The following is a 230686-nucleotide window of genomic DNA, read 5'->3' as shown; positions in this document are numbered from 1 at the left end:
GAAAACGGGTTCTTCGTGGAGCCGACGGTGTTCGCCGATGTTCGGTCGGACATGCGCATCTTCCAGGAAGAGGTGTTCGGCCCGTTCACCTCTGTCACGCCGTTCAAGGACGAGGCCGATGCGTTGCGTCTGGCCAATGATTCCCCGTTCGGACTTGCAGCGGCGATCCGCACCCGTGACGTCGCGCGCGCACATCGCGTGGCCGGCCGCGTCAAGGCGGGTATCGTCTGGATCAACGATCATCATCGCCTCGATCCTGCATCGCCCTGGGGCGGCGTGGACGACAGTGGCATCGGCCGTGAATGCGGCACCGAAAGCTTCGATGATCACTTCAACACCAAGAGCGTGATGGTGGCGACGGGCGATGGCCCGTTCGACTGGTATCGCGACACGGCGGGGCAGAAGCGACTGAACTAGAGCAAAGCGATCGCCAACAGATCCCCCACAGAGGGACGGCGCTAATCGATATGGAAACAAACAGGGAGAGACGACGATGCCGACATCAGTAAATGCGGGCGGCCGGTTGGACCGGCTGCCGATCGGACCGTTCCACTACCGCATCATGACGTTGATCGGGATTGGAATGTTCTTCGATGGCTTTGACATCTATATCGCAGGAACAGTGCTCGGCGTAACGCTCAAGAGCGGCTTCTCGACGCTCGCGGAGAATGCGCTGTTCATTTCGGCGACGTTCTTCGGAATGATGCTCGGCTCGTTCGGCACCGGCTTTCTCGGCGATCGCTACGGCCGTCGCTTCTCCTATCAGTTCAATCTGTTGCTGTTCGGCGTGGCATCGCTTGCGGCGGCATTCGCACCAAACATGACCATCCTGATCCTGTGCCGCTTCGTGATGGGTCTCGGCCTCGGTGCCGAAAACGTGGTCGGCTACTCGACGATGACCGAGTTCGTTCCCGCGCGTTCGCGCGGCAAGTATCTGGGGCTGATGGCCGTCTGCGTCGTCAGTGGCTTGCCAGTGGCACTACTGGTGGCCTCGTTCGTGGTGCCGATGTTCGGATGGCGCGCCATGTTCGTGCTCGGCGGCATCGGTGCGCTGGTGGTCTGGTACATGCGCAAGAACCTGCCGGAGTCGCCGCGCTGGCTCGAGGCCGTCGGCCGCCGCGAGGAGGCAGAGGCGCTCATGCAGAAGATCGAGAGTGAGGCCGCCCAAGGCAAGCCGCTGCCGCCGGTGACCACGGTCCCGACCGTGCAGGCGTCCGGCCAGCTGTCGTCGCTATTCGCGCCCCCACTGCTGTCGCGTATGATCGTCGGTTCGATCTGCCTGATCACCATCAACACATTGCTGTATGGCTTCGTGACCTGGCTGCCGGTGTTCTTCATCAAACAGGGATTGAGTGTCGCCACGTCGTTCAGTTACTCGCTGCTGATGGCGCTGGGTGCTCCGGTCGGCTCGGCCATCGGCGCGCTGACGGCCGACCGTTGGGGCCGCAAGCCGACCATTATCGGTTCGTCGCTGATCGCGGTGGTGTTGGGCATCATCTATCCGATGATTTCCGATCCGCTTCTGCTGCCAGCGGTCGGTTTCGCGCTCACGATCCCGATCTATGTGCTGGTTGCGTTGCTGTTCGGCATCTATATCCCCGAACTGTTCCCCACCGAAGTGCGCTTGCGGGCGTCGGGGATCGTCAACACGCTGGGGCGCGGCGCAACCATCGTGACGCCGTTCTTGGTGGTGACCCTGTTCGAGGCGCGCGGCGTTGCGGGCGTAATGGCGCTGATGATCGGATTGCTGGTGCTGCAGATCATCACGGTGTGGGCGTTCGGCATTGAGCCACGGAACCGCAGCCTTGAAGAAATGAAGACCGACGAATCCTCAGCGCCCGTGCTGAAGGAAGCGTCTTAGTCGTTCGTTCAGTCCAATGGGCCGCAGGAAACTGCGGCCCATTGCTGCTAATTCGCTCCCACCTGTCCGGCTTCCCAGCCGATCATGGCCTGTTTACGGGTGATGCCCCAATGATAACCCGTCAGCGCGCCGGATTTACCGAGCGCGCGATGGCACGGCACCACGAAGGAAATCGGGTTCTTGCCCACGGCCGCGCCGACGGCGCGTGAGGCCTTCGGGTTGTCGATCTTGCAGGCGATATCCGAATAGCTGACCGCACGACCCATCGGGATCTTCAGCAGCGTTTCCCAGACGCGGACTTCGAAATCCGTCCCGATCAACACCACCCGCAGCGGCTGGTCCGGGCGCCACAGCTTGCTGTCGAAGATGCGCTGCGCCAGTCCGGCCGTGCCGGGAGTGTCCTCAATCAATGTGGCCGCCGGCCAGCGCCGGCTCATGTCGGCGAAAGCGCGCTGTTCGTCGCCCGGATCGGAGAAAGCGAGACCCGCAAGGCCGCGGTCGCTGGCGATCACGATCGCGGTGCCGAACGGTGAGGGATGGAAGCCGTAGCGCAACTCCATGCCGGCGCCGCCGGTTTTCCATTCTCCGGGTGACATCGCTTCATGGGTTACGAAGAGATCGTGCAGCCGGCCCGGGCCGGAAAGGCCTGAGTCGAGCGCGGCGTCGAGGACGCTGGCGGAATCGCGCAGCAGGTGCTTGGCGTGGTCGAGCGTCAGCGCCTGCATGAACGCTTTCGGTGTCAGTCCCGCCCAGCGGCGGAACAGGTGATGCAACTCGTCCGGCGTCACGCTCGCGGCATCCGCCACGGCCTCGATGTTCGGCTGGTCCCGCCACTGCGAGTGCATGAAGCCGATGGCACGGCGTACGGAATCGTAATCGCGCAGGGCCGCGTCGCGCTGGCCCGGCTTGATCGGGCGATGCTCAGTCATCGCTAGGTCTCTGGCAAGATTCATCATGATATCGATGTAGGCCTGCCCCGACGCGCAAACCACCCGTTTCCCGATGGATCATCAGTTCACCGGATTATAGGTCGGGCCGCGTTTGGCGGCCTGGAGCGCTTCCATCAAGGCTTTGATGAAGCTCGCCTTTTCCTCCGCGCCGAGGAACCGTGCGATCGACACCCGACGGCCGCGCGACACCAGAAAAAGCTGCTCGATGCCGAATTCGGCGTGGCACACCTGATCGATCTGCACCCAGAGTGGATTGAATGCCCATTCCACGACGTCGCCTGATGGGCTGACCCGGCGCACACGGATTTCCGACGGCGTGACCGTGATCTCTTCGGTGGCCCTGGCGCGTCTGTCGTAGACCTTGAAGGCGATATAAATCGCCAGCAGGTCGAGGCCGAAAAAGCCGAGCACCGGCCAGGCGCCCATCAGCAGGAAGGCCATCCCCGCGCCGAACGAGACCATGCTGATGAAACCCATGAGCACGAGGAAGCCCTTGCGACCCAGCGCGTGATGCGGACGCAGCAGCGCGCTGAACAGCATCGGTTCCTGCGAGACGTCAAAGTCGTTGCCTGATGTCATGGTCCCTCAGTATATCCCTTTGATGCCGAAAATCACCCGCAAGCTCGCCGCCAGCGCAAAGTCCAGTCCTGCAAAGAAGGTTGTAGCGAAAGCGGTAAAGGCGCCTGCGAAGAAGGTCGCCAAGCCGAAGCCCATCAAGCTGAAACCCATCAAGTTGAAGCCTTGGACCAAAGCCCAGGTCCATGAAGCCTTCTCGCGCTTCCGCAAGGCCAATCCCGAGCCCAAGGGCGAGCTCGAACATCTCAATCCCTACACATTGCTGGTTGCAGTGGTGTTGTCCGCGCAGGCGACTGACGCCGGCGTCAACAAGGCAACGCGCGCGCTGTTTCCCATCGCCGATACGCCGCAAAAGATGATCGATCTCGGCGAAGAGGCGGTGCGGGACTATATCAAGACCATCGGCCTCTATCGCACCAAGGCGAAGAACGTTATCGCGCTCTCGGAAAAGCTGATCCGCGAATTCGGCGGCGTCGTGCCGCGCACCCGCACCGAAATCGAGTCGTTACCGGGGGCGGGGCGCAAGACCGCCAATGTCGTGCTCAACATGGCGTTTGGCGAGCACACGATGGCTGTGGACACCCATGTCTTCCGCGTCGGCAATCGCACCAACATGGCGCCGGGCAAGAACGTGCTTGACGTGGAGCTGGAGCTGGAGCGCGTGATCCCCGACGAGTTCATGCTGCATGCTCATCATTGGCTGATCCTGCACGGCCGCTATACGTGTCTCGCGCGCAAGCCGCGCTGCGAGGTGTGTCTGATCAACGATCTATGCCAGTGGCCGGAGAAGACCGTGGTCTAGGCGACGGGCATCTTCGTCACGCGACCTGGCCCGATCAGCTCCGGTCGTGGTCCGCTCAACCGCTTGTGCATATGGACCATGAAGGTCATGCCGAACAGCGGCGTGGCCAGGTTGACGATCGGGATCGAGACGAAGGCTGCGATGAATAGCCCGGCGGTGAACACCGTCGCCGCATGCTGCTTGCGCATCGCCTTGGCGTCCGCTGGCGAGCGGAACCGCATGGCAGCCAGCTCGAAATATTCGCGGCCGAGCAGCCAGGCTGTGGCGATGAAGAAGACAACGAAACCAATACCGGCGAAGAATACGAAGGGCAGCGCGATCAGATAGACCGCGATGGTCAGCAGCGCGGTCTTGCCGCCTTCGGTGATAGCGAGCCCGAACGGCAATGCGACGCCGACCCGCTCCGCGGGATAGTGCTCGCGCTCGACGATATCGGCAACATCATCGACGAACACGCTGGCGACCAGTGACGTGATCGCCGGCATCAGAAAGATTGCGCCGACGACGACGCCGAGACCGGCGGCAATCGACAAGATCCAGGACAGCACATTGATCATCATGTGGTAGTCCGACCCGATCGTGCTTTCGGCCCAGACGCCGCCCGAAGTGGCAGCCCAGTTCAACAACCGCTGCATGCCGATTGCCAGGACAGTGATTAAAACCAGGGCAAGTCCGATCGACTTCCACAGGATGCTGCGCATCGGTGGTGAAAGAATTTGCGATAGCGCCTTGGCGGCAGCGACAAGCATCCGATTTTCTCCTTGCAATCACGAAGACGTAACCCTTGCGAAGTTGTCAGACAAGTGCAGCGCAGCATCGACTTCTTCACTGGACGGATAAATAGAAAGAGGTAGTCTCAAGAAAAACAATCATCAGGGAGGACGACGTCTTGATCACCAAGGGTACCCGTGCGCTTGTTTTCGCCACTGCCGCTTCCGGCTTGTTTCTGACCGCAGCGCCCGCCTTCGCGCAGCAAAGCATCACCGTCTGGTTCAGCAAGGGGTTTTATAAGTCTGAAGATGAATCGCTGCTGGCGGCGATCAAGAAGTTCGAAGACAAAACCAAGATCAAGGTCGAACTCTCGCAATATGCCATTCAGGACATGATCCCGAAGACCGTGGCCGCATTGGATTCCGGCACGCCGCCAGATGTCGCTTATGCCGACACCTACGATGTGCAGGCATCCGGCAAATGGGCCTTCGAAGGCAAGCTGGAAGATATCACCGACATCCTAAAGCCGATGATGGATAAATTTGCGCCGAACACGGTCGAGACGGCCTATCTGATGAACGGTCAGACCAAGAAGAAGGCGTATTACGGCTTTCCGCTGAAGCAGCAGTCGATGCATGTGGAGATCTGGAGCGATCTGCTCGAGCAGGCCGGCTACAAGATCAGTGATATTCCCAAGGACTGGAAGGGTTATTGGTCGTTCTGGTGCGACAAGGTCCAGCCGGCCTATCGCAAGGCGTCAGGCAGCCGTGCCTATGGTGTCGGCCAGCCGATGGGCGTGGAGTCCACGGACTCGCTGCAGTCATTCTACACCTTCATGGATGCCTATAACGTCAAGCTGGTGGACGACGATGGCAAGCTTCTGGTGGACGACCCCAAGGTCAAGGAAGGCCTGATCGGCGCACTCAGGGACTATACCGACACCTATATCAAGGGCTGTACGCCGCCATCCTCGACAACGTGGAAGGACCCCGACAACAATGTCGCCTTCCACAACAAGAGCATCATCATGACCCACAACTTCACGATTTCGATCGCGGCGAAGTGGTTTGAGGATTCGCAGAACCAGACGCTGACGCCGGAGCAACGCGCGGCCGGCAAGAAGGCCTATGAGGAAACCATCGTCACTGCATCGTTCCCGCTGAAGCCGGACGGCACGCCGATCAAGTATCGCTCCGACGTGAAGACGGGGATGATCTTCTCGCAGTCGAAGAACAAGGCGGGCGCCAAGGAGTTCGTCAAGTTCCTGATGGAAGAAGAAAACCTGGGCCCCTATGTCGAGGGCGCGCTCGGTCGCTGGTTCCCGGTGACCAAGGCTGGACAGGCAAGCCCGTTCTGGCAGGCCGACAAGCATCGCAAGGCGGTCTACACCCAGTTCACGGGAGGCACCTCGTCGTTCGATTTCGTAAAGAACTACAAGTTCACGATCCTCAATAACGAGAACGTCTGGGCCAAGGCGATGAACCGCGTGGTCAGCGAGAAGGTACCGGTCGAGAAGGCCGTCGATGAGTTGATCGCCCGCATCAAGGAAATCGCGGGTTAGTCCGAGACAAAGCCGGCCGCCCTCGCGGCCGGCTTTTGCAATGGTGTACAGCATGGCCACGATCACCTATCCCGCTCCCGCCGATACGCTGCCACGCCGGCCATGGTCGGCCCGCCTGACGACGCCGCAGGTCTGGGGCGTCGTGATGATCGCGCCCTATCTGCTCGTGTTCGCCGCCTTCGTGGTCTATCCGATCGGTTATGGCTTGTGGCTGGCGCGGCACCCGGCGAGTTACGTCGCGCTCTATAACGATCCGGTATTCGCGCGCGCCGTCGTCAACACGCTGATCTTCCTGATTATCGGCATCAATGTGAAGATGCTGATCGCTCTGTTTCTGTCCGGCTTCTTCGTGCAGTCACGGACATGGATACGCTGGCTGTCGGTACTGTTCATCCTGCCTTGGGCGGTGCCGTCGATCCCGACCATCCTGTCGGTGCGCTTCATGTTCAATCCCGAATGGGGCGTGATCAATAATCTGATCTTCAAGTTTACTGGCGAGGATGGGCCCAACTGGCTGAACGATCCCGCTATCGGCCTGACGCTGGCGATCATGGTCCACATCTGGAAGTCGCTGCCGTTCTGGACGCTGATCCTGATGACAGGACGTCTGGCAATCTCGACGGACATGTTCGAGGCCGCCGATGTGGACGGCGCCAGCTGGTGGCAGAAATTCCGCTTCATCACCTGGCCATCGATGCAGACGCTGTATCTCACCTGCACGCTGCTTTCGATGATCTGGACGCTCGGCGACTTCAACAGCGTCTATCTGTTGACGGGAGGCGGGCCAGCGGATCTCACTCATGTTCTGTCTACATTGGGGATTCGCTATCTCCGCCTCGATCAGCTCGACATGTCGATGGCATCCATCGTTTGCGCGATGCCGCTTGTGCTGCCGCTGGTCTATTTCATGATGAAACGGCTCTCTCGATGAAGAGGTTCACCCGATGAGAGTGCCAACGCTACGAGAGGTCGGCACCGAAGCGCGACTGTTGTTGATTGGCATTCCCGTGCTGATCTGGACGCTGATTCCCATCTATCACATGTTCCTGTTCGCGATCTCGCCGAAGCAGGATGCATTCGCGGGCAAGTTGTGGCCCGACCATCCGACGCTGAACAATTTCAGAATCGTGTTCAATCAGCAGCACTATTTCCTGCGCGATTTCTGGGCGCAGTTCCTGAACTCGGTCGTCATCGCGGTGGCGGTCGGTGCGCTGACGCTGGTGATTGCGACATCGGCGGCCTTTGCGATCAGTCGCCTGCGCGTCCGCGGCGGCCGAACGGTGATGAACATGGCGCTGTTCACCTATTTCATTCCCGCCGCATTCCTCGCTGTGCCAATGTATCGCACCATGGGCAATTACGGCCTGCTCAACAATCACTGGTCGTTGATCCTGGCGATGGTGACCATTGCTTCGCCCTATGCGATCTGGGTGCTCAAGCAGGCGTCCGACAAGCTGCCGTTCGAGCTCGACGAAGCCGCCATCATGGATGGCGCGACGCCGCTGCAACTGTTTCGGATGGTCTATGTGCCGCTGATGTTGCCATCGCTGGTCGCGATCGGGACCTATGCGCTGCTGCTCGCCTGGAACGAATATCTCTACGCCTTTCTGCTGCTGTCCAAGGATACCGAGATCACGCTACCCGTCGCGCTCGGCAACTTCCTGGCCGCTGATGACTCACCCTGGGAATTGCTGATGACCACGGGCTTTATTTACGCGCTACCACCAGCCGCAGTGTATTACGCCTTCCGGCGCTACATGGTCGGCGGACTCACAGCGGGCGCGGTCAAGTCGTGAAGTGGCGGATCAGGCGATTAGCCTGATCCGAGGCCTGCTCACGTCTTCGTCAGCCACTTCCGCTTCCGTGTCAGTCGTCTCAGGAATGAGCGGCGGCGTGCCGAAGACGTCCGGAAATGGATCGAAAGTGCCCGCCACCTCCCGGAGCGGCTTTTGTTTGTCGGCCCAATGCAACGCCGTGTAGTCGAATCCGAGTTCAATGGTCGGCTTCACCACTTCGAAATAGGGCGAGATATCGAAATCCCTGGGCATATACAGCGATGAATCGCGGATGTGCAGAATCTCGCGACGGGCCTGGCGGCTACCGGCGCGGGTGATTTTCGGCAGAATCGGATAGCGCACGGCATCGAAAGCCTGCGCGATCAATGCCGAGCAGATGATCTTGGTGGGATCGCCGGAGCCGAAAGCGATCATGCGCCGCCGCCAGCGCTGCGGTATTGGCAGCGGGATCAGGAAGCGCATCAGGTCGAGAATGTTCTTGGTGTCGTAACCAAAGCCAATCCGGTTGATGGCGTAGCGACACACAGTGGTGCGGTCCTCGTAAGACAGACCGACCGGGCGGCACAGGCGGGTGTGGAACGGATAATATTTCGACAGCGGTGCCGAGGTGACACCTTCGCCGATATTGGCCTCGATCAGCACATGCGGCTCGCCGTTCGGCTCTGCAGCACCATCGATTGGGCCGACATAGAGCGCGGCATGCGACCAGGTCGATTGCGTGAGATATTTGATGATGCCGGAGACGCGGTTGTTGCCTTCGACCAGCAGCACGTCACCTTCCTCGATGATACCGCGCAGGCGTTCGGGGTCGCTCGGCGTGAAAGGCTCGTAGCCGGGCAGCTCCTTCTGCAGATATTTCGCGATCAGTTTCCCGACCGTATCGAGCATGAGGCCCATGATCGTGACTCCCCCAGCGCGGTTCATGTCGACCGCTTTCCCTGGCTCCATCATGGTCGAGAGCCATTGCAATTTGGTTCATGCCCGCGCGGCGCTGGTGACAATTCATTCACCACGACGGTTGCCGCACACCCTCGAATACGGCAAGGTTCGCGAGACGTTCTCATGCATCATAAAATTTCGGAAACCATGTCATGACGATTTCACGCCGAGATTTCCTGTCGGCGTCCGCAGCATTGACACTTGTGCCGCTGTTCGGCGCAAGGACATTGGCCGCGTCGCTGCCGCGGGATGCTGACATTGTCGTGATTGGCGCGGGCGCTGCGGGCATCGCTGCGGCGCGTCGTATCCAGGCGGCCAATCGCAAGGTGATCGTGGTCGAGGCCTCCAGCCGGATTGGCGGACGGTGCATGACAGACGCGACAAGTTTCGACGCCCCGTTCGATCGCGGCGCGCGCTGGCTGCACACGCCGGAAACCAACGCAGTGGTGAAGCTTGCCCGGCCGGTGGGAATTGATGTCGCGCCATCGCCGCCGAGCCAGAAGCTGCGTATCGGCCGTCGCAATGCCCGCGCCGGCGAGACCGAGGAATTGCTCGCTGCGGTCGTGCGGGCCAATCGCGCCATCGACGAAGCAGCGCGCCGTGCCGACATCTCCTGCGCCGCGGCGCTGCCGAAGGACCTCGGGGACTGGGCGGGCACGATCGATTTTGTGCTCGGGGCCTATGCGACCGGCAAGGACCTCAAGGATCTCTCGACGCTGGATCTTTCGCGCGCGCAGGATCGCGCCATCGATGTCGCTACGCGCCAGGGACTCGGCGCGTTGATGGGCAAACTCGGCGAGGCCGTCCCGGTGGCGCTGTCGACCCCTGCGACGCGCGTGACCTGGAGCGGACGCGACATCGGCGTTGAGACGGCGTCAGGGCGCATTGCGGCGCGGGCGGTGATCATCACCGCATCAAGCAATGTGTTGTCGTCGGGGACAATCAAGTTCACGCCGGAACTGCCAAAGCGGCAGCTCGACGCGGCGGCAAAACTCAGCCTCGGCAGCTATGACCGTATCGCGCTACAGTTTACTGGCAATCCGCTCGGGCTGGGTCGCGATGAGCTGATGGTCGAGCAAAGCACGAGCACACGTACCGGTGCACTGTTTGCGAACATTGGCGGGTCATCGCTGTGTACCGTCGATGTCGCGGGCGCATTCGGCCGCGACCTTGCAACTCAGGGCGAGGCCGTGATGGTGGCTTTCGCCGTTGAATGGCTGACGAAGCTGTTCGGCTCCGATATCAAACCGGCGATCAAGCGTTCTGCAACGACGCGCTGGGATACGATGCCATTCGTGCTCGGAGCCATGTCGGGGGCCGCACCGGGTGGCCAGGCCTCGCGCCGCGTATTGGCTGAGCCTATGGGCAATCTGTTCCTTGCCGGCGAAGCCACGCACGAAACATTGTGGGGCACGGTCGATGGCGCATGGGAAAGCGGCGAGCGCGCAGCAGAGGCGGCGCTCAAGAAGATCGGCGCAATGAAAGAGCCGGAACCAGACAAGCCGGTGCGGACGAAGCAGCGGCGGCAGCGATCGAGCGGAGCGGGGTTGGAGTAGCCGCGACGTGAGGCTGCTATTGGCGCTACACCGGTAGCGCCAGCTGCATCAGATCTTTGGCCACGATGATCTTGCCGAAAAAATTCTTTCGCACGCCCGAGATCCAGTCCTCGTCGGTGATTTCGGGATCGTCGCCCGGCACGAAGTGGCTGAGCACCAGCACCTTCACGCCAGCCGCGGCGGCGATGCGGCCGACATCCTCGGTAGTGGTGTGGCTTTCCATCAAATGTTTTTTCAGCGTCGCGCCGTTCTTCGTCTTGATCACCAGCCGGTCAACAGCGGGCACGTAAAGTGCCTCATGCACCAGCACGTCCGCTCCCTTGGCGAACTCTGCGAGCCTCGGGTTGTAAGCGGTGTCGCTGGAGAACACGATGACGCCGTCGGGCGTCTCGAATTTGTAGGCGAAGCTGTCGACGATCGGCGGATGCGGAGTGCGAAACGCTGTCACCTTGACGTCGGCGGTCTGCAGCACCACGCCATCCTCGGTGATATCTTTGGCAACGAGCAACGGCCGCGGATCGGGGCGACCTTCATCTTCGATACGGGTATCAACGTCGAATTTGTTCAACTCCCAGTAAGTCCGGGTCATTGCCTCGATGCCCTTGGGACCAAACGAGTGGATCGGCGTCGAGAGGCCTGCGGCCCAAGCATTGTAGAACAAGTTGCCGTATTCCAGATTGTGATCGGAATGGTGGTGGCTGATGAAGATATACTTCACCGAGGGAAGCGGCACGCCGGCATTGACCAGTTGCCGGCTGACGCCCATGCCGCAATCGATCACGAGTGGCGTGTCGTTGACCACAACGAGATTGGCGGGATTGGATGCACCGACGCCGACGCGTGGGCCGCCCTTGGTGCCGAGAAATATGATCCTGGTGCGCGGTTTTGCCGGCGTCTGCGCCAGCGCGGGGCGTGCCGCGAAGACCATGGCGCCGGCAGCGGCAAACTTCAGCATGTCGCGGCGATCGATCATGGTCTTCTCCCGTTGTTCTTGAATTGGAGAGACCCTAGCGCCGCGCCGGCTGGCGCCGCAAGTCACGCAAGCGTCAGTGAAATATCCCGTCGAACAGCGGCAGGCTGATCAGCGCCGAGACGGCTATTAGGGCGTAGCAGATCTTGCGGAACAGCTCGTCGCTGGCCTTGCCGAACAGTTTCGAGCCAATCCACAGGCCGAGGCCGAACAGGGGGCCGGTGACTACCGCGAGCCCAAGGATGGCCGTGCTCCACAATCCGCCGATCGTATAGCTGATGATGATCAAGACGTCTGCGACCGCGAAATACAGGATGATATTTGCGCGGGTGACGGCAGCGACTGCGGCGTCTCGCAGCCAATACATCACTATCGGCGGGCCGCCGAGTTGCGCCAAGCCACCGAAAAAGCCGGCGACGCCGCCGACACTGACCGTCACCGGAACGGTTGGCTTACCGGGATAGCGCCAGCCGGAGATCAGTAGCGTCAGCATCGTGACGATCAGTGCGACGATGCCCCAACGAACAGTCAGCGGATCGGCCCAGGCCAAGGCCATCGTGCCGAGCGGCACGCCAATAAGTGCGCCCAGCGAAATGATGCTGACGTCGCGCCTGTCGGCTCGTCTTGCGGCGTTCGGGATCAGCGTCAGCGTGGTCGAGAAGTCGATCAGCAGCAGCAAGGGCGACGCGACCTGCGCGCCCGCCACGCTTGAGGCGAGCGGCATGAAGATCAGCGCCGAACCGAAGCCCGAAAACCCGCGGGCCAGTCCGGCGATGAAGGCGGTGACGGTGATAAAAACGAGCGACGTGGTCGAATACTGGACCAGGCCGAGTGATTCCATCATGCGCGTAACGTGCCGCCCGTCTTCTTCGTTACTTCCGCCACGATCTTCGCTGCCACCGCATCGATTTCCTGATCAGTCAGCGTCTTCTCGCGCGGCTGGATCGTGACCGCAATTGCCACCGACTTCTTGTCGTCGTCGATGCCCTTGCCTTCGTAGACGTCGAACACGGTCACATCGGTGACCAGCTTCTTGTCTACGCCGGCTGCCGCACGGACGATGTCGCCGGACCTGACCTTGCGATCGACGATGAAGGCGAAGTCGCGTGATACAGGCTGGAACGCCGAGAGCTCCAAAGTCGGTTTGGCGCGGGTCGCCTTCTGCTTGGCGTCGGGAATGCGATCGAGGATCACTTCGAACGCCATCAACGGGCCGTCGGCACCGAGTGCTTCGAGCGTGCGCGGGTGCAGCTCGCCGAAATAACCGAGGACGTTCTGCGGTCCGATCTGGATCGTACCCGAACGGCCGGGATGCAGCCAGTTCGCGCCACCGGCGACGATCTGCAGCGCCTGCATCGGTGCACCTGCGGCTGCGAGAACTGCAAAGGCATCGGCCTTGGCGTCGAGTGCGTTCGCAGCGCTGGCGCCTGACCAATGACGGCCGTTGCCAGCCGACGAGGCGAGGCCACGCCGCACGCCGGATGCAGCCATGAACTGATCCTGCGGGCGATCGCCGCGGAAGATCTGGCCGACTTCGAACAGCGCTAGGTCGGACGAACCGCGATGCGCATTGGCCTGAGCGGCTGCGATCAGTCCGGGCAAGAGGCTCGGCCGCATGTCGGAGAGGTCGGAGGCGATCGGGTTGGCCAGCGCCAGTTCCGGCGCGCCGCCGCCGAACACCTCGGCATGCGGCTTCGAGATGAACGACCATGTCACGGCCTCGACGAGGCCGCGCGCGGCCAGTCCACGCTTGGCGCGGCGGGTGCGCTGCTGGATCTGCGTCAGTACCGGCTTGCGCGGGGCATCGCCGCGCGGGAACGGCGTCATCGGCACCTTGTCGACGCCGAAGATGCGCATGACCTCTTCGACGATGTCAGCCTTGCCGGTCACGTCGCTACGCCATGACGGCACTGCAACCTTCACCACGGGGCCGCTGCCGGCCACCATGAAGCCGAGATGCGTCAGGATGCGTCGCATCTCCGGGAATGGCACGTCGATGGCGGCGAGGCGCTTCACCTCGGCAATCGGGAAGTCGATGATACGGTCGTCGCCGTAGGGCTTGCCAACGACGATGCTCTCCGACGGAGTGCCGCCGCACAGTTCCATCACCAGCTTGGTTGCCAGTTCGAGACCGGGCACCATGAAGACCGGATCGACGCCGCGCTCGAACCGATAACGCGCGTCGGAATTGATCCCGAGCCTGCGGCCGGTCTGGGCGATATTGATCTCGTTCCACAGCGCGGATTCGATCAGTACATCGGTGGTGTCTTCCGAACAGCCGGAGGCTTCGCCGCCCATGATGCCGGCGAGCGATTCCACGCCGTTGTCATCGGCGATAACGCAGGCCTTGCTGTCTAGTGTGTAGGTCTTGCCGTCGAGCGCGAGCAGCGTCTCGCCGTCACGTGCGCGGCGGACAACGATGTCACCCTTTACCTTCGACGCATCGAACACATGCAGCGGACGGGCGCGGTCGAAGGTCAGGAAGTTGGTGATGTCGACCAGTGCATTGATCGGGCGCAGGCCGATGGAGGTCAGCTTCTTCTGCAGCCACTCCGGCGATGGGCCGTTCTTGACGCCGCGCACGAGACGCAGTGCGAAGCCGGGGCACAGCTTGGCGTCTTCGACGGTGACTTTCACCGGGCAGGGGAATTCGCCCTTGATCGGCTTGATGCCGGGATTCTTGAACACGCCCATGTCGGCCGCGGCGAGATCGCGCGCAATGCCCGACACGCCGGTGCAGTCCTGACGATTGGGCGTCAGGTTGATTTCTATGACGGGATCGCCGAGTTTGGCCCAGTCGGGATAGATTGCGCCGACGGGCGCATCGGCGGGCAGTTCGATGATGCCGTCGATCGCGTCGGGGAGTCCGAGTTCGCCGGCCGAGCACAACATGCCCTGGCTTTCGACGCCGCGGATATTGCCGAGGCCGATGGTGAAATCCTTACCCGGGATAAAAGTACCAGGCCTGGCGAGGACGGTCTTCAGTCCCGCGCGCGCATTCGGCGCCCCGCAGACGATCTGCAGCAGCTTGTCATCGCCGGCATTCACGGTGCAGACGCGCAACCGATCTGCATTGGGATGTTGCACGGCTGTGACGATCTCGGCGATCGTGAACGGCTTCAGCAGCTTCGCCTTATCGTCGATATGTTCGACCTCGAGCCCGATCATGGTGAGCTTGTCGGTCAGCGTCTCGAGCGACTCGTCGGTCTCGAGATGATCCTTCAGCCAGGAGAGGGAGAATTTCACGTGCTCAGTCCTCCGGCCAGCGTCGGTACTTCAAGCGGCTTGAAGCCGTAGTGATTGAGCCAACGCACGTCGCCTTCGAACAGCTGACGCAGGTCGGCCATGCCGTATTTCAGCATCGCGATACGATCGATGCCCATGCCCCAGGCGAAGCCCTGATACACATCGGGATCGATGCCGCAGGCGCGTAGCACATTCGGATGCACCATGCCGCAGCCGAGAATCTCGAGCCAGTCTTCGCCTTCGCCGAAGCGGATCTCGTTCTTGTCGCGGCGGCACTGGATATCGACTTCCAGCGACGGCTCCGTGAACGGGAAGAACGACGGACGGAAGCGCATATTGACGTTATCGACTTCGAAGAAAGCCTTGCAGAATTCGTGCAGGATCCATTTGAGGTGCCCGAGATGCGAACCCTTGTCGATGACGAGACCTTCGACCTGATGGAACATCGGCGTGTGAGTCTGGTCAGAGTCGCTGCGATAGGTGCGGCCCGGACAGATCACGCGGATCGGCGGCTGCTGGCTCAGCATGGTGCGCACCTGAACCGGTGATGTATGCGTGCGCAGCAGCAGGCGCGAGCCGTCTTCCTTCGGATTGAAGTAGAAGGTGTCGTGCATCTCGCGGGCGGGATGGCCCTCGGGGAAATTCAGCTTGGTGAAATTGTAGTCGTCCGTCTCGATATCCGGACCTTCGGCGACGGCGAAGCCCATATCGGCGAAGATCGTCGTCAATTCGTCCCAGGTCTGGCTGAGCGGATGAATGCGGCCGAGTTCAGCGGGGCCATCGCGCAGCGGCAGCGTCACGTCGATGGTCTCGGAAGCGAGACGTGCATCGAGGGCTGCGGATTTCAACACATCGCGGCGCGCGGTCAGCGCTTGCGTGACGGTGTCCTTGGCCAGGTTGATGGCCGCGCCCTCGGTCTTGCGTTCTTCTGGCGTCATCTTGCCGAGAGTCGACAACAGCGCGGAGATCGAACCCTTCTTGCCGAGCGCGCCGACGCGCACGGCTTCCAGGGCGGCTTCGTCGGAGGCATTGGCAATATCGGCCAGAATAGTCTGTTGGAGCGTCGTCAGATCGGACATCAGCAACCTCGATGAGAGAGGCGGGCGCCTCTTGCTGTCTGCGCGTCCGACGGAAGGCCGGGCACCAGCTTCTACAGCACGGGTATCACAGGGATTAAGACGTCAATGGCCGGGACAGGAGCGCGTGAACGCTTCTGCCCGGCCATGACAATGTCGATGAATACGCGGAGTGGAGAGCTCAGGCCGCCAGTGCGGCCTTTGCTGGCTTAGGCTGCGAGTGCAGCTTTGGCCTTCTCAGCAATCGCGTTGAACGCCGCCGGCTCGTTGATCGCGAGATCCGAGAGCACCTTGCGGTCGACCGTCACGCCGGACTTGGCGAGACCGTTGATAAACACGCTGTAGGTCATGCCGAGCGGACGGACGGCAGCGTTGAGACGCTGGATCCAGAGCGCGCGGAACGTACGCTTCTTGCGCTTGCGATCGCGGAACGCATATTGGCCGGCCTTGTCGACGGCGGCCTTTGCGGCGCGAATGGTGTTCTTGCGGCGGCCGCGGAAACCCTTGGCGGCCTTGTAGACTTTCTTATGCTTGGCGTGAGCCGTCACACCGCGTTTTACGCGAGCCATGACTGATCTCCTTCATCTGAAATAACAAAAGGGGTGATATCCGCCGCAATGAAGCGGCGTAAGGGCGATCAGGCGTTTGGCAGAAAGTACTGCTTGATGTTGTCGCCGTCGGTCTTGAACAGCACGCGGGTGCCGCGGAGCTGACGAATCTGCTTCTTCGTCCGCTTGATCATACCGTGGCGCTTACCGGCATGGGCGGCCATGACCTTACCCGTTCCGGTGACTTTAAAGCGCTTTTTAGCGCCCGACTTGGTCTTCAGCTTGGGCATTTGGCTCTCCTATGGCCACGCAGAAAGCGCCCCGAAAGGCGTTGCGTCGGCTAAAATGCTCGTTAGAGCGTTGAAAATGCTCAACTAACCGCCGTTTGCGGGAAGTCAGCACAGTCGTCGACACGGCAGCCCTTAATCAGCCGGGCGACGAAGGTTGCGCTTATGGCAGAGGAATGCTCCGATGGCAACGATTAACGCGGCTCAACACTCTGTTTAGCGCATGGCTTCAGACTGGTCCGACGCGCCCCGGATGCCTATGTGATCCGGACCAGAGAAACAGAGGGACGACGACAATGGCCCGGAATGCACGTGCCGCCGCAAGGGCGGTTGCCATCCAGCAAGATGCTGCTGCTCAGACCGCCACCCGCTGGATGTTCGCAGCCGCTGGCCTCGCCGCGGCTCTCGCGCTGGCCGGTGCACTCGCCCTCATTTCGGGCTGAGCCGTCCAGCTCCAAACGATCTCCGAATACGCCCAAAGAAAAAAGGCCCGCCAGAAATCTGACGGGCCGAAATTTCTGATTACCAACCTCGTTAAGGTCAGTCGGCGCTGTGATCAGCGCGGTGCAAGCACCATCACCACTTGACGACCTTCGAAGCGCGCGTCCTGCTCCACCTTGGCGTATTCGGCGACGTCTGCTTTGACCTTGTCGAGCAGCTTGGTACCGATTTCCTGGTGCGCCATTTCGCGGCCACGATAGCGCAAGGTGATTTTCACCTTGTCGCCTTCTTCGAAGAAGCGCTGCATTGCGCGCATTTTCACGTCGTAGTCATGATCATCGATCATCGGGCGGAGCTTGATCTCCTTGATTTCGACGATCTTCTGCTTCTTGCGGGCCTCGGCGGCCTTCTTCTGCGCCGAATACTTGAACTTCCCGTAGTCCATGATCTTGCAGACGGGGGGGCTCACATTCGGCGAAATCTCGACCAGATCCATACCGGCTTCCATCGCCATCTTGATCGCAGCAATGGTTTCCACGGTGCCGTGGTTGAGGCCGGTCTGATCAATCAGCTGGATCTGCAGATTGCGAATTTCATCGTTGGTGCGCGGCCCGTCTTTGGTTGCGGCGGGCGGGGCTCTGTTGGGACGGCGAATGGGTAACTCTCCAATGTTGTTTAGGAAGGCCGCAGTGTGAAGGAATAAGGCGTTTGGAGCAAGCAAACTCACGCAACGCAGCGCCAATCACTCAAATACGAGGCAATTTCGTCACGCGAAAGGCCATAGGCGTCGTACACCGCTGACCTTGCTCAAATAGAGTTCCCCGGCCCGTTCTGCAAGCCGTGGTTGACAGGAGCGCAACGCGGCATCGAGGTGGACGTTCCCTGGGATGATATGGACGTTGAGGGATCGACGTTGACGATCCCGACCTGCTCAATCAAACAGCAATCGGCATTTCAGGGTCGAACAAGGATGGTTTGATGAGCACAACGGTATCGACCGACCCCGCTTTCATCACGGCAGGTACAGGCAGCAGCCGCCGCCAGATCGCGATGCGGGTCCGCGACGGCGCTGCTCCGGGCCTGTTCTGGATGAGTGGCTTCAAATCCGACATGCAGGGCGGCAAGGCGGTGGCGCTCGATGCCTGGGCCGCCGACCATGGCCGGGCCTGTGTACGTTTCGATTATTCCGGCCATGGCGAATCCGGCGGCGATTTCGTCGATGGCACCATCGGCCAATGGCTGGAGGATAGCCTCGCGGCGTTCGATGCAGCCTGCCAGGGTCCGCAGGTGGTGATCGGCTCATCGATGGGCGGCTGGATGGCACTGCTGCTGGCGCGCGCGCTGGCCCGACGCGGCAAAGTAGGGCGCGCGACGCTGAAGGGCCTGGTGCTGATCGCGCCGGCGCCGGATTTCACCGAAGAGCTGATGTGGAAAGGCTTCTCGCCGGAAATCCGCGCGGAGATCGAGACCACCGGTCAATGGCTGCGCCCGTCGGAATATGGCGAGCCCTATCCGATCACGCGGCGGTTGATCGAAGAGGGGCGCAATCACCTGCTGCTCGGCGGTACGATCGATGTCGGTTGCCCCGTGCGGATTTTGCAAGGCAGGCAGGACCCCGACGTGCCCTGGCAGCACGCTTTCCGGCTGACCGAACGGCTGCCGAGCGAAGATGTCGTGTTGACCATGATCCAGGACGGCGACCATCGGCTGTCACGCCCGCAGGACATTGCGCGACTATTGTCGGCTGTAGCGGAGTTTTGATTGCATCACCCGTGCCGTTGAATAGGCTCGCCTGAAAAGAGCGACAATCAGCGGGAGGAATTCGGATGGACGCTACGGCACTCTTGCGCGCATTTTGCGATGCCGTTGAACAGCGTGACGGCCAGAGCTTCGCCGCGCTGTTCACTGAAGACGGCGTCTATCACGACGTCTTCTACGGCGCATTCGAAGGCCGTGCCAAAATCGCCGACATGGTCGACGACTGGTTCTATCGGACCGCGGAAGATTTTCGTTGGGACATGCACACGCCCGTCAGCGACGGCACCACGCTCTATGCGCGCTACACGTTCAGTTATCGCTCGAAACTCCCGGAAGCCAATGGCGGCCGCGCGATGTTCGAGGGCGTTGCGATCATGACGCTGCGTGACGGCAAGATCGTGAGCTATCATGAAGTGGCCAATACGGCGCCGGCCTTCGTCGATTTGCATTTCGCGCCGGAGCGCATCGCCAAGATCGTCGCCAAGCAGGGTGAAGCGCTCAAAGCGCGACCGGAGATGGCGCGACATCTGACGAACTGAGGGCCAGTCGCCACTCGCTGCCGACGCTATCGTCCTGTTCGGCTTCGGTGAACTGCACAGCCAATGCAGCAAACGCATCCGCAGGCATCAGTCGCGACAGCGCCCATATCGCTGCCCCGCGCACCACAGGACTTTCATCGCCCAGCAGCTGCTGCGCATCGCTTACCAGCGATAGGTCGTTCGAATTGCCGATGGCGATCAACACATTGCGGATGAAGCGGTTGCGGCCAATGCGCTTCACGGGTGACTTCGTAAAGAACGCGCGGAAAGCCGCATCATCGAGCCTTGCAAGTTCGGCCAGCGACGGCGCGCGCAACTCGTCGCGTGCGGCGAGTTTGATCTCGCGGCCTTCCTGCGCGAATTTGTTCCACGGGCAGGCGGCGAGGCAATCGTCGCAGCCATAGATGCGGTTGCCCATTGGCTTGCGGAACTCGTGCGGGATCGGGCCTTTGCTCTCGATGGTGAGATAGGAAATGCAGCGCCGCGCATCGAGTTTGTAAGGCGCCGGAAAGGCCGATGTCGGGCAACTGTCGAGGCAGGCCTGGCACGAGCCGCAGTGATCGACCGTGCGCGCATCGCGCGGCAGTTCGAGCGTGGTGAAGATCGCGCCGAGAAACAGCCACGAGCCGAATTCGCGCGACACGAGATTGGTATGCTTGCCCTGCCAGCCCAATCCTGCGGCGCCGGCGAGCGGCTTTTCCATCACGGCAGCCGTATCGACAAACACTTTCACATCGCCGCCGGCTTGCGCGATCAGCCAGCGCGCCAGCAGCTTCAGGCGCTTCTTGATGAGGTCATGATAGTCGTCGCCGCGGGCATAGACCGAGATCGCAGCATGCGAGCGCTGCTTTAGAATCTCAAGCGGGTTCTCGTCAGGTCCGTAATTGACGCCGAGCATGATGACGGAGCGAACGTCCTGCCACATCACCTTGGGGTCGGCGCGGCGGTCGGGATTGTCGGCAAGCCACTCCATATCACCATGGGCGCCGGCGTTGAGAAATTCCTGCAGCCGCTCGCGAACGCCGGCGATGGCATCTGGATCGGTGATCCCGATTGAATCGAAGCCAAGCGCCTTCGCCTCGCGCGTCAGCGTATCCTTGAGATCGGCGGGAAGAGTGGCGATTGCATCGTCAGCAGATGGGCTCAGAAATCGAGATCCACATAGGTCCGCGATGCCGGCACGCCCGCCAGCCATTCGCTCAGCAGCGGTCGGAACGACGGACGGGATTTCACCCGCGCGTACCACGCCTTCGCTGCGTCGTCCTCGCTCCATGGCACATCGCCCAGATAGTCAATCGCCGACAGATGAGCTGCCGCGACCAGATCCGCATAAGTCAGTCGGTCACCGGCCAGAAAATTGCGTGTCCGCGCCAGCCAGCCGATATAGGCCAGATGATAGCGCACATTTGCGGTGGCTGCGCGAATCACATCCATCGCCGGGGCGCCGCCGCCGACCTCTTCGCTCATGAAGCGCTTGTAGATGCGTTCGGTGACCAGCGGACCCGACGCCTCCTCGAAGAATTTCTCGTTGAACCAGGCCATCAGCCGGCGCACCTCGATGCGTTCCGCCATCGCGACAGGCAGCAGGCGACGATCGCCCGTCTCCGGTCCATGGGTCTCGTCGATATATTCGGCGATGATCCCGGCGCCAGGAATGGGCGGGAAACCGTCGGTGAGCAGCACAGGCGTAGTTCCCGCAGGATTGAGCGCCAGAAATGCCTCGCGCCGATCCCACGGCCGCTCGTCCACCAGTGTGAGATCGAGTCCGTATTCGCCGAGTACGAGACGAATGAAGCGGGAATGCGGACAGAACGAGTGATGGTAAAGCGTGTACATGCCGGCCTTGATAGTTATGCGGTCGTTAAGAAAGCGTCTCGGTTGCGTCGGTGGTAAAAGTGTCACGCGGCGCGCGCCAAACTAGCGAAGCTTGGCTCTGAGGCAACCCGCGAATGTGATGGTATTTGCGATTGCAGCAATGAAGGGAATAGGCGAGAAGAACCCGGCTTTTTCAGGCCCACACTGACGAAGGACAGATAAGCAGATGATGTCTGATGCGATAAGGGCGGTGATTCTCGGCATTGTCGAGGGTGTCACCGAGTTCCTGCCGGTTTCCTCAACGGGGCATCTGCTGCTCGCGGAACGCTTCTTCGATCTGGGCGAGGACAATTTCTGGAAAAGCTTCGCCGTGCTGATCCAGCTCGGCGCCATTCTGGCGATCCTTGCACTTTACTTCGGCAAGTTGTGGCATATCGCGCTGAACCTGTTCAAAGGCGACGCTGCTGCGCGCCGTTTCGTGATCGGCGTGCTGATCGCGTTCCTGCCTGCCGCGATCATCGGCGCGGCTGCGGGCGGCTATGTCAAAAGCTATCTGTTCAATCCGTGGGTCGTGTGTTTCTCGCTGATCGTTGGCGGGGCGATCCTGCTCTGGGTCGATCAGCTCGATCTTGAGCCCGTGCATCACGATGCCACGACGTTCCCATTGCCGATGTATCTCAAGATCGGTCTGGCGCAGTGCGTGGCGATGATTCCAGGCGTGTCGCGCTCCGGCGCGACCATCGTCGGTGCCATGCTGCTCGGCGCCGAGAAGCGCGCAGCGGCGGAGTTCTCGTTCTTCCTGGCGATCCCGACCATGGTCGGCGCCTTCGTCTACGATCTCTACAAGAGCCGGGCCGATCTCTCGGTAGATCACGGCGTGATCATCGCCATCGGTTTCGTGGTGTCGTTCATCACCGCGATCATCGTGGTGAAAAGCTTTCTCGGCTACGTGACCCGCCACGGCTTCGCGTTGTTCGCATGGTGGCGCGTGATCGTCGGTACGCTCGGCCTGATCGCGCTGGCGCTGGGCTACTGAATTTTGCCAAACATCCTGCTGTCATCCCCGCCGCGCACGCCTTCGGCGTGCCAGGCGGGGACGATATCGTCAGTTTATGCCGTTATGTGCGAACTGACCGGTGGCGCGGAAGCGCCAGAGATATTGTGGCGCAATCGCTTCCAGCGAATCAGCGGCAATACCCAAGCCATCCAGCGTTAGACCGGCCGCCTTGGCGGCTTCCGACACCACATTGTCGATACCAAGCATGGTGACCTGATCCGGCGTCAGCTTGAAGTCGCCAGGGGCGAATTGCAGGAAATAGGACTGCAGCTTGGCGATGGCCGTCGGCACCGGCAGCGTCATGCGCTTGCGCTCGATGGTCGCGAGGATGATGTCGATGATTTCGCTCATCGTCAGCACTTCCGGACCGCCTAGTTCGTAAGTGGCGCCCGGCTTGGTCTTGCCGTCGACGGCATCGGCCGCAGCCTGGGCGACATCGCCCACATAGACCGGCTGCATTTTGGTCGTGGCGCCGAACACCGGCATCACCGGGGCCATCCGGGCGAGATTGGCAAATCGATTGGTGAACTGATCCTCGGGGCCGAACACGATCGACGGGCGCAGGATGGTCGCGGAAGGCACAGCCGCCAGCACGGCCTGCTCGCCGGCCGCCTTGGCACGGGCATAGGCCGATTCGGAATCGGCATCGGCGCCGATGGCTGAAAACTGCACCATCCGCGCGCCGATCTCGGCGGCAGCCTGCGCGACCGCGCCGGCGCCTCGCGCCTGCACGGCATCAAAGGTCTGCGCGCCGCTTTCGGTCAGGATACCCACCAGATTGACGACGATGCTGGCGTCGCGCATCGCGGCCTTGATCGAGGCGGGGTGGCGCAAATTGGCCTGAACGATATTGATCTGTCCGACACGGCCAAGCGGTTGCAGATGGCCGGCCAGTTCCGGCCGACGCACGGCGATCCTGATCCGGTATTCACGCTTCGCCAGCGCGCGGACCACATGGCGTCCCACGAAGCCGGATCCGCCGAAAACCGTAACGAGGGTGTCGATGGGGGCAGCCATGGATCAGTTCCTTGAGTCAGTCATGCAAGGGCAAAACGGGGGAATTTAGACCAATTCGCGATACGCCAACGCGCGGGGCCTGTACAGCGGATTTGGAATTGAACGAAGCAATTTGACAAGCGCGTAACGGCCCCCTACTAACCGCGCCACGTGCCTCGCACGTGCCCAGGTGGCGGAATTGGTAGACGCGCTGGCTTCAGGTGCCAGTGGCTTAACGGCCGTGAAGGTTCGAGTCCTTTCCTGGGCACCACGGTGCTCTTAAGTCTCTGATATTCAGAGCAATTCATTGAATTTGACAGTTTGGGGCTGCGCGGTCGATGCGTGCGGGCGCGGAGGTGTTTCTGCGTTGCCACCGCCGCGAAGCGCGCGCCAACCGCGAACAGACATTGCACCCTGTTTCTAACGGGCCATCGCCTGATCATAGGCCGCGACAGAAGCCTGTGCGGTCGCCTTCACTTCGATAGCGCTCATTCCGGGCCGATACAGGCTGCTGCCAAGACCGAAGGCCTGTACGCCGGCGGCGACATAGTCCGTGAAATTCCGGTCGGAAACACCACCAACAGCCCCGATCACGGCATCCTTGGGCAAAACCGCGCGAATGGCGGCGATGCCGGACGGGCCGAGGATCGATGCCGGAAAGAATTTCAGGGCGGAAGCTCCTGCACGTAGGGCGAGGAAAGCTTCGGTCGGCGAGAACACGCCGGGCATCGTGACCATGCCGCGGCTCGCTGCAATTGCCAACACATCGACGTCGACATTCGGGCTCACCATCAGACGCCCGCCGACATCGGCGACGTGGGCGCAGTCATTCGCGGTGAGGACAGTGCCGGCGCCGATCAGGGTGTCGCTGCCAAATCGTTTGCAGATCCGTGCGATGGATTCGAACGGATCGGGCGAGTTCAGCGGCACTTCGATCATCTCGAAGCCGGTGTCGATCAACGTCTCGACGATGCTCTCCACCTCGTCGGGCTGCACGCCGCGCAGGATGGCGACGAGCGGACGCTTCACGGAGGGCCAACGGATTGGCTGGTTCATGTGAACTGAGCTCCCCACAGATGAATTGCGGCCTTGGTCAGGCCGTGTTGCGACGCGCGTTCGGCATCAACGATGGCGACCTCGAAGCCGGCAGCTGCAAGCGCCGACGCATAGAGATCCTTGAGCGCGCCGGCGCCGATCAGGCGCACCGGATGCCGCGTGCCATAGCGCGATCCGGCATCGGTGATTTCCGTGCCGATCAGGAGGCCCGACAGGCGCGTCGCGCCGTCGGCCTGTTGCTGGAAGCCGAGCAGTTGCGCCGCGCGCAGGCTGAAGAGCGAGGCGGTGAGGCCCGTCGGCGCATCGAGCGCGCGTTGCAGGCCATCGCGGAACGCATCATTCGCGGCGGGCGACGGCGCGTCGTGATCCACCGCGTGTTTCAGGATGCTGTGTTGAGTGATGACCGAAAAGAGCTCGCCGGTCATATAGGTCGTGAATGACACCACGCTGCCGGCGTCGATCCAGACCCATTTGCTATGGGTGCCGGGAATGCAGACCAGACCGGTGAAGTCGGGTTCGGTCACGCCGAGCAGTTGCGTCTCTTCGCCGCGCATGACGTCGGGTGCCGCGGCGTCGGCTTGCGCGATGCCGGGTAGGATACGCACGTCGCCTTGCGTGTCGACACGCTGCGCACCGTCGTGCAAGGCGTCGAGGCGTGTCGGTGTGTGCAGATAGGGCGCCTCGATCCAGCCCTGTCGTGCGCCGGCCATACCACAGATCAACACAGGCACGTTCTGCATTCCGCCAAGTCTGGCAAGATGATCAGCGAGCACCGGAGCGAAGCCTGCAGCCGCGCAATGCAGCATGCCTTCAGGCCCGCGCGTCTCCGCAAGCACGCTGCCATCGGCGGCCATCAACCAGCCTCGAAAGCTGCTGGTGCCCCAATCGACCGCGACGAAAGCCGGTTTGTCTGATGTCACGTTTTGCTCTGGCTAGTCATGGCACGAATTCGTGCCGAGCATAGCCGAAAGCCTCACTCTTGGAAGGCTGTTCGCGGCAGTCTAGCTACAGCATTTCGCACCGCCCCTCTTCGCTCAACAGTAATTCTCACACAGCATCGGCTCGGAATCGGTGGGTTGGATCGCGCGCACGGGCGCCTGCGTCAGATGCGGCGTGCCTCCGCGACTAACAACAGCGCGAAATGCATCCAGGATCGCCGTCGCCAAGTCTGGGTGATGCGTCTCGACGACGCTGTCCAGCCAATCTGGAAGGTCACGCTGGTTCGAGAGAGCGCAATGCCATTCACCTTCGTCATAAGCGAGCCGACGCAGTTGCCACCGCGGCAGTTCGATCGCGATCAAGGCAAGCGCGGCATCGGTCCAGGCGCCGGCAGTGACCAGGCGATCGAGGCGCTGGGCCTCCGCTGTGCGGCGCATTGCCGGCAGGCGCTTGCAGGTGGTGAGGCAGATCGCGGTGAAACTCGTAGCGTCAAGCGGAGCCGTTTCGGATGGCGCTTCGGAAAGGGGCGTTCGCTGAATCGAGATGAACGACATGACGGGTCTCCATGAACAGCGCGATCTTCGGAAGACCGCATCATGCAATATCCGTAGTCCGTCATTTGAATACGAGGCAGCTTCGGGCACGAAGATATAAAGGCTGCATAAGCACCCGAGGACTAACGGCGCACGCGCATGCGCTCCCCTGCGTCTTTATGAGATTCCTATAAGTTCGCTGCTGGCCTCATCTCGAAAACCTACGTCCTGAATGGCACCTGATCGTGCATCGGGCGCGCGAGCCGTTTGCTCCGTGTCGCCGCAGTCATTGCATCAGGAGCATTCCATGCTGGACATCGTCATGCTGGCCCTCGGGCTCGGCTTTTTCATTCTCACCCTGGGCTACGCCTATGCCTGCGAGCGGCTGTGAGGAGCGCATCATGATTTTCGATTACACGCTCGCCGGCTTCGTGTCCGCGGCATTGCTGATCTATCTCACTTACGCGCTGCTGCGGCCCGAGCGGTTCTGAGCGCGCGCACCTCAAAAGGTCAACTGACATGACAATGATTGGCTGGATTCAAATTGCTCTGTACTGCGCTGTGGTTCTCGCGCTGGTGAAGCCGCTCGGCGGCTACATGACATCCGTTTTCAACGGCGAGCGTACTTTCCTCTCTCCGATTCTGCGACCGGTCGAAGCCGGGCTGTACTGGATCGGTGGCGTCGACGAGAAACGAGAGCAGCACTGGCTGACCTATACGGTTGCCATGCTGCTGTTCCACGTGGTCGGCTTCCTCGGCCTCTACGCGATCATGCGGCTGCAGGCTGTGCTGCCGTTCAATCCTGCCGGGCAGTCTGCGGTCGCCGAAGATCTCTCCTTCAACACCGCGATCTCCTTCATCACCAACACCAACTGGCAGAACTACGGCGGCGAAAGCACCATGTCGTATCTGACCCAGATGCTGGGTCTGACGGTACATAACTTTCTGTCGGCGGCGGCCGGCATCGCATTGGCTGTGGCACTGATCCGCGGCTTTGCACGGTCGTCGATGCGCACCATCGGTAATTTCTGGGTCGATATCACCCGTTGCACGCTCTATGTGCTGCTGCCGATCTGCATCATCTACACGCTGTTCCTGGTTTGGCAGGGCATTCCGCAGACGCTCGGCGCCTATGTCGATGCGACGACGCTTGAAGGTGCGAAGCAGACCATCGCGGTTGGCCCCGTTGCGTCGCAGGTTGCCATCAAGATGCTCGGCACCAATGGCGGCGGCTTCTTCAACGCCAATGCGGCGCATCCGTTCGAGAACCCGACGGCGCTGTCGAACTTCATCCAGATGATCTCGATCTTCGCGCTGGGTGCGGCGATGACCAATGTGTTCGGCCGCATGGTCGGCAACCCCAGGCAAGGCTGGGCGATTCTGGCAGTGATGGGTGTGCTGTTTATTGTCGGCGTTGCCATCACCTATGGCGCCGAAGCTTCGGGCACCACAGGCCTGAATGCACTCGGCCTCACCGGCGGCAATATGGAAGGCAAGGAGTTGCGCTTCGGCATCGTCGCCTCCAGCCTGTTCGCGGTCATCACCACGGCAGCGTCCTGCGGTGCGGTCAATGCGATGCATGACTCGTTTACAGCGATTGGCGGCATGATTCCGCTGATCAATATGCAGCTCGGCGAGATCATCGTTGGCGGCGTCGGTGCCGGTCTCTATGGCATGCTGCTGTTCGTCGTACTGGCGATCTTCGTCGCTGGTCTGATGGTGGGCCGCACGCCTGAATATGTCGGCAAGAAGATCGAGGCGCGCGAAGTAAAGATGGCGATGCTTGCCATTCTCGTCCTGCCGCTGATGTATCTCGGTTGGACCGCGGTGGCGGTGGTGCTGCCGTCGGCCGTGGCCTCCATGGCCAATGCCGGGCCGCATGGCTTCACCGAGGTGCTCTACGCTTTCACCTCGGCCACCGGCAATAACGGCTCGGCCTTCGGCGGGCTCACCGGCAACACCTTCTTTTACAACCTCACACTGGCGAGTTCGATGTTCGTCGGCCGCTTCTTCATGATCGTGCCAGCCATGGCGCTGGCCGGATCATTGGCCGCGAAGAAGTCGATCCCGGCTTCGGCCGGCACCTTGCCGACCACCGGCGGACTGTTTGTCGGTCTCGTCATCGGCGTGATCCTGATCATCGGCGGTCTCACTTTCTTCCCGGCGCTCGCGCTCGGGCCGATCGTCGAGCACCTCGCGATGACCGCCAGCACCCTGTTCTGATCGGATTTGGAGTTATGTCCATGGAAACGTTGAAACTGCAGAAGCGAGTGCCGGTCTCGGCCATGCTCGATTCGAAAATTGTCATCCCAGCCATCGGCTCGGCTTTCAAAAAGCTTGATCCGCGGCTGATGATCAAGAATCCCGTGATGTTCGTGGTCGAGGTCGTCGCCGCACTCACCACGGTGATCTTCATCAAGAACGTCATCACCAGCGGAAGCGATCTGGGATTTGCGTTCCAGATCATCCTCTGGCTCTGGTTCACGGTGCTGTTTGCCAACTTTGCCGAAGCCATCGCCGAAGGGCGCGGCAAGGCGCAGGCGGAATCGCTGAAGAAGACCCGCACCGAAAGCCAGGCCAAGCTGCTCACCGGCAGCGACAGCGGCGACAAGAGCTACCGCATGGTCTCGGGCACCAGCCTGAAGGTCGGCGATGTCGTGCTGGTGGAAGCCGGCGACAACATCCCGTCCGACGGTGAAGTGATCGAAGGCGTGGCTTCAGTTAATGAGGCGGCGATCACCGGCGAGTCCGCACCTGTCATTCGTGAATCCGGCGGCGATCGCTCGGCGGTCACCGGCGGCACGCAGGTATTGTCCGACTGGATCCGCGTCCGTATCACCGCGGCGCAAGGCTCGACCTTTATCGACCGCATGATCAAGCTGGTCGAAGGCGCCGAGCGGCAGAAGACGCCGAACGAGATCGCGCTGAACATTCTCCTGGTCGGCCTCACCATCATCTTCGTGTTCGCCACGGTGACGATCCCGAGCTATGCGGCCTATGCTGGTGGTTCGATCTCGGTGGTGGTGCTGGTGGCTTTGTTCGTGACCCTGATCCCGACCACCATCGGCGCGCTGTTGTCGGCGATCGGCATTGCCGGCATGGATCGTCTGGTGCGCTTCAATGTGCTGGCGATGTCCGGTCGTGCGGTGGAAGCTGCCGGCGACGTCGATACGCTGCTGCTCGACAAGACCGGCACCATCACGCTCGGCAATCGTCAGGCGACAGCCTTCCGTCCAGTGCGCGGCGTCACCGAACAGGAACTGGCCGATGCGGCGCAGCTTGCATCGCTCGCGGACGAAACCCCGGAAGGCCGCTCAATCGTCGTGCTGGCCAAGGAGAAATACGGCATCCGCGGCCGCGACATGGCCGAACTGTCAGCGACTTTCGTGCCGTTCACCGCACAGACCCGGATGAGCGGTGTCGATGCCGGTGGCTCGTCGGTCCGCAAGGGAGCGGTGGATTCGATACTCGCTTACGTCAACGGTGGCGCGTCGTTCGCCGTGGCGTCCGGCAACACCGTGCGTGCGATGCAGCCGGCCGCGATGTCGGACACGGCACGTGAAATCCAGGCGATCTCCGACGAGATTGCAAAGGGCGGCGGCACCCCGTTGGCGGTTGCGCGCGATGGCAAGCTGCTCGGCGTCATCCATCTGAAGGATATCGTCAAGGGCGGCATCCGTGAGCGTTTCGCCGAACTGCGCCGCATGGGCATCCGCACCATCATGATCACCGGCGACAATCCGATGACCGCTGCAGCCATCGCAGCCGAAGCCGGCGTCGATGATTTCCTGGCGCAGGCGACACCCGAGGACAAGCTGCAGCTTATCCGCGACGAGCAGGCCAAGGGCAAGTTGGTGGCGATGTGCGGCGACGGCACCAACGACGCGCCGGCACTGGCGCAGGCCGATGTGGGCGTCGCGATGAACACCGGCACGCAGGCGGCGCGCGAGGCGGGCAACATGGTCGATCTGGACTCCAATCCGACCAAGCTCATCGAGGTCGTCGAAATCGGCAAGCAGCTCCTGATGACGCGAGGTGCGCTGACCACGTTCTCGATCGCCAATGACGTGGCGAAATACTTCGCCATTATCCCGGCGATCTTCCTCGCCTTCTATCCGCAGCTTGAAGCGCTTAACATCATGAAGCTGGCGAGCCCGCAGAGCGCCATCCTGTCGGCCATCATCTTCAACGCGATCATCATCATTGCGCTGATCCCGCTCGCCCTGAAAGGCGTCGCCTATCGCCCGATCGGCGCCGGCGCACTGCTCGGCCGCAACCTACTGATCTACGGCCTCGGCGGCATCATCGTTCCGTTCATCGGCATCAAGGCGATTGACCTCGTCGTCACCGCCCTGCACCTGGTTTGAGGAGCTACATTATGTTGAGAGAAATTCGCCCAGCCATCGTTCTGCTGCTCGGCCTCACGGCCATCACCGGTCTCGGCTACCCGCTCGCGATGACGGGCGTCGCTGAAGCGATCATGCCGAACCAGGCGCAAGGCAGCCTCATCGAACGGGACGGCAAGGTTGTCGGCTCGTCCCTGATCGGTCAGGAATTCAAGGGTGAGGAATACTTCCACGGCCGCCCGTCGGCGACCCTGGGTCCCGACCCGCAGGATTCCACAAAGACGGTGCCGCAGCCTTACAATGCCATCAACTCGATGGGCTCCAATCTCGGCCCGACCAGCAAGGCGCTGATCGACCGCGTGAAGGAGGACGTCGAGAAACTGAAGGCAGAGAACCCGTCGATGCCGGTGCCGATCGATCTCGTGACCACCTCGGGCAGCGGTCTCGACCCGAACATTTCGCCGGAGGGTGCGCTGTTTCAGGTGCCTCGCGTCGCCAAGGCGCGCAAGCTGCCGGAGGACCGCGTCCGCCAGCTGGTGACAGATAAGGTCGAAGGCCGCCTCGGCGGTCTGCTAGGCGAACCGCGCGTTAACGTTCTTGCCTTGAATCTCGCGCTGGACGCCGCCGCACTGAAGTAGGCCGTCTAGGCCGCAGCCGTAGCGGAGACTATATTGCCTTATGGCAAATCAGCGCCGCGATCCCGACCAACGACCTTCGCCTGAGGCCTTGCTGGAGACAGCAAGGCGCGAGGAAGATGCCGCCGGGCGGCTGAAGATCTTCGTCGGCGCCGCCCCCGGCGTCGGCAAGACTTATGAGATGCTGCAGAGCGCCCATGCCAGGCGCAAGGCGGGCGTCGATGTGGTGGTCGGTGTCGTCGAGACCCATGGCCGCGCCGAGACCGAGGCGTTGCTCACGGGTCTTGAAGTCATTCCCCGGCGCCGGATCGATCACAAGGGTCAGGTCCTCGAGGAGATGGACCTCGATGCGCTGATCGCGCGGCGCCCGCAGATCGCATTGGTCGATGAACTCGCCCATACCAATGCGCCCGGCAGCCGGCATCCAAAACGTTATCTCGACGTCGCGGAATTATTGGCCGCAGGGATCGACGTCTACACGGCAGTCAATATCCAGCACATCGAAAGCCTGAATGATGTGGTCGCCCAGATCACCCATGTGCGGGTGCGCGAGACCGTGCCGGATTCGGTGTTCGATCGTGCCGACGCCATCGAGCTGATCGACCTCACCCCGGACGATCTGATCCAGCGCCTGAAGGAAGGCAAGGTCTACGTTCCCAAGCAGGCCGAGCGTGCGCTGGAACATTATTTCTCGCCCGGCAATCTCACGGCGTTGCGCGAGCTGGCGTTGCGCCGCACGGCCGACCGGGTCGATGAGCAATTGCTCACGCATATGCAGGCCAATGCCATTGCCGGCCCGTGGGCTGCCGGCGAACGCATTCTGGCCTGTATCAGTGAGGACCCGCGCTCAGCCGGGTTGGTGCGCTACACCAAGCGTCTCGCGGATCGGCTTCACGCGCCGTGGACGGCGGTCAGCATCGAGACGCGGCGCAGCCTTCAACTCACCGAAGAACAGCGCGACCGGCTTGCTGATACGTTGCGACTCGCCGAGGCGCTTGGCGCCGAAGCCCTAACGATTCCGGGCGCAGGCCGGCGCATCGCCGACGATCTGCTCGGCTATGCCCATGCCAACAACGTCACCCAGATCGTGATTGGCAAGGCATCGCGGTCATGGTGGTTCGAACTGGTGCGCGGTTCGGTGGTCCATGATCTCGTCAGGCGCTCGGGCAATATCAGCGTGCATGTCATCGCCGGCGATGCGTTGCCGACGGAGCCGGCTGCGAAACGTGCGCAGATGACCGATCGCGTCGAGCCGTTCGACGCAAAGCCCTATATTGCGGCGCTGGCGGTCGTGGCGGTGGCTCTTGGGGCCGCAACGCTGCTGCGTCCGATCTTCGGGATCGAGAATGTCGATCTGATGTTTCTCACCGCCGTGGTCGGCGTCGCCGTGCGCTTTGGTCTCTGGCCATCGCTGCTGGCAAGCGTCGTGGCATCGCTGAGCTATAACTTCTTCTTCCTGCCGCCGGTCTATACGCTCACCATCACCGATCCGACCAATGTGGCGGCCTTCTTCTTCTTCATGCTGATCGCCATTCTGGTGTCCAATGTTGCGGCGCGGGTGCGCACCCAAGCCGTCTCGGCCTTTGGCCGCGTGCGCACAACCGAGTCGCTCTATGCGTTCAGCCGCAAACTAGCGGGTACGGCGGCGCTTGACGACGTGCTGTGGGCGAGCGCGTATCAGATCGCATTGATGCTGAAGGTGCGGGTTGTACTGCTGCTGCCGGAGCAGGGCGTGATCACCGTCAAGGCCGGATATCCGCCTGAGGACGAATTGGACAAGGCGGATCTGGCCGCAGCCAACTGGGCGTGGAGCAATGATCGCCCGGCGGGTCGTGGGTCCGATACGTTACCCGGCGCGAAGCGGCTGTTTCTTCCCATGCGCACCGGCCGTGGGCCGATCGGCGTGATCGGCATCGACGATGACCGTACGGGTCCGCTGCTGACGCCGGACCAGCGCCGGTTGCTGGATGCACTTGTGGACCAGAGCGCACTCGCCATCGAGCGCGTGCAGCTCGTCGAAGACATGGACCGTGCGCAGCGCAACGTCGAATCCGATAGGTTGCGTCAGGCGCTGCTGACCTCGATCTCGCATGATCTGAAGACGCCACTGGCCTCCGTGCTCGGTGCGGCTTCCACGCTGCGCGATCTATCGCCGAAGCTTACCGAGGCTGAAAAAGCCGATCTGCTCGGTACGGTGATCGACGAATCCGAACGGCTGAACCGCTTCATCGCCAATCTGCTGGATATGACCAAGCTGGAGTCCGGTGCCGTGGTGCCGAATGCAACGCTGCAGGATCTCGCGGAGATCGTCGGCAGCGCGCTGCGCCGGGCCGACAAGATTCTCGTCAGACATCGTGTTGCGCTCGATCTGGCGCCGAACCTGCCCATGCTGGAGCTTGATGCGGTATTGTTTGAGCAGGTGCTGTTCAATCTGCTCGACAATGCCGCGAAATATGCCCCGGATGACACCACCATCGCGATTAGGGCCATACGCGATAAGGAGTCGGTCTCGCTGCAGGTGACGGACGAGGGGACGGGCATTCCACCCGCTGATCTCGAGCAGGTGTTCGATAAATTCTATCGCGCCAACAAGGGCGATCACGTTCGGGCAGGTACCGGCCTCGGCCTTGCGATCTCTCGGGGCTTTGTTGAGGCAATGCATGGCACCATTTCGGCCACTAATCGCGCCGACCGATCAGGCGCCGTGCTGACCATCCGCCTCCCCATCCCGCCGGCCTCCGAAGCTCTGGACACCGCCGCATGAACACCGCTGCCATCAAGGTCCTGATCATCGATGATGAGCCGCCGATCCGCAAATTGCTGCGCATGGGCCTCAGCACCCAGGGCTATGACATCCTTGAGGCCAGCAACGGCAAGATCGCGCTGGAGAAACTGGCGGAGAAACCAGCCGTGATCATCCTTGATCTCGGCCTGCCCGACATCCAGGGCCACGATCTGCTGCAGATGATTCGCGCGCGCGATGACAGCGTGCCGATCGTGGTGCTGTCGAGCCGCGGGGACGAGGCCGGCAAGGTGCAGGCGCTCGATCTCGGTGCCGACGACTATCTCACCAAGCCGTTTGGCATGGATGAGCTGCTGGCGCGCATGCGGGCCGCGCTCAGGCATCAGCTGCAGGTTCATGGCGAGCGGCCGGTATTCCGCTCCGGCGAATTGTCGGTCGATCTGGTGCGCCGCATCGTCAAGGTGGGTGACCGTGAGGTGAAACTGTCACCAAAGGAATATGAGTTGCTGCGGGTCCTGGTGCAGCATGCCGGCAAGGTGCTGACTCACCGGTTTCTGCTGAAGGAATTGTGGGACGAACTCACCGACGCACAATATCTGCGCGTTTATGTCCGCCAGCTGCGTCAAAAGATCGAGCTCGATCCGGAGCGCCCGCAATTCGTCCTGACCGAAACGGGTATCGGCTACCGGCTGCGCGCCGGAGAATAGCTAACGACAAACCCGTCAAACAGCAGGTTATTTGGTCTGCCGGGCGACCGATGCCGGTGCGTTGTAGTCCAGCAGCCGGATCGCCTCGTCGGCGGCGTCCACCATCTCCGACATCAGCTTGCGCGTTCGCTCGAAATCCGCAGCCGACATGCTGCGAAACAGCATATCGTTCACCGGACGCTGAACGGGTGCCAATTCATTGAGCAGCGCGCGCGCTTTCGGCGTGATGGTCAGAATGACGCGGCGGCGATCTTCCTCATCGGTCTCTTTTTCAACAAGGCCGTTTGATACCAGCTTGTTGATCTCGATCGTAATGAACGCGCCGCTGAAGTGCAGGTGCTCGGCGACCTGATTGACGCCGATCTTCTCATCCGTGCCGCTCAAATGAGCAATGGCGATCAGCACTGTGTATTGCGTGCCGGACAGGCCGATCACTGCGCCGAGTTGCCCGCGCACAGCCTGAAGCCGCGCCGAAAACGCCAATGTGTCATGGACAAATTGGCGGAAAGCCCGATCCGATCCGTCGACCATCAATTGTGGCCGCGAAATCGTCGGTTCTACCTTCATTTTACGTGATTTGCTCTTAATCGCCATCAGGTCCCCGCACACCTATGAGTCGTATAGCGGCGGCGTTACGCACAAACAAGTTGGAACCAGTGCGTTTTGATAGCAGGCCAGCCATGCTTGACAGCGCGCGCTTTCGTTCGATAATATAGCTTTGTTATAAAGCTAATGCGCGTCGTTCAGGTTTCGCGATCAGGAGATGACCATGGGCGCCACTGCCGACTTGGATCCCCGCGCCTTCCGACAGGCGCTCGGACAGTTTGCCACCGGTGTCGCCGTGATCACGGCCGAAGCGGCTGATGGCCAGGCGATCGGCTTGACCATGAGTTCGTTCAACTCGGTTTCGGTGGATCCGCCGTTGATCCTGTTCTCGATCGACCGCAAGGCCTTCAGCCTCAAGGCGATGACCGAGGCCAAGGGCTATGCCGTGAACATCCTCGGCCGTGATCAGGAGCATCTGTCGAACAAGTTCGCCAAGGCGCTCGGCGACAAGTGGGCGGCGGTCGAGCATACGCTGGGCCATGAGGCGGCGCCCCTTATCGCCGGCGCGCTCGCGCACTTCGAATGCGCGCCATACGCGCAATATGACGGCGGGGACCATGTGATCTTCGTCGGTCGGGTGGTGAAGTTCACCGCCTATCCGGCCAACGAGCCGCTGGTCTTCTTTCGCGGGGCCTATCGCAGCCTTGCAAGTACCGAGCGCAGCCCGGAATGGCCGCTGCCGATGCACTACTGAAATAACGCACCTGAAATGCTACCCATGACCGAAAGTGACCGAGGCAACCCATGATCAAGACCGGCGAACAGCACATCGCGAGCCTACGCGACGGCCGTGAAATCTATCTCGATGGCGAGCTGGTGGATGACGTGACCACCCATCCGGCGTTCCGGGGCGCGGTGGCTTCTATCGGACGGATGTTCGATTTCCAGAGCGCGCCGGAAAATCGCGAGCTGATGACTTTCGAGACCGAAACCGGCACCCGCGCCAACCGGATCTGGGAACTGCCCGGCAGCTATGATGCGTTGGTCAATCGTCGTCGTGGGCTGGAAGCCTGGACCGAGCTGCATGCTGGCTTCATGGGCCGCGCGCCCGATCACGTCGCTTCCTGCGTCGCAGGTATGTATATGGGCGTCGAGGTCTTCGAGGCCTACAACAAGGATCGCGCGAAGGCGCTAGCGGATTACTATCGCTACGCCCGCGACAACGACCTCTACCTCACTTACGTGATCATCAACCCCCAGGCCGACCGTTCCAAGAGCGCGGCCGAGCAGGCCGATCCATTCCTGTCGGCGGGCGTGGTGTCGCGCGATGCCGAGGGCCTGACGATCCGCGGTGCCAAGATGCTGGCGACTGGCGGCATCATGGCCAATGAGGTGTTCGTCACCTGTATCCAGCCGCTGCAGCCCGGCGACGAGAAATACGCGGTGTCTTTCGCGATCCCGATGAACACCAAGGGTCTGAAGGTCCTGTCGCGCAAGTCCTATGAAGCCGCGTCGCCATCGGTGTTCGACAATCCGCTGTCCAGCCGCTTCGATGAAAACGATGCTGTGCTCTATTTCGACGACGTGAAGGTGCCTTGGGATCGCGTATTCATCGTCGATGACATCGCGATGTGCCAGAAGCAGTTCCACGCCACCCCGGCCCATGTGTATCAGAATTATCAGGCGATGATCCGGCTCTCGGTGAAGCTGCGTTTCCTGATCGGGATCGCGCACCGGACCGCTGAAACCAATGGCATCGCCGGCTTCCCGCAGGTCAGGGAAATGCTAGGCCAGCTCGCAGCCGAAGTGTCGATGGTCGAAGCCTTCGTGGTCGCGATGGAGACCAAGGGCACCCAGCGCGGCGCTTATTATGTGCCAGACCGGGCGATGCTGTATTCGGCACAGGTCCTTACCCAGCAACTCTATTCCAAGGTCATCAACACGCTGCGCGAGCTCGCCGGCGGCGGCATGATCATGCTGCCGTCCTCGGTGAAGGACTTCGCCAATCCGGAATTGGCGCGTCTGATCGGCAAGACCCAGCAGTCCCCCGCGGCCAGCGCGATAGAAAAGGTCAAATTCTACAAGCTGGCCTGGGACGCAGTCGGCTCCGAATTCGCCTCGCGTCACTCGCAATACGAGATGTTTTTCGCCGGCGCGACCTTCGTCACCAAGGGCCATGCCTTCCGCACCTATGACTGGATGAAATCGGCAGCGTTGCTCGACAAGATGCTGTCAAGCTATGACCTTGCCGACGAAGTCTCCACCTTAACGACGCCGGCTGCCTCGCCGCGCGCTGTCGCTTGATCTGTCCCTTCAGGAAAACCGACCATGGCCATCAATAAACTTCACGATGAATTTCGTACCGTCGATATGTCTTCGGGATGGGAGACGCCCGCGGGCTATCCGGCAGGCATCCAGCAGAAAATCCTGTCGGGGGCGCTCGACGAAGTGAATAAGCGTGGCAGCCGCACCCGCTTGCTGCGCTTCGAGCCGGGTGTTTACACTACCGAGCCGTTCGTGCACGAATATTGGGAAGAAGTGTTCCTGTTCACTGGCGACCTGATCGTCGGCAACGACAAGCAGGGCAACGGTGGAGAATCCTTCTAGCCGAACACCTATGCTTGCCGCCCGCCCGGCGCCTATCACGGCCCGTTCAAGTCGATCGGCGGCTGTGTACTGATGGAGATCCACTATTTCGACCCAGCCTGAGATCGCGCCGCGACGTCTGATCGTCGGCATTACCGGAGCGTCGGGCGCCATTTATGGCACCCGACTGCTGCAGTTGTTGCAGGCGACGGATATCGAGACGCATCTCGTGCTGAGCCGGTCGGCCAAGATCACGTTGGTCCAGGAACTCGACGTCAGCGTCTCCGACGTCACTGCTTTGGCCGACGTCGTGCATCAGGCCGACAATATCGGTGCGACGATCTCATCCGGATCGTTCAAGACCATGGGCATGGTGATTGCGCCATGTTCCATGCGCAGCTTGGCGGAGATCGCGAGCGGAGTCACCTCCTCGCTGGTGACACGTGCGGCCGACGTGGTGCTCAAGGAGCGCCGTCGGCTGGTGTTGATGGCGCGCGAGGCGCCGCTGCATCTCGGTCACCTCAGGTCGATGGCAGCCGTCACCGAGATCGGCGCCATCATCTATCCCCCCGTTCCCGCTTTTTATGCCAGACCGACCAGTCTCGAGCAGATGGTCGACCAGACCCTCGGTCGCGTGCTCGATCTGTTCGATATTTCCACCGATGTGGTAAGTCGTTGGGAAGGGCTCAATCCCGCCAAATCCCGGGATCTCTGATGGTCGCGCTGCGATGACGGAAGGCTCGACCACCGCGGATGACAGCTGGGCCTTTGCGCTCCGGCTCTATGCGAAGCCCGGCGTCGCGGAGGCCTGCCTGACTTTGCAGGCCGAAGCCGGGGTCGATGTCATGATGATGCTGGTTGCGACATTCGCGGCATCGCAGCGCAATATTCTGCTCACGCCAGCCGATATCGAAGCCATGAACGACATCTGCCGGCCGTGGCGCGAACAGGTCGTGCATCCGCTCCGCGCGCTGCGCATCACGCTGAAATCAGGCCCCGCGCCCGCACCGTCAAATGCGACCCATCGTCTGCGCGAGCAGATCAAGGCCAGCGAATTGACTGCGGAGCGTCTCGAAAACGATTTGCTCGCCAGCTGGCTGGAGCAGAAAATGCCGGCACAGCAGCAGCTTGCGCGGGTCGACCTCGTGGACATCGTCAAGCATATCGTACGACAGGCCTCAGGCGCGCAGCACAATACCGTGGCGCTGGCAATCGACACGATCGTCATCGCTGCCATTGGCGAATGATGCCACGATGCAATGCACGCTGATAAAATAGTCAGCGTTTGCCTAGCGAGCGCGCTTGACTACCTTTGTTGATTAGCTATCGTTATTTGCAAATAAAACGCCGCAGGAAACCGTTCGACATGTCGCAGCCCCAGATTCTGGACACCCGTTTCCGCTCCGCTCTGGCGCGCTTGGCAGCCCGTGACCGTATTCTTACTTTCGACCAGCCGGCCGATCCGCATCTGCAGATCGCGGCGATCCTGAAGAAGCATGACGGCAAGCAGACCATGCTGTTTCCGTCGGTCAAAGGCTATGACGTTCCGCTGGTCGGAAATCTCCTGAGTTCCAGAGAGAATTGCGAGGCGGCCTTCGGTCTCGATTTCAACGGTATTCGCGGTCTTGTGCAGCGTGCCATGGGTGGTCCGCTGCCGCCCGAACTGGTCAAGAACGCACCGTCTCAGGAAGTCGTGCTCAAGACAAGATTCGACATCACAAAATTGCTGCCGGCACTCTTTCATGCACCCAACGATGCGGGGCGCTACATCACCGCGGGCATCGTGGTCGTGAAAGACCCGGAAACTGGCATTTATAATGCATCCTATCATCGCCTGCAGCTGTTGGGACCGGATCGCGTTGCCATCAAGTTGGACTTCGGCCGACATCTCCGGCTCGCTTTCGAGCGCGCCAAGGCGCGCGGTACATCACTGCCGGTCGCGGTTTGCATTGGCACCGATCTCGCGCTGCACTTCACTGCCGCGACGATGGGCTCGCAGATGCCGGAAAGCGCTGACGAACTGGCGGTCGCGGGCGGTCTCGCCGGTAAGCCGCTGACCGTCGCCAAAGCGGTGTCACAGGACATGATCGTCCCGGCTGAATGCGAATTCGTGCTGGAAGGTGAAATCTCCATTGACGACGTGGCGCCGGAAGGTCCGTTCGGTGAATTCGTCGGCTTCGCTGCGCCCGCCGCCGATGCGCCGGTATTGAAGATCACGGCAGTCACGCATCGGTTGCGGCCGATCTATCACGTCATCAACGGCTTCGGCCGCGAGACCATCATCCTGCGCAAATACGTGCTCGAAGCCAGCCTGCTCAAGGTACTGCAATCGGCGATCCCGATCGTGACCGACGTCGAGATGACGTCGGGTGGCCTGCATCGTTTCCACGCGGTTATCCAGGTCAAGAAGCAGAGCCGCCAGCACAACGGGCTGCAGCGCAATGCGATGATGGCCGCATTCGGCGCGTTGAAGGATCTCGACCTGATCACCATGGTCGACCACGACATCGACATCCGCGACCCCATCGACGTCGAATATGCGGTGGCGACCCGCATGGAAGCCTCCGCCGATCTCATTTTGATTCCCGGCGCGCGCGGCCATGAATATGTCCGCGTCAGCAAGGAAGGTATCCGCACCAAGCTCGGTATCGATGCCACGGTGCCGTTCGAGGATCAGGCCACGTTCCGCCGCGTCGAATTCGCAAAGACCGATATCGAACTCAACGATTTCGGCTCCGGTGAAGACAAGGCGGTGAAGGCGCTCGGCCTCGTCGGAACGAACGTTGCATGATCATCTGAAGTATCCCGCCATACATTCAATCGTCAGGAAACACCGATGAAGCGACTTATCCTAGCGGCCCTACTGATGGGCACCGGACTGAGTGCCACTGTTGCTTCGGCGCAGGAATGGCCGAGCAAGCCGATCAAGCTCGTGGTGCCCTATGCGCCGGGTGGCTACACCGACGCTGTCGGCCGCATCACCGCGCGCTTCCTTGAGAAGGAGCTCAGCCAGACCGTGATCGTCGATAACCGTCCGGGCGGCGGCGGCATCGTCGGCTCGGATCTCGTGTCGAAGTCGCCGGGCGATGGCTACACCCTGTGCGTCTGCAGCGTCGGCGCCATCTCGATCGCGCCGGTGGCGCAGACCACGTCCTATGATCCGGTCAAGAGCTTCAAGCCGATCAGCGTCGTCAGCACCATTCCGCAGACCGTGATCGTCAATCCGTCGCTGCCGATCAATTCGATGGAAGACCTCGTCAAATATGCCAAGGCCAATCCGGGCAAACTGACCTATGGCTCCAGCGGCGCCGGTGGCCTGATGTATTTCTCCGTGGCCCTGTTCGACGCGCGGCTCGGCACCAAGATGACCCATGTGCCGTTCAAGGGCGGCTCGCCGGCCACGGCTGCCGTGGTGTCGGGCGAGGTCAACCTGTCCTTCACTAACATGACCGATGCGCTGCCGCAGATCGAAGCCAATACGGTGCGCGCATTGGCGGTGACATCGGCGACACGCAGCGAATTCACGCCGAAGCTGCCGACCGTCGCCGAGACGGTGTCGCCGGGCTATGCGGTGGAGTCGTGGAACGGCATTATGGCGCCGGCCTCCACCCCGGATGCGGTCGTTGCAAAGGTCTCCGACGCGCTGAAAAAGATGGCCGCCGACCCCGAAGTGAAGAAGAACATGGCGGTCGCCGGTGCCTCGACGGTGTTCACCACCCCGGCGGAATACACCGCGCAGATCACCAAGGAAGTCGAGCAGTGGCGCGCGTTGCTGAAGGAAATCGCAGAGAAGAAGACCTGAGTTTTAATGATTGCGAACGGCGTGAGTATTGCGTCGCCGTCCGCTACTTGCCCTCGACGGCATAGGAGCACGCCATGAAATCACTCGCGCAGCGTGGAAACTCAGACTTTTATTCGGGCCTGCTTCTGGTCGTCGTCGCCGTTACTGCCTTGCTTTATATCCGCACGCTGACGGTTGGCACCGTGCTTGAGATGGGGCCGGGCTATTTTCCGCTCGGCCTTGCACTGGTTCTGCTCGGCATGGGCCTTGTCATGATCGTCAAGGGATTGACGACCGAAGGAGTGCCGGTCGGCCGGATCTATTTGCGGCCGCTTTTTTTTATCCTGCTGTCATTCGCAGCGTTCGGTCTTTTGGTCGAGCGCGCCGGCCTGATGATTGCGATCCTGGTGCAGGTCGCGCTGGCGCATTTCGCGTCGCGTGAGACCACCTGGCTCAGCAGCGCCATCACGGCCGTTGCGCTCGCGATTGCTTCCTCGGTCGTCTTCGTCTGGCTTCTCAAAATCCCGGTAAGCGTGCTGCCATGATCGACCTGTTTGCCGCCCTCGGCCATGGCTTCTCGGTCGCCGCCACGCCTATCAACCTGCTGTTTTGTCTGATCGGCGCCGTCTGCGGCACGTTGATCGGCGTGCTGCCCGGCCTGGGTCCGGTGGCAACCATCTCGCTTTTGTTGCCTGCCACCTACGCGCTCGACCCCGTTGGCGCCATCATCATGCTGGCGGGCATTTATTACGGCGCCCAATATGGCGGTTCGACCACGGCTATTCTGGTCAACATTCCCGGTGAGTCGACGTCCGTGGTCACCGCCATCGACGGCTATAAGATGGCGCAGCAGGGCCGTGCCGGTGAAGCGTTGGCGATTGCCGCAATCGGCTCGTTCATCGCGGGATGCTTCGGGACAGTCGTGATCGCGCTGCTCGGTCCGCCGCTGGCGCTGATGACGCAGAAATTCGCGTCGCCGGACTACTTCTCGCTGATGGTGCTCGGTCTCGTCTCCGCAGTGGTATTGGCCAACGGATCGGCATTTCGCGCAGTGGCGATGATCTTTCTCGGCCTGCTGCTCGGCATGGTCGGCATGGACATCAACACCGGCGAAGCGCGGATGACATTCGGACTGATCGAATTGTCTGATGGCATCAATTTCGTCGCGCTGGTGATGGGTTTGTTTGGCGTCGCCGAAGTGATTTCAAATCTCGAAGGGGTATCGACCCGCATCGTCAACCATTCGAAGATCAATAGCATCTGGCCGTCATTCAAGGTGCTACGCGGCGCTTGGGGCGCCGTGATGCGCGGCACTCTGCTCGGCACCATCTTCGGCATCCTGCCCGGCGGCGGCGCGACCATCGCGTCGTTCTCGTCCTACGCACTGGAAAAGCGCGTCTCCAAGACGCCCGAGCGGTTCGGCAACGGCGCCATCGAAGGCGTCGCCGGTCCGGAATCTGCAAACAATGCCGCGGCGCAGACGTCCTTCGTACCGCTATTGACCATGGGCATTCCAACCAGCGCCACCATGGCGCTGCTCGTCGGCGCGCTGACGCTACACGGCATCGCGCCGGGGCCGACCATCATCACGCGCCAGCCCGATTTGTTCTGGGGCCTGATCGCCAGCATGTTCATCGGCAATGCGATGCTCGTCGTGATCAATCTGCCGATGATCGGGCTGTGGGTCCGGTTGCTGAACGTGCCCTATCGCATCCTCTATCTCGTCATCGCGGTGGTCTGCGCGATCGGCGTTTACTCGGTGAATAATTCGAGCTTCGACATCTACATGACCGTCGGTTTCACCGCGTTGGGTTACATCCTGCGAAAGCTGGATGCAGAGCCTGCACCGTTGCTGATGGGCTTCGTGCTTGGCCCGATGGTCGAAGAGAATTTCCGGCGCAGCCTGATCACGTCGCATGGCGATCCGATGGTGTTCCTGCAGCGGCCCATCAGCCTTGTGCTGCTTCTGCTGTCAGCGGGCCTTCTGATCTCCATCGTGCTGCCTTCGATCAGTAAACGCCGCACCGAAGTGTTCCAGGAATGACCGACGCGCCCTCGCGTAGCGCTGAAGGATAAAGACGTCATGAACAAGCACGATCCCGTTTCCTCCGTGGCCACCGCACCGGAGCGCAGCGGCGGTGAAATCTTAGTGGCGGCGCTGCGCCGGAACGGCGCGGACCGAATGTTCGGCGTTCCTGGCGAAAGCGCGCTGCCGATCTTCGACGCTGTCTATGAGCCTGAGACAGGCCTTCGCTTCATCGTCTGCCGGCATGAGACCACGGCGTCCCATATGGCCGAGGCCGACGGCAAGCTCACGGGGAGGCCGGGCATCTGCGTCGTCAGCCGCGGTCCTGGCGCCATGCAGGCCGCGCTCGGCTTGCACACCGCGTGGCAGGATTCCACGCCCATGATCCTGATCGTCGGACAGGTCCCGAGCAGCCATCTCGGCCGCGAAGCCTTTCAGGAAATGAACTACGTTCGCACTTTCGACGACATGACGAAATTGGTCGTCGAGGTCGATGCTGTCGATCGCATCCCAGAAATAGTCAGCCGCGCGTTCCACGTAGCCATGCAGGGACGGCCTGGCCCAGTCGTGCTATCGATTCCGGAAGACGTACTCAGCGCGATCAGCAACGTCGCCGATGCGGCACCCGCGACGACTATCGTGTCTGCGCCGTCAGACCTGCAGATGACCCAGGTGCGGGCGTTGTTGGAGAATGCGCAGCGTCCGTTGGTTATCGTCGGCAATCTCGGCTGGACGCCGGCCGCCGCAGAACAATTCAGGTCTTTCGTCGAGCGGAACGATCTGCCGGTAGTCGCAGGCTTCCGCTCACAGGACGTGCTCGACAATCGTAGCGACCTGTATATCGGCGACATCAGCCTCGGCTCCAGTCGCCCGTTGATGGCGCGGGTCAAGACGGCGGATCTGCTTTTGGTGATAGGTGACCGGCTCGGTGATGTTACCACCAATCATTATTCGCTATTCGATGTTCCGACGCCAACGCAGGTGCTGATCCACGTTTTCCCAGGGCTTGAAGAGCTTGGCCGGGTCTATGTCCCGACGCTCGGCATTCCGGCCAATTCGGCGCGCTTCGCCGAGGAGCTGGCCAAGCTGGGAACGCTGGACAGCAAGCCACGGGCCAGATGGAGCGCAGAAGCGCGCCAAGCTTACATCGAATATCAGTTGCCGCGGGTTGATGCACCGCCCTTCGATCTCGCAAGAGTGATCGATCATCTGAACGCCGAATTACCGGATGACGCGATCATCACCAATGGCGCCGGCAATTACACGATCTGGCTGCATCGCTATTATCGCTACCGCAAGCTCGGTACCCAAATCGCGCCGAAGTCAGGTTCGATGGGCTATGGGCTGCCGGCGGCGATTGCCGCGCAACTGCGTCATCCGGAACGCAGGGTCGTCTGCCTTGCGGGCGATGGCTGCTTCATGATGGCCTCGCAGGAATTCGCAACGATGGTTCAGCAGTCGCTTCCGATTATCGTCATTATCGTCAATAACGCGATGTACGGATCGATCCGAATGCATCAAGAGCTAAACTTTCCTGGCCGACCAAGCGGGACGGATTTGCTAAACCCTGATTTTTCGAATTTGGCCAGGTCTTACGGAGCTCATGCCGAAACGATCGACCGCCATGAGGACTTTGCAGATGCATTCGCTCGAGCACAACGGGCGAGCAAACCGGCAGTAATTGAACTTCGAGCCAACCGGCAGCAGATTACACCAGACCGCGTTCTCGCAATATAGGTTTGTCAGTGGCCCTGCCGAACTTAGCTCCACTACTGCATAAGTTGCTTGTTAGCAGAATAGCCATTGAGGACACGATAGTTTTCGCGACTTCCGCGCTGAATGCACTCCGGCCGTATCTCAAATGGCGACGATCAGCGAATGTCGGAATCGGTGGTTGCGGGTCCCCCGCAACCAAACCCTACGCTGCCATTGTTGGCCCGGACGATCCTGCGAACCATCAGGCAGCGACGGTTTTTCTGACGCTCCGTGCTACGCCGCAGTCCCCGTGTTAGATTCGTCACCCTATCGAGGCGTCTTTCACCGTTGCGGTGTCCTCAAGGCGCTGCTTCGCCCAGCCGCTTTAGACTGCCGTTGAGGACCAGGCGCACCGCGAGCCGCGCGCGCTGCGGGTCTTTCGCGGCGATCGCATCGTAGATGGCGATATGCTCATTGTGGGCATCGGACTCGGTGCTGACCTGTTTGGCCGACGTATTCCGTGCCAAGGCGATGGCTTCATGGAGATGTGGCTGCAAGAACTTCATGAAGTCCACGATCAACGGGTTTTTAGTCGCCTCTGCGATGGTGCGGTGAAATGCGAGGTCGGCGGCCAACGCCTCGCCGAAGGGCTTGCGGCCAGGCTCCATCAGTTTGAGATGCCGCGCCATGAAATTGAGGTCCTGTGTTGTCCGCCGTTCGGCGGCGAGGCTCGCGGCCTGAACCTCTACGCCCATGCGCAGTTCGAATATGTGCGCGATCGGCATCCTCGCGCCCTCAGCAGGTTCCAACCGGAAAGGCCGCGACTTGGTGTCGTTCGGCACGAACACCCCCTTGCCCTGACGTGAGGCCACCAAGCCGTCCGCCTTGAGCCGCGACAATGCTTCGCGCACCACGGTGATGCTGACCCCGAACTGGGTGCCCAGATCCTTGCCCGCGGGAAGCTGTGTGCCAGGCCCGTACTTCCCGCTCTCTATGTCTTCCCGGAGGGATTGCGTGATGCGGTCCGTCAGATTGTTGGGTGCGACGCGTCGATCTGCTCGCTGGGGCATCATCTCGATTTCACTTCCTTATGATTCGCCGAGTTTGCCACAGCCGTCCCGATTCCGTCGCCCGGTCGGCGGCGGTCTTCACCGACAGATGAGGCGCACGGTGTTGCCCTCGTCTTGAGCAAGGCGCTCGCCAATTTCTGGGCAGTATGCCGCTAATCCCGCCTTGTCGACCCCAGCTTATATTATAAGCTGGTAACCGTAAAGCTTTGGGGCGGCGCGGAGACTTTCATGACTTTCGATAATCAGAGCCTGCGGGGGTTCCTCGCGACGACGGAGAAGACCCAGCCCGATCAAATCCTGCGGATTCGGGAGCAAGTAAGCCGAGAATTGGAAATGACGTCCGTCATCTTCGAGCTCGACCGCATCGGTAAGAGCCCTGTCGTCGTGTTCGAGAAGGTCGCCGGCTCCGAAATGCCGGTTGTGACGAACATCGCCGGAAGCCGGAAACTGCTGGCGGACTGCCTCGGCGTCGACGCCAAGGATCTTCCGACCGCGTTTCGCGAGCGCTGTCAGACATACATTCCCTGCGAAGTCGTCGAGAAAGGCGCTTGGGACGACGTCGTGATCGAAGGCGACGACATAGACCTGACTAAGCTGCCGATTCCGTTTCAGTTCAGCGTGGACGCCGCGCCTTACATTACAGCCGGTCAGATCTGCGCGCGCGATCCGGAGACCGGCGTCGACACCACGGGTTTCCACCGGCTGATGCTGCGCGACAAGAACCGGCTGGGCATCTCGCTGCATTCGCGCCGCCGCATGTATGAATTCCATCGCCGCGCCGAAGCGCGCGGTGAATCGCTGCCGGCCGCCATCGTGATCGGCACGCATCCGCTCCATTACATGGGCTCGATGGTCTACGCCTACCCGCCACATGTGCGGAAGTACGAGATCATTGGCGGCCTGTTCGGCGAACCCTATCGCCTCGCCCGCTGCGGCGTCGGCGGCATCGAAGTGCCTGCCGGCGCGGAGATCGTGATCGAGGGCGAAATTCTCGCCAACGTCCACGAACCTGAAGGTCCGTTCGGCGAATTCACCGGCTACGCTTCCTATCGCAGCACGCAGAACGTGTTCGTCGCCAAGCGCGTGCGGATGCGACGCGATGCATTCTTCCACAGCGTAGTATCGGGCATGTCCCGCGACCACATCCTGATGTCCTGCATCACGCGCGAAGGCGAAATTCTCAATGCACTGCGTCGCAACTTGCCCAATGTCAAAGCCGTGCATGTGCCGCACAAGACCTGCGGCGCGTTTCTGGCGATCGTCTCGATGAAGAAGATTGCCGAGGGCGAGCCAAAGATGGCGATGCTGACGGCACTGGGCACCGAGCTCTACACCAAACACGTCATCGTCGTGGACGACGACGTCGACATCTTCGACATGGAGGACGTGATGTGGGCGGTCGCCACCCGCGTCCGCGCAGAGAAGGACATCTTCCTCGTCCCCGGCGTGAAGTCGGCCATCATCGATCCGACGTCCGATCCGAAGAACTTCACTGTCACCAAGATGGGCATCGATGCGACCGCGCCGCTCGATGAAAGCTTCGCTGAACGCCTGACGATTTCGGACGAGCAGCGCGCTCGCGCACGCGCGATCCTGCTTCGAGCCGGCGTGGAGGCATAGCCGGTCTCCGCAAGCCAAGCCCCATCGTTCCAAGAGCCATTTCAGGAGAGATTAATGACACGACGAACACGCGGTTTCGCCTTAGCTTTCTCGATTGCACTGGCCACGATTGCCATATCGCAGTCCGCCAATGCCCAGACAAAGCTCCGCTTCACGCTGGACTGGGCCCCAGGCGCGACCCACAGCCCATTTTTCGTCGCCTTGCAGAAGGGCTACTACAAGGCCGAGGGGCTCGACGTCAGCATCGACCGCGGCAAGGGCTCCGCGGAAGTCGTGCGTCAGCTCGCCGCCGGTACCTACGATATGGGCTTTCCCGACATCAACGTCGTGATGGACTTCAACTCCAAGAACCCGGAGCAGGCATTCCCCGTGCTGTTGAGCGGCTATGAAGAAGCACCGGCGGCACTGATCTTTCTGAAGTCCAGCGGTATGACCGAACCGAAGCAGCTGAACGGCAAAAAGCTCGGATCGGCGGCGAACGACTCGACCTTCAAGCTGCTTCCGCTATTTGCCAAGCAGACCGGCATCGATATGGCGACCCTGCAGATACAGAACATCGAGCCGAGTCTGCGGGAAGTGCTGCTGGCCCAAGGCAAGGTCGATGCGATTCCCGGCCAGGTGTTCAACTCGCTGCTCGAGCTGCAGGCCAAAGGCATCAAGGAATCCGAGATCGGCTACTTCATGTACAAGGACTACGGCCTCGAGCTCTACGGCAATTCGGTCGCCGCCTCGCCGGCATTCCTGAAAGCCAATCCGGAGGCCGTCAAAGGCTTCCTGCGCGCCACGATCAAGGGCCTCAAGGAAGTTGCGGCGGATCCGGAGCTCGGCGTCAAGGCAGCAATGGCCTTCGAACCCCTGCTCAATGCCGATATCGAACGCGAGCGGCTTCGCGTCGCCATGAAGTGCTGCATCGTCACCGACACGGTCCGCAAGAAGGGCTTCGGAGAGGTCGACAAGGACCGCCTGCAGAAGGTGATCGAGATCATCACGAAAGCCTACAACTTGCCGCGCCAGCCAGCTTTGGCCGAAGTCTATGACGCATCATATCTGCCTCCCGCGCAGGACCGCATGCTCAAGTAAGGGGCGCTTTGAGCGGACACGCAAGCAGGATCTGGATGATGTTTATTGAACTGACGGATGTCGATCTGATCTACGGGTCGGGGAAAGGCAAGAGGAAGCTGGGCGACGACACGTTGGCGGTTCGTTCCGCGAGCCTCAGCATTGCCGATGGCGAGTTCGTCGCCATCGTCGGTCCGAGCGGTTGCGGCAAGTCGACTCTGCTCAAGCTCATTGCTGGTCTGGCCAAGCCCAGCCGGGGCGTGGTGCGGGTCGGCGGCGAGGATGTCGTGCATCCGCTGAAGACCGTCGGTATGGCGTTCCAGAATGCGACCTTGCTGCCATGGCGTAACATTCGCGACAACGTCATGCTGCCGTTGGAGATCGTCGAGCCGCACCGCAGCCGACAGAAGCTGGACCGCGACAAGAATCTCGAACGTGCTAACGGCCTGTTGGCCAAGGTCGGGCTGTCGGGCTTCGCCGACAAGATGCCCTGGCAGTTGTCCGGCGGCATGCAGCAGCGCGCGCAACTCTGTCGTGCCTTGATCCATGAACCATCGATCCTGATGCTCGACGAACCCTTCGCTGCGCTCGATGCGTTCACGCGCGAAGAATTATGGGGTGTGCTGCAGGAACTATGGTCGTTCCGGAAATGTACCATCATCCTGGTGACCCATGAACTACGTGAGGCGGCGTTCCTCGCCGACACCGTGCACGTCATGAGCGCGCGGCCTGGTCGGGTGGTTCGCAGCCGGAGCGTAGATTTCCCGCGCCCACGAACCCTCGCTGCGACCTTCGAACCTCGATTCGTAGAGCTGGTGCACGATCTTCGTCATCACATACACCTGGAGACGGCAGCGTGAGCAGCGAGACACTCGAACGTATCGCGCCCTGGTGCGCCGCGGCCGTCTTCATCGCCCTCTGGTGGGCGATCGTCGCCGCCTTCGGCATCAAGAGCTTCGTGCTGCCGACCCCGATCGAAACTATCAGCGCATTGTTCAACTACCGCTACGCCCTCCTGATCAACGGTCTGGCGACGCTCGGGACGACGTTACTCGGCTTTGCACTCGCCGTCGTGTTCGGTCTTGCGCTGGGAATCATGGTGGGCTCGTCGCGGCTAATCTACAGCGCGCTATATCCGCTGCTGGTCGGTTTCAACAGCGTTCCCAAGGCTGCGCTCGTGCCCGTGTTCGTCATCTGGTTCGGGGCGGGAACCGTCCCGGCCGTGGTTACCGCCTTCATGCTGTCCTTCTTCCCAATCGTCGCCAATATCGCGACAGCCTTCGCGACCATCGAACCAGAACTATTGGAAGTGATGAGGTCGCTCGGCGCCTCGCAGAGGGACATGACGGTGAAAATCGGAATCCCGCGGTCGCTACCGTTCTTCTTCGCATCGCTGAAGATAGCAGTCACTCTCGCCTTCGTCGGCTCGGTTATAGCGGAGATCGTCGCCGGCAACGCCGGCATAGGCAACGTCATGCTGATTGCAAGTTCGAGCTTTAACGTTCCCCTGGTGTTCGCGGCTCTCGTCGTCGTCGGAGTCATGGGCATCGGCATGTACGCAATCTTCGACTTCGCGGAGCGCCGCATGACCGGTTGGTCGATGCGGGGCATGGGTATGATGCAGCAGACGGGCGGCGGCTGATGCGCCGTCGCCTCTTGGCATCGGCGCGATCCGGCTGGCGTTTTCGTGTCGCAAGCCTCCTGGGTAAATCTTGATGGAAACGCGCACAACGGACAGGGACGCAAGCCAAGGTCCTTTCCACTTACACTGTTCTGGAGCCCCTGACCTTGAACCGGCCTGATACCACGCCACGTCGTCTGATCATCGGAATCACGGGAGCCTCCGGCACGATCTACGGCATTCAGCTGCTGCGACTTCTACGTCCGACTGACGTCGAGACGCATCTAGTGCTCAGCAAGTCCGCCAAGATCACGATGGCCCAGGAACTGGATATCAGCGTATCCGAGGTCACCGCCTTGGCCGACGTCGTGCACAACGCAGACAACATAGGCGCGACGATCTCGTCGGGATCCTTCAGGACCATAGGCATGGTGATCGCGCCGTGCTCGATGCGCAGCCTGGCGGAGATCGCCACCGGCGTCACGTCCTCGCTGGTCACCCGCGCTGCCGACGTTGTGCTGAAGGAGCGCCGCCGACTGGTGTTGATGGCGCGGGAAGCACCGCTGCATCTCGGACATCTGAAGGCGATGGCGACGGCCACGGAGATCGGCGCCATCATCTATCCACCCGTCCCCGCGCTTTATGCCAAGCCAATCAGCATCGAGCAGATGGTCGATCATACGTTGGGCCGGATGCTCGATCTGTTCGATATTCAGACGGACGTCGTGAGCCGCTGGCAGGGTCTCGCACCCGCCAAGGCACCCGATGCTTCGTAACCGCCCCGCACCGGAATGGGGCGGCCGGTCGAAGCGGCGTCGATAGCAGACGGATTTTGCAGCATGGACAGTTGGACCTTCGCCCTAAAGCTCTACGCAGAACCCGGTGTGTCCGAGGCCTGCCTGAAGCTGCAGGACGAAGCGAACGTCGACGTGATGCTTATGCTCGTCGCTGCCTTCGCAGCTTCACAGCGAAACGTCCATCTCGACGCGACCGACATAGGATCGATGGACCACGCGGTTCGACCATGGCGAGAACAGGTCGTGTCTCCGCTTCGATCGCTTCGCAGGCGATTGAAGGTCGGTCCGTCACCCGCGCCCTCGGAAGCCTCGGAGAGACTGCGGGCCCTCATTAAGGCCAGCGAGCTCGACGCCGAGCACATCGAAAACGACATTCTGTCAGCTTGGCTTGGGTCCAAATCTTCCGGACAGACTGCACTCACAACCGCCGAGGTCGAGGGCGTACCAATGACTCACGGAACGCGCTGCGGACATGGGCTGCGATACCGACCCGGCGGCGCCCACTGCGCTCACGGTTTTCGATCGACCACCCTGCTCAACGAGGATGGCGCGTTCGACGGCGATGTAGTGGAAGCCTAACTCGCCCACGACTCGGAAGCAAAGCGCCGGCGGCGCGACGAGGTAGCACGGCGCTAGCTTGGCAATGCCGGCAAGAACAAGATCCGCGGCATCTACACCTTGTGGCCTATTGGGCCGAACGCATGCGCTTGATACAGCATTGGTTTCGTAGCCTCGACTGCCTGTGCGACGGTGCGGCCCGCCGTATGTGTTGAGTGACTTTATTGCAGCGGCGGTGGCGCCGGTGCTCACAGCAACTTGCTGATACTCAGTGCCGTTACGCTTACGGGTGCGTTGGATGTTTGGTCTTCAACGGTCAATTGATCGTCTAAGTCATTCCCGGTACATTGGGCGAGATCGTCAAGTTGTATTGCCAAGCATGTTTTCCTTTCTTGGTAGGTCTGTTGCTAGGGAGTACCGAGAGACACTAAACAACGCCTAGCTCGGTGGCTTGAGCGTTTGAAGGAGCGGCCGGCAGTAACCAGGATTTGTCCGCAGCCCGATTGAGTAATTGACACGCGACGGGAGAATGAAATGACGGGAGAAGATCATCGTTCTGGTCTATTCTACGTATGGATGCCTATTTTCTTGCTGCTGTCCGCTGGATGCAGCTTTGCGCAAGATGTCGAATCCCCGGTCTGCCGGGGCACAGAACTAAATTGGCAGATAACTATTGGAAATGGAGCAGCCGTTCTTCAGACCGACAATGCAAATACGGCCGAGAACCGCTACGCGGGCGCCTTTCAGCGTGTTCCGACACGTAGTCGGCAATCGGCGCTTGCGAAGCTTCTGTGGCGAGGGACGAACATCAGTAACGGAAACGGGGTTTTCATTGCTCTGGCGGCTACTAAAAGTGACTATGATCTAGCAGCTTGCGACTTCAGGGGCGACGGACTATCGGCAGAATCGGCAATAGGATATACTGCTATACTGTCCCATGAAGCCGCGGACGCTAAACTCGGATGCTGCAGGGTCCACATTAACCCCGCCGAGCTACTCAAAAGCAGGGTTTGGAAGACTCAGATCGATAGCCCTGATATTCTGACGGCGAGCTTGTACTTCGAGAGCGACCATCGGTTACGCGGTTCCACAAATTGCGGTGGCTATGTTGCGGATGTAAGCTCGTCGCCATCAGACTTACAGGTAAAGAATCTTGCACATCAGCTAACGGAATGCTTGACGTGGGGAACTGCTTGGTCAGGCAGGAAACCGACTAGCGAAGAAACGAAAGAGATAATGTCGTATTTCGAGAGTTTCTTTCAGGTCCTGCAATTAGCCACGGCATGGCGTATAGAGGTTAAGGACAAGCCAAACTCATCGGAAGGTCAAGTGCTTACGCTAGTGCTTGTAGGACGAAGCGACGCTGCGAACATTTATTTCACTGCTCAAATCCCCTAGCGCCACACGTGTAGTTCATGGATACGCGCTTTTGCATTTTCCCTCGGTTCGCTTTTATTTCTGGAGCAGGAAGGGCCGATTAGCCTATATCCTGCTGTCAATGAACTCCTCGATGACTTTATCGAGCACCGTCAGGGGTAGTGGGCCGCTTGAGAGAACTGCATCGTGAAAGGAACGGAGGTCGAAGTCCGGACCAAGCGCTTTTTGGGCTCGGGCGCGTAGTGAAAGGATGACGGCCTTTCCCGTCATGTAGCTGGATCCGAGACCTGGCGTCGCGCAGCAGCGGCCGCATTCCAGCTCGGCGATCCGATCCGGCATTCCGAGGTGCGTCCGGAAGTATTGCGAAACTTGATCGCGAGACCACCGCCTATTATGGAGGCCAGTGTCAGCCGCCAGGCGGCAGGCCCGTAGCAGCGAAGCAAACAAGTAGCCAATTCTGCTCATCGGAGAGCCTCTGTAGAAGCCACTCTCCTCGACCAACTGCTCGGCATAGAGCGCCCATCCCTCGCTGTAGCCGGCAAACCAAAGAGTTCTCGTCAGCAATGGAATATCGGTATTCTGCAGTGCGAGTGTACTCTGCAGGTGATGTCCTGGCGTCGATTCGTGAAACAGAGCGGAGGCAACGCGCCATTTTGGCCAGATCGCGGGATCGAGCGCGAAATAACAGATGCCGGCGCGCTGGCCATCGAGACTGGCGTCTTCGTAGTAAGCATCAGGCCCGGCCCACGGAGCGGCGCGGATCAACGCTTCCGCCCTCGGCTTCGTTCTGAATCTGCTCGGAACCCATTCTTGAATCTTGCTGTGCAACGCTTCCAAATCCGCCATCAGGGCCTCTCTGCCTTCGGGAGAGTCCGGATAGCGGAAAGATGGGTTACCGAAGATGTGATTGAGGCGTTCTCCGATCGTTCCGTGTGTCAAGTCTTGTTCACGGAGAGCCTGCTCTAGACGATCCCTTGTTTCTCGCACCGTATCGATGGCGAAGGCGTGGAGTTCATCGCTCGATCTCTCGGTTGATGTTGCCAACCGCAGCAGCGCCGCATAGAGTTGGCTCCCGCCTTTAACGCTCCACAACCCAGCATCGTGTCTTGCATGCGACCTTAAGCTCGACAGGAGTGCAATCTGGCGGTTTAGCGCAGGAACAATTGCATTGTCCCATATCATTGTCATTTTGCGCAGATGCACGTCTGCGGTGGTTCGACCTGAGAACGGTGCCACGGCAAACGACATCGAGATCGGTGTACGTGCAAGCAAATCCAATTGCCCAATGGTGGCCTCGATGACAAAGTCGAGAGGCAGCAGCCCGTGCTCACAATCGTGACGGAGGCGCGCGGAATCTTGATCAAGTGCTATCGCGAAGATTTCCAGACGATTCAAATAAGCCTCGACGTCATCCTGATCTACCAGTTGATGCTTACTTGAGAGGAGTTCGGGAACCGACAGATAAGCACCTTCCATGTGCGTGATGGCATAAGGCCGACCCGTTACGGCGCCAAATTCCCGATTGACCTCGTCTTCCGTCACAAGCCAAGTCATGATGACATCGTGATTGATGGCATCCTGGCCGGTCAGTGCATTACGATCGATCTTGCCGAGCTGTGCGCGCCAATTCTGAATGCAGCGTCGATCCTGTTCGCTCGCAGCGACCGATCGTTCGTTTAGTTTGGACTTGATGCCCGTCCAACGTGCCGTTCTGTCGAGCCCGAGCGCAGTTACGAGCTCGGGCAGCCTTTGCAATCTCTCCTCTGCAATGACGTTTAGAAGATGTCGGAGCCTCTGATCTTCCGTGGAGTGCATCTTCGCCGCGCACGCGACAGGATCAGGGAACGTCGCAGCCAGTAGAGCGATGCCTCCGAGGGCATCCCGACGCGTGATCCGTCCGTCCTTGAACATTCCCATCCCGGCATCGCGTTGGGGCATTCGATATCCTTGCCTGCGAAGTACTGCTCTGGCTTTCGATCTCATCTTAATAGCCCGCCGCACTTAGCTCAATCTGAGGCAGAAAACGCCCCATCGGACCGTCGTGAGTATGTCGTGAGCCACGCCAGATTGCGAAGCTAGACTTCACAGATGCAGGTTAGATCACTGTCGATGATAACGTTAGTCAAAGATCGATTCGCTCCTGGTAGTGGGGAGTCTTTGATCTTGCTTATTGATAGCGCCGTCCGCGTTCTCCCTTAGAAATTCCAACAGCTGGAGATCCAGACACATGATCATCACCAAAATTACCGCAATCGTCTTATGCGGACTCGCGTTCGGCTCGCTTGCATATGCAGCAGACGAATTTGTGAATCCGCCAGCCTCGAGCCAACTTTCGAAGCTGTCACCGATACCACGGCTGGAGAGGCTCGGCCCGCAACTTCCCTCGGTAGTACAGCGCAATAAGTTTTCGGAATTTGCTACAGCGCTTACGGCACCCAACGCAGCGCAGAACGCAGAGTATGTCGCGGTTAGAAACGTAGTGGACAGCGTAATCGACGCTTTGAGCAAGCGCGACGTCGCAAAGATGAGCGAATACTATTCCAACGATCCACAATCGACTTTCTTCGGCCCTCTCCTCTACGATGAAGCGGGGCGGATGGTCGGAGCGCAGTCACGCAGTGAATACTTTAAGGGGCTCGCGACGGGCCTCTCGTTCTTCAAAAGTGTTGCTGTCAAGCGTCATGAGGATGAAATATTCCGAATTGGAGATGCTATCTCGCTATGGACCGCCACCGGCCACAATTTGGTCGTCTGGAAGGACGGCCGACAGGTCACACGACCTTGGCGCTGGACCATGGTGTTTGAGAAGACCACGGATAACAAATGGATGGTCATCCACGAACATACATCATTTGGCGACCCCAACGTCACACCAAGCCAATAAGCGGAGGAAAGACATGCGCATAACGTCAAGCAAGACGAATCGTGCCTCACTTCTCGGCCTCTCCATCCTCGTTGCGTCGTGTCTTCCGCTCCATTCCGCGCAAGTCGGAAAGGAGACTGAAAAGGCCATGACCTCGATTCTGATCGACCGGTATCTGTCAATGTCCGAGAAGGATCTCGCCGGTCTCGCGTCTCTACCGGTCAAGCGCTTCACGTTGCCGACCGCCGGCGTGGATATCATGCGGGCTGTCGTTGAAGAGACCTATACGATCGATGGCGTCGGCAAAGACACAGTCTTGCTGACGGGATGGATTGCAGTGAAGCACGACTCGCCTCGGTTAATCAGAGGGGCGACGAAAGTGCAGTGGGGGTCGGCTCAACTCGACACAGAGTTCGTGGGACTGTCACTAAGAGGACATAGTCTTCTCTTCGGTGAAGTTTTCGTCACATTGAACTCGAGTGAACCGTCACTTGGTGTAGTCGGTGCTTGGCATTCGGACGACGTCCCGAAGCAGGCGCAGCGGCTCGAGCAGATGATCCAACTTGCGCAGCAGCGCGTCGCACCAGGCTTTGGTGGAGTCGACCTACTGATCGAACCGAGGGACGGCGCCATTCAATTGGCGCCGCGACTGCCTGACGGCCGTGACCCGTCCTTGCTCGTTCCGCTGAGGCCGGGCCAACAATTGCCTGCTGCCCCGTTCGGTCCGATTAATCCAACGGCCTCCTGCTCGCTTTCCTTCGCGGCGCGTGCCTGCAACTGCGCGGCCAACCTGTACATCATGGTAAGCCTTCCCAATCTCGGCCTGGCTCTCACGACGGACGGACCAGTCTACATGTACTCCAGCGTCGAAACGATACCGCCGGTCGGTTATACCGCAACCGTGACGCTAACGCCGACCGACCTTATCGCGGACGGTCGAAGGGTCGGTACCCTTGAGCATGCGGCTGTTAAGTTCCGAGAATTGGTGGAGCACATGTCCCTTGACCCCGCGGCACATCCTGAGAAGCGGATCAGCGAGGACGTCGCAAAACAGTAACCTTGCGTTTCACGAAGGCCACCCCTTCCGGGGGTGGCCGAAGTTGGGGGCAAGACTGATAAATCGTCCTTCCAGTTTGAGAAGCAAGGCGCGGCAATGCCCACGAGAGACGGCTGCTCCAAAAATCTGGAAGGCTCCTATTTTCTCGCAGCTCTCGCTCGGCATTCGAGCGTCCGGCCGTGGACGCTGATGATTGGGCTTTTCATTGCGATCGCCGGCAGCTGCTTCCTGGCACGCGGCATCCGAATTGATACTTCATCACGAGTATTGAATGTAGGAGTACAGCACTCTCCGCATACGGCGGATCGCTCCGAAAAACTAGCGTTGCTCCTGAGATCGAAGGGCGACGCGAAAATAAAGTACGAAACTGTTGAACGCGTTATAGAGACAGTGGAGTTCGTACTTGGCCTTCCATCAAATGCGGTTGCATCCGTCCTCTCCTTGCCCGAGCTTGCGGTTCAAGACGACGCGATCATTGCCGAAAACCTGCTTCAGCTCAGCCACAACGATTCGGACAAGCGTGGTAAGGACATACGCCGCGCGCTGTTGAATGATGCCCGGACTGAGACCCTCATTGTCGCTACACTCGATGAGGAACCGAGACGAGAGTTGCTCGAGAAGCTCCGGAGATCCGTGAAACAGGTCACCGGCGCCGAGTACGACATTCTGGTGGGAGGCGATGCCGCTGCGAAGGCCGAGCTAAGCTCCGCAGTCATTTCTGACCTGCTGGTACTTGGACCGTTGACGGCACTTCTGCTCTGGCTCGTGCTCTTTCGATACTATGATAGCGCACTATTAGCAGGAGCTATTCTCGGAGAGTCGGTGGTCAGTGGGGTCATCACCGTCGGGGTGATGGCGCTGCTGGGTGAGCCGATCACGATCATGTCGGTGATGCTGCCCGTCATTCTGCTCACGTCCGGCGTTGTCGACGACGTCTACTTTGTTGACAGAGTTTTGTGTCTCGAGCCGACCGGCACGGCCGATTTCAAAACTTCCATATTTCTTGGGGCTGGATACACCGCCAGGCCGATCTTTCTTGGCTCGGCGACTTCCGTCGCGGCCCTGCTTTCACTCTCATGGTGCGGCATGCCTGCGCTTGAATCACTCGCGCGCGTCGGATCGATCGCCATCTTCGTTAGTTTCGCAGCCACATTTACCCTGATGCCAGCCATTTTGATGCTGCTTCCAAACAATACTATCCGTAAGACCGCGAAGCGGATGCTCGACAGGACTGGCAGCCGAATCATCCATCGGCCGGGAGAACTAAGAGCGCTTTGTATCGTTGGCGCTACAGTGGCTCTCGTTTTCTCCGGATGGCTTGCGGTCCGCGCGATACCGATCAACGACAGTTGGATCCAAAATCTGCCGTCCGGCGAAACCCGTGACTTGTCGAAGATAGCCGATCAACAATTGGCAGGAAGCTCAATAGCCGAAATCAGTTTTTCGTTCGAAGATACCTCGATCTGGTCCCCGCAAGCTATACTGGACATGCTGCGGCTTGCGGACCGTGTAAGGGGTCTGCCCAAAGTGCAAGCCGTGTGGTCTCCGGCCGAGGCGCTGGTCAATCTGCTCGCGGCGTTCGAGGGTCGCGACGCAGCCTCGCAACGCAGCGCGTTTGTCCAGGGGAACGAGGCGCTTGGGGATTCGCAGGCTGACCAATTTGCATCGCTTCTTGCATCGACGAGGCTACCGTTCATCACTCCGCTTCAAATCCGTAAGGCGGACGTGACGCCTTTCGTCGTGGCAATCAGGGATGCGGATGCTGCTACATTACGGGAAATTGTCGATACTCTCCAGCCTCGACGGGAAGATCGCAGCCATAGGAAGCTTGCCCTAAGCGATCCGATCTGGCGCAGTTTGGAAATTGTCGACTCGCTCGCGAGAGTGAGTGCCAGCGCCGTGATGGACGCCATCTTGCTCGTCTCAGTCGTAGTCTTCGTCGTCATGCGCTCTTGGCGGCTCGCTCTCGTTGCGAGCCTCACCGTTGCAGTCGGGATGGCTATTATCTACATCTTGCTCTGGATCTGCGGCGCCTCGTTAGGCATCGCAACCGCCCTTTTCGCTCCGCTCGCTGTAGGCTTCGGAGCAAACTCCGTGAGCCACTTGATTGCGGAGTTTGATGCATGCCCGCCGCAGTTCGGCGATAGGACGGCCTATAGCCAGTCCTGTGCAATGCCGGCATCTATGGTGGGAGGTCTGGCGGCGATCCTTGGCTTCTCTGTCTTGTTTTTGTCCCGCATTCCAGCGAACCAAGCGATGGCGGCATTGATCATCGGCGGGCTGCTGACATCGGCTGCCGCGGCGGTGGTCACAGCACCAGCTTGCCTTCATATGTTGTACGGACGATTGCGATGGGCCTGATGCGGATTTGCGTTGGTCTGGCGGTTGTGGCCTGCAGCAGTTTGTTTGCATCCACGGCTTTAGCCGAGTCGGATAATATGGCCGCCTCCGAACTTTTATACCGGTTCAACCATCGCAACCTCGGAGAAGGCGGGATCCAGCGAGTGACAATGCTTCTCAAAAGAGGAGATGTGGTAACCCGCCGGTTTGAGATCGCGCGCATCTTCTCCCGAAACGCCGATTCCATCAGGACGGTCGTGGCCATGCTCGAACCGGCTTCTCTGGCGGGGCTTGCATACAGAATTTCGGAACACACCGACGATATCGGCCGGAGTGAGGTCCATCTCTACCTGCCCGCCGGCGCACATACAGTAAAGCAACTGAAGCCATCTCGCTACTTCGAGGGACTTCTCGGTGCGGATTTCTCTTACGACGATCTCCGCTGGCTCTTGCCCCTGGACGGATGGACCTATTGGTCCCTGGGGCGACAAGCTTCAGGTAATCGCACACTGCACAAGGTGCTCGGGTCACTATCGGGAGGCAGCAAGAGCACCGCCTTCCCAGCTATGGTACTATGGCTTGACGAGAGAACCGGCTTTCTGTTGCGCCGAGCTTACTTTCGAGATCTTGCGCGCTATCGCGACAGTAGCGATCCGGACAAGATTCTAGAAGTGGCCGCAAGCCGATGCATAGACGGCGTTAATACGCCTGTCACGATGATCATGACGTCCGCGAATGGCGATGTGTCTGAACTCCATCTCCGCACCGCCGCCTACCACCAGACATCAGTTGATTGGGAAAAATTGTCGACGACCGAGCTTCCTGGCGCCGCCCAATGGGTCGCGTCATTGCCAAGCGCACAAACTGTGACGACGGACTCGTTGAGTTGGCGGAGTGTGGAACTATGCGAGGATCCCTGATCGCATTGGGCTTGCTGCTCGTAGCCACCAATCAGATGAACCCCACCCAGGCGCAGGTCAGCGCCGAGCAAAACGACGTTTATGGCTATGGAATTCCTTACCCTTTCGTCCACCTCCGGCAGGGTTCAGCTACGATGCCAGGAACTTCCGCATTTCTGGCGGAAAACAATCCTTTTGCGCTCTATTGGCGAGGCCGCGATCTGGTACAAAGGGTTTATACAGAAGCGGATGGCGCCATGACCAGGGCAGGGGAAGTTGGTGGGCCGCTTTATGTTACTGGGTCCGCAGCGGAACAAACCGACGCGCCTCCTCGAATGCGCCGCGACCATGCGGCATCCTGCGGGATGTGTCATGCCGTCCCCTTTGCGGAGCCAGGCAGCGGCCCCGTGATCGCTTCCACCGGGCCAAAAGGGCGCGACACGCCACACTTTTTTGGCGCTGGCCTCGTCGAGATGATCGGCGCACAAATCCGAGACACTATCCTCGCTACCTGCGACCGGTCGAAAAAAGGCTGGATCTCCAAGGACGATGCCAGAGCCGGCTGCCAAGCATTGGTTAAGCCTGCTGACTCTTCTCCACCGATTGATTTTGGTAACATCCGACCAGATGCGCGCGGAATCCCAACACTCAATTCCAGCATTCGAGTTTGGTTCGTTGATACTGCCGGCCTCCCGATCAACGCAGCCAGCCTAGACGACGACAGGGTCGCGGGTTTCGATTTTGCCGTTGGTGTCTTCGGTTGGGGACGCGGCACTAGATCATGGCCTGACGGTCGAGTGACGAGCGAGGGTGGCGAGGCAGCGACCGTACGCGAGTTTGCCTCCTTGGCCGCAGACGCGCATATCGGAATCGGCACGGACGATCCTACCCAAGTTGGAAATCGCTTTTCCGTCGATTCGATTGGCGGAAAGGCGATGATCTCGCAGTCCGGCGCGCTTCAGTTCGATCTCGGCGCTGCCCAAGCGAGGGACTCTGCATCCCAAAATTCCGATCCCTCGGCTTCTTCTTCAAAGAAGCGGCTGACATTCACTACCGGCGATCTTGATGCCATCGAATTCTACATGCTGCATCTGCCACCTCCAGCCATCCTTGCGTCATCCGAAAGCGCACGTGGACAAGAAGTATTCAAATCAATTGGCTGCGCCCTATGTCATGTTGATCGATGGAGTATCAAGAACGATCGTCGGCGCTTTGTGGTCGAGCCACTGACCGCCCGCAACGGAACAGAGCGCCGCATCGAGCTATCGTTGAACAGAAGCAACGGTCGAAGGCAAGCGGACGTTCGGGTCTTCTCCGATTTTCGTCACTGGGATATCGGCCCCGCGTTCCATGAACTCCGTTTCGACAACACAGTGCAAACAGCGCACCGCACGGCACCGTTGTGGGGTGTTGCGACTACGGCGCCCTATGGTCACGATGGTCGTTATGAAACCCTCGAACAAGTCGTTCTAGCTCATGGTGGAGCGGCGGACAAAGCTGCCCGCACATTCGAAGGTTTGCCGGGAACGCAGCGCAACGCCGTCATCGCGTTCTTGCGATCGCTTCAGTTGTATCCGACCCTCCAGACCCCCGCGGACATTGACGGCGACGGCGTCGCCACAGAGGATTTCAAAGTCGGCAACGTTCGTGTTGGGCGAGAGGTGTTCCAACCGCGCTTTTTGTTCTCCGGCGGGCTCGATGTCGACGTCTTCTGCTGCGTGCCGCTGGCTGACGGGGGCATGCGACCGTTGTTCAGGCCCCGATTGTCAAGATCCCCCTGGGGGGCCCCGGACGTCGCTTCCGGAGAACACAAATGAAGATACTCGCACTTAGTATGTGGCTGCTGCTGATAGCCGTCACGGCGGCAAGTTCGTCCGACGAGGTCGTCGCCGCAGACCCCATCTGTCGCGCTGACTCTCCCGAGTGGATGAAATTCGAGCGTGGCCGCCAATTGTTCCTCAAGGAATGGTCACGCAAGGAGGGCTTCGGTGCCGTTCGCTACGACCCGCACCTGGATCACACGACAAATTCCTGCTCGACATGCCACAATTATCCAAGAGGAACGGCTGGTTCGGGCGGAAATTCGGCGGGCTATGGTGGCTTGGGGCGAAACACACCCCACTTGTTCGGTGTCGGAAACCTTGAGGCGATCTCTGAACACATTCGGGCATCGGTGATGGCGAAGTATAGCTCGAACGGCAAATTCATCGATAAATCCGCCTTGACCGGCGAACGAATTGTGATTGAGGCGATGCCAGGTGTCCTGGTCGATTTTGGTAGCCTTTCGCAACGGCCTGATGGCCTTCTCGACATCGATCCTTCCTTTGTGGTCTGGTTTGTCGACAAGGAGGGACGTCCATTGCCATCGATGGATGAGGCCGGCGCACATCGCAATATTGGCAGCGCAGATGTCGCTGGTTTCAACCTGTTTCACGGGTTTCCCGGCTGGGCCGTATCCGATCATCAATATCCAAGCATCCGCATGTTCGTGCTTGGCGCATGGAAAACGATCTTCGGACTTCCATTCGCTGATGCCTTGACCAAACCTGTCAGTTCCGGAGAGGTATGGGCAGGACGCTCTGTCGGCGGGCGCCGCCAACTCACGATCGAATCGATTGAGCAGGTGGGTAACATCATCGGACCAAATTCCTCTGATGCAGACGCGATCGAGCATTTTCTGCAAAATCATCCGAGCCCGGCACGACGGGCAGTCACGCCGGAGATTCTGCGGGGGGAGGCGTCCATGTACGAAATGGGGTGTACCTCATGTCATACGCCCTCCTGGCGCGTTCCCGCAGCGGCTGATGTTCGCTTCGCCGAATGGTCAGTCGAACTGGACCAGTTCAATAATTTGTCTAAAGTCAGAATTGGGAAACCGGCGGGTGAAAGTCGCGTGATAGAGGGAATTTTTAGCGATCTACGCTACCACGATCTTGGAGATCGCTTCCGAGAATATACTTGGATTGACGGCCATCTCGCGGTCCGAACCAAATTCAAGACGCCACCACTGTGGGGCGTATCGAGTACAGCGCCTTATGGGCATGATGGCCTTAGTCAGACACTGGATGCTGTGATCCGGCGACATGGGGGCGAGGCCGATGCATCAGCCCGTTCCTACGCAGCGGCAAACGAGGCCGATCGCGATGCTCTTCTGCGATTCCTGGAGAGTCTGTCGCTGTTCTCAATCAACCAGGCGATTGAATTTAAGTGTAGCAGCAAGGTCTCTAAGGCAAGGATCCAGCCATGAGTAACCCGACCGTCCGACTGCTCGGCTTTCCTCCCAGCACGTTCTATCAGACAGCGGCCCTTGCCCTCGCTGAGAAGGGCGTCCTCTTCGAAACGGACATGCCGGCTTTGGCAGAGCCGGACTATGCCAAAATCCATCCCTGGCGGCGCGTCCCCGTCCTCGTTCATGGTGAGGTCTCGATTTTCGAGACGCTTGCCATCGCGATTTACGCGGACGCCAAATTCGAGGGGCCTGCCCTGCAACCGTTGGACATAATGGCGCGCGCCAAAATGTTCCAATGGATCTCGGCGTTCCTCGACTATGGCGTCAACAGTATCCTGCAGTTCTCCGTCCGTGAACGCTTCCAAAAGGCCTTGCGAAATCAAACACCGGATGAAGCCATCGTCGAACAGCACCGCCCGGCGATGAACTATTTCTGTGCTCAAATGAATAGCCAGCTTTCGTCGGCATTCATTTCTGGTTCTTCGATGTCAATCGCGGACCTGTTTCTTATCCCTGTCATGATCTATTTCGCCAATACGCCGGAAGGGCGGGAGATACTGGCGAATAATTCTAACGTAGCGCGTTGGCTGGACTCCGTAAGAGGGCGCCCCTCCGTCATGACGATCTGCCAGCAGGTTGACTGGACAATGTGATTGCTTGAGAGAGAATAAAGAAATCCTGACCGTGAAACCCGTCTCGGGGTACGCATTCTGCTCGGGCTACTCGTTTTCTCGTTTAATCGGTCCATTCTGGTGCCCGCAGGCTGTTGTATCCGCTACTCGCCAAGGAATCGATACAAACGGGCAGTTGGCAAATGAAGGAATCGGCGGTTCTCCGAGAGACCTGACGCGCCGGAGATCAACTATGCTGGCAACTTGCAACACATCCACGGCAGCCTGTAAAGATTGCCTGGAGCGGGCGTCATTGCCTCGGTCAGCCTTGAAATGAGTTTAGCGCCCTGGTCAGAACCGCCGGCGGTTGAACCGGTACGAGGCCACTGGCCGTCGCCCGCATGCATGCGATCTCCTGACTCCCCCGGGCGGCGCAGCTATCGCCGGCAGGCGACAGTTTGACGATGTTGAAGTCCAGACCAATTCGATGTTGCCGCAGATAGGCGAGCCTCAACTGCACATCGATCTCATCGAACGCACTCAGTTCCTCGAAATATTCGCAGGACACGCGCAGCGTGACCAGCCGCAGGTCGCGAGCCAGTTCGGCAAGAATTTCTGGGGCATTTTGCTTGAGGAACATTTCGCGGCAACGTCCTTGCCACGAGATATGTCGTGTGAAATAGACGTTGCCGACAACATTGGTTTCTTCAAACGAGACGACGTGGCGGTAGATGAACGCCGGCTGCGATTGCAATCGATTCGCTGTGGTCGCTTGAGTTACGTTTACGTTCACAACGCTGGCTCCCCTGCCATGAGTTGACGACTGGTGAGGGCCGTGGAGCAGAACGGGTTCTCGAGGCAAGAGAACGCCACGGCGAAAGTCCCTGAAGGTAGCGGTAGCTCGGCAACGAATATTGTCACATCCCCGATCGTCGTCGGAGTATTGGGAATAATCGCGGGAATCGATGCCATCGGCAGCTTTCGTCCGATTTTTCGACAGGCTTCGTGAACGGTGTGCCGGTGAATAAGGTCGGTGTCGTCTTCGACGCTCAATAATTGCATGTCGCAGCCGATTGGAGTGCTTGCGGCAACAGCAAGCGTCAGGTCTCCGCAGTGAGAAATAGATACCGAACCCTTACTGTCGTTACGGATTGGTTTTCCGTCCGCTCTTCGATCGATCGCGCCGCTCAGTCCCAGCGATGCGATCGCCGCGCCACGGCGAGACTCCCGGAAATTGTTGTGATCGCAGATAAACGAAACCTCGATGCTGCGATCGCCAAAGGTTTCCCGCGCCAATCGTTCCAGATACGGGCCGACAAGGGCGGGGCTAACCGAAAGCACGTCTTTAATGTTCGTCGGACCGATTGCGCGGAAGGTCGCGTTGATCCAACGCTGTGCCACACGGCCACTCGCGTCGCTAATGACCAGATCGAACGTGTATGACGTTCCGGAGGTCCTTCGCTCGATCGCGCTGACGTGTCTGAGGCCGTCGGCCTTCGGGTCGATTTCGATCCGCTCGACACTGACGGGAATAACCTGTCGATGCGGCACGGCGACTTGCAGCGCATGCAGGACCGCATCAGTCGCGCCAGGATCCCACAGCGTGAACGAGCGAGGCTCGAACGAGCCGAACCATCTTGTTCCCGGGTCGGGCCGCAGACAGGCGGCCATCTGTCGCGATGTTGCGGTCTCGAACCGCTCCAGGCGCTGGAAAGATTTTCCATTGAAGAACAATGGGCCGTAAAGCGGGGCCGCAGCAAAGCCCTGCGTTTGTTGATCGGGAAGCCTCCAGTTAGGTGCCCCTACGCCTCCTGCGCTGAATGAGGCCTGCATACACGGAGCCCGGAATCCATCATCCTCGGAAAAGAGTTGAACATCGGTCGTGCCGTGCCGGGTTCGGAGGGCGGCAATCCGGATTCGGATGGCGCCGCCCGCCGGCACATTGAGCGCACGAAGAAGCCCGATGTCGCTGACAGTGGTGTGCAGTTCGGACGGTGTTAGAGCACAGGAGGCCTGGGCCATCGCTTCCAGCCCCATCACGGCTGGAAGGACGGAGGCGCCGCCCACGATGTGATCGTCCAGATAACGGTCGCGTCCCAGGCTCAGCGTTGTTTCGACCACGAGTTCGACACCCGGGAAGTGAATCTTCGGCTCGTCCAGGAACCGGAGCATGGGGAGATCACGGACGCCGAGTGAGAGATCAGGTGGCGGACCAAAGCGGCTCGTCACTGCAATTGTGCCAACGGTGCCTTGAGTGATCATTTCGCCGAAGGCCTTGAGGGCGTCATCCACCGAAATGGCATCCACCCCGAGCGCGCCGAGACGTTCGATGGTGCCCAGCCGTTCGCCCATTCCCGTTCCACCCCACACGCTCCATTCGATGGCCAGCGAAGTACGATCGCTCGAGGCCGAGGCCCATGCTTCCGTTGCCGCGGTCTGCATGGCGTTCGCCAGCGCGTAATGGGCTTCCCCTTCAAGTCCTATGCGGCCAATGATGGAGCCAAAGGTGATCAGTCGGCGGACCTGTGGCCCGAGTACCTCGAGTGTAGATTTCAGGCCGACGGTCTTTGGAGCGATGGTGCGCCTCACCATGTCGGTATCCAGCTCGATCAGTCGTTTTGGCTGATTGAGCGCGGGCGCGTAAAGGAGGGTCGTCACCGGCCCATAATCGTCAAGCACCGGAGCGAGGCCGGAGCGGAGACTCTCCTTCTCCAGCACGTCGGCGCAGACATAACGGCAGCGTAATCCGCTCGCGGCGGCACGGGCAAGGGTTGTCGCAACGGTGGTATCACTGGCGGCGCTCCGGCCGATCAAGACGATTGCCGCTCCGCAGCGTGCGATCTCGAATGCGCATTCGGCCGCAATGCCTTTGCCGCCTCCGACGATCACAACGACATCGCTCGCGGTGATGGCAGCCAATGACGATGAGCGGGGGATGATCGGCGCGAAGATCGGCTCCCGTATCGCTCCATCCTGGGTGAGCCGCACCTCGTGGTAACCGTTCACGTCGGTCGCAAGTATGCGAGCAAGCCGTGGGTCGGCCGTGTCGCAATTCGGACAATCAATGACGCGGACCGATCGGAAGTAGGCCTCTCGTGCGACCGAGCGGGCAAAAGCCGAGATCGGCGCGCCGTCATGACAGATCGCCAAATGTTGCACGTTGGCTTTGATCGCGGCCGAAACTTGAGTCACGAGTTGCTCGGCCAACCTGGCTTCAAATTCGCCGTCAACCCAAATTACGCGGCCAAGGTCGCCGGCTTTTTCAGGCTCCTCGGGTATTGGGGAAGAAGTTCTCACCTGAGACCACCAGGCCGGAGAAGCGCTTTGCGCCCGTAACTCGGCTTCGCTCCAGCCCATTCCATAGGTTCGGACCCATGGGCGCACACCGGCGATACGTGCGTTATCGGCGTCACCTCCGAATGCTTGAAGCTCCGCCAGGGCGTCCGCGAGTTGCTGCGCTGTCGCATTCGAAAACTCTATCGGCGCCGAGGGAAGGCGCATACGCAACGCCTTGGCCGCGCCGATTACAATTCGCGTGACGGCAAGAGAGTTGAGATGAAGTGCATCAAGGAAACGGTCGTCGGGACCGATAAGGGAAGCCCGTAATCCGGTCTCTTTAACGATCGCAGCGAGCACTGCCGCGAGCGGAGCCGTCTCTTGCGCCAACTCCTCAAGTGCGGGTTGCTGGATCGGCCGTGGGGGTGCCGGGAGGCTGGCAAGGCTTGCGGGCTCGTGCGAGCCGCAGGGACTCTCAATGAATTTCGGCGTGACCAAAGGCTCGAATGCACGAAGATGTCTATCTGCAAACAGAGAATCGGCGCGGATGTCGACGCCTGCCGCGAAAACAGCGCCGGCCGTGCAAAGGAGCGGTTTTATGGAGCTTCCGAAAGCGTCCACCGAGGATGCGGCAATTCCTGCACCCCGGGCCAATCGCGTCAAGCCTTCTCCGGGGCCAACCTCGACCAGAAAATCAGATTGCGCGCAAAGCATTTCGAGCGCTGCGTCGAACAAGACGGGCTCCACGAGTTGATCGACCAGCAGTTGGCGGAGGTTTGAGCGGGCGGTGAGTGGCGCGCCGGTGATTGTGGAGATAACCGTTCCCTCTGAGATCGATCCGAATGACGTGGCGACTAGGGCGAGTGCCAATTCGTCACCCGCCGCCTTCATATGCGGACTATGGAACGCGTGGGATACGGCAAGTATTGATGCTTCAATCCCGCGGTCTTTGCAGCGCGCGGCGGCGTGCGTTACCGCGTCGACACCTCCGGAGAGAACCGATTCGTGCCGGCCGTTTCGACATGCCACGACGGTACCGGTTTTACCGGCGAAATGTTCGGCATCGTGGGGTGGAAGTACAACCCGAAGCATAGCGCCCCCAGGCGAGCCCGCGCGAGCCATGATCGATCCCCGCGTCCGCGCGAGTTGAAGGGCCATCTGCGGAGCCAATGCCCCAGCCCAGGCGAGCGCGCTTATCTCACCAAGGCTGTGCCCAGTTGCTGCGCAAGCCGATATGCCAAGGCGCTTCAGAACGTCCAGCGCGGCAAGGGACGCAGCCACGATGGCAGGCTGAGCGACACTGGTGTCGGAGGAGTTTTGACCGCTGGCCGTCGGCAGCGCCTCGGTCAGCTCGGCGACGCCCGCGAAGCGGCGACGCCAGAATCCGCCGTCGGGTCTGCACGGTGCGCCTTGGCCCGGGAACAGGAAGCCGATGCGGGGAGCACGAGACGGGCGGCCAACAAACACGCCCTCGTTCGAGTCCGCAAAAGTCTCACCGGCGATCACCGCGGCCTTGGCACGGGCCAGCCGCGCAGCGAGTTCTGTGTCAGTAGAAGCAACGATGGCTACCCTTATGGGGGCCGGTCCTGCTTTGGAAGCCGCATGCGCTGCTGCGTCGGAAAATTCGGCGAGCGAAAGCGTCGCGGCACGGCCTTCGAATGCCGCAATCGAATCGACAATATCGCTCGTGCCGTCTCCTGAGAATAGAAACAGCTCAGCGTCCTGCGATCTGGGCGAGCAGGGGAGGCCGATCGAAGATGTGGCCGCGCCTATGCGCTCGATCACGACATGCGTATTGATGCCTCCAAAGCCGAAGCTGGATACACCGCCGAAGCCGCGCCTCGGGTCATCGATCCGTTCGGCCGCGACGTTTGCGCGAACCCGATGGCCCGTTTCCGCGAATACGGGATGTGGATTCTCGCAGCTCACGTGAGGCGGTATGACGCCACATCGCAGGGCTTCGACGGCTTTGATCAGGCCGGCAAGACCTGCTGCGGCCTTCGTGTGCCCGATATTGGCCTTGATCGATCCGATTGGAAGTGTCGAACGAGATCCTTCGCGTAATGCGGCAAGGGCGCGCACTTCAATCGGATCGCCAACGGCAGTGCCGGTACCGTGCGCTTCGACAAAGTCCACATCCGCCGGATCGACTTGAGCCATTTTGTAGGCACGCCGATACGCCAGCAGTTGCCCCTCAAGTGATGGACGGGTAAGGCCGCCGGCGCCGTCGCTGGAAAGTCCCCAACCCCGGATGCGGGCAAGGACAGGCAGTCCGGTTCGTAGAGCGTCTTTCTCGCGCATCAGCACCGAGCATGCACCACCTTCCCCCGGCCAAAAGCCGCTGCTCCTCGCGTCAAAAACCCGCATTTCGTCGGTAGCCAGGGCGCCGTTTCGCGAGAACCCGACCAGCTCGAAGGGATCGAGGCTCAGGTCGACGGCAGCCAGCACGACAGCATCGACTTGCTCGCTTGCCAGCAGATTGGCCGCGTCGCTGAGGGCAACGAGCGACGAGGCGCAGGCGGCATCCACCGAATAGGCGCCGCCATGCAGGTCGAAGTAGTTGGCGATCCGGCCGGCGATGGTGTTGGCAAGACCGCCGGCGAGGCTCTCCTCGTTCGGATCGGGAAAGTGCCGACGCAGTTGGTCTTGGAAAGCGGCGCCCAGGCGCGCCGTCACATCGGTGGTCAGGCCTTCGAGCGCCGCAGCATCCGTCATTAGCTCGTTAAGGAACGGGGCTCGAAGACGGAGAAGCGAGGTGCGGCTGAATTCTCCGGCCAGCGTATTTGCGACGACAACTGCCGTCCTGGTTCGATCTATTCGGTCAATCCCTCCAATCGCAAGGATTGCCTCCGCGGCAAGCTCAAGCGCCAGCCAGTGAGTGTGGTCTGTCGCCTCATAAGTCCTCTTAGGTATACGAAAGGCGCTGGAATCGAAATTCCAGTTTGTGAGAAGCCCCGCGCGAATTTGGGTAATAGAATCGGCTTCGCCGATTGCGTCTATGGTATAGCGGCTGATATCGAGACGCTCTCGCGGTATGCGCCGAAACGAGCGCCGTCCATCGACTATATTGGCCCATAATTCCGCTGGCGAGTTGGCGTCGGGAAGCCGGCATGCCGTCGAGAGGATTGCGATGCTCGGGGGGCGGGACATATCTCGCCTACTCTGCCGGCGTCATATCAGGGCTCAGTTTGCCGCGAGTCGAGATCACCAAAGATCTCTGGCGAGCACCGATTAGCGAAATTAATGCTCCTCGTGCGGCGGTCACGATCGTCAGCGCGTAGAACAGCCCGAAGACGACATGCATCTCCATGAAGAGCGCGTAGAATGACGCGACGGCGACGGCGAAGCCGATCTGACTTTTCGTTCGTGACGGCGATGTAGCAGGGTCGGTTATCATGTAGAAGGTGAACAAGATAAACGCGAAGCCGGTCATCGGCAGCAGACCGGCCATAGTCGGTGTGCCGTGAAGTATCGATCGCAGTATCGCCTGGGCTGCGAACGCAGATACCCAAGCGACGATCAAGGGAATGCGGCCGGTAGCTTTGATATTGAGATAGCTCCCGGTGCAAATGACGATCAACGGCAGGATCCAGTCAAAGATTCCCGAGGTGTTTTCGGTGAATTGATAAGGGGGCGCGATCCCAACGGTCGGAAATAGCAAAAGGGTGACGGTGATTCCAAAGTTGGATGGATTGAGGAAGTGGCGTAGCGCAGGTTGTCCCGGCCGGCCGTTGTTGATCGCAATTCGAAAAACGTATTTTGACGCCATTGCAGCCGCCGCAGCGAAGGCTATGGCGGAAACGTTCTCGGCCGCATAGAGCAGCATTGCTATCGCCAGTCCACTGATATGGGCGGGAAGCAGGAATTTCACGAGATCGACGGGCGATCCGGCATAACGAGGTGACCGGCGGTTGACCCGCGCCTCGATCGTCTCGCCGATGAATTCCACTCCGTAAGCTGTCAGAACCGATACGAATGGAGTTATCCAGGATTGCTCAAAGCCTAGAAAGGCATGTCCCAGAACATTGAGGACGGTGATCGCAAATGCAAATCGCGACAAGCCGCCCAGACGCTTCTCCGAATACCAGCGGTCTGCAATCGGTGCTGAGGTCCGAGATTTAAGCGTTCCAGTACCGAGGTCATTGCCCAATGTGAACGACACGACACAATCCCTTCATTTCCTTATCCAATGCGTGACGCGGTGTTCGGCATTCCGTTTCACCAAGAACGACTTGATGGCGCCCCGGAGTTACTTCGAAGATCTGCTCCTGCTCTCCGTCCTTCGTGCGCCAGGTAATTTGAACTTTGAACAGTTCGTTTTCCAAGGCCTGACCGACGCCAAAATGAATCTCCGCGGCTCGCTTGCCGCCGTGTCCAGAACCTCCGTCGACCACCGATGTCGCGATCCTTCCGTCGGGCAATTTGAGACGCGCTTCCGCGCCTATTGCGGCTCTTATCGTTCCCGGCACGACGCCTTGTACCTGGGCATCGATAACAATGGCCCGGCCGACGCCAGTCGACGTGTTGCGCAGGAATACGGAAGGGCTCCATTGGCGTGCAATGACGACCGCAAGACGCCCGTCGCCGAATACATCACCGGTCGCTATTCCCCGCGAGGCCGTGTCGCGGTCTAGATCGAGCAGTGGCCACACATCCTTGAAGACGCCGCTGGCGTCGGGCACAAAAATACGATCATGGTCACGTCCGGAAAGTTCATCGCCGGCGGAGAAGCGAGGCCATGCGGCGGGATGCGACAGAAGTTCGTCGTTGCCCATGGCCAGTTCCTGCAACTCGGGCCAGCGATTCCGTTCGCCGCGAATGAAGCCGATTGCCTGGAGCAGGGAGGGATGGCCAGAGTTGAGAATGTCGGCAAATTTGATGTCCCATGCCCAGTTGCTGGTCCACGTGCCGCGAGCAAAGCTCTCGTCCCGATACGGTGCGATCCCGCGATTCCAGCTCCACGGATCGCCGGTATGAACAAACAGGAAATGACTTTCCAGCAAGGCGTAGGGCGAAGAGATATTGCTGACTGCAATCGCAGCATGCCCGTCGCCCTTCACGTCGCCGAAGTCAACGCCCATGCCTTTGAATGAATCGCGCCCCAGCACCTTCGACCGCGGGTCTGTGGGGCCGCGCTGGCCTTCAACGATCTCAAACCGTGGTTCTCCCGGCTTGGAGCGATTGAGGAGCAGGCGATCAGGACCGAAATCGTTGGCGACATAGATTTCCGGCAGGTGGCGATGCGGCGCCAGAGAACTACCCCCGATCTTGATGAGGTCGCCGTCGAGATCGCGCGCAGCCAACGCTAGCGTCCAGCCGTTTCCCATCTCAGGGGTAAAGGCGTAGCTGGCGTCTTCATAATTCACCGTGCGGGCGTCTGAGGCCTTCCACCGCAGGAGTCGAGTGCGACCAGCGTTATCGGCGCGCGACATCGAATGCTGCATTTCGAAATGCGTGGTCGCTCGCGGATCGAGCACGCGCTCGCCGTCACGAAAATAGTTTCCGAAGATCAAATCCGGATGACCGTCGCCGTCAACGTCAGCAAGGATTGCCGCGTTCGTGTTCCAAATCTCGCGATCCGGCACGATCTCTATCGGTGTAAACGCGGCCGACGTCAGTGCCTGCTCGTCGTTGCGAAGGAAAACGATCGGAGTCCTTCCCCAATAGTAGACGATGAGATCCATTCGGCCGTCTTCATTGACGTCGGCTGCTAGGCACCCCATTGGAGCCAAGGTGGCAGGGTCGTACCCTTCGGACGGGGTCGGCAGGAAGAACGGGAGATAGCGCGGCTTGCCCGTTTCGGGCAAAAGCTCCGTGCCTGGCGCAGGCAATATCGAAATGCTGTCGTTGCGTGGATCGACGAGGCAAATGTCCGCGGGACGCCCGAGATCTGCGATATCTGCGAGGGCCACACCGGCTCCAACCGACGATATCCAGGCGTCGATATGCCGAACGGAAGGGTGTACCTCGCGGATTTGACGCATGCGCTTGCCATTGTCGGGCGTCACCAGGTAGTCCCGCTTGAAGCTCAGTCCGGCCTTTCGATCCTGCGCGGAGATGTCACGTGGTTGAGCCAGAACATAGAGCGCGACCACGATGGACGTGGTTGCAATCTTGGCCGCATGGAGGCGGAAGACTCCCATCATGATCGGTCTCTCCCGACGGACAGGAAAGCCTGGGCTACACTGTCTCGCCAATTTTGATACTGTGGTGGATCGGATGGCGCCTTCGACAAGCCGGCTCGCGCTTGCCTTACGAGCCCGGCAACTTCGCAGGCACTAAGGTTCCAGATCGATCGCGCGACCACGTCGGTATGTGTAGGAGCGTGAAGCGCCAGCGCATGCGCCTCGCAAGCAAACGCCACGCCCTGTGCGTAGCTGGCCGCGTTTCGATCGGCTGTCGCGAGTGCAGCGGCGGCCTCGGTCTGGCCAGCCGGTCCGGCATAGGCCATGGCGAGGCCAAGACCCGACCATAAATCGCCCTGCCTTTCGTTCGGGAGGCCCAAGACCAAGCGAATTGCACTTGCGGCCGATCCACCCGCGACAAACCACAAGGCGCGGCCTACCCCTTGATCATAGGCGCGTGCAGCGTAACCCGACTGCTCACGCCGCCATCCCGCTAGGACGCGCTTGTGGTAGAAATAGGTGTCGTGAAACCCCAATCCGTCCATGGCCAGCCATCGATGGACGCTGTCCAGCGATGCCAGGATCTGCTTGCGTCGCCACGGAACGCGCGCGATTGCCCAGCCGCAGCCAACGTGGACGAGATATGTATACTTGGAATCCAGAGCGGTGACGAATGCCGGAAGCATTGGTTTGCGAAATGGAACGGCATCGACAACCGCAACGCCCATTGCCGCTCCTTCCGCGGCAAAGCCGCGTTCGTCCAGTGGCTGGCTGCGGATATATTGTATGATGTTATCCAGATGTGGGGCGGCAAGTGCCGTGTTGTAGCCGACGATAAATGTTCGCCCGACTGTTTCCAGCGAACGTTGAGCCGGAGAATGAGGAAATCCACGGGCCTGAAAAGAGGCTTGATCTGCAGACAGCCGGAGCAGACGAGGTACCAGGGACCTCAGGAAGGTTGTCGTGCTCGTACCCGTATCGACAACTGTCGTCACAGCTTCTTCACTCGTCTTTTTCGCCAAGCAGTAAGCAGTCTTCCGAAGAGCTTAGGACGAGGTTTTTCAATGACGCCAGTGCTGTCCTGTTCTTCCTCTTGCGAGGCATTCGATTTTTCAATATCGACCCCGGCGTTCTTCGGCGCCCATTGGAGCGTTTGCCTGATGAGTTCGAAGGCTTGTTCGGGGTTGGAGACAGAAACTTCGAGTTGTTCGTGCCAAAATCTGCCGCGCCAATGGTCCGGCGCTTCGCGCCAGAAACGCAGTCTGAAAGCCTGGATGAGATCTTTAGGGCTCTGGGTCATCGGCTTGCCCACAATTATTCGAGGCAGCCTAGGCCACATTGGCCAGCCAGCTATTGCTCTCTGATCTTGATTGCATGTCAGCACTTTGCCGTGCGGATCACGACAAAGTCACGGTCACTAACCCGGATTGTTATTAAGACAACCGGGATGATTGAGGTGGGGTGTAGCCGAATGCGGCTTGCAGGTGCCGCTCAACATGATCAAAGAAATCGTCAGAAAGAATGTCGTTGTGAAGTCGCCTCGTTTCCGGCATCGGGCCGATGTTGAGCTCCAGCTTCAGGAGGGTCACGAGCCGTTGATAAGCGCGAATTGCTTCTACACGTTGCCCATTCAGGACGAGCAGCAGCATAACGCTGCGTTGAACACTTTCGCGTAACGGATCGGTCGCGAGTATTCGTCGACCGAAATCCAATGCTTGCTCATAACGGCCCTGATTGGCAGCGACGCGCATGAGTTCAAAAGTGCTTCGAACGAAGAGGCAATGAAGTCGCTCGCGCTCCTGAAGCACCCATTCGCCGTCGTAACCATCCAGAAATGGTCCTCCGTATCCCTCGACAGCTGCGCTGATATCCTTCATGTCGGAATCGACAAGCGGGCCGGTCTGGGAATGGCTTAAGACACGACGGGAGGCGCACTCCAATCTATGGGTGTCGATCGCCATGGAATGCGATTGCTGCAGGATAACATCCTCGCCCAGCGTGATAAGATGTTGACCAGCCCCCTTCGATCCGAGTTCAAGTATCTTTCGGATGCGCCAGATCGCTGTGTTGAGGGCGGAGCGGGCCTTGTCCGGGTCAAGCTCCCCCCAGAACAAATCTGCAAGACGCTCTCGGCGGTGTACACGCCCGGCAAATTCGAAAAGATAGCAGGCCAAAAGCCGCCCGGCCGGGCCCATATCAGGTTTTACGATAGCGCCATTGGCCGAAATGGAAACTCCACCAAGCAATGAAATGTTGAGCACGGCAGCCCCCGCACAAAAAGCTTACCCACAAAACAACTCGTAATAGACAATAATTGTGATTGCACCCTATCTCCAGTGAAAGGTCAATCCATCACGATAGGATCACGGGAAGATTTAGGGCCGGCAGGAGATGCAGGGGGGCCGCAGATCGCGTCGCGCGAACGGCAAATGCGCTCATTGGAAGGGATCAGCGAAGGTCCGGTAACAAGAGGCAATTCTCGAGCACCGGCCTACGTCGGGACGGCCGTCTTTCGCTCTCGCAGATACTCCATCAGACCAACCATCGCGAAGGGCATCGGCAACAGGTTCATGACGAAATGCCATGTCACTCGACAGCCAACCGCAAATTCACGTTCGCCGATTACATTCACGGCGCCGAACAGCGTGCTCATGCCTATCGGCTTGCCGAGGAAATAAGCTGTCGCTGTCAGGGAGATATGCTCATAGAGGTGAAAGGTTTCTATATAGAGGGCCCAGCGAACCCATTTCGAGGGAATGCAGTAATAGAGAGATGCGAGGCCCGCGAGGAAAATGCTGTTGCCGATCAGGTGCAGAACTTCCATTCCGAGCATCATTCGTCTTTGGGCATCGGCGCTCGTAAATACGGCGCCAATTTGTTGCACGAGATCAGTTGCCCACGGAGACATCCAGGGCGTACTGCGACCGCAGATGTTGGACAAGTCTCCCAGTACCCACACGGCAAACTGGAACGCGTGTTCCGCAAAGTGTCCAATCTGAAATATCAGGCCGAGTCCTGCGGCTGTCGCCACTATCATTCCCAGGATCGTTAGTTGATCGCTACGCGAAGCTGCGGTGGCCGTCGCAATGGGGCTCAGACCAGCGACATTTTCGATGCCCGTAGCATTCCGAGGAAAATTGGTCAGGTGCGGCAGCATCTGCAATCCGTTTGCTTAGGAGTCTCGTTTGAAGAATTGTAATGCATCGGCCTTGTCTCGCCGGTCACGACAAAATCTCGGCACATTATCGTACCCGGTGACACGGAGGAAAACATGAGAAATAGCCAAGAAGCTCGTGATCGTCTTGTGATCCGAAGAATCAATTCTCATTTTAGCACGGGTCAGTGGTCAAGCAGTCGATTTCTGATCAAGACAGCTAGCTCAAAGGAACAAGGCAATGCCTAGTCGGTACCGGCCGTTCTCTCCAGATCCGTCACAGGGCGCGTTGAAGCCCGCTATCTCTGGCAACACCATCAATGGCCTTGGAGAGACGTCGGCGCGCCGACCCAGCATAGTTTATTGGGCGTCAGATCCCGACACGATTGCGCATGGCGGGATGCAGCGCTGGTTCTACCAAGTTGATCCGGGCAATCCACATTTGGCGCGGGCGCGGGAGGAGCGGGCGAAGCAACTCGCGTCCGACGGTGACGCGATAGGAGCGAACGATGGGCTGCCCGCAGTGTGACGCAATCGACCCTATGAAGTCCCCGGCTGCGAAATGGGTGGCAAGCGGTCTTACACCTCCGAAATAGTTAGATCGTTGGCATTCGTGGCATCGAGAATACGCGGGCCGAGCCGATGTTTGCGTGCATCCAAACATGTGTGCAGGCGTCGATCCTCTGCACAAAATCTCGTCTTGAGGCCTCGTTCAGAATGGGGTGTTGTTTATTCGCCGTCCTCGAAGAATTACCGGAGCAATCCGCTGTTCGACGTCCACGTGCACAACCGCAGTCGGCTTAAACGGCTGCGGTTTGCGTTTGAGAGCACCGGCTGATGTGGGGCTGGATAGGGCGTTAATCGGTTTCCGCTGATCGCAACTCGCCCTCGAAATCCCGGCCGCCATATGCAACCGTGATGACCTCGACGCGCGTTTTGAGCATACGAAAGGCGATGGTGGCCCGGCGTTCAAATCGGACGGTGTGCTGGCCGGGTAGAATGTCATTGCAGAGTGTGCCGCGCTTCGGAAACGTTGCCAGCGCCATGCACGCCGCTTCGATCCGATCGATGTACCCGCCTGCAATCTTGGTGCCCGCCGCTTCGACGATAATCATAGAGGCCAATAAGGTCGGCTTCGGCTTGCGGCCTGGGAAGACCCTGAGCGCCACGCTTGGAGGCGTTCACCTTCTTGGTGTGACGGGGGCGCAGGCGTTTGAACACGTCCTCTGCGGGTGGCATCCACCCTCTTTTTCCCTAACCGGATCGGGGAGCGTCGGTTCCATGTGGAGGCCGTTCTCGGCGAAGACGGTCTGCCTATGCAAGCTTGGTTCGGCCTCGAAAATCATTCCGCCGGGCTCCGGCCTGTTTCTTGAACGCCTGGCCGCCTTCAGTCAGGCGCTGAGCCGCCCCGAAGGAGGTGACGATGCTCGTTCGTCGTCATCCATTGTGCGCGGATCAGATGAGTTTCCCATGCCCTTCGTGACCGGCCGGGTTCAGCATCCGGATCAATGTGTAGCACAATCTTGGCAACCTCTTTCCAATCCGCTCCATCAGCGTGGGCGTCAAGCAGACGAAGGTAGGTGATTAGGTGCTGCTCATCATAGCCAGCGAACTCGGCGGATACCGGTGCCGTGTCGGCGACGTCCGGATCGCGCGCGGGATTTCGCATGAAGTTTCCTCGTAGCTCGGCTCACCTTGACGGCCGCCGAATATAACTGCCGCCCGTCATGGGGCGAGAAGTTATTGGAATCGCGTCACGTGATGCGCTGCTGGCATCACTGGTAAGCCATCATACCTTCCGCATAGTCATGGCAGGTTCGAGTCCGTGCTAGGTCACTTGGGCTTTTTCTTTGGCTTATGCTCTGCCACGATGGTCTTCACCAAGTCCACGATACTCTGGCGGAGCTTCCTGTCCTCGACTTGCGAAAACGCTGTAATGAGAGCCAGCCCGTCCTTGGTGGACAGGAACTGCTCGATAACGTTGATCCCAACTTCGGAAACAGCGCCGCCCCTATTTTGAAGTCCATCATACAGAAAGGTAACCGGTACTTTCAGGATAGCGGCGATCTGCTGCATGCGGCCGGCACTGATCCGGTTCGCGCCTTTTTCGTATTTTTGCACCTGCTGAAACGTCAGCCCGATTTCATTTGCGAGCGCTTCCTGGCTCATGTTCATCATCAGGCGGCGCATCCTGAGGCGCTTCCCAATATGGACATCGACTTCATTGGCATGCCTTGGTTGCATTGTGGCCCCGCCAGATGGACTTAAAAGAAGTGGATATGAGCATGGCTGCGACACAATGTTCAAGTCGATCCGCTACAATGAGCCAATCAGTTACTTGTATTCCGTTTGGTTAGGCACAGGCTCACGTGGGACGTTTCGACGCTATATTCTCTGCGTTCGAACTTCTGGACAAAGCCAAAACTGAGGTGTCTCTGCGCGATACCTTTGCGGCGGCCGTCCGGCAATTCGGCTACGACTCCTTTATGGTTGTTTCTTCCCGTATCCAGCCGACCGCCTTCGACAAGATGTTTATCCTGGATCATTGGCCGCGCGCTTGGCGGTTACAGTATCACCGCGAGAACTTGATCCTAGTTGATCCTGTCGCGAACTATGCCCGGAAGAGCTTCAATGCTTTTGGATGGCATGAAGCTCCGGTCATCGATCAAAGAGGCGGTCGGGTTCTTGAGATTTCCGCGGTCGAGCACGGCCTGCGGAGCGGCTTGTGCGTCCCTATCCAAGGCACCAGCGGTTATCAGGCGACCGTATCTCTTGCCGGTCACGCCGTCGATGAGAGCAAGGAAGGTCGCCGGGCCGTCGAAATGATGGCCCTCTATCTCTACAAGACGAACCTCAAACTCAAGTCTGAATCTCGGACATTCACGTTGACGCCCCGGGAACGCGAAGTGATGAGATGGGCGGCCGCCGGAAAATCGGCTTGGGACACGGGCGAGATCCTTCATATCTCTGAGCAAACCGTTAAGTCACACATTTCCTCGGTGCTTTCAAAGCTGGGTGTCTGTTCCAAGACCCAGGCCGTCGTCGAATCGATCCGGCGCGGCGAGATCCATCCTTAGTCAATCCCTCTCCTGAGCGATTCTGTGACCGCCTCCTGTCGTGACACTCCGCCGTGGGTTCACGGCAGGAGACAGCATGATCAGGGTCATCGACCAATCGAACAGCGCAATGTTCGCTCCTACGCTCGATCAAGTCTTCAAGCTAAGACACGCCTGTTTCGTGAAGGAACGGGGATGGCAAGAATTTGATAAAGACGGCATCTACGAGCAGGACCAGTACGACGATCACCATGCCATCTATCTCGTCTCGCTCGATGATCAGCATGACGTTATTGGTTGCCTCAGGCTATATCCGACAACGCTGCCACACATGCTCAGCGAACAGTTCGCCTATCTGGTCGATGGACCCGTGCCAAGCTCGGCCCAGGTCATCGAGATGACCCGGTTAGCCATCAAGCCCGGACGGCGCGGTGGCGAAACCTATCACGAGCTTCTCATCGGAGTTCAGGAGTTCTGCCTTGCCCGCCATATCCTCAATGTGACCGCGGTTGTCCGGGCGCTCCGCATACCGCTCGTCCAGAAGATGGGGTATCAGTTGAACCCCTTGGGTTCTATTTATCAGATCGACGGCGATGCGACGATCGCGGTCATGTTCGACACGAGTGATTCAGCCCTCAACAACATACGTGCCCGCACGGGCGTGACTCATTCGGTCATGGAGGACATTCGCGTTCCGATGATACGGAAGAGCGCTTAGGTGGCAGGAGAATCAAATCCGGAGCCCCCAAAGGATCACGACGAACTCGTCGATGGACTGATGGCCCTCATACCGATCGCCCGATTGGTCGGCAATCCGATGACCGTGAAGCTGCTCGAAATGGCACTCCTCAACGAAATCGGCGGGGCGTCAGATCCAAAATAACATTATGTAAGCCCATGCCGCGCTCTGTCTGGCGTTACCTTAGCCGCAAATGAATTTAGATGTGCCTTGAAAACTTCACCTTTCCGTTGGGCTGTAAACCGCGCTTTGTATACGAGTCTTTCTGGACCGATCTCGCCCGATAGCAGAATCGGTTCAAACACACTGAACACGAGCAGTTCACTTCAATGAGTACAGCTTTCGCAAGTCATGGACGATCCGGTCAACTTCGATTTGGGGATGCGCTGCTGCTCTTGGAGCAATGATAGGTTCAGCTGTCCATCCAAGATCTGGATCTCTGCTCACCGATACAAGAATGCCCGTGCTGGACAGCCGAGAATTTATCACTTTCTCCAGTTGGGTGGCCGAGACCACTTTTCTCGTCATCGGGGCTACCATGTACAAATTATAATGTTGGGTGGTGATGTTGATGAAAGACGAAAATATAGGCAGGCCTAAAGACAGCGTAACTGGGCCTCAATCGTTTTCATGCCCTCTTATCTAAAATTGGGTCAGCAAAGGCTAGATCGCGCGCACTAAGGAGACGCCCGGCCACAGCGCACAAATTCCAAGCGGCTCTGGACGGCAACAGGAATGCCGTTGCCTAGGCATCGCCGTCGCGAGCCCTTCCATCCTTGCCTTCGCCGCGCCGGAGCGCTGGGAGGGCGAACAATCGCGACATCCTCGTGAGGAGGGCACCGGAGGACGGTCATCGCCGACTGGCGGGCTCGCATTTCGGCTTGACGCGGGAATGCTTCATCGACGATCTCGCTCAGGCTGCCAGATCATCCCCGGCACGCAGTTGTGGCTCTGGATGCGGTCGTCGCCATGTCGAATTTCGGCCAGCCGCCCGCGGCCGCGCGCCCGGCCTGTCCTTCGCCGGATACAAGAGAACTGTGGGCTGGGCCGCGGGACTATCGCTCGATGAGCAATCAGGGCAGATCCGAGTTCACCGTTCCGGGCGGCGGTTGATCCAGGCGTTGTGATCATCCGAGGAATTTGGAGAACAAGGTGCGCTGGCAGGTTCGCGAGCTTGAAGCGGCTCGCGAACTAGAGCGGAAACGGTGCTGGAGGCATCGAGGTCAGTGAGCTGGACATCAGCCTGCCAAACGACGTGAAAGCTGCCGGAATGACCCGCGAGGCCAAAGAATGGAAAGAGCGAAAGGAAAAGCTCGGCAGCACTCAAAAGCAAGATCGGCCTTGGGGCCGCAGGATCAGCCCTAAAATCCGTGCAGCCGAAGTGATCATTTTTCATAATTTTTAACTTGCGTGAAGATTTTTCATGAATTACGTTGGCTTTTGAACAAATCGGCTTCGGAGTGAGGGTTTTTCAGGGGGGCGTGAGAGTTTTTCAGGGATTTTAACGTGAGCAAGGGTTTTTCAGGGCCAGTGAGTGTTTTTCACGACAGAAGGTTGCCGGAGACGGCGACCCCTGCGGGATATGCCGCCCTGATCAATGCTTACGCCCTTGAGGCACCAGTCCCGCGCACACTTAGCGCGATTGGCACAAAACACCGTATTATCAACGATTCAGGTTGGCGCATTTACACGCCGCGCCACGCGCCGGAAGCCAGTCTCGAAGGTCACCTGACCTTTGCCCTTAAGAATGAAGGTCTCGACCTCGCCGTCCTGAAGCGGCTCTTCCTCGCCGTAAAGCCGGGCGACATCGCAGAACTGGTCCGGCAAAAGCCGACCGGAGTCTACACGAGGCGCGTCTGGTTCTTGTATGAATGGCTGCTCGGCAACGAACTCAAAGTTTCCATCGAAGACAAGGTCACATACGTCGATGCAGTCGATACCGACATGCAATTTGCAGGGCCGGGTCAGAATTCTGCAAGGCACCGCGTGCGCAATAACATGCCGGGAACTCGCGATTTTTGCCCGATGGTCTTTAAGACGGCAGCGCTTGAGGAATTTATAGCGCTCGACCTGGAGGAGCGCGCCCGCGTTGTCGTCAGTGAGGTGCCAAAAGACTTGCTTGCGCGCACTGCCGCCTTCCTTCTCCTGAAGGACTCAAAATCGAGCTACGTCATTGAAGGCGAAATGCCGCCGCAGGATCGCATTCAGCGTTGGGGGCGGGCTATCGGCGAAGCCGGGCGAACCCAGCTCGACGATCAGGAACTGCTGCGCCTGCAGCGCATCGTCATCGGCGACGAGCGTTTTGTGAAACTGGGTTACCGCGGCCAGGGGGGCTTCGTAGGAGAACATGACCGCGATACACAGCGGCCTATTCCGGATCACATAAGCGCACGGCATGAGGACCTGGATTTTCTCATCAAGGGACTGATCGAATTCGACCATGCAGCTGCAAATGACATCGATCCCGTCATTGCAGCTTCCATCCTTGCGTTCGGCTTTGTGTATATTCATCCTTTCGAAGATGGAAATGGACGTATTCACCGCTATCTGATGCACCACGTGCTGGCACGGCGCGGGTTCAATCCTGCTGGCGTGCATTTCCCGGTCTCGGCAGCAATCCTCGATAAGATCGATGAATATCAGAACGTGCTTGAGAGCTACTCCAGCCGATTGCTTCCTCTCGTCAAGTGGGAGGCCACCCAAAATGGCAACGTCAAGGTTCTCAACGACACTGGAGATTTCTACCGCTTCTTCGACGCAACGCCGCATGCAGAATTCTTGTACTCTTGCGTCCGGCAGACCATTGAGCACGATCTGCCCAACGAGACGCAGTATTTGCAGAATTTTGACAAGTTCAGGACGGGCGTTGAAGGCCTGGTCGATATGCCCGAACGCACGCTCAATAACTTACTCGGTTTTCTGCGTCAAAACGGTGGGCGGCTATCTAAGCGTGCGATTGAAAATGAGTTTGCTGCGCTGACGGCGGAAGAGATATCTTCAATCGAGGCATTGTACAGCACCGCCTTTGGCCAAGACGGCGACACTCCTGAGTGATCATCCCCCTCCCGATGCGAGCACGTTCACCGCCTCCAGGGGAGGAGCGTCGCTCGAAGGCTACCAGTATCAGCTCGATGTCTTCATTCTCATGGCGCTCGATCTTGTCTTGGCCCGAGAAAGTCGCGCCGGAGATTATTCTTGAGCCGACAACGGAGGAATATCTGGAGGCAGACCTTGAAGACGAGCTGGGAGCGTTGTCTGAAACAATGGCTTTCGATAATTATCGCTTGGTCGTCCAGTGCAAACTTCGAAGCACCGGCCGTGGAAACATGTGGCACTTAGCTCTCTTCTTGCTCATGGGAGGAAACGCAAGCCTGCGCGCGAACGGCTGACAGACTCTAATGTTCGCTATCTTTTGGACCAGCGCCGACTTAGACGGCGTGGCGCGAGGATTGTGAATGGAGAATACAGGCCAGACGCCTGCAGCAGAAGATTTGCCCCTGAGATGGGTAAACACCTGCCAGCAGATGCGGGCTGGCGAATTGCAGTACTGAGCGCGATGAATCAAGAGAAGGTCAATTCGCGAACCGAGCGACTCCTTTTACAGTGCTTTGATAGAGGCGCGTTTGAAGGCCAGGACAGTAAGCGGGGATTGGTCTCAGCGCCGTCGCTGGCTCATTGCCACTCCCGCTACGACGCGATAATCATCTCGACGTACAACCAGCTGCAAGATCGGCGGTACCGCGTCAGATGAATCCGTCTTTTACCTCCCGGCCGCTCAGCGGAGCGCGCAAGCCCGTCCGCAAGCACGCGCAGGAGCGGTTCGACACGCTGCTGGATGCGACCGAAAGCTTGCTGGCCGATACCGCCAACGAAGATGTCAGTCTGGCGCAGATCGCTGATATCGCCGGCGTTCCGCTGGCGTCGGTCTATCATTTCTTTCCCAATCGCAACGCCGCCTTTGTCGCGCTCGCCCAGCGCTTTCATGCCGAGTTGCGCGCGCGGGCACAGCAGCGACAGGATCCCGCACCGACAAGCTGGCAGGAACACCTGGCGCACACGCAGCGGCGTGCGACATCGTATCTCAACGGCCGGCCGGCCGCGCTCCGTCTGTTCATGGGGGCGGGGGTGAGCGTTCAGGTCCGCAACATCGATATGGAAGGCAACGCCCGTATCAGTCGCAGGCGAGCTGAAGAATTCAGCATCTATTTCGACATGCCGCGCATTCCGGAGCTTGAGAACCGGATGGCCACCGTGCTGGCCATGTCGGATGGCATCTGGGCGCTGTCCTACAGCATCCATGGGCGCATCACGGATGCGTTCGTCGACGAGTCGATCCGCGCGTCGGTCTGTTATCTGCGCTGCTTCCTGCCGGAAATAATCCCGCCCGCGCCTGCGCCGGTCTGATCTCCTAATCGAATTAATTATCGGATTTGATGGGCTATGGCACCGCGCTTGCATGGTGTCGGATGCACATATGCGCTGCATCTTGCTTGTGCAGTGCGGTGTGTGAAATCAAAGCACGTCGGCTATTTCTTCACTCTTGCCGTAAGTCGAATTTTCTATCAGTTTATATCGAGTACGCTATGTGCGCCAACGCGCCGGCCGGTCTGGGGAAACATCGCGATGTGGACGAACGCCAAGAACGCAGCGCTCCGCGAACGGGCCGCGCAGGTCATCCCCGGCGGCATGTATGGCCACATGTCGACCGCGCTGTTGCCGAGCGAATTCCCGCAATTCTTCGCCCGCGGCAAAGGCTGCCGGATCTGGGATGCCGACAATAACGAGTATGTCGACTTCATGAGCGCATTCGGCCCCAGCCTGCTGGGCTATTGCGATTCCGACATCGATGCGGCTGCGCAAAGGCAGCAGGCGCTCGGTGATGCGCTCAACGGGCCGGGCGAGGTGATGGTTGAGCTTGCCGAGCAGTTCGTCGCCACCGTGTCGCATGCGAGCTGGGCGATGTTCTGCAAGAACGGCACCGACGCCACCACGATGGCGATGGTGGTGGCGCGGGCGCATACCGGCCGGCGCATCATTCTGGCCGCCGAGGGAGCCTATCACGGCGCGGCGCCATGGTGCGTGCCGGCCACGCGCAGCACCGGTACGCTGCCGGAGGAGCGCGCCCATGTGGTCTATTACAAGTACAACGATGCGCAGAGCCTGACCGACGCATTCCGCAAGCACGATGGCCAGATCGCGGCGGTGTTCGCCACGCCGTTCCGGCACGAGGTGTTCGCCGATCAGCACGATCCCGATCTCGAATACGCGCAGACCGCGCGCCAACTGTGCGACGAGAGCGGCGCCTTGCTGGTGGTCGACGACGTCCGCGCGGGCTTCCGGCTGGCGCGCGACTGCAGCTGGTCGCGACTGGGTATCGCGCCCGATCTGAGCTGCTGGGGCAAGTGTTTCGCCAATGGCTATCCGATTTCGGCATTGCTGGGCTCTGAACATGTGCGGGCCGCCGCGGGCAAGATTTTCGTTACCGGCTCGTTCTGGTTCTCCGCCGTACCGATGGCTGCGGGCATCGCGACATTGCGGCGGATCAGCCAGACGGACTATCTCGAGCGGATGATTGCCACCGGCCAGCAGCTGCGCGACGGGCTGGCGGCGCGCGCGCGTGCGCACCAGTTCTCGCTGCGGCAGACCGGCCCTGTACAGATGCCGCAAATCCTGTTCGAGGACGATCCGGATTTCCGCATTGGTTATGCGTGGGTCGTCGAATGCCTCAAGCGCGGTGCCTACTTCCACCCCTATCACAACATGTTCGTATCGGCCGCTCATACTGCGGCGGATATCGACGTGGCGCTGGACGCCGCTGACCTCGCATTCGAAGCGGTTCGCAAGCGGCGTGGAGATATCCCGCCGGTGGCCCAACTCGCTTCACTGTTCAAAGCACGCGCCGACGCCTGACCTTACGCACTGCCGAGGAGTTCGTCATGATGATTGCTTCCCGTTTCCTGGCCATTCTCGGCTGCATCGCTCTCGCCGCAGTCCCTGCAGTTCCGGCGCATGCGTCCAAGGCGGACGATACGATCCGCATGCCGGCGGACCAGGTGCTTCCCGATATCGACCCGTATTTCAACAACGAGCTGCTGGGCACCGTGCTTGGCATCAATGTCTGGGACAGCCTGATTTTCCGCGATCCCGCCACCGGCGAATTCAGGGGGCAGCTCGCTACCGCGTGGCGGGTGATCGATGACACCACGGTTGAATTCGACCTGCGCAAGGACGTCAAGTTCCACAACGGCCAGCCGTTCACGGCGGACGACGTGGTCTACACCATCAACTTCATCGCCGACCCGGCCTCCGGCGTCACCAACCAGCGCAACGTCTCCTGGCTGAAGAATGCCGAGAAGCTCGATCCCTACAAGGTGCGGATCCATTTCAAGGCGCCGTTCCCGCCGTTCATGGATTACTTCGCGCTGCCGATCATCATCCATCCGCACGAATACTACGCCAAGGAAGGACGCAAGGGGCAGAACGTCAAGCCGGTCGGCTCGGGGCCGTACCGCATCACACGCTACGAGCCCGGCAAGATCATCGTGCTGGAGCGCAACCGCGACTACTATCCCGGCACGGTGAAATCCAATGCCAAGGTCGGCAAGGTTGAGATCACCTTCGTGCCTGATATCCAGACCCAGGTCGCCAACCTGATGACCGGCGGTGCGGATCTTCTGACCACGCCGATCCCGCGCGACATGACTGACAACGTCGCGCTGAACCCGATGCTGCAGGTTGCCGGCGTGCCGACGATGCGGCTGAACTTCCTGCAGTTCAACGTGCTCGACACCACCGCCAGCCCGGCGCTGAAGGACGTCCGCGTGCGCAAGGCGATCATGCATGCCATCGACCGCGAAGCGCTGGCCAAGACCACCATGGGGCAGGGCTACACGCTGCCCAAGGTGCTGTGCTATCGCGACCAGTTCGGCTGCATCGACAAGGATGTCGCCGGCTATGAGTATAGCCCACAGAAGGCCAAGGACCTGCTCAAGGAAGCCGGCTTCGCCAATGGCGTCGATGTCGTGATGAACGCCTTCACCTCGCGCGAGTCCGCCGAGATCATGCAGGGCTATCTCGGCAAGGTCGGCATCCGCGCCAACATCGTCTACGAACAGTATCCGGCGGTGCGCGAGAAGCAGCGCAAGGGTACGTCGGGCATGACACTGGCGAGCTGGGGCTCCTATTCGGTCAACGATGTGTCGGCGATCCTGCCGGTGTATTTCGGCAACGAGGGCGACGATACTGCCCGCGACAAGGAGGTCGCCGATCTCATCAACCGCGCCGGCGCGGTGATGGACCAGAGCGCCCGTGCAGTCGATTACGCCAAGGCGCTGCAACTGATCTCGGAACGCGCCCTTGCAATGCCGCTCTATTCCGTTGGCCGCAATTATCCCGCCAACAAGGAGCTGAACATGGGGCGCCAGACTAGCGACCGCATGATGTTCTGGGAAATGAGCTGGCGTTGACCGCGGAAACCCGCATGATGGTTTGCGCATGACAAGATATCTGCTCGGACGTATCGCGCTGGCGATCGCAGTGGCCCTCGCGGTCTCCGCTCTCGCGTTTCTTGTCCTGCGCCTGTCAGGTGACGTCGCTATCGCCATCGGCGGTGACGGGGCGTCCGACGCCGACCTCAACATCATCCGCGAAACCTATGGCCTCAACCGGCCGCTGCTGGTGCAGTATGCCGCGTGGCTTGGGCAGACGCTGAGCGGTGATTTCGGCAGCTCGTTGTATTTCAAGGTGCCGGTCTCCGAACTGGTGCTGCAGAAGCTGCCGACCACGGTCATCCTCGGTGTTGCCGGACTTGTCCTTGGCCTGGTGCTGGCGCTGCCGCTTGGTATCGCCGCCGCGATCTGGCGCAACAGCTGGGTCGACCGGCTGGCCATGGGTATCGCAGTGATCGCGCAGGCGGTGCCGACCTTCTTCGTGGCGCTCGTGCTCATCATGTTGCTCGCCGTGTGGCAGCGCTGGCTGCCGGTGTCGGGCAGCGGCACCTGGCAGCATTTCGTGATGCCGACGATCACGCTTGGCCTTTATGTGATGCCGCCTTTCATGCGGCTGATCCGCTCCAACATGATCGAGGTGCTGTCGGCCGACTATGTCCGCACTGCCCGCGCCAAGGGACTGCCGGCGCGCACCATCGTCATGCGACACGCCTTCCGCAACGCCGTGGTGCCGCTGATCGGGCTCATCGCGGTACAGCTCGGTTTCCTGCTCGGCGGGTCGGTTGTCGTGGAGTCCGTATTCGCACTGGACGGGCTCGGCTATCTCGCCTTCCGCAGCATCTCGTACAAGGATTTCCCAGTACTGCAGACGATCGTTCTGTTGCTGTCGCTGATCTATGTCGTGCTCACCACTTTGGCTGACATCGCCAATGTCTGGCTCGATCCTCGGCTGAAGGTCGCGTCGTGAGCATCATTACAGCAGTGCCCGACGAACCCGTTGCGGCGGCGGTCGCCGTCGATGCAGCGCCGTCGCGACGACGTGCACTGCTGCGGCGCGCTAGGGCCAATCGTCCGTTCATGCTCGGGCTGTCGCTGCTAACGCTGATCGTGCTGCTCGCTGTCGTCGGCCCACTGTTCTACAGTCTCGATCCCTATGCGCAGGATCTGACCACCCGTGCCGTCCCGCCGGTGTGGTACGCCCGCGGCTCGTGGGCGCATGTATTCGGCACCGACGCGCTCGGTCGCGATTATCTGGCGCGGCTGCTGCATGGCGGCCGCGTCTCGCTGCTGATCAGCCTGTCGGTGGTGATCATTTCCGGCTCGATCGGCACCGCGGTGGGCGTGGTCGGCGGGTATTTCGCCGGCAAGGTCGATCTCGGTATCACCTTTCTGATCACGTCGTTTCTGGCGATGCCGAGCATTCTGGTCGCGCTGGTGATCGTCTCGATGGTCGGTAGCTCGCTGACGGTGGTCATCCTGGTGCTCGGCCTGCTGATGTGGGTCCGTTTTGCGGTGGTGACGCGCACGGCGACGCAGCAGATTCGAGGGCTTGATTACGTTGCCGCAGCACAAGCTATCGGCGCATCGCGCTGGCGGATCGTGTTCGGCGAGGTACTGCCGAACGTCATGCCGCAGGTCATCGTGGTGGCAACTCTGGAGGCCGCCAGCGCTGTGATCGTCGAGGCCTCGCTGTCATTTCTCGGGCTCGGCGTGCAGGCGCCGACGCCGTCCTGGGGGCTGATGATCGCCGAGGCGCGCACCTACATGTTCTTCGCCTTCTGGATGATCGCCATTCCCGGCCTGTCGCTCGCTGCGCTGGCGCTGGCCATCAATCTGGTCGGCGACGGGTTGCGCGATCTGTTTGCCGCGGGGAGCCGCAATTGAGCACGCCATCCCCCGTCCTCGACGTGCGCAATCTGAGCGTTGATATCGCCGCCAGCGGCGGCGTGGTCCACGCGGTGCGCAACGTGTCGTTCAGCGTCGCGCGCGGGGAGACATTGTGCATCGTCGGCGAATCCGGCTGCGGCAAGTCGATCACCTCGCTGGCGCTGATGGACCTGCTGCCGGCTGCCGCCAAACGTCGCGCCGACAGTATCAGCATCGCCGGCCGCGATCTCACGCGTGCCAGCAAGCGCGAATTCAACGCGCTGCGCGGACAGCGCATGGCGATGATCTTCCAGGAGCCGATGACCGCGCTCAATCCGTCGCTGACCGTCGGCGTGCAGATGTGCGAGTCCTACCAGCATCACCGGAAGGCCTCGATGGCGCAGGCGCGTGAACGCGCCGTGCATCTGCTCGGACGCGTCGGCATCGCCTCGGCCGAACAGCGGCTGGGGCAATATCCGCATCAGCTCTCGGGCGGGCTGCGGCAACGCGTCATGATCGCCATGGCCTTGATGTGCGAGCCGGAGGTGCTGATCGCCGACGAGCCGACCACGGCGCTCGACGTGACCATCCAGGCGCAGATCCTGCGGCTGCTGATCGAATTGCAGCGCGATCTCGGCATCGCCATCGTGCTGGTCACCCATGATCTCGGCATCGTCGCCCAGATCGCGCATCATGTGGCGGTGATGTATGCCGGGCAGGTGGTCGAAACCGGCAATTGCGAGCAGATCTTCAACCAGCCGCGGCATCCCTACACCCGCGGCCTGCTGCGTTGCATCCCGGTGCCCGGTCGCACCGCGCCGGGCGGTCATCTCGGCATCATCCCGGGCACGGTGCCGGCGCTCACCGGCGCACTGCAGGGCTGCATGTTTCGCGACCGCTGCGATCACGCGCTGCCGATCTGTTCCGCGGCGCCGCCCGTTCGCAGCGACACCGACGGCCACGACTGGCGCTGCATTCTCGACAAGACGGGGCGCGCGGCATGACGACTGAAACCCTGATGTCCGTGCAGGACCTGCATCGCTCCTTCAGCGTCAGTGCGGGCATGTTCCGGCCCAAGCGCAAGCTGCAGGCGGTCAACGGCGTCTCGCTCGATATCCGCCGTGGCGAAGTGCTCGGCATTGTCGGCGAGTCCGGCTGCGGCAAGTCCACGCTGGCGCGCATGCTGCTCGGACTCATTCCGGCAAGCAGCGGCCAGGTCAGCTTCGATGGCGAGGATATCGCCACTATCGACCGCAAGCGGCTGGCGCGCCGTGTGCAGCCGGTGTTCCAGGATCCGTATTCCTCGCTCAATCCACGGCAGACGCTGCTCGATCTCGTCAGCTTGCCGCTCCGCGTCCATGGCATCGGCAACGCCGCCGAGCAGCGCAAACGTTCGCTGGAAATGCTCGATCGCGTCGGCCTGCCGGCGCGGTTTGCCGATCGGCTGCCTGGCGAACTGTCAGGGGGCCAGCGCCAGCGCGTCGCGATTGCGCGCGCACTGGTGATGAAACCAGACGTTCTGGTCTGCGACGAGCCGACCTCGGCGCTCGACGTCTCCGTGCAGTCGCATATCCTCAACCTGTTGGTCGACCTGCGCGCCGAACTCGGCCTGACCTACATCTTCATCAGCCACAATCTCGCCGTCGTCGAGCACATCGCCTCACGCGTGGCGGTGATGTATCTCGGCCAGGTGGTCGAACTCGCCGACGCCGCGACGCTGTTTCGCGCGCCGGTGCATCCCTATACGCGCGCCTTGCTGATGTCGGTGCTGACGCCAGAGCCGGGTCGCGGTATCCCCGATCCCGGCCTCGGCACGGCCTATCCTGATCCGCTGCATCCGCCCGCCGGCTGCACGTTCCATCCGCGCTGCGCGGTGCGCCTGCCGGAATGCAGTGCCGTCGTTCCGCCTGCCATCACCACTTCATCAGGATCCATCGCCCGCTGTGTGCTGGCGCAACGAGAGACCGTTTCATGAGTCCCGCTTCCGATACCGACCTCAGCTCCTTGCCGGCGCGAAAGCTCGCCGCGATGATCCGCAGCCGTGAGACATCCTCGCGCGACGTGGTCGAGGCGTTTCTTGCCCGCATCGACGGGCTCAATCCGCAGTTCAACGCCATCGTCTCGCTGGTCGATCGCGGGGAGGTGCTCGCGCAGGCCGACGCGGCGGATGCGGCGGTCGCGCGCGGGGATGCAGTTGGCCCGTTGCACGGGCTGCCGCAGGCCATCAAGGACACCATCCCGGCGCGGGGCATGCGCTCGACATTCGGCTCGCCGCTGTTCGCAGACAACGTGCCCGAGGTGGAGGCCATCTTCGTCACACGCATGCGTAAGGCCGGCGCGATTTTCATCGGCAAGACCAATGTGCCGGAATTCGGCCTAGGTTCGCACACCTACAATCCGGTGTTCGGACCGACCCGCAATGCCTGGAACCCCGAGCGCAGCGCCGGCGGCTCCAGTGGCGGCGCGGCCGTTGCGATTGCGCTGCGGCTGTTGCCCTTCGCCGATGGCGGCGACATGGGCGGCTCGCTGCGCAATCCTGCAGCGTTCAACAACGTGCTGGGCTTCCGCCCGTCGCAGGGCCGCATTCCGCAATGGCCGCGCGAGGAAGCGTTCCTCAAGCAGCTGGTAACCGACGGGCCGATGGCGCGCAGTGCCGACGACCTTGCGCTGCTGCTGTCGGTACAGTCCGGCTACGACGTCCGTGCGCCACTGTCGCTGGACGGCACCGTGCCCGACTGGCACGGCCAGCTGCAGCGCGATTTCCGCGGCGCGCGGATCGGCTGGCTCGGCGATCTCGGTGGCAGGCTGCCCTTCGAGGCCGGCGTGCTCGACCTCTGTCACGGCGCATTGTCGCGTCTCGGCGATGCCGGCGTGGCGCTGGAGCCGGTCGCGTCACAATTCGACTGGGAGCGGATCTGGCGCGCCTTCGTGGTGCTGCGGCAGTTCAGCATCGGCGGCGATCGCCTCGGCGTCGCCTATGACAGACCGGAATTTCGCAAGCTGATGAAGCCCGAGCTGCAATGGGAAATCGAGCAGTGCCGCGCACTGACGGTGGCCGACGTGCAGCGTGCGCTGCACGATCGTACGGCCTGGTACGATCATCTGCTCGAATTGTTCGGCGACTATGAGTTCCTCGCGCTGCCATCGGCCCAGCTTTTCCCGTTCCCTGTCGAATGGACATGGCCGAAGGAAATCGCCGGTCGCGCCATGGACAGCTACCACCGCTGGATGGAAGTGGTGACGCCCGGGACGCTGTCGGGCTGCCCCGTCATCAGCCTTCCGGTCGGCTTCGGCGCGGCAGGCCTGCCCATGGGCGCGCAGATCATCGGCCGTCCGCGCGACGACCTGTCAGTGCTGCAGCTCACGCATCTTTACGAGCAGGTTGCACCTTGGATGACAAAGATGCCTCCGGCAGCCCAGATCAGCACAGGGAAGTGACGTCCATGTCTCCGAGTTCGATATCTCTGCCCGGTCTTGAAGTGCCGGTCGATCTCTGGCGCGATCAATGGGGCATTCCGCACCTGCGCGCAAAGGGCGCCGGTGATGCATTCTTCGCGCTGGGCTACGTGCATGCTACCGATCGCCTGTGGCAGATGGATGCGCTGCGCCGTCGCGCGACCGGTCGTTATGCCGAATGGCTGGGCCCGGCCGCGCTGCCGGCGGATATGCTGGCGCGGCGGATGGGCATGGCCGAATGCAGCCAGCGCGATGCCAGCGCCGCCAATGCCGAGACTCGCGCCATGCTGGAATCCTACGCGGCCGGCGTCAATGCACGGGCGACGACGGCTGAGCTCCCGCCAGAATACGCACTGCTCGACGCGACTTTCGAGCCCTGGGAGCCGTGGCACAGTATAGCCGCCTTCCGGCAGGGCAGCCTGCTACTCAATCCCGCTTATCCCAAACTCTGGCGCGCCATCGCATTGCCGGTGGTGGGTGAAACCGCCATGGCGCAGTTGCGGATGGACGACGGCGGCGACGAACTGGTGTGCCTGCCGTCCGGCGTCAGTGCGCGGCGAACCGAGTTGAACCTTGAGACTTTGCAGACCGCGATGTCCGAACTGCTGGCGCAGGCCAGTCTCGATGCGACGGGGGGCGGCAGCAACAACTGGGCGGTCCATGGCTCGCGCACCGCCAGCGGGCGACCGCTGGTGGCCGGCGATCCGCATCGCCTGCTGGATATGCCTAACCTCTATCTGCAGTGCCATGTCGCCTGCGACGAGTTTGACGTGATCGGCCTGACGACGCCCGGCGTGCCCGGCTTTCCGCATTTCGCGCACAATGCTGACGTGGCTTGGTGCGTGACCGTGGCTTTCGTTGATACCACCGACATCTATCTCGAGCGCTTCAAGGACGATGGCCATAACTATCTGCTGCGGACCGAGACCGACGGCAGCGCGCCACACTGGATCGGCACCCAGCGTCGGGTCGAAACCATTCGCGTTCGCGGGCGGGCAGCGGTGGAATGCGAAGTGCTGCGCACGGCACGCGGACCCGTCGTCGCCGGCGACGCGCGCAGCGGATCGGCGTTGGTGCTGCGTCATACGCCCGACGCGGAAACGGACCGGTCGTTCGACTGCATGCGGCCGATGCTGCGCGCCAACAGCGTGGACGCGCTGTACGAAGCCTGCCGTGGCTGGGGCGTCATCGATCACAACCTCGTCGCCGGCGATACCACAGGGCATATCGGTCATCTCGTGCGCGCGAAAATTCCGCGACGGTCGGCTGCCAATGGCTGGCTGCCGATGCCCGGCTGGCTCGATGCGCATGCCTGGAAAGGCTTTGTGCCCTGGGAGCGCATGCCGCGCCAGATAGATCCCGACGCCGGCATGATCGTCACCGCGAACAATCGCATCGTCGCACAGCAGGACGACTACCTGACCACGGATGCCCACCCGCCGCATCGCGCCCGGCGGATCTGGGAACGGCTGCAGGCGATGGACGCTGCAACGGTCGATGACATGGCGGATGTGCATCGCGATCTGCTGAGCATTCCGGCGGTGGAGATCTGCGCGCGGCTGGCCAAGGTGCCGCTGACCGACAATGGCGCTGCGGCACTGCGCGATCGCCTGGTGGCCTGGGATCATCACATGCGCGCCGACTCGGTCGACGCCAATGCGTATGTCTCGCTGCGGCTCACGCTGGCAGGCATTGTCAAGCGCGTCAGCGGGCTCGGCGTGCTTGATCCGGCGGAACAGCGAACGATTCCGCCCGGCCTGTCGATCGACTACGAACTGAACTGGGCGATGCCGCGGCTGCTGCGCAGCGGCGACACCTCGCTGATCGGCGACGCAACATGGGACGACCTTCTCGCCGAGGCGCTGACGGTTGTCGCGCGCGAGCCGCTGATGCCGTGGGGCGATCGCCATCACCTGCTGCTCAGGCATCCGCTGTCGACGGTGTTTCCCGACGAGGCATGGCTGGCAACGCGCGATCATGGTCCGGTCGGCGGTGACAACGAAACGGTGTTTACTACCGGACATGTGCCACGCGTCGGCACCCATCCGGCCTATGCATCGATCGCGCGCTATGTGTTCGACATCGGCAACTGGGAGGCCTGTCGCTGGATCGTGTTCCACGGCAGCGCCGGCAACCCGCAGGATGCGCATTACGATGACCAGAGCGCCATGTGGTGCCGCGGCGAGCTGATCCCGATGCATTACGACTGGGCCGTGGTGGCGCAACATGCAACATCGAAGGCAACGCTGACGCCGCGATCCTGACTGCGCAAACGACCAAGAAGAAACGTATTCCAAGGAGGCTTTGATGTCGCTCTCACCCACCGCCGAGACCGCGCCCGATGGCGTGCGCATGCAGGCGCAGGCCTGGCTCGACTCATTTGCCGGGGCGCTGTCGAAAGCCGATCCGGCCGCCGTGGTCGCGCTGTTCGATCCCGAGGAATGTTTCTGGCGCGACCTGATTGCCTTCACCTGGAACGTCACGACGCTGGAGGGTGGCCCGGCCATCCGTGCCATGCTCGATGCAGCGCTGGCAGATGTACAGCCGGGCGGATGGGTTATCGATGAGCAGGCCGCGGCCCCCGACGAGCGCAACGGCGTTCTCACGATCTGGCTGCGATTTGAAACGGCAGTCGGCCGCGGCCGCGCCATCGCCCGGCTGCGCAACGGCCGCTGCTGGACCCTGCTGACGACCATGTATGAGCTCAAGGGCTTCGAGGAAAAATCCCGCCATCACCGCATCCGCGGCGCCGAGCATGGGGTCAAGCGCGGGCGCACCACCTGGCTCGAACAGCGTGATCGCCGACAAGCATCATGGGGCGAGACCGAGCAGCCTTATTGCCTGATTGTCGGTGGCGGGCAGGGCGGCATCGCGCTGGCGGCGCGGCTCAAGCGGCTCGATGTGCCGACGCTGGTGATCGACCGGCAGGCACGGCCCGGCGACACCTGGCGCAACCGCTACAAGTCGCTCTGCCTGCACGATCCCGTCTGGTACGACCATCTGCCCTATCTGCCATTTCCCGACGACTGGCCGGTCTTTATGCCGAAAGACAAGCTGGCCGACTGGCTTGAAGCCTATGTGAAGATGATGGATCTCGATTACTGGGGCTCGTCGCCCTGCCGCAAGGCGCGCTATGACGCGGCGAAAGGCGAGTGGGAGGTCGAGGTCGAACGCGACGGCCGGATCGTCCTCCTGCGGCCGAAGCAGCTTGTCTTCGCGCTCGGCGCATCCGGCTATCCGATCGTTCCCGACATCGCCGGTGCGGAGACATTCGCCGGCGAACAAATGCATTCCAGCAAATTCACCAGCGGCGAGCATTATCGCGGCAAACGTGTGGTGGTGATCGGTTCCAACAATTCGGCGCATGATATCTGCGCCGATTTGTGGGAGCACGAGGTGGATGTCACCATGGTGCAGCGGTCGTCCACGCTGGTGGCGCGCACCGAGACATTGCTGGATGTAGTGTATGGCCCGGTCTATTCCGAGCGCGCGGTGGACAACGGAATCAGCACGGAGAAGGCCGACCTGCTGGCCGCGTCGATGCCGTATCGCCTGATGCCGAGGGTGGCTGTGGCGCAGTGGAAGACCATCGCCGAGCGCGACAAGGACTATTATGCGCGGCTCACGGCAGCGGGCTTCATGCTCGATTTCGGCCAGGACGGCTCCGGCCTCGGCACCAAATATATCCGGCGTGGTTCGGGCTATTACATCGATGTGGGCGCCTGCGAACTGATTGCCAATGGCGAGATCAAGCTCAAGAGCAATGTCGGTATCGAGCGCATCGATCCGAACGCAGTCGTGCTGAGCAACGGCGAGGCGCTGCCGGCCGACGTCATCGTCTATGCCACCGGCTTCGGATCGATGAATGCCTGGCTGGCCGACCTGATCTCCCCCGAGGTCGCTGACAACGTCGGCAAGTGCTGGGGCGTCGGCTCGGATACGGCGCGCGATCCAGGGCCCTGGGAAGGTGAATTGCGCAATATGTGGAAGCCGACCCGGCAGCGCGGCCTGTGGATCCATGGCGGCAATCTCAGCCAGTCGCGGTCTTATTCGCAATATCTCGCGCTGCAGCTCAAGGCGCGCAAGGAAGGCCTGCCGACACCGGTGTGGAACCTGCAGCAAGTGCATCACCTGCGCTAGTGGCGCACATATTCGCGACATCCAATGACACAAGGGATCACATGACTACCAGCCTTCACGGATTGAGCTCCATCGTCACCGGCGGAGGTCAGGGCATCGGGCGTGCCGTTGCCCAGGTCTTTGCTGCTGCCGGTTCGCGCGTACTGGTCGCCACCCGTACCGAAGCCAGTGGCGCGAAGACGGTTGACCTCATCCGGGCCGCCGGCGGCACGGCGGAATTGCTGGTCGTCGATTTCGACAGCCGGTCCGCGTCGCGGCTCGCCATCGATTCGGCGTTGAAACATTTCGGTCAGCTCGACATTGTCGTCCATAACGCTGCGGCATTTCCGCTTCAACGCATCGAGAACCTCACCGACGACGCGCTCGAGACGACGCTGACGGTGAATCTGAAGACGGCATTCTGGCTTGCACAACTGTCGCTCCCGCATCTCAAGGCAAGCAAACAGGGGCGGCTGCTGTTCACCTCCTCGGTCACCGGACCGCGCACGGCCATTCCAGGTCTGGCGCATTACGGTGCGTCAAAGGCCGGCCTCAACGGCTTCATCCGGTCTGCCGCCCTGGAATTTGCAAGCGCGGGGATCACGGTCAACGGTGTCGAACCCGGCCTGATCCGAACACCTGCCATCGAGTCGCATACGGATGAAGAGCGGTTCGCGCAGATGGCGGCGATGATCCCGGTCGGGAAGCTCGGTGATCCGGAAGACATCGCCGAAGCATTGCTGTTTCTGGCATCGGCGCAGGCGAAATTCATAACCGGCCAGACAATCATCGCTGATGGCGGTGCGCTACTCGTGGAAAATCCGGGAATATGAGGTGTGCGCCGACGACGTGCGGTCTTAATGAAGTGATTCATGCAAATCCGACGTGAGCGTTGCAACGGCAGCCGGTGGCGCGAAGCGGTCGTTGAGATGTGGATGGTAGATCTAACTGGCTCGCTGGCTGGACTTAGCCCTAACATTCTCTTGATGGGCTGGTCTGACCAGGACTGTCGACCGCTGATCGCTCCGATTTGTGCAAAGGCACCAGATCATGCTCGATCATTTCGGCTCCGGGATCAGTTGTGACCAAATGTGCAAGTGGGGTATCGAGTGGGATAGTTGTGCACCATGACGATAGCCGTCGCGGACAGTTCGAGCGCGCGCTTCACGACCTCACGCGGATAGACCGGTGTGTGATCGACGGTGCCGACCTGCTGCACCTCGTCCGAGATCAACTGGTTGCGCTTGTCCAGGAACAGGATGCGGAACTGCTCCTTGTCGGCAAAGGCCATGGCCGTGCGGCAATAGTCGATCACCGTGGCCCATGACGACAATACGGTGCGCTGTTTCAACTGCCCCTTGGCGACGCGGCTGGTGGCGGCGGCGATCAGTTTGATCTCGGTGATGGCCGCTTCGCCGAGTCCGCCGACTTCGCGCAGCCGCGTGTCCGGGGCATGCACGGTTTCGGCAAAGGAGCCGAATTTCGTGATCAGCAATTTCGCTAGCGGTTTCACATCCCGGCGCGGCAGCGCACGGAACAGCACCATTTCCAGCAATTCGTAGTCGCTCAGCGCATCGGCGCCGACGCTGCGAAAGCGCTCCCGCAGTCGCTCCCGGTGGCCATGATAATGCGGCGCTTCGGCAAGACCCGGCGGCGCAGTCGGATCGATGGGGCTGACGGGCATGTGGCGCAAACGCTCGCATGGACATTATCCGCGAGCATGCCGTGCGCGGCTGCATTTGCAACCAGAAAGTGTTCGATGTCGTGTGGCGATTTGAAGGTTAGGCGGCGGGCGTCGGCGGCTGTTCGTTATGCCGCTTGGACAGCGTGAAAATCTCGACGCCGGTCGCCGTCACGCCGACGGTGTGCTCGAACTGCGCCGACAGCGACCGGTCGCGGGTCACGGCGGTCCAGCCGTCGGACAGAACCTTCACATGTGGCTTGCCGAGATTGATCATCGGCTCGATGGTGAAGAACATGCCGGGGCGCAAGGTCACGCCTTCGCCAGGGCGGCCGACATGGATGATATTCGGCTCGTCATGGAACATGCGGCCGAGGCCGTGGCCGCAGAAGTCGCGCACCACGCTCATCTGCTGCGGTTCGACGAAGCTCTGGATCGCATGGCCGATGTCGCCGGTGGTATTGCCCGGCTTGACCACGGCGATGCCGCGCATCAGCGATTCATAGGTGACTTCGACCAGTCGCTCCGCCTTGCGGGCGAGTTCGCCGACGCCATACATGCGGCTGGAATCGCCATACCAGCCCTCGACGATGAAGGTGACGTCGACATTGACGATGTCGCCTTCCTTCAGCGCGCGGTCGCCGGGCATACCGTGGCAGACCACGTGATTGATCGACGTGCAGGTCGAATAGCGATAGCCGCGATACATCAGCGTGGCCGGAAAGGCGCCATGGCTGAAGGCGAATTCCCGCACGAAATCGTCGATCGCCGAAGTCAGCACACCCGGCTTCACCAGATCGGTCAGCTCGTCCAGGCACAGCGACACCAGCGCGCCGGCCTTGCGCATGCCAGCAAAAGCGGCGGGACCGTGCAGCTTGATCTGGCCGGTTTTGCGCTGGGAGGTTTCGGAGGCTTCGACGTAGCTCATCAGGTGATCTTGCCAGGCAGGATGCGACGGGAATGTGCGATTTGAGGCCCCAATTTAATGGCTGGGGCGGTCAGCGCAAGCCAAAGCAGCCCCTCCAGGACCTCATCGCTCGGTCCCAACCCCAGCCATATTCATGCCTGAATCGGCACTCGGCCGGCCAGAACGATGCCGTCATGGTCGATCCGGCAGGTATAGGCGATGGCTTCGACGCCTGCGGCGCGGGCCTTGTCGAAGGCGCGGCCATAGGTCGGGTCGATATCCCGCGCCAGCGCAAAAGCCGTGGACGAGCCGATCTGGACCACGAACAGCATCACGGCCCGGGCGCCTGTGGCAACCATGGCGGCCAGTTCGTCGAGGTGACGGGCGCCGCGTGCGGTGACTGAATCCGGGAATTCCGCCAATCCCGGCTGGCGCATCATGTGGACGTTTTTGACCTCGACATAGCAGGGCGGCCGTGACGGGTGTTCCAGCAGGAAATCCACCCGCGATGCTGCACCATATTTCACCTCACGGCGGATGATGTCGTAGCCGGCGAGTTCGGGAATTGCGGTGTCGGCCAGAGCCTCGGCGACGATGGCATTGGGGTGCATTGTATTGACGCCGACCAGCTCCGGGCCATTGCCGAAGTCGGCTTCGATCAGCTCCCACGAGTAAGGCAGCTTGCGGGTCTTGCTCGGCGACTTCGACAGCCAGACTCGCGCGCCCGGCGCCTGCAGGCCGATCATCGCGCCCGGGTTGGCGACATGCGCGGTGATCACGCTGCCATCGGCCAGTTCGACATCGGCAAGGAAGCGCTTGTAGCGCCGCAGCAGCGTCGCCGGAACCAGATCGGCCTGTAGCTTCATCGGAACTATTCCAGACCGGATGCGACTTCGACAATGGTTTCGACCGGTAGTGCACCGCCACGGATCTTCAGCTCGCGGACCGGATAGGGCACGCGGATGCCCTCGCGCTTGAAGGCATCCCACAGTCCCAGCATCACCTCGCTCTTCACAGCATCCATGCCGTCGGGCGAGTCGATCCAGAAGGTCAGCGAGAATTTCATGCCGGCTTCGGCGAATTCAGTGAGGATGCAGTTCGGCGTCTTGGCCGTATTGGCCCGTGGCGATGCCGTTGCGACGTCGATAGCCAGCTTGCAGACGACGCGCGGATCCGCATCGTAATTGGCGCTGAAATTGACCTTCACCAGCGTGTCCTTGTCCGTATAGGTCCAGTTCACCACCTTCTGGGTAATGAGGTCCTCGTTGGGGATCAGGAACTCGCGGCCGTCGCCCGCGGCGACCGAGATGTAACGCGTATTCATCGCACTGATGCGGCCGGAGCTGTCGCCGATGGTGACGAGGTCGCCGGGCTTCACCGATTTGTCCGCCAGCAGGATCACGCCGCTGATGAAATTGGCGACAATCTTCTGCAGGCCGAAACCGATACCGACACCGACCGCGCCGGAGAACACGGCGAGCGCCGAGAGGTTAATGCCGACCGCACCCATGACGAGAGCGACGGCGAACACCATCAAGAGCAGGCGCACCAGCTTGATCAGCAGGACCTGGATCGAGGGCGTGAGGTCATGGGACTGCCTGATCCGGCCTTCCAGAAAATTGCTGGCAATATTCGACAGCCATAGCGCTACCGCGAGCAAGACGCCGAGCTTGATCAAGAGTAGCGGGGTCAGCCGGAGGCCGCCGAGGTCGATCCCGTTCGCATCCAGCATGGTGATGGTCGGCTGCAACTGGCCGACAATGCTGAGGGCCGCCACGAACCAGGCCGAGATCGACACCAGCCGGACCAGGAATTCGTTACGGATCACGCTGGTGACAAGCCGGATCACCAGCCAGGCGAGTGCAAGCTTCGCGGCCACTGACAGCAAATAGCTGCGGCTCGGCCATGTCACGCTCAGCATGATCACGCGGTCGAGGGTCATCAGGATCGCAAAGGCGGCGGTGGCCGCGCTGCCGACGAGAATGCGCATGAACATGCGCAGCGGCGCCGGCCAGCCCATCGCCAGCGAGGTCATATCGACCCGCGAGCGGATTGCGGCCCCGATGGCGAAGGCAATGCCACCACCGGCCATCATCAGTCCGAGCTGCAGATAGAACCACGGCGAGGTTACCTCGGCGCCGAACGATCGTGCGGTGGCCAGCACGAATTCGTGGGTGTCGGTCAGGTCAAGCATCGCGCGGCTCTCGTTGTCGTGAATGTATCGTGTGGTGTGGAATCATCGCTGGACGGCGCATTTGATTCGGGTGGGCAGAGATTCACACAAGCACCACGTCGACGCCATCGAGCGGAGCTTTTGCCTTGAGCAATTCCCGAGAAATATACCTGCAAATAGGTATCACGCAGAAAACGTTTGGCGTCTCGGGGTGACGACGATAAGCATGGATTTACAAGTATTTCCGGCCTCGGAGCCTCATGGCGTCACTTGATTCCGTCAGCATTGCCATCCTTCTCGGCGCAGTTCTGGTCATGGCCGGCATCCTGTCCAGCCTGCTTGCGCTTCGCTTCGGCGCGCCCTTGCTGCTGTTCTTCCTGTTTATCGGCATGGTGGCAGGCGAAGCGGGCCCCGGCGGACTGCGGTTTGACGACGTCCATACAACCTATGTGGTCGGCTCGGTTGCACTCGCGCTGATCCTCTTTGACGGTGGGTTGAAGACACGATTTCAGGCCATTCGCGCGGTGCTGGCCCCGTCGATGGTGCTGGCCACGATTGGCGTGTTGTTGACGGCGTTGATCACGGCACCGGTCGCCAAATATGCCCTCGACCTAAATTGGACCCAGGCGCTGCTGACCGGCGCGGTGGTGGCTTCCACCGACGCGGCTGCTGTCTTTCTGCTGGTCCACGCGCAAGGCCTGCGCCTCAGACCGAGGGTTGGAGCGACACTCGAAGTTGAGTCCGGAACGAACGATCCGTTCGCCGTCTTTCTGACTCTGACGCTGGTCAAGCTTCTGTCGCTGGGGGACGCCTCCGCCGGTCATGTGGCAATGGAGTTTGTTCAGGAAGCCGTGCTGGGCACCCTGATCGGCGTCGTCGGTGGCCGGTTGGTTGTCCTGGCCATGAATCGCGTGGCGCTGCCGCAGGGGTTGCATGCGCCCTTCGTCTGCACCGCGGCTCTGGTGATCTTCGGGCTGGCTCAGATCGCTCACGCCTCAGGCTTTCTGGCGGTCTATCTTGCCGGCATCATCATTGGCAATCGTCCGACGCGGGCGCATAATTCCGTGGTGACGTTCCTCGACGCTGCGACGTGGCTGGCGCAGATCGTGATGTTCGTCATGCTCGGTCTTCTGGTGTCGCCGGAGCGGCTGGTGGGCAGCATCATTCCGGCGGTCGGCGTTGCCCTGGTTCTGATGTTCGTGGCGCGCCCGGTCGCGGTCTTCCTGTGTTTGCAGCCTTTCCGCTTCAACTGGCGTGAAAAGATGTTCGTTTCGTGGGTCGGCCTGCGCGGTGCCGTCGCAATCTTCCTTGCCTCGATCCCGATGCTGGTTGGTCTGCCCAAGGCGTCGCTGTATTTCGACGTCGCTTTCGTGGTCGTGATCATCTCGCTGTTGTTTCAGGGATGGACCCTGGCTTTTGCCGCCCGGAAGCTGCATGTCGCTCTGCCGCGCACCGACAGGGGGCCGCGCCGTATCGAACTCGATTTGCCAGGTCAGCTCGAACAGCAACTGGTCGGCTATGCCGTGCGCCCGAAGAGCCTCTACCTGAAACGCAACCTCATTCCGTCGTGGTCGAAGCCGACGCTGGTCATTCGCGATGAGCGCATCCTGACGCCGGCGGAGGCCGAGCCTGTTACGGCCGGCGATTACATCTATTTGCTGGCGCCGCCGGAAAAGGCCGAGGCGCTGGATCGCTTCTTTGTCGATATGCCGCCGAGCACGGCGCCGGACCCGCATCTGCTTGGTGACTTCATGGTGTCTGGTGAAATCACTCTCGGCGACCTTGCGGCGATTTACGGCATCGCCGTCGATCCAGCCCAGTCGTCGCTGACGCTGGCGGATTATTTTGACATCCACCTCGACCATGCGCCGACCGTTGGGGCTGCCTTGCCGATCGACAGTATCGATCTCGTCGCGCGCAGCCTTGGCGGCGGGCGTGTCAACGTGGTCGGTCTGCGTCTGCCCGAAGATGAAGATCCCGCGCCGCCGAAGTTGACACGCAGGCAAGCCTTCAAGGCGAAACTGAAGCGAGGCTGGATCACGCTGTCCGGCGCCTGATTGGCTCAGGCTGCCGGGATGATACGCGGCAGGATCTCGGTGCCACCGAAGGCCGCGACACGGCCGCGCTTCAGCATCACGACCTGCGTCGCCAGTTGCCGCATCTCGTCGGCATCGTGACTGACGAAGACCATCGGCACATCGCCTGCATCGCGCAGCCGCTTGAGGTAGGGAAGGATCTCCGCCTTCCGCTCCTCGTCGAGCGCCCCCATCGGTTCGTCGAGCAGCAGCAGCCTCGGTTGAGATAGCAGCGCACGTCCCAGCGCCACGCGCTGGCGTTCACCGCCCGAGAGGCCACCGGGACGACGATCGAGCAGATGTCCGATATCAAGCATCTCTGTAATGCGCGTTTCCTCAGCAGAATCGCGTGTCAGGCGGTTCATCCGGCGTCCGTAGTCGAGGTTCTGCGCGACGCTCAGATGCGGGAACAGTCGCGCATCCTGAAACACATAGCCGATGCGGCGCCGATGCGGCGGGACGTGGACGCGCGCGCTGCCGTCATAGAGCACGTCGCCATCCACGGCGATGATGCCGCGATCCGGCTGCACGAGGCCGGCGATCATGCTGACCAGCGAAGTCTTGCCCGCACCTGAGGAGCCGAACAGGCCCGTCACGCGGCCTTCGCTGGTGAAGGCGACGTCGACTGAAAATTCGCCAAGTTGTTTGAACACATCAACGCGCAGCACGATCAGTTTCCGTGCAGCCGTTGCGTCGCGCGGCGCGCGAACCATTCCGAAGCGATAAGCGCCAGCACAGCGATGCCGATGGAGATCATCACCAGACGTGAGGCTGCCGCGTCACCGTCGGGCGTCTGGATCAACGAGTAGATCGCGGAGGAAATCGTCTGGGTCTCGCCGGGAATGTTTGAGACGAAAGTAATGGTGGCACCGAATTCGCCGATGGCCTTGGCAAAGCCGAGGACCATGCCGGCCAGGACGCCGGGCAGCGCCAGCGGCAAGGTCACGGTCGCAAACACCTTCCAGGGCGATGCGCCGAGCGTGCTCGACGCCTGTTCGAGCCGCCGGTCAACCGCTTCAATCGAGAGCCGGATCGGCCGCACAAGCAGAGGGAACGACATCACGCCGCATGCAAGCGCGGCACCCGTCCAGCGAAAGGCGAAGACGATGCCGAGATGTTCGGCGAGCCAGGCGCCGAGAATGCCGCGTTTGCCGAACAGCAGCAGCAGCAGATAGCCGGTGACAACGGGCGGTAGCACCAGCGGCAGATAGATTATGGCGTCGATGATCGGCTTGCCCCAGAAGTCACGCCGCGCGAGCAGCCAGGCGACGCCGATTCCAATCGGCGTCGAGATCAATGTCGCGATCACGGCGACCCTGACTGAAAGCAGGATCGCCGTCCATTCTTCAGGGGAGATGTCGGACACGTGTCAGGACGTCGGCTTGACCAGGAAAGTGAAGCCGTACTTCTCGAGAACAGTCTTTGCGGCCGATGACCTCAGGAAGGTCAGGTAGTCGGCGGCTTCGCTCTTGGCGGTGGTGGTCGCAGCTATCGGATAGATGATCGCAGGATGCGAGTCCGACGGGAAGGTGCCAATGATCTTCACGCCCGGATCGATCTTGGCATCGGTCGCATAGACGATGCCAAGCGGAGCTTCACCGCGTGAGACCAGCGTCAGCGCAGCGCGCACGCTCTCGGCCATGGCGAATTTCGACTCGGCGGCGGTCCAGCTGCCGAGCTTCTCAAGCGCGGCCTTTGCGTATTTGCCGACGGGGACCGACTTCACATCGCCGGTGGCGATCTTGCCGTCGCCGGCGAGCTTGGCGAGATCGAAGCCTTGACCGATGGTGACGTTGTCGAGCTTGGCGTCCTTTGCGGCGATCAGCACGATGCTGTTGCCGAGGAGGTCGGTGCGCGTGGCGACGTTGATGTTCTTTTTGCCGATGGCGTAGTCCATCCAGTCGGTGTCGGCGGACACGAAGACGTCGGCCGGCGCGCCCTGTTCGATCTGCTTGGCGAGCGCCGAGCTTGCAGCATAGCTGGCGGTGATCTTCACGCCGGTCTTGGCAGTGTAGGCGGCATCGAGCTCGTCGAGCGCGTTCTTCATCGACGCTGCGGCGAACACGGTGAGGGTTTTGTCCTGCGCATGGGCAGGCGTGAAGGTCGATCCGAGCAGGATCGAGAACGCAGCGAAAAGTCCGGCAAAACGGTTCATGTGGCGCTCCATGCGTGAGCGCAGCGCAAAGTGCGCGCAACTCAGGCGTTGGTTGGGTGGGACCTGCGACAGGCGGAAGCGCCGTTCCGGCAATCCCGAGGACTTACGGTCCGCAGGGATATCGCTAGGGAATAATATCAGGCTGGCCAAGGGGGTAAAGGCCCTTGGGCGCGGAGGCCTCTAAGGCTGCCGTCACTCGGACGGCAGCACGGCCAGGCTGATGGTGTTTTCAGTCACGCCGCTGACCTGGATCACGAACGGACCTGCAGCAAGATCGTACTTTATGGTCTTGCGGATGCCGGTGCAGTCGGTCGCGCCGCTGAACTCCATCGGCTTCAGGATCTCACCATCCTGCACCACGTCGACCCACGCCGCCGACGACAGGCTGATGGTGTATGTGCCAGCCTTTGGCGCCTTCTGGAAGCGCGCAAAGCCTGCAAATGTGCCGTCTTTCGGCCTTCGCTCTGGGGACGTCGGCAGCTTCGCCTCAGCGGGTGTCTTCAAATCAAGGATCGCTGCGGCGGGAATTGCGAGGTCGGCGCCAGAGGCAATCTTGAGGCGATCCTGCGCCGTCAGTGCAGCGCGCTCCTTGTCGATCGGCCACTTGAATTTGTCACAGCCGCTTGGCTCGGCAGCCCATGCAGGCGCCGAACCGAGCAGTGTGAGCGCGACAATCAGACGCGCATACATAATCAATCCACCGCGATCATGACGTCGGAGGCTTTCACCACGACGATGCATTTGCCGCCGGCCTTGAGCGCCAGATCGTCAACGGCTTCGTTGGTGATTGACGAGGTCACGACCTGGCCGCCGCCGATGTCGACGCGGACATGCGACGTGGTCGCGCCCTTGGTGACTTCGAGGACAGTACCCTTGATCTGGTTGCGTGCACTGATGCGCATGTTGGATCTCGCCGATTGGGCCGGGCAGCTGACAGCCGCGGCTGATCTGGAAGGAGTTCGGGAGGGGCGCCCGTTGTTGATCGTCGGCTTACGGCACAACGATGGCATGTTCTAACCCGGTTTCACGACAATGCGATAGCCAATCGGCCGATCACGGTGCCGTCAGAACCTGTCGGCACGCAGCCGGCATTTCTGCGAGCGTCATCGGTGGCTTCGGCTTGGGCGGAACCGGCGGCGGTTTTGGATGCAGCACGGCATCGCTGAACCAGTAAGCCAGATCGCCGGCGCTGCAGCCCTCGGAATCAGTCGGCGGTGGCTGGGATTCGCATTCGGCACTGCCGACCGGGCATTTGATGCGGACATGGAAGTGATAATCATGGCCGTACATCGGCCGCACCTTCGACAGCCAGCTGCGGTCGCCCTTGGCTTCGCGGCACAGCGCCTTCTTGATGGCGGCGTTGACGAAGATGCGTTCCACGCTGGGCTCCACCGCCGCGGCGCGGATCACCGGCAGATGGGACGGCGTCCAGGTGGTCGGATCGATGTCGAGCCGGTCGTGCCGCACCATCATCACCGCCGACATCTCCTCACGCTCGTTGCGCGAGAGCTGGCGGTTCGGCATCGGCGTCAGCCAGATATCGGCATCAAGCCCGACCTGATGGCTGGCATGGCCTGTGATCATCGGGCCGCCGCGCGGCTGCGACATGTCGCCGACCAGGATGCCTGGCCAGCCGGCGTTCTTGTTAGCCTTGACCGATAGCCGCTCCAGCAGCTCGACCAGTTGCGGATGCGCCCAGTTGCGATTGCGCGACAGCCGCATCACCTGCCAGGTCGGCCCATTGATCGGCAGCGCTTCGGCGCCTGCGATGCAGCCCTTGGCGTAGAAGCCGACCACGCGCACCGGCGATTTCGTCGGCAGCACCTTGCGGCCGAATAGTTCTTTGGCACCGATGGCCGGGTCGTTCGGATTGGCCAGCGGCGGCAGCGGTTTCAGATCGACGCTGCCTTTGGTTTGCGCCAACGCCGGCGGCGTTGAAGCAATGACGGCGGGCAGGAATATGAGGCTGAGAATCAGGCGAAGGCTCATGCTGCGACTATAGCTGAAGCTGTCGATGAGGTGAGTGACCTGCGGCACGCATGATTTTAACGCGCGGGTAACCATGTCTGACGCTGGCGCTTTTTTTTGCGTTTGGGTTTGCTGGTCCTCCCGTTGTAACCGGCTCAGTCGTTTTATCAGCGTTTCGAGCCGCTTGCGTCTCTCACTTGGCGGGGATGATCGCGCGTGACCCGGTAACGTCCAGACATGGGTAACCATACGCCCACGGTTTTTGCCTGTTGTGAAGGCATGGGATGTGTACAGGCGCGCAGTTCAGACGGTAATCGGTTGCTGTGAACGGGCATTGATACCGTTTTTTCAGACACTTCTTGCACAGATTGTCACACGCGCGTTGCGAGTGGATCATTGATGCCGAAGTTCCGGCCTGAAGCGAAAAAGAAAGCGAAAGCCGGACTGGCGTTTCGGATCACCCGGCCGAGCCGGGCGATCGCGGCTGCGCCGAAACTGGCGCCGAAAAAGGGTCTTGTCAGCGGTCCCATCCGCGAGATCGTGCGACAGCGTGCCCAGGCCGAGGCGGCGATCGCGGAAGCCCGCAAATCCCATGAGCGTCTGCGCGAGGCGATCGACATCCTGCCGCAAGGCATCGTGTTTCTCGATTCCGACGGGCGCTACATCCTCTGGAACAAAAAGTACGCGGAAATCTACAACCGCAGCTCGGATCAGTTCGTGCCGGGTGCGCGTCTGCAGGACACGATCCGCGTCGGTGTCGAGCGCGGCGACTATCCTGAAGCCATCGGTCGCGAGGACGAATGGATCGCAGAACGCGTCGCCAAGCTGTTCCATCCAGGCGAACGTCACGAGCAGGTTCTGGCCGACGGCCGCGTCGTCCTGATCGAAGAGCGGCTCACCGAAGACGGCGGTGTCATCGGTCTGCGCGTCGACATTACCGAGCTGAAACAGCGCGAGGCGTCGTTCCGCCTGCTGTTCGAGAGCAATCCGGTGCCGATGATCGTCTGTGCGCTCGATGACGAACGCATCCTCAGCGTCAACGACGCTGCGATCGAACATTACGGTTACACGCGTCCGGAATTCGAGAAGCTCACCATCCGCCAGTTGCAGGCTTTCGAGGCCGCCCCGCCCTGGGTCGGCGATCACGCCAATGACGAGCAGGCCGCGCGAACCTGGAAACACGTCAAGGCCGACGGCTCGCTGATCGATCTGGCGATCTATTCGCGGCACCTCGTCTACAACGAGGAGCCAGCCGTGATGCTGGCGCTGATGGATATCACGGAGCGCAAGCGTGCCGAGATGCGGCTGGCTTTCATGTCGCATCATGATGGCCTCACCGGCCTGCCAAATCGCAACCTGCTGCGCCAGCGTCTCGACGAGGTCCTCGCACATACCCGGCGCACCGGCGAGAAGGTCGCGGTGCTGTTTCTCGGCCTCGACAACTTCAAGGGTGTCAACGACACGCTCGGCCATGGTATCGGCGACAAGCTGCTGCGCGGCGTGGCGCGGCGGTTGCGGTCGTCGTTGCGCGAGGAAGACGCGCTGGCGCGGCTGAACTCCGACGAATTCGCCATCATCCAGACCGGCATCAACCGTCCCGAGGATGTCGTGCTGCTGGCGCGCCGGCTGCTCGATGCCGTCGGTGAGACCTATCTGCTCGACGGTCATTCGGTGGTCATCGGTGCCAGCATCGGCATCGCGATGGCGCCGAGCGACGGCGACGAATCCGAGCGGTTGCTCAAGAACGCCGACATGGCGCTGTCGCGCGCCAAGAACGACTCGCGCGGCACCTTCAGCTTCTTCGAGTCCGGCATGGACGCTCGCGCGCAGGCGCGCCGCAAGATCGAGATCGATCTGCGCTCCGCCATTCAGGACGATCAGCTCCGACCCTTCTACCAGCCGCTGATCGATCTCAAGACCGGTCGCATCACCGGCTGCGAGGCGCTGGTGCGCTGGCCGCATGCGGAGCGCGGCATGATCTCGCCGGCGGATTTCATCCCGGTGGCAGAAGACACCGGCCTGATCAATGCGCTCGGCACGCAGATCCTGCGCCGCGCCTGCAACGAGGCCGCGCGCTGGCCCGATGAAGTGCGCGTCGCAGTCAACCTGTCGCCGCTGCAGTTCCGCGTCGGCAATCTGCTCTCGGTGGTGATGGATGCGCTGAAGCATTCCGGATTGCCGCCGCGGCGGCTTGAGCTTGAAATCACCGAGACGCTGCTGCTGGAAAAGAGCAATCAGGTGCTAGCGACCCTGCACGCGCTGCGCGCGCTCGGCGTTCGCATATCCATGGATGATTTCGGCACCGGCTATTCGTCGTTGAGCTATCTCAGAAGCTTTCCGTTCGACAAGATCAAGATCGACCAGTCCTTCGTGCGTGATCTCGGCTCCAATCGCGATGCGCAGGCCATCGTGCGCTCGATCATCAGCCTTGGCATGGGCCTCGGTGTCACCATCACGGCGGAAGGCGTCGAGACAGAATCCGAACTCGCCTGCCTGCGCAGCGAAGGCTGCCATGAAGGGCAGGGCTTCCTGTTCAGCCGGGCGCGGCCGAATGAGGAGATTGTCGAGCTGCTGCGCGCTCAGGCCATTGCTGCGCCGGATGCGGAACTGTCCGTCCGCGCGCAGGTCGCATAATGCACGCGCCGATCTCCGCTTCGACGAGGGCGCGGACGACCCTTCATCCCGTTTCCCATTGCGAGAATGGAGCGCCGGGAGGCGCCAGGGGTTTGCGAGACCCCTTGAGGCTGGCCTTGCGAGGGCCGGCCCGCACGTCAGCACCGGCGGGATTGCGAGTCCCGCAGGGAAGACGCGCGCGTTACGACATCGGTGGGGGTGCGAAGCCCGCCGAGCGAACGCTGCGCCTCCCGGCGCTCCACCAGCAGCTGCCCGGATGACCGGGTCGCCGCTGCAGTCTGATCGATGCTGTGTGTCATGAGCACGCAGCAATCGAGCAGGCTGGAAGCGAGGTAACTCAATCTAGGACTAAAGTCAAGATCAGTTTAAGCTCGGAGGGATGCCGAAAAATCCCTAGTTGGAAATCTTCGCTTTCGAGCGCTTCACGATATTTTCCATCCGCGCAGAATCCTTGGCGATAACAGCTCCGAACTGATCGGGCTTGTCCGCGATCACGGTCAAACCAAGGCCTTCCAGGCGAGCCGAAACAGTTGAATCTCGCAACGCCTCCACGATCGATGTGTTGAGCTTCTCAATCACGTCCTTGGGGGTCGCCGATGGAGCGACAAAGCCGTACCAGTTGCCCGCGAGGAGATCGGGATAGCCTGCCTGCGGTGACGTCGGCACATTGGGCAGCTGTTTGCTTGGTTCAGGCGCGGTCACGACGATGGGCCTCAGCGCTCCGCTTTGTACTTGCTGGACCGTGTTCGACAGATTATCGCACATCATGGACACCTGACCGCCGATGACATCCTGAAGTGCCGGAGCTGCGCCCTGATACGGGATGTGGACGGCATCGATGCCTTCGAGCACCTTCAGCGTCTCGCCGCACAGATGGCTCGTGCTGCCGATACCGGCTGACGCAAATGTCAGCTTGCCCGGCTCGGCCTTGGCCAGCGCCACCAGTTCCTTCAGCGAGTTCGCCTTGACCGACGGATTGACGACCAGGATGTTCGGCGTCGAGGCGCCATTGGTGATGGGCGCGAAATCCTTTTCGGAATTATAGGCGGGCTTTTCATAGATCCACGGATTGATCGCCATCATGCCGGTTGTCGCGAGCAGAATCGTATAGCCATCCGCCGGCGACGCGGCGACGCGAGCCGCCCCGATCGAGCCGTTGGCGCCGCCGCGGTTCTCGATGATCACGGTGACGCCGAGCGACTTCGACATCAGCGGAGCCACTAGTCGTGGAATCGCGTCCGCCGTGCTTCCAGCCGGATAAGGGACCACGATTGTGATCATTTTTTCCGGAAAGCCGGCCGCTGCCGCGCCGGGCACGCCCAAGGCGACAGGCGCTACCAGCGCCGCCAAAAGAAACGTCGTCCACTTCATCCGTAAATCCTTGCTTGGCATTCTGAAACTCCTGCATGACATCTTGGGAACCATGGTGTTGGCTCCTCCAGGCTTACTGGCGCTTCCACTGCCGCGGTTCTTATCCAGCCGAGTGACCGGTTGCCGTCGACATCGTCTCAGAGAGAGTTGCTGATCACCCCGGGCGGTGCTCAGCCACATGCAACGCACCGGCCCGCTCAAGCGAGTCGAGCATCGCGATCCGGCGCAATAGCGCTCGTGCCTTTTCCGGATCGGCGGCTGCTGCGCGAATGTCGTCGCGGAAACGCGCGCGATCGGCTTCGTCTTTCGCTTCGAGGTTCTTCTTGTTGCGGATGGTGTCGCCCTGAATGGCCTGCATCGTGACCGTCCGGCGCTGCAGATCGTAATCGGCAAGAATGCTCTCATCAGCCGTGCCGTTGATGACCGGACCCAGCTTCGCGGTCAGGTTCAATGCATCATGAATGCCGCCATTCATGCCCATGCCGCCGAGCGGGTTGTTGATATGGGCGGCGTCACCGGCCAGGAATGTGCGGCCTTTCTGGAAGTTCGCGGCGACGCGCTGGTGCACACGATAGAGCGTCGTGTGGAGGATGGGGGCGTCCAGCTCTGCGGGAACGATCCGCCGGATCGACGCCGTCACATAGGCTTCGGACAGTGCTTCCTCATCGGATGTTTCCGCGGCCACCGGCATCATCACGCGCCATGCGCCGAGGATACGCAGAAGGAAATACCAGCGTTCGGGATCGGCGACATAGCTGACCGACGAGACGCCCGGCCGAAGCGCGGTGAAATCGACCGGTGTCGTCATCACCAGGAAACGCTCGGGCCAGGTGAAGCCCTCGAATTCCATATCCTGGCTGCGGCGGACGATGCTGTTCGCACCATCGGCGCCGATCAGCCAGGCGCATTCATGCGTGGTGTCGTGGCCGTTGGCCGTGACCACCACCGTGACGGCATCGCTGGTCTGCTCGACCGATTTAACCTCGCTGCCGAACGCGATCGAGAACAGCGGATTGCCGGACAGGGCGTCCAGAATGATGCGTGTGAGCTTGAACTGTTCGGCTTGCAGGCGGAACGGATGCCGCACCAGATCGGAGATCGCCGCGAAATCGAATGTGCCGAGCACACCGTCCTCGGACGAACCGTACTGGACCGTCGGTGCCTTCAGCCCCTGTGCAATCAACGTGCTGGCGAAACCGAGATCGTCGAGCATGTCCAGCGTGGGCGGATGGAACGTCGATGCGCGCGACTCGCTGCTCAGCGCGTCGTTTTTCTCGAGCACCAGAACCGGAATGTTCTGTCGCACCAGATCTGCGGCAGCCACCATGCCGACCGGCCCTGCACCGGCGATGATGACGGGAAGCTTCGCATTACTCATATCAAGACCTCTTGCGGGGATTTCAGGGAGCATCGGCTCTGATCGGCGGCCCCTCCAAGAGGCTGCCGTCATCGTCTCTGTGGCTCTCAGGCGGGATCGTAGTAGTGCATTTCGAGAAGCAGGCAGCCGCCCTCGGATTTGAACGGACCGTGCCAGGCACCTGGCGGTCTGACGGCGTAGGTGTAGCCGGCGAACGGCGTGCCGCCTTGCCCGTTCTCGTCATTGCCAACGATCAGGTCGCCGGAGACGAGAAAGACTTCTTCCCAGTGGTCGTGAACGATCTGCTGTGTGGTGAAGAGACCCGGAGGGAACTTCAGCAATCGCGTCCGGCTGCCGCGTTTGTTCGCGGTATCGAGCGATCCGGACAGGATCTTCTCCAGCGCGCCCGACGCGGGATCGTAGCCCTCGGGCAATTGCCAGCCGCTCTCCATGTCGAGCGTGTGGAATTCGTCATGCAATTTGTTGACTGCCACTGATGTGCTCCTTGAAGTTGATGACCGAAGCACCTGTGCGGGGCACCGCGCTGCAGTCTGCATGTCTTGAGACCGTTGCCGGGGCGTGACCTCGCCAGAGGTCGCCGCCCGCCATGACTTTTGTCATCCGCAGGGAGATTGTTGCCTTGTGCTTAGGCGTGCAAACAATTTAATCTGCGGACATCTTGCGTTTTTGGAATGAACTATGCGCCGCAGAATACCGAGCCTCGGCGCGCTGATGGCGTTCAGCGCGGCTGCCAAACACCTCAGCGTCACCCGTGCCGCCAGCGAACTCGCGCTGACCGAAAGTGCGGTGTCGCGCCAGATTGCGCAGCTGGAGACGCAGCTCGGCGTGAAACTGTTTCATCGGATCAAGAAACGCATCACGTTGACGCGGGCAGGGGCGGCCTACAGCACCCGCGTGGCGCAGACGATCGAGCGGATCGAGCGCGATGCGCTCGAGATCATGGGCTATGAGGCCGACGGCATGGTTCTGGACGTCGCGGCGCTGCCCACTGTCGGCGCCCAGTGGCTCATTCCGCGCCTGCCGGACTTCTATGCGCGCCATCCCGGCGTCGCCGTCAATGTGAGCGCGCGCAACACGCGCTTCTTCTTCAGCGAGACCGCGCTCGATGGTGCCCTCTACTTCGGCCAGCCGGACTGGCCCGGCACGCAGGCAGACCATCTGTTCGACGAAATTCTTCTGCCGGTCGGATCGCCGACGCTGATCGGCAGGCGCGGCGAATTACCGCCGAGCGAGGTCGCCGAGCTGCGGCTTCTGCATCTCGTCACACGCGCCGATGCATGGCGTCGCTGGTTCGACGCTGCGGAGCTCGGCGGCACGAATGTGATCCGCGGGCCGCGTTTCGATATCCAGTCCACTTTGATCAGCGCGGCGAGCTCCGGTCTTGGCGTCGCCCTGCTTCCGGAATTCCTGATCTCCGATCAACTCAGGTCGGGCAAATTGAAGGTGTTGTCGAGCCTGACGCTAAAAAGCGTCGGCTCGTACTATTTCGCCTCTCCGGAGGAGAAAGCCGAAAATCCTTTGCTGCAGGCATTCCGCGCATGGTTGCTGTCGCAAGCCCAGGCGTCTGCGCATCCCGGCTCCTCGCCAGGAGCTTTGCCAAAAGAGACTGGTCGCCTCGCGGATCGACGCAGCGCAACGACTGCAGGTGGCAAAGGATAATGATTGTGGGCTCTACCGCGCGCTCTCGTTGAGAGTCCAGTAACAGGTCTCCGGTCTGAACCGCGGCGTCTACCGGCAGCACGTGCTTTTGGACGATACCGGCGCGCAGCATGCACTGGCTTCCTTCTGCGCCTCCAGCCAGCGGTCGCGTGGCTTGCAACTCGCCGGACGCGGGGCAAGCGTCACCGTGAGAACGTCGCCCTGTATGCGCGGGGTATCTGCGCAGTGTAGTTGCATCGGCGCGACGCCATCGCTCACTTCGAAGGTCAGCCGCGCATTGGCATCGAGAGCGACATGGTCGGAGACTTTCCGGATGATGGCGGCGAATTTAGCCGCCGTCATATGGGTCCGGTCATCTTCGACGATGTCCCACAACTGTACGAAGATCTCCGACCACGCTTCGGGATTGCCGCCGCAATCAAGTGCGGAAAAGGCGCCCGCCTTGACTTCGGTGATGTGGTAGCCCGCCTGAATGCTGTGACCGCTATAGGTGAACACCAAGGGCAATGCCGGTGCCGCATCGCATGCGGCGAGGAGCGCCCCGATGCTGATGTCGTCGTCGGCGATCTGCGGTGAAGGCGGAATTTCCGGCTTGGCAAGGTCCAGCATCGATGTTACTCCATGATTCGATATTTTTAGGATTATTGAAATATGGAAGAACGTCAAGCCCTGTCGGCTTTTGCAGCCCTGTCCCAGGAGACGCGGCTTCGCATCGTGCGCCTGCTCGTGCAGGCCGGTCCCGCCGGGATGCCGGCCGGCGCCGTCGCGGAGGCTGCAGGCGTGTCGGCCTCGAATGTGTCCTTCCATCTGAAGGAGCTGACCCAGGCTGGCCTTGCCAGCGCGAAGCGGGAGGCCCGCTCGATTGTCTACACGGCCGATTACGACGCGCTGTCGGGCCTCATCCAGTTCCTGATGCGGGATTGCTGCGCGGGTCATCCAGACATCTGTATGCCGGCCACGGCGTCCGCATGCACCTCGGACAGCAAGGAGCTGTCACGTGCCTGATAGCGTCGACGTCATCATCTATCACAACCCGGATTGCGGTACCTCGCGCAACACGCTGGCCATGATCCGCAACGCCGGCATTGAGCCACACATCATCGAGTATCTGAAGACACCGCCGTCGCGGGTCCTGCTCGTTCAATTGCTCGCGCGCGCCGGCATGTCGGTGCGCGACGTCCTGCGTGAGAAGGGAACGCCCTATGCCGAGCTGGGCCTCTCCGACGCCAGTCTGACCGACGCGCAGTTGCTCGACGCCATCGAAGCCCATCCGGTTCTGATGAACCGCCCGATCGTGGTCTCGGTGCTCGGCGTGAGGCTCTGCCGGCCATCTGAAGCTGTTCTGGACATCATGCCCACTCCGCAGCTTGGAGCGTTCTCGAAAGAGGATGGCGACCGGGTCGTGGATGCGAGCGGCCAGCGGATCGCAGGACTACGTCATGACCAGTGAGGCCATCGGCAGGTCGGTTTCCGCTCCAGCTATGGGTTTGTTCGAACGCTATCTCACGATCTGGGTGGGCCTGTGCATCGTCGTCGGCATTCTGCTGGGGCGATGGATGCCGGCCGCTTTCCATGCGCTGGGCTCGGCGGAGATTGCGCAGGTCAATCTGCCGGTGGCTGTTCTCGTCTGGCTGATGATCATTCCCATGCTGCTCAAGGTGGATCTCGGAGCGCTCGGTCACGTTGGCACACACTGGCGCGGCATTGCCGCGACCGTCGGAATCAACTGGCTGGTGAAGCCGTTCTCGATGGCGCTTCTCGCCTGGCTGTTTATCGGCCATCTGTTCAGGCCGTATCTGCCCGCGGACCAGATCGATAGCTATACGGCTGGTCTGATTCTGCTTGCCGCTGCGCCTTGTACGGCGATGGTGTTTGTCTGGTCGAATCTGGTCGATGGCGAGCCGAACTTCACGTTGGGACAGGTCGCGCTCAACGACACCATCATGGTGGTCGCCTTCGCGCCGATCGTTGGCCTTCTGCTCGGACTGTCATCCATCACCGTGCCTTGGGGCACGTTGCTGTTGTCCGTCCTGCTCTACATCATCGTGCCTGTGGCGATCGCGCAGTTCTGGCGGCGCGCATTGCTGGCGAGGGGAGGCGAGGCGGCGCTATCGCAAGCGCTGTCGCTGCTTGGCCCGGTATCGCTGATCGCGCTCCTATTGACCCTGGTGCTGTTGTTCGGCCTGCAGGGCGAGCAGATCACCCGGCAACCGATGGTCATTGCGCTGCTCGCCGTCCCTATCCTGATCCAGGTCTATTTCAATGCCGGTCTCGCCTACTGGCTCAACCGCCGCCTCGGCGTCGCCTGGTGCGTGGCCGGCCCCTCCGCCCTGATCGGCGCATCGAACTTCTTCGAGCTCGCCGTGGCGGCGGCGATCGCACTGTTCGGCTTTCAATCAGGCGCAGCACTGGCAACGGTCGTCGGCGTTCTGATCGAGGTGCCGGTGATGCTCTCCGTGGTTCACATCGTGAAGGCGACACGGGACTGGTACGAGCGGGGAGCTGTGACCTGAGGTGGCAGTCGTTCGTTGGCAAGTCGTATCCGCGCTCGGTACGACGCAGACACTGGCATGGGCTTCCAGCTACTATGTTCCGGCCGTATTCGCGGATCCCATTTGCGACGACCTGCATCTGTCCAGGACTTGGTTCTTCGCCATGTTCTCCGTGGCGCTGCTGGTGTCAGGTTTGCTCGGTCCGCTCGCCGGCCGCATGATCGACCGCAGCGGTGGCCGGGACGTGCTTGTCGCCACCAATCTGATGTTTGCGGCGGGGCTGGCCTTGCTTGCGGTTGCAACGGGACCGATCACGCTGGCCCTGGCTTGGCTGGTCATCGGCGCCGGCATGGGTTTCGGCCTGTATGAGGCTGCGTTTGCGACGGTTGCGGGATTGTGGGGACGACAGGCCCGCAGTGCGATCACCGGCATCACCCTGTTCGCCGGCTTTGCGAGTACCATCGGCTGGCCCCTCAGTGCCGCGATGATCGATGCCTTCGGCTGGCGCGGCGCCTGCTTCGCATGGGCTGCGTTGCACATCGTCATCGGTCTGCCGCTCAACCGCTTTCTCGTTCCGAAGGCGCCGCCGCATGCGCATCTGAATGAGCCTGCCGTCCCGACATCAGGCATTCCATGGGCGATGATCGTTCTGGCGGGCGTCTTTGGTGCGACCTGGTTTGTCACCACCGCCTTTGCCGCGCACATGCCGCGCCTGCTGGAAGCGCTCGGGGCCACCCCGGCGCAGGCCGTGCTCGCCGGGGCTTTGATGGGGCCTGCGCAAGTCGCAGCCCGGATCGGGGAATTCGGTCTGCTACGACATGCGTCGGCGATGATATCCGCACGCCTGGCCGCGGGCCTGCATCCGGTTGGCGCCGGATTGCTGATCCTGTTCGGCGCGCCCGTCGCGCTTCCATTCGCTCTTCTGCACGGTGCCGGCAATGGCCTGTTCACGATCGCGCGCGGAACGCTTCCGCTGGCCATGTTTGGCGCCGTCGGATACGGCATGCGAACCGGCTGGCTGGCCGCGCCGGCGCGCATCCTGCAGGGTGCAGCGCCGCTGCTGTTCGGCCTTGTGCTGGATCACGGTGGCCCGCGCGTCGCGCTGGCGCTCACAGGCGGGCTGACGTCGCTCGCGTTCCTGGCGCTGTTCTGGTTGAGGGCTCCGGTGGCGAAGCCGGAAACTGGCGTCCTCGTTCAAAATCCGATGAAGAATTGACGTGCTCCATCGACCGGTTGGCCTGTGGTGGGTCGACCGCCCGGCGGGCCGGGCGATCGAACTCGTCAGCGGTTACTGCTTCACATACTGGCAGCCGCCGTCCTTCATCGGACGGAACACCTGATCGCCGGGGACCTCCGCGAGCACCTTGTAGTAATCCCACGGCGCCTTGGATTCTTCCGGCTTCTTCACTTCGAGCAGGAACATGCTGTGCACCATGCGGCCGTCCTCGCGCAGGACGCCGTTATCGGTGAAGGCGTCGCGCACCGGCATCTCGCGCATCTTCGCCAGCACCGGCTTGGTGGCGCGGGTACCTGCGGCCTGCACCGATTTGAGATAGTGCAGCGTCGCGCTGTAGGTCGCCGCCTGGTTCATGGTCGGCATCCGCTTCATCTTGTCGAAGAACTTCTTGCCGAAGGCGCGGGTGCGATCGTTGAGATCCCAGTAATAGGCCTCGGTGATGATCAGCCCCTGCGCCATCTTCAGGCCGAGCGAGTGGATGTCGGAGATGAACATCACGATGCCTGCGAGCTTCTGGCCGCCGGCGACGATGCCGAATTCCGACGCCTGCTTGATGGTGTTGATGGTGTCGCCACCGCCATTGGCCATGCCGATGATCTTGGCCTTGGACGATTGTGCCTGCAGCAGGAAGGACGAGAAGTCCGCCGTGTTCAGCGGATGCTTGGCGCTGCCGACCACCTTGCCGCCCGCGGCGCGCACCACGTCGCCGGTGTCACGTTCGATGGAATGACCGAACAGATAGTCCGCTGTGATGAAGTACCAGGAGTCGCCGCCCTGCTTGACGATGGCGCTGCCGACGGTGTGAGCGTTGCCGTAGGTGTCGTAGGTCCAGTGCGCGGTATATGGCGAGCACGACTTGCCGGTGATGTCCGACGACGCGGCGTCGGTGACGATCATGATCTTCTCGAACTGCTTCGACATCTCCATGCCGGCCAGCGCAGTGGCCGATGTCGGCATGTCGATGATCATGTCGACATTCTCGGCCTCATACCATTTGCGCGAGATGGTGGCGGCGACGTCGGCTTTGTTCAGCGCATCGGCGGTGACCAGTTCGATCGGCTTGTCGAACATCTTGCCGCCGAATTCCTCGATGGCGATCTTCGCTGCCTCGACATTGCCCTGGCCGCCGATGTCGGCATAGACCGAGGCGAAGTCGGCGAGCACGCCGATCTTGAGCGGAAGCGTGTTGGCCTGCTGGGCCAGCGCGGAAGCGCCAAAAAGCAGCGAAACAGCAAACGTCGTAGCCGCAACCGTGCGGTGCGCGATCATTCAATCCTCCCCAAATTTTCATACGCGCCGTTTTCGGCGTCGTGGGACGCAGCATGAGGGGCGAAGGGCGGGGAGGCAAGGGCGGCGTGGGGGATGTTTGGTCGCAGAAATCTGCCGCATTGCGGTGGGCGGAAAATTAGACCGGCGGCTAGCTCCGGCCGCGTCTTGCTTTGACGAAGGAGCTCAGCCGGCTGAACGTCGTTGGTTCAAAAATGCAGATCGCCAGCAGGATGAGCCAGGCCACACAGAACAGGGGTAGCGGATGGCTTGTCGCGGGCCACAAATCCCAAATCACATAGGCTTGCGCAATTCCCGGAAGGAACATGGTCAGGAGCAAAGCGGTGAGCAGCGGGAGGTGGCTGAAAGTATAGAAGAAGGTGCAGGCATAGATCAGCATAGTGAGCCACAAGAGCCAGGTAAGGCTGGTTAGCCAGATCACGTCCCCGAGATAATGCGCGACGGCGTAGGCCCCAATGAAGACGACGATCGTGGCAATCACACCGTCTGGATTGTAGTGGAATACGGCCAGTGCGGCTGCGGCAATAGACAGTGCATCGACGAACCATCCGCGCGCCGTGTCATAGCGGCGTGCGAGATTGTCGGGACAGATCTCTGGAATGCAATTTCCACTCATCGGGAATGGGTCGTCGCAATTGGCGGATCCGTTCATTTTCAGCCGCAAGCGGAAGCGCCGAAAAGCCGCGAAACGGCAAGCGTCGTGGCAGAATCCGCTCAATCTCGCGGTGCCTATGAGCACGGCTTGCGTTTGCTTCGGTGATAGGTGAGCGCCAGTCCGACGCAATGGCGCAGAGCGATTTCGGGAGGGTCGTCGTCGAGGCTGAGGATGATGCTTCGGTTACCGCCGTAGTTCAGGCCTTCGGGATACAGCGAGCGAAACGTTTCAACCAGATTGGTATTGCAGTTGAAGTAGATCGCGTACCGGTTGGTGTCCTTGATCCGGTCGATCCGGATGGTGCTGCCGCTTCCGGTTGCCGCCGTGAGATAACTCGGCTGATTCCACTTCAGCGTCTCTTCGAGCGGGCCTACGCCTTCGATCCCCGCGGCGGTCTCGAAGATCAGTTGCCGGAGCGCCAAGAGCCTGGCCTTGATCGCCGGCGGATGCTGGTCGAATGCTGCTTTGACAGCTGGATCTGAAAAGCCTTGGGGAGGTCGCTTCGCCGTTCTGTTCGCATCCCGTATCGCAGTCATATGCGGTACCTCTGGTCAGAACGGCGGGCGGTTGATCCTCAGCTATCCACCTTCAGCGCCGCAATAAACGCTTCCTGCGGGATGTCGACCTTGCCGAACTGCCGCATCTTCTTCTTGCCTTCCTTCTGCTTCTCCAGAAGTTTGCGCTTGCGGCTGATATCACCGCCATAGCACTTCGCGGTCACGTCCTTGCGCAGCGCGCGGACGGTTTCGCGGGCAATCACCTTGCCGCCGATCGCCGCCTGGATCGGGATGACGAACATGTGCGGTGGGATCAGTTCCTTCATCTTCTCGACCATGGCGCGGCCACGGCCTTCGGCGCGGGTGCGATGCACGAGCATCGACAGCGCGTCGACCGGCTCGGCATTGACCAGGATCTGCATCTTGACGAGATCGGCGGCCTTGTAGTCGGTCAGATGATAGTCGAACGAGGCGTAGCCCTTCGAGATCGATTTCAGGCGATCGTAGAAATCGAACACCACTTCGTTGAGCGGCAGCTCGTATTTCACCATCGCGCGGGCGCCCACGTAAGTGAGTTCTTTCTGATTGCCGCGGCGTTCCTGACAGAGCTTCAGCACGCTGCCGAGATATTCATCGGGCGTCAGGATCGTGGCTTCGATCCACGGCTCCTGGATCTCGGCGATCTTCACCACGTCCGGCATGTCGATCGGATTGTGGATCTCGATCTCCTCGCCATCGGTGAGGTGCATCTTGTAGATCACGCTTGGCGCGGTCGCGATCAGGTTGAGATCGAATTCGCGGCTCAGGCGCTCCTGGATGATTTCCAGATGCAGCAGGCCGAGGAAGCCGCAGCGGAAGCCGAAGCCCAGCGCAGCCGAGGTTTCCATTTCGAACGAGAAGCTCGCGTCGTTCAGCCGCAGCTTGCCCATGGCGGCGCGCAGCGTCTCGAAGTCGTCGGCATCGACCGGGAACAGGCCGCAGAACACCACGGGGATGGCGGGCTTGAAGCCCGGCAGCATCTCGGTGACCGGCTTGCGATCGTCGGTGATGGTGTCGCCGACGCGGGTGTCCGCGACTTCCTTGATGGCGGCCGTAATGAAGCCGATCTCGCCGGGACCAAGTTCGTCCACATTGACCATCTTCGGCGTGAAGTAGCCGACGCGCTCGACATCATAGGCGGCGTTGGTGCCCATCATGCGGACGCGCTGGCCCTTCTTCATGACGCCGTCGACGACGCGGATGAGGACGACGACGCCGAGATAGACGTCGTACCAGCTATCGACCAACAGCGCCTTCAGCGTGGCGTCGCGGTCACCCTTCGGTGGCGGCAGCCGGTGCACGATGGCTTCCAGAACGTCAGGCACGCCCAGACCCGTTTTTGCCGAGATCATCAACGCGTCTGAGGCGTCGATGCCGATGACGTCCTCGATCTGCTTCTTCACCTGCTCGGGTTCTGCCGCGGGCAGATCGACCTTGTTGAGGATCGGCACAATTTCGAGATTGGCGTCGAGTGCGTGATAGACGTTGGCGAGCGTCTGCGCTTCCACGCCCTGTGAGGCGTCGACCACCAGCAGCGCGCCTTCGCAGGCCGCCAGCGAACGCGAGACCTCGTAGGCGAAGTCGACGTGGCCGGGCGTGTCCATCAGATTGAAGATGTAATCCTTGCCGTCTTTGGCCTTGTAATGCAGGCGGACAGTCTGCGCCTTGATGGTGATGCCGCGCTCGCGCTCGATATCCATCGAATCGAGCACCTGCTCCTTCATCTCGCGCGCCTGCAAGCCGCCGGTGATCTGGATCAGGCGGTCGGCCAGCGTCGATTTGCCATGGTCGATATGGGCGACGATGGAGAAGTTGCGGACGTTCGAAATCGGGGAGGTTGTCATGCGCGCGGGATAGCATTCAGGCCCCGATGCGGCAACCTTAATGCGGGTTTCGGCCTGATTCCCGGCCCTGTTTCCGTCACGGCATCCTGATTTTACTCCGGCCCGAAACACGCTAGGCAGGGGCCCATGAGTACAATCGCTTCCTCTACCCCCGCCAAACGCCGGGGCTTGCTGTCCATCGGCCGCCGCGGCGCTGCGCGGCTCGTTGCCTGGGCGTGTGATCCGCAATTGAGCGTCCTGCTGGTGCTCGGCTTCACGATCGCCCATGTGGTGCTATGGACCGCGATCCTGACCCAGGTAAAGGCGGCGCAGGACATCCATTTCGACGTTTCCGAGGGCTATGCCTGGGGGCAGAAGTTCCTGATGGGCTACGGCAAGCATCCGCCGCTGTCGGGCTGGATCTCGGGCGTCTGGTTCAAATTTTTCCCGCCGGTGGACTGGGCGACCTATCTGCTCGCCATGGTCACGGTCGGCATCGGCATGATCCTTTGCTGGGCGATCGCGCTGCGCGTGGTCGATCGCCGCCGTGCCTTTTTCGTGCTGCTGATGGTCGCGATCTATCCGATCTTCAATTTCAAGGGCTTCAAATACAATCCGGACCTGCTGCAGCTGGTAACTTTGCCGCTGGTGGTGCTGGCCTATTTGCACGCTTTCGAGAAGCGCTCGATTCGCTCGGGCTTCCTGCTTGGCGTCGCCGCTGCGCTGGCGCTGATGACCAAATACTGGGTGGTGACGATGATCGGGGCCATCGGTCTGGCCGCGCTGATCCATCCGCAGCGGATGCTGTTCCTGCGCTCGCCGGCACCATGGATCGCCATCGCGACGATGGCGGCGGCGATGATTCCGCATCTCGACTGGGTGCGGCAGGTGGAATACGCGCCGTTTCGTTACGCCGGCAATACCTATGCGATCTCGTCACGCTGGGAGAGTTTGCAGCTGGCATGGGGCTATGTTGGCCACAATATCGCGCTGCTGCTGTTGCCGCTGGGTCTGGCCGCTGCGGTGCTGGCCTGGAGCCCGCGCTGGTGGGTGTCGGTGGCGCGCGATCCCCGCGCATTCGTCAAGCGGCCGTGGTCACTGACGACCAATCCCGGTGTCCGCAGGGACCAGGCCCTGAATATCTGGCTGATCCAGGCCATTGTCGCCGTCGGGCCGCCGATCGGTGCGTTGTTGTTCGACGTTTATATCAAGACCGATTGGGGTATCTCGCTGTTCTTCCTGGTGCCGCTGGCGGTCATTGCGATCCCGGCGCTGAAGATGCCGCGGGTCGCGCTGGTACGGCTCGCCGCGATCTGGCTGGTGCTGTCGCTGGTCACGCTCGCCGCCGCACCGCAGATCGCCATCGCGTCACTGCCGCGCGATGCCAACGGCAATTTCGCTCACATCTCCTACTCGCAACTCGCGCGCGAACTCACCGAAGTCTGGCACAAGCGCTTCCACACGCGCTGGAGCGAGGTCGTGGGCTTCGTCGATGTCGCCGAGCAGATGACGTTCTACAGTCCCGATCATCCGCTGCCGCTGACGCCTTACGAGCCATGGCCGTCAGGCGTGACGTCGATGGCCGAAGCGAAGCGTAACGGCTTCATCGGAATCTGCATGGTCGGTGACTGGAAATTCGATCGCTGCGAAGCGTGGATGAAGGACAATCTCCCGAATGCCGAACGCATCGTGATGTCGACGCGACGCTTCTTCAAGGGCAATGTCGGCACGACCACGCGGTGGAATGTCTATGTGGTGGCGCCTGGCGCGATGAAATAGCCGTTCGCTGACGAAGCAGCTTTCGGCGAACCGCTACTCTTCGCCGAACTTGTTGGTCACAAGCTCGGTGATCGCATCCAGCGCCGCTTGAGCTTCGGCGCCCTTGGCAGTGACCATGATGCTGGTCCCGGGTCCGGCGGACAGCATCATCAGGCCCATGATGGATGTACCGCCAACGGTCTCGCCGTTGCGTGTCACCGTGACGTCGGCATTGAAGCGTTCGACCATCTGCACGAATTTGGCAGAGGCGCGCGCATGAAGGCCACGCTTGTTGGTAATCGGAATCTCGCGGGAGACGCTGCCGGACACCGTCGTATCGTCTGGGCTGTCGCTCATTTGCCGGCGAGAACGCGGCTGGCGATGGTGACGTATTTGCGGCCGGCTTCCTGTGCCATGGCGATCGCATCGGGCAGCGTGCGCTCTTCGCGCACCTTTGCGAGCTTCACCAGCATGGGCAGGTTGATACCGGCGAGAACCTCGACCTTCGGCCGGCTCATGCAGGAGATCGCCAGATTCGATGGCGTGCCGCCGAACATATCAGTGAGGATGGCAACACCATCGCCACTGTCGACGCGATTGACCGCTTCGATAATGTCGCTGCGACACAAATCGGAATCGTCTTCGGCGCCGATCGTCACGGCTTCAATTTGTTTTTGCGGACCCATTACGTGCTCAAGCGCCGCCTTAAACTCGTCGGCAAGGCGCCCATGGGTCACAAGTACTAGACCAATCATCGGAAACTCCTCGTGGGTGCTTTTGGTGCACCGCACGAAAGGGCCACTTTGACCATCCAGAGCCCCTATGCAAGAGGGCTCTTCGCGAATCTCCCTTAAATTGCACGGATGCGGCGGGAAGTAGCGCGGGTCTATTCGGTGGCGATAGTGGGACTAATATGGTTACCAATTCCCTTCGAGCAATCGTCCAAAGGTCGCACTGCGGCTAAACCATCGTTTGTAATAAGCGCGGCTACGACCAATGGTAGTGGTGAAAAGCCTGTCCCGACCGGGATTCGGGGCAATTCAACGCCCTCCAGTGTGGTTTTGAGCGCTTCCGGCTCTGGCAGGCGTGCAGCGTCGGTGGCGGCGAGATCGACCACCAGCCCGACGATGGCGCCGGTAGCGCAGTCCAGACGCCGGATTCCGAGCCCCCTGACCTCAAGCAGCCCGACCAGTTCGGGCGCCGGCCGTACCCACAGTTTTCCATCCCTGACATCCAGATGCACCCGGTCGTCGCCGACCAGCATCGCCTCGGGAAGCTGTCCGCTCTGAGCTGCGAGGATCAGGTCGAAGACCAGCCGCGATTTCCCGGAGCCGGACGGCCCCCGGATCAGGACCGCGCGCTCATCGACCAGTACGGCGGAGGCATGGATGCTTTTGCCATCCGCGCTCATGTGGCCGGCAACCGTACCACGAAGCGTGCACCCAGCACCGGGATCTCGCCGTCGGCGTTGGCCGGGCCGATGCGGTTCTCCGCCCAGATCGTACCGCTATGGGCCTCGACGATCTGCTTGGAGATCGACAGGCCGAGGCCAGAATTCTGACCAAAGCCCTGATGCGGGCGGTCGGTGTAAAAGCGTTCGAAGATCCGTTCGAGTGCATCCAGTCCGATGCCGGGGCCGTCGTCATCGACCACGATCTCGATCTTGCCTTTCAAGCGACGGCAGACGATCCGCACCTTGCCGCCCGGTGTCGAGAATGACTGCGCATTGGTGACGAGATTGGTGATGACCTGACCGAGGCGGGAGTCGTGGCCGGGCACCGAAAACGCATCACTGGCAGCGCCTTCGAAGCGGACTTCAACGCCGACGTCATGACCGAGCTTGGTTTCGTTGGCGACCGAGGTCAGTGTGGTCAGCAACCGTCGGACATCGACGGGCGCAGTGTCGTTGCGCTGGAGTTCGGCATCGAGACGGCTGGCGTCGGAAATATCCGAGATCAACCGGTCAAGCCGACGCACGTCGTGTTCGATCACCGCGAGCAGGCGGCCGCGGCTGTTGTCGTTCTTCGCCAGCGGGAGTGTTTCCACGGCGGAGCGCAGCGAGGTCAAAGGATTCTTGAGTTCGTGCGAGACGTCGGCCGCGAACATCTCGATCGCCTCGATGCGATTATAAAGCGCATCGGTCATGTCGCGCAGCGCGCCGGAGAGATGCCCGATCTCGTCGCGGCGGCGGGTGAAGTCAGGAATCTCGACACGCGTGCGGATGCGGCGGCGGACGCGCTCGGCGCTGTCGGCCAGCCGTCGCACCGGACCGGCGATGGTCGATGCCAGCAGCAGCGACAGCACGATCATCACCACGGCGGCGACCGCAAAGACTTTTAGAATCGCCAGACGTTCGGCGGTCACCATCTGGTCGATGTCGTCGCCCTGGGTCGACAGCATCAGCGAACCATGCACGGCGCGGAAGCGCTGCACTGGGACGGCGACCGAGACGATCACTTCGCCCCGTTCGTTGATGCGCACCATGCTGCTCTTTAGACCGTCGAGCGACTGCTGCACTTCCTGATAGCCATTGCCATTTTCCGGGCCGAGTTCGCGATATAGCGGAAGGTCGCCGCGATTGAGCCAGGTTCGGACCGCGATCATCGTGCGTTCGGCAAAGCCGGGCTTCTCGGTGGTCGGCGGCGGCAGTTCGAAACGCAGCACATCGCCGCGGCCATAAAGGCTGCGGCTGTCGAGGATCAGCACGCCATCGCGGTCGTAAATGCGCGCACGCGTCTTGGTCGGCGAAATCAGCCGCCGCAGCACCGGCGCAACGCGTTCGGGATTGATCGGGAAATCGAGGCCGGAGAGTTCGTCCGGCACGCCATAGGTTTCGCCGGGCTTGAGATCGAGCAAGCGGTCGGGGTCGATCGTGATCGTATTGGTTTCGACGGTTGCCGAAGCGGCAATGGCGCTGGCGATGATTTCGGCCTGCACCAGCAAGCTCTGCGCACGCGCGTCGATCAGGCCGGCGCGAAACTGCGAGAGATAGAGAATGCTGGCGACCAGCGCGCAGAGGCCGGCGAGGTTGAGCGAGACGATGCGGCGCGTCAGACTTGAAAAGGTCAGCGCAACGAAGAACTGCCGGGCACGGCGCAGCCAGTCGAGCGGGCGCTGCCAGCCGCGACGGGTGCGATCGGCATCGCCGCCTGCCGCATTCGGCGACGTGCCGTCAGCGTCCAGGCTTTCATCAGGCTGCGTACGATCCAGCAATGCCAAAACTGCCCGGTTGTTGTCGATATCTGCGATACATCACGCGGCGCTCATTGTTGCGTATGTGTATGCGCATTCTAGCGCAGCACGGCTGAGCCGTCAGGCCCCCAGCCGTGCCGCGGGAACCCTTACAGATCAGGTTTCCTTGAAGCGATAACCGACGCCATACAGCGTCTCGATCATCTCGAAGTCGTCGTCGACGACCTTGAACTTCTTGCGCAGCCGCTTGATGTGGCTGTCGATGGTGCGATCGTCCACATAGACCTGATCGTCATAGGCGGCATCCATCAGCGCGTTGCGGCTCTTCACCACGCCGGGGCGCGTCGCCAGCGCCTGCAGGATTAGGAACTCAGTGACGGTCAATGTGACCGGCTCGTTCTTCCAAGTGCAGGTGTGACGTTCCGGATCCATCCGCAGCAAACCGCGATCGAGCGCCTTGGCATCAGTCTCCTTCGGAGCGGCAGTCGGGTCCTTCGGCGCGGCGCGGCGCAGCACCGCCTTGACGCGCTCGACCAGCAGACGCTGCGAAAACGGTTTTCGGATGAAATCGTCGGCGCCCATTTTCAGGCCGAACAGCTCGTCGATCTCCTCGTCCTTCGACGTCAGGAAGATCACCGGCAGATCGGACTTCTGGCGCAGACGGCGCAGTGTCTCCATGCCGTCCATGCGGGGCATCTTGATATCGAGGATTGCGAGGTCCGGCTGGCTCGTGCGGAAGCCATCGAGTGCGGAAGCACCATCCGTATAGGTCATGATGCGGTAGCCCTCGGCTTCCAGCGCGATCGATACGGATGTGAGAATGTTACGGTCGTCGTCGACCAGTGCGATAGTTGGCATGAGCCTGCTTTCCGAAGCGGGATGGGCTATCCGGCAGAATTCAACAATCCGCCGTATGAGGTGGCCTTAAGAACACAGTCAACGAGCAATGCAAGCTGGGCTGAAGTGTGGCCAAGTTCCCTGAACGCTTGAATGACGCGTGGGTTCCGTAGATGTATAGACCTCCCGGGGGAGAAGAAATAGCCACTTTTTGCAATGAAATACGGGATTTAACCATGCAGCCGACCCCTGATTTCGACCCCTCGCGCGTCACCCGGTCGCTGTTGCGGCGCAGTCGGCAGGGGGCGCTGGCTACCCTGGCCGTCGGTTCCGGCGATCCTTATTGTGCGCTGGCCAATGTCGCCAGCCACCCGGACGGGTCGCCGATTCTCCTGATTTCCCGGCTGGCGCTGCATACCCGCAATATTCTGGCGGATGCCCGCGTCTCGCTGATGCTGGATGAGCGGGCGCCGGGGGACCCCCTGGAGGGCTCACGCATCATGCTCGGAGGTATCGCGCAGGAGGCCAGCGACAGCGAAAAATCGCTGCTGCGCCGGCGCTATCTCAGCGTCCATCCATCCGCGCAAGTCTTTGTGGATTTTAAGGATTTTTCGTTCTTCCGGATCAAGCCGAAGAGTGCCCATCTGGTGGCCGGCTTTGGCCGCATTAACGACCTGAAGCCGGAGCAATTCCTGACCGATCTCACCGATGCCGAAGGCATGCTCGAGGCCGAGGAGGGCGCTGTTGCTCATATGAACGCCGATCATCTCGACGCGCTCAATCTCTATGCAACCAAGCTTCTCCACGCGGACGCAGGCGACTGGCGGTGCACCGGCTGCGATCCGGATGGCATGGACCTGCAGAACGGCGCGACGGTGATCCGGCTGGACTTTCCGCGGCGGATTGTCACTCCGGGTGCATTGCGGCAAGTCCTGAAGGAACTCGCAGAGCAGGCCCGCGCTTTGAATAATTGAGCGGTATCAAGTGCCGTGCTGGAATAAACCAAATATGCGGACAGCAGCTTGGCATTTCACATCTTCGTCACTATTAGATCGCCGGGTTACGGCCTCGGTGGTTATAATGACGGCTACCGCTGCTGACGTGCGATTGAAGACAGTTGCACAGGTCGGATATGCGGACTCAAGGAGGAATATTCCGTGCAAGAGACGGGCGTACGCAACGGTGCCTATGGCGCCGACAAATTCGGACTGAAAAATCTCAAAGCGGTGAACTGGAATCTCGGCGCGCCGCAGCTTTACGAATATTCGCTGCGTAACGGCGAAGCCGAATTGTCGTCCGATGGCGCGCTCTGTGCTGACACGGGTGAATTCACCGGCCGCAGCCCGAAGGACAAGTTCACCGTCAAGGACGCTTCCACCGAACAGATGTGGTGGGCTGGCAATCAGGCGATCACTCCGGAGCAGTTCGAAGCGCTCTATATCGATTTCAAGAAGCACGCCGAAGGCATGACCCTGTTCGCGCAGGACCTTTATGGCGGCGCCGATCCGAGTTTCCAGATCAAGACCCGCGTGTTCACCGAACTCGCATGGCACTCGCTGTTCATCCGCACGCTGCTGATCCGTCCGGAAGCCGCTGCGTTGAAGGACTTCGTGCCTGAACTCACCATCATCGACCTGCCGAGCTTCAAGGCCGATCCCAAACGTCACGGCTGCCGCTCGGAAAACGTCGTGGCCATCGATTTCGCCCGCAAGATCGTCCTGATCGGCGGGTCTTATTATGCCGGCGAAATGAAGAAGTCGGTCTTCACTACGCTGAACTACTATCTGCCTGCCAAGGGCGTGTTGCCGATGCATTGCTCGGCCAATGTCGGCCCCGATGGTGATAGCGCGATCTTCTTCGGCCTGTCTGGCACCGGCAAGACCACGCTCTCGGCCGATCCGAAGCGCACGCTGATCGGCGACGACGAGCATGGCTGGGGCAAGGACGGCATCTTCAATTTCGAAGGCGGCTGCTACGCCAAGACCATCAAGCTTTCCGAAGAAGCCGAGCCCGCGATCTATGCGGCGAGCAAGCGCTTCGGCGCGGTGCTGGAAAACGTCGTGCTCGACGCCAATACCCGCCTGCCGGATTTCGACGATGGTTCGAAGACTGAGAACACCCGCTCGGCCTATCCGCTCGACTTCATTCCTAACGCCTCGCGCACCGGCCGCGCGCCGCAGCCGAAGAACGTGGTGATGCTCGCCGCCGACGCGTTCGGCGTGCTGCCGCCGATCGCCAAGCTGACTCCGGCGCAGGCGATGTATCACTTCCTGTCCGGCTACACCGCCAAGGTCGCCGGCACCGAGCGCGGCCTCGGCAACGATCCGGAGCCGGAATTCTCGACCTGCTTCGGCTCGCCCTTCCTGCCGCTCGATCCCTCGGTCTATGGCAACATGCTGCGTGACCTGATCGCCAAGCACAATGTCGACTGCTGGCTGGTCAATACCGGCTGGACCGGTGGCAAGTATGGCGTCGGTTCGCGCATGCCGATCAAGGTGACCCGCGCGCTGCTGACTGCGGCGCTGAACGGCTCGCTGCGCAACGTGGAATTCCGCACCGACAAGTATTTCGGCTTCGCAGTCCCGACTGCGCTGGATGGCGTGCCGTCGGAGATCCTCGATCCCGTCAACACCTGGAAGGACAAGGCCGAATTCGACGCGACTGCGCGAAAACTGGTCGGCATGTTCCAGAAGAACTTCGCCAAGTTCGAAGCCCAGGTTGACGCGGATGTCCGCGCCGCTGCGCCGGATGTGAAGCTGGCCGCGGAGTAAGTTGCTGCTTCAAGATTGAATGCGAAAGGGCGGCCATAAGGCCGCCCTTTTTGCTTGATGGACAAAATTTAAGCCGTCATTGCAAACGAAGCGAAGTAATCCAGAGTACAAGCGAAGGCAGAGTTGCTTCGTCGCTGCACTCTTCGCGATAACGACCAGGGGTAGAGAATTGCTCCCATGAAAAACGTCATGCTCTCCTGGCCGTTCTGGGCGCTGCTATCCGCGGCCTTCGCTGCGCTGACGGCGATCTTCGCCAAGATCGGCATCGAGAACGTCAATTCGGACTTCGCGACCTTCATCCGCACCATCGTCATTCTCTTTGCCGCCGGTATGATGGTTTATGTCACGGGAAACTGGCAATCGCCGTCAGCGGTCTCAGCAAAGACGTGGTTGTTCCTCGTGCTGTCTGGTTTAGCGACCGGAGCATCGTGGATCTGCTACTTCCGCGCGCTGAAACTTGGCAATGCCGCGCAGGTGGCGCCGATCGACAAGCTCAGTGTGGTGTTCGTGGCGGTGTTTGCCGTGTTGTTTCTCGGCGAGAAATTGTCGCTGCCGAACTGGCTCGGCGTCATCCTGATCGCCTGCGGCGCGGTGCTCGTTGCGTATCGCGCGTGAGCACCATCGCGCTTACGTTGCCTTTCGTGCCTGCAGACTCGGTGTGCCCGGTAGATCGCCAGCAACCGGCACGCCCCAGATATCATCGGCATATTCGCGGATGGTGCGGTCTGACGAGAACCAGCCCATCCGGGCAGTGTTGAGAATCGCGGCGCGGCTCCAGGCGGAGCCGGCCCTCCATCGCGTGTCGATGCCGCGCTGGGCTTCGTAATAGGAGTCGAAGTCAGCACTCACGACGTAATGGTCGAGATGGCGCAGTGCGTGGCCCACTGACGCGTAGCGGCCAGGATCGTCCGGCGAGAATGCACCGGTCTCGATGGCCTGGATCGCGCGGCCGAGATTGGGCGATTTGTTGATGACGTCAGAAGCGTCGAGGCCCTTGGCGCGGCGCTCGACAACTTCAGCAGCGGTCATGCCGAAGATCGCGATATTCTCCGGGCCGACATTGTCGCGGATTTCGATATTGGCGCCGTCCAGCGTGCCGATGGTCAGCGCGCCGTTCAGCGAGAGCTTCATATTGCCGGTGCCGGAGGCTTCCATACCGGCGGTGGAGATCTGCTCGGAGAGATCGGCCGCAGGAATGATGACTTCCGCCAGGCTGACATTGTAGTCAGGCAGGAACGCGACCTTCAGCTTGCCGCCGATCGTCGTATCGTTGTTGACGGTCTCGGCAACGTCGTTGATGAGGCGAATGATCAGCTTGGCGTAGCGATAGCTCGCCGCCGCCTTGCCGGCGAAAATCTTGACGCGCGGCACCCAGTCCTTGCCCGGCTCGTCCTTGATCGCCTGATACAGCGCGACTGTTTCAATGAGGTTGAGCAATTGTCGCTTGTATTCGTGGATGCGCTTGATCTGCACGTCGAACAGCGCCGAGGGATCAGCCTGTACGCCGAGTTTCTCGCCAATCACACGTGCGAGCGCGAGTTTGTTGTGATGCTTGACCTTGCGGAATTCCTGCTGGAACGCGGCGTCGCCGGCAAAAGCCTCGAGCTTGATGAGCCGGGTGGGATCGTCGAGCACGGCTTCGCCGCAGGTGGCGCGCAACAGGTCGGTGAGCTTCGGATTGGCCAGCATCAGCCAGCGGCGGAAAGTAATGCCGTTGGTCTTGTTGGTGATGCGGCCGGGATAGAGCTGGTTGAGGTCGTGGAACACGGTCTCCTTCATCAGCTCCGAATGCATCGCCGACACGCCATTGATGCGGTGCGAGCCGATGAAAGCGAGATTGCCCATGCGCACGCGGCGGCCGGAGGTCTCGTCGATGATCGAGACCGAAGCGCGATAGGCGGTGTCGCCCGGACGCGTGGCATCGGCGCGGTCGAGATGCGCTTCATTGATACGATAGATGATTTCGAGATGCCGTGGCAGCAGACGCTGGAACAGTTCGACCGGCCAGGTCTCCAGCGCTTCGGGCAGCAGCGTGTGGTTGGTGTAGGACAAGGTCGCGTTGGTGATCTGCCAGGCGGCATCCCAGCGCATATTGTGCTGATCGACCAGGATGCGCATCAGCTCGGCGATGGCCAGGCTCGGATGCGTGTCGTTCATCTGCACCGCCGCCTTGTTGGCGAGGCCACGCAGATTGCCATCGGAATGGAGGTGACGCTTGACCAGATCCTGCAGCGAGGCGGAGACGAAGAAATATTCCTGGCGCAGACGCAATTCGCGGCCGGCGGCGCTCTCGTCGTTCGGATAGAGGAACTTGCAGATCGCTTCGGCGCGCGCCTGTTCGGCGCTGGCGCTGACATAGTCGCCGGTGTTGAAGACGTCGAGGCGCAGCGGATCCGGCGCGCGCGCCGACCACAGCCGCAGCGCGTTCACATGCTGGCCGCGCCAGCCGACGATGGGCGTGTCATAGGCAACAGCCTCGACGGTCTCGCCGGGATGCCAGATGACCTGCTTGCGGCCCTTGCCGTCCTCGACGGTTTCGATGCTGCCACCGAAATAGACGTTATACGTGACTTCCCGCCGCGGTAGTTCCCACGGATTGCCAAAGCCGAGCCACTCGTCGGGATATTCCTGCTGCACGCCGTGCGAGATGACCTGACGGAACAGGCCGAAGTTGTAGCGGATACCGTAGCCAAAAGCTGGAATGCCGAGCGTTGCCATGCTCTCCATGAAGCAAGCGGCGAGGCGGCCGAGGCCGCCATTGCCGAGCGCTGCATCCGGCTCGCATTTGCGGAGTTCGTCGAGGCCGACGCCAAGATCGCCGAGCGCGGCTTCGAACAGCGGCAGCAGGCCCATATTGTTCAGCGCATCGGTGAACAGGCGGCCGATCAGGAATTCCAGCGAGAGGTAATAGACCCGCTTGCGGCCGGCGTCGTAGCTCTCTTTGTCCGAGCTCAGCCAGCGATGCACCATGCGGTCGCGCAGCGTCAGGGCGGCAGCCTTGTACCAGTCGTGCTTGGTGGCGAATGCGGCTTCCTTGCCGATTGCCAGCCTCAACTTGACGAGGATAGCGCTCTTGATGTCGGCAAGCGCCAGTTCATCGACAGCCGTATTCTCGGGTTGGAATTTTGCTGGGACTGATAGATCTGACAAACCGGCCATCCTGAGCTGTGTCACTGACCAAAATCATACGCGCATTTGGCTGCTCCCGGAACCCGTGGGGGTGGCGAGCTTTTGCCATGGAGCTGCCCGGGATTTGGGCAGGCATGCGAGAACCAAATTTATAAAAATTGGAACAAATTAAGAACAAATTAGTAAGCTATTGATATTCCGAGGTGATTCGTTGCCTTCGCCTACAATATCTATGGTCTGTTCAAGCTCGCGAGGACTAGATGTCCACCATTGCCTTCGATCAGTTTGCTCTCACCCGCATAGCCGACTTCGCGCGGTCGCTGTCGCGGCTGCATTTGATGGCGCGCCGGCATCCGATCGATGACGATCAGATCGATCGCGAGTTCAACACTGTTTGCCTCTCGGTCTGGGGCTATACGACGGACGACATCAGCGATGACCTGTTCTCGCTGGAAGATCACGCTTGGCTCGATCAGCTCGACGAGGCGCATGCGCGGATTTTCGCCGCGGAACAGGGGTACGACCTTGTCGACGACCACGGCATGCTCACCGACTGGTGGGGCTATTGCTGGATGATCCTCGCCGAGAAGCGCGGATTGCTGACGCCGGAGAATCGCGCTGCGGCGCGTGCCGAGATCGAAGAGAAGTATCTCTCGGCGCCGAACGTGATCGGCGTCATCGTCGGTCGATGATCTACTGAAGCTCGGCGCGCTTGGCACGGGCCGTTGGCGCGCTCTTCGGCACGACGGTCGTGGCAGCAGCCGGCGCTGCATCACGCGCGGCTTCGGACATGGGCGCTTCGTCGGTGATCATTTCTGCAGAGACCGGTGCCACCTTCATCTCGCCGAGCCGGGCACGGACATCCGAGGTCAGGCCGGGATAATTCGCCACCGGCGTGAATTCCGCAGTCTGGGTGTTGCCGGTGCGGACGCCCGAGAAAGCGACGAGGCCGTTGGTGGTGGCGATGACATCGCCGGGACGCAGCGACGTATCGAGCGTCAGATCGACCGGCGCGAGGCCGGAGGGATCGCGGCCGTTGCAGGTGCAGTCGGCCTTCAGCGCCTTGCGATAGGCGAAGGCGTTTTCCAGATCGTTGTAACGCTCACCGGTGCTCGATGATGCGTTCTCGATGCTGCTGCCGAACAGGACCTTGGTGGTCGCCGCCGGGCAGAATGCCTGGCACATCTGCGCCGGGCTCATGCCGCGACCTAGCGGAAAATACTTGCCGTCGCAGGTGCGCACGCAGAAGGCGGGACCGGAGCCGCCGATAGATGCGCTGCGCTGGGGCGGCGGCGCTTCGGCAGGCGTGTTGAGGCCGAACGGATCGGAGAAGAAATTGCTCTCCGGCGCGGGCGCGCCACGACGCTGTTGCTGTTTCTGCGGCTGGCCGCCGCCGAACAGGAAATCGAAGAAATTCTGCGCAGATGCCGTCTGCGGGGTCAGTGCGACGAGACTCATCGCCGTCAGCAGCACCAGGGGACGCACGACATGCGAGGATGTTCGATTGTGACGCAACGCCAGCTCCGCGACCGCATGTCAGTGCCCGAGCGAAAACGCTCCGGTGCGGTGTCATGTTAGGGCGTCATGGTAAATGAATGGTAACCAGCGCAGCGGGCTAGATGAAAAACACCCATGTCATCACCAGGAAGACCGGGATCAGCACCGCACCCGACCACAGGATGTAACCGAAGAAGCTTGGCATTTTTATGCCCGCGTCGCGGGCAATGGCATAGACCATGAAGTTCGGGGCGTTGCCGATATAGGTGTTGGCGCCCATGAACACTGCACCTGCCGAAATCGCCGCCAGCGTCGCCGCGCCCGATGCCATCAATGTCTTGGCGTCACCGCCGGTGAGTTCGAAGAACACCAGATAGGTTGGCGCATTGTCGAGGAACGACGACAGGATGCCGGTCAGCCAGAAATAAGCGGCATTGTTCGGCGTACCGTCGGCATGGCTGACCAACGCTACCAGCGACGCAAACGGGCCATTGGCGCCAGCCTGCAGCATGGCCATGACCGGCACGATGCAAATGAAAATGCCGGCGAACAGCAGTGCGACTTCCTCGATCGGCCCCCATTTGAAATCGTTCGCCTTGCGGTGCTCGGTCTTTGTCAGCCACAGCGACGCAAATGTCACCAGCACGAAGATCACGTCGCGCAGCAAATCCTGCAATGCGAGCGGCGTGCCGAGCACGGTGAAAGTGATGCCGGGCTTCCAGCCTGCGCTCATCAGGATTGCGCCGATGATCACGACCAGCAGCAGCAGGTTGATCTTACCATGCAGATGCAGTGGCGAATCCGGCGTCGGATCTTTCTTCGCAGGCAGATTACCTTCGCGGTGATGCAGCCAGACATCAAGCACCATGAAGATCGCCAGCACGATCCCGGCCGCGAACAGCATTTCCGGAAAAATGTGCACCGTGGTCCAGAAGAAATCGACGCCGCGGAGGAAGCCGAGGAAGAGTGGAGGGTCGCCGAGTGGTGAGAGCGAGCCGCCTATATTCGAGACGAGGAAGATGAAGAACACCACCACGTGGACGTTAGTGCGACGATCGTCATTGGCGCGGATCAGCGGCCGGATCAGGATCATCGACGCGCCGGTGGTGCCGACGACGCTGGCGATCAGCGTGCCGAAGCCCAGCAGCACCGTATTGGTGAAAACGCTGTCATGCAGGTTGCCCTCGACATAGATGCCGCCGGCCACGGTGAACAGCGCCAGCAGCAGCAGGATGAAGGGCATGTATTCGAGCAGCACGGTGTGGGAGAGCGTGTGCACCACGGTCGTTGCATCAGTCACGAAGAACAGCGGCACGATCACCAACGCGGCCCAGAAAGCGGCGAACTTGCCGTAATGGTGCTCCCACACGTGATGATAGAGCACCGGCCCCGTGGCGATGCACAGCAGGATGCCGGCGAACGGTAATGCCCACAGCAGCGACAGCCTGGTGCCATCGAGGCCGCCCTCGGCTGCATGTGCCATCTCGGGCGCAAGCGTGACAATGAGGGGCAAAGCGGCGAGGGCGATGAAGCGAAGCAAAAGGTGACCTTTCACTGCGTCCTTGCGCGCATTGTGCGCGAACGGAGCCGATGAAGGATCAACCCTTCAGAAATTCGCCGGCCTTGTAAAGCGAGCGAAACGCCACGCCGGCCTTGGCGAAGGTTTCAGCTGCGCCTTCGTCGCGATCAACCATGGTGAAGACCAGCACGACTTCGCCGCCGGCCTCGCGTACGGCGTCGAGCGCCTTCACGGCAGAGCCACCAGTGGTGGTGACGTCCTCGACGATGACAATGCGTTTGCCCTCCAGCGTCTCGCCCTTGGCGAGACCTTCGACAGCGAGACGTGCACCGTGCTCCTTCGGCTTCTTGCGGACGAAGAAGGCCGCGATCGGATGGTTTTTCAGCCAGGAGAGCTGTGCGAGCGCGCCGGCCAGCGGCACGGCGCCCATCTCAAGCCCGCCGACATAATCGAGATTGTCGTCGCGCAGCGCGTCATAGGTCAGCTCGGCCAGCAGGGCCGCGCCTTCCGGGTGGCACATCGTGGGTTTCAGGTTGAAATAGAAATTGCTCTTGCGGCCCGAAGCCAGCGTGATCTCGCCATAACCGAACGAACGGTCGCGGATGATCTCGAACAGGCGGGCGCGGGCGGCTGATTTGGTCAATGGCATGTCTCTGTTGAAACGGTCTCTGTGCTGAACCGGGCGCAATCTATCGGCGCTTTCCGGCACATTCCAGACTGGCGCGGGCCTCGTCAACACTCTCGGGCCGTTTTACCGCCCATCGAGACGATGCTACAGACCGGGCAACAAGATCAGGCAAGACCGGAAGAGGAATCGCATGACTATCGAGCTGCACACCTGGAATACGCCGAACGGCCGCAAGGTCTCCGTCGCGCTGGAGGAAATGGGCCTGCCTTACAAGGCCTTCCCGGTGCATATCGGCAAGGGCGAGCAGATGAAGCCCGAATTCCTGAAAATCAGCCCGAACAACAAGATCCCGGCGATCATCGATCCCGATGGGCCGGATGGCAAGCCGGTCAGTGTGTTCGAATCCGGCGCCATCCTGCTCTATCTCGGCGAGAAGACCGGCAAATTCCTGCCGAAGTCCCTTGGCGAGCGGATTCCGGTGCTGGAATGGCTGATGTGGCAGATGGGGGGCTTCGGCCCGATGCCCGGCCAGGTGCATCATTTCATCGCGCTGGAGGACGAAAGCCAGCGCGCGTATGGGTTGAAGCGTTATTCGGACGAAACGCGCCGGCTCTATGGCGTGCTGGATCGTCGCCTGGCTGACCATGAATACGTTGCCGGCGCGCTGTCGGTGGCCGATTTCGCCATCCTCGGCTGGGCCTGGCGCCATGAGCGCCACAAGGTCTCGTTCGCCGATTTCCCGAATGTCGGCCGTTGGTACGACACGCTGATGGCGCGGCCCGGCGTGAAGCGCGGCATGGAGGCGAAGCTGGATTAAGGTCGGCTCCCTCTCTCCGCCCTTTGCGGGGAGAGGGCTGGGGTGAGGGGCATGGCGCTGACGTCACAACGTCCGTGCTACTCGCGTATTACTCAACGCGTGGTTCGACTTTCCGATCCGATAGACTGTTAGTGAGGCAGGCCCGGCCCTGCCCCTCACCCGCGCGCAAAGCTGCGCGCGATCTCCCCCCGCAAAGAGCGGGGCGAGGTTAGGAAGATCACGCCTTCCGCGTCTCCAACGCCATCCGCACGGCGAGACCGGCCAGCACCGTGCCCATCAGCCAGCGCTGCAGCTTGAGCCAAGTCGGTCGCTCGCCGAGAAACAGGGCGATCGATCCGGCGCCGAGCGCGATCAGCCCGTTGACGCCGACGCTGATGATCGTCTGCGTCGATCCGAGCACCAGCGACTGCGTCAGCACGCTGCCGGCCGTGGGATCGATGAACTGTGGCAGCAGCGCCAGATACAGCATCGCGATCTTTGGATTGAGCAGATTGGTGACGAAGCCCATGACGAACAGCTTGCGCGGGCTGTCGATGGCGAGCTTCTTGACCTGGAACGGCGAGCGGCCGTTCGGCTTCAGCGCCTGCCAGGCCAGCCACAGCAGATAGGCCGCGCCGGCGAGCCTCAGCGCGTCATAGGCATAGGGCACCGCGAACAGTAGCGCGGTGATGCCGAAGGCCGCGCACAGCATGTAGAAGATGAAGCCCAGCGCTACACCGCCGAGCGACACCATGCCGGCCGCAGGACCCTGCGTGATCGAGCGCGAGATCAGATAGATCATGTTCGGCCCCGGCGTCAGCACCATGCCGAGCGAGACGAGGGCGAAGCCGAGCAGGGACGTGAGATGGGGCATGGGACCATTCGCTGGCTGGGAATGGTCGTTGTTTAGCCCATGGGATGGCGTCGAACCATTTCAGATTCGGCATCGCAGATAGTCGAAATCCATCTGCGGCGCCGATTTGGGCGGTAAAACTAGTGCGCCTCTTCCCAGTTATCCGCCGCGCGCGCATCCACTTGCAGCGGCACCGACAGCAGCACCGCCGGGAACGGTGCGTCCTGCATGGTGTGCTGCACGATCGGCAGCGTCGCCGCGACTTCGTCGTCGGGCACCTCGAAGATCAGTTCGTCATGCACCTGCAGCAGCATCTTGGCTGAGAGCTTCTTCTCCGCCAGCGCGTCCTCCATCCGCGTCATGGCGCGGCGGATGATATCGGCAGCGGTGCCCTGCAGGCGGGCATTGATCGCGGCGCGTTCGTTGAAGGCGCGGATCGAGGCGTTCGAGGCCTTGATGTCCGGGTAATGACATTTACGCCCGAACAGGGTCTGCACATAGCCGTGCTCCCGGCAGAAATCACGCGTCTGGTCCATATAGGCGCGGATGCCCGGGAAGCGCTCGAAGTATTTCTTGATATAGGCTCCGGCTTCCTCGCGGGGGATGCTGAGCTGGTTGGCGAGGCCGAAGGCCGAAATGCCGTAGATGATGCCGAAATTGATCGCCTTGGCGCGGCGGCGGATTTCCGCCGGCATGTCCTTCACCGGCACGCCGAACATTTCCGAAGCCGTCATGGCGTGAATGTCGAGCCCGTCCTGGAAGGCCTGTTTCAGCACCGGGATATCGGCGATCTCCGCGAGCAGTCGCAATTCGATCTGCGAGTAGTCGGCCGACACCAGCTTGTGGCCGGGTGCGGCGATGAAGGCACGGCGAATCTTGCGGCCATCCTCGGTACGAACAGGGATGTTCTGCAGGTTCGGTTCGTTGGACGATAGGCGGCCCGTGGTGGTTGCCGCCAGTGCGTAGGTGGTGTGAACGCGATGGGTCTGCGGATGCACGTAATTCGGCAGCGCGTCGGTATAGGTCGAACGTAGTTTCGATACCTGACGCCAGTCGAGTATCTTGCGCGGGAATTCGTGGCCTTGTTCGGCGAGGTCATCGAGCACCTGCGCCGAGGTCGACCACGCGCCGGTCTTGGTCTTGCTGCCGCCCGGCAGACCCATCTTGCCGAACAGGATATCGCCCAATTGCTTGGGACTGCCGATATTGACCTCTTCGCCGGCAATCTCGCGGATTTCGGCTTCGATACGCGCAGCGGTCTGCGCGAAGTCGGCCGAGAGCTTCGATAGCACCTGACGGTCGATGGAAATGCCGCGGCGCTCCATGCGGGCGAGCACGGAAATCAGCGGTCGCTCCAGCGTCTCATAGACGGTGGTCATGCGCTCGGCCGCAAGGCGCGGCTTCAGCACATTCCACAGCCGCAGCAGCACGTCGGCGTCTTCGGCGGCATAGGCCGTGGCGCGGTCGATCTTGACCTGTTCGAAAGTCAGCTTGCCCTTACCGGAGCCGATCAGTTCGCCAAAGGTCAACATGGCATGGCCGAGCCAGATCTCGGCGAGCGCATCGAGGCCATGGGCGTTGCGCCCGGCGTCGAGCGCATAGGACATCAGTTGCACGTCGTCATGATTGCGCAGCGTGATGCCGTGTTGTGCGAGCAGCACCGCGGTAAACTTGATGTTGAAGCCGATCTTCAGCAGGCCCGCGGATTCCAGTACCGGTTTCAGCGCAGCAAGCGCATCGGCGGCCTTGATCTGGTCGGGCTCGAGATCGGCGGCGAACAGGCCTGCGCCGTCGCCGGACTGGCGATGGGCCAGCGGCACATAGCAGGCATCATTCGGACCGAGCGACAGCGCGATGCCGACCATGTCGGCCTGCATCGGATCGATCGACGACGCCTTGCATTCGAATGCGACGTGACCGGTATCGAGGATGCGGGTGATCCATAGCTCGAGCTCTTTCAGGGAGCGTACAGGCTGATAGGCCTCGCGCTTCACTGGCATCTTGCGCGCGGCTTCGGCGCGGGCCTTGGCCAGCGAGATCGGGGTGAGGGCAGGGCGGTCGCTGTGAACAGCCGCTTCGATATGAGCGCTGCTGCTTGACGGACGCGAGGAACTCCCTCCCCCCCGCGCGGAGCGAAGCTCCGCTAGGCGGGGGAGGGTTGGGGAGGGGGGTGAGCCAAACAGATCGCCCCCGCTTGTGGACCCCCCACCCCGGCCCTCCCCCGCAAGGGGGGAGGGGGCAGAGGCCGCGCTGCTCTTCGTTGCGCTGTCGGCATCCACATCCGCCGGATCGATCTCGGCATATTCAGCGACACGGCGCGTCAGCGTCGAGAATTCCATCGCCTTCAGGAACGCGATCAGCTTGCGCGCGTCGGGCTCGTGCACCGCGAGGTCATCGAGCGGCACGTCGAGGGCGACCTTGTCGTCGAGCAGCACGAGCTGCCGCGAGATGCGCGCCTTCTCGGCGTGCTCGATCAGTGACTCACGGCGCTTCGGCTGCTTGATCTCGCCGGCGCGGTTCAGCAGCGTTTCAAGATCGCCATATTCGATGATGAGTTGCGCAGCGGTCTTGATGCCGATGCCGGGGACGCCGGGCACGTTGTCGACGCTGTCGCCGGCTAGCGCTTGTACTTCGACGACCTTGTTCGGCGGCACGCCGAATTTCTCGATCACCTCCGCAATGCCGAGGCGACGATCCTTCATGGTGTCGTACATGGTGACCTGTTCGGTCACGAGCTGCATCAGATCCTTGTCCGACGATACGATGGTAGCGGTCGCGCCGCGTTCACCGGCTTCGCGGACATAGGTCGCGATCAGGTCGTCGGCCTCGAAACCACCTTGTTCGATGCTCGGCAGGTCGAAGGCGCGCACGGCGTCGCGGATCAGCGCGAATTGCGGGATCAGGTCGTCCGGCGCCGGTGGCCGGTGCGCCTTGTATTCGGGATACAGCTTGTTGCGGAAGGTCACTTCCGACTTGTCGAAGATGATCGCCAGATGCGTCGGCCGGTTGTCCGGCGGCATGTCGCGGATCAGCTTCCACAGCATGTTGCAGAAGCCCAGCACCGCATTGACCTGCAGCCCGTCGGATTTGCGGTTCAGCGGCGGCAGCGCGTGATAGGCGCGGAAAATATAGGACGAGCCGTCGACCAGAAAGACATGGTCACCCTTCGCGAGGGCCTTGACGGTGGCGGGCTTGGCGGCGGCTGTTTCTGAGGTTTTCGGCATGGCCGCAACTTAAGGATTTTCGCCGGAAATGACAGTCTGTCGGCCGGTCATCCCGCCGGTTTTTGTCATGTGGTCCGGCTTGCGTCGCGCCCTGTTCCATGTGCCCTTGCGCCGGTCATTGCCAATCGAAGGACCCTTCATGCCTGAGCTCGCCGAACTGATGGACAAGATGAAGGGCGTGGAGGCCGAGATCGAGGCCGAGCTGACCCGCCGGCGGGAAGAGCTGCGCTTCCGTTTCGAGCGGCGCAAGATTGTCTTCGAGCAGGATATCGAGAAGCTGCAGCGCGCCATCAAGGTGGGCGCGTCGAAATACCTCTTCAGCGCCAATCCGCTGATCGTATTGTCCGCTCCGGCGATCTATTCACTGATCATCCCCTTCGTACTGATCGATCTCTGGGTGATGGCCTATCAGGCGGTCTGCTTTCCGATTTATGGCATCCCCAAGGTGCGGCGGCGCGACTATCTGGTGTTCGACCGGCATCACCTCGCTTACCTCAACATCATCGAAAAGGTGAACTGCGCCTATTGCTCATACTGTAACGGCGTGGCCGCCTTCGTGCGCGAGGTTGCCGCGCGCACCGAGGTTTATTGGTGTCCGATCAAGCATGCGCGCCGCGTGCTCGGCCCGCATCCGCATTATGTCGGATTTGCGGATTTCGGCGATGCGGAAGGTTTCCGCGCCAAAATTGAGGGCATGAAGGACGGCGTGAAGCTCGATGACGGAAGGTCGCTGACGGCGGTGTAAGTTCTACTCCGCCGCCTGCAGCGTCGCGCTTTTCTTCTTCGGCGCAATCCAGAACGCTGCCGGGCGTTCGAACAGGAAGTTCGCACGGACCATCAGCGCGAGCCGCCAGATCACCAGCGCGCCGATGACGCCGCAGAGTGTCACCAGCAGCGAGATCGTGCCGATGTCGAACGGGCTGAATTTCAGCAACAGCGCGCGGGATGTCGCCATCGGCAGGAAGAAGGCGAGATAGATCACGATGGAATGCTCGCCGAAGAAGCGGATGAAGCCGAGCCACTGCATCTTCGCCAGCAGCGTGCCCATCACGATGATCGCGACCGCGCCGGCAAAGCCGAGCATCAGCGAGATCACTGGCCATTCGCTGCAGCCGTCATAGACGAGAGCGGCATTGACCAGCGCCCAGGCCGCAAGGCCGATCAATGCCATCGCCGGCTTGGCCCGTGCGCGATCGGACAGCGCGAAGACCTGCGTCGCGAACAGGTAGCCCGAATAGAAATAGACGAAGCGCGAGCAGAACTCGTCGATCATCGTCCAGCCGGTGCTGATATGCGCCATCTCCAGCGCGGCGGCGATGCCCCAGATCAGCAGCGGCGGCACGCGCCGCGCCAGCTTGGTGACGATGAAGAACACCGGCAGCATATAGATAAACCACAGCGTACCGAACGGCTCGATATAGGAGATCAGATAGAGATTGGCGACATAGGCCCAGCCGTGTTCGGCAGCAAAGCCGGGCGCCTTGAAGCCGAACTGGATGGTCACCCAGAGCACGTAGAAATACAGGAAGTGGACGACCTTGCGGTCGAGATAGGTCCGCCAGTCGCGGTCGATGACGCGGGCCAGAAAGAGCCCGGAGATCAGGAAGAAATCCGGCATCCGGAACGGTTTGGCGAAGGCCACCAGCAGATGCATGTAGCCGGTCTGGCCGGCGGCCAGTTCGACACCCAGCACCGAATGCATCATCACCACCATGATGATGCAGATACCCTTGGCGTAATCGACCCAGTCGATTCGCTCTGTGCCTGACAGCGCCGCGCGATCGGCGACGGCGAAGGTGCCACTGGTGGTCATCGGTATCCCCTGTTCGGCGCTTCTTTTGGCGGGATCATGAGACGAGATCGGTTTCAATTGCCTTTCTCTGAACCCCAAATATGCCCCGCAAATGGTCGCGGCAGGGCGAGTTTGGCGGGGTGGTTAACGGGCGTTAAGGAGTGGGGGAATGGGACGCAACGTCCTCTCCACTGTCATCGCCGGGCCTGACCCGGCGATCCATCTTCTCGCGAAGCAAGATGGATACGCGGGTCAAGCCCGCGTATGACACCTGAGATTGGTATGTCCCCCGAGAACATCGCGAAGATGACGATTTGACCCGAACCTTCGATACATCCCTGCCCATCGATGCTGTGCTCGATGAGCTGTCAGGCGCGCTGGACGCCGGCAACGCCGCGGTGCTGGTGGCGCCGCCGGGCGCCGGCAAGACCACGCGCGTGCCGCTGGCTTTGCTCGATGCGCCGTGGCTGAAGGGCAGGAAGATCATCATGCTGGAGCCGCGGCGCATCGCAGCCCGCGCCAGCGCCGAGCGGATGGCGAAGACGCTGGGCGAACGCGTCGGCGAGACCGTCGGCTATCGCGTCCGCTTTGGCTCGAAGATCTCGCGCAACACCCGGATCGAAGTGGTCACCGAAGGTATCTTTTCGCGGCAGATCCTCGACGATCCCGAGCTGAAGAATATCGGCGCCGTGCTGTTCGACGAATTTCACGAGCGCTCGCTCGATGCCGATATGGGCCTCGCTCTGGCGCGCGATGCGCAGACCGGATTGCGCGAGGATCTGCGTATCCTGGTGATGTCGGCGACCATCGACGGCGCGCGCATCGCGAAGCTGCTTGGCGATGCACCGGTCATCGCCAGCGAGGGGCGCGCTTATCCGGTGGAGACACGCTATCTCGGCCGCAAGCCCGATATCCAGCTCGAGCGGCAGATGGCCGACGCCATCGCGACCGCCTTGCGTGCCGATCCCGGCTCGGTGCTGGCGTTCCTGCCGGGCGCTGCAGAGATCCGCCGCACGCAGAATTTTCTCGCCGAGCGCGTACAGGATGCATCCATCGAGATCGTCCCTTTATTCGGTGCACTCGATGCCGGCGTGCAGGACCGTGCCATCCAGCCCGCGCCCAAGGGACAGCGCAAGGTGGTGCTGGCGACCTCGATTGCCGAGACCTCACTGACCATCGAAGGCGTGCGCATCGTGGTGGATTCCGGCGTCGCGCGCGTGCCGCGCTATGAGCCGGACATCGGACTGACGCGGCTGGAGACCGTGCGGGCCTCGCGCGCTGCGGTCGATCAGCGCCGCGGCCGCGCCGGCCGGACCGAGCTCGGCATCTGCTACCGGCTATGGGACGAGCCGCAGACCGCCTCATTGCCGGCCTACACACAGCCCGAAATTCTCAGCGCGGATCTGTCGACGCTGGTGCTCGATCTCGCGCAATGGGGCGTCAGCGATCCCGCACAACTGACCTTCCTTGATCCGCCGCCCGCGCCAGCGCTGAAGGAAGCGCGCGGCCTGCTCGGCGAACTCGGCGCGCTGGATGGTGACGGCCGCATCACCGAGGAAGGCCATGCGCTGCGCGCGCTGGCCCTCCCGCCGCGGCTGGCGCGCATGATCGTGGATTCGGCGCGCTTCGGCTATGGCGAGGAGGCTGCCGAGATCGCTGCGGTCCTTACTGAACGTGGCCTTGGTGGCGACAGCGTCGATCTCGATGTCAGACTCGATCAGTTCCGCCGCGATCGCTCGCAGCGCGCCGGCAGCGCCCGGCAGCTCGCGGAGCGCTGGGCGGGGCAGGTCGAAGGCAACGAGCGCGGCGCTTCTGCTCCCTCCCCCTTTGCGGGGGAGGGTCGGGGAGGGGGGCCCACAAGTGAGGTCGGAGCGTGGGGCACCCCCATCCCCGACCCTTCCCCGCAAGGGGGAAGGGGGCTCGACCGCCGCAGCCCAACCTCGGATACGCTGACCACCGGCACCATGCTCGCTTTCGCTTTCCCGGACCGTGTCGCGAAGAACCGCGGCAATGGCAGTTTCGTGCTGGCTAATGGCCGCGGCGCGTCGATCGAACAAAGTGCCGCCCTGGCGCGCGCGCCATATATCGCCGTGGCGGAGCTCACCGGCACGGCGGCCAATGGCCGTATCCTGCTGGCAGCGCCGATCGGGCAGGCCGATATCGAGGCGCGTTTCGCCGATCAGATCGAGAATACCGACGATGTCAGTTTCGATCGGGCGTCGATGTCGCTGCGCGGGCGCCGCAAGCGTGTGCTGCATGCGATTACGTTGTCGGAAGCGCCGTTCACGCTGAAACCGTCTGAAGACACCGCGCGCGTTTTCGCCGACGGTTTGGTTGCCGCGGGCATCGACCGCTTGCCATGGTCGAAGGCGCTGCAGCAGTGGCGGGGGCGCGTGATGTTCCTGCGTGCGTCGGAAGGCGACGCATGGCCCGATCTGTCCGACACTGCGCTCGCTACGACGCGCGAGAGCTGGCTGATGCCGGCGCTGTTCGACAAGATCTCGCTGAAGGACTTTTCGGCGGGCGATCTGTCCGACGCCGTGATGGGCCTGCTGCCCTGGGATCTGCGCGCGCGGCTCGACAAGGAAGCGCCAACGCATTTCGAGGCGCCGACGGGGACGGTACTGGCGATCGATTACGAAGCCGAGCAGGGGCCGACCATTGCGGTCCGTCTGCAGGAATTGTTCGGGCTCAACACCCATCCGTCGGTCGCCAAGGGCAAGGTGCCGCTGGTGCTGGAATTGCTGTCGCCGGCGCAGCGGCCGGTGCAGGTGACGCGCGATCTGCCAGGCTTCTGGCGGGGCAGTTACCTCGATGTGCGCTCGGACCTGCGCGGCCGCTATCCGCGCCATCCCTGGCCGGAAGATCCCGCCAATGCGCTGCCGACGCGCCGCGTGAAGCCGCGCGGGACGTGATCATCAGGCAAAGTGCCGCTCATTAACGCTTCGCTCATCCTTTTCGCGAAAATAGCAGTCTGTAAGACCGTCCTGAACGGACGGTGGTGAGCCCGTGTGATGAACTCGCGGTTCCCCTGATTGCGTTCAGTGAGGTTGCGTATGCGTAGTATCATGTTCTTCGCGGCGATCCTGATCGGTCTGGGCACCGTGATGGCGCAGATGGCCGACAAGATGACGGCGACGACACCGGCCATGGCGAAGGCGTCATCCCCTGCACCCACGACACAGGGCAATGCAAAGGCCGGTGTCCGTAGCCTGTCGATTGCGCGCGATGCGCGCGGTCACTTCCAGACTGAGGGGAGCATCGAGGGCCAGCGCATCGGCTTCATGGTCGATACTGGCGCGTCCGTCATCGCATTGAATGAAAAGTCGGCGGCGCGATTTGGTCTGCGTCCGTCGCGTGCCGATTATAACGCCACGGTGACAACGGCGAACGGAACGCTGAAGGCTGCGCGCACGCGAATCGCTGTCGTGCAGGTCGGTGAACTCACCGTGCGTGATGTCGATGCGATGGTGCTGCCCGATGAGGCACTGTCCGAGAATCTACTCGGCCTGTCGTTTCTCTCGAAGTTGAAACGCTTCGAATATGCAAATGGCCGGATGGTACTCGAACAGTAGCACCTCATATTCCCACGGCATTTACGCCGCAGCCCAATTCTAAACAAACTCGCATCCTTGAATGCCCATGCGTCTTCCCACGGGCGTGCGCAAAGGCTAAGCCTGCGCATTCAAGACTGATCCCAATTGATGCGAGGTCCTGCGATGTTTCCGAAGCCGAAGCCCTTGCTCGTGCCGAATACCTACGCTTACGAATCCGAGCCGATGGTAAAGGCCACGGGTTTTCGCGAATATGACGCGCGCTGGCTGTTCGGCAAGGAAATCAACCTGATGGGCATTCAGGCGCTGGGCATGGGGCTCGGCGCGCTGATTGCAGAACTCGGCCAGAAGCAGGAAATCGTCACCGGACACGATTTCCGTGGCTACTCCGCCTCGATCAAATATGCGCTGATGACGGGCCTGATGGCCGCCGGCTGCAAGGTCCATGATATCGGCCTCGCGGTAACGCCGATGGCCTATTTCGCGCAGTTCGATCTCGATGTGCCCTGTGTCGCCATGGTGACGGCCTCGCATAACGACAATGGCTGGACCGGTGTGAAGATGGGTGCCAGCAAGCCGCTGACCTTCGGTCCGGACGAGATGACCCGGCTCAAGGAAATCGTGCTCAATGCCGAGTTCAAGAACAAGGCTGGCGGCTCCTATCAATTCCACGAAAACTATCCGGCGCGCTATATCGCCGATCTCACCAATCGTCCGAAGCTGAAGCGCAAGCTGAAGGTCGTCGTGGCCTGCGGGAACGGCACTGCCGGCGCTTTCGCGCCGCAGGTGATGGAAGCGATCGGCTGCGAGGTGATCCCGCTGGATACCGAGCTCGATCACACCTTCCCGAAATACAATCCGAATCCGGAAGACATGGAGATGCTGCACGCGATCCGCGATGCGGTGCTCGAACACAAGGCCGATGTCGGTCTTGGTTTCGACGGTGACGGCGATCGCTGCGGCGTCGTCGACAACACCGGCGAGGAAATTTTCGCCGACAAGGTTGGTGTGATGCTCGCGCGCGATATGTCGGCGGTTCACAAGGATGCGACTTTCGTGGTCGACGTGAAATCGACGGGCCTGTTCGTGACGGACCCGGTGCTGCAGAAGCAGAATGCCAAGACGACCTATTGGAAGACCGGCCACTCCTACATGAAGCGCCGCACCAATGAGCTGAAGGCGCTCGCTGGCTTCGAGAAGTCCGGTCACTTCTTCTTCAATGCGCCGGTGGGGCGCGGCTATGACGACGGCCTCGTCTCGGCGATTGCGATCTGCGAAATGATGGACCGCGCGCCGGGCAAGACCATGGCCGATCTCAAGGACGCGCTGCCGAAGACCTGGTCGTCGCCGACCATGTCGCCGCATTGTGCCGACGAGACCAAATACGGCGTCGTCGCTGCGGTGGTGAAGCATTTCGAGGATGCGCAGAAGAAGGGCGACAAGGTCGCCGGACAATCGATCCGCGATCTCGTCACGGTCAACGGCGTGCGCGTCACCTGCGAGGACGGCAGCTGGGGTCTGGTGCGCGCATCATCGAACAAGCCGGAACTAGTGGTCGTGGTCGAAAGCCCGGTCTCCGAAGCGCGGATGCACGACATGTTCGAAGCCATGAATGTGGTGCTGCGGACGCATCCGGAAGTCGGCGCGTATAACCAGACGATATAGAGCGTATTCGAACGACGCGGATGCCGGTTCTCGCGAGGAACGCATCACGACAAAAAGATGGTGTCTCGGCTTCGATGAGAGAACGAGGCTTCGCGACAGGATCGTGTTTAGGGCAGCTCCAGATCGATGATGGCTGCCCGAATCTGTGCGGCCAGATCCAGAAGGGGCTGGTGTAGCCGCTCTTCCCAGATGGCAGCGGATTCGTCCGAGGTGACGCTGACATTGAGCACATAGACCGGTCGTCCTTCTATGACGATGGGCGTTGCGAGCGCTGTGACTTCGGGCTGCCATGTAGCGATGCAGTAGTTCTTTTGTTTGATGCTGGCTGCGGCTTCGGCAATTCCCCGCTCGATGAGTGGCCAGCGTTTGCGTCCTTTCGATTTCAGCCGGGCGATGAGCGCGGCTCGCTCGGGGTCCTTTGCAGCGGCCAGAAATGCGCGGCCCAGCGCCGTGAGCTCGATGGGCACCCGATGTCCGGACACGATGACGCGTTGAGAAGCACGGACATTAGAGCGAAGCGATTCGAGATACACCATCTCGTCTGAATCCTGCACCGCCAGCCCGACATTGATACGCAGGCGTCGTGCCAGCCCCGACATCAGAGGTGTAGCAACCCGCAGAACGGACGATCCTGTCCGCATGGCATGTCCGAGGCTGAGGACGCCTGCACCCAGCCGGTACGCGCGCTGCATGGAATCGTATTCCAGATATCCCGCATGCGTGAGCGTTTGCGTGAGTCTGCTGACCGTTGCAGGTGACAGACCCGTTCGCTCCGATAGCTCACCGTTGCCGAGGAGCTCCGCGCCGGGCCGAAACGCTCTGAGGATCGCGATGCCCCTGTCCAATGAGCGATTTATAGGAGCTTTTTGCGGAACAAATCTCTTAGCCATGACGCCTCCAATCGCGATCCCGACATCAAATAGGGTATGTTCGCCAATTCCACCAGATGGAAATGCGGCGATGACCGCGTTCGTGCAAGTGCTAAACAGCGCACCGTCGAGGTGGCATCGCGCTGCATTTGATGACGACGGCACGTTCAGATGCCTCGCGCAAAAAATCGAAGGGAGATTGGCATGACTGCCAGCATGGAAGCCTCAAGCGCCCTGATCGGTCGCACATCAAAAATACCTGCGGCCGCATTTCGCGTCGCGCTTGGCTCCGCAGGCGTGGTCGCCTGCCTGATCGGATACGTCGCATTGGTTGCCGTGTCTGCCAGACCGGCCCATGCCGAATACCCCGAAAAACTCGTCAAGATCGTTGTTCCGTTTGCGGCCGGCGGGGGAACGGATATCGTGTCACGGACGCTGGCGCAGGCTATCTCTCCGGATCTGAAGAAGTCGGTGATCATCGAGAACAGGCCCGGAGCGGGTACGATCCTTGGCACCCAGGCTGTGGCGACGAGCGATCCTGACGGCTACACGCTGCTGATGGCGACGTTCGCGCACGCGGTTAATCCGAGCCTCAATGCGAAGCTGCCGTTCGATTCGCACAAAGACTTTGCCGCGGTCTCGCTGATCGCGCGATCGTTCAACGTCGTCGTCGTCAATCCATCGTCGAGCATCAAGTCGATTGCCGACCTGATCGCCGAGGCGAAAAAGAACCCCGACAAGATGAGCTATGGGACATTCGGTGTCGGAACGTCCGCCCATCTCGCCGGCGAGCTCTTCAATACGATGGCGAACGTGAAGTTGACCACCGTCTCCTACAAGGGAGCTGCGCCCGCGATCAGTGATCTTCTCGGCGGCCAGATCCAGGTCATCTTTACGACCGTGGCGAGTGCGGCTTCGCTGGTCGAGTCTGGCCAGCTTCGCGCATTGGCCGTGACGTCGTCGGAGCGTTCGGCCGCCTATCCAGATTTGCCGACCGTGGCAGAGGCAGGCGTCCCCGGATACGCGGCTGAATCCTGGTATGGCCTCTATGCACCAGCGAAGACTCCCGTTCCGATCATCGATCGTTTGAACAAGGCCGTTAAACAAGCGGTGAGCTCGGGAGCGTTCAAGCGCCTCGAGACTAACGAAGGTCTCATCATGGAGGCGAGTTCTCCGGCCGAACTCGATCGCTATGTCCAGCGCGAAGAAGAACGTTGGAGCAAGCTGATCAAGGACGCCAACATCAAGGCGGAATAGGTCGGCTCTCCACGAGCATCCGCCCATCTCAAACTTCAAGCACAGGCCTTTCCATGTCCTTTCAGTTGATCGAATTTTCCGTTGACGCCGGCGTTGCAACGATCGCCCTCAACCGCCCGGATCGGCGCAATGCAATGAGCGACGATATGCGCAGCGAGTTCGTCAGCGCGCTCGAAACGGTCACCCGTGACAATGCGATCAAGGCCCTCGTCCTGACTGGCCGCGGAAAGTCATTCTGTGCCGGCGGCGACATCAGCGGTATGAAGCGCCGGCTTGAAGCGCCACAGGGAGAGGTTGCGTTCAACGGCTGGAGCCGGCAGCAGGGCGTGCATCGCGCGCAATCGTTGCTGCTCAACCTGCCGAAGCCGACCATTGCCGCCGTCAACGGCGCCGCTGCCGGCCTTGGCGCGGATGTTGCGCTGGCCTGCGATTTCGTGATGGGAACCGAGCACACCAAATTCACCTGGTCCTATATCAAACGCGGCCTGATCCCGGACGGCGGCGGGATGTATTTTCTGCCCCGACGCGTCGGGCTGTCGAAAGCGAAAGAGCTGATTTTTACCGGCCGCGTCGTCGAGGCCGATGAGTCGCTTGCGCTCGGGATCATGGATCGCAAGGTGGGGTCCGCCGAGCTGCTGACGGCCGCGCAGAATTGGGCGGCCGACCTCGCGCAGTATTCTCCGACCGCACTCGCGCTGGGCAAGAAGATCCTCAACGAAACGTTCGAACATTCTGCGCACGAGATTTTCGCGCTCGGCAGTCAGGCGCAGGGCATCTGCTACACCAGCACCGAGCATCGGGAAGCCGTGCTGGCGTTTCTCGCCCAGTCGTCGTCGAAGGAGTAGACCGATGAATGCCATCCAGCGGCTGATCCAACCGCGCAGCGTCGCCATCATTGGTGCCTCGGCGGACCCCAGCAAGACGTCCGGGCGACCGGCCTCGTTTCTCCTCAAGCACGGCTTTGTCGGCGAGATCTATCCGGTCAATCCGAAGGTGGACAAGATCGGCGACCTTACCTGCTACCCGGACATCGCGTCGCTGCCGGCCGTGCCGGACGTCGCCATTGTCCTGCTCGGCGCGGAGCGCGCCCACGGCGCGGTGCGCGAGTTGTCCAAGCGTGGAACGGCTGCGGCGATCGTTCTGGCCAGCGGTTTTACGGAAACCGGCGCAGACGGCGCCGAACGGCAGCAGCAGCTTCTGGAAGCTGCCGGATCGATGCGCATTCTCGGGCCGAATACGATCGGCCTGGTAAACCTCACCGACAATATCGTGCTGTCCGCGTCGGGCGCGCTGGCGATGGACCACTTCACCGCGGGATCGATCGGCCTGGTTTCACAGAGCGGCGGCATTCTCGGATCCCTGCTGTCGCGCGCGGCGGCGCGCGGCATCGGACTGTCGAAGCTGGTCTCAACCAGCAACGAGGCGGATCTCGAGCTCGCCGACTTCATCGACTATCTCGCGGATGACGATGCCACCAAAGTCATTGCGCTTTACATCGAGGCGATCCGCAATCCCGCACGCTTTCGCGAGGCGGCGCTGAAAGCACGACGCGCCGGGAAACCGGTTGTCGTCTTCAAGATCGGTCGATCGGAGGCGGGCGCAAAGGCCGCCATATCGCATACGGGAGCGCTGGCGGGCTCGGATCGCATGTATGATGCCTTCTTCAGGCAGCTTGGCATTGTTCGTGCGAAAACCTTCGAGGATCTGCTCGATATTCCTGCGGCTCTTTCGGCTGGACGGTCGCTTCGCGGCAAGCGCGTGGCAATTCTGACGTCAACCGGCGGTGCCGGCACAATCGTCTCCGACTGTCTGGGGATGGCAGGCTTCGAAACGCCCGTGCCCGACGAAAAGACCGCCGAGCAGTTGCGCGCATTGCAGTCAGGGTCTCATGCCGTGTTGGACCGCAATCCGATCGACGTGACATTGGCTGGTCTGCAGCCGGACTTGCTCCGGGGCGCCATTCGCATCCTGCTGGCCAGCACCACCTACGATGCCCTGGTCATCATCGCCGGATCGTCCGCAGTGGGCACGCCAGCCTTGATGGCCGACGCAATCCGGGACTGCCTGCCGATGAGCGACAAGCCGGTCATCGCCTATGTGAGCCCCTACGCGCCGAATGTCGTGTCGGTCCTGACTCAGCATGGTGTTCCCGCCTATACATCCGCAGAGAGCTGCGCCGGTGCGCTGGATGGGCTGCTGCAGGCTGCACACGCCGTGCAGCTGCAGCCATCCGGGAGCATCGGGCGCACGATCGACATCAGCGACTTTCCTGCGGGCGCGCTCGACGAAGCACAGGCGAAGACGCTGTTCGCGCGTTTCGGTATGCCGACCGCGGCGGAGAAGATCGTCACCACGCCTTCGGAAGCGGAAGTCGCGGCGCGAGAACTCGGCAGCCGCGTCGTCCTCAAGATCCTCTCCAGCACCGTCACGCATAAGAGCGACGTCGGTGGCGTTGCGGTGAATTTGACGTTTGAAACGATCGGCGCTCGCCTGTTGGCCATGGCCGACGAGGTCGAGCGCAACACGTCCGAGCGTCCGCGAAGCTTTCTCGTCCAGGAAATGGTTACCGGCGGAGTCGAGTTCATCCTCGGCATGCATAGGGATTCCCTGGGGGCGGCGGTCCTGCTCGGCATGGGCGGCGTCACCGCCGAACTCTTCAAGGACACCTCGATGCGCCTGCTCCCGCCGGAGGGCGGCCTTACCCGCAGCGAGGCGCTGGCCATGGCCCGCGACCTCGTCACATGGCCGCTGCTGGACGGCTTCCGTGGTCGGCCGAAATGCGATGTCGATGCCCTCGCATCCGCGATCGTCGCGTTTTCGGAGATGGTCGCGCAGCTCGGCGAGCGTCTTATCGAAGCCGAGATCAACCCGGTCTTCGTGCTTCCCGCGGGCCAGGGCGTGCGCGCGGCGGACGGGGTGATTGTTCTCGGCCCCGCTGACACTTGATTGCCGGCAGCATTCCGCAGAGCGGCGACGCAAGTCCAAGACCTCACCGCAAGATCCGGCACATGCCGGCCTTGCGGTCAGCCGTGATCGCCAAAACAAGAAAGGGAGGATTCAGTATGAACTTCACGCGAACAGCGAAGACTTTGGTTGCCGTCGGCGCCCTGCTCGCATGTGCAGGCAATGCACAGGCAGACAACATCAAAGTCTTGACCACGGGAATCCTGAAAGGATCGTTTTCCGAAATCGCGGCTCTGTTCGAACGCGATACCGGTCACAAAGTGACGATGTCGTGGGGGCCGTCGTCCGGCAACTCGCCGGAAGCGAGCCAGGTGCGTATCAAAAACGGTGAGCACGTCGATGTGCTGATCATGGTGAATACGGGGATGGACGAGCTGGTGAAGGGCGGCTTCTTTGTGCCTCTCGAGCGCAAGGATATCGCGGTCTCCAAGATCGGCGTGGCGGTCAAGATGGGGCATCCGCTGCCTGACATATCCTCCGCGGCGGCTCTGCGCCAAGCGCTCCTGAACGCGTCATCGATCGGCTATTCGGAGGGCGCCAGCGGCAGTTACGTCGCCAACGTTCTCGTGAAGAAGCTCGGTATCGCCGACGAAGTCGCTGCCAAGAGCAAGGTCATTCTCGGCCGGAAATTCGTCGGCGAGTCGGTTGCGAGCGGAGAGGTCGAACTTGGCCTGCAGCAAATTAGCGAGCTGCGCCTGGAGCCGGGTTTGGCGATTGTGGGGCCGTTGCCGGAGGATCTGCAGAAGAGCAGTGTTGTCACTGCGGCGGTTTCGTCGAAGGCCGAGCACGTGGAAGCTGCGAAGCAGTTCTTCACCTACATCTCGTCGCCCGCCGCCGTCGCTCTGATGAAGAAGAGCGGCCTCGATTGATCAGGTCGAAGCGGAGATGGGTTCTGCGACGAGGCAGGACTCATCCGATGCTTGCCTTGTTGGAATTTATGACACTGTAGAATTGGTCATTGTCGTCTTGCCTGCCATGATCATTTGCGACATTTCGCGTGCGGCCCGTGTCGCGTAGCGCTCTTTATGCCGAAGCATGACGAAGCGGCGGGTCGGCAATTGGGCGTCGAGCGCAATCAGGTCACCGTTGCCGATCAGGGCGGTGGCGACCAGCCGGGAGATAATGCTCGCACCAGCGCCGGCCACGACGGCCGCGCAGACGGCTTCGTTCGACGGCAGCTCCATGGCGATACAGATGTCATTGGGCGCGATTCCTGATTGGTCCAGTACTGATTGCGCAATGGCGCGCGTGCCGGAACCGGCTTCACGCAGCACCCAGTTCGTCTCGGCGAACTGACCCGGCACGAGAGTGTGTTGCTTCGCCCATGGATGCGATCGGCCGACCACCAGCACAAGTTCGTCGTCGCCCACGGGCTGGGTCGCGAGTGCCGGATGGTCAACCGCGCCTTCGACGATGCCGAGATCGACTTCGCCGTCGCGCACCCAATCGGCCACCTGTTCGGTATTTCCGATGCGGAGGCTGAGGTCGATGCCGGGGAAGCGCTGGCGATAGTGCGCCATGATGGGTGGTAGAAAATAGTTGCCGACGGTCTGGCTCGCGGCCAGCGCAAGGGAGCCGCGCGTCATGCCGGCCATATCGGTGAGGACGGTCGTCGCGGCGGCAGCGCGTGCCAGCACGGCCCGGGCTTCGATCAGAAAGGCGCGGCCAATCTCGGTCAATTCGATGCGGCGGCCGACGCGGTGAAACAGCTGCGTCACATAGCGCGCTTCCAGCGCCGCAATGGCGGCGCTGGTGGCAGATTGGGTAAGATGCAGACTCTCGGCAGCCCGCGTCATGTGCTCGTGTTCGGCGACGGCGACGAATATCCGGAGCTGTTCGAGCGTCATGGCATCTCCGTCAGGTAGTCAGTTTCACCAGCATGAGGCTGAAGCCGGCAATGAACAGGAAGGCTGCGGCGCCGAGCAGCAGCGGGCGCAGGCCCTTGGCGCGCAGCTTCTGGATATTGGTTTCCAGCCCCATTGCGGCGAGCGCCATGGTCAGCAGGAAGGTCGTGATCGGAATGATCAGGCTCATAGCTGCATGCGGCACGTCAACGAGGCTATTCAGGATCACCGTCGCCACGAAGCCGAAGGCGAACCACGGCATCGGCACCTTGGCGCTGCCGGATTCCGCGCCGATGGCGCGTGCGCGCCGTGTCGCCAGCAGGCCAAGTGTGATCACCACCGGTGCCAGCATCATCACGCGCGCGAGTTTCGCGACGGTACCGAATTCGCCGGCGTCGCGGCTCTGCTGGAAGGTGGCCGCGACCACCTGCGCGATCTCGTGGATCGATGCGCCAGCCCAAAGCCCGAAATGATGTGGGTCGAGCTGCAGCACGCTACCGAGTAGCGGATAGACGAACATGGCGATCGAGCCAAAGATGGTGACGCAGGCGACCGCGTAGGCGACATCCTCATCGGGCGCGCGGGTCACGGTGTTGGTTGCGATCACGGCGGACGCGCCGCAAATCGATGTGCCGGCGGCGATCAGTTCGACCAGTCTGCGGTCGATACCCATCGCGCGGCCAAGCCATGTGGTGAAGATGAAGGTTGCAAGGAGCGTCGCCGCGATCACCGCAAAGCCGATGCCGCCAACCTCCAGCAATTCCGCCGCGGTGAGTTGCAGGCCGAGCAGGATGATGGCGAAGCGCAGGATGCTGCGCATAGAGAAGGTGATGCCGGCTTTGGCCGCAGCCGGCGTGCCGGATGTGTTCTGGATCGCGATACCGATGCCGATAGCCAAGATCATCGGACTGGCGAGGCCGACATAGGGGATTTCACGCAAGGCGAGTGCAGTGCCGGCGATGGCGCCGGTGAGCGCCAATCCGGGAAGAAGCGGGAGGTTGCGAGCAGCAAGCGGGCTGGTGCGGTTCGCATCTTGGGCAAGAACGGTCATGGGCCAAACTCCGGTTTGGCCACATCCTCATGCCGTTTGATCAATAAATCTAATTGATCATTATTGTTGATTCAATCGAAGTATATGATTGATCTGTTTCGGCGCCGTCGCCCGGTCCGACAGGGCGACGACAGCGCGGTATTTCTCAAGCAGCCGGCATCGGTGGCACCGGCAGTGCCGTGACCGACTTGATCTTCTCCATGGCGAAGCGGGAGGTGACGTTCTTCAAGGCCACGGCACTGATCAGCTTCTTGTAGAAGATGTCGTAGCTCTGCATGTCGGCCACGACCACGCGCAGCATGTAGTCGACGTCGCCGGCCATCCGGTAGAATTCCATGACTTCGGGCATGGCGCTGACGGCATCGGCGAATTTCTTCAGCCAGGCGTCGGAATGGTCGCCGCTCTCCACCGAGACAAACACCGAGATACCCAGGCCGATCTTGTTCTGATCGACCAGCGCCACCCGGCGGAGGATTACGCCATCGGCCTCGAGGCGCTGGATGCGCTTCCAGCACGGTGTCGACGAAAGCCCCACGCGGTCGCCGATCTCGGCCACCGACAGAGAGGCGTCTTCCTGCAGGACGGTCAGGATCTTGCGATCGATCGCATCGAGGCGGCGGGTGGATTCAAGGGGCTGGTCGGCGACATCGGTCATGGGAAGAACTTTGTTCTAATTATGGGGTCGAGTAACCTCATATATAGAACATTCTTCCAAAGCAAGCCCTGTACCGCCTCAGTTAAGGGCGCCGACCCTGGATTCCCTCAAAAGCTGTTCGACTTCAGCACGTTGCGGGCAGGCGAAAGCACCGCCATAGCGGGTGCATTTCAGGGCCGCGGCGGCGGAGGCGAAGCGCAGCGCCTCCGGTACCGACTTGCCGCCCGCGAATTCCAACGCGAAGGCGCCATGGAAAATGTCGCCGGCGCCGAGGGTGTCCACGGTGTGAACGGGGAAGGCCGGGGTTTCCTTGGGATGTCCGTGCTCGTCGAGCCACAGGGTACCGCGGGGGCCGCGGGTGACGGCGAGGAAGGACGAGGTCAGCGTCGCCATCTTCTGCAGCGCCTTGAGATTGTCGGTGATGCCGGCGGTCGATTGCAGCGCATCGTCCGAAAAGATCAGGTGCGAGGAGGCGGTCAGCAGGCCCTCGCGCTGCGACAGCGTGCTGTCGATGTCGACGACGACGGGAATGCCGCGATGGCGCGCCTCGATGCAAAGCTCGGTGGCAAAGCCTGCGCAGCGGCTCTCGACCAGAATGGCACCGCAGTCCTGCAGCAGCAGGTCGTGGTCGGGCAGCTTTACCTTCCAGAGTTCGGGATCGCGGAAGGTGACGATGGTGCGCTCGCCCGAAGGGTCGATCATGACGGCCGAGATCGGTGTCACCAGACCCGGCATATGCACCAGATGCGCGGAGTCGATGCCTTCCTTGGCAAGATCGTCGAACAAAAACTGGTCGGCGGTCTCGTTTTTGTCGCCCATCGGCCCGGTCATCGACGCCCGGCCACCCAGCCGGCTGACGCCGATGGCGGCGTTGAGCGCATTGCCGCCGATGATCTGGGCGAAACGTTGGGAGGGGAATTTCTGGCCACGCCCCGGGACGGCTTCGACGGCAAAGGTCAGGTCGCGAACCGGCAGGCCGATACACAATACGTGGACAGGCTTGGCACTCATGAAGGATTCCCCGTGTGGTCAGGCTTGGTCGGGATGCAGCCAGCGACCGAGCAGATGATGCGCGATGGCGAATGGGTGCGGCCCCGCGAGCCCGTCCGGGTGTTCGCGTTTCCACATCAGCATCGCCTCGTCACGGTCAAACCACCGGGCGTCCTCAAGTTCCATCTTGTCGACGGTAATCTCGTCGCTGATGGCGCGCGCCGAACAGCCGATCATCAGGGATGACGGGTAGGGCCAGGGCTGCGTCATGTAATAGGTGACGTCGGTACAGCGGATGCCGGATTCCTCGAAGATCTCGCGCTTCACCGCGTCCTCGATGGTCTCGGCCGCTTCGACGAAACCGGCAAGGCACGAATACATGCCCGGAGCGAACTGCTTCTGGCGGCCGAGCAGGCACTTGTCGCCCTTCTCCACCAGCATGATGACGACAGGATCGGTACGCGGGAAATGCTCGGTCTTGCAGCTCGGGCAAACGCGCTTCCAGCCGCCTTCGGCCATCGACGACTTGGTGCCGCAATTGGCGCAAAACCCATGGCGCTGATGCCAGGAGACGAGCGACTTGGCCTGTGCAACCGCCGAAAGCTGCTCCGGCGGCACCATACCCTGCATGGCCATGCCGCGGAGTTCGCTGACGACGACATCGTCGCGGGTCAGCAGCTTTTCCACTGCGGGTGCGCCGATGCCCATGCCGAATACGGCATCGCCATCACGCAAGCCGAGAAAGACGGTGCCGGGATTGGCGCCGAATTTCAGCGCCTCGTCGATGGTCAGCAGCGCGCGCTGGGCATCGCCATCCTTCTTCATGACCAGCGAGTCGCGGTAGATCACATAAGCGCGCGAGGAGCTTTTGCCCTCCAGCGCGAACAGTTTCTCGTCGCTGAAGCGCAGGTGGGCGGCGCGATCGAGCGTGTTGGAGACGAAGGCCGGATGGCCGAGCGGAAACATGGTGCTTGTCATGATGGTCAACCGAGCCAGATCTTGCGGCGGAGTTCTGAGATGAAGCGCTGCACTTCTGCCGCGTCATGGGCGAGTGGTGGCATCACGCCCCAGATCGGCCGCGGCCAGGCGGCATCGGTCTTGCGGCGCGCGATGATGTGGACGTGCAACTGCGGCACCATGTTGCCGAGCGCCGCGACATTGAGCTTGTCGCATTTGGTGATTTCTTTGAGTGCGCGGCCGACGCGGTTGATCTCGGTCATCAACTGGCCCTGGGCGACCTCGTCGAGATCGATGATCTCGGTCGTGTCGGCGCGGCGCGGCACCAGCATCAGCCAGGGGTAGTGCGCGTCCTTCACCACCAGCACGCGGCTGAGGGGGAGGTCGCCGATGTCGATGGTGTCTTGTTGCAGCTGCTCGTGCAGCGACCAGGAGGAGGGAGCGGCCATTCTGACTCTCGATTAAGGCGTACAGCGTCGCAGGAAGCGGCTGCGCAGACAACTCCCGTCATGGCCGGTTTTGCGCGTCTGGACCACGTTTTCTTGCGACTTTCCTGCGCAAAACTTGCGGCGGACTTGCGACACGCGCCGCGCTTGCTTTCCGACCATTTTGGCCCCAAATAAGCACCGGGAGATTGGCGGTGGACGAGCCACTCGCCAATCGGGTCAGGTCCGGAAGGAAGCAGCCCTAACGAGATCCGGATCGGGTCGCTCGTCAGTCTCCTACTTGTTTTATCGAGCAAATTCAGCGTCCTGCACATGGGTCGTTAGCTCGGTGGGCGCCTTGTTCGATGAGTGAGGCAGCATCGAAGGCCGGAACCTGTGTCCCGTTCCGCCTATGATGCGCCAGATGTTCCGCAAGCCGGCTTTACGAGACAACACATTGCGGATTCCTCGATGACCGACGCTGGCACGTCCCCTCCTGATGATCACCAGAGCGGTTTCGATATGGGCGCTGCCCCGGCGCCTGCTGCCGCCACGCCCTATCGCGTGCTCGCGCGTAAATACCGCCCCGGCAGTTTCGACGATCTGATCGGCCAGGAAGCGCTGGTCCGCACCGTCTCCAATGCGTTCGAGACCGGCCGCATTCCGCAGGCCTGGATCCTTACCGGTGTCCGCGGTGTCGGCAAGACGACGACGGCGCGTATTCTGGCGCGCGCGCTGAATTATGAAATGGCCGATGGCTCGGTCAAAGGCCCGACCATCCATATGCCGACGCCGGGCATCCATTGCCAGGCGATCATGGAAAGCCGGCATATCGACATTCTCGAAATGGACGCCGCGAGCCACACCGGCGTCGACGATGTTCGCCAGATCAATGACAGCGTGCGCTATGCGCCCTCCAGCGCGCGCTACAAGGTCTACATCATCGACGAAGTCCACATGCTGTCGACCGCCGCCTTCAACGCGTTCCTGAAGACGCTGGAAGAGCCGCCAGAACACGCCAAGTTCGTGTTCGCCACGACCGAAATCCGCAAGGTGCCGGTGACGGTGCTGTCGCGCTGTCAGCGCTTCGACCTGCGCCGCGTCGATGCCGACGTGCTGATGTCGCATCTGTCGAACATCGCGGGCAAAGAGAATGTCGAGGTCGAGCCGGAAGCGCTGGGCATCATCGCCCGCGCCGCCGAAGGCTCGGTGCGCGATTCACTGTCGCTGTTCGATCAGGCGATTGCGCATGCCGCGGGCACGGTCCGCGCCGATGCCGTCCGACAGATGCTCGGCCTCGCCGATCGCACCCGCGTGATCGACTTGTTCGATTCGCTGGCGCGCGGTGACATCGCCAGTGCATTTAAGGAATTTCGCGAACAATACGACGTCGGCGCTGATCCGATTGTGGTGCTGAGCGATCTTGCCGAATTCGTCAATTTCGTCACCCGCGTGAAGATCGTGCCGGCAACCGCCGACAATGTCGCGTTTGGAGAGACCGAACGTCTGCGCGCACGCGATTTTGCCTCGAAGCTGTCGATGCGGGTGCTGTCGCGTATGTGGCAGATGCTGCTCAAGGGCATCACCGAGGTGCAGGGCGCGACGCGTCCCGCCGCCGCCGCAGAGATGGTGCTGGTGCGCATCGCTTACGTTGCCGATCTGCCGACGCCGGATGAAGCGATCCGGATGCTCGACCAGAATGGCGGGACGTCGCCGATGATCCCAACGAATGGTGGAGGCCGTGCCGCGCCATCGTCCGCTCCGTCGGCATCTTTGCCGTCAGCGCAGATGCCGTCCGCCATGCCGACGATGTCAGCGAGTGCGTCGCGTGGTCCGACCATGCAGCGCGGCGGCGCGGAACCATCGCCGCGGCCGCAAGTCGGCATGGCAGATGCACCGCCCGCAGCGGTGCTGAAGATTTCGACCTTCCCTGAACTCGTCGCACTGGCCGGCGAGAAACGCGACCTGATGGTGCGCGGGGCGCTCGAAGCCGATGTGCGCCTGATCAAGATCGAAGACGGGCGGCTTGAGCTGGCGATGGAGCGCACGGCGTCGCGCACGCTGATCAACGATCTGTCGCGGAAGCTCGAACAGTGGACCGGCCGGCGTTGGGCCGTGATCGTGTCCAACGAGCAGGGACAGCCGACGCTGCGCGATCAGCAGCTCGAGCAGAAGAATGAGCGCCAGCGTGCGGCGGAAGCCGATCCGCGGGTCAAGGAAGTGCTGGCACGGTTTCCGCGTGCGAAGGTCGAGGTTCGTGTCATCGCCCCTGAGCCGCCGGACTTCAACGGCAGCGATAGCGACCTGATCAGCGATGACGCGACCGACGGTCTCAACGACGACGATTAATCGAACTGCGAAGGAAAACTCATGGCTGATTTTCTCGGCATGATGAAACAGGCAGCGCAGCTGCAATCAAAGATGAAGGCGATGCAGGACGAGCTCGACCATGTCGAGGTCGAAGGTATCTCCGGCGGTGGCCTCGTGTCTGTGCGGATGACCGCGAAGACCGAAGTGAAGGCCGTGAAGATCGACCCGTCGCTGGTCAAAGCCGATGAAGTCGAGATTCTAGAAGATCTGCTGGTGACTGCATTGGGCGATGCGCGCCGCAAGGCGGAAGCTGCGATGCAAGAGAAGATGCAGGCGCTGACCGGCGGTCTCGGTCTGCCGCCGGGGATGGGCCTTACCTGAGATGGCATCCACGGCCGGTCCGGAAATCGAGCGCCTGATTCAACTGCTGGCGCGGCTGCCCGGTCTTGGCCCGCGCTCGGCCCGGCGTGCCGCGCTGCATCTGATCAAGAAGCGCGAGGCGCTGATGACGCCGCTGGCCGGTGCCTTGCAGGTGGCGATCGACCGGATTCAGGTCTGCAAGGTCTGCAGCAATATCGATACGCAGAATCCCTGCACGATCTGCACGGACCCGCGCCGCGATCCCTCGACCATCGTGGTGGTCGCCGATGTCGCGGACTTGTGGGCGCTCGAACGCGCCCATGCGACGACGGGCAAGTATCATGTATTGGGTGCAACGCTGTCGCCGCTCGACGGCGTCGGCCCGCAGGATCTGACCATCGACGCGCTGGTGTCACGTGCGCATGATTCAGAGGTGAGCGAAATCATCCTGGCGCTGAATGCGACGGTGGATGGGCAAACCACGGCGCATTACATCACTGACCTCTTGCAAGAGGCGAATGTGAAAGTCACGCGGCTGGCACATGGCGTGCCGGTTGGTGGTGAACTCGATTATCTCGACGAAGGCACGTTGTCGGCCGCGATGCGACAGCGGACGCTGTTTTAAGACTGGAAGAGCATTGATGACACGATATGACTTGAAGGCTTTGCCGACCTGGGCCGCTGCGATTTGTGCGGCCGGCCTGTTTGCTACGGCTGCCAGAGGCGCGACCGAAACGCCGGCTCCGCCAGCCGCACTGGTGGCACCGAAGACCATGAAGATCGGCGATGTGCTGACCGGGCAGCTCAACGCCATGCGCAGCCGCGATGCCAAGGGCAAGCGCACCAATGTGTATCAAGTTGTCAGCGAGCCGCGTCGGCTGCCGGCGCCTGCAGGGCTGTGCAATCTTGAGACCGGACCCGAGACGTTCGAGATCGTCGTGGCCAATGACGCGCAGGCCACGCAGCTGAAGAAACTTGTCGGCAAGGAAGTGGCGCTCAAGGTTGCTGAAGTCACCTGCGCCGAGCAGGCCGGGCAGATGAGTGAAGCGCTCGTGACGAAATGGAGCGTGGTGACGAAGCCGAACTGAGTTCGCTTCGGTTAAACCCGCACCGGCCCCAGCATCTCGAAATGCGCGCGGCGCTGCAGCCAGATCAGCAGGATCAGGCTCGGTACCGCGACCACCACGCTGATGACGAAGAACATCGGCCATCCCGTCGCTTGCGCAACGTAACCTGCGCCTGCCGACAGATAGGTCCGCCCAACCGCAGCGAGCGCTGTGAGTAGCGCATATTGCGTGGCCGTGTGCAGCGGATTCTTGCAGAGCGCGGAGAGATAGGCGACGAAGATCACCGTGCCGATGGCGCTGGTGAAATTCTCGACCGAGATGGCCAGTGCCAGCGCCCATTGATTGACGCCGACGATGGCGAGCCACGAGAATGCCAGGTTGGACAGCGCCTGCAACACAGCGCCGATCCACAGGCTCGCCGCCAGCGAATAGCGTCGCGCCACGAAGCCTCCAGCGAAGCCGCCGATCAGCGTGGCGGCAAGGCCGACGCCTTTGACGATGGCGGCGTAGTCGTTGCGGGTGAAGCCGAGATCAATCACGAACGGCGCTGTCATGGTGCCGGAAAAGGCGTCGGTGAATTTGAACAGCACGACAAAGGCCAGCGCGGCCCAGGCGTCCTTGCGGGCCAGAAACTCGGAGAACGCGCCGATTGCAGCCTGCAGCACGCGATTGAAGGCGCTCTCGCCGCGTGTGGCCGCTTCGGCCTGCGCGGATTGCTCGGGCTCGGTGGCCGCAAGCGCTGTGACCGTGCCGACCAGCACCATCGCCGCCATTGCCACATAGCCCCACATCCAGGCGGTGGAGCGCGCGATGCCCGTGCTCTCGAAGGCGCTGACCAGAAACAGCACGCCGGCGGTCGAGATCAGCATGCCGATGCGATAGGCCGCGACATAGGACGCCATGCCGGCCGCCTGTTCGCTCTCCGGCAGGCTCTCCACACGAAACGCATCGACGACAATGTCCTGCGTCGATGACATCGCAGCGACCAGCAGCGCACCAAGGGCGACGAACAGTGGCGAGCGGGCGGGGTCGGTCAGTGCAAGGAGCAGGATCGCGCCGATAAGCAACAGTTGCGAGAACACCAGCCAGCCACGGCGGCGGCCGAATTGCCGCGTGAAGAACGGCACATGCAGCGCGTCGACCAGCGGCGCCCAAAGGAACTTCAGCGTGTAGGGCGTGCCGACGAGGGCGAACAACCCGATGGTACCGAGATCGACGCCGGATTCGCGCATCCACACCAGCAGCGTGGAACCGGACAATGCAAGCGGCAGACCCGACGACAGGCCAAGCAATAGCACGATCAGCACCCGCGGCTGCAGATACACCGCCATGCTCTCGCGCCAGGTGGCACGGGGCTTCAAGGCGAGGGCGGCTTCGGACGAGTCAGGCGCGCTGGTCATGGGGAAGGGTTAGCAGATTCGGGGGAAAGCGGCCTGTGGCCTATTCCCCTGCCTGAATCTTGCGCGGCAGCGGCGCGAACATGTCGGGGGCGGCGGTCTTCGCGATGGCCGGGGCTACCTCGGCCGCCGGCTCGCTCTTGCTGAAATCCAGTTCCTCGATGCGGCCGGCGCGCTTCTCAATCTTGTCGGCGGAGATCAGGATCTGGCGGACGTCCTCATTGGCTTGCCCGAAATGCGTCTGCAGCTTCATCACGCGATCGCGCAACCGGGTGAGGTCGTCGCCCAGATTCAGTACCTCGGTGCGGATCTGGTCGGCGGCGTCGCGCATCCGCGCGTCCTTCAGGATTTGCTGCATCACCTGGATCGCCAGCATCAGCAGCGACGGCGATACCAAGACGACGCGGGCGCGATAGGCTTTCTGGATGATGTCATCGAAACCGTCGTGGATTTCCGCATAGACGGATTCCGACGGCACGAACATCAGCGCGGTGTCCTGCGTCTCGCCGGCAACCAGATACTTCTCGGCGATGTCGGTGACATGTTTCATCACGTCCGCGCGCAAGCGCTGCGCTGCGTATTTCTTCTCGTCATCGCTGCGTGCGTCATGCAGCGCCGTGACGGCTTCCAGCGGGAATTTCGCGTCGATGCACAGTGGACGCTGATCCGGCAGGAAGATCACGCAGTCCGGCCGTTTGCCCGACGATAGCGTGTGCTGGAACGCATAGGCGCCGCTCGGCATGCCGTCCTTGACGATGCTTTCCATCCGCGCCTGACCGAAGGCGCCGCGCGACTGCTTGTTGGCGAGCACGTCGCGGAGCGTCGTTACCTGCGAGGTGAGGTCAGTGAGGTTCTTGTGGGCGTTGTCGATGATGCCCAGCCGCTCATGCAGCGCGCTCAGGCTTTCCATCGTGTTGCGGGTGGTCTGTTCCATGGATTGGCCGACGCGATGGGTCACGGAGTCCAGTCGCTCGGACACCGCGCGTGCCATGTCGGCCTGACGGCCTGCCAAGGCCTGGCCCATGGCGTCGACGCGGCCGGTGGCTTCGTTCTGCGCCTTCAGCACTTCGCTGAGGCGTTCTTCCAGTTCGTCGGCGCGGATCGCCTGGGCCATGGCCATGGCGGCGCCGCGGCTACCGGAGCGAGCGATGATGATGGCGATGGTGAGCAGCAAACCCAGCGCCAGAGCACTGAAGCCCATCAATGCTACGCCGGCGGTGACCGGCATGTCGCCGATCATGAAAAGAATCTCGTTCATTCCATCCTTGTAGCCGATTCGGTCGGCTGCGCGAACGAAGAGGGAACATTTATGGTTAATGCAAAATGAATTTTCCTGGTTAACCCAAGCCTAAGAAATGTGGTTAAGCAGACCTTAACCGGCATGGTTAACCGCGCCTCAATTTTCATGGTTAGCGGGGAGTTAACGTCCTTCAAAGTCCAGCTTTTCCAGCGGATTGACCCGGACCGGCGCGCAGATTAAATCGCCGCCATGGCCATTCGTGAAATCATTATCCTGCCCGACAAACAGTTGCGGCTGATCTCCAAACCAGTCGAGAAGGTGACGTCAGAGGTGCGCAAGCTCGCCGACGACATGTTCGAGACGATGTATGACGCACCCGGGATCGGGCTGGCGGCGATCCAGATCGCGGTTCCGCTGCGGCTGATCACCATGGACATCGCCAAGAAGGACGACGAGGAGGACGGCAAGAAGCCGCGCGTCTTCATCAATCCGGAGATCATCTCGGCCTCGGAAGAACTCTCGGTCTATGAAGAGGGCTGCCTGTCGATTCCCGAATATTACGAGGAAGTGGAACGTCCGGCGACGGTGCGGATTCGCTATATGGACCTCGACGGCAAGACCATCGAGGAAGAGGCCTCTGGCCTGTTCGCGACCTGCATTCAGCACGAGATCGACCATCTCAATGGCGTGCTGTTCGTCGATTACCTTTCCAAGCTGAAGCGCGACCGCGTGCTGAAGAAGTTCACCAAGCTCGCCAAGCGCGCGGAGTAGGTTTCTCCGCGCAACGCTGCAACAGATCGGCTCCGACCTATGTCGCTTCGTTTGATCTTCATGGGCACGCCGGATTTCGCGGTGCCGACGCTGCTCGAACTCGTGGCCCATGGCCATGAGATCGTGGCGGTCTATACCCGCGAAGCAAAGCCCGCGGGCCGTGGCATGAAGCTGCAGCCGACGCCGGTGGCGCGCGAGGCTGAACGGCTGGGCATTCCCGTGTTCACGCCGAAAACGCTGCGGACGCCGGAAGCCGAAGCCGAGTTCCGGTCGCATGAGGCCGAGGCTGCGGTCGTCGTCGCCTACGGCATGATCCTGCCGCAGAACATTCTCGATGTGCCGCCCCTAGGTTGCTTCAACCTGCATGGCTCGCTACTGCCGCGCTGGCGCGGCGCGGCGCCGATCAATCGTGCCATCATGGAGGGCGACGCCGAGAGCGGCGTCATGGTGATGAAGATGGATATCGGCCTCGACACCGGCGATGTCGCCATGGCCGAGCGTCTGGCGATCACCGATGCGATGACGGCGCTGGACCTGCACGATGCGCTGGCGCCGCTTGGTGCCGACTTGATGGTGCGCGCCATGGGTGCGCTGGAAAGGGGACGGCTGAGCCTGACCCCGCAGAGCGCAGACGGCGTCACTTACGCCGCCAAGATCGACAAGGCGGAGGCCAAGATCGACTGGTCGAAGCCGGCGCGCGACGTGCTTCGGCATTGTCATGGCCTGTCGCCGTTTCCGGGCGCCTGGTGCGAAGTGCCGATCGAGGGCGAGGCGGTGCGCGTGAAGGTTCTGCGCTGCGAGCTTACAAAGGGCGCGGGCGCGCCCGGCGAGATCATCGACGATCAGCTCACCGTCGCCTGCGGCGAGGGCGCGATCCGGATCATCGACCTGCAGCGCGCCGGCAAGCAGCCGATGAAGGCCAGTGAATTTCTGCGTGGCACGCCGTTGAAGCCGCCTCTGCGGGTGGGCTGATGCCGCGCTACAAGATGATCATCGAATATGACGGCACGCCATTTTCCGGATGGCAGGTGCAGGCCAACGCGACGCTGACCGTACAGGGCGCGTTGGAGCGTGCCGCCGAGGCCATTTGCGGCGAGCCGATCCGCGTCCATGGCGCCGGTCGCACCGATGCCGGCGTCCATGCGCTCGGCCAGGTCGCCCATTGCGACGTGCCGAAAGTGCTGGTGCCGGGTCGCTTTCGCGATGGCATGAATGCCCATCTGCGGCCACACCCGGTCGGCGTGCTGTCGGCTGATATCGTGCCGGATGATTTCGAGGCGCGGTTCTCGGCCATCAAACGCCACTATGTCTATCGCATCACCAATCGCCGCGCGAACCTCGCCGTCGATGCCGGCCGGGTCTGGCGCGTGCCGCGCCCGCTCGATGTCGCTGCCATGAGCGAGGCTGCGAAGCGTTTGCTCGGTCGACACGACTTCACGACCTTTCGCGATACCGAATGCCAGGCCAAGTCGCCGATCCGCACGCTCGATCAGCTCGATGTGGTGCAGAACGGTGAGGCGATCACCATCACGACCTCCGCACGCTCGTTCCTGCACAGCCAGGTGCGCTCGATGGTCGGCTCACTGGTCTGGGTCGGCAACGGCCGCTGGACGCCGGACGATCTGGCTGCGGCGCTTGCCGCGAAGGACCGCAGCGCCTGCGGCATCGTGGCGCCGCCGGATGGGCTGTATCTGGTAAAGGTCGACTACTAGACCTTCACGCCCTTCATCGCGTCCCAGAACAGATCCTGTCCATTCGCGACATTCGCCGTCCAATGCTCATGCGCAAAATCATTGGCGTCGTCGGTGATGAACTTGAAGGCGCGCCAGGGAATGCCGTGGCGCAGGCAGACCTGCGCGATGGCAAACAGTTCCATATCGACGATATCGACATTGTTCGACACCAGCCAAGGATCGGTGGAGGTGACGAAACTGTCACCACTGCCGCAGATCACGCCGCGCTGGCCCGAGACCAGGCGGTCGAGATCGGGCGCAAAGGGCGTGCGGCCGCGCGGCGCCAACGGCTCGGCATTCATGTCGCGCTGGATCACGTCGCTGACCTCGACGAGGCCGTTGAGTTTGGTGTTTAGCTTGCCGGCGGTGCCGTAGTTCACGACGAGCTTGGGCTGCATGGCCTGCACCGCCTGAAGCGTTGCGATCGTGGTGTTGATCTTGCCGACGCCGGTGAAAATCACCTCGATCTCGGCAGGCGCGCGTGATTTGTCGAGCTCGCTTTCGAGCGCGGTGAGGACGAGAATCTTGCCGTTCATGCGAAATACCGATCCAGCACGCCGCGATAGATTTGGGTGAGCTTCTCCAGATCGGCAACCTTCGTGTGTTCGTCGATCTGATGCATGGTCTGCCCGACCAGGCCGAATTCAATCACCGGGCAGTAGTTCTTGATGAAACGCGCATCGGAAGTGCCGCCGCCCGTGTTGAGATCCGGTATGCGGCCGGTGACATCCTTGATCGCGGCGACGACTGTATCGGTAAACGCGCCCGGCTTTGTGACGAAGCTATCCGAATTGCTCGGCTCCCAAATCACATGAGCGCGAATGCGATTGCCCGCGGCAGTTGCGACGCGTGCATCGATCAGGTCGCGCAATGACGCCTGCGTGTGGTGGTTGTTGAAGCGGATATTGAACTTCGCCCGCGCTTGCGCGGGGATGACGTTGGTCGCCTTGTTGCCGACATCCACCGAGGTGAATTCGAGATTGGACGGCTGAAACTGCGCATTGCCCTGATCGAGCGGATCGCTGCTCAGTGCTGTGATCAGCGCGGCGATGTCCGGCACCGGATTCGACGCCCGATGCGGATAGGCGACATGGCCCTGCACCCCATCGACCACCAGCGTGCCGGATTGTGAGCCGCGGCGGCCGATCTTGATGGTGTCGCCCATCTCCTCGACATTCGAGGGCTCGCCGACGATGCAATGATCGAACTTTTCGCCACGCTCGGCCGCCCATTGGAGCAGCTTCACGGTGCCATTGACGGCAATGCCTTCTTCGTCGCCGGTGATCAGGAAGGAGATCGAACCGCCGCCGTCCTTTTGCGGCTTGCCGTCATTCGCCGCCAGATAGTCCAGCACGGCGGCGACTGACGCGGCGATGCCACCCTTCATGTCCACCGCGCCGCGGCCGTAGAGCAGGCCGTTCGTCACATCGCCGGAGAAAGCGCCATGGGTCCACGCCGCTTCATCACCGGGCGGCACCACGTCGGTATGGCCAGCAAAACAGATATGCGGCGCGGAAGTCCCGATACGGGCATAGAGGTTTTCGATGTCGGCGCTGCCCTCTTCGCTGAAGGTGACGCGATGGACTTCGAAGCCGGCCGGCGTCAGCAGGCTCTCGAGCACGCCGAGGGCGCCGGCGTCAGCAGGAGTGACTGAGGGGCAGCGGAGAAGATCTTGAGCGATGGAGAGAGCGTCGGTGGACATCAGACCCTTGGTGAAGTGGCAAGCGCGGCAAGCGGATCGGGACCGTATTCGTTCGGCCCGGCGGTGCCGCGCAGGAAGCCCAGTTCGACGATGGCCCAGATGGTCACGGCGAAGCTGGCGATATGAAAGACGAAGCTGGTGCTCGCGCTGCTGGTGCTGCCGATGCCGCTGAGGACGCTCGGCCCAAGCCAGAACACCAGGATCCACCAGCCGCTCTTCTCGCGGTCGTGCAGCCGCTTGATGCCGGTGGCGATGCCGGACCATGTACCGGCGGTGATGAGGACAATGGCGGCCAGCCACAGCAGCAGTGCGCCGCCGACCATGCTGAACAGGCGATCGGTGTCAAAGCCGCCGAGCCACATCACGGCAGCAGCCACGAAGGCGATCCAGGCCACTATGTAGATCAGGATCGCGAGCCAGTATTTGCCGCGGTTGATCCGTCCCTTGAAGCTGAAAAGCAGCGTGGTCCAGTCCATGGCAGCCCTCAATTCAACGGATCGGTCCGGTTTGCACGATGCTACGCGCAAACCGGACGAAACGACAAATCAGTCGCGCAGCAGTTCGTTGATGCTGGTCTTGGAGCGGGTGCGCTCGTCGACGCGCTTCACGATCACGGCGCAGGCGGTGGAGGGGCCGATCTGGCCGTTCTTCATCGGTTTGCCGGGCAGGTTGCCGGGGACCAGCACCGCATATTCCGGCACTTCGCCGACGAATACTTCGCCCGTCTCGCGATCGACGATCTTGGTCGATGCGCCCAGGAACACGCCCATGGCCAGCACCGCACCCTTGCGCACGATCACGCCTTCAGCGACTTCCGAGCGGGCGCCGATGAAGCAGTCGTCCTCGATGATCACCGGGCCGGCCTGCAGCGGCTCCAGCACGCCGCCGATGCCGACGCCGCCGGAAATGTGCACGCGCTTGCCGATCTGGGCGCAGGAGCCCACCGTCGACCAGGTGTCGACCATGGAGCTCTCATCGACATAGGCGCCGAGATTGACGAAGGACGGCATCAGCACGACGTTCTTGGCGATGAAGGCCGACTTGCGCACGATGGCGCCCGGCACGGCGCGGAACGCCGCGCTGCGGAACTGGTCGTCGCTCCAGCCGTCAAACTTCGAGGGCACCTTGTCCCACCACGGCGCGCCGCCGGGGCCGCCCGAGATCGAGGTCATGTCGTTGAGGCGGAACGACAGCAGCACAGCCTTCTTCAGCCACTGATTGACGGTCCACTTGCCATCGTCGGCGCGGATGGCGACGCGGGCCTCGCCCTTGTCGAGCAGGTTCAGAGCCTGATCGACGGCATCTCGCACCTCGCCCTTGGTCGAGGCGTTGACGTTGTCGCGCGCGTCGAAGGCGGCATTGATGGTGGATTCGAGGGCGGTCAGCGACATCGCGATTTCCTTGGGCAGATCGTGGGTAAAAGGTGATTTCTTGAAGCTTTTGTCGGGATTTGGCCGGGGAGAGTCAAGACGCGCGGGCGTCCATCCCGTCCTACCGCGCCACGTTCAGGGCCGCCAGAAACCCCGTCAGATCGTCGGTGACGTGGTCGACATGGTCGTCGTCACGGCCTTCCAGTTCCCAGTCCTCGCGCACGACCTCCTTGGCGCCGTCGGGCACGATCAGCACGGTCGTCATGCCCAGTTTGTGCGGCACGACGAGGTTACGCGACAGGTCCTCGAACATGGCGGCTTTGGACGGATCGACGCCGTGTAGGCGCAAGAACTTATCATAGGTTTGCTGAGCCGGCTTGGGCTCCAGATCGGCGGCGATGATGTCGAAGATCGCTTCGAACTGGTCGGCGAAACCGAGGCGCTCCAGCACGGCGCCGGCATGGGCGACCGAGCCGTTGGTCAGGATCAGTTTGCGGCCGGGCAATTGTGCGATCGCGGCGCCCATCACCGGATTGGGCTCCAGCGGCGAATGATCGATCTCGTGGACGAAAGCCAGAAAGTCGTCGGCGCGGACCCCGTGTTCGGTCATCATGCCGCGCATGGTGGTGCCGTAACGCTTGTAATAATCCTTCTGAACCTTGAAGGCCGCGTCGGGCGAAATCCTGAGGAAGTTCGCGACGAAGTCGCGGATCTTGCCATCGACCTGCTGCCACAGGTTCACGTGGTGCGGATACAGCGTGTTGTCGAGATCGAACACCCATGTCTCGACATGGTTGAAGGCACGCGGCGATTTAGTCAGCAGGGTCATTGATTGTCTCTGTTGTCCGGTCGTCACGGCGTCGCAAAGCGCAGCGTCCTGCCGCCGCCCGACATATCGACGATGGCGAAGCCGGCGCTGGTGAGGCCGCGGGTATTGCAGTCATTGTGTTCGCGAATCTCGAATTTGCTCTCGCGCGTGCACAGCATGCGAACGCCGCCCCAGTTCAGGGGCTTGTCGTTGAGCTTGATGCCGCGGCCGTTGTCGTCGACGGCCTCGGCGAAACTGAGGATCTGTCGGGGTTGGCCGACAACATCCGGCCGCAGGCACTTGCCGGGCTCGATGCGATACCAGCCACGGCTGACAACGCCCTTGCCGTCGTCGGTCGCGACTGACGCCATCACCTTGTAGGACGTGTCGTTGCACCAGGTGAGGCCTGTTGCGGAGGGCGCCTGCACGGCTGCGATCATTGTCTCGAAGAAATTCGGCGTTGAAACCACATCGGCAGCAAGACTACGGCTCTTGAGGAAGGACGAGAGCGCGCTCTGGGTCTTCGGCCCGTCCACGCCATCGATCGGTGCGGCGTCATAGCCCGCGATCACCAGCAGGCGCTGGATGGCGGCAAGCTTGGCCTGTTCGTCGTCATATTCGCTGTCTTCCGCGAGATAGGCGACCATGTTGCCGTCGTCGGTCTGCGTCGGCTTGATCATCGTGAACGGCACTTGTGACTGTCCGGCACGGCATTGCCGGGCAGCAGCGATGACGAAGTTATCCGGCGCGATGCACAGGTTGTCGGTGCCGTTCTGCGCCACGGGTGAGGCGCCGTAGATGCTGAGCGCGCGGGCATGCAGCAGGATACGGTCGGCCGTCAGCGTTCCCTGTACGACGACGCGGCACTGCGCGGGATCGATGCGAAACCAGCCGCGCGTCGCGGTGGCGCTCTTGTCGTCGATGCCGATGGCGGCTTCGACGACATAGCTCATGCGGTTGCAGAGTTTGAGATCGGCGCGGGCGGCCGTGCTGGCAAATAGCCAGATGATGCTGGCGAGAAGCGTCAACGATGTTTTTCGCGCCCACCAGCCAGACGCGAATGGCCGGGACAAGCCCGGCCATGACGACGTGTGGTGTGGTGTGTCCATCACTTGTGGATCAGTGTGCCCGTGCCCTGATTGGTGAAGAGTTCGAGCAGCACGGCATGGGGAGTCTTGCCATCGATGATGACGACGCCTTCGACGCCCTGTTCGAGCGAATAGATGCAGGTCTCGACCTTCGGGATCATGCCGCCGGAAATCGTGCCGTCAGCGATCAGCTTGCGGGCATCCTTGATCGACAGTTCCGGGATCAGCTTCTTCGACTTGTCGAGCACGCCCGGCACGTCGGTGAGCAGAAGCAGGCGCTTGGCCTTCAGCGCGCCTGCCACGGCGCCGGCAAAGGTATCGGCATTGACGTTGAAGGTCTTGCCGTCCTTGCTTGCTGCAAGCGGCGCCAGCACCGGGATCAGCTCATAGCCGATCAGCTGGTTCAGCAACGTCAGGTCGACTTTTTCGGGCTCGCCGACAAAGCCGAGATCGACCACCTTCTCGATGTTCGAATCGGGATCGACCATGGTGCGCGTCGCCTTCGACGCGGTGACCATGTTGCCGTCCTTGCCGCATAGGCCGACGGCCTTGCCGCCGGCTTCGTTGATGTAGCTGACGATCTGCTTGTTGATCGAGCCGGCCAGCACCATCTCAACGATCTCGATGGTCGCCGCATCGGTGATGCGCAATCCGGCGGCGAATTCCGATTTGATGCCGAGACGCTGCAGCATCTGCGCGATCTGCGGGCCGCCGCCATGCACAACGACCGGATTGATGGCGGTCTGTTCCAAGAGGACGATATCGCGGGCAAATGCGCGGGCCGTATCCTCGGCGCCCATGGCGTGCCCGCCATATTTGATGACGATCGTCTCTTCGTCATATTGCTGCATGTGGGGCAGCGCCTCCGACAGGATGCGGGCCTGGTCGAGAGCACTGATGATGGGCGCGTCGGTCATGAAGCGGATCTCACGGTGAGCAATCTGCGGCGCGTTCTAGCCGATTGATTGCCGCCGCGCAAAGCATCGCTGCTCTGTCCAGTGGCCCGGCGTCAGGCGGAGCGCGGCCAGGCTGCGGATACCGCCAGCGCCAGCCAGCTCAGGATCAGCAGGGTGCCGCCGGTCGGCGCGGCCATTGTGAACAAGCCGTGACCGACATATTGGCGCAGGGTCAGGTCGCCGGCGAAGATCGCGGCAGCAATGACGAAGCCGAACGCAGCTGTCAGGCCGATCTGCAGATGGGCGACGCCGCGCTCGATCAGAGCGACGGCGCCGAGAATGGCGGCGGCATGAAACAGCAGCATCGAGGAGGCCGAGGCCAGTCGCATCGCGTCCGGCTGGTGCGCCGAGGCGGCAGCCAGAATGACGCCGTCCGCGCCCATCACGCCGGCCAGGATGACAAGAATGCGAAACAGGCTAAAGCGGGACATCAGTTGCGCTCGTTCAACAGGCGGACCATTGCAGCCCGCAATTCGGCCATGCCGTCACCGGTGCGCGACGATGTAACCAGCACGTCCGGAAAGGCTGCCGGATGAGTCCTCAACTCGGTGCGGACCTCTTCAAGGGTCTTTTCGAGTTCGCTCTTCTTCACCTGATCAGCCTTGGTCAGCACGATCTGGTAGCTGACCGCCGAGCGATCGAGGGATTTGAGCACGTCGAGGTCGACATCCTTCAGGCCATGCCGGGAATCGATGAGAACGTAGACGCGCGCGAGGCTCGCCCGGCCCTGGAGGAAATTGTAGATCAGCTTGGTCCAGGACGCGATCTTGACCTTCGGCGCCGAGGCATAGCCGTAGCCGGGCATATCGACGAGCCGAAAGTCGGAGCCATCAGGACCTTCGAAGAAGATCAGCTCCTGTGTGCGGCCCGGCGTATGCGAGGTCCGCGCCAGCGCGTTGCGGCCGGTCAGCGAATTGATCAGGCTGGATTTGCCGACATTGGAGCGGCCGGCAAAGGCAACTTCCATCCCTGCCATTGGCGGCAGCGTCTCGATCGAGGGCGAGGCCCAGATGAACGTCCATTCGCCTGCAAAAAGCAGGCGGCCCTGTTCGATCAGCTTCGCATCGGTGTCAGTGGTCATGCGAAGTGGCTTTCTGTGCTGCTCCGGCCCTCATGGTGAGGAGGCGCGCAAGCGCCGTCTCGAACCATGAGCGCCCCGCCCTCGTCCTTCGAGACGCGGCCAAGTGGCCGCTCCTCAGGATGAGGGCTCCAAGGATTACGTCTTCTTTTCAGCCGGCTTCTTCGCGAAGGTCGACTTCACGTTGTCGAACAGTTCGACCTTCACGCCGTTGCGATTCATGATGTAGGCCTGCTGCAGCACCGAGAGGGTGTTGTTCCATGCCCAGTAGATCACGAGGCCTGCTGGGAAGCCGGCGAGCATGAAGGTGAAGATCAGCGGCATCCAGTCGAAGATCATCTTCTGCGTCGGATCCGGCGGTGTCGGATTCAGCTTCATCTGGAACCACATCGTGATGCCCATGATGATCGGCCAGATGCCGAGCGCGAGGTAGTGACCGAACACCGGAATCGTCGTCGGATCGAAGGGGATCAGGCCGAACAGGTTGAAGAGATTGGTCGGATCATGCGCCGACAGATCCTTGATCCAGCCAAAGAACGGCGCGTGGCGCATTTCGATGGTGACGAACAGAACCTTGTAAAGCGAGAAGAACACCGGGATCTGCAACATGACGGGAAGACAACCGGCGATCGGGTTGATCTTCTCCTTCTTGTAGATCTCCATCATCTCTTGCTGCTGCTTCATCTTGTCGTCAGGGAAGCGCTCCTTGAGCGCCGCCAGCTGCGGCTGCACGGCCTTCATCTTCGCCATTGAGGCGTAGGACTTCGAGGCCAGCGGGAAGAAGATGATCTTCACCAGAACGGTGACGAGCAGAATGGCGATGCCGAAGTTGCCGAACAGGTGGAAGAACCAGTCGAGCGCCAGGAACATCGGCTTGGTGATGAAGTAGAACCAGCCCCAGTCGATCAGAAGGTCGAAGTGGTTGAGGCCGAGCGCCTGATTGTAGCCGCCGAGGCCGACCGCCAGCGGGAAGTTGATGCCGACAGTGGCCGCTTCCTTGGCGCCGGCGAACAGGCGGGCATTGGCCGTGCCGGTGCCGCCGATGGCGATGGTCTGCGCGTCCTGCAGATAGTCGGTCTGGTAGGTCCGCTGGGTGCCGGTCAGGTTCGATGAGAAACGGGCCTGCAGCTGCGCATTGGTGTCGGGCAGAAGTGCCGAAGCCCAATATTTGTCGGTGATGCCGAGCCAGGCATTGGTGACCTTGAAATTCACCGCCTTGGCTTCGTCGATCTTCTTGTAACCGTATTCCTGCAGGCCCTGGTCGCCGAGATAGCCGACGAGGCCTTCATGCAGGATGTAATAGCCTTCGACATGCGGCGTGCCGTGGCGCGAGATCAGCGCGAACGGATACAGCGTCACCGGCGCGTTGCCGATATTGCTGACGTCATCCTTGACCGAGAACAGGTAGCGGTCGTCGATCGAAATGGTGCGAGTGAACGTCAGGCCGTCGCCGTTGTTGTACTTGAGCACGACAGGCGTGGTCGGCGTCAGGGCGTTGGAGCCTTCCTGCTGCCACTGGGTGTTCTGGTCGGGAATCTTGGTGTTCGCACCGGCGGCGGCGACCCAGCCGAACTCGGCATAATAAGGCGCGGCAGTGCCGGAGGGGGAGAACAGCACGATCGCCGGCGACTTCGGATCCACGGTGTCGCGGAACTTGGTCAGCGAGATATCGTCGAGGCGCGCGCCCTTCAGCGCGATGCTGCCGGAGATACGCGGCGTGTCGATCTTGACGCGCTGCGACGCTGCAATGGCGCTGTCGCGGCTGACGATCGGAGCGTTGGCCGGCGCCACATTCGTGGGTGCGCCGCCTGCGGCGGTGGAATTCGCGGTCGGCGTCGTGCTGCCGGGCGTGGTGTTGGGCTGTGCGGTCGGGTTGGCAAGCTGGGTCTGCGTCGCGGTCTGTGCGCGCTGCTTCTCCATCTGCGGGATGTTGTAGAAATATTGCCAGCCGATCAGCACCAGGCCGGACAGAATGACGGCAATGATGGTGTTGCGATTGTCGGTCATCGTTCAGGTCTCGTCATTCAAATGCGGGTGCGGCTCTCGCTTCCGGCTGCGCGCTTGTCGCAGGCTGAAAGCGTCAGGTCACGCTGGTTTTAGAAGATTGCGTCTTAGAAGATTGCCGATCGAGGCGGTGCAGCGCCGAGCGGAGGTCGTCGAGCATCATCGTGAAATCGCGTTGGAGCGCGACACGACGGCCGACTAGCACATAATCGCTGTGGGGTCGCATGGATAAGACATCGACGCGCTTCACCAGTTCGCGAAGCCTGCGCCGGATACGGTTCCGCTCGGTGGCGGTTCCGTTTTTTTTGGTCACGGTAAAGCCGACCCTGATCGGGCCGTCGTCGTCACGTCGCCGGGTTTGCATCACAAAGGCAGGGCTGTTCACCCGCGGCCCATTGGCAGCGGCGAGAAAGTCCGCCCGCTGCCGTAACCGGTCCATGATGAACTCTCGGAAGAGATCCGATCAGGCGCTGAGGCGCTTGCGGCCACGTGCGCGGCGCGCAGCCAGAACCTTGCGGCCGCCAACGGTCGCCAAGCGAGCGCGGAAGCCGTGACGGCGCTTGCGCACCAATTTGCTGGGTTGATAAGTCCGCTTCACGGGTCGTTCTCCGCTGACCGGGCAATTCGCCGAGTAATTTGAGGTAAGTCCTAAGATGTTGGCTCAACGAGCCATTTCCGGCCCAAAGACGAGCCGCACCCGATCCAAAACCGGGTCATCGCGGACAGTTGGCGGGCTTATACGGGAGCGTCCTGTTTTCGTCAATGTTGCCCTGTAGCGGTGTTCTGATCCGCCAAATTCTTGGAACCATGGGATTAATCCCAATTTCCCGGTGTTTTCAGGTTGTTGGCGGTTGTGAAATTGCTCTATGGCTTAAGCGTGTTCGCTGAGCGGACAAATTTAAGAACTGGTCGCAAACATCATCGTAACAAATCGTCGTTGGACCCGTATCTCTCGATAGTTCAGCGTCAGACCGTGAGATCAGAGGCCAATATTGTGTCTTCGGCCGGCGAAAAGCCCATCGAGCCCGCGTTCAGGCTCGGCCCCATGCGACGGCTGGGGCTGTCGGGCAAGCTGTTGCTGCTCACCATTCCGCTGGTGCTGATTGCCGAAATTCTCATTTATGTGCCCTCGATCGCCAATTTCCGGATCAACAGGCTGAACGACAGGCTGGCCGCGGCCAATACGGCAGCACTGGTGCTGGATGCCGCGCCGCTCGGCATGGTCCCGGAATCGCTGTCGCGACAAATCCTGAGCAGCATCGGCGCCCGTGCGGTGGCCATCAAGATGGGCCAGCAGCGCCGTCTGCTCGCCAGCGCGGATCTTCCGTCGCAGATCGACCATGACATCGATATGCGGTCGATGACGGTGTGGTCCGCGATTGTCGATGCGTTCGAGGTCATGCTGGAAACTGGCGATCAGACGATGCGCATCATCGGGCCGGCGCCCGGCGGCGCGCAATTCATTGAAGTGGTGGTCGATGAATTGCCGCTGCGGCAGGCGATGTATCGTTTCTCTAGCAATCTGTTGTGGGTGTCGCTGGGATTGGCGATTCTCTCTGCGGGGCTGGTCTATCTGGCGCTGCATTATCTGTTCGTGCGGCCGATGCGGAATTTGACGGCCAATCTCGTCGCTTTCCATGAAAACCCCGAGAGCTCGGCGCGGATCATCGTGCCGAGCCAGCGCGCCGACGAAATCGGCGTGGCGGAGCGCGAATTGTCCGACATGCAGCGCGATCTCGTTTCGATGCTGCATCAGAAGAGTCGTCTCGCTGCGCTCGGCCTCGCGGTCTCGAAGATCAATCATGACCTGCGCAATCTGCTTGCGTCGTCACAATTGCTGTCGGATCAGCTCGCCAGCGTGCCCGATCCCCGCGTGCAGCGCTTCGCGCCGAAGCTGATGCGCTCGCTGGAGCGCGCCATCGCCTTCTGCCAGTCGACACTCTCTTATGGTCGCGCGCAGGAAGCTGCCCCCGATCGCAAGATGATTCTCGTTGAGCCGGTGGTCAACGAAGTCCGCGAATCGGCTGGGCTTGCGACCGACGTGTCGATCGGCTGGGTCAACGCCATCGAGCGCGGGCTGATGATTGATGCCGATCCCGACCAGTTATTTCGCATTTTGCTCAATCTGGTCCGCAATGCGGCCCAGGCGCTGGAAGGGCAGCCACAGAGCGACGTCGCCCCGCAGCAGATCCGCATCACCGGCCGCCGCGAAGGCGCTGTCACCATTCTCGAAGTGTCCGACACCGGCCCCGGCGTCCCGCAGCGGGCACGCGACCACCTGTTTGAAGCATTTCAGGGCTCGTCTCGCCCCGGCGGTAGCGGGCTGGGCCTCGCGATTGCGGCCGAACTGGTCCGCGCCCATGACGGCGATATTCACCTTGTGGAAGGCACTTTGGGCGCCACCTTCCGGATCAGCCTTCCGGACCGGCCGGTGGAACTGCACAGTATCCGCAACGAACGCGCGCGGGCCTGAGCCGTTTTTTCCGGCTATGTCACGGTAGTGAAATAAGCGGCTCAGGGCGCTTGCCAAGCCGGGCTCGACCCGGTAGCTATGGCCCGCTTTCGCAAACATCGTTTCCGAAACGCATCCGGTGCTGGCGGCTTTGGCCCCACATCGCGGCACGCGCCCGTAGCTCAGCTGGATAGAGCACGTGACTACGAATCACGGGGTCAGAGGTTCGAATCCTTTCGGGCGCGCCATTTCCGCTTCATTGTGATGCGCCAATCATCGTCGCCATTGCTGCGCTTCTCGTAGCTTACGGGATCCTTGCCACAACGTCGGGCCGGTTTTTCTCGAGCCAGGCTACGGCCCCGGGTCCATCGACGACGCACTCGAAGGTTTCCCAGGTGGGGTCCTCCAGGGATTCCGGTTGCAGTCGCTTCGCTGCATACTCAACGAGGTCGTGCAAGCGTTCGTATCCTCGTCGGCTCTCGAGGGAATCTGCAATCGCTGTGCTGGCCCATCCGCGTTCGGCCAAATCGATAATGCTCGGAGCGTTAGCCTCGCTGAACCAGGGCGTGGCATCGAACTCGATGCAGCGGGCATTATCAGCGGTATGGCAAGTAGCGTGGATCATTGGGGTCCTCCGTTCGCTGGCTAACAACCTGCGCTAGCGTTGCTCTTTAGAGTTTCACATCGCTGCCCCGCACGCCTCAGCCTTTGACCAAGTCCCCCAGCAGGTTTGCCGCCACCATCAGCTTGGCGAGCGTCAGGCCGCCTGCCGCAATCTCTTCGACTGCGCGGCGGATGCGCGTCGCCTCGGGATGAGCTGTAAGCCAAGTCTCCGCAGCCTGTTGGCCGGATTGGCCGGTTGCCAGCATATCCGCAGCGAGGCCTCTTTCGGCAGCCGCGATCAGGTCGACGGCACGGTCGATGGCGAGGCGTTCGAAACGATCGCTGGCCGGCACGCTGCGCGCGGCGACGATGATGCGATCGAGACGGAAATTGGCCTCGGCGGCAAAGAACGTCGCGGCGGCATCGCCGATGCTGCGGCTGGTGCGCTCGGCGACCGTTACGATGTCCGGCGCCGAGACCAGGGTGTCGAGATCGGCCAGTTCGCCGGCGAGGCCGGACGGGACGCCGGCATCGGTCAGCTCCTGCCGGCGCTTGCCGCGCGCGGCCTGCAAGTCCGGTGGCAGGGTGTTGTCGAGAGAGGCGCTGATCTCGCGGATACCCGGGCCGAAACGTGCGATCACCGCCTCGAGGCCATCCTTGAAATCAATATTGCGCACGTACCAGACCATGCGGGAAAGCAGAAGGTCCTGGACCGCCTCATAGAGGGACAATTGCAACTGCCCTTCGATGCAGGCGTCGAGCGTATCGATCGCATCATTTAGCCACTTGAGCCCGTAGGATTCATCTACCGCCACATAGGCCATGACGATGGTGGGGATATCGGCATCGGTTTCGTCGATCAGGCGCACGATACACGCCGGGCCGCCGCGGTTGATGACCGTATTGACGAGGCTGGTCGCGATGATTTCGCGTCGGAGGCGATGGCACTCTACCGCTGTCGGGAACCTGTCCTGAACCTGGCCCGGAAAATACCCGGAGAGCTCGCGGGCGAGATAAGGATCGTCCGGCACGCTGGTGCCGAGCAAGTCGTCGTAGAGCGTCAGTTTGGCGTAGGCGAGCAACACGGCAAGCTCAGGCCGTGTCAGGGACTGCCCGCGCCGCGTGCGCTCGGTGATCGCGGCGTCGTCGGGCAGAAATTCGACTGCGCGGCTGAGCAGGCCGCGCCGCTCGAGCGACTGCATCAGGCGAGTGAGGAAGCCGGTCTCGGCCACGCCCTTGCGTTCGGCGAGCGAGAGCGCGAGCGTCTGCAGATAGTTGTTGCGCAGGACCAGCGCACCAACGTCGTCGGTCATCGCGGCAAGCAGGGTGTTACGGTCAGCCGGGCTGAGGCGTCCCTCGCGCTCGGGGCGGGCCAATGCGATCTTGATATTGACCTCGACGTCGGACGTATTCACACCGGCCGAATTGTCGATCGCGTCGGTGTTGAGCTTGACGCCCGTCTGCGCCGCTTCGATGCGGCCGCGCTGAGTGACGCCGAGATTGGCGCCTTCGCCGATCACCCTGGCGCGAACGTCGGTCCCGGTGATGCGGATCGGATCATTGGCGCGGTCGCCGGCCTGATCGTCGCTCTCCACCGACGCCCGGATATAGGTGCCGATGCCGCCAAACCACAGTAGGTCTGCGCGCGTCTTCAGGATCGCCGTCATCACCTCGAAGGGCGTCGCCTGCGGCTTGTCGAGATCGAGCAAGGTGCGCACTTCCGGTGCGAGCGGAATCGCCTTGAGGGAGCGCGAGAACACGCCGCCGCCTTGCGAGATCAGCGATTTGTTGTAGTCCTGCCAGCTCGATCGCGGCATGTCGAACATGCGCTTGCGTTCGGCGTAGCTGATCGCCGGATCGGGAGAGGGATCGATGAAGATGTCGCGGTGATCGAACGCCGCAACCAATTTCGTCGCGGGCGAGAGCAGCATGCCATTGCCGAAGACGTCGCCGGACATGTCGCCGACGCCAACTACAGTGAAAGGCATGGTCTGAATGTCGGTGCCGAGCTCGCGGAAGTGGCGTTTGACCGCCTCCCAGGCGCCTCGCGCCGTAATCCCCATCTTCTTGTGGTCGTAGCCCTGGCTGCCGCCGGAGGCGAAGGCATCGCCGAGCCAATGGTTCTTCTCGGCCGAAATCGCGTTGGCGATGTCGGAAAAGGTGGCGGTGCCCTTGTCGGCGGCGACGACCAGATAAGGATCGTCGCCATCATGCCGCAAGGTCGAGTCGGGCGGGAGGAGGTCGTCGCCGTCGAGATTGTCGGTGAGTTCGAGCAGCGAGCGAACGAAGATGCGATAGGCTTCGGTGCCTTCCGCGAGCCACGCATCGCGGCTGGAGAGCGGCGGCAGGCGCTTGGGCACGAAGCCGCCTTTGGCGCCGACCGGCACGATCACCGCGTTCTTGACCTGCTGGGCTTTGACCAGGCCGAGAATCTCGGTGCGGAAATCCTGCGGCCGATCGGACCACCGCAGTCCGCCGCGCGCAACCTTGCCGAAGCGCAGGTGAATGCCTTCGACGCGGGGAGAATAGACGAAAATCTCGTAGAGCGGTCGTGGAGCCGGCAGGTCCTCGATTCCGCGCGCGTCGAACTTGAATGAGATCACCGGACGCGGATGTCCGTCCTCGCCGACCTGCCACAAATTGGTGCGGATGGTGGACTGCACCAGATTGGTGAAACGGCGGAGGATGCGGTCTTCGTCGAGCGATGCGACGGATTTGAGCTGCTCCTCGATATCAGCAAGGAGGGCGGTCTCCCGGGCCGAGCGCTCGGCATCAGTAAGGGTGAGGCGTGGATCGAGGCGGGCCTGGAATAGCGCGACGAGGTTGGCGGTGATCGCTGCGTTCTTGCGCAGAGTCTCCCACATATAATCCTGGCTGAACGGCGCGCGGATCTGGTGCAAATAGCGGGACAGCGCCCGGATGGTCGAGACTTCGCGCCAGCCCAGGGCCGTGCGCAGGATCAGCCCGTTATATCCGTCGGATTCGGCTCGATCACCGACCACCGCCATGATCGAGGCTTCGAGCCGATGGCTGAACTCCCGGTTGATCTCGATCGGCTGGCCGTCGCTGGTCTCGATCGTCATGTCGTGCAGCCACACCGGCTCAGGCCTGGCACCGGGCACGATCTGATAGGTACGTTCATCGACCACGCGCAGGCCGTGATTTTCGATCACCGGCACGCGATAGGACAGCGACAGCGGCGCGGCATCCGAGAACACCTTCAGGCCGAAGCGTTTGGGATCGTCCTCGCCCTCGAAGCGATGAACCGAAATCGTCACCGGGCGGGTTGGCGTGAGCCTTTCGATGGTGGCGATATCGGCTATTGCCTGTTCCGCCGTGGAAACCTCAGTATAGCCGCCGGTAAAGGCCTGGGCATAGCGATTGGCGAGCATGCGCGCCCGCATGCCATCGGTAGACGCAGTCAGCGCGGCCTTCAGCTTGTCGGCCCAGGTCGCGGCAATGGCGCTGATCCCGGCTTCCAGCGTGGCGCGCTCGACGGCAGGAGTCTTACCTTCATAGCGTCCGATGATGTAGTGAACGCGCGTCAATGCTCCTTCGGGGAAAGACACGTAGGAGGCGGCCTGCATCCCTTTGTAGATCTGCGACAGGAAGGCGCCGACGCGCATGCGCACATCAGTGTCGTATTTGTCGCGCGGAATGAAGACGAGGATGGAGACGAAGCGATCGAACTTGTCGACCCGAGCGAGCGCCCGGACGCGGGGGCGCTCATAGAGGATCAGGATCTCCATGACGAAATTGAACAGGGTGTCGACGTCGACCTGGAATAGTTCGTCTCGCGGATATTCCTCGAGGATGTGCATTAGCGCCTTGCCCGAATGGCTGTTCGGATCGAAGCCGGCGCGCTGGAGCACCCGCGATATCTTGTGGCGAACATAGGGGATCTGTCGTGCCGAGCGGGTATAGGCGCCTGAGGTGAACAGGCCGACGACTCGTAGTTCACCCTCGAGCCGGCCGTCGGGCGCATAGAGCTTGATGCCGATATAATCCATCCGGATGCGGCGATGAACGCGGCTACTCACATTGGCCTTGATGACGATGAGTAGGGTCGGCTCGCGCATGAACTCGCGAATTTCCGACGTCATCACCACCATTTCGTTGCCGCGGCGCAGGACCTTTACATCGGGGTCACGGAGGATGCCGAGGCCCTCAGCGGTCGTGATGTCGTCCGACGCATCGCTGTCGGGCGAGAAGCGATACTCGCGCACGCCGAGAAAGGTGAAATTGTCCGCGCACAGCCATTGCAGGAACTGGTTGGCCTCGGCGACCTCGTCGATCGGCAGCGGCGGTGGATTGGAAGAGAAAGTCTTGATCGCGTTCTCGACGCGGTCGCGCATGACGCGCCAGTCCGCGACGCTGGCGCGCACGTCGCTTAACGTCCTGGTGAGGCCGTCAATCAGCCTCTCGCGGTCAGCGTCGGCGTCGAGGCGGGTGATGTGGAGGTGAATCAGACTCTCTCGCGCGCCCTTTGCCCCTTCCGGCAGTGCTTCACCGTGGAAGTGCAGGAGCTTGCCTTGGTCATCGCGCTCCACCGCGATGATGGGGTGAGCGACGAGGGTGACTTCGATGCCCTGCTCGGCGAGCTCCGCCATGATGGAATCGAACAGGAAAGGCATATCGTCGTTGAGAATTTCGAGCACGGACATCTCGCGCCCGTCCGGCATCATCGGATTGACGACGCGGATATCGGCACGACCCGCCGTGCGTCGCTGTACCTGCTCCCAGGCTTGCTCCGCCAGGAAGGCAAGCGAGGAGGCATCGTAACTGGCGAGGTCCTCGGCATTGGTGTAGCCGAACATAAGCTCGGCAAAGGTTCGGGGTGCCTTGCCCGGCTGCACGCTTCCCGCCGCGTCGCGGATCAGAGTTGCGCGGGCCTTGTCGTCACGCCACGCCATAGCGTCCTCCACGTCCCAGCCAACTCACCGCAATTACGGTCGGCCGTTGTTTTTGGAGTGCATCTCTTCGTGCGCCATCGTGTCCCGACCGCGTTTCAATCGCACAGGTGAAATCTTCGGTCGTGACTATATTAGCACCCCGGAGCCGCCGTGGCGCGCGGAGTTGTGAGGTGTGTCTTGAGGCCGGAATCGATGCGACGAGCCTCGCGCCATAAGGCATGTTATAAAATCACAAGCAATTTCAATAATATATGAGTTTGTGGTTATACTCCGAATGGCGCGCCATTTTGCGCGGGCAACGGGAGGGGGCGCAGTTTTATCCCGAATGGACCGCCAGACTTTTCCGTTCAGATTAGAACAGCTAGCCGTCGATTGGCTGCTCAATCGCTGCATATGTCGCAAGCGGACCTTTGCCTTGGATTGGGCGACGCGTGCTTGCTTACCGGATTTTCTGCTCGACCTCGTAAGCTGCCTTCAGAAGCGTTTCGACAACTTCCTGCTCGCGTCGCGGGCCGAGCCGTGTTCGGACGGCCGATATGGTGAGGGCCGCCGCCGGGTCGCCGTCGGCTGTCTTGATCCAGGTCGAAATCGATTTCGTGCCCTGGACCAACCCGACTTCGCGCACGCCATAGCCCCTGCGCCGGGCGTCGGCGATCTCTGACAACACAGTCTGCCGATCGGTCCGATATCCCGCAAATCGAGGCTCATTCGTCATAGCGATCCGGCGTGATTCTTGAGCCGGTAACGCGGCCAGGATGGCAACGCCTGCGCTGCTGACGCCCAGCGGCCGCCGCGCACCGACGGCGATCGAGAGTACCTGGATCGGATATGAGCCAATTCTCCTATCCACGCATAAAGTGTCGTTGCCGGTGCGCACCGTCAGAAACAGTGTGTCGCCGACCCGTTGCGATGTTTCGCGCAAAATGTCGTCCGCTGCGGCGAGCAATGGCGAGCGCGATGGGCGAGCGAGTGCCAATTCAGGGACCTGCGTGCCGATTGCATAGCGACCCGAGCGCTCGTGGCGCTCGACGAGCCCCTCCTCCATCAGGACATGGACGATCCGGTGTACGGTAGGGCGCGATAGGCGCGTCGCTTGGACAACGTCTTTCAGCGGCAATCCACTCTCACCGCCGGCTGCAAGCACGCGAAGAAGGAAGAGCGCGCGCCGGATCGCCTGTGCGCCTTGTCGCGGCTCCGGGTCGAGTGTTGTTGGCAATCCGTTGTCCATAATGTGGACAATAACCGCACATTGGCATCGACAAGTAAAGCGGTTGAAACCAATGGTTCGCCGCAAGAGCGCTGGTCCCAATCGGCGTCGAACATACGGTCAGCGGCGTGAGAGCCGCATCTGGCGGGAGGAAATGATGAGGTCGCTATGGATCGCTGCAGCCATTGCCGCGACGCTGGTTAATGGCGCGGCGACGGCCCAGGAATGGCCCGCGCGCATTGTCAAACTGATCGTGCCCTATCCGGCCGGCGGCAATGTCGATAGCGCGGCGCGCATTGTCGCGGATCGGCTGCAAGAGAAATTGGGCCAGCCCTTCGTGATCGAAAACAAGTCGGGCGCTGGCGGCATGATCGCCGGTGAAGCGCTGGCGAAAGCGCCGAATGATGGCTACACGCTCATGGTCGGCGCCAATGGTCCGGTTCTCTTCGCTCCCGAAATCAACAAGCGCGACGCTTACAACTGGAAGCGCGACTTCCTGCCGATCTCGAGCATCTCGATGACGCCGCTGGTGCTCGAGGTTCATCCTTCCGTGAAGGCTACGTCGTTCGCCGAATTGCTCGAACTCGCGAAGCGCGATCCGGGCAAGCTGACGATGGCCTCTCCGGGACCGGGCACCACCAATCACCTGCTCAGCGAACTCATGCAGTCCAAGCTCGAGATTCGTTGGGTGACGGCGCATTATCGCGGCAACGCGCCCGCGACCAATGACCTGCTCGGCGGCCAGGTTCAGTTCGCATTCGATCAACTGTCGGTCAGCCTTCAATATATCAAGAGTGGAATGTTGCGCGCCTTGGCGGTCACGAGCCCTCATCGACTGAAGACGCTTCCGGACGTGCCCACTTTCGCCGAGCTCGGCTACCCGGATTTTGACGGCCAGACCTTCACAGGGTTGTTTGCTCCGGCGAACACCCCCGCTCCCATCGCCGATAAATTGAACAAAGCGCTGGCTGAGATCCTCAAAGAGCCAGGCGTGGTCGACAAGTTCGAAAAACTTGGCGCCGAAGCGCTCCCGATGACGCCGGGTGAGTTCAGAACCTATCTCGATCGTGAGGACGCCAAGTGGATTCCGGTCGTGCGCAAGGCCAATGTAAAGGCGGATTGACGAATGAAGATCGATCCCGCTGAACTTGGAGCCGAGAAGGCCTATCGTCTGCTCACCGGCATCGTCGTCCCGCGACCGATCGCATGGGTGACCAGCCTGTCGCAGGCAGGTACCGTCAACCTTGCGCCGTTCAGTGCTTTCACCTTCGTCTCGCCCAAGCCGCCGATGCTGGCAATCAGCGTCGGCCGCAAATCAGGCGTCTACAAAGACACGGCGCGCAACATCCTGGATCGCGAAGAATACGTCATTCACATCGCGGATTCGCCGTTGATGTCGGCGGTTCACGAAAGCTCCGCGGAACATCCGCCGGAGGTGAGTGAGGTCGAAGTCCTCGGTCTCGAGACGACCCCCAGCGACCATATCGGGGTGCCGCGGCTGACGGCGGCGCCTATTGCGATGGAATGCCGATTTCGGCAATGCCTCGAATTCGGCGATACCCGCAGCCGGTTGATCGTCGGCGAAGTGGTCGCATTTCACATCAAGGATGATCTGCTCGCCAACGGCAAGATTGAAACCGAGAGCCTCGATCCGATCGCCCGCATTGCCGGTCCGCGTTACGCGCGGCTAGGCGAGATCTTCACGTTGAAGTCCGTATTCCAGACATCGAAGTAATTGGAAGAACGCCGCGGGCGCAGCTCGAGCAGCCGGTCCAATGCGGTGATCCCGCGGCAATCGATTCAGTGAATTGTTCAAGAGGCTCTTATGAAACTATGCAGCTATTCGACCGGCGGAAGCAGCCACTACGGCGTGGTGACCGATGACGGCGTTATCGATCTCAGTGCATTGCTTGGATCGGAGTTTCCCGATCTGCGCAGCTTGATCGCCGGCAACGGGCTGGCGAAGGCGAAACAGGTGAGCGCCGGCCGCAAGCCCGATCATCGACTGTCGGATCTGGTCTTGCTGCCGCCGATCCCGGCGCCGGAGAAGCTGTGGTGCATCGGGGTCAACTACAAGGACCGCAATGCTGAATACAAAGACAGCTCGGATTTGCCGAAATATCCGAGCCTGTTCGTCCGCAACCCGTCGTCGGTGGTCGGCTCTGATCAGCCGATCGAAAAGCCGAAGATCTCCGAGCAGCTCGACTACGAAGGCGAGCTCGTGATCGTCATCGGCAAGGAAGGTCGTCACATTACGCGAGAGAATGCGTGGTCGCACATCTTCGGCATGACTCTCTGCAACGAAGGCTCGGTGCGGGACTGGCTGCACCACGGCAAGTTCAACGTCACCCAGGGCAAGAATTTCGATCGTTCCGGTAGCGTCGGGCCGTGGATCGTCACGGCCGACGAATGTGATCCGCAGGGGACGCACGATATCGTCACGCGGGTGAACGGGGAGGAGCGGCAGAACGACTCGACCGAGCGGCTGATGTTCGCCTTCGACTATCTGATTTCCTATCTGTCGACATTTGCCACCTTGAAGCCCGGCGACATGATCGCGACCGGAACGCCGACCGGCGCCGGCGCCCGCTTCACGCCGCCGCGTTGGCTCAAGCCAGGCGATGTCGTCGAGGTCGAGTCCAGGCAGATCGGCATTCTTCGCAACGTCGTCGCAGAGGAGAAATAACGGTGCTTGATCAGACGGTCATCGATGCGCTGGCGCGTCGCCTCGACGAGGCGGAGCGGACCAAGACGCTCATCACCATGTTCACCGCCGACTATCCCGATCTCACCATCGAGGATGCCTATGCGATCCAGCGGACCTGGACGGCGCTGCAGCTTGAACGCGGGCGAGTGATCAAGGGCCACAAGATTGGCCTGACCTCGAAGGCGATGCAGAACGCGGTCAGCATCTCCGAGCCGGATTACGGCGTGCTGTTCGCCGACATGTTCTATCAGGATGCCGGCGCTATCCCTTATGAGCGGTTCTTCGCGCCGCGCGTGGAGGTCGAATTGGCCTTCGTGCTCAAGACCGATCTGCGCGGGCCGGATTGTACGATCTTCGACGTGCTGAACGCGACAGCCTACGTCACACCGGCGCTCGAAATCCTGGAAACGCGCATGCACCGCGTGCATCCGCAAACCAAGAAGCCCCGCACGGTGGTGGACACGATCTCCGACAACGCAGCGAATGCCGCGCTTGTGGTCGGCGGTCGTCCATTCCGTCCGCTGGATGTCGATTTGCGCTGGGTCAGCGCGCTGCTGTTCCGGAATGGCCAGATCGAGGAGACCGGCGTCGCCGCCGGCGTGCTGAACCATCCGGCAAACGGCATCGCGTGGCTCGCCAATCGCCTCGCGCCGCACGACGAATATCTCGCTGCAGGCGAGGTGGTGCTCGCCGGATCCTTCACGCGCCCGATCGAGGTCAGCCGCGGCGATACGATACATGCCGATTACGGGCCGTATGGCTCGGTATCGTGCCAATTTGTTTGACCGTTATCCGGAGACTGCTGCCATGACATCTTCCAGGCGCCGCCGCAGCGTTCATATCGGCGAATTCAAGCACGCAAATCCGATCCCCAACGCCTGCCGCATCAACAATCTGCTGATGTCCGGCGTCATCCTCGGCCGCGATCCCAAAACAAGCGAGATGCCGCCCGATCTCGAAAGCCAGTGCGCCAACATGTTCGCGCATATGAAGGCGATCGTGGAAGCCGGCGGCGGCAGTACTGACGACATCATCAAGATGACGGTCTGGCTCAAGGATCGCAGCAATCGCGGGCCGGTCAATGTCGAGTGGCTCAAGATGTTTCCCGACGAGCATTCGCGCCCAGCCCGTCATGCGCTCTCCATGGAGATGGAGGGCGGCGCCCTGGTGCAATGCGATTTCACTGCGGTGATCGATTAAAGGAGCGACAGATGCCCGACTATCTTCCATTTGATCCAAACCCGCGCACGCCATCCCGCAAGCCGCCGCCGAAGAGCATCGACAGTCAGTTCCATGTGCTCGGTCCGGTGGAACGCTATCCCGTCCGGCCTGGAGCGGCCTATCAGATGCCGACGGCGACTTGGGAGGCTGCGCTTCGGGTACACAAGGCGCTTGGTATCGAGCGCGGCATCATCGTGCAGACGACGACATATGGTGCCGATCACTCGGTGGTTCTGGACGGGCTGGCGGCGATGGGGCCGAACTACAAGGCCTGCGCGAATGCGCTGGTTTTCGCCCAACGCGACGATGCATATCTCGCCAAGCTGAATGACGCCGGCGTCGGCGGGGCGCGGTTCAGCTTCCGCAAGGAACTCGGCGCCGTGCTTTCGGACAGCGACTACGAGCGCGCGATCGCACGTATTTCCGAACTCGGCTGGTACGCTAAATTCCAGCCGGAGAAGGACGGCATCGTTGCCAACCTCGACAAGATCGCGTCCCTCAAGGTGCCGGTCCTCATCGATCACATGGGCCGCCCGGATCCAACGCTCGGCAAGAACGATCCGAATTTACGTGCGGTTCTCGATCTGCTGTCGAAGGGCAATTTCTGGGTGATGCTCTCGCTCGGCGAAAAGACGTCCAGGAAAGGTCCGCCGTGGGACGACGTCGTTCCCATCGCGCAAGCCTATCTCGAAGCCGCGCCCGATCGCTGCGTCTGGGCAAGCGACTGGCCGCACCCTGTATCGGTTGTCCAGCCGCCGAACGACGCCGACCTGCTTGAATTGCTCTATCGCTACGCGCCGGACGATGCCTTGCTGGAAAAGATACTGGTCACAAATCCAGCAAAGCTGTTTGGGTTCTCCTAATAGATCGTGGGCGGACACCCTGCCGGGAGCGGAGTCCGCTTCCGGCAGGATATGCCGATCGCCCCTCATTCGGGCGGATTTCATCCGCGCGGGGTGGCTCGGCGTATTCTGAAGCCGACACGTGCGTCTCCGGTCGTTTGTTTCGATCTACGGCTTATCGCGGCCCCACGGGAAGAGAGAGACCGGAAAATCGGCCGCATAGCGCCGTCCTTTCGGTGGACGCGGAGGGTCCTGCCGAGGATTCGGGTCCGGCTCCAGCACCTTGCGATAAAGATGCCAGGTGGCATGACCGAGTAGCGGCAGAACAACGGCGAGACCTACGAATAACGGCAGCGAACCCACCACCAGCAGCGCGGCAACGATCAGACCCCATGCCGCCATCGTCACAGGATTTTTCATCACGACCCGCAGCGAGGTCTGAACTGCATCTGTCACATTCGCATGTCGGTCGAGCATCAGCGGAAACGCCACGACGCTAACGCACAGGGCCATGATAGCGAATAATAGTCCGACGCCGCAGCCCTGGACGATCAGTTGGTGCCCCTCTGTGGTTGTGAAGATGCGCGATGCGAAATCGGGAATGCTGGCCGCAGGGGCATTGCCGAACTTGGAGACATAAATCGCATTCGCGGTGGTCACCCAGACCACGAACAGAATGAGCAGGAGCGTGCCGAGGCCAAGCATGGCTCCAAAGGACGGCGAGCGCAGCACGCCGAGTGCATGCCACGCCGACGCCTCTTCGCCGCGTTCGCGGCGGCGGCTGAGTTCATAGAGACCGAGGGCTGCAAAAGGACCAATCAACGCAAAACCGGCGGCTAGTGGGAAAAGCAGCGGTAACACCGAATAGCCAAGGGTCATTCTGGCCAGCACAAGCCCGAGAACAGGATAGATGACGCACAGAATAATGGCGTGACTCGGAACCGCCTTGAAGTCCTCCCAGCCCAGCCGCAACGCGTCATGCAGATCGGACAACCCGATCTTGCGAATGACGGGCGCGGCAACGCTATCGGAAGCGCCAGGTGCTGTCTGCGAGATCTTGTCAGAATACGGAGTAGCCATGGTCACGATCTCCCATGCGTTCGCACCGGCGAGATCGGGTCATCTTCAAATGACGAGCATTCGCCTTCGTGCGCAGAAATCGCGACTGGTTCTGGAAGACGGCCAAGTTCAACGAAGAGAGCTTTGCCGAGCAAAACCTGTCGCAACCTGTGCAGCAAGTTTAGCGCAATCCGGAAAGAATAGCACGCACTGTTCGGTGAATTCTTCCTTTGTAAGGTTTACGTTTCACCGCGTCGCTGATGGCAATTGACGCATCACTTTGTCTGTCATGCGGACGTACGGCGTCGTGCATTGCAGTGCGATATAGGAATCCGTTGTGCGTGCCATTGCTCAGCGGTTCGATCATGGTGCTATCGTCTGTCGCGAGGAATAAGCCGGTCTATTGACAATCAAGCCTGCCGGGGAACATCCTGTAGTGGCAAGTGCCCGTAGTTCGATCACACCAGCGATCGCAATTTTTCGAATTCGATGTTGCGACCGGTTAGAGGGCAAGGCGGCCAGCATTGTGATGGCGAGCTCGAAATCAGCCATCGATGCAGACGTGAATTGCGCCCTTTTCTAAGTCTTGTCCGCAGCCTCTAGAGGCAAGGATGAACAAGGGATGGCTGTAGCATTCATACTGCTGTTGGTCGCAGTCGCTTCGGTGCTGTTTCACCTCCTTAGCCCATGGTGGTGGACGCCGATCGCATCGAACTGGAGTTACATCGACGACACGATCACCATGACGTTCTGGATCACCGGAGCGGTCTTCTTCGCGATCGTCGCATTCATCGCCTATTGCATCTTCCGTTTTCATCACAAAGAAGGAAGACAAGCGGCCTATGAGCCCGAAAACAAAAGGCTCGAATGGTGGCTCACCATAGGGACCGCGATCGGTGTCGGAGCGATGTTGGCGCCCGGTTTGGTTGTCTGGCATCAGTTTGTGACGGTGCCGTCCGATGCAACAGAGATCGAGGTCATGGGCCAGCAATGGCGCTGGAGCTACCGGCTGCCAGGAAAGGACGGCCGGCTCGGGACGGTCGATGCCCGCAACGTCAGTGCCGAGAATCCACTGGGCTTGAATCCGAACGATCCCAATGGTCAGGACGACGTCGTGGTTGAGAACGACGATTTGCATCTCCCGATCGGGAAGCCGGTCAAGGTATTGCTCCGTTCAATCGACGTTCTGCACGATTTCTACGTGCCTGAGTTCCGGGCGAAGATGGATATGGTGCCGGGCTCGGTCACATACTTCTGGTTCACTCCCACGCGCACAGGAACATTCGAGGTTCTTTGCGCGGAATTGTGCGGCATCGCGCATGCACAAATGCGGAGCAACGTCATCGTCCAGGAAGAGAGCGAATATCATGCATGGCTGGAGAAGCAGCAGACATTCGCAGCGTTATCCGGCCACCGACCCATCACGAAGGCGACTTACAAGACCCGCGGCAAATAGCAGGACCGGCGCGGCGGCGTTGCACGTTGTAACACTTACGATGAGCGACGATCAGAGGATTAATCCGGGAGGACATTTTAATGGTTGATGTCCCGTCTGATGTACTCGCAGGAATTCCGCCGGCCGAAGTGGGTGAGGTCGATCTCTATCACCCAAGAAGTTGGTGGACGCGATATGTCTTCTCGCAAGATGCCAAGATCATTGCGGTCCAGTATGCGATAACAGCAATGGCCATCGGTATGGTCGCGCTGGTGCTGTCGTGGCTGATGCGGCTGCAGCTCGGATTCCCCGGAACGTTTTCGTTTATCGATCCGAGCCAGTATCTTCAGTTTATCACCATGCATGGCATGATCATGGTGATCTACCTTCTCACGGCGCTGTTTCTCGGAGGCTTCGGGAATTATCTCATCCCGCTGATGGTCGGTGCTCGCGACATGGTGTTCCCCTATGCGAACATGCTGAGCTACTGGATCTATCTGCTTGCCGTGCTGGTGCTGGTTGCGACCTTCTTTGTACCGGGTGGGCCGACCGGCGCTGGCTGGACGCTGTATCCGCCGCAGGCCATTCTTTCCGGAAGCCCCGGACAGGAAGCAGGCATCATCATGATGCTGGTGTCGCTGATCCTGTTCATTATCGGCTTCACCATGGGCGGCTTGAATTACGTCGTGACGGTGCTGCAGGGTCGCACGCGCGGAATGACGCTGATGCGGCTGCCTTTGACGGTGTGGGGCATTTTTACAGCGACTGTGATGGCCTTGCTCGCATTTCCAGCCTTGTTCGTCGCCTCGGTGATGATGCTGTTCGATCGGCTTCTTGGCACCAGCTTCTTCATGCCAACGCTCGTGGAGATGGGGCAGCTGGGGAAGTACGGCGGTGGCAGTCCGCTGCTGTTCCAGCACCTGTTCTGGTTTTTCGGCCACCCCGAAGTCTATATCGTTGCGTTACCTGCTTTTGGCATTGTCTCTGACCTCATCAGTACTCATGCGCGAAAGAATATTTTCGGTTATCGCATGATGGTGTGGGCGATTGTTGGAATCGGAGCGATGAGCTTCGTGGTGTGGGCGCACCACATGTATGTCAGTGGCATGAATCCGAAGTTCGGATTTTTCTTCGCAACAACGACCCTCATCATCGCGATCCCCACGGCGATCAAGGTATACAACTGGATCCTGACCCTGTGGCGTGGCGACATTCACCTCACCGTTCCGATGCTGTTCGCGCTCGCATTCATTATCACGTTCGTCAATGGCGGCCTGACAGGCCTGTTCCTCGGCAACGTCGTCGTGGACGTTCCGTTGTCCGATACCATGTTCGTGGTCGCCCATTTTCACATGGTCATGGGGGTTGCGCCGATCATGGTCGTGTTTGGTGCGATCTATCACTGGTATCCGAAGGTGACGGGACGGATGCTGAACGAGACGCTGGGGCGCTTCCATTTCTGGGTCACGTTCCTTGGAGCTTACGCGATCTTCTTCCCCATGCATTATCTCGGGCTGCTGGGTGTGCCGCGCCGCTATCACGACATCGGTGGGACGGCATTCGTCCCGGCGTCGGCCCATGACCTGAATGCATTCATGAGTATCGCTGCGCTCATCGTCGGCTTTGCCCAGCTCGTATTTGTGTTCAACATGATCCGGAGCCTGTCCAAGGGCGAGGACGCCGGCGGCAATCCGTGGAACGCGACCACGCTCGAGTGGCAAACGCCGCAGACGCCGCCGGCACATGGCAACTGGGGCAAGGAACTCCCGGTCGTCTATCGCTGGGCTTATGATTATAGCGTGCCCGGCGCAGCACGGGATTTCATCCCCCAGAATGAACCGCCGGCCAGCTTGACGCCGAAGGGAGCGCATCCATGACGGCCATCGTCCTGTTCATGGCTGGAATAGCGGCCATTGCGGGATGGTGGCTCTCGCAGCAACGACTTGCGGCCAAGCCCTGGCTGGAGGAGGGGGCGGTCGGCGATTTTCCCGGCGGAAGTTCGATGTCGTTGCCGGCGGCGAAAATAGGTTTGGGTGTGTTTCTCGCGGTCGTCGGGTCGTTATTTGCGCTCTTCGTCAGCGCTTACTCCATGCGCATGCAATTGATCGACTGGCGGTCGCTGCCCGTGCCCGGGTTGTTGTGGTTCAACACCGGTGTTCTGATCGTGAGCAGTGGCGCACTGCAATGGGCGCAGGTTTCCGCACATCGCGACGACAGCGAAAATGTGCTGACCGGCCTGCTTGCAAGCGGCATTTCCGCCGTTGTGTTCCTGATAGGTCAGTTGCTGGTGTGGCAACAGCTCAACGCCGGGGGCTACTTTCTGGCGGCCAATCCTGCCAACGCCTTCTTCTATCTGATCACCGCAGTCCATGGACTGCATTTGCTCGGCGGTCTCGTGGCTCTGGGCAGAACCATCGTCAAGGCATGGCGCGGTGTTGAAATCTCGCGACTGCGTTTGAGTGTGGAACTGTGCACGATGTATTGGCACTTCCTGCTCCTCGTCTGGTTGATCCTGCTCGCTCTGCTGACAGGCTGGGCGGATGACTTCGTCACCATCTGTCGCCAGTTGCTGACATAGGAAAGGCATCGATGCGATGGCAGAGACTGTGCTGACAAACATCGAAAAGCGCCGAACGACGACTGCAGGCTGGCAAGGTATTGTCGCCGACTGGTCCTCGGATCAACGGGCATTCAAGAATGTATCCTGGGGAAAGGCCATGATGTGGATCTTTCTCCTCAGCGATACCTTTATCTTCGGTTGCTTCCTGCTGTCGTACATGACGGCGCGCATGTCCACGACGGTGCCCTGGCCAAACCCGAGTGAAGTCTTCGCTCTGACGATTGCAGGACAACACATCCCGCTCATTCTGATTGCCATCATGACCTTCGTGCTGATCAGCAGCAGCGGGACCATGGCGATGGCCGTCAATTTCGGCTACCGCCACGATCGCCGCAAAACGGCGATTCTGATGCTGGTGACCGCCGCGTTCGGTGCGACATTTGTCGGAATGCAGGCTTTCGAATGGACCAAGCTGATCATGGAGGGGGTGAGGCCCTGGGAAAATCCGTGGGGGGCAGAGCAATTCGGCTCATGCTTTTTCATGATTACAGGATTCCACGGAACGCACGTAACGATTGGCGTGATTTTCCTGATCATCATTGCGCGAAAGGTCTGGCGCGGAGATTTCGAGACTGAACGTCGGGGCTTTTTCACAAGCAGGAAGGGGAACTACGAGATCGTCGAAATCACCGGCCTGTATTGGCATTTCGTCGATTTGGTATGGGTGTTTATCTTTGCCTTTTTCTATCTTTGGTGAGGGAAAAACATGGCTGAAGTCACGCTACATGCAACACCTCATGCAACTCCCGCAGCACATGCCGAGGGACACCAGCACCCGATCAAGCTTTATCTCGTGGTCTGGGGATGGCTGTTTGTCTTGAGTACATGCTCTTACCTCGTCGACTACTTTAACCTGCAGGGATATCTGAGGTGGTCTCTCATCGTGGTGTTCATGATGTTGAAGGCGGGCTTGATTGTTGCGGTCTTCATGCACATGGCGTGGGAGCGTCTGGCTTTGGCCTATGCCATCCTGCTCCCGCCGTTGGTGTTGTTGGTTTTTGTCGGGATCATGGTGTTTGAATCGGACTACACGTTGTTGAGCCGGATCATTTTCTTCAAGACTGGGGCGTGAAGATGAGCGGGGGTCTCGTGCGTAAGGAGGACTTCCATGACCACATATATCATGCTTGCAAACTGGACTGATCAAGGTGTCCAGCATGTCAAGGACTCGCCGCGTCGTCTCGACTTGGCGAAGAAAGCTCTCAAAGATATGGACGGCGAGTTCAAATCGTTTTTTCTGACCATGGGCGACTATGACATCGTGGCGGTTTACGAAGCGCCGGACGATGCCGTCGCCGCGCGATTCAACTTGCAGCTGGGTATGCTGGGAAACATTCGAACGCATACATTGAAAGCGTTTCCCGAAACGGCCTACCGGGAGATCATAAAGTCGCTGGACTGATTGCGGATCGGAAACGCGTCCGCGAGGTGCTACGCGCCGGTCAAATGATATGTCGACCGGAACGACGGCCGAGATGGCGCCCGCTGGCGGAAAGTAGGCGGGCGAGACAATTAGTGAAGACGAGGTGGTGCGCAGATGCAATTTACCGTTGGATTCAAGCTGAAGGGCAAGGCGGGTCATGTCGTCGTAGACGCCGAGGACGCGCTTGTCGCCGCTCTGAAAGTCAAGGCGGAGCTCCCGGAAGCGATGACGATGTATGTGCGCCCGCAAAACCGGCGCGGCGACGCACGACACCCGTCACATGTGCCTGTCGACGAGCGCGCCGAGGATACTCATTGATGGTAAATTGGGGTGATGAGCAAGCCAGCGCAAGCCATGGTTCGTTCGGCCCATGACAGACTCAAGCTGGAGCTGGCGCAGAAGCACAAGAAATAAACTCACGGTACTCCGCCCGGCCGCGGCGTCATATGGCTGAGCAGATCCATCGGCAGCGGAAAGACCACAGTCGATGACCGCTCGCCTGCAATGTCGTGCAACGCCGCAAAATAGCGCAGCTGCATCGCCTGCGGCTCCTGAGCAAGGATCCGGCCGGCCTCGACGAGCTTCTCAGCGGCTTGCTGCTCGCCTATCGCATTGATCACTTTCGCCCGCCGCAGCCGCTCCGCTTCGGCCTGCTTGGCGATGGCACGCACCATGTTTTCATTGAGGTCGATATCCTTGATCTCGATGTTGGTAACTTTGATTCCCCACGCGTCGGTCTGCTGATCGAGGATTTCCTGAATGTCGGCATTGAGTTTGTCGCGTTCTGCGAGCATTTCATCCAGCTCATGCTTGCCGAGCACCGAGCGCAGCGTGGTCTGCGCTAACTGGCTAGTCGCGGCCATGTAATTTCCGACCTTGATGATCGCACGTTCCGGGTCGACGATGCGGAAATAGAGAACGGCGTTCACCTTGACGGAAACATTATCGCGGGAAATGACGTCCTGCGGCGGCACATCCTGCACCATCACCCTGAGATCGGCCTTCACCATCTGCTGCACGAACGGAATAAGGATGATGAGCCCCGGACCTTTCACGCCGGTGAACCGTCCGAGCGTGAAGACGATGCCGCGCTCGTATTCCCGCAGGATGCGAATGGCGGAGGAGAGAAAGGCGATCACGATGATCGCGAGCAGCGAATAGGCTATGTAATCGAGCATCATCGCACACCTCCCTCGCCGGCGCTGAGTGCCGGCCGGCGACGCACCATCAGCGTCAGATCCGTGATGCTGGCGATCTCGACCGTCTCTCCGGGCTTGAATGTTTCCATGCCGCGGGCTCGCCAGCGCTCACCCTGCGTGAAGACGTGACCTTCGATGTCATTCCAGTCGAGAACTTCGGCGGGCAGGCCGCGCATAGCCTGCGCGCCGATTCGTGCCGGAGCTTTGCGGGCGCGCCGGAGCGAGCCGAGCACAATGAGAAGCAGTCCGATGAACATTGCCGTCACGATGCTGACGAGCGTCCATGACAGCCGGTATCCGGGCGCTTCGATCCTGAACAACATCAACCCACCAAGGACCAGGGCAATGGCTCCGCCGAGGCCAAGAACCACGGTCGGGTTGAAGGCCTCGATCATCAGAAGCGCGATCCCCAACATCATCAGCCCAAGGCCGGCATAGTTGATCGGCAGCAGGTTGAAGGCATAGAGGCCCAGCAGCAGACAGATCGTACCGACCACGCCGGGCGCGACGGCGCCAGGAGACATGAATTCAAAAATCAGGCCGTAGATGCCGACCAGCAGAAGAATGAAGGCGATGTTGGGGTTGGTGATCACAGACAGAAATTGAGCGATCCATCCGGAATCGATCGTCTCGATCATTGCATCCTTCGTCGCCAGATGCCGTCTGTCGCCTCCGGGGAGCTCCACGACGCGACCATCGACCTGCCTGAGCAGTTCGACCGGGTCGCGCGCAATGAGATCGATGACATTCGCTTGCAACGCAGCACTGGCGGAAAGACTGGCTGCCTCGCGGACAGCCTTCTCGGCCCAATCGGCGTTACGTCCTCTCAACTCGGCCAGGCTGCGGATAAAGGCGACGGCATCGCTCGTCGCCTTCGCCATCATCGCGTCCTTCGGCTCCGTTTGCTGGGAACTGTCTTTCTTGTCCTTGCCGTCTTTGTCAGGGGTGATGCCCGGCAGGCCTGGCACCGGACTGCCGATTTGCACGGGCGTCGCCGCGCCCAGATTGGTGCCCGGCGCCATTGCGGCGATATGCGTTGCATAGAGAGTATAGGTGCCGGCGCTGGCAGCATGGGCTCCCGACGGGGCGACATAACCTATGACAGGAACGGGCGATGCCAGCACGTCGGCGATGGTCTCGCGCATGCTGGTGACGAGACCGCCCGGCGTATTCAGACGCAGAATAACAGCTTCGGCACGCCGTTCGCTTGCCTTGGCGAGTGCGTCTTTCACATAATTGGCAGTTGCCGGTCCGATCGCTCCGTCGATTGCGATCGTCAGCACAAGTTTCCCGCTCCCCTCCGCCGAGACAGGCGTGGTGGGAGAGACAGCCAGAGCGACAACCGCAATTGTCGCGGCAAGAGTAGCCCGTACGGTCTGCACAGTCTGGACTCCCTTATCAAGATGATGTGGGGGGTCCTGGCAGAATCTCAATACGACGGGGATTGGCGAGCCACCGCCCGTTGTCGAAACGAATGTGAGGGTTGCGTAAGACGAGAAGAATCGTCGATATTATCAGGCAGTCTCAATGGCATAAGAAGTTCGTAGTTTCGATCCACGCCCTTGCTTCGTCTCCGAACAATGGCGCGACCGCGTAGGCGCGACCTTCTTCATCGCGGCTCGATGAGCAAAGTTCTTTCATCGAACTGTTCGACGATCGTGCCGACGGCCGCGCCCCTCCGCCGGATCGCAAGAGGAGCGCTGGCCGTGTTTCAGTGATGGGCCGAAACGCTCTTGACGCATTCGGACAACAAATCACCTGACGCGGAATGGCTGACGTCGCCCAGACTGACGATACCGACCATCCGTTTACTCTTGTTGATCACCGGCAGCCTGCGGACCCGCAGTTTCTCCATGTGACGTATTGCCTTTGCGAGATCGTCGTCCTCCCGGCAACAATGGATACCTTCGGTCATCACATCGCGCGCCGTCGCGCGGCCGGCATCGAAGCTGTTCCTCGCGAGCCCTTTGCAGACAATGTCGCGGTCGGTCACCATCCCAATCAGGCGGTCGTCCTCGCCAACCGGAACGCAGCCAATGTCATGCCCCCGCATCAATTTCGCGAGTTCGGTGACAGGGGTATCGGGGCTGACCCAGTCGACACCTTTGTGCATCACCTCTTTGACTTTCATGGCGAACCTCCGTTCCTAGAGTTCAGGTGAATTGATGCAATGCAGTATGTCTCGCCTCCCTCCATGTCCTCCAACTATACAATCAATTACGTGCGAGGTCGCAGAAGAAAACATCATTCCTGCGCGATCAGACCGGACAAACGCGGCCGCTGTTGCAATCCACCCTCCTGAACAGCGCGCATTCGACGCAAGGCCCGGACCATCCACGGTTGCAAGTGGATTAATGGAACCCAAATAATCCAAACGTGTCTCATTGGACAGGGAGCGGTCCTATCCACTAGTTTGGCAGGCGGCGGTGTTGCACACCTCCGGGCGAGATCGTTGGGAATGAAAGAGAAAAAGGATATCGTAGAAAACTGGTTGCCGCGTTACACCGGCACGCCGCTTGCTGAGTTCGGAGAGTATGTTCTCTTGACCAACTTCGACAACTACGTCGAATGGTTCGCCACGGCGTACGGCAGTTTGGTAAAGGGCGCTGATCGACCGATGCCCAACGCGACTGCCGATGGTATCACTCTGATTAACTTCGGCATGGGAAGTCCGAATGCGGCGACCGTGATGGATCTGTTAAGTGCCATCGCGCCGAAAGCCGTATTGTTTCTCGGCAAATGCGGTGGGTTGAAACGCAAAAATAAAATTGGCGATTTGGTTCTACCGATTGCGGCCATTCGGGGCGAAGGCACCTCAAATGATTACTTGCCCCCGGAGGTTCCTGCGCTGCCCGCGTTCCAGTTGCAACGCGCGGTGTCGACCATGATCCGCGATCTCGGTCACGACTATTGGACCGGCACCGTGTACACGACCAATCGTCGTGTCTGGGAACATGATGATCGCTTCAGGGATATATTGCGTCGTACACGGAGCATGGCGATCGATATGGAGACCGCGACAATCTTTGCTGCGGGATTTGCCAATCACATTTCGACTGGCGCACTGCTTCTCGTATCCGATCAGCCAATGATTCCCGAGGGTGTGAAGACCGAAGCGTCGGATCAGGAGGTGACCGCGAACTATGTCGAACGGCATATCAGGATCGGGGTGGAGGCCCTGAAGCTTGTGCGGCGCCGCGGCCGCAGCGTCAAGCATTTGCGTTTCGAAGACGATTTCGATGCAGGGCATGAGACGTAAAGAGGCGTCACACCGCTGCAGCTACAGTTTAGCAGCGGCATAATCTTCCCATTCGGGACCGCGACGGTCGCCGCGGATCGTCCGACTAATTCTCAGTCATGCGCGCTAAAGCGCCCGTGCTGCGCGTTGGCCATCAGGCGAGCAAACTGCGCGTGACCCATATGAAGCAGCGTCTCGTGATCGCCAGCTTCCAGATAGACCTCCGGCTGCGCCTGGATGCTGTCGTCGACGATGATATCCAGCCCGTAGCATTTACCGACGGCAGGAACTGCACCATGTGCGCAGTCGCGGAACAGCTGATGGATCTCGGTTTCATCGGCCATGTGGACATTGTCGCCGAGTGATGTCCTCAGGTCCGACAGGCGGAGGTGATGCGATGCGGGCAAGACGGCCAGTATATATTCGCCGTCACGCCGCAACACGATGCCCTTGGCGAGCCGATCGCCCGAGATATGACATGCTTCAGCCGTGCCAGACGACGTCATGCGGAGTTCGTGCGGGATCACCTCGTATTGGATGTTTTCAGCGGCCAGGTATTTTTGCAGGGTGGGAGCAATGGTCATGGCGTGACCTCCGGGGCAAAATGCAAGCCATCCATCGTAAGGTCTTTGTCTGCAGACTCTCGCCGTGCGATGGGCGGCTGCGTGGTTATAGGCTCAGCATAGGCCTCCCATCCGACAGCTGCAATTCGTTATCGATGACCAACTCTCTCGCGAGATAGTCAGGACCCCGCGCTGTCGATGGTGAGTGCGCGAGCGCCGCGACACTTCTTCCCCAAACGAGAGTGGCTGCTGTCCATTTGAGCGCATGCGGGGGCGCATGAGGTGTTCAATCGAAATTATGTATCTGTTTCAACAGTATAAGGGTTCGCAGTCTTATTCTGAATGGCGTGCCATTTTCCAGAACGCTCAGCATTCACAGGCAGGCCGCTCGATCACGATGTCGATCATGTGGTGGCGCGCATCTCGCTGCCGCTAATCCCAACTGCTTGGTGTCACCACGGAGCGCTGAAGTGTGTGGCGCGCGCAGCGTGTGCGGCCAGTTGGTTGCGAGGGCATGATCACCGGGCTAGCCTATGGGCAGGACAAGCCCAAAGGTGAGAGCATATGACCCCGCGCGAACGTCTCGACCAATTGCACCCGGAAATGACCGCATGGCGCAGGGATTTCCATGCGCATCCGGAGATTGGCTTCGAGGAGGAGCGCACCAGCGCGCTGGTAGCGGAGCGGTTGTCGGAGTGGGGCATCGAGGTGCATCGCGGCTTCGGCGGTACCGGCGTCGTCGGCGTGATCCGCGGCCGCCATCAGGCTGCCGGCAGCAACCGGGCCATTGGATTGCGGGCCGATATGGACGCGCTGCCGATGGAGGAGGGCAACGGTTTTGCCCACCGCTCGCAGAATGCCGGCCGCATGCATGCCTGCGGCCATGACGGGCACACCACCATGTTGCTTGGTGCTGCGAAATATCTTGCCGAGACGCGCAATTTCGCCGGCACTGTGCATCTGATCTTTCAGCCGGCCGAGGAAGGGCTTGCTGGCGCCAAGGCGATGATGGACGACGGGTTGTTCGAGCGTTTCCCGTGCGATTCCATCTATGCGATCCATAACAGCCCGGACATGCCGCTCGGCACCGTCAAGGCGCTGACCGGCACGGCGCTGGCGGCGATCGATTATTTCAAGGTGACATTGCGTGGCCGTTCCTCGCACGGTGCGCATCCCCATCAGGGCATCGATACGGTGGCCATGGCAGCGCAGGTGGTGAATGCGCTGAACGCGATTCCGTCCCGTCAGGTCGATGCGCTGGAATCCGCCATCATCAGCATCGGCCAGATCCACGGCGGTACCTCGGACATCGTTCTGCCCGAGACGGTCGAGTTGCGTGGCTCGGTACGTACGCTGAAGCCCGAGGTGCGCGAACGCGTCGAGGAATTATTCATGCGCGCGGTGACGCTGACCGCGCAAGCCTGCGGCGGCACGGCGGAGATCGAGTATCGCCACGCCTATCCGGCCACCATCAACACGGCCGACGAGACAGTGCGCGCGGCAGAAGCCGCGGCGGCGGTGCCGGGCGTTACCGAGGTGCTGCGCGAAGGCAATCCAATTCTTGCCGGTGAAGATTTCGCGTTCATGCTCGAACGCAACCGTGGTGCCTATCTGATGTTCGGGCAACGCACCGCCTACAAGGGCGGAGTGCCCGTTCACAATCCCGGCTACGATTTCAACGACGATCTGCTGCCGATCGGTGCGAGCTATCTCGCCGGGCTGGTGGAGCAAGAGCTCGCATAGACCGAGATCAACGCGATCTGAGCGGCGTGTCTACGCCGCGCCGCTCTTCGGAATGGTGCGGCCGATGACGCGCAAAAGGTCTGCGCGCACCGACTCGATGTGACGTTCAAGGAAACGGCAGGCGTCATCGATCTTCTGGCTGCGGCACAGCGCGATGAGTTCGGCGTGTTCTTTCTCGGCGATGCCCATCGCGGTGGTGGTCGAGAGTTGCATGCGCGTGTAGCGGTCGCTGGTTTGCAGCAGCGCCATCACGATCGTCTGTGTGCGCGGCTGCCGCGCCCGGACATACATCGCCATGTGGAAATCGGCGTTGAGCTGTCCCCATTCGCTGATATTGCCGGCGGCAATCGCCTTCTCGAAGCGGTGCTGGATGTCGTCGAGTGCAGCGAAGTCGTTGTCGACAAAATGCGGCGCGGACTGCGCCAGCATCCGTGGCTCGAGGATGACCCGGAGATCGAACACGTCGTTGATTTCGTCGAGCGACAGTTCCGAGACGATGGCGCCCTTCTGCGGGACGATCTTCACCAGCCCTTCGGCCTCAAGCTGAAATAGGGCTTCCCGCACCGGAATCCGGCTGACGCCATAGGCCTCGCCCAAGGCGTCCTGGCGCAACTGCGCGCCGGCCGGGTGGGTGCCGTCGAGGATGGCCTGGCGGAGTTGATCCGCGATCATGGCCGACAGGGTGCGGTGCTTTAGCGGCGCGCTCATTGATTTATCGAGCCTTTTCTCTGGATTTCGGCCGGATTGATCTCAGATCTCGTCCCGTCTTCGCTGCCGCACAAAAACTCCTCAAGGCGCGAATTTGTGCAAATCAGCGTTTGACAGGGAAATTGTATAAATTATACGATCCAAAAATCATATCACAATCGTGACAGCGGGGGCAGTTTATGAGTGACCAGACGATGTCGACGGCCCCGGCCATCGGGGCCCGCCGGGTCATCCTGGTGGCGTCCGCCAGGCTGCTGGCCTTCGAGCGGCTGGCTCTGATAGGCCTGATGTATCTGCTGACGGCGCTGATCCTGGTGAATGTCGTCACCCGCTATTCGCACTTCCCGATCTACTGGATCGATGAGTCGGCGGTGTATTCGGTGGTCTGGCTGACCTTCATCGGCGCCTCCGCTATGACTCGCCTGCGGCTCGACTTTGCGGTCACCATGATGACCGAGCGCCTGTCGGCCAGGAGCCAGCAGATCTTCAAGATTATCGCCACGAGCACGGTGATCGTGTTCGGTATCGGCCTGATCGTCACCTGCCTGCTGTGGATGGATCCGATAGGCCTGGCGCAGGCGGGCTTCGACGCGAAGAAGTTCGCCGGCCAGACCTTCAATTTCCTCTACACCGAACGTACCCAGACGCTGAACTGGCCGACCTGGGTCCTCTATCTGACACTGCCGATCTTTGCGGTGTCGATCACCATCCATGGCATCGCCAACCTGCTTGAGGATCTCGGCCTCGTCGCCAAGGTGCCGCCGAAAGGCTTCCAGCTCTCCGAACTCGACGGGGTGAACTAATATGATCACCTTCGCCGCATTCACGGTGATCATGCTGGTCGGCGTGCCGATCGGTCTTTGCCTTTGCCTCGCCGGCTTCGTTTACATCATGGCGTCCGGCAATCCGGTGCTGTTCCAGTCCTATCCGCTGCAACTGTTCGGCGGCGTCGACAGCTACGGTCTGATCGCGATCCCGCTGTTTATCCTGATCGGCGAGATTATGAATGGCGGCGGCATCACCAAGCGCATCGTCGACATGGCGATGGCCTTTGTCGGCTCACTGAAGGGCGGGCTGGCTTACGTCAACATCCTCGCCAACATGTTCATCTCTTCCATTCTCGGTTCGGCGACCGCGCAGGTTGCGATCATGGCGCAGATCATGGTCCCGGAAATGGAAAAGAAAGGCTACGACAAGACCTTCGCTGCCGGTCTCACCGCCTACGGCGGCATGCTCGGCCCGATCATTCCACCGTCGGTAATGTTCGTGGTCTACAGCGTGCTGGCGCAGGTGTCGGTCAGCGACATGTTGATCGCGGGCATCATTCCCGGCGTTATCCTGACCGGCATGTTCTGCGTCGTCATCGCGCTGATGGGCTACATCTACAACTATCCGCGCGCTGAATATCAGACGCCAAAACAACGCGTGATGACCATCCTGCGCACCTCGCCGACCCTTTTGATTCCCATCGTTATCGTCGGCTCCATCCTTGGCGGTCTGGCGAATGCGACAGAATCGGCTGCCGTCGGCGCAGTCGCCGCTGCCGTTGTCGGCAAATACTGGACCAAGGAATTCGAATGGTCGCAGCTGCCGCAGATGATGCTGCGCTCCGGCATCTATTCGGCGATCGTGCTGTTTCTCGTTGCCGCTGCCGCCGTGTTTTCCTGGGTTCTGATCTTCGGCAAGGTGCCGCAGGAGACCGCGGCCTGGATCCAGACCGTCGCCAAGGATCCGATCAGCTTTATGCTGATCTGCAATGTCATCCTGCTGGTCATCGGCACGGTGATCGACGGCGTGCCCGGCCTGATCATGACCGTGCCGATCCTGCTGCCGGTGGCGACCGAGATCTACCACATCGACCCGCGTCACTTCGGCGTAGTCGTCGTGATCAATCTCGTGCTCGGATTGCTGTCGCCGCCGGTCGGACTCTGTTTCTTCGTCGCCGCCGCCGTCACAGGCGCCAAGCCCGGCAAGATGTTCATGGTGACGCTGCCGTTCTTCTTCATCTCCTGCATCCTGTTGGTGCTGCTATCGCTCTATCCGTATCTGTCTCTCGCCCTCATCAAGTAAGCCCCCATACCCATCAAGGAGCCTCCGTCATGACCATCTCACGTCGTCGCTTCCTCGCCGCATCGGCAGCTGCTTCGGTGTTTGCGCCGTCGCTCGCATTGGCGCAGGCCAAGGAGCTGCGTCTCGGCCTGATCACGCCGAACGGCCATTCCTGGAACAAGGCTGCGCTGAAGCTCGCCGATCAGCTCAAGGAAGAGACCAAGGGCCGTCTCACCATGACGGTGTTCCACTCCGGCCAGCTCGGCAACGAAGCAGCGATGATGCAGCAGTTGCAGACCGGCGCGCTCGATATGGGCTTCATCCAGGCTGCCGAACTCGGTTCGCGCGTGCCGCATATCGCGGCGATCAACGCGCCCTATATCGTGCGCTCCACGCCAGCCGTGGCGAAATTCGTGCGTCATCCGGCGGCAGTCAAACTGTTCGACGTGCTTCCTGCGGAAACCGGCACCATTGGCCTGGGCTGGGGCATCACCGGCATGCGCGCGGTCTTCGCGGTCAGGGATCTCAACACGCTCGCTGACATCAAGGGCATGAAGCTGCGTATCAATCCGACGCCGGTCTATCGCGACTTCTACTCATCGCTCGGCGCCGCACCGACGCCGATTCCGACGCCGCAGGTGTTCGACGCCATGTCGAACGGCCAGGTCGATGGTCTTGAAGCCGATCTGGAATTCTCCTGGAACCAGCGCTTCGACAAGGTGTCGAAGTCGATCCTGCAGATGAATGCCGTCTTCATGCCGATGGCCGCGGTCGTGTCCGGCCGCGTCTGGCAGTCGCTGCCCGCCGCCGACAAGGAGCTGATCACCAAGGCGGTGAAGTCGACGCTCGATGCGCAGATCGACGAATTGGCTGCTGGCGAGCCGGCACTGATCGAGAATTTCAAGGGCACGTCGGTGCCGGTGCGTCAGGTGGCCGTCAAGGATACCGAAGCCGTCATCGCTGAATTCGACAAAATCTGGCTGCCCAAAGCGCCTGTGCTCGCCGAGCTGCGCAAGGTCGGCGCGACGATCTGATCTTCAATTCCACCCCATCGTCCTCATCAACCGGCGCGCTATGCGCGCCGGCATCACACGGAGTTTTGCCATGAGTCCCCGTATTTCCTGGGAAGGTGTCTTCCCGGCAGTCACTACCCAATTCCATGACGATCTGTCGCTTGACATCGACGCCACCGCGAAGGTCATGGACGGCCTGATCCGCGACGGTGTGTCCGGCCTGATCATCTGCGGCTCCGTCGGCGAGAACACCTCGCTGGAGCGCAAGGAAAAGATCGCGATCATGGAAGCGGCCAAGTCGGTCGCGAAGGGCCGCGTGCCCGTGCTCTGCGGTATCGCCGAATTCACCACGGCCTTTGCCGTGGATACCGCGAAGGAAGCCGCACGCGTCGGCATCGATGGCATCATGGTGATGCCTGCTTTGGTCTATTCGTCCAAGCCGCACGAGACTGCCGCGCACTTTCGTTCGGTCGCCACCGCCACCGATCTGCCGGTGATGCTCTACAACAACCCGCCGATCTACAAGAACGATGTCACCCCCGACATTCTCGCTACGCTGGCCGATGTCGACACGGTCGTCTGCTTCAAGGATTCGTCAGGCGATACACGCCGCTTCATCGACACGCGCAATATGGTCGGCGACCGCTTCGTGTTGTTCGCCGGCCTCGACGACGTGATCGTTGAGAGCGTGGCGATGGGCGCCGTCGGCTGGGTGTCGGGGATGTCCAATGCCTTCCCGCGCGAAGGCGAGACGCTGTTCCGTCTGGCCAAGGCCGGGCGCCTCAAAGAGGCGATGGCGATCTATGAATGGTTCATGCCGCTGCTGCATCTCGATGCGCGCCCGGATCTCGTCCAGTGCATCAAGCTGTGCGAAAACATCATGGGCCGCGGTACCGCACTGACCCGGCCGCCACGTCTGGCGCTGCTGCCGCATGAAAAGGCGGAAGTGGAGGGGATCATGACCAAGGCGCTGCGTCACCGTCCGATGCTGCCGGATGTCGGCCTCAAGGCAGCTTAACGACTCGTCGCCATCTGAAATTTATCGGCGCGTCAGTCGTGGCGCGCCGATGTCTTATGTAGCGATGCCTTCGCACAGCTAGACATCTTCGTCGTCGCGATCGCGTTTCGGTGTGGCGATATCGCCGTCTTCCTCGTCGTCGTCAGGCCGCGGCGGCGCGGGGACGGGTTTTTGCTTGTCGTCCTTGGCCGGTTTGTCGTCGCGGGCTCCGCCCACTCGTCCGCTCATCATTTTCCCCGCCGGATTGCTTGTGTTGACCTCATTCTGACCGTGATTGAAGCAGATATTGCCGTAATCCCGCAATTGCCCTGTGTTTTTCCGCATGACCGTGTAAACGGGGGCGAATCCTGCCCGCTTTGAAATCGGGCGAATCTTGTTCTGGAGTGACGATGAAAAAACCGAAGTTAGAGCTCGACGAACCGCAGGCGCGCAAATTCATTCGCGCCGACAGGGCGCCGACCGAAGGTTATTCACTGGTGGTGGATGGCCATTTCAAATCCCATCACGATACGGTCGAAGCCGCGGAAGAAGCCGGCATGAAGCTGAAGAACCAGTTTCAGATGCTTCAGATCCAGGTCTACGATTCTGCGACCAAGACCCGTACCATGATCGAATGGCCTGCGCCGAGCGCGGCCTGAGATAGATCAGACCCTGCGAAAGCAGGTCCTGCGATAGTCAGGTCCTGCGGCCGCCGCTGCGCTGATCGGCGAGCCACGCTGCCAGGGCTTGTGCTTTTTCCGCCGATTTGCTCGACGATGTCTTGCTCGAAGACGTCTTGCCCGATTTCGTTGCGGTCTTCTTCTTGGCCGGCGCGGGGGGCGATACCGCTTCGCGGGCAAGGCGCATGGCCTTCAGTCGGGCCATGTTGTCGAGTACCGCTTTGGCCGCGGCGTCGCGTTCGGATTTCGTCGCTTTGTCGTCAGTTGGCATCAGCTCGTTTTCTTTTTTCTGGTAGCTTTCGGTTTGGGTTCGGGCGGGTTGGCCAGTTCTTCGGCTTCCCTGGCAAGGCGAAGCGCGCGCAGTTCCTCGGTCCGCTTGCGGATGGCGACATCGGCGGCCGCAATGTCGGCCATCGCCTTCACGCCTTCGGCTTCCTGCGCCGCCTTGCGGGCGAGCCGGATTTCCTTCAGTTCTGCGGGTGTCTTCTGTTCCTGTTCGGTGTCCATCAACGCCTCGGGTTAGGCCGCGCGATCGGCGCGCAGCGAACTCTGTGTCATTCTTATCACGTAGATATAGGAAGCGGCACCCCTGCTGCCACCTAACTGGCCGCTGCAGTTAATCGCTTTGTGCCGGAAATGCGGCGAATTCGACGCGAATGAGGCCAGGTTGCGTCCGTCAGGCCTTCCTGAGACAATCCGGTGGTAATCCGGACTGCAAGAATCTCCATGATCCGCACACTGTTCAACGATGGCGCCGACAACCTGCGCGGCCGCATCATCGCCATCTACGCCATTCTGATCCCTGCCAATGTGCTGGCCTGGATATGGGCCCTGGTCGCCTTCCGCGACCAGCCGGTGCTGCTGGGCACCGCGCTGCTCGCCTACACCTTCGGCCTGCGCCACGCTGTGGACGCCGACCACATTGCAGCCATCGATAATGTGACGCGCAAGCTCATGCAGTCCGGCAAGCGGCCGCTGTCCGTGGGCCTGTTTTTCTCGCTCGGTCACTCCACTGTGGTCGTCGTAGCATCCATCTTCGTGGCGCTGGCAGTGTCGGCACTGCAGGAGAAATTCGCGGACTTCAAGGAAATCGGCGGCCTGATCGGCACGAGCGTCTCGGCTTTCTTCCTGCTGATCGTGGCGGTGGCCAATATCTTCATTCTCGTATCGGTGTATCGGCTGTTCAAGGCAGTGAAGCGCGGTGAGCGATTCATCGATGAAGATCTCAATGTTTTGCTTTCGCAGCGCGGCGTCATCGGCCGCATGCTGCGTTCGGTCTTCGCCGTGATCTCGAAGAGCTGGCACATGTATCCGCTCGGCATCCTGTTCGGCCTCGGCTTCGACACCGCGACCGAAATCGCGCTGCTGGGTATCTCCGCCTCGCAAAGCGCCGATGGCATGTCGATGTGGTCGATTCTCGTGTTTCCCGCACTGTTCACGGCGGGAATGTCGCTGGTCGATGCGACGGACTCGGTCTTGATGGTGCGCGCCTATGGCTGGGCTTTCGTGAAGCCGATCCGCAAGCTGTATTACAACATGATCATCACGCTGGTGTCGGTGATCGTGGCGCTGGTGATCGGCGGTGTCGAGGCGCTCGGCCTGATTGGCCGCAAGCTCGATCTGTCAGGTAGCTTCTGGGACGGCATCGAAGCGCTGAACGAGAATTTCGGCGCGCTCGGCTATCTCATCATCGCGATTTTCATTCTGAGCTGGATGATCTCGGTGATCGTCTATCGCGTCAAAGGCTATGACGACATCGAGGTACGGGTTCACGAGGCCTGATGCGGCGTCGCTATTTGGGCGCCATCTTTTCCAGCGCGGCGCGCTTCCACAGATCCCAGGCCCGGCCATGGATCTGGTCGATCACAGCCAGCGTTTTCTGGCTTTCCTCGCCCAGCAGATAGCTCACCGATCCGCCAAGCGCGAGCGCCTGCGACTGCAGCTGCGCATTGACGTTGCTGTAATGGGCGCGAAACACTGCCATCGGAATTGTGCTCGCCACGACGACACTGCCATGGCCCCGCATCAGTGCCACGCTGCGGTCACCGAGCGTACTGGCCAGCGCCTTGCCCAGCTGCGCGTTGCTGACCAGCATGTTGCTCATGCCGGCGCTGTCTCGAATCTCGAACACCGGCACGTCGGGAAACAGGAAGGCGCCGAGGTGGAACACCGGCCGCAGCGGCGTGCTGCTGACGCTGAAGGGGATGATCCCGGGCGAATGTGTATGGACGATGGCTTTGACGTCGGGCCGGGCCTTGTAGATTTCGCCATGGATGAAGCGTTCGAGGAAGCTGGCGCGTCCCTTCGCATCGACCGGATTGGAATCGAGGTCGTATTCCATGATGTCGTCGGCGGTAACGAGCGCCGGGGCCACGGAGCGCCCCATCAGGTAACGGTTGGGGTCGGTCGGATGGCGCATGCTGACATGGCCGAAGCCATCGATCACATTGAGGTCGGTGAGGACGCGGTTCGCCACCACGAGGTCTTGCATCAACGCTGGGTCGATGGGGCCGGCAGATGTTGGCGCGGGGGTCTGCGCTGCGGTTTGCGCGGAGGCGGGTTGCAGGGAGAGTGCGAACACCATTGCCAGCAGCATTGGCGCAGCCGATCGTGTCGACGCCATTATAGTCTCCCCCTGTCGAGTGGCGGGTTGGTCCGCCTTGCTCGCTATATCATGCGGCCAACACCGGGCCGCCAGCTTTCTTCCACGCATCGATGCCGCCCTCCAGATGTGCGGCATTGTCGATCCCCGCATCCTTCGCGGCAGTGACCGCCATGGCCGAGCGTTCGCCGAAGGCGCAGAAGAACACGATGCGGCGCTTGGTGGCAGTGGCGACCTCGCGCAGCATGCCGCCGGGCTTGAGGCTGTCCGATATCGACGGGTAGGGCGCATGCAGCGCACCGGCGAGCACGCCGTGCTTGGCGCGTTCGCCGCTCTCGCGCAGGTCAACCAGCAGGATGGCGGGATCGCCGAGATGGGCAATGGCCTCCCGCGGAGACAGCGCCAGGCCTTGCTTCTTCAGCGCGTCCGGCTTCAGCCCGACCTTCATATTGGCCGGGATTACCACATCCATCAGTTTCGGGTTCGGCAGGTTGAGCTTGCCCATCAGCTCGATGTAGTCCTCCACGGACTTCACCTGCAGCCGCGGATTGTAGCGCTTCTCTTCGCCGATGGTGCTCACGGTGTCGCCCTTGTAGTCGTGCGCCGGGAACACCATCGTCTCGTCGGGCAGCTTGAGCAGGCGGTTGAACAGTGAATCATATTGCGCCCGCGCGCTGCCGTTCTGGAAATCGGTGCGGCCGGTGCCGCGGATCAGCAGCGTGTCGCCGGTGAAGACGCGGTCGCCCATCAGATAGCTGTAGGAGTCATCGGTGTGGCCAGGCGTATACATCACGTCGAGCTCGACGCCCTCGATCGTCACCTTGTCGCCGTCGCTGACACGCATGGCGACGACGTCGGCCTTGCTCTGGTCGCCCATGATGGTGACGCAATGGGTGCGATCGCGCAGTTCGGCGAGGCCGGTGACGTGGTCCGCATGGAGATGCGTATCGACCGCCTTCACGAGCTTCAGGTCGAGTTCGCGCAGCAACTGGCAATAGCGATCGACCTTTTCCAGGACCGGATCGAGGATCAGCGCCTCGCCGCCGTGGCGGCTGGCAAGCAGGTAGCTATATGTGTCGGACACACTGTCGAACAGCTGACGGAAGATCATAGGCGCACCAATTCTGCGTGGTCGATCCTTCTTCAGATCGGGTATTCGTCAGAATATTAACCCATTTGGCTGCGTTTGGACGATCTCTTTCTTCTCTTGTTCGTGAAGGCAACTTCGGGATACTGCCCGCAGCAGTGAGGGCCTGATGGCGGAATATGTGGTCGAATTCGGTCGGGATGGCCGACGCGTGGAAGATGATGGCCGGCTCGATGCCGCAGCTTTCCATCGCAACCACGAGGCGATCTGGCGGGTTCTTGCGACTTTCCTGCAGCAGGCTTGCGGCGACGTTGTGGAAGTCGGCAGCGGCACCGGCCAGCATGTCATTCACTTCGCTGGACAAACGCCCGACATTACCTGGTGGCCGAGCGACCTCAACGACGCTCATCTCAAAAGCATCGCCGCCTGGCGCACCCATGCGAAATTGACGAATGTCAGACCGCCGCTGCGGATCGATCTGACCGATCCGGCATGGTGCCCGGAGATGGAGAACGGCAACGGCCCGGATGCTCTGCTCGCGGTGTTCTGCGCCAATGTCGTCCACATCGCACCCTGGCCCGTCGCCGAAGGTTTGATCGCGGGCGCAGCAAGATATCTGCGGCTGGATGGACGTCTCTTTATCTATGGCCCGTTCAAGCGCGGCGGCAAACATACCGCCGTGAGCAATGCCGTGTTCGATACCAGCCTGCGCGACGGTAATCCTGACTGGGGCGTGCGCGATGTCGAGGATCTGGAGCACGTCGCGCAGGGCGTCGGCCTTCTGCTGGCTGAGGTCATCGAGATGCCCGCCAACAATCTGATCCTTGTATTTGCCCGGTTGCCCGGATGATCCGCGCATGGTGCGTGCGCGCTGGCGTGTGTTGATCTGCCGCAGGGCGGTCGTCATAGTCGTGGCGAATAAAGACCCCGGGACGAACCGGGCCACATCCGGGCGGATTTCCCATGATCGACGCGGCTACCCCAGAGATTCACGATGACGCGCGCGCACGCTCCAACGTGTTCAGGCTGGCTGCGGCGCAGGCGCTTGGCGGCGCCAATTCGGCTGTCATCTTCGCCACCGGCGCCATCGTTGGTGCAACGCTGGCACCGAGCGTGTCGCTCGCGACGGTGCCGATCTCGGTCTATGTCGTCGGGCTTGCCTGCGGAACGCTGCCGGTCGGCATGATCTCCCGCGCCTATGGCCGCCGCGTCGCCTTCATCATCGGCAGTGGCGCCGGTGCGATCTGCGGGCTGCTCGGCGCCATCGCGATCCTGAAAGCGTCATTCGCGCTGTTCTGCTGCGCGACATTCTTTGGCGGCTTCTACGGCGCGGTCGCGCAGTCCTATCGCTTCGCCGCCGCCGATGGCGCCAGCCCGTCCTATCGCCCGAAAGCCGTCTCCTGGGTGATGGCCGGCGGCGTATTCGCCGGCGTGCTGGGTCCGCAACTCGTGCAATGGACCATGGATATCTGGTCGCCCTATCTGTTTGCCGCGAGCTTCGCGGCGCAAGCGGTCGTTGCCCTGATCGCGATGGCGCTGCTCTCGACGGTGGATGCGCCGAAGCCTGCGCCTGCGGACATGCATGGTGGCCGGCCGTTGCTCGAGATCGTGCGGCAGCCGCGCTTCATTGCAGCCGCGATTTGCGGCGTGGTGTCGTATTCGATGATGAATCTCGTGATGACCTCGGCGCCGCTGGCGATGAAGCTTTGCGGGCTGACGCTGAGCGATTCCAATTTCGGCCTGCAGTGGCACATCGTGGCGATGTACGGTCCGAGCTTCTTCACGGGATCGCTGATCACGCGCTTCGGTGCATCGAAGGTCGTGGCTGCAGGTCTGGCGCTGGAGGCGATCGCCGCGGTGATCGGCATCGCCGGCATCAGCGCCGTGCATTTCTGGGTCTGTCTCGTCGTGCTCGGCCTCGGCTGGAACTTCGGCTTCATCGGCGCTTCCGCGCTGGTGCTCGAAACCCATCGGCCGCAGGAGCGCAACAAGGTGCAGGCCTTCAACGACTTCCTGGTGTTCGGCCTGATGGCGGTAGGCTCGTTCTCGTCCGGCCAGTTGCTCGCGAATTACGGCTGGTCGACAGTCAATGCTGTGGTTTTCCCGCCGGTCGTTCTCGGGCTCGTGGCGCTGGTCATGGCCGGTTTCATCAAGCGCCGCGCGGTGCAGCAGGCTGCGGCGTTTCCCGATCCGGCGGTCTAACCAAGGCGCATCGCACACTTGCCGGCCGGGCGATCACCATCGCCCAAGCCGGCACTTGTGAACGACACTCTGAGACGTCCGGACGTCGTCAGGCCGTTCCTGTGTTTCCAGTGATCGAGGCAGCCACCAGTTTCTGGGTGATGCCTTGTCCGCTCAGCAGGCGGACAGCCGGGCTTCTTGTTTCGGGAAAGATGGCCAGCAGCATGTTTGACCCTTTCACTTCAGACCAGCCAAGCTCCTGCGCGTGAATCGCAGCGCGCTGGGACACACGCACAAATGCTGCCGTCGGCTGGCCATTCTTGCCGGTCTCGATCATCAGATTTTTCAGTTCCTTATCGAGATAGCGGATCAGGTCGGCTTTCAACGTGCCGAAATCGGCATTGCAATTCCGCAGCACCGCCGCGGCATCGGTGTCATCGACCAGTGCAAGTAACAGGTGCTCCAACGTTGCATATTGATGGCCTTTCTGGTCGGCATACTCGATGGCACGTCGCCGCGTCGCGTGAAGTGTGGGCGACAGTGGCAGCGTCGACAGGTCGATAAGTGCATCGGCGCTTTTCAGCCTCTTTACGGGGTCGAGGGTCGCCAGCAGCCTCTGCTTTTCGCTGATCGGCAGGACGATATGCGAGGCGATGACGTCGGCAACCCGTCCGGGGTCGAGGGTTCTCTCCAGTGGCGGCCAAATCGGTGGCACGCGCATGTCGTGAGCCGAAATGTAGCTCTCGAACCGTTTGACTGCCTGCTGGATCAGTTCCGGTTCATCGGGAATCGGACCCTCACTCACGCCTGTAACGTCGGCTCTATACGAGCCGGTCTCGCCTACGAAGCGCTGAATCACGACGCGTTGACGCCCCTGTGCCAGAACCCTGAGCGTGCCGTCATCAATCCTTTGAATTTCAAGCAACTGGGCGAGAACGCCAATGTCGTAGATGTCCTCGAAGCCAGGTTCGTCAACAGTTTCGTTCTTTTGAATAGCAAGCACGACCTCGCGCTGCCGATCGAAGGCATCTTTCAGAGCGAGTATTGTTTTCTCCCGTCCGACAAAAAGCGGGTAGGTCGCTGTCGGGAATGGAACGAGATCTCTCAGCGGAATGGCCGGGTAGCTTGATATTCCGCTTTGAAGCTTGATAGTCGGCACTTCTGGCGAAGTTCGACCGACCTGCAACATCGCCGACAAGGTATTCCAGTCAGCGACGCCTAATATTCTCGATATCAGCTCCAGGCTTTCGCTGTGACTGATCGTGACGGCTTTGGTGGTGAGGTTTTCGCGCAGTGTCTGCGCCATAGCCTTTGCATCGCGAAAATCGCGCATCTGTTTCGTCCTTTGCATGAGCGAACCAGGAGGCATCAGGTGGTTGCGTTGCTGACCCGGTCGCTCGGACAAAGGGTGTCGGCAAAGGAAGCGATACGTTCACCGTCCCGTTCAGGGCGCAACCGGCAGGTCGTATCAACCAAGCTAAAATTGGCTCAAACGCGTCTAGCTGTCAATGAGGTGCAACTGTCGGCTGCGTTCACGCGACAGTGAGACTTGTATCAGTCGACATCGGCCAACTGGTCCGCGGTCTCGAACGCATCGCGTGGCCATGAGATTTGCACCACCGCGCCGTGATCGGGAAATACACGATTGCTGAAAGTGACTCTGGCGCCGGTACGCTCCAGCAGCGTGCGCGCGATGAACACGCCGAGGCCGAGGCCGCGGTGTTCGCCCTCCTCGGCGGGGCGCCGACGCGACAGATAGGGCTCGCCGATCCGCTTCAGCAGGTCTGGCGGAATGCCCGGGCCATCGTCCGAGATCGAGATCACGATACTTTCCGCATTCCACCAGGCGTTCACTTCAACCTGCTCTCGCGCGAAATCGACCGCATTCTCCAGAATATTGCCGACGCCGTAGAGGATCGCCGGATTGCGCATGCCGGCTGGTTCGGGGGCGTTGGCGACGGCGATACGTATCTTGATGGCAATGCCAAAGTCGCGATGCGGCGCCACCGCTTCCTCGATCAGCTGCGAGAGCGGCATGCGGTCGAATGGCGCGCCGCTCGAATTCAGCTGCGTGATCTTGGACAGAATCTCGCGGCAGCGCTGCGCCTGTTCGCGGACGGTCTTCAGGTCATCGGCAAGTTCCGGGTTGTTGTGGATGTTCTTCTCGAGCTCCCGGGAGATCAAGAAGATGGTCGAGAGCGGCGTTCCCAATTCGTGCGCGGCAGCGGCGGCGAGACCGTCGATCTGGGTCAAATGCTGCTCGCGCGTCAGCACCAGTTCGGTGGCGGCGAGTGCGTCCGAAAGCTTGCGGGCTTCCTCGGTGACCTGAAACGCATAGAGGCTGGTCACGCCGATGGCGGTCAGGATCGAGAACCAGACGCCGAGCAGATAGATTTGCGGCAGCACCAGCGGTTCTGCGGAGTCCCATGGTAGCGGCAGATGAAAGAAGGCCAGCACGGTGGCAGAGGCTGCCGCGAGAACGCCGAGCGCGATGGTGAACCGCGTCGGCAATGCCGTCGCCGAGATCAGCACCGGTGCCAGAAACAGAAACGAGAACGGATTCTGCAATCCGCCGGTGCAGTAGAGCAGGCCCGCGAGTTCGATGATATTGAGCGCGAGCAGGGCAGCTGCGAAGAGCGGTTCCAGGCGGTGGACCGGATTGAACAGCGTCTGCAGCACGAGATTGAGGGTCGCCGACAGGCCGATGATCGTCACGCAGGGAATGATGGCGACGTCGTATTCGAGCCCCTGCACCACGACGAAGATCGCAGCCAACTGGCCGAGCGCCGCGAGCCAGCGCAAACGCAGGATCGTGTCGAGGCGAACATAACGGCGCGGCTGGCGAAAGTCGGAGGCGGAAATATCGGTCATATCAGGACATTAGACGCCCCGGGCGATGACCACAAACCCATGCGGGCTGCGGCCACTTGAAGCGCCCAAGCTTGCCTTCGCCGCCACAATGCCGCATGGAACGGCAGCAATGACGATTGAAGACACCAAGTCAGGTCATGCGGCGACGGTTGATCGCAATGCTGCGGCGGCGATCGACGTCGCTCATCTCGTCAAATTCTACAAGACCAACTGCGCCGTGGACGACATCTCGTTCAAGATCGCGCGCGGCAGCATCACCGGTCTCCTGGGCGGCAATGGCGCGGGCAAGACCACCACCATTGCCATGATCATGGGGCTGACGCTGCCGACCTCGGGAAAGGTCTCGGTGCTCGGCTGCGCGATGCCGGCGCAATCAGCCGAAGTACTCGGTCGGATGAATTTTGAAAGCCCTTACGTCGATATGCCGATGCGGCTCACGGTCCGGCAAAACCTCACCGTGTTCGGAAAGCTCTATGCCGTGCCGGACCTCAAGGGCCGCATCGCGCAACTGGCTGAAGATCTCGACCTCACCGATTTTCTCGACCGCGCCAGCGGCAAGCTGTCGGCAGGCCAGAAAACCCGTGTCGCGCTGGCCAAGGCGCTGATCAACGCGCCGGAGCTGTTGCTGCTCGATGAGCCAACGGCCTCGCTCGACCCGGATACCGCCGACTGGATCAGGCGACATATCGAGACCTATCGCAGGGGCCATAACGCCACGATCCTCCTAGCGTCGCACAACATGCTGGAAGTCGAGCGGCTGTGCGACCGTGTCATCATCATGAAGAAGGGCCGGATCGAGGACGACGACAGCCCCGAGCAGATTCTGCTGCGCTATAACCGCACGACGCTGGAAGACGTGTTCCTCGACGTCGCACGCGGTCGCGACCGGGAGCAGGCGCCATGAGCCTCGTAGAGCGGTCACACGGCATCGCCATGCATCGCATCAATGCGATGGTGCTGCGCTACTGGTATCTGCTGGTGTCGTCGTGGCCCCGCATGCTGGAGCTGGTCTATTGGCCGGCGCTGCAGATCATCACCTGGGGCTTCCTGCAGAATTACATCTCGCAGAATGCCGGGTTCTTCGCCCAGGCCGGCGGCACGCTGATCGGCGCAGTGATCCTGTGGGACATCCTGTTTCGCGGCCAGCTTGGTTTCTCCATCTCCTTCCTCGAGGAAATGTGGGCGCGCAATCTCGGTAACCTGATGATGAGCCCGCTGAAGCCGATCGAGTTTCTGATCTCGCTGATGATCATGAGCCTGATCCGCCTCGCCATCGGCATCATCCCGATGGTGATTCTCGCAATGTTCTTCAAATTCAACCTGTTCGCGCTCGGCCTGCCGCTGATCGCGTTCTTCTGCAACCTGATCTTTACGAGCTGGTCGCTCGGTATCTTCGTGTCGGGTCTGGTGCTGCGCAACGGCCTCGGCGCCGAGAGCATTGTCTGGACGCTGATGTTCGGGCTGATGCCGCTGGCCTGCGTCTACTATCCAGTCTCGGTGCTGCCGGCCTGGCTGCAATATGTCGCTTGGGCCTTGCCGCCGACCTATGTGTTCGAGGGCATGCGGGCGCTGCTGTTCGATCACACCTTCCGCGCCGACCTGATGTTGACTGCGCTGGCCATTAACGTCGTGCTGTTTATTGTTTCATTCGCGATATTTCTTGGGCTTTTGAACAGCGCTAGGCGCGCCGGAACGCTGATCTCCGGCGGCGAATAAGACCATTTATCAAGGGATAACCGCCGTTTTTACCGCCAATGGCCTGAAAGCCATGCGTGCGGCGCATTGACGCTTTCTTACGCAGACACCAGTATATACTGCAGCGCAAAAGCAGACGCTCAACGAGTGAGGACAGATGCCGATAGGTGAATTTGGCAGGCCGCCAGCCCTGCCGTCCGAGACGAGCCCGGCTCTGACCACCCCGATGTACTGGATGTATGAGATGGCCTACGCGTCGCTCAATCCGGCGCGCGCGATGACAGACGCTACCAGGATGCTGTTTCAGAATCCGCTGAATCCGTTCTCGCAGACTGAGTTCGGCAAGTCGGTGACGGCGGGCTGCGAATTGTTCGAACGCACCACGCGCCGCTACGGCAAGCCGGAATGGGGCCTGCACGATACCGACGTGAACGGTGTGCGCACGCCGATCGAGATTCGCTCGGTGTGGGAAAAGCCGTTCTGCCGTTTGTTGTATTTCGATCGCAAGCATCCGCGTCCGCTGCGCGCACCGCAGCCGCGCGTGTTGATCGTGGCGCCGATGTCCGGCCATTATGCGACATTGCTGCGTGGTACCGTCGAGGCCTTCCTGCCGACCCATGAGGTCTACATCACCGACTGGTCGGATGCGCGTCAGGTACCTCTGGCCGCTGGCCGCTTCGATCTCGAAGACTACATCGACTATGTGATCGAGATGTTCCACGTGCTCGGCGGCAACGTCCATGTTCTCGCCGTCTGTCAGCCCGCCGTGCCGGTGCTTGCTGCGGTGTCGGTGATGGAAGCCGAGAACGATCCCTATGTGCCCCTGTCGATGACGCTGATGGGCGGCCCGATCGATACGCGCCGCAATCCGACCGCTGTGAACAATCTCGCTGCCGAAAAGGGCATGGATTGGTTCCGCAACAACGTGATCACCAAGGTGCCGTTTCCGCATCCAGGTATCATGCGCGACGTCTATCCAGGCTTTTTGCAGCTCAGCGGCTTCATCAGCATGAATCGCGACCGCCACGTGGAAGCACACAAGAAGCTGTTCGAGAACCTGGTGAAGGGCGATGGCGATCTCGTGGACAAGCATCGCGAGTTCTACGACGAATATCTGGCGGTGATGGATCTGACTGCAGAGTATTACCTGCAGACCGTCGATACGGTGTTCGTCAAACATGCGCTACCGAAGGGCGAGATGACCCATCGCGGCAAGCCTGTTGATCCGTCGAAGGTCGTCAACGTTGCGCTGATGACCGTCGAAGGCGAGAACGACGATATTTCCGGCCTCGGTCAGACCGAAGCGACGCATATGTTGTGCAGTTCGATCCCCGATGAGCGTCGTGTGCATTACGTTCAGAAGGGCGTTGGACACTACGGCGTGTTCAATGGATCGCGATTCAAATCTGAAATCGTGCCGCGCGTGTCTGACTTCATGCTAAGCGCAGCAAGCGCGCGCCATCGCGCCGCTGCTGCTGAGTGATTCAACACGCGCACATGCGGTGACGATGCATCGTCATCGCATGTGCGCGATCACCATCGATGAATCGAAAACAACATCGTTGAAATGCGCGATGATCGCGTGTGAGTTGCGATGGCGGGCTTTCTAAGCCCTTGAAAATAGGCATGGAAACCGGATTTTCCGCCTATTTCTAGCAGCGGTGCGCGATTCACTCCTAGATTCCGAAATTCAACGTTCTTTTGAATCCAGATTCCTGTTCCGGACCCCATCCGGTAGGGGACAAATCGCCTTTTGACCCCGTATATTGGGCAAATGATTTGTTTTTGCGCCGAGCAATTCCCGTGGCGGCGGTTATGGCAGAATCCGGTCGATCTACTGACGACCGGGACTACTGACATGGCCTTCCGCGCACTTCTCTACCGCCGCCCCACCGAACCAGACACGCTTGCCGTCAAACACGGCTCCCAGATCTTCGCCATACGCCTGCGCAGGCACCGCCGTGCGACGCGTTATACGCTGCGCATTCATCCGAGCGAGCGCGAAGCGATCCTGACCATGCCGCCGCGTGGGTCATTGGCCGATGCGAAGGACTTCGCACAGCGTCATGGCGCCTGGATCGCGGCGCGTCTCGGCCGTTTGCCGAAGGCAGCACCATTCGAACACGGCACAACGGTTCCGTTGCGGGGAACTCCGCATAGGATCGTGCACCGTGCGGGGCGGGGGACGGTGTGGACCGAGACCCGCGACAATGGCGAGAAGATCATCTGCGTCGCCGGCGATGTCGAGCATATCGACCGACGTATCCACGATTTCCTCAAGCGCGAAGCCAAGGCCGATCTCGTCAAGGCATCGAACCGCTATGCCGCGCAGCTGAACGTCAAGGTGAAGCGGATCTCGATCCGCGATCAGTCGAGCCGCTGGGGGTCCTGCACCACCGAGGGCTCGCTGTCGTTCTCGTGGCGTCTGATCCTCGCGCCGCCCTTCGTGCTGGATTATCTCGCGGCCCATGAAGTCGGGCATCTCGTTGAGATGAACCACTCGGTGAAGTTCTGGCGCGTGGTCGGGCGCATCTGCCCCGCGACCGAACGCGCCAAGGCCTGGCTCGATACCCATGGCAACGACCTGCATCGTTTCGGCGTGCAGGATTGAGCTCTTGGTCCCGGCCGCGGTGCTGTGCATCGCGTGCCCGGGACGCTCGCTCACTATCTCCCGAACAGTCGCTCCGTCAGCCAGCCATCCAATCCGCTCGCGGCTTCCGGCCGCACGTTTTGCTGTGGCTGCTGGCGCGCGGCGGGGTAGTTGGTCTGCGTCGGTGCCGGCGGTTGCGGGCGATAGCCGTTATAGACGGGGGCGCTTGGCACATAGCCGCGTTCCGGTGGCGCTGATGGCGACGGTGCGCTCGATCCGGGCAGCAGGCTCGACAGCGCCTGGCCGATCGGATTGGTGCTGAACGAATTCGACGGCGCCAGGCCAGGCACGGGCTGCGGCTGCAGGCCCTGATGCGCGGTCTTCATGAAGCGCGACCAGATCTCTACCGGCAACCCGCCGCCGGTGGCCTTCTTGGTCGGTGAGTTGTCGTCATTGCCGAGCCAGACGCCGGTGACGAGCTGCGAGGTGTAGCCGATGAACCAGGCGTCGCGGAAATCCTGGCTGGTGCCGGTCTTGCCCGCGGCCTGCCAGCCCGGCAGCTCGGCCTTCTTGGCGCTGCCGGACAGTATGGTCTGCTGCATCATCGTGTTCATCATGGCCACGGCGCGGCCGTCGATCACCTGGCTCGCGGTCTCCGCCGGGCGCGTATAGAGCGTCTTCTTGCCTTCCACCGTGCGGATGCGGTTCACCACATGGGGCGACACGGCGAGGCCGCCATTGGCGAAGGGCGCATAGGCGCCGACCAGCTCGGTCATCGACACTTCGGAGGTGCCGAGCGCGATCGACGCATTGGCCTCGAGCTTCGAGGCGATGCCCAGCCGATGCGCGGTGCGCACCACAGAGGCGGGGCCGACCTCGATGCCGAGCCGCACGGCCACCGTGTTCAGCGACATCGACAGCGCCTGGGTCAGCGTCACCGAGCCGAAATATTCGTGGGTGTAGTTCTCCGGCTTCCAGCCCTTGATGTCGATCGGCGCATCCGTGCGGATCGTCTCCGGCGTCAGCCCCGCCTCGATGGCGGTGAGATAGACGAACGGCTTGAAACTCGATCCCGGCTGGCGCTTCGCGGTCACCGCGCGGTTGAACTGGCTCTCCGAGTAGTTCCGGCCGCCGACCATGGCGCGGACCGAGCCGTCCGGCGTCATCGCCACCAGCGCGCCCTGCGTCACGTTGAACTTGACGCTCTTGGCCGCCAGTTCGTCGATGATCGCGGCTTCGGCGACGCTCTGCAGCTTGGGATCGATGGTGGTCTCGACGATGATGCTCTCGTCAACCTGGCCGACGAGGTCGTCCAGCACTTCGCCGATCCAGTCGGCGACATAGTTCACCGTGCCGGCGCCGACCGGCTTGACGTTGTATTGCGGCACGCCGGCCGCGCCCTTGGCCTGGGCTGCGGTGATGAACTCGGCATCCTGCATCGCTGCCAGCACGACCTTGGCGCGCGCCTCGGCGCCTTCCGGATTGCGGTTCGGGGCGAGGCGCGACGGCGACTTCACGAGCCCCGCGAGCATCGCCGCTTCCGCGACGGTGACGTTCTTCGCCGGCTTGCCGAAATACTTTTGCGCCGCCGCTTCGACGCCGTAGGCGCCGGAGCCGAAATAGACCCGGTTGAGATAGAGTTCCAGGATCTCGGCCTTGGAATGCTTGCGCTCCAGCCAGAACGCCAGCTCCACTTCCTGCAGCTTGCGCGCCATGGTGCGCTCCTGCGTCAGGAACAGGTTCTTGGCGAGCTGCTGCGTCAGCGTCGAGCCGCCCTGCGACACGCCGCGATGCATCAGGTTGGTGGCCGCCGCGCGTGCGATGCCGATCGGGTCGACGCCGTAATGCGAATAGAACCGCCGGTCTTCAATCGCGATGAACGCCTTCGGCAGATAGGGCGGTAGATCCTTCAGCGACACATTGGCGCCGGCCTGTTCGCCGCGCGTGGCCAGCACCGTGCCGTCCATGCCGACGATCTGGATCGTCGGCGGGCGCTTGGGAATTTCCAGCGACTGGATCGGCGGCAGATGCGCGCCGACATAGATCACGACGCCGACAATGGCGATCGCCGCCCACAGCCCGAGCACCGCGCCCCAGTAAAACAGCCGCTTGATGCCCTTGCCGAAACCGCCGGAGCTGCGCGCCTTGCTGGATGTCCTGGATTTGCGTGGCTTGTCGCCGCCGCCATTTGAGCTTTCGCGTTTCGGCGCCTGCTTGGGCGTTTTCTTCGGCCGGTCATCACCGCCGCCCGGCACGCGATCATCTGCCGTGAGGCGCAGATCGGACAGCGCCGCGCCGATCCCGAAGGTCGGCTCCTTGCGCCCGCTCTTTTTCTTGCCCCACGCCATACGCAAACACCACGCCACCCGATACCGCGAGCCTAGCCGCCGCGGTTTAAGGGGCGGTTACGCAGAAGTTAACGTAAGGGAAACAAGGTTCCATTCTCACCTCTCCCCGCGCTTTGCGGGGAGAGGTCGAAAGCTTCGCGCAGCGAAGGTTTCGGGTGAGGGGCCATGCACGATGCGCAACAGATGCGCGGTCTTCGCGGGTCGTTCTGTACGAAGAGCGTTGCCGATCCGAGAGTGATCCTCTCGCGGAGGCCTTGTGCCACGCCCCTCACCCGGAGTCGTCGCTTCGCGCCGTCTCCGACCTCTCCCCGCAGAGAGCGGGGCGAGGTTAAGAGGACACGCCTCACGCGCTCACGCACCGATTCACCTGTCAAACAGCCACGTCCAGCAAAAAGGGAAATCTCATCGCCGCCCACGCGCCGTCCGTATCGCGCCTTTGGCGCAAAGCGGGTGGACCAGTTTTCCCCCTCATCAATGAGGGGGATGACGCGCCGAAAGGCGCAACTTGGTCGTTCTCGCGTTTCGCTCCGGCCTTGCGAAGGCCCTTGCGATCCGCGCATCGCCTTTCGGCGCGCCATCGCGGCTTTTCTGTTCGAGGGACCGCGCTTCCGGGTACTGGGCAGGACTAATGAAAGTCCTTCGTTCCGGTCAGGCTTTCGCCCGCCTTCACCCGCACCCGTCCAGCCGTTTCCGGCAGAGCCCCGTAGTGGGCCCGGACGGTGACCCCCGACCTCCCGAGTGCGTGCGTGCGAGGCACGTCCGCGGGCGCCGCATCCAAACTCCACTTCGAAAGCGCCCTCGAGAAGCGCCCCTCGTGAGTAGGACGAAAGGAATATATGCCATTAAAGTGTGTCCGTCAATGGCGTATCCCTTAAGTAGTAAATATCTATGGTTGCCGCTAATCTTCAACTCTAGACTCGTGAGGACGTTGTCATGCTGGGGAATCTAGATGGTCGATCATGAGTTTGGCGGGCAGCATACAGAGCTCAAGCTATCCATTATCGAGGGATACTTGCGTTTCTTTACGACCGCGCTGAGACCGTATTTCAAACATCTTTGGTACATTGATGCGTTCGCTGGGACAGGCAGTCGAACGGTTCGGACAGAGAGTAGGGGAGCTACTCTCGTTGAGTCTCCTGCTGATGAGATCGTTGAGCAACGTCGAGGTTCAGCTCAAATTGCAATCGATATTCGCCCGCCATTCGACTTTCTCGTATTCATCGAAACGAATGCAAATTACATTGCCGCTCTAAATGAGTTGGCGGCGATCAACCTGCAACGTTCAATTGTTGTCGCAAAGGAAGATGCAAACACTGCATTGAAGAAGTTGGTTGCTACCAATCGTTGGGACGATAAGCGAGCAGTAGTGTTTCTTGATCCTTATGGAATGGAGGTCGAATGGGCCACCTTGGAGGCGCTTGCATCGACCGAAGCCATCGACGTATGGTTCCTGTTCCCGTTGGCAGGCTTATTCAGACAGGCAACTCGGCGCCTAACGCATATAGATGAATCCAAACGTGCCGCACTTACACGCATGTTCGGCTCATCAGCATGGGAGGCAGAATTGTATCCGGTCGAGGATGCCGACCTATTGGGCGCCATTCCTGAACGGAGAAGGGATTTGGACCCTCGCGGGCTCGAAGCCTATGTTCAGAAACGACTCAGCACCATATTCGGAAAAGTACTCAAGCCGTTGGCGCTGCCCGTTCACAAAGGCCCGCAAATGTTCTCGCTCTTTCTCTGCATTTCAAACAAGACGCCGAAAGCAATCGCATTGGCGATGAAGATAGGAAAGCATCTCTTAGACCCGAAGTGGCATCTCATCAAAAGTGCGACCACGAAGTAGGCGGCCAGCTGCTTTCTTATTTTTCCCGCCCCACTGTTTAAAGAAAAACGCTGCTCCGTCTCTACGACACATAGTTTCGATCTCATCCACCCATTCTGGCTTCATTTCGCGGGCGCGGGGTCCGCTTTCGCCGCCGACGATCGCCCAGTGAATCCCGCGCAGATCGCCGGCAGCTACAGAGCCTATGAGCGGCTCCAACGACACAAATCGAACTGCGGCCGGCACAGCTCTTATCGCGTCCAGGCGGCTGAGAACGCGGCCATCCTCAACGCTTGTCCCGAGCCAAACATTTGGGAGAATGGAAAACTCGGGAGTACTGAGAATTTCCGCCATCCGCTCCGGGCGCTTTGTCAAAATCTGATAGGTGTGGCGCGGCGTGTCTTGCATCACCTTCCAGACACGACGGATAAACTCGACTGGCACATCGTCGTGAAACAGGTCGGACATAGAATTCACAAAGACCTTGCGCGGCTTCGACCATGATCGCGGCGCATCGAGTGATTTTTCATCGAGACGAATTTTCCCGGTCCAAACGGCTCTGCCTCCGCTCTTGCGAGTAAGCCCTTTGTATTTTTCAGCGCCCATCGCATCGAGTCTGGCGGCCATCCGCATTGCGTAGCAGTTTGTACATCCAGCTGTCAGCACGGTACATCCGGCGACCGGATTCCACGTTGCGTCAGTCCACTCGATTGATGTGTCAGCCATAGGAGCCTCTCAAGTTCCTATAGAATCTCAAGAAAGTGGTTAGATTTAGTTACTCAGTCTTCCAAACCTACTCAATAGAGGCGGCGAAAATCTGCGCTCGCGATGTCTCCCACATCATCGCCGCATTAACCTCACTAAACTACCACACCCACTCCAGACCTTCCGCACACTTCCCCACTATTACTTCGCTCCTTCCCAACCGGAAAGGACCAACCATGCGCATCATCACAGCGACGGCCCTTGCGGCCATTCTCTCGCTCGGCACGCCGGGTTTCGTACTCGCACAGGGAGCTGCGAACCAGGCTGAGAAGGCTCCGGCCAAATCCGGCGAGCGCACCAGCGCCAAGATCTCCAGCATCCAGGTGGTGGACATCAAGCAATTGCCGGATGCGGTGAAGGCGCAGGTCGAGGAGGTCGTATCGAAATCCAGCGAGGACGACTTGAAGGCGCTGCGCGCCTCGATCGATGCCTCTCCGGCCGCGGCCAATGCGCTCAAGGAAAAGGGCATGAGTTCGGCGCAGGTGGTGGC

214 protein-coding genes, 2 tRNA genes and 1 other RNA gene (2 of these 217 running past the window's edge) are annotated in these 230686 nt (G+C 61.1%); 116 read left to right on the top strand and 101 right to left on the bottom strand.

Translation table 11 applies throughout. The features are described 5' to 3' along the window. Both CHC01_RS05215 and CHC01_RS05210 read left to right on the top strand, forming a co-directional pair. Positions 1-417, top strand: the 3' portion of a protein-coding gene (locus CHC01_RS05215) for an aldehyde dehydrogenase (RefSeq protein WP_089263049.1). It extends 1113 nt beyond the left edge of the window; the window shows 417 of its 1530 coding nt (coding positions 1114-1530); its start codon lies off the left edge, out of view; it ends in the stop codon at positions 415-417. Between the two features lie 76 nt (positions 418-493). Next, a complete protein-coding gene (locus CHC01_RS05210; RefSeq protein WP_089263047.1) occupies positions 494-1861 on the top strand; it encodes an MFS transporter in 1368 nt (455 codons plus the stop codon). A gap of 47 nt (positions 1862-1908) precedes the next feature. Here CHC01_RS05210 and CHC01_RS05205 read toward each other — a convergent pair whose 3' ends face one another. Beyond that, positions 1909-2790, bottom strand: a complete 882-nt coding sequence (locus tag CHC01_RS05205; protein ID WP_414716825.1) for a methylated-DNA--[protein]-cysteine S-methyltransferase — start codon at positions 2788-2790, stop codon at positions 1909-1911. Positions 2791-2871: 81 nt separating this feature from the next. Continuing rightward, positions 2872-3390: a DUF2244 domain-containing protein gene (locus CHC01_RS05200; RefSeq protein WP_089263045.1), complete on the bottom strand. Its 519-nt coding sequence runs from the start codon at positions 3388-3390 to the stop codon at positions 2872-2874. 22 nt (positions 3391-3412) lie between these two features. On the opposite strand from CHC01_RS05200, the gene nth reads away from it, so the two are divergent. After that, a complete protein-coding gene (gene nth / locus CHC01_RS05195; protein ID WP_089263043.1) occupies positions 3413-4189 on the top strand; it encodes an endonuclease III in 777 nt (258 codons plus the stop codon). Here the strand turns inward: nth and CHC01_RS05190 are convergent. Then, the gene (locus tag CHC01_RS05190; RefSeq protein ID WP_089263041.1) at positions 4186-4938 is read right to left on the bottom strand and encodes a sulfate transporter family protein; all 753 of its coding nucleotides are present in this window, start codon (positions 4936-4938) and stop codon (positions 4186-4188) included. The two genes, nth and CHC01_RS05190, sit on opposite strands and share 4 nt — an antisense overlap. A 140-nt stretch (positions 4939-5078) precedes the next feature. Between CHC01_RS05190 and CHC01_RS05185 the strand changes: the two genes are divergently transcribed. The 3 genes from CHC01_RS05185 to CHC01_RS05175 are packed head-to-tail and all read left to right on the top strand — an operon-like array spanning position 5079 to position 8257. Then, on the top strand, positions 5079-6461 hold the full coding sequence (locus CHC01_RS05185; protein WP_089263039.1) for an ABC transporter substrate-binding protein: 1383 nt from the start codon (positions 5079-5081) through the stop codon (positions 6459-6461). 52 nt (positions 6462-6513) lie between these two features. Then, complete coding sequence (locus CHC01_RS05180; RefSeq protein ID WP_089263663.1) at positions 6514-7392, top strand: carbohydrate ABC transporter permease; 879 nt, start codon at positions 6514-6516, stop codon at positions 7390-7392. Between the two features lie 13 nt (positions 7393-7405). Then, entirely contained in the window at positions 7406-8257 is an 852-nt protein-coding gene (locus tag CHC01_RS05175; protein WP_089263037.1) for a carbohydrate ABC transporter permease, read from the top strand. A gap of 9 nt (positions 8258-8266) precedes the next feature. Here CHC01_RS05175 and CHC01_RS05170 read toward each other — a convergent pair whose 3' ends face one another. Next, positions 8267-9154: a YiiX/YebB-like N1pC/P60 family cysteine hydrolase gene (locus CHC01_RS05170; protein WP_089263035.1), complete on the bottom strand. Its 888-nt coding sequence runs from the start codon at positions 9152-9154 to the stop codon at positions 8267-8269. Between the two features lie 194 nt (positions 9155-9348). Here CHC01_RS05170 and CHC01_RS05165 point away from each other — a divergent pair, with 194 nt between their 5' ends. Next, positions 9349-10752, top strand: a complete 1404-nt coding sequence (locus tag CHC01_RS05165) for a flavin monoamine oxidase family protein (protein ID WP_089263032.1) — start codon at positions 9349-9351, stop codon at positions 10750-10752. Between the two features lie 25 nt (positions 10753-10777). Here CHC01_RS05165 and CHC01_RS05160 read toward each other — a convergent pair whose 3' ends face one another. The 6 genes from CHC01_RS05160 to rpmI all read right to left on the bottom strand — a co-directional run bounded on the left by CHC01_RS05160 (position 10778) and on the right by rpmI (position 16882). Further along, positions 10778-11725, bottom strand: a complete 948-nt coding sequence (locus tag CHC01_RS05160) for an MBL fold metallo-hydrolase (RefSeq protein WP_089263030.1) — start codon at positions 11723-11725, stop codon at positions 10778-10780. Between the two features lie 73 nt (positions 11726-11798). After that, on the bottom strand, positions 11799-12566 hold the full coding sequence (locus CHC01_RS05155) for a sulfite exporter TauE/SafE family protein (protein ID WP_244558212.1): 768 nt from the start codon (positions 12564-12566) through the stop codon (positions 11799-11801). After that, positions 12563-14968: a phenylalanine--tRNA ligase subunit beta gene (gene pheT, locus CHC01_RS05150; protein ID WP_089263026.1), complete on the bottom strand. Its 2406-nt coding sequence runs from the start codon at positions 14966-14968 to the stop codon at positions 12563-12565. The genes CHC01_RS05155 and pheT overlap by 4 nt, the downstream gene beginning before the upstream one ends. Beyond that, on the bottom strand, positions 14965-16047 hold the full coding sequence (pheS, locus tag CHC01_RS05145) for a phenylalanine--tRNA ligase subunit alpha (RefSeq protein ID WP_089263024.1): 1083 nt from the start codon (positions 16045-16047) through the stop codon (positions 14965-14967). Before pheS ends, pheT begins: the two co-directional genes overlap by 4 nt. A 206-nt stretch (positions 16048-16253) precedes the next feature. After that, entirely contained in the window at positions 16254-16613 is a 360-nt protein-coding gene (gene rplT / locus CHC01_RS05140) for a 50S ribosomal protein L20 (RefSeq protein WP_068730282.1), read from the bottom strand. 68 nt (positions 16614-16681) lie between these two features. Beyond that, positions 16682-16882: a 50S ribosomal protein L35 gene (gene rpmI, locus CHC01_RS05135; protein WP_068730283.1), complete on the bottom strand. Its 201-nt coding sequence runs from the start codon at positions 16880-16882 to the stop codon at positions 16682-16684. Between the two features lie 293 nt (positions 16883-17175). Here rpmI and CHC01_RS32235 point away from each other — a divergent pair, with 293 nt between their 5' ends. Further along, complete coding sequence (locus CHC01_RS32235) at positions 17176-17322, top strand: hypothetical protein (RefSeq protein WP_176454502.1); 147 nt, start codon at positions 17176-17178, stop codon at positions 17320-17322. A 113-nt stretch (positions 17323-17435) separates the two neighbouring features. On the opposite strand, the gene infC is transcribed toward CHC01_RS32235, so the two are convergent. Then, positions 17436-17975: a translation initiation factor IF-3 gene (gene infC / locus CHC01_RS05130; RefSeq protein ID WP_086936983.1), complete on the bottom strand. Its 540-nt coding sequence runs from the start codon at positions 17973-17975 to the stop codon at positions 17436-17438. Positions 17976-18298: 323 nt separating this feature from the next. Here infC and CHC01_RS05125 point away from each other — a divergent pair, with 323 nt between their 5' ends. Both CHC01_RS05125 and CHC01_RS05120 read left to right on the top strand, forming a co-directional pair. After that, the gene (locus CHC01_RS05125; protein ID WP_089263022.1) at positions 18299-19081 is read left to right on the top strand and encodes an alpha/beta hydrolase; all 783 of its coding nucleotides are present in this window, start codon (positions 18299-18301) and stop codon (positions 19079-19081) included. Positions 19082-19146: 65 nt separating this feature from the next. Beyond that, entirely contained in the window at positions 19147-19617 is a 471-nt protein-coding gene (locus CHC01_RS05120) for a nuclear transport factor 2 family protein (protein ID WP_089263020.1), read from the top strand. On the opposite strand, the gene queG is transcribed toward CHC01_RS05120, so the two are convergent. Continuing rightward, positions 19577-20812 carry a tRNA epoxyqueuosine(34) reductase QueG gene (gene queG / locus CHC01_RS05115; protein ID WP_089263018.1) on the bottom strand — a complete coding sequence of 412 codons (1236 nt, stop codon included), beginning with the start codon at positions 20810-20812 and terminating at the stop codon, positions 19577-19579. The genes CHC01_RS05120 and queG overlap by 41 nt on opposite strands. Next, positions 20761-21453, bottom strand: a complete 693-nt coding sequence (locus tag CHC01_RS05110) for a glutathione S-transferase family protein (RefSeq protein ID WP_089263016.1) — start codon at positions 21451-21453, stop codon at positions 20761-20763. Before CHC01_RS05110 ends, queG begins: the two co-directional genes overlap by 52 nt. 205 nt (positions 21454-21658) lie before the next feature. On the opposite strand from CHC01_RS05110, the gene CHC01_RS05105 reads away from it, so the two are divergent. Beyond that, a complete protein-coding gene (locus CHC01_RS05105; RefSeq protein ID WP_170849629.1) occupies positions 21659-22468 on the top strand; it encodes an undecaprenyl-diphosphate phosphatase in 810 nt (269 codons plus the stop codon). Positions 22469-22537: 69 nt separating this feature from the next. On the opposite strand, the gene CHC01_RS05100 is transcribed toward CHC01_RS05105, so the two are convergent. Continuing rightward, complete coding sequence (locus tag CHC01_RS05100) at positions 22538-23506, bottom strand: complex I NDUFA9 subunit family protein (RefSeq protein WP_089263014.1); 969 nt, start codon at positions 23504-23506, stop codon at positions 22538-22540. A gap of 163 nt (positions 23507-23669) precedes the next feature. Between CHC01_RS05100 and CHC01_RS05095 the strand changes: the two genes are divergently transcribed. Beyond that, positions 23670-23756 (top strand) — tRNA-Leu (locus CHC01_RS05095). 149 nt (positions 23757-23905) lie between these two features. Here the strand turns inward: CHC01_RS05095 and CHC01_RS05090 are convergent. From CHC01_RS05090 to CHC01_RS32925, 3 genes are all read right to left on the bottom strand, one after another. Continuing rightward, the gene (locus CHC01_RS05090; RefSeq protein WP_089263012.1) at positions 23906-24541 is read right to left on the bottom strand and encodes a 2-dehydro-3-deoxy-6-phosphogalactonate aldolase; all 636 of its coding nucleotides are present in this window, start codon (positions 24539-24541) and stop codon (positions 23906-23908) included. Next, positions 24538-25461, bottom strand: coding sequence for a 2-dehydro-3-deoxygalactonokinase (locus CHC01_RS05085; protein ID WP_283805440.1), 924 nt, complete (start codon positions 25459-25461; stop codon positions 24538-24540). The genes CHC01_RS05090 and CHC01_RS05085 overlap by 4 nt, the downstream gene beginning before the upstream one ends. A 114-nt stretch (positions 25462-25575) precedes the next feature. Further along, the gene (locus tag CHC01_RS32925; protein WP_502695629.1) at positions 25576-26034 is read right to left on the bottom strand and encodes a hypothetical protein; all 459 of its coding nucleotides are present in this window, start codon (positions 26032-26034) and stop codon (positions 25576-25578) included. A 380-nt stretch (positions 26035-26414) separates the two neighbouring features. Between CHC01_RS32925 and CHC01_RS05075 the strand changes: the two genes are divergently transcribed. Genes CHC01_RS05075 through CHC01_RS05050 form a run of 6 tightly spaced genes read left to right on the top strand, consistent with a single transcriptional unit; the run spans position 26415 to position 34444 of the window. Then, positions 26415-26504 carry a K(+)-transporting ATPase subunit F gene (locus CHC01_RS05075; protein ID WP_081421711.1) on the top strand — a complete coding sequence of 30 codons (90 nt, stop codon included), beginning with the start codon at positions 26415-26417 and terminating at the stop codon, positions 26502-26504. 28 nt (positions 26505-26532) lie between these two features. Then, positions 26533-28236: a potassium-transporting ATPase subunit KdpA gene (gene kdpA, locus CHC01_RS05070; protein WP_089263010.1), complete on the top strand. Its 1704-nt coding sequence runs from the start codon at positions 26533-26535 to the stop codon at positions 28234-28236. 20 nt (positions 28237-28256) lie between these two features. Then, positions 28257-30380, top strand: a complete 2124-nt coding sequence (gene kdpB, locus CHC01_RS05065) for a potassium-transporting ATPase subunit KdpB (RefSeq protein WP_089263008.1) — start codon at positions 28257-28259, stop codon at positions 30378-30380. 11 nt (positions 30381-30391) lie between these two features. Next, on the top strand, positions 30392-30997 hold the full coding sequence (locus CHC01_RS05060) for a K(+)-transporting ATPase subunit C (protein ID WP_089263006.1): 606 nt from the start codon (positions 30392-30394) through the stop codon (positions 30995-30997). A 40-nt stretch (positions 30998-31037) separates the two neighbouring features. Further along, positions 31038-33758, top strand: a complete 2721-nt coding sequence (locus CHC01_RS05055) for a DUF4118 domain-containing protein (RefSeq protein ID WP_089263004.1) — start codon at positions 31038-31040, stop codon at positions 33756-33758. Continuing rightward, positions 33755-34444: a response regulator gene (locus CHC01_RS05050; protein WP_089263002.1), complete on the top strand. Its 690-nt coding sequence runs from the start codon at positions 33755-33757 to the stop codon at positions 34442-34444. The genes CHC01_RS05055 and CHC01_RS05050 overlap by 4 nt, the downstream gene beginning before the upstream one ends. 27 nt (positions 34445-34471) lie before the next feature. Here CHC01_RS05050 and CHC01_RS05045 read toward each other — a convergent pair whose 3' ends face one another. Further along, a complete protein-coding gene (locus CHC01_RS05045) occupies positions 34472-35011 on the bottom strand; it encodes a MarR family winged helix-turn-helix transcriptional regulator (protein WP_158596735.1) in 540 nt (179 codons plus the stop codon). Positions 35012-35213: 202 nt separating this feature from the next. Between CHC01_RS05045 and CHC01_RS05040 the strand changes: the two genes are divergently transcribed. From CHC01_RS05040 to CHC01_RS04995, 10 genes are all read left to right on the top strand, one after another. After that, positions 35214-35744 carry a flavin reductase family protein gene (locus CHC01_RS05040; protein WP_244558211.1) on the top strand — a complete coding sequence of 177 codons (531 nt, stop codon included), beginning with the start codon at positions 35214-35216 and terminating at the stop codon, positions 35742-35744. 50 nt (positions 35745-35794) lie between these two features. Beyond that, positions 35795-37294 carry a 4-hydroxyphenylacetate 3-hydroxylase family protein gene (locus CHC01_RS05035; protein WP_089262997.1) on the top strand — a complete coding sequence of 500 codons (1500 nt, stop codon included), beginning with the start codon at positions 35795-35797 and terminating at the stop codon, positions 37292-37294. A 24-nt stretch (positions 37295-37318) separates the two neighbouring features. Next, complete coding sequence (locus tag CHC01_RS05030) at positions 37319-37597, top strand: cupin (RefSeq protein ID WP_244558210.1); 279 nt, start codon at positions 37319-37321, stop codon at positions 37595-37597. 85 nt (positions 37598-37682) lie between these two features. Further along, positions 37683-38291 (top strand): UbiX family flavin prenyltransferase, encoded by a 609-nt coding sequence (locus CHC01_RS05025; protein ID WP_089262995.1) that lies wholly within the window; start codon positions 37683-37685, stop codon positions 38289-38291. Between the two features lie 13 nt (positions 38292-38304). Next, positions 38305-38823, top strand: a complete 519-nt coding sequence (locus tag CHC01_RS05020) for a TIGR02444 family protein (RefSeq protein WP_089262993.1) — start codon at positions 38305-38307, stop codon at positions 38821-38823. Positions 38824-38942: 119 nt separating this feature from the next. Beyond that, the gene (locus CHC01_RS05015) at positions 38943-40367 is read left to right on the top strand and encodes a UbiD family decarboxylase (protein ID WP_089262991.1); all 1425 of its coding nucleotides are present in this window, start codon (positions 38943-38945) and stop codon (positions 40365-40367) included. A 45-nt stretch (positions 40368-40412) separates the two neighbouring features. Then, positions 40413-41378: a Bug family tripartite tricarboxylate transporter substrate binding protein gene (locus CHC01_RS05010; RefSeq protein WP_089262989.1), complete on the top strand. Its 966-nt coding sequence runs from the start codon at positions 40413-40415 to the stop codon at positions 41376-41378. A 74-nt stretch (positions 41379-41452) separates the two neighbouring features. Further along, positions 41453-41902 (top strand): tripartite tricarboxylate transporter TctB family protein, encoded by a 450-nt coding sequence (locus CHC01_RS05005; RefSeq protein ID WP_089262987.1) that lies wholly within the window; start codon positions 41453-41455, stop codon positions 41900-41902. Further along, a complete protein-coding gene (locus CHC01_RS05000; protein WP_089262985.1) occupies positions 41899-43401 on the top strand; it encodes a tripartite tricarboxylate transporter permease in 1503 nt (500 codons plus the stop codon). The genes CHC01_RS05005 and CHC01_RS05000 overlap by 4 nt, the downstream gene beginning before the upstream one ends. Before the next feature lie 39 nt (positions 43402-43440). Beyond that, complete coding sequence (locus CHC01_RS04995) at positions 43441-45120, top strand: thiamine pyrophosphate-binding protein (protein WP_089262983.1); 1680 nt, start codon at positions 43441-43443, stop codon at positions 45118-45120. Between the two features lie 317 nt (positions 45121-45437). Here CHC01_RS04995 and CHC01_RS04990 read toward each other — a convergent pair whose 3' ends face one another. Beyond that, complete coding sequence (locus tag CHC01_RS04990) at positions 45438-46151, bottom strand: FadR/GntR family transcriptional regulator (RefSeq protein ID WP_089262981.1); 714 nt, start codon at positions 46149-46151, stop codon at positions 45438-45440. 225 nt (positions 46152-46376) lie between these two features. Here CHC01_RS04990 and CHC01_RS04985 point away from each other — a divergent pair, with 225 nt between their 5' ends. The 6 genes from CHC01_RS04985 to CHC01_RS04960 all read left to right on the top strand — a co-directional run bounded on the left by CHC01_RS04985 (position 46377) and on the right by CHC01_RS04960 (position 51824). Then, positions 46377-47768: a UbiD family decarboxylase gene (locus CHC01_RS04985; protein ID WP_089262979.1), complete on the top strand. Its 1392-nt coding sequence runs from the start codon at positions 46377-46379 to the stop codon at positions 47766-47768. A 54-nt stretch (positions 47769-47822) separates the two neighbouring features. After that, positions 47823-48848: an ABC transporter substrate-binding protein gene (locus CHC01_RS04980; RefSeq protein WP_089262977.1), complete on the top strand. Its 1026-nt coding sequence runs from the start codon at positions 47823-47825 to the stop codon at positions 48846-48848. 38 nt (positions 48849-48886) lie between these two features. Next, complete coding sequence (locus CHC01_RS04975; RefSeq protein WP_176454500.1) at positions 48887-49687, top strand: ABC transporter ATP-binding protein; 801 nt, start codon at positions 48887-48889, stop codon at positions 49685-49687. After that, positions 49684-50469, top strand: coding sequence for an ABC transporter permease (locus CHC01_RS04970; protein ID WP_089262973.1), 786 nt, complete (start codon positions 49684-49686; stop codon positions 50467-50469). Before CHC01_RS04975 ends, CHC01_RS04970 begins: the two co-directional genes overlap by 4 nt. 146 nt (positions 50470-50615) lie before the next feature. Next, complete coding sequence (locus CHC01_RS04965; protein WP_089262971.1) at positions 50616-51224, top strand: UbiX family flavin prenyltransferase; 609 nt, start codon at positions 50616-50618, stop codon at positions 51222-51224. A gap of 63 nt (positions 51225-51287) precedes the next feature. Beyond that, complete coding sequence (locus CHC01_RS04960) at positions 51288-51824, top strand: TIGR02444 family protein (RefSeq protein WP_176454499.1); 537 nt, start codon at positions 51288-51290, stop codon at positions 51822-51824. A 1461-nt stretch (positions 51825-53285) separates the two neighbouring features. Here the strand turns inward: CHC01_RS04960 and CHC01_RS04950 are convergent. Further along, positions 53286-55118, bottom strand: coding sequence for a DUF885 domain-containing protein (locus CHC01_RS04950; RefSeq protein ID WP_176454498.1), 1833 nt, complete (start codon positions 55116-55118; stop codon positions 53286-53288). 289 nt (positions 55119-55407) lie between these two features. Here CHC01_RS04950 and CHC01_RS04945 point away from each other — a divergent pair, with 289 nt between their 5' ends. From CHC01_RS04945 to CHC01_RS04915, 7 genes are all read left to right on the top strand, one after another. Then, positions 55408-56064, top strand: coding sequence for a YybH family protein (locus tag CHC01_RS04945; RefSeq protein WP_089262963.1), 657 nt, complete (start codon positions 55408-55410; stop codon positions 56062-56064). A 127-nt stretch (positions 56065-56191) separates the two neighbouring features. Then, a complete protein-coding gene (locus CHC01_RS04940) occupies positions 56192-57100 on the top strand; it encodes a DUF6073 family protein (protein WP_089262962.1) in 909 nt (302 codons plus the stop codon). Between the two features lie 96 nt (positions 57101-57196). Next, positions 57197-59461: an MMPL family transporter gene (locus CHC01_RS04935; protein WP_141137045.1), complete on the top strand. Its 2265-nt coding sequence runs from the start codon at positions 57197-57199 to the stop codon at positions 59459-59461. Then, the gene (locus CHC01_RS04930; RefSeq protein ID WP_089262958.1) at positions 59452-60360 is read left to right on the top strand and encodes an outer membrane lipoprotein-sorting protein; all 909 of its coding nucleotides are present in this window, start codon (positions 59452-59454) and stop codon (positions 60358-60360) included. The genes CHC01_RS04935 and CHC01_RS04930 overlap by 10 nt, the downstream gene beginning before the upstream one ends. After that, positions 60345-62156, top strand: a complete 1812-nt coding sequence (locus tag CHC01_RS04925; RefSeq protein WP_176454497.1) for a di-heme oxidoredictase family protein — start codon at positions 60345-60347, stop codon at positions 62154-62156. Before CHC01_RS04930 ends, CHC01_RS04925 begins: the two co-directional genes overlap by 16 nt. Beyond that, positions 62153-63586, top strand: coding sequence for a di-heme oxidoredictase family protein (locus CHC01_RS04920; protein WP_089262954.1), 1434 nt, complete (start codon positions 62153-62155; stop codon positions 63584-63586). The genes CHC01_RS04925 and CHC01_RS04920 overlap by 4 nt, the downstream gene beginning before the upstream one ends. Next, positions 63583-64221 carry a glutathione S-transferase family protein gene (locus tag CHC01_RS04915; protein WP_089262952.1) on the top strand — a complete coding sequence of 213 codons (639 nt, stop codon included), beginning with the start codon at positions 63583-63585 and terminating at the stop codon, positions 64219-64221. Before CHC01_RS04920 ends, CHC01_RS04915 begins: the two co-directional genes overlap by 4 nt. A 280-nt stretch (positions 64222-64501) precedes the next feature. Here the strand turns inward: CHC01_RS04915 and CHC01_RS04910 are convergent, their stop codons facing one another. The 11 genes from CHC01_RS04910 to CHC01_RS04865 form a co-directional block, all read right to left on the bottom strand. Next, positions 64502-64972 (bottom strand): acyl-CoA thioesterase, encoded by a 471-nt coding sequence (locus CHC01_RS04910; protein ID WP_210421648.1) that lies wholly within the window; start codon positions 64970-64972, stop codon positions 64502-64504. Next, positions 64969-70605: a type I polyketide synthase gene (locus tag CHC01_RS04905; protein ID WP_089262948.1), complete on the bottom strand. Its 5637-nt coding sequence runs from the start codon at positions 70603-70605 to the stop codon at positions 64969-64971. The genes CHC01_RS04910 and CHC01_RS04905 overlap by 4 nt, the downstream gene beginning before the upstream one ends. 7 nt (positions 70606-70612) lie before the next feature. Further along, complete coding sequence (locus tag CHC01_RS04900) at positions 70613-71617, bottom strand: enediyne biosynthesis protein UnbU (RefSeq protein ID WP_176454496.1); 1005 nt, start codon at positions 71615-71617, stop codon at positions 70613-70615. Beyond that, positions 71595-73601 (bottom strand): CRTAC1 family protein, encoded by a 2007-nt coding sequence (locus CHC01_RS04895; RefSeq protein WP_089262946.1) that lies wholly within the window; start codon positions 73599-73601, stop codon positions 71595-71597. Before CHC01_RS04895 ends, CHC01_RS04900 begins: the two co-directional genes overlap by 23 nt. Continuing rightward, positions 73598-74602: a DUF1702 family protein gene (locus CHC01_RS04890; protein ID WP_089262945.1), complete on the bottom strand. Its 1005-nt coding sequence runs from the start codon at positions 74600-74602 to the stop codon at positions 73598-73600. The genes CHC01_RS04895 and CHC01_RS04890 overlap by 4 nt, the downstream gene beginning before the upstream one ends. Next, a complete protein-coding gene (locus tag CHC01_RS31835) occupies positions 74572-74880 on the bottom strand; it encodes a hypothetical protein (protein WP_141137044.1) in 309 nt (102 codons plus the stop codon). Before CHC01_RS31835 ends, CHC01_RS04890 begins: the two co-directional genes overlap by 31 nt. Positions 74881-75013: 133 nt before the next feature. Next, positions 75014-75841 carry an AfsR/SARP family transcriptional regulator gene (locus CHC01_RS04885; RefSeq protein ID WP_141137043.1) on the bottom strand — a complete coding sequence of 276 codons (828 nt, stop codon included), beginning with the start codon at positions 75839-75841 and terminating at the stop codon, positions 75014-75016. Positions 75842-76071: 230 nt separating this feature from the next. Continuing rightward, complete coding sequence (locus tag CHC01_RS04880; protein ID WP_089262941.1) at positions 76072-76737, bottom strand: DUF6008 family protein; 666 nt, start codon at positions 76735-76737, stop codon at positions 76072-76074. A gap of 854 nt (positions 76738-77591) precedes the next feature. Then, positions 77592-77903, bottom strand: a complete 312-nt coding sequence (locus tag CHC01_RS04875) for a type II toxin-antitoxin system RelE/ParE family toxin (RefSeq protein WP_244558209.1) — start codon at positions 77901-77903, stop codon at positions 77592-77594. Positions 77904-78121: 218 nt separating this feature from the next. Continuing rightward, positions 78122-78403 carry a DNA -binding domain-containing protein gene (locus CHC01_RS04870; RefSeq protein WP_089262939.1) on the bottom strand — a complete coding sequence of 94 codons (282 nt, stop codon included), beginning with the start codon at positions 78401-78403 and terminating at the stop codon, positions 78122-78124. A gap of 164 nt (positions 78404-78567) precedes the next feature. Continuing rightward, positions 78568-78978, bottom strand: a complete 411-nt coding sequence (locus CHC01_RS04865) for a helix-turn-helix domain-containing protein (RefSeq protein ID WP_089262937.1) — start codon at positions 78976-78978, stop codon at positions 78568-78570. A gap of 125 nt (positions 78979-79103) precedes the next feature. Here CHC01_RS04865 and CHC01_RS04860 point away from each other — a divergent pair, with 125 nt between their 5' ends. The 3 genes from CHC01_RS04860 to CHC01_RS32230 all read left to right on the top strand — a co-directional run bounded on the left by CHC01_RS04860 (position 79104) and on the right by CHC01_RS32230 (position 80673). Further along, positions 79104-79811: a helix-turn-helix transcriptional regulator gene (locus CHC01_RS04860; RefSeq protein ID WP_089262935.1), complete on the top strand. Its 708-nt coding sequence runs from the start codon at positions 79104-79106 to the stop codon at positions 79809-79811. A 76-nt stretch (positions 79812-79887) separates the two neighbouring features. Further along, positions 79888-80508 carry an acyl-homoserine-lactone synthase gene (locus CHC01_RS04855; protein ID WP_089262933.1) on the top strand — a complete coding sequence of 207 codons (621 nt, stop codon included), beginning with the start codon at positions 79888-79890 and terminating at the stop codon, positions 80506-80508. Next, the gene (locus tag CHC01_RS32230; RefSeq protein ID WP_176454494.1) at positions 80509-80673 is read left to right on the top strand and encodes a hypothetical protein; all 165 of its coding nucleotides are present in this window, start codon (positions 80509-80511) and stop codon (positions 80671-80673) included. Positions 80674-81619: 946 nt separating this feature from the next. Here the strand turns inward: CHC01_RS32230 and CHC01_RS31830 are convergent. Next, the gene (locus CHC01_RS31830; RefSeq protein WP_141137042.1) at positions 81620-81925 is read right to left on the bottom strand and encodes a hypothetical protein; all 306 of its coding nucleotides are present in this window, start codon (positions 81923-81925) and stop codon (positions 81620-81622) included. Between the two features lie 110 nt (positions 81926-82035). On the opposite strand from CHC01_RS31830, the gene CHC01_RS04850 reads away from it, so the two are divergent. The 12 genes from CHC01_RS04850 (at position 82036) to CHC01_RS04785 (ending at position 98251) form a co-directional block, all read left to right on the top strand. Beyond that, complete coding sequence (locus CHC01_RS04850) at positions 82036-83583, top strand: Fic family protein (RefSeq protein ID WP_244558207.1); 1548 nt, start codon at positions 82036-82038, stop codon at positions 83581-83583. A gap of 693 nt (positions 83584-84276) precedes the next feature. After that, positions 84277-84933 carry a TetR/AcrR family transcriptional regulator gene (locus CHC01_RS04835; protein WP_089262925.1) on the top strand — a complete coding sequence of 219 codons (657 nt, stop codon included), beginning with the start codon at positions 84277-84279 and terminating at the stop codon, positions 84931-84933. A gap of 219 nt (positions 84934-85152) precedes the next feature. Then, positions 85153-86439: an aminotransferase class III-fold pyridoxal phosphate-dependent enzyme gene (locus CHC01_RS04830; RefSeq protein WP_089262923.1), complete on the top strand. Its 1287-nt coding sequence runs from the start codon at positions 85153-85155 to the stop codon at positions 86437-86439. Positions 86440-86465: 26 nt separating this feature from the next. Next, a complete protein-coding gene (locus CHC01_RS04825) occupies positions 86466-87995 on the top strand; it encodes an ABC transporter substrate-binding protein (protein ID WP_089262921.1) in 1530 nt (509 codons plus the stop codon). Positions 87996-88023: 28 nt separating this feature from the next. Continuing rightward, a complete protein-coding gene (locus CHC01_RS04820; RefSeq protein ID WP_089262919.1) occupies positions 88024-88944 on the top strand; it encodes an ABC transporter permease in 921 nt (306 codons plus the stop codon). Further along, complete coding sequence (locus CHC01_RS04815; protein WP_244558206.1) at positions 88941-89861, top strand: ABC transporter permease; 921 nt, start codon at positions 88941-88943, stop codon at positions 89859-89861. The genes CHC01_RS04820 and CHC01_RS04815 overlap by 4 nt, the downstream gene beginning before the upstream one ends. After that, positions 89858-90847: an ABC transporter ATP-binding protein gene (locus CHC01_RS04810; RefSeq protein ID WP_089262917.1), complete on the top strand. Its 990-nt coding sequence runs from the start codon at positions 89858-89860 to the stop codon at positions 90845-90847. Before CHC01_RS04815 ends, CHC01_RS04810 begins: the two co-directional genes overlap by 4 nt. Further along, positions 90844-91818, top strand: a complete 975-nt coding sequence (locus CHC01_RS04805; RefSeq protein WP_089262915.1) for an ABC transporter ATP-binding protein — start codon at positions 90844-90846, stop codon at positions 91816-91818. Before CHC01_RS04810 ends, CHC01_RS04805 begins: the two co-directional genes overlap by 4 nt. Beyond that, on the top strand, positions 91815-93281 hold the full coding sequence (locus tag CHC01_RS04800; RefSeq protein ID WP_089262913.1) for an amidase: 1467 nt from the start codon (positions 91815-91817) through the stop codon (positions 93279-93281). Before CHC01_RS04805 ends, CHC01_RS04800 begins: the two co-directional genes overlap by 4 nt. Positions 93282-93286: 5 nt before the next feature. Then, on the top strand, positions 93287-95563 hold the full coding sequence (locus CHC01_RS04795) for a penicillin acylase family protein (RefSeq protein ID WP_089262911.1): 2277 nt from the start codon (positions 93287-93289) through the stop codon (positions 95561-95563). An 88-nt stretch (positions 95564-95651) separates the two neighbouring features. Further along, a complete protein-coding gene (locus tag CHC01_RS04790; protein WP_089263658.1) occupies positions 95652-97439 on the top strand; it encodes an NAD(P)/FAD-dependent oxidoreductase in 1788 nt (595 codons plus the stop codon). A 41-nt stretch (positions 97440-97480) separates the two neighbouring features. Further along, positions 97481-98251: an SDR family oxidoreductase gene (locus CHC01_RS04785; RefSeq protein WP_089262909.1), complete on the top strand. Its 771-nt coding sequence runs from the start codon at positions 97481-97483 to the stop codon at positions 98249-98251. A gap of 242 nt (positions 98252-98493) precedes the next feature. On the opposite strand, the gene CHC01_RS04780 is transcribed toward CHC01_RS04785, so the two are convergent. From CHC01_RS04780 to CHC01_RS04765, 4 genes are all read right to left on the bottom strand, one after another. Beyond that, positions 98494-99102 carry a JAB domain-containing protein gene (locus CHC01_RS04780; protein ID WP_089262907.1) on the bottom strand — a complete coding sequence of 203 codons (609 nt, stop codon included), beginning with the start codon at positions 99100-99102 and terminating at the stop codon, positions 98494-98496. A gap of 97 nt (positions 99103-99199) precedes the next feature. Next, positions 99200-100027, bottom strand: coding sequence for a type I methionyl aminopeptidase (map, locus tag CHC01_RS04775; RefSeq protein WP_068733840.1), 828 nt, complete (start codon positions 100025-100027; stop codon positions 99200-99202). A 131-nt stretch (positions 100028-100158) separates the two neighbouring features. Continuing rightward, the gene (sfsA, locus tag CHC01_RS04770; RefSeq protein ID WP_089262905.1) at positions 100159-100872 is read right to left on the bottom strand and encodes a DNA/RNA nuclease SfsA; all 714 of its coding nucleotides are present in this window, start codon (positions 100870-100872) and stop codon (positions 100159-100161) included. Positions 100873-100877: 5 nt separating this feature from the next. Continuing rightward, entirely contained in the window at positions 100878-102200 is a 1323-nt protein-coding gene (locus tag CHC01_RS04765; RefSeq protein WP_089262903.1) for a mechanosensitive ion channel family protein, read from the bottom strand. A gap of 239 nt (positions 102201-102439) precedes the next feature. On the opposite strand from CHC01_RS04765, the gene CHC01_RS04760 reads away from it, so the two are divergent. Continuing rightward, a complete protein-coding gene (locus tag CHC01_RS04760) occupies positions 102440-104236 on the top strand; it encodes a potassium/proton antiporter (protein WP_089262901.1) in 1797 nt (598 codons plus the stop codon). 5 nt (positions 104237-104241) lie between these two features. Here the strand turns inward: CHC01_RS04760 and modC are convergent, their stop codons facing one another. The 6 genes from modC to mepA all read right to left on the bottom strand — a co-directional run bounded on the left by modC (position 104242) and on the right by mepA (position 108398). Next, positions 104242-104922 carry a molybdenum ABC transporter ATP-binding protein gene (modC, locus tag CHC01_RS04755; RefSeq protein ID WP_089263657.1) on the bottom strand — a complete coding sequence of 227 codons (681 nt, stop codon included), beginning with the start codon at positions 104920-104922 and terminating at the stop codon, positions 104242-104244. A gap of 2 nt (positions 104923-104924) precedes the next feature. Then, positions 104925-105620: a molybdate ABC transporter permease subunit gene (modB, locus tag CHC01_RS04750; protein ID WP_089262899.1), complete on the bottom strand. Its 696-nt coding sequence runs from the start codon at positions 105618-105620 to the stop codon at positions 104925-104927. A 3-nt stretch (positions 105621-105623) separates the two neighbouring features. Beyond that, the gene (modA, locus tag CHC01_RS04745) at positions 105624-106409 is read right to left on the bottom strand and encodes a molybdate ABC transporter substrate-binding protein (protein ID WP_089263656.1); all 786 of its coding nucleotides are present in this window, start codon (positions 106407-106409) and stop codon (positions 105624-105626) included. A gap of 192 nt (positions 106410-106601) precedes the next feature. Next, entirely contained in the window at positions 106602-107099 is a 498-nt protein-coding gene (locus tag CHC01_RS04740) for a hypothetical protein (RefSeq protein ID WP_089262897.1), read from the bottom strand. Between the two features lie 2 nt (positions 107100-107101). Next, positions 107102-107311 (bottom strand): TOBE domain-containing protein, encoded by a 210-nt coding sequence (locus CHC01_RS04735; RefSeq protein ID WP_089262895.1) that lies wholly within the window; start codon positions 107309-107311, stop codon positions 107102-107104. Positions 107312-107462: 151 nt separating this feature from the next. Continuing rightward, complete coding sequence (mepA, locus tag CHC01_RS04730) at positions 107463-108398, bottom strand: penicillin-insensitive murein endopeptidase (protein ID WP_089263655.1); 936 nt, start codon at positions 108396-108398, stop codon at positions 107463-107465. A 378-nt stretch (positions 108399-108776) separates the two neighbouring features. Between mepA and CHC01_RS04725 the strand changes: the two genes are divergently transcribed. Further along, the gene (locus CHC01_RS04725; protein ID WP_089262893.1) at positions 108777-111011 is read left to right on the top strand and encodes a putative bifunctional diguanylate cyclase/phosphodiesterase; all 2235 of its coding nucleotides are present in this window, start codon (positions 108777-108779) and stop codon (positions 111009-111011) included. A 393-nt stretch (positions 111012-111404) separates the two neighbouring features. Here the strand turns inward: CHC01_RS04725 and CHC01_RS04720 are convergent, their stop codons facing one another. The 3 genes from CHC01_RS04720 to CHC01_RS04710 form a co-directional block, all read right to left on the bottom strand. After that, a complete protein-coding gene (locus CHC01_RS04720) occupies positions 111405-112382 on the bottom strand; it encodes a Bug family tripartite tricarboxylate transporter substrate binding protein (protein WP_176454493.1) in 978 nt (325 codons plus the stop codon). Between the two features lie 154 nt (positions 112383-112536). Then, positions 112537-113760, bottom strand: coding sequence for an FAD-dependent oxidoreductase (locus tag CHC01_RS04715; RefSeq protein WP_176454492.1), 1224 nt, complete (start codon positions 113758-113760; stop codon positions 112537-112539). A gap of 86 nt (positions 113761-113846) precedes the next feature. Beyond that, positions 113847-114233: a cupin domain-containing protein gene (locus CHC01_RS04710; protein WP_068733870.1), complete on the bottom strand. Its 387-nt coding sequence runs from the start codon at positions 114231-114233 to the stop codon at positions 113847-113849. 205 nt (positions 114234-114438) lie between these two features. Between CHC01_RS04710 and CHC01_RS04705 the strand changes: the two genes are divergently transcribed. Continuing rightward, positions 114439-115419 carry a LysR substrate-binding domain-containing protein gene (locus CHC01_RS04705; RefSeq protein WP_089262887.1) on the top strand — a complete coding sequence of 327 codons (981 nt, stop codon included), beginning with the start codon at positions 114439-114441 and terminating at the stop codon, positions 115417-115419. A gap of 69 nt (positions 115420-115488) precedes the next feature. Here CHC01_RS04705 and CHC01_RS04700 read toward each other — a convergent pair whose 3' ends face one another. After that, positions 115489-116028 carry a DUF6428 family protein gene (locus CHC01_RS04700; RefSeq protein WP_089262885.1) on the bottom strand — a complete coding sequence of 180 codons (540 nt, stop codon included), beginning with the start codon at positions 116026-116028 and terminating at the stop codon, positions 115489-115491. Positions 116029-116070: 42 nt separating this feature from the next. Here CHC01_RS04700 and CHC01_RS04695 point away from each other — a divergent pair, with 42 nt between their 5' ends. Genes CHC01_RS04695 through CHC01_RS04680 form a run of 4 tightly spaced genes read left to right on the top strand, consistent with a single transcriptional unit; the run spans position 116071 to position 119127 of the window. Beyond that, entirely contained in the window at positions 116071-116424 is a 354-nt protein-coding gene (locus CHC01_RS04695) for an ArsR/SmtB family transcription factor (protein WP_089262883.1), read from the top strand. Further along, the gene (arsC, locus tag CHC01_RS04690) at positions 116417-116869 is read left to right on the top strand and encodes an arsenate reductase (glutaredoxin) (RefSeq protein ID WP_089262881.1); all 453 of its coding nucleotides are present in this window, start codon (positions 116417-116419) and stop codon (positions 116867-116869) included. Before CHC01_RS04695 ends, arsC begins: the two co-directional genes overlap by 8 nt. 31 nt (positions 116870-116900) lie before the next feature. Beyond that, on the top strand, positions 116901-117932 hold the full coding sequence (arsB, locus tag CHC01_RS04685; RefSeq protein WP_089262879.1) for an ACR3 family arsenite efflux transporter: 1032 nt from the start codon (positions 116901-116903) through the stop codon (positions 117930-117932). Between the two features lies 1 nt (position 117933). Further along, positions 117934-119127 carry an MFS transporter gene (locus CHC01_RS04680; protein ID WP_089262877.1) on the top strand — a complete coding sequence of 398 codons (1194 nt, stop codon included), beginning with the start codon at positions 117934-117936 and terminating at the stop codon, positions 119125-119127. Positions 119128-119199: 72 nt separating this feature from the next. On the opposite strand, the gene CHC01_RS04675 is transcribed toward CHC01_RS04680, so the two are convergent. From CHC01_RS04675 to lepA, 4 genes are all read right to left on the bottom strand, one after another. Then, positions 119200-120417, bottom strand: coding sequence for an ABC transporter substrate-binding protein (locus CHC01_RS04675; RefSeq protein WP_089262875.1), 1218 nt, complete (start codon positions 120415-120417; stop codon positions 119200-119202). A 148-nt stretch (positions 120418-120565) separates the two neighbouring features. Further along, complete coding sequence (locus tag CHC01_RS04670; protein WP_141137041.1) at positions 120566-121153, bottom strand: hypothetical protein; 588 nt, start codon at positions 121151-121153, stop codon at positions 120566-120568. Between the two features lie 11 nt (positions 121154-121164). Beyond that, on the bottom strand, positions 121165-121512 hold the full coding sequence (locus CHC01_RS04665; RefSeq protein ID WP_244558204.1) for a DUF1801 domain-containing protein: 348 nt from the start codon (positions 121510-121512) through the stop codon (positions 121165-121167). A 152-nt stretch (positions 121513-121664) separates the two neighbouring features. After that, positions 121665-123470, bottom strand: a complete 1806-nt coding sequence (lepA, locus tag CHC01_RS04660; RefSeq protein WP_089262869.1) for a translation elongation factor 4 — start codon at positions 123468-123470, stop codon at positions 121665-121667. A gap of 126 nt (positions 123471-123596) precedes the next feature. Between lepA and CHC01_RS04655 the strand changes: the two genes are divergently transcribed. Next, positions 123597-125228 (top strand): glycosyltransferase family 39 protein, encoded by a 1632-nt coding sequence (locus tag CHC01_RS04655; RefSeq protein WP_089262867.1) that lies wholly within the window; start codon positions 123597-123599, stop codon positions 125226-125228. Positions 125229-125261: 33 nt separating this feature from the next. Here CHC01_RS04655 and CHC01_RS04650 read toward each other — a convergent pair whose 3' ends face one another. The 5 genes from CHC01_RS04650 to CHC01_RS04630 all read right to left on the bottom strand — a co-directional run bounded on the left by CHC01_RS04650 (position 125262) and on the right by CHC01_RS04630 (position 129257). Continuing rightward, positions 125262-125564 carry an HPr family phosphocarrier protein gene (locus CHC01_RS04650; RefSeq protein ID WP_089262865.1) on the bottom strand — a complete coding sequence of 101 codons (303 nt, stop codon included), beginning with the start codon at positions 125562-125564 and terminating at the stop codon, positions 125262-125264. After that, positions 125561-125962, bottom strand: a complete 402-nt coding sequence (locus CHC01_RS04645) for a PTS sugar transporter subunit IIA (RefSeq protein WP_068733893.1) — start codon at positions 125960-125962, stop codon at positions 125561-125563. Before CHC01_RS04645 ends, CHC01_RS04650 begins: the two co-directional genes overlap by 4 nt. Positions 125963-126093: 131 nt before the next feature. After that, on the bottom strand, positions 126094-126558 hold the full coding sequence (locus CHC01_RS04640) for an HPr kinase/phosphorylase (protein WP_374725710.1): 465 nt from the start codon (positions 126556-126558) through the stop codon (positions 126094-126096). 56 nt (positions 126559-126614) lie between these two features. Further along, a complete protein-coding gene (locus CHC01_RS04635; protein ID WP_089263654.1) occupies positions 126615-128420 on the bottom strand; it encodes a sensor histidine kinase in 1806 nt (601 codons plus the stop codon). A 135-nt stretch (positions 128421-128555) separates the two neighbouring features. Further along, positions 128556-129257, bottom strand: coding sequence for a response regulator transcription factor (locus CHC01_RS04630; RefSeq protein ID WP_068733897.1), 702 nt, complete (start codon positions 129255-129257; stop codon positions 128556-128558). Positions 129258-129472: 215 nt separating this feature from the next. Between CHC01_RS04630 and CHC01_RS04625 the strand changes: the two genes are divergently transcribed. The 3 genes from CHC01_RS04625 to CHC01_RS04615 all read left to right on the top strand — a co-directional run bounded on the left by CHC01_RS04625 (position 129473) and on the right by CHC01_RS04615 (position 132622). Then, a complete protein-coding gene (locus tag CHC01_RS04625; RefSeq protein ID WP_089262861.1) occupies positions 129473-130210 on the top strand; it encodes a HugZ family pyridoxamine 5'-phosphate oxidase in 738 nt (245 codons plus the stop codon). Positions 130211-130393: 183 nt separating this feature from the next. Beyond that, complete coding sequence (locus CHC01_RS04620; protein WP_089262859.1) at positions 130394-132007, top strand: phosphoenolpyruvate carboxykinase; 1614 nt, start codon at positions 130394-130396, stop codon at positions 132005-132007. A gap of 177 nt (positions 132008-132184) precedes the next feature. Beyond that, positions 132185-132622 (top strand): EamA family transporter, encoded by a 438-nt coding sequence (locus CHC01_RS04615; protein ID WP_089262857.1) that lies wholly within the window; start codon positions 132185-132187, stop codon positions 132620-132622. 12 nt (positions 132623-132634) lie between these two features. Here the strand turns inward: CHC01_RS04615 and CHC01_RS04610 are convergent, their stop codons facing one another. Continuing rightward, the gene (locus CHC01_RS04610; protein ID WP_089262855.1) at positions 132635-135166 is read right to left on the bottom strand and encodes a glycogen/starch/alpha-glucan phosphorylase; all 2532 of its coding nucleotides are present in this window, start codon (positions 135164-135166) and stop codon (positions 132635-132637) included. 230 nt (positions 135167-135396) lie between these two features. Here CHC01_RS04610 and CHC01_RS04605 point away from each other — a divergent pair, with 230 nt between their 5' ends. Beyond that, positions 135397-135828, top strand: coding sequence for a hypothetical protein (locus CHC01_RS04605; protein ID WP_089262853.1), 432 nt, complete (start codon positions 135397-135399; stop codon positions 135826-135828). 1 nt (position 135829) lies between these two features. Here the strand turns inward: CHC01_RS04605 and CHC01_RS04600 are convergent, their stop codons facing one another. The 3 genes from CHC01_RS04600 to pyrE form a co-directional block, all read right to left on the bottom strand. Further along, positions 135830-136594: a DUF2865 domain-containing protein gene (locus tag CHC01_RS04600; protein ID WP_089263653.1), complete on the bottom strand. Its 765-nt coding sequence runs from the start codon at positions 136592-136594 to the stop codon at positions 135830-135832. A 157-nt stretch (positions 136595-136751) separates the two neighbouring features. Then, the gene (locus tag CHC01_RS04595; protein WP_089263652.1) at positions 136752-138116 is read right to left on the bottom strand and encodes a sodium:proton antiporter; all 1365 of its coding nucleotides are present in this window, start codon (positions 138114-138116) and stop codon (positions 136752-136754) included. A gap of 115 nt (positions 138117-138231) precedes the next feature. Beyond that, on the bottom strand, positions 138232-138795 hold the full coding sequence (gene pyrE, locus CHC01_RS04590; RefSeq protein WP_089263651.1) for an orotate phosphoribosyltransferase: 564 nt from the start codon (positions 138793-138795) through the stop codon (positions 138232-138234). A 175-nt stretch (positions 138796-138970) separates the two neighbouring features. On the opposite strand from pyrE, the gene CHC01_RS04585 reads away from it, so the two are divergent. Then, positions 138971-139597: a glutathione S-transferase family protein gene (locus CHC01_RS04585; protein WP_089262851.1), complete on the top strand. Its 627-nt coding sequence runs from the start codon at positions 138971-138973 to the stop codon at positions 139595-139597. A 217-nt stretch (positions 139598-139814) separates the two neighbouring features. Here the strand turns inward: CHC01_RS04585 and CHC01_RS04580 are convergent, their stop codons facing one another. After that, positions 139815-140450 (bottom strand): LysE family translocator, encoded by a 636-nt coding sequence (locus tag CHC01_RS04580; protein ID WP_089262849.1) that lies wholly within the window; start codon positions 140448-140450, stop codon positions 139815-139817. A gap of 119 nt (positions 140451-140569) precedes the next feature. Then, a complete protein-coding gene (gene polA, locus CHC01_RS04575) occupies positions 140570-143653 on the bottom strand; it encodes a DNA polymerase I (RefSeq protein ID WP_089262847.1) in 3084 nt (1027 codons plus the stop codon). 139 nt (positions 143654-143792) lie between these two features. On the opposite strand from polA, the gene CHC01_RS04570 reads away from it, so the two are divergent. Further along, positions 143793-144398 carry a hypothetical protein gene (locus CHC01_RS04570; RefSeq protein ID WP_089263650.1) on the top strand — a complete coding sequence of 202 codons (606 nt, stop codon included), beginning with the start codon at positions 143793-143795 and terminating at the stop codon, positions 144396-144398. Between the two features lie 3 nt (positions 144399-144401). Here CHC01_RS04570 and CHC01_RS04565 read toward each other — a convergent pair whose 3' ends face one another. Next, positions 144402-145466 (bottom strand): acyltransferase family protein, encoded by a 1065-nt coding sequence (locus CHC01_RS04565; RefSeq protein WP_089262845.1) that lies wholly within the window; start codon positions 145464-145466, stop codon positions 144402-144404. A 293-nt stretch (positions 145467-145759) separates the two neighbouring features. On the opposite strand from CHC01_RS04565, the gene hrpB reads away from it, so the two are divergent. The 3 genes from hrpB to CHC01_RS04550 all read left to right on the top strand — a co-directional run bounded on the left by hrpB (position 145760) and on the right by CHC01_RS04550 (position 150664). Then, on the top strand, positions 145760-148360 hold the full coding sequence (gene hrpB, locus CHC01_RS04560) for an ATP-dependent helicase HrpB (RefSeq protein WP_089262843.1): 2601 nt from the start codon (positions 145760-145762) through the stop codon (positions 148358-148360). A gap of 141 nt (positions 148361-148501) precedes the next feature. Beyond that, positions 148502-149020: a TIGR02281 family clan AA aspartic protease gene (locus CHC01_RS04555; protein ID WP_089262841.1), complete on the top strand. Its 519-nt coding sequence runs from the start codon at positions 148502-148504 to the stop codon at positions 149018-149020. A gap of 144 nt (positions 149021-149164) precedes the next feature. Further along, entirely contained in the window at positions 149165-150664 is a 1500-nt protein-coding gene (locus CHC01_RS04550; RefSeq protein ID WP_089262839.1) for a phosphomannomutase/phosphoglucomutase, read from the top strand. Between the two features lie 107 nt (positions 150665-150771). Here CHC01_RS04550 and CHC01_RS04545 read toward each other — a convergent pair whose 3' ends face one another. Further along, positions 150772-151554 carry an IclR family transcriptional regulator gene (locus CHC01_RS04545; protein WP_089262837.1) on the bottom strand — a complete coding sequence of 261 codons (783 nt, stop codon included), beginning with the start codon at positions 151552-151554 and terminating at the stop codon, positions 150772-150774. Positions 151555-151737: 183 nt separating this feature from the next. Here CHC01_RS04545 and CHC01_RS04540 point away from each other — a divergent pair, with 183 nt between their 5' ends. The 4 genes from CHC01_RS04540 to CHC01_RS04525 all read left to right on the top strand — a co-directional run bounded on the left by CHC01_RS04540 (position 151738) and on the right by CHC01_RS04525 (position 156623). After that, a complete protein-coding gene (locus CHC01_RS04540) occupies positions 151738-152790 on the top strand; it encodes a tripartite tricarboxylate transporter substrate binding protein (protein WP_244558202.1) in 1053 nt (350 codons plus the stop codon). A 53-nt stretch (positions 152791-152843) separates the two neighbouring features. Next, a complete protein-coding gene (locus tag CHC01_RS04535; protein ID WP_089262835.1) occupies positions 152844-153635 on the top strand; it encodes an enoyl-CoA hydratase/isomerase family protein in 792 nt (263 codons plus the stop codon). A gap of 4 nt (positions 153636-153639) precedes the next feature. Then, entirely contained in the window at positions 153640-155736 is a 2097-nt protein-coding gene (locus tag CHC01_RS04530; protein ID WP_089262833.1) for an acetate--CoA ligase family protein, read from the top strand. 116 nt (positions 155737-155852) lie between these two features. Then, positions 155853-156623 carry a molybdate ABC transporter substrate-binding protein gene (locus CHC01_RS04525; RefSeq protein ID WP_176454491.1) on the top strand — a complete coding sequence of 257 codons (771 nt, stop codon included), beginning with the start codon at positions 155853-155855 and terminating at the stop codon, positions 156621-156623. Between the two features lie 66 nt (positions 156624-156689). Here the strand turns inward: CHC01_RS04525 and CHC01_RS04520 are convergent, their stop codons facing one another. From CHC01_RS04520 to CHC01_RS04495, 6 genes are all read right to left on the bottom strand, one after another. Continuing rightward, the gene (locus tag CHC01_RS04520) at positions 156690-157601 is read right to left on the bottom strand and encodes a LysR family transcriptional regulator (RefSeq protein ID WP_089262829.1); all 912 of its coding nucleotides are present in this window, start codon (positions 157599-157601) and stop codon (positions 156690-156692) included. A 10-nt stretch (positions 157602-157611) separates the two neighbouring features. After that, positions 157612-158649, bottom strand: a complete 1038-nt coding sequence (locus tag CHC01_RS04515; protein ID WP_089262827.1) for a YeiH family protein — start codon at positions 158647-158649, stop codon at positions 157612-157614. 145 nt (positions 158650-158794) lie between these two features. After that, positions 158795-159304, bottom strand: coding sequence for an Lrp/AsnC family transcriptional regulator (locus tag CHC01_RS04510; RefSeq protein ID WP_089262825.1), 510 nt, complete (start codon positions 159302-159304; stop codon positions 158795-158797). A gap of 78 nt (positions 159305-159382) precedes the next feature. Then, positions 159383-160315, bottom strand: coding sequence for a sugar kinase (locus tag CHC01_RS04505; protein ID WP_089262823.1), 933 nt, complete (start codon positions 160313-160315; stop codon positions 159383-159385). Between the two features lie 18 nt (positions 160316-160333). Further along, the gene (gene nudC / locus CHC01_RS04500; protein ID WP_089263648.1) at positions 160334-161272 is read right to left on the bottom strand and encodes an NAD(+) diphosphatase; all 939 of its coding nucleotides are present in this window, start codon (positions 161270-161272) and stop codon (positions 160334-160336) included. Positions 161273-161277: 5 nt separating this feature from the next. Beyond that, positions 161278-161700, bottom strand: a complete 423-nt coding sequence (locus tag CHC01_RS04495; protein WP_068732762.1) for an HIT domain-containing protein — start codon at positions 161698-161700, stop codon at positions 161278-161280. A gap of 180 nt (positions 161701-161880) precedes the next feature. On the opposite strand from CHC01_RS04495, the gene ffs reads away from it, so the two are divergent. From ffs to CHC01_RS04470, 5 genes are all read left to right on the top strand, one after another. After that, positions 161881-161977: signal recognition particle sRNA small type (gene ffs, locus CHC01_RS04490), an RNA gene on the top strand. A gap of 170 nt (positions 161978-162147) precedes the next feature. Then, on the top strand, positions 162148-164025 hold the full coding sequence (locus CHC01_RS04485; protein WP_089262821.1) for a DNA polymerase III subunit gamma/tau: 1878 nt from the start codon (positions 162148-162150) through the stop codon (positions 164023-164025). A gap of 21 nt (positions 164026-164046) precedes the next feature. Beyond that, positions 164047-164367 (top strand): YbaB/EbfC family nucleoid-associated protein, encoded by a 321-nt coding sequence (locus CHC01_RS04480; protein WP_089262819.1) that lies wholly within the window; start codon positions 164047-164049, stop codon positions 164365-164367. 1 nt (position 164368) lies between these two features. Then, positions 164369-164971, top strand: a complete 603-nt coding sequence (gene recR / locus CHC01_RS04475) for a recombination mediator RecR (RefSeq protein ID WP_089262818.1) — start codon at positions 164369-164371, stop codon at positions 164969-164971. Between the two features lie 16 nt (positions 164972-164987). Beyond that, positions 164988-165434 (top strand): hypothetical protein, encoded by a 447-nt coding sequence (locus CHC01_RS04470; RefSeq protein ID WP_244558201.1) that lies wholly within the window; start codon positions 164988-164990, stop codon positions 165432-165434. An 11-nt stretch (positions 165435-165445) separates the two neighbouring features. On the opposite strand, the gene CHC01_RS04465 is transcribed toward CHC01_RS04470, so the two are convergent. Both CHC01_RS04465 and CHC01_RS04460 read right to left on the bottom strand, forming a co-directional pair. Next, positions 165446-166813 carry an AmpG family muropeptide MFS transporter gene (locus CHC01_RS04465; protein WP_089262816.1) on the bottom strand — a complete coding sequence of 456 codons (1368 nt, stop codon included), beginning with the start codon at positions 166811-166813 and terminating at the stop codon, positions 165446-165448. Between the two features lie 40 nt (positions 166814-166853). Further along, on the bottom strand, positions 166854-168068 hold the full coding sequence (locus tag CHC01_RS04460) for a DNA recombination protein RmuC (protein WP_089262814.1): 1215 nt from the start codon (positions 168066-168068) through the stop codon (positions 166854-166856). 231 nt (positions 168069-168299) lie between these two features. Between CHC01_RS04460 and def the strand changes: the two genes are divergently transcribed. Genes def through truA form a run of 3 tightly spaced genes read left to right on the top strand, consistent with a single transcriptional unit; the run spans position 168300 to position 170533 of the window. Further along, positions 168300-168821 (top strand): peptide deformylase, encoded by a 522-nt coding sequence (def, locus tag CHC01_RS04455; protein WP_089262812.1) that lies wholly within the window; start codon positions 168300-168302, stop codon positions 168819-168821. Between the two features lie 39 nt (positions 168822-168860). Next, entirely contained in the window at positions 168861-169793 is a 933-nt protein-coding gene (gene fmt, locus CHC01_RS04450) for a methionyl-tRNA formyltransferase (protein ID WP_089262810.1), read from the top strand. After that, positions 169793-170533, top strand: a complete 741-nt coding sequence (truA, locus tag CHC01_RS04445; protein WP_089262808.1) for a tRNA pseudouridine(38-40) synthase TruA — start codon at positions 169793-169795, stop codon at positions 170531-170533. The genes fmt and truA overlap by 1 nt, the downstream gene beginning before the upstream one ends. On the opposite strand, the gene CHC01_RS04440 is transcribed toward truA, so the two are convergent. From CHC01_RS04440 to rpmH, 12 genes are all read right to left on the bottom strand, one after another. Beyond that, positions 170530-171090: a phosphorylase family protein gene (locus tag CHC01_RS04440; protein WP_089262806.1), complete on the bottom strand. Its 561-nt coding sequence runs from the start codon at positions 171088-171090 to the stop codon at positions 170530-170532. The two genes, truA and CHC01_RS04440, sit on opposite strands and share 4 nt — an antisense overlap. Further along, entirely contained in the window at positions 171087-172256 is a 1170-nt protein-coding gene (gene dapE / locus CHC01_RS04435; protein ID WP_089262804.1) for a succinyl-diaminopimelate desuccinylase, read from the bottom strand. Before dapE ends, CHC01_RS04440 begins: the two co-directional genes overlap by 4 nt. Continuing rightward, positions 172256-172732 carry a DUF805 domain-containing protein gene (locus CHC01_RS04430; protein ID WP_089262802.1) on the bottom strand — a complete coding sequence of 159 codons (477 nt, stop codon included), beginning with the start codon at positions 172730-172732 and terminating at the stop codon, positions 172256-172258. The genes dapE and CHC01_RS04430 overlap by 1 nt, the downstream gene beginning before the upstream one ends. A gap of 69 nt (positions 172733-172801) precedes the next feature. Beyond that, on the bottom strand, positions 172802-173647 hold the full coding sequence (gene dapD, locus CHC01_RS04425) for a 2,3,4,5-tetrahydropyridine-2,6-dicarboxylate N-succinyltransferase (RefSeq protein WP_089262800.1): 846 nt from the start codon (positions 173645-173647) through the stop codon (positions 172802-172804). Between the two features lie 100 nt (positions 173648-173747). After that, on the bottom strand, positions 173748-174446 hold the full coding sequence (locus tag CHC01_RS04420; protein ID WP_089263646.1) for a pyrimidine 5'-nucleotidase: 699 nt from the start codon (positions 174444-174446) through the stop codon (positions 173748-173750). A 32-nt stretch (positions 174447-174478) separates the two neighbouring features. Further along, positions 174479-175462 carry a DUF1036 domain-containing protein gene (locus CHC01_RS04415; protein WP_089262798.1) on the bottom strand — a complete coding sequence of 328 codons (984 nt, stop codon included), beginning with the start codon at positions 175460-175462 and terminating at the stop codon, positions 174479-174481. An 80-nt stretch (positions 175463-175542) separates the two neighbouring features. Next, positions 175543-176439 carry an acetylglutamate kinase gene (gene argB, locus CHC01_RS04410; protein WP_068732793.1) on the bottom strand — a complete coding sequence of 299 codons (897 nt, stop codon included), beginning with the start codon at positions 176437-176439 and terminating at the stop codon, positions 175543-175545. Between the two features lie 92 nt (positions 176440-176531). Continuing rightward, on the bottom strand, positions 176532-176909 hold the full coding sequence (locus CHC01_RS04405) for a DUF423 domain-containing protein (RefSeq protein WP_089262796.1): 378 nt from the start codon (positions 176907-176909) through the stop codon (positions 176532-176534). Continuing rightward, entirely contained in the window at positions 176909-177559 is a 651-nt protein-coding gene (gene yihA, locus CHC01_RS04400; protein WP_089262794.1) for a ribosome biogenesis GTP-binding protein YihA/YsxC, read from the bottom strand. Before yihA ends, CHC01_RS04405 begins: the two co-directional genes overlap by 1 nt. 135 nt (positions 177560-177694) lie before the next feature. Further along, positions 177695-179563, bottom strand: a complete 1869-nt coding sequence (gene yidC / locus CHC01_RS04395) for a membrane protein insertase YidC (protein ID WP_089262792.1) — start codon at positions 179561-179563, stop codon at positions 177695-177697. A 73-nt stretch (positions 179564-179636) separates the two neighbouring features. Then, on the bottom strand, positions 179637-179999 hold the full coding sequence (rnpA, locus tag CHC01_RS04390; protein WP_089262790.1) for a ribonuclease P protein component: 363 nt from the start codon (positions 179997-179999) through the stop codon (positions 179637-179639). Positions 180000-180023: 24 nt separating this feature from the next. Then, positions 180024-180158 carry a 50S ribosomal protein L34 gene (gene rpmH, locus CHC01_RS04385; protein WP_011471298.1) on the bottom strand — a complete coding sequence of 45 codons (135 nt, stop codon included), beginning with the start codon at positions 180156-180158 and terminating at the stop codon, positions 180024-180026. A gap of 447 nt (positions 180159-180605) precedes the next feature. On the opposite strand from rpmH, the gene CHC01_RS04380 reads away from it, so the two are divergent. Together CHC01_RS04380 and CHC01_RS04375 are read left to right on the top strand one after the other, a co-directional pair. Next, complete coding sequence (locus tag CHC01_RS04380; RefSeq protein WP_089263645.1) at positions 180606-182033, top strand: ATP-binding protein; 1428 nt, start codon at positions 180606-180608, stop codon at positions 182031-182033. A 150-nt stretch (positions 182034-182183) separates the two neighbouring features. Further along, positions 182184-182260: transfer RNA gene (locus CHC01_RS04375), tRNA-Arg, on the top strand. Between the two features lie 453 nt (positions 182261-182713). Here the strand turns inward: CHC01_RS04375 and CHC01_RS04365 are convergent. Then, positions 182714-187540: an NAD-glutamate dehydrogenase gene (locus CHC01_RS04365; RefSeq protein ID WP_089262786.1), complete on the bottom strand. Its 4827-nt coding sequence runs from the start codon at positions 187538-187540 to the stop codon at positions 182714-182716. 427 nt (positions 187541-187967) lie between these two features. Further along, complete coding sequence (locus CHC01_RS04360; RefSeq protein ID WP_089262784.1) at positions 187968-188756, bottom strand: IclR family transcriptional regulator; 789 nt, start codon at positions 188754-188756, stop codon at positions 187968-187970. A 136-nt stretch (positions 188757-188892) separates the two neighbouring features. Between CHC01_RS04360 and CHC01_RS04355 the strand changes: the two genes are divergently transcribed. The 6 genes from CHC01_RS04355 to CHC01_RS04330 all read left to right on the top strand — a co-directional run bounded on the left by CHC01_RS04355 (position 188893) and on the right by CHC01_RS04330 (position 193526). Then, a complete protein-coding gene (locus CHC01_RS04355; RefSeq protein WP_089262782.1) occupies positions 188893-189858 on the top strand; it encodes a Bug family tripartite tricarboxylate transporter substrate binding protein in 966 nt (321 codons plus the stop codon). Between the two features lie 3 nt (positions 189859-189861). Then, complete coding sequence (locus CHC01_RS04350; protein ID WP_068732840.1) at positions 189862-190470, top strand: flavin reductase family protein; 609 nt, start codon at positions 189862-189864, stop codon at positions 190468-190470. 90 nt (positions 190471-190560) lie between these two features. After that, positions 190561-191421, top strand: a complete 861-nt coding sequence (locus tag CHC01_RS04345; protein ID WP_089262780.1) for a fumarylacetoacetate hydrolase family protein — start codon at positions 190561-190563, stop codon at positions 191419-191421. Beyond that, the gene (hpaH, locus tag CHC01_RS04340; RefSeq protein WP_502695637.1) at positions 191418-192227 is read left to right on the top strand and encodes a 2-oxo-hept-4-ene-1,7-dioate hydratase; all 810 of its coding nucleotides are present in this window, start codon (positions 191418-191420) and stop codon (positions 192225-192227) included. The genes CHC01_RS04345 and hpaH overlap by 4 nt, the downstream gene beginning before the upstream one ends. 22 nt (positions 192228-192249) lie before the next feature. Beyond that, positions 192250-192642, top strand: coding sequence for a RidA family protein (locus CHC01_RS04335; protein WP_068732845.1), 393 nt, complete (start codon positions 192250-192252; stop codon positions 192640-192642). Positions 192643-192653: 11 nt separating this feature from the next. Further along, positions 192654-193526: an amidohydrolase family protein gene (locus tag CHC01_RS04330; RefSeq protein ID WP_089262776.1), complete on the top strand. Its 873-nt coding sequence runs from the start codon at positions 192654-192656 to the stop codon at positions 193524-193526. 147 nt (positions 193527-193673) lie between these two features. On the opposite strand, the gene CHC01_RS04325 is transcribed toward CHC01_RS04330, so the two are convergent. Then, the gene (locus CHC01_RS04325; RefSeq protein ID WP_089262774.1) at positions 193674-194585 is read right to left on the bottom strand and encodes a DUF2189 domain-containing protein; all 912 of its coding nucleotides are present in this window, start codon (positions 194583-194585) and stop codon (positions 193674-193676) included. A 160-nt stretch (positions 194586-194745) separates the two neighbouring features. Next, positions 194746-194931, bottom strand: coding sequence for a hypothetical protein (locus CHC01_RS31825; RefSeq protein ID WP_139285891.1), 186 nt, complete (start codon positions 194929-194931; stop codon positions 194746-194748). Positions 194932-195186: 255 nt separating this feature from the next. Here CHC01_RS31825 and coxB point away from each other — a divergent pair, with 255 nt between their 5' ends. The 7 genes from coxB (at position 195187) to CHC01_RS04290 (ending at position 200360) form a co-directional block, all read left to right on the top strand. Then, complete coding sequence (gene coxB / locus CHC01_RS04320) at positions 195187-196020, top strand: cytochrome c oxidase subunit II (RefSeq protein WP_089262772.1); 834 nt, start codon at positions 195187-195189, stop codon at positions 196018-196020. Positions 196021-196100: 80 nt separating this feature from the next. Beyond that, positions 196101-197876, top strand: coding sequence for a cbb3-type cytochrome c oxidase subunit I (locus tag CHC01_RS04315; protein WP_089262770.1), 1776 nt, complete (start codon positions 196101-196103; stop codon positions 197874-197876). Beyond that, positions 197873-198577, top strand: coding sequence for a cytochrome c oxidase subunit 3 (locus tag CHC01_RS04310; RefSeq protein WP_089262768.1), 705 nt, complete (start codon positions 197873-197875; stop codon positions 198575-198577). Before CHC01_RS04315 ends, CHC01_RS04310 begins: the two co-directional genes overlap by 4 nt. Before the next feature lie 16 nt (positions 198578-198593). Next, the gene (locus CHC01_RS04305) at positions 198594-199316 is read left to right on the top strand and encodes a heme-copper oxidase subunit III family protein (protein ID WP_089262766.1); all 723 of its coding nucleotides are present in this window, start codon (positions 198594-198596) and stop codon (positions 199314-199316) included. Between the two features lie 9 nt (positions 199317-199325). Beyond that, positions 199326-199691, top strand: a complete 366-nt coding sequence (locus CHC01_RS04300; protein ID WP_089262764.1) for a cytochrome C oxidase subunit IV family protein — start codon at positions 199326-199328, stop codon at positions 199689-199691. Positions 199692-199727: 36 nt separating this feature from the next. After that, a complete protein-coding gene (locus CHC01_RS04295) occupies positions 199728-200021 on the top strand; it encodes a GYD domain-containing protein (RefSeq protein WP_089262762.1) in 294 nt (97 codons plus the stop codon). Positions 200022-200156: 135 nt separating this feature from the next. Further along, the gene (locus CHC01_RS04290) at positions 200157-200360 is read left to right on the top strand and encodes a hypothetical protein (protein ID WP_089262760.1); all 204 of its coding nucleotides are present in this window, start codon (positions 200157-200159) and stop codon (positions 200358-200360) included. A gap of 98 nt (positions 200361-200458) precedes the next feature. Here the strand turns inward: CHC01_RS04290 and CHC01_RS04285 are convergent, their stop codons facing one another. The 3 genes from CHC01_RS04285 to CHC01_RS04275 all read right to left on the bottom strand — a co-directional run bounded on the left by CHC01_RS04285 (position 200459) and on the right by CHC01_RS04275 (position 203372). Further along, on the bottom strand, positions 200459-201223 hold the full coding sequence (locus CHC01_RS04285; RefSeq protein ID WP_089262758.1) for a slipin family protein: 765 nt from the start codon (positions 201221-201223) through the stop codon (positions 200459-200461). Next, positions 201220-202623 (bottom strand): NfeD family protein, encoded by a 1404-nt coding sequence (locus tag CHC01_RS04280; protein WP_089262756.1) that lies wholly within the window; start codon positions 202621-202623, stop codon positions 201220-201222. Before CHC01_RS04280 ends, CHC01_RS04285 begins: the two co-directional genes overlap by 4 nt. A 329-nt stretch (positions 202624-202952) precedes the next feature. Beyond that, on the bottom strand, positions 202953-203372 hold the full coding sequence (locus tag CHC01_RS04275; RefSeq protein WP_089262754.1) for a CBS domain-containing protein: 420 nt from the start codon (positions 203370-203372) through the stop codon (positions 202953-202955). Between the two features lie 327 nt (positions 203373-203699). On the opposite strand from CHC01_RS04275, the gene CHC01_RS04270 reads away from it, so the two are divergent. After that, on the top strand, positions 203700-204500 hold the full coding sequence (locus CHC01_RS04270; RefSeq protein WP_089262752.1) for an AMP nucleosidase: 801 nt from the start codon (positions 203700-203702) through the stop codon (positions 204498-204500). 92 nt (positions 204501-204592) lie between these two features. Here CHC01_RS04270 and CHC01_RS04265 read toward each other — a convergent pair whose 3' ends face one another. Further along, a complete protein-coding gene (locus CHC01_RS04265) occupies positions 204593-205063 on the bottom strand; it encodes an aminoacyl-tRNA deacylase (RefSeq protein ID WP_089262750.1) in 471 nt (156 codons plus the stop codon). Between the two features lie 543 nt (positions 205064-205606). Here CHC01_RS04265 and CHC01_RS04260 point away from each other — a divergent pair. Next, on the top strand, positions 205607-206785 hold the full coding sequence (locus tag CHC01_RS04260) for a M20 aminoacylase family protein (RefSeq protein ID WP_089262748.1): 1179 nt from the start codon (positions 205607-205609) through the stop codon (positions 206783-206785). 30 nt (positions 206786-206815) lie between these two features. On the opposite strand, the gene CHC01_RS04255 is transcribed toward CHC01_RS04260, so the two are convergent. After that, positions 206816-207493 (bottom strand): GntR family transcriptional regulator, encoded by a 678-nt coding sequence (locus CHC01_RS04255; RefSeq protein ID WP_089262746.1) that lies wholly within the window; start codon positions 207491-207493, stop codon positions 206816-206818. A gap of 179 nt (positions 207494-207672) precedes the next feature. Here CHC01_RS04255 and CHC01_RS04250 point away from each other — a divergent pair, with 179 nt between their 5' ends. The 4 genes from CHC01_RS04250 to CHC01_RS04235 all read left to right on the top strand — a co-directional run bounded on the left by CHC01_RS04250 (position 207673) and on the right by CHC01_RS04235 (position 211573). Beyond that, positions 207673-208296 carry a TRAP transporter small permease gene (locus tag CHC01_RS04250; RefSeq protein WP_089262744.1) on the top strand — a complete coding sequence of 208 codons (624 nt, stop codon included), beginning with the start codon at positions 207673-207675 and terminating at the stop codon, positions 208294-208296. A 1-nt stretch (position 208297) separates the two neighbouring features. After that, positions 208298-209563, top strand: a complete 1266-nt coding sequence (locus CHC01_RS04245; protein WP_089262743.1) for a TRAP transporter large permease — start codon at positions 208298-208300, stop codon at positions 209561-209563. Positions 209564-209592: 29 nt separating this feature from the next. After that, on the top strand, positions 209593-210576 hold the full coding sequence (locus CHC01_RS04240; protein WP_089262741.1) for a TRAP transporter substrate-binding protein: 984 nt from the start codon (positions 209593-209595) through the stop codon (positions 210574-210576). Positions 210577-210646: 70 nt separating this feature from the next. Beyond that, positions 210647-211573, top strand: coding sequence for a dihydrodipicolinate synthase family protein (locus CHC01_RS04235; RefSeq protein WP_089263644.1), 927 nt, complete (start codon positions 210647-210649; stop codon positions 211571-211573). A gap of 78 nt (positions 211574-211651) precedes the next feature. Here the strand turns inward: CHC01_RS04235 and CHC01_RS04230 are convergent, their stop codons facing one another. Continuing rightward, on the bottom strand, positions 211652-211801 hold the full coding sequence (locus tag CHC01_RS04230) for a hypothetical protein (protein ID WP_176454452.1): 150 nt from the start codon (positions 211799-211801) through the stop codon (positions 211652-211654). 161 nt (positions 211802-211962) lie between these two features. Between CHC01_RS04230 and CHC01_RS04225 the strand changes: the two genes are divergently transcribed. Beyond that, complete coding sequence (locus tag CHC01_RS04225; RefSeq protein WP_068732883.1) at positions 211963-212211, top strand: hypothetical protein; 249 nt, start codon at positions 211963-211965, stop codon at positions 212209-212211. A gap of 37 nt (positions 212212-212248) precedes the next feature. On the opposite strand, the gene CHC01_RS04220 is transcribed toward CHC01_RS04225, so the two are convergent. After that, a complete protein-coding gene (locus CHC01_RS04220; protein ID WP_089262737.1) occupies positions 212249-212503 on the bottom strand; it encodes a hypothetical protein in 255 nt (84 codons plus the stop codon). Then, a complete protein-coding gene (locus CHC01_RS04215; RefSeq protein WP_068732887.1) occupies positions 212503-212739 on the bottom strand; it encodes a hypothetical protein in 237 nt (78 codons plus the stop codon). Before CHC01_RS04215 ends, CHC01_RS04220 begins: the two co-directional genes overlap by 1 nt. Before the next feature lie 219 nt (positions 212740-212958). Between CHC01_RS04215 and CHC01_RS04210 the strand changes: the two genes are divergently transcribed. Then, positions 212959-214014 (top strand): HoxN/HupN/NixA family nickel/cobalt transporter, encoded by a 1056-nt coding sequence (locus CHC01_RS04210; RefSeq protein ID WP_089262735.1) that lies wholly within the window; start codon positions 212959-212961, stop codon positions 214012-214014. Between the two features lie 10 nt (positions 214015-214024). On the opposite strand, the gene CHC01_RS04205 is transcribed toward CHC01_RS04210, so the two are convergent. Both CHC01_RS04205 and CHC01_RS04200 read right to left on the bottom strand, forming a co-directional pair. Further along, positions 214025-214855, bottom strand: coding sequence for a class II aldolase/adducin family protein (locus CHC01_RS04205; RefSeq protein WP_244558200.1), 831 nt, complete (start codon positions 214853-214855; stop codon positions 214025-214027). Positions 214856-214904: 49 nt separating this feature from the next. Further along, the gene (locus CHC01_RS04200; protein WP_089262733.1) at positions 214905-215945 is read right to left on the bottom strand and encodes an MBL fold metallo-hydrolase; all 1041 of its coding nucleotides are present in this window, start codon (positions 215943-215945) and stop codon (positions 214905-214907) included. A gap of 145 nt (positions 215946-216090) precedes the next feature. Between CHC01_RS04200 and CHC01_RS04195 the strand changes: the two genes are divergently transcribed. Both CHC01_RS04195 and CHC01_RS04190 read left to right on the top strand, forming a co-directional pair. Continuing rightward, positions 216091-216771 carry a DUF938 domain-containing protein gene (locus CHC01_RS04195; RefSeq protein ID WP_089262731.1) on the top strand — a complete coding sequence of 227 codons (681 nt, stop codon included), beginning with the start codon at positions 216091-216093 and terminating at the stop codon, positions 216769-216771. Positions 216772-216884: 113 nt separating this feature from the next. Then, positions 216885-218123: an MFS transporter gene (locus tag CHC01_RS04190; protein WP_089262729.1), complete on the top strand. Its 1239-nt coding sequence runs from the start codon at positions 216885-216887 to the stop codon at positions 218121-218123. A gap of 88 nt (positions 218124-218211) precedes the next feature. Here CHC01_RS04190 and CHC01_RS04185 read toward each other — a convergent pair whose 3' ends face one another. After that, positions 218212-219435, bottom strand: a complete 1224-nt coding sequence (locus CHC01_RS04185; RefSeq protein ID WP_089262727.1) for an LON peptidase substrate-binding domain-containing protein — start codon at positions 219433-219435, stop codon at positions 218212-218214. A 221-nt stretch (positions 219436-219656) separates the two neighbouring features. Beyond that, a complete protein-coding gene (locus CHC01_RS04180) occupies positions 219657-220973 on the bottom strand; it encodes an ActS/PrrB/RegB family redox-sensitive histidine kinase (RefSeq protein ID WP_089262725.1) in 1317 nt (438 codons plus the stop codon). Between the two features lie 109 nt (positions 220974-221082). On the opposite strand from CHC01_RS04180, the gene CHC01_RS04175 reads away from it, so the two are divergent. The 4 genes from CHC01_RS04175 to CHC01_RS04160 all read left to right on the top strand — a co-directional run bounded on the left by CHC01_RS04175 (position 221083) and on the right by CHC01_RS04160 (position 225279). Next, complete coding sequence (locus CHC01_RS04175; protein WP_089263642.1) at positions 221083-221877, top strand: ABC transporter ATP-binding protein; 795 nt, start codon at positions 221083-221085, stop codon at positions 221875-221877. Then, complete coding sequence (locus CHC01_RS04170) at positions 221874-222689, top strand: ABC transporter permease (RefSeq protein WP_089262723.1); 816 nt, start codon at positions 221874-221876, stop codon at positions 222687-222689. Before CHC01_RS04175 ends, CHC01_RS04170 begins: the two co-directional genes overlap by 4 nt. Positions 222690-222825: 136 nt before the next feature. After that, a complete protein-coding gene (locus tag CHC01_RS04165; protein WP_089262721.1) occupies positions 222826-224151 on the top strand; it encodes a polyhydroxyalkanoate depolymerase in 1326 nt (441 codons plus the stop codon). 291 nt (positions 224152-224442) lie between these two features. Next, complete coding sequence (locus CHC01_RS04160; RefSeq protein ID WP_089262719.1) at positions 224443-225279, top strand: M48 family metallopeptidase; 837 nt, start codon at positions 224443-224445, stop codon at positions 225277-225279. Between the two features lie 53 nt (positions 225280-225332). Here the strand turns inward: CHC01_RS04160 and CHC01_RS04155 are convergent, their stop codons facing one another. Then, on the bottom strand, positions 225333-227606 hold the full coding sequence (locus tag CHC01_RS04155) for a transglycosylase domain-containing protein (RefSeq protein WP_089262717.1): 2274 nt from the start codon (positions 227604-227606) through the stop codon (positions 225333-225335). A 949-nt stretch (positions 227607-228555) separates the two neighbouring features. Between CHC01_RS04155 and tcmP the strand changes: the two genes are divergently transcribed. Continuing rightward, positions 228556-229452: a three-Cys-motif partner protein TcmP gene (gene tcmP, locus CHC01_RS04150; protein WP_089262715.1), complete on the top strand. Its 897-nt coding sequence runs from the start codon at positions 228556-228558 to the stop codon at positions 229450-229452. Here tcmP and CHC01_RS04145 read toward each other — a convergent pair. Beyond that, a complete protein-coding gene (locus tag CHC01_RS04145) occupies positions 229408-230157 on the bottom strand; it encodes a DUF5131 family protein (protein WP_089262713.1) in 750 nt (249 codons plus the stop codon). The two genes, tcmP and CHC01_RS04145, sit on opposite strands and share 45 nt — an antisense overlap. A gap of 215 nt (positions 230158-230372) precedes the next feature. Between CHC01_RS04145 and CHC01_RS04140 the strand changes: the two genes are divergently transcribed. Beyond that, positions 230373-230686 carry the 5' portion of a hypothetical protein gene (locus CHC01_RS04140; RefSeq protein WP_089262711.1) on the top strand. Its footprint extends 49 nt past the window's final position, so 314 of the gene's 363 nt are visible here — the first part of the coding sequence; the start codon lies at positions 230373-230375; the stop codon falls past the right edge of the window.

The sequence above is a fragment of the Tardiphaga sp. OK246 genome, assembly GCF_900188215.1.
In the GTDB taxonomy this organism is placed as follows: Bacteria; Pseudomonadota; Alphaproteobacteria; order Rhizobiales; family Xanthobacteraceae; genus Tardiphaga; species Tardiphaga robiniae.
This window is presented reverse-complemented; position numbering and strand designations above follow the sequence as displayed.

Bases quoted from the DNA above. Each gene is read 5' to 3' on its own strand.
- CHC01_RS05210 (WP_089263047.1), top strand. From the start codon at position 494: ATGCCGACATCAGTAAATGCGGGCGGCCGGTTGGACCGGCTGCCGATC.
- CHC01_RS05205 (WP_414716825.1), bottom strand. From the start codon at position 2,790: ATGACTGAGCATCGCCCGATCAAGCCGGGCCAGCGCGACGCGGCCCTG.
- CHC01_RS05200 (WP_089263045.1), bottom strand. From the start codon at position 3,390: ATGACATCAGGCAACGACTTTGACGTCTCGCAGGAACCGATGCTGTTC.
- nth (WP_089263043.1), top strand. From the start codon at position 3,413: ATGCCGAAAATCACCCGCAAGCTCGCCGCCAGCGCAAAGTCCAGTCCT.
- CHC01_RS05190 (WP_089263041.1), bottom strand. From the start codon at position 4,938: ATGCTTGTCGCTGCCGCCAAGGCGCTATCGCAAATTCTTTCACCACCG.
- CHC01_RS05180 (WP_089263663.1), top strand. From the start codon at position 6,514: ATGGCCACGATCACCTATCCCGCTCCCGCCGATACGCTGCCACGCCGG.
- CHC01_RS05175 (WP_089263037.1), top strand. From the start codon at position 7,406: ATGAGAGTGCCAACGCTACGAGAGGTCGGCACCGAAGCGCGACTGTTG.
- CHC01_RS05170 (WP_089263035.1), bottom strand. From the start codon at position 9,154: ATGGGCCTCATGCTCGATACGGTCGGGAAACTGATCGCGAAATATCTG.
- CHC01_RS05165 (WP_089263032.1), top strand. From the start codon at position 9,349: ATGACGATTTCACGCCGAGATTTCCTGTCGGCGTCCGCAGCATTGACA.
- CHC01_RS05160 (WP_089263030.1), bottom strand. From the start codon at position 11,725: ATGATCGATCGCCGCGACATGCTGAAGTTTGCCGCTGCCGGCGCCATG.
- CHC01_RS05155 (WP_244558212.1), bottom strand. From the start codon at position 12,566: ATGATGGAATCACTCGGCCTGGTCCAGTATTCGACCACGTCGCTCGTT.
- pheS (WP_089263024.1), bottom strand. From the start codon at position 16,047: ATGTCCGATCTGACGACGCTCCAACAGACTATTCTGGCCGATATTGCC.
- rplT (WP_068730282.1), bottom strand. From the start codon at position 16,613: ATGGCTCGCGTAAAACGCGGTGTGACGGCTCACGCCAAGCATAAGAAA.
- rpmI (WP_068730283.1), bottom strand. From the start codon at position 16,882: ATGCCCAAGCTGAAGACCAAGTCGGGCGCTAAAAAGCGCTTTAAAGTC.
- CHC01_RS32235 (WP_176454502.1), top strand. From the start codon at position 17,176: ATGGCCCGGAATGCACGTGCCGCCGCAAGGGCGGTTGCCATCCAGCAA.
- CHC01_RS05125 (WP_089263022.1), top strand. From the start codon at position 18,299: ATGAGCACAACGGTATCGACCGACCCCGCTTTCATCACGGCAGGTACA.
- CHC01_RS05120 (WP_089263020.1), top strand. From the start codon at position 19,147: ATGGACGCTACGGCACTCTTGCGCGCATTTTGCGATGCCGTTGAACAG.
- queG (WP_089263018.1), bottom strand. From the start codon at position 20,812: ATGGCTGGCGGGCGTGCCGGCATCGCGGACCTATGTGGATCTCGATTT.
- CHC01_RS05110 (WP_089263016.1), bottom strand. From the start codon at position 21,453: ATGTACACGCTTTACCATCACTCGTTCTGTCCGCATTCCCGCTTCATT.
- CHC01_RS05105 (WP_170849629.1), top strand. From the start codon at position 21,659: ATGATGTCTGATGCGATAAGGGCGGTGATTCTCGGCATTGTCGAGGGT.
- CHC01_RS05100 (WP_089263014.1), bottom strand. From the start codon at position 23,506: ATGGCTGCCCCCATCGACACCCTCGTTACGGTTTTCGGCGGATCCGGC.
- CHC01_RS05090 (WP_089263012.1), bottom strand. From the start codon at position 24,541: ATGAACCAGCCAATCCGTTGGCCCTCCGTGAAGCGTCCGCTCGTCGCC.
- CHC01_RS32925 (WP_502695629.1), bottom strand. From the start codon at position 26,034: ATGTCGTTCATCTCGATTCAGCGAACGCCCCTTTCCGAAGCGCCATCC.
- CHC01_RS05075 (WP_081421711.1), top strand. From the start codon at position 26,415: ATGATTTTCGATTACACGCTCGCCGGCTTCGTGTCCGCGGCATTGCTG.
- kdpA (WP_089263010.1), top strand. From the start codon at position 26,533: ATGACAATGATTGGCTGGATTCAAATTGCTCTGTACTGCGCTGTGGTT.
- kdpB (WP_089263008.1), top strand. From the start codon at position 28,257: ATGGAAACGTTGAAACTGCAGAAGCGAGTGCCGGTCTCGGCCATGCTC.
- CHC01_RS05060 (WP_089263006.1), top strand. From the start codon at position 30,392: ATGTTGAGAGAAATTCGCCCAGCCATCGTTCTGCTGCTCGGCCTCACG.
- CHC01_RS05055 (WP_089263004.1), top strand. From the start codon at position 31,038: ATGGCAAATCAGCGCCGCGATCCCGACCAACGACCTTCGCCTGAGGCC.
- CHC01_RS05050 (WP_089263002.1), top strand. From the start codon at position 33,755: ATGAACACCGCTGCCATCAAGGTCCTGATCATCGATGATGAGCCGCCG.
- CHC01_RS05045 (WP_158596735.1), bottom strand. From the start codon at position 35,011: ATGAAGGTAGAACCGACGATTTCGCGGCCACAATTGATGGTCGACGGA.
- CHC01_RS05040 (WP_244558211.1), top strand. From the start codon at position 35,214: ATGGGCGCCACTGCCGACTTGGATCCCCGCGCCTTCCGACAGGCGCTC.
- CHC01_RS05035 (WP_089262997.1), top strand. From the start codon at position 35,795: ATGATCAAGACCGGCGAACAGCACATCGCGAGCCTACGCGACGGCCGT.
- CHC01_RS05030 (WP_244558210.1), top strand. From the start codon at position 37,319: ATGGCCATCAATAAACTTCACGATGAATTTCGTACCGTCGATATGTCT.
- CHC01_RS05020 (WP_089262993.1), top strand. From the start codon at position 38,305: ATGACGGAAGGCTCGACCACCGCGGATGACAGCTGGGCCTTTGCGCTC.
- CHC01_RS05015 (WP_089262991.1), top strand. From the start codon at position 38,943: ATGTCGCAGCCCCAGATTCTGGACACCCGTTTCCGCTCCGCTCTGGCG.
- CHC01_RS05010 (WP_089262989.1), top strand. From the start codon at position 40,413: ATGAAGCGACTTATCCTAGCGGCCCTACTGATGGGCACCGGACTGAGT.
- CHC01_RS05005 (WP_089262987.1), top strand. From the start codon at position 41,453: ATGAAATCACTCGCGCAGCGTGGAAACTCAGACTTTTATTCGGGCCTG.
- CHC01_RS05000 (WP_089262985.1), top strand. From the start codon at position 41,899: ATGATCGACCTGTTTGCCGCCCTCGGCCATGGCTTCTCGGTCGCCGCC.
- CHC01_RS04995 (WP_089262983.1), top strand. From the start codon at position 43,441: ATGAACAAGCACGATCCCGTTTCCTCCGTGGCCACCGCACCGGAGCGC.
- CHC01_RS04990 (WP_089262981.1), bottom strand. From the start codon at position 46,151: ATGATGCCCCAGCGAGCAGATCGACGCGTCGCACCCAACAATCTGACG.
- CHC01_RS04985 (WP_089262979.1), top strand. From the start codon at position 46,377: ATGACTTTCGATAATCAGAGCCTGCGGGGGTTCCTCGCGACGACGGAG.
- CHC01_RS04980 (WP_089262977.1), top strand. From the start codon at position 47,823: ATGACACGACGAACACGCGGTTTCGCCTTAGCTTTCTCGATTGCACTG.
- CHC01_RS04975 (WP_176454500.1), top strand. From the start codon at position 48,887: ATGTTTATTGAACTGACGGATGTCGATCTGATCTACGGGTCGGGGAAA.
- CHC01_RS04960 (WP_176454499.1), top strand. From the start codon at position 51,288: ATGGACAGTTGGACCTTCGCCCTAAAGCTCTACGCAGAACCCGGTGTG.
- CHC01_RS04950 (WP_176454498.1), bottom strand. From the start codon at position 55,118: ATGCCCCAACGCGATGCCGGGATGGGAATGTTCAAGGACGGACGGATC.
- CHC01_RS04945 (WP_089262963.1), top strand. From the start codon at position 55,408: ATGATCATCACCAAAATTACCGCAATCGTCTTATGCGGACTCGCGTTC.
- CHC01_RS04940 (WP_089262962.1), top strand. From the start codon at position 56,192: ATGACCTCGATTCTGATCGACCGGTATCTGTCAATGTCCGAGAAGGAT.
- CHC01_RS04935 (WP_141137045.1), top strand. From the start codon at position 57,197: ATGCCCACGAGAGACGGCTGCTCCAAAAATCTGGAAGGCTCCTATTTT.
- CHC01_RS04930 (WP_089262958.1), top strand. From the start codon at position 59,452: ATGGGCCTGATGCGGATTTGCGTTGGTCTGGCGGTTGTGGCCTGCAGC.
- CHC01_RS04925 (WP_176454497.1), top strand. From the start codon at position 60,345: ATGCGAGGATCCCTGATCGCATTGGGCTTGCTGCTCGTAGCCACCAAT.
- CHC01_RS04920 (WP_089262954.1), top strand. From the start codon at position 62,153: ATGAAGATACTCGCACTTAGTATGTGGCTGCTGCTGATAGCCGTCACG.
- CHC01_RS04915 (WP_089262952.1), top strand. From the start codon at position 63,583: ATGAGTAACCCGACCGTCCGACTGCTCGGCTTTCCTCCCAGCACGTTC.
- CHC01_RS04905 (WP_089262948.1), bottom strand. From the start codon at position 70,605: ATGTCCCGCCCCCCGAGCATCGCAATCCTCTCGACGGCATGCCGGCTT.
- CHC01_RS04895 (WP_089262946.1), bottom strand. From the start codon at position 73,601: ATGATGGGAGTCTTCCGCCTCCATGCGGCCAAGATTGCAACCACGTCC.
- CHC01_RS31835 (WP_141137044.1), bottom strand. From the start codon at position 74,880: ATGACCCAGAGCCCTAAAGATCTCATCCAGGCTTTCAGACTGCGTTTC.
- CHC01_RS04880 (WP_089262941.1), bottom strand. From the start codon at position 76,737: ATGCTGCCGCACCTGACCAATTTTCCTCGGAATGCTACGGGCATCGAA.
- CHC01_RS04870 (WP_089262939.1), bottom strand. From the start codon at position 78,403: ATGCGAAATCCCGCGCGCGATCCGGACGTCGCCGACACGGCACCGGTA.
- CHC01_RS04865 (WP_089262937.1), bottom strand. From the start codon at position 78,978: ATGCAACCAAGGCATGCCAATGAAGTCGATGTCCATATTGGGAAGCGC.
- CHC01_RS04855 (WP_089262933.1), top strand. From the start codon at position 79,888: ATGATCAGGGTCATCGACCAATCGAACAGCGCAATGTTCGCTCCTACG.
- CHC01_RS31830 (WP_141137042.1), bottom strand. From the start codon at position 81,925: ATGAAAAATGATCACTTCGGCTGCACGGATTTTAGGGCTGATCCTGCG.
- CHC01_RS04835 (WP_089262925.1), top strand. From the start codon at position 84,277: ATGAATCCGTCTTTTACCTCCCGGCCGCTCAGCGGAGCGCGCAAGCCC.
- CHC01_RS04830 (WP_089262923.1), top strand. From the start codon at position 85,153: ATGTGGACGAACGCCAAGAACGCAGCGCTCCGCGAACGGGCCGCGCAG.
- CHC01_RS04825 (WP_089262921.1), top strand. From the start codon at position 86,466: ATGATGATTGCTTCCCGTTTCCTGGCCATTCTCGGCTGCATCGCTCTC.
- CHC01_RS04820 (WP_089262919.1), top strand. From the start codon at position 88,024: ATGACAAGATATCTGCTCGGACGTATCGCGCTGGCGATCGCAGTGGCC.
- CHC01_RS04805 (WP_089262915.1), top strand. From the start codon at position 90,844: ATGACGACTGAAACCCTGATGTCCGTGCAGGACCTGCATCGCTCCTTC.
- CHC01_RS04800 (WP_089262913.1), top strand. From the start codon at position 91,815: ATGAGTCCCGCTTCCGATACCGACCTCAGCTCCTTGCCGGCGCGAAAG.
- CHC01_RS04795 (WP_089262911.1), top strand. From the start codon at position 93,287: ATGTCTCCGAGTTCGATATCTCTGCCCGGTCTTGAAGTGCCGGTCGAT.
- CHC01_RS04790 (WP_089263658.1), top strand. From the start codon at position 95,652: ATGCAGGCGCAGGCCTGGCTCGACTCATTTGCCGGGGCGCTGTCGAAA.
- CHC01_RS04785 (WP_089262909.1), top strand. From the start codon at position 97,481: ATGACTACCAGCCTTCACGGATTGAGCTCCATCGTCACCGGCGGAGGT.
- CHC01_RS04780 (WP_089262907.1), bottom strand. From the start codon at position 99,102: ATGCCCGTCAGCCCCATCGATCCGACTGCGCCGCCGGGTCTTGCCGAA.
- map (WP_068733840.1), bottom strand. From the start codon at position 100,027: ATGAGCTACGTCGAAGCCTCCGAAACCTCCCAGCGCAAAACCGGCCAG.
- sfsA (WP_089262905.1), bottom strand. From the start codon at position 100,872: ATGAAGCTACAGGCCGATCTGGTTCCGGCGACGCTGCTGCGGCGCTAC.
- CHC01_RS04765 (WP_089262903.1), bottom strand. From the start codon at position 102,200: ATGCTTGACCTGACCGACACCCACGAATTCGTGCTGGCCACCGCACGA.
- CHC01_RS04760 (WP_089262901.1), top strand. From the start codon at position 102,440: ATGGCGTCACTTGATTCCGTCAGCATTGCCATCCTTCTCGGCGCAGTT.
- modA (WP_089263656.1), bottom strand. From the start codon at position 106,409: ATGAACCGTTTTGCCGGACTTTTCGCTGCGTTCTCGATCCTGCTCGGA.
- CHC01_RS04740 (WP_089262897.1), bottom strand. From the start codon at position 107,099: ATGTATGCGCGTCTGATTGTCGCGCTCACACTGCTCGGTTCGGCGCCT.
- CHC01_RS04735 (WP_089262895.1), bottom strand. From the start codon at position 107,311: ATGCGCATCAGTGCACGCAACCAGATCAAGGGTACTGTCCTCGAAGTC.
- mepA (WP_089263655.1), bottom strand. From the start codon at position 108,398: ATGAGCCTTCGCCTGATTCTCAGCCTCATATTCCTGCCCGCCGTCATT.
- CHC01_RS04725 (WP_089262893.1), top strand. From the start codon at position 108,777: ATGCCGAAGTTCCGGCCTGAAGCGAAAAAGAAAGCGAAAGCCGGACTG.
- CHC01_RS04720 (WP_176454493.1), bottom strand. From the start codon at position 112,382: ATGAAGTGGACGACGTTTCTTTTGGCGGCGCTGGTAGCGCCTGTCGCC.
- CHC01_RS04715 (WP_176454492.1), bottom strand. From the start codon at position 113,760: ATGAGTAATGCGAAGCTTCCCGTCATCATCGCCGGTGCAGGGCCGGTC.
- CHC01_RS04705 (WP_089262887.1), top strand. From the start codon at position 114,439: ATGCGCCGCAGAATACCGAGCCTCGGCGCGCTGATGGCGTTCAGCGCG.
- CHC01_RS04700 (WP_089262885.1), bottom strand. From the start codon at position 116,028: ATGCTGGACCTTGCCAAGCCGGAAATTCCGCCTTCACCGCAGATCGCC.
- CHC01_RS04695 (WP_089262883.1), top strand. From the start codon at position 116,071: ATGGAAGAACGTCAAGCCCTGTCGGCTTTTGCAGCCCTGTCCCAGGAG.
- arsB (WP_089262879.1), top strand. From the start codon at position 116,901: ATGGGTTTGTTCGAACGCTATCTCACGATCTGGGTGGGCCTGTGCATC.
- CHC01_RS04675 (WP_089262875.1), bottom strand. From the start codon at position 120,417: ATGATCGCGCACCGCACGGTTGCGGCTACGACGTTTGCTGTTTCGCTG.
- lepA (WP_089262869.1), bottom strand. From the start codon at position 123,470: ATGACAACCTCCCCGATTTCGAACGTCCGCAACTTCTCCATCGTCGCC.
- CHC01_RS04655 (WP_089262867.1), top strand. From the start codon at position 123,597: ATGAGTACAATCGCTTCCTCTACCCCCGCCAAACGCCGGGGCTTGCTG.
- CHC01_RS04650 (WP_089262865.1), bottom strand. From the start codon at position 125,564: ATGAGCGACAGCCCAGACGATACGACGGTGTCCGGCAGCGTCTCCCGC.
- CHC01_RS04645 (WP_068733893.1), bottom strand. From the start codon at position 125,962: ATGATTGGTCTAGTACTTGTGACCCATGGGCGCCTTGCCGACGAGTTT.
- CHC01_RS04630 (WP_068733897.1), bottom strand. From the start codon at position 129,257: ATGCCAACTATCGCACTGGTCGACGACGACCGTAACATTCTCACATCC.
- CHC01_RS04625 (WP_089262861.1), top strand. From the start codon at position 129,473: ATGCAGCCGACCCCTGATTTCGACCCCTCGCGCGTCACCCGGTCGCTG.
- CHC01_RS04615 (WP_089262857.1), top strand. From the start codon at position 132,185: ATGAAAAACGTCATGCTCTCCTGGCCGTTCTGGGCGCTGCTATCCGCG.
- CHC01_RS04610 (WP_089262855.1), bottom strand. From the start codon at position 135,166: ATGGCCGGTTTGTCAGATCTATCAGTCCCAGCAAAATTCCAACCCGAG.
- CHC01_RS04605 (WP_089262853.1), top strand. From the start codon at position 135,397: ATGTCCACCATTGCCTTCGATCAGTTTGCTCTCACCCGCATAGCCGAC.
- CHC01_RS04600 (WP_089263653.1), bottom strand. From the start codon at position 136,594: ATGAGTCTCGTCGCACTGACCCCGCAGACGGCATCTGCGCAGAATTTC.
- CHC01_RS04595 (WP_089263652.1), bottom strand. From the start codon at position 138,116: ATGGCACATGCAGCCGAGGGCGGCCTCGATGGCACCAGGCTGTCGCTG.
- CHC01_RS04585 (WP_089262851.1), top strand. From the start codon at position 138,971: ATGACTATCGAGCTGCACACCTGGAATACGCCGAACGGCCGCAAGGTC.
- CHC01_RS04580 (WP_089262849.1), bottom strand. From the start codon at position 140,450: ATGCCCCATCTCACGTCCCTGCTCGGCTTCGCCCTCGTCTCGCTCGGC.
- polA (WP_089262847.1), bottom strand. From the start codon at position 143,653: ATGCCGAAAACCTCAGAAACAGCCGCCGCCAAGCCCGCCACCGTCAAG.
- CHC01_RS04570 (WP_089263650.1), top strand. From the start codon at position 143,793: ATGCCTGAGCTCGCCGAACTGATGGACAAGATGAAGGGCGTGGAGGCC.
- CHC01_RS04565 (WP_089262845.1), bottom strand. From the start codon at position 145,466: ATGACCACCAGTGGCACCTTCGCCGTCGCCGATCGCGCGGCGCTGTCA.
- CHC01_RS04555 (WP_089262841.1), top strand. From the start codon at position 148,502: ATGCGTAGTATCATGTTCTTCGCGGCGATCCTGATCGGTCTGGGCACC.
- CHC01_RS04550 (WP_089262839.1), top strand. From the start codon at position 149,165: ATGTTTCCGAAGCCGAAGCCCTTGCTCGTGCCGAATACCTACGCTTAC.
- CHC01_RS04545 (WP_089262837.1), bottom strand. From the start codon at position 151,554: ATGGCTAAGAGATTTGTTCCGCAAAAAGCTCCTATAAATCGCTCATTG.
- CHC01_RS04540 (WP_244558202.1), top strand. From the start codon at position 151,738: ATGACTGCCAGCATGGAAGCCTCAAGCGCCCTGATCGGTCGCACATCA.
- CHC01_RS04535 (WP_089262835.1), top strand. From the start codon at position 152,844: ATGTCCTTTCAGTTGATCGAATTTTCCGTTGACGCCGGCGTTGCAACG.
- CHC01_RS04530 (WP_089262833.1), top strand. From the start codon at position 153,640: ATGAATGCCATCCAGCGGCTGATCCAACCGCGCAGCGTCGCCATCATT.
- CHC01_RS04525 (WP_176454491.1), top strand. From the start codon at position 155,853: ATGAACTTCACGCGAACAGCGAAGACTTTGGTTGCCGTCGGCGCCCTG.
- CHC01_RS04520 (WP_089262829.1), bottom strand. From the start codon at position 157,601: ATGACGCTCGAACAGCTCCGGATATTCGTCGCCGTCGCCGAACACGAG.
- CHC01_RS04515 (WP_089262827.1), bottom strand. From the start codon at position 158,649: ATGACCGTTCTTGCCCAAGATGCGAACCGCACCAGCCCGCTTGCTGCT.
- CHC01_RS04510 (WP_089262825.1), bottom strand. From the start codon at position 159,304: ATGACCGATGTCGCCGACCAGCCCCTTGAATCCACCCGCCGCCTCGAT.
- CHC01_RS04505 (WP_089262823.1), bottom strand. From the start codon at position 160,315: ATGAGTGCCAAGCCTGTCCACGTATTGTGTATCGGCCTGCCGGTTCGC.
- nudC (WP_089263648.1), bottom strand. From the start codon at position 161,272: ATGACAAGCACCATGTTTCCGCTCGGCCATCCGGCCTTCGTCTCCAAC.
- CHC01_RS04495 (WP_068732762.1), bottom strand. From the start codon at position 161,700: ATGGCCGCTCCCTCCTCCTGGTCGCTGCACGAGCAGCTGCAACAAGAC.
- CHC01_RS04485 (WP_089262821.1), top strand. From the start codon at position 162,148: ATGACCGACGCTGGCACGTCCCCTCCTGATGATCACCAGAGCGGTTTC.
- CHC01_RS04480 (WP_089262819.1), top strand. From the start codon at position 164,047: ATGGCTGATTTTCTCGGCATGATGAAACAGGCAGCGCAGCTGCAATCA.
- recR (WP_089262818.1), top strand. From the start codon at position 164,369: ATGGCATCCACGGCCGGTCCGGAAATCGAGCGCCTGATTCAACTGCTG.
- CHC01_RS04470 (WP_244558201.1), top strand. From the start codon at position 164,988: ATGACACGATATGACTTGAAGGCTTTGCCGACCTGGGCCGCTGCGATT.
- CHC01_RS04465 (WP_089262816.1), bottom strand. From the start codon at position 166,813: ATGACCAGCGCGCCTGACTCGTCCGAAGCCGCCCTCGCCTTGAAGCCC.
- CHC01_RS04460 (WP_089262814.1), bottom strand. From the start codon at position 168,068: ATGAACGAGATTCTTTTCATGATCGGCGACATGCCGGTCACCGCCGGC.
- def (WP_089262812.1), top strand. From the start codon at position 168,300: ATGGCCATTCGTGAAATCATTATCCTGCCCGACAAACAGTTGCGGCTG.
- fmt (WP_089262810.1), top strand. From the start codon at position 168,861: ATGTCGCTTCGTTTGATCTTCATGGGCACGCCGGATTTCGCGGTGCCG.
- truA (WP_089262808.1), top strand. From the start codon at position 169,793: ATGCCGCGCTACAAGATGATCATCGAATATGACGGCACGCCATTTTCC.
- CHC01_RS04440 (WP_089262806.1), bottom strand. From the start codon at position 171,090: ATGAACGGCAAGATTCTCGTCCTCACCGCGCTCGAAAGCGAGCTCGAC.
- dapE (WP_089262804.1), bottom strand. From the start codon at position 172,256: ATGTCCACCGACGCTCTCTCCATCGCTCAAGATCTTCTCCGCTGCCCC.
- CHC01_RS04430 (WP_089262802.1), bottom strand. From the start codon at position 172,732: ATGGACTGGACCACGCTGCTTTTCAGCTTCAAGGGACGGATCAACCGC.
- dapD (WP_089262800.1), bottom strand. From the start codon at position 173,647: ATGTCGCTGACCGCCCTCGAATCCACCATCAATGCCGCCTTCGACGCG.
- argB (WP_068732793.1), bottom strand. From the start codon at position 176,439: ATGACCGACGCGCCCATCATCAGTGCTCTCGACCAGGCCCGCATCCTG.
- CHC01_RS04405 (WP_089262796.1), bottom strand. From the start codon at position 176,909: ATGTCCCGCTTTAGCCTGTTTCGCATTCTTGTCATCCTGGCCGGCGTG.
- yihA (WP_089262794.1), bottom strand. From the start codon at position 177,559: ATGACCACTGACACCGATGCGAAGCTGATCGAACAGGGCCGCCTGCTT.
- yidC (WP_089262792.1), bottom strand. From the start codon at position 179,563: ATGACCGACAATCGCAACACCATCATTGCCGTCATTCTGTCCGGCCTG.
- rnpA (WP_089262790.1), bottom strand. From the start codon at position 179,999: ATGGACCGGTTACGGCAGCGGGCGGACTTTCTCGCCGCTGCCAATGGG.
- CHC01_RS04380 (WP_089263645.1), top strand. From the start codon at position 180,606: ATGCGACGGCTGGGGCTGTCGGGCAAGCTGTTGCTGCTCACCATTCCG.
- CHC01_RS04360 (WP_089262784.1), bottom strand. From the start codon at position 188,756: ATGGACAACGGATTGCCAACAACACTCGACCCGGAGCCGCGACAAGGC.
- CHC01_RS04355 (WP_089262782.1), top strand. From the start codon at position 188,893: ATGAGGTCGCTATGGATCGCTGCAGCCATTGCCGCGACGCTGGTTAAT.
- CHC01_RS04350 (WP_068732840.1), top strand. From the start codon at position 189,862: ATGAAGATCGATCCCGCTGAACTTGGAGCCGAGAAGGCCTATCGTCTG.
- CHC01_RS04345 (WP_089262780.1), top strand. From the start codon at position 190,561: ATGAAACTATGCAGCTATTCGACCGGCGGAAGCAGCCACTACGGCGTG.
- CHC01_RS04335 (WP_068732845.1), top strand. From the start codon at position 192,250: ATGACATCTTCCAGGCGCCGCCGCAGCGTTCATATCGGCGAATTCAAG.
- CHC01_RS04330 (WP_089262776.1), top strand. From the start codon at position 192,654: ATGCCCGACTATCTTCCATTTGATCCAAACCCGCGCACGCCATCCCGC.
- CHC01_RS04325 (WP_089262774.1), bottom strand. From the start codon at position 194,585: ATGGCTACTCCGTATTCTGACAAGATCTCGCAGACAGCACCTGGCGCT.
- CHC01_RS31825 (WP_139285891.1), bottom strand. From the start codon at position 194,931: ATGATCGAACCGCTGAGCAATGGCACGCACAACGGATTCCTATATCGC.
- coxB (WP_089262772.1), top strand. From the start codon at position 195,187: ATGGCTGTAGCATTCATACTGCTGTTGGTCGCAGTCGCTTCGGTGCTG.
- CHC01_RS04315 (WP_089262770.1), top strand. From the start codon at position 196,101: ATGGTTGATGTCCCGTCTGATGTACTCGCAGGAATTCCGCCGGCCGAA.
- CHC01_RS04310 (WP_089262768.1), top strand. From the start codon at position 197,873: ATGACGGCCATCGTCCTGTTCATGGCTGGAATAGCGGCCATTGCGGGA.
- CHC01_RS04305 (WP_089262766.1), top strand. From the start codon at position 198,594: ATGGCAGAGACTGTGCTGACAAACATCGAAAAGCGCCGAACGACGACT.
- CHC01_RS04300 (WP_089262764.1), top strand. From the start codon at position 199,326: ATGGCTGAAGTCACGCTACATGCAACACCTCATGCAACTCCCGCAGCA.
- CHC01_RS04295 (WP_089262762.1), top strand. From the start codon at position 199,728: ATGACCACATATATCATGCTTGCAAACTGGACTGATCAAGGTGTCCAG.
- CHC01_RS04290 (WP_089262760.1), top strand. From the start codon at position 200,157: ATGCAATTTACCGTTGGATTCAAGCTGAAGGGCAAGGCGGGTCATGTC.
- CHC01_RS04285 (WP_089262758.1), bottom strand. From the start codon at position 201,223: ATGATGCTCGATTACATAGCCTATTCGCTGCTCGCGATCATCGTGATC.
- CHC01_RS04275 (WP_089262754.1), bottom strand. From the start codon at position 203,372: ATGAAAGTCAAAGAGGTGATGCACAAAGGTGTCGACTGGGTCAGCCCC.
- CHC01_RS04270 (WP_089262752.1), top strand. From the start codon at position 203,700: ATGAAAGAGAAAAAGGATATCGTAGAAAACTGGTTGCCGCGTTACACC.
- CHC01_RS04265 (WP_089262750.1), bottom strand. From the start codon at position 205,063: ATGACCATTGCTCCCACCCTGCAAAAATACCTGGCCGCTGAAAACATC.
- CHC01_RS04260 (WP_089262748.1), top strand. From the start codon at position 205,607: ATGACCCCGCGCGAACGTCTCGACCAATTGCACCCGGAAATGACCGCA.
- CHC01_RS04255 (WP_089262746.1), bottom strand. From the start codon at position 207,493: ATGAGCGCGCCGCTAAAGCACCGCACCCTGTCGGCCATGATCGCGGAT.
- CHC01_RS04250 (WP_089262744.1), top strand. From the start codon at position 207,673: ATGAGTGACCAGACGATGTCGACGGCCCCGGCCATCGGGGCCCGCCGG.
- CHC01_RS04245 (WP_089262743.1), top strand. From the start codon at position 208,298: ATGATCACCTTCGCCGCATTCACGGTGATCATGCTGGTCGGCGTGCCG.
- CHC01_RS04240 (WP_089262741.1), top strand. From the start codon at position 209,593: ATGACCATCTCACGTCGTCGCTTCCTCGCCGCATCGGCAGCTGCTTCG.
- CHC01_RS04235 (WP_089263644.1), top strand. From the start codon at position 210,647: ATGAGTCCCCGTATTTCCTGGGAAGGTGTCTTCCCGGCAGTCACTACC.
- CHC01_RS04230 (WP_176454452.1), bottom strand. From the start codon at position 211,801: ATGAGCGGACGAGTGGGCGGAGCCCGCGACGACAAACCGGCCAAGGAC.
- CHC01_RS04225 (WP_068732883.1), top strand. From the start codon at position 211,963: ATGAAAAAACCGAAGTTAGAGCTCGACGAACCGCAGGCGCGCAAATTC.
- CHC01_RS04220 (WP_089262737.1), bottom strand. From the start codon at position 212,503: ATGCCAACTGACGACAAAGCGACGAAATCCGAACGCGACGCCGCGGCC.
- CHC01_RS04215 (WP_068732887.1), bottom strand. From the start codon at position 212,739: ATGGACACCGAACAGGAACAGAAGACACCCGCAGAACTGAAGGAAATC.
- CHC01_RS04210 (WP_089262735.1), top strand. From the start codon at position 212,959: ATGATCCGCACACTGTTCAACGATGGCGCCGACAACCTGCGCGGCCGC.
- CHC01_RS04205 (WP_244558200.1), bottom strand. From the start codon at position 214,855: ATGGCGTCGACACGATCGGCTGCGCCAATGCTGCTGGCAATGGTGTTC.
- CHC01_RS04200 (WP_089262733.1), bottom strand. From the start codon at position 215,945: ATGATCTTCCGTCAGCTGTTCGACAGTGTGTCCGACACATATAGCTAC.
- CHC01_RS04195 (WP_089262731.1), top strand. From the start codon at position 216,091: ATGGCGGAATATGTGGTCGAATTCGGTCGGGATGGCCGACGCGTGGAA.
- CHC01_RS04190 (WP_089262729.1), top strand. From the start codon at position 216,885: ATGATCGACGCGGCTACCCCAGAGATTCACGATGACGCGCGCGCACGC.
- CHC01_RS04185 (WP_089262727.1), bottom strand. From the start codon at position 219,435: ATGCGCGATTTTCGCGATGCAAAGGCTATGGCGCAGACACTGCGCGAA.
- CHC01_RS04180 (WP_089262725.1), bottom strand. From the start codon at position 220,973: ATGACCGATATTTCCGCCTCCGACTTTCGCCAGCCGCGCCGTTATGTT.
- CHC01_RS04175 (WP_089263642.1), top strand. From the start codon at position 221,083: ATGACGATTGAAGACACCAAGTCAGGTCATGCGGCGACGGTTGATCGC.
- CHC01_RS04170 (WP_089262723.1), top strand. From the start codon at position 221,874: ATGAGCCTCGTAGAGCGGTCACACGGCATCGCCATGCATCGCATCAAT.
- CHC01_RS04165 (WP_089262721.1), top strand. From the start codon at position 222,826: ATGCCGATAGGTGAATTTGGCAGGCCGCCAGCCCTGCCGTCCGAGACG.
- CHC01_RS04160 (WP_089262719.1), top strand. From the start codon at position 224,443: ATGATTTGTTTTTGCGCCGAGCAATTCCCGTGGCGGCGGTTATGGCAG.
- CHC01_RS04155 (WP_089262717.1), bottom strand. From the start codon at position 227,606: ATGGCGTGGGGCAAGAAAAAGAGCGGGCGCAAGGAGCCGACCTTCGGG.
- tcmP (WP_089262715.1), top strand. From the start codon at position 228,556: ATGGTCGATCATGAGTTTGGCGGGCAGCATACAGAGCTCAAGCTATCC.
- CHC01_RS04145 (WP_089262713.1), bottom strand. From the start codon at position 230,157: ATGGCTGACACATCAATCGAGTGGACTGACGCAACGTGGAATCCGGTC.